At 65.0% G+C, this 228,264-nt stretch carries 215 protein-coding genes, 4 tRNA genes and 6 pseudogenes (2 of these 225 cut by a window edge); 105 read left to right on the plus strand and 120 right to left on the minus strand.

Annotated elements, in window-relative coordinates; translation table 11 throughout:
- The 6 genes from QM748_RS04865 to speB form a co-directional block, all read left to right on the plus strand.
- Positions 1-192, plus strand: the 3' portion of a protein-coding gene (locus tag QM748_RS04865) for an amino acid ABC transporter permease (protein WP_415245917.1). The gene continues 474 nt to the left of window position 1, outside the view; 192 of the gene's 666 nt are visible here — the last part of the coding sequence; its start codon lies off the left edge, out of view; the stop codon is at positions 190-192.
- A gap of 1 nt (position 193) precedes the next feature.
- A complete protein-coding gene (locus QM748_RS04870; protein WP_415245918.1) occupies positions 194-1,027 on the plus strand; it encodes an amino acid ABC transporter ATP-binding protein in 834 nt (277 codons plus the stop codon).
- Positions 1,024-2,364: a M20 family metallo-hydrolase gene (locus QM748_RS04875; RefSeq protein WP_415245919.1), complete on the plus strand. Its 1,341-nt coding sequence runs from the start codon at positions 1,024-1,026 to the stop codon at positions 2,362-2,364. The genes QM748_RS04870 and QM748_RS04875 overlap by 4 nt, the downstream gene beginning before the upstream one ends.
- Positions 2,365-2,394: 30 nt before the next feature.
- Positions 2,395-3,093: a DUF1989 domain-containing protein gene (locus QM748_RS04880; protein WP_415245920.1), complete on the plus strand. Its 699-nt coding sequence runs from the start codon at positions 2,395-2,397 to the stop codon at positions 3,091-3,093.
- An 80-nt stretch (positions 3,094-3,173) separates the two neighbouring features.
- Positions 3,174-3,737, plus strand: coding sequence for a cupin domain-containing protein (locus QM748_RS04885; protein ID WP_415245921.1), 564 nt, complete (start codon positions 3,174-3,176; stop codon positions 3,735-3,737).
- A 5-nt stretch (positions 3,738-3,742) separates the two neighbouring features.
- On the plus strand, positions 3,743-4,681 hold the full coding sequence (gene speB / locus QM748_RS04890) for an agmatinase (RefSeq protein ID WP_415245922.1): 939 nt from the start codon (positions 3,743-3,745) through the stop codon (positions 4,679-4,681).
- A gap of 87 nt (positions 4,682-4,768) precedes the next feature.
- On the opposite strand, the gene QM748_RS04895 is transcribed toward speB, so the two are convergent.
- The 5 genes and pseudogenes from QM748_RS04895 to QM748_RS04915 all read right to left on the minus strand — a co-directional run bounded on the left by QM748_RS04895 (position 4,769) and on the right by QM748_RS04915 (position 11,309).
- Positions 4,769-5,617 carry a universal stress protein gene (locus QM748_RS04895; protein ID WP_415245923.1) on the minus strand — a complete coding sequence of 283 codons (849 nt, stop codon included), beginning with the start codon at positions 5,615-5,617 and terminating at the stop codon, positions 4,769-4,771.
- Positions 5,618-5,625: 8 nt separating this feature from the next.
- Complete coding sequence (locus tag QM748_RS04900; protein WP_415245924.1) at positions 5,626-7,107, minus strand: efflux transporter outer membrane subunit; 1,482 nt, start codon at positions 7,105-7,107, stop codon at positions 5,626-5,628.
- Positions 7,104-10,274, minus strand: coding sequence for an efflux RND transporter permease subunit (locus QM748_RS04905; protein WP_415245925.1), 3,171 nt, complete (start codon positions 10,272-10,274; stop codon positions 7,104-7,106). Before QM748_RS04905 ends, QM748_RS04900 begins: the two co-directional genes overlap by 4 nt.
- Positions 10,275-10,286: 12 nt before the next feature.
- Positions 10,287-11,021: pseudogene (locus QM748_RS04910) on the minus strand (efflux RND transporter periplasmic adaptor subunit); the annotation flags it as partial.
- 15 nt (positions 11,022-11,036) lie between these two features.
- Positions 11,037-11,309 carry a biotin/lipoyl-binding protein gene (locus tag QM748_RS04915; RefSeq protein ID WP_415245926.1) on the minus strand — a complete coding sequence of 91 codons (273 nt, stop codon included), beginning with the start codon at positions 11,307-11,309 and terminating at the stop codon, positions 11,037-11,039.
- A 295-nt stretch (positions 11,310-11,604) separates the two neighbouring features.
- Here QM748_RS04915 and QM748_RS04920 point away from each other — a divergent pair, with 295 nt between their 5' ends.
- From QM748_RS04920 to QM748_RS04960, 9 genes are all read left to right on the plus strand, one after another.
- A complete protein-coding gene (locus QM748_RS04920) occupies positions 11,605-12,222 on the plus strand; it encodes a TetR/AcrR family transcriptional regulator (RefSeq protein ID WP_415245927.1) in 618 nt (205 codons plus the stop codon).
- A gap of 42 nt (positions 12,223-12,264) precedes the next feature.
- On the plus strand, positions 12,265-13,557 hold the full coding sequence (locus QM748_RS04925) for an NAD(P)/FAD-dependent oxidoreductase (RefSeq protein WP_415245928.1): 1,293 nt from the start codon (positions 12,265-12,267) through the stop codon (positions 13,555-13,557).
- A 39-nt stretch (positions 13,558-13,596) separates the two neighbouring features.
- Positions 13,597-14,286 carry a MarC family NAAT transporter gene (locus tag QM748_RS04930; RefSeq protein ID WP_415245929.1) on the plus strand — a complete coding sequence of 230 codons (690 nt, stop codon included), beginning with the start codon at positions 13,597-13,599 and terminating at the stop codon, positions 14,284-14,286.
- Between the two features lie 168 nt (positions 14,287-14,454).
- The gene (locus QM748_RS04935; RefSeq protein ID WP_415245930.1) at positions 14,455-15,984 is read left to right on the plus strand and encodes a catalase; all 1,530 of its coding nucleotides are present in this window, start codon (positions 14,455-14,457) and stop codon (positions 15,982-15,984) included.
- Between the two features lie 330 nt (positions 15,985-16,314).
- Complete coding sequence (locus tag QM748_RS04940) at positions 16,315-16,647, plus strand: LysR substrate-binding domain-containing protein (protein ID WP_415248018.1); 333 nt, start codon at positions 16,315-16,317, stop codon at positions 16,645-16,647.
- Between the two features lie 145 nt (positions 16,648-16,792).
- A complete protein-coding gene (locus tag QM748_RS04945) occupies positions 16,793-17,266 on the plus strand; it encodes a (2Fe-2S)-binding protein (RefSeq protein WP_415245931.1) in 474 nt (157 codons plus the stop codon).
- Positions 17,263-19,548: a molybdopterin cofactor-binding domain-containing protein gene (locus tag QM748_RS04950; protein ID WP_415245932.1), complete on the plus strand. Its 2,286-nt coding sequence runs from the start codon at positions 17,263-17,265 to the stop codon at positions 19,546-19,548. The genes QM748_RS04945 and QM748_RS04950 overlap by 4 nt, the downstream gene beginning before the upstream one ends.
- Positions 19,549-19,553: 5 nt before the next feature.
- Positions 19,554-20,114 carry a nucleotidyltransferase family protein gene (locus QM748_RS04955; RefSeq protein WP_415245933.1) on the plus strand — a complete coding sequence of 187 codons (561 nt, stop codon included), beginning with the start codon at positions 19,554-19,556 and terminating at the stop codon, positions 20,112-20,114.
- The gene (locus QM748_RS04960) at positions 20,114-21,118 is read left to right on the plus strand and encodes an XdhC family protein (protein ID WP_415245934.1); all 1,005 of its coding nucleotides are present in this window, start codon (positions 20,114-20,116) and stop codon (positions 21,116-21,118) included. The genes QM748_RS04955 and QM748_RS04960 overlap by 1 nt, the downstream gene beginning before the upstream one ends.
- Here QM748_RS04960 and QM748_RS04965 read toward each other — a convergent pair.
- The 5 genes from QM748_RS04965 to QM748_RS04985 all read right to left on the minus strand — a co-directional run bounded on the left by QM748_RS04965 (position 21,115) and on the right by QM748_RS04985 (position 24,442).
- Positions 21,115-21,312 (minus strand): hypothetical protein, encoded by a 198-nt coding sequence (locus tag QM748_RS04965; RefSeq protein ID WP_415245935.1) that lies wholly within the window; start codon positions 21,310-21,312, stop codon positions 21,115-21,117. The two genes, QM748_RS04960 and QM748_RS04965, sit on opposite strands and share 4 nt — an antisense overlap.
- Positions 21,312-21,578 (minus strand): hypothetical protein, encoded by a 267-nt coding sequence (locus QM748_RS04970; RefSeq protein ID WP_415245936.1) that lies wholly within the window; start codon positions 21,576-21,578, stop codon positions 21,312-21,314. The genes QM748_RS04965 and QM748_RS04970 overlap by 1 nt, the downstream gene beginning before the upstream one ends.
- 20 nt (positions 21,579-21,598) lie before the next feature.
- Positions 21,599-22,705 carry an alpha/beta hydrolase gene (locus tag QM748_RS04975; RefSeq protein ID WP_415245937.1) on the minus strand — a complete coding sequence of 369 codons (1,107 nt, stop codon included), beginning with the start codon at positions 22,703-22,705 and terminating at the stop codon, positions 21,599-21,601.
- A gap of 66 nt (positions 22,706-22,771) precedes the next feature.
- Positions 22,772-23,998, minus strand: a complete 1,227-nt coding sequence (locus QM748_RS04980; protein WP_415245938.1) for an MFS transporter — start codon at positions 23,996-23,998, stop codon at positions 22,772-22,774.
- A 90-nt stretch (positions 23,999-24,088) separates the two neighbouring features.
- A complete protein-coding gene (locus QM748_RS04985) occupies positions 24,089-24,442 on the minus strand; it encodes a cyclophilin-like fold protein (protein WP_415245939.1) in 354 nt (117 codons plus the stop codon).
- A gap of 266 nt (positions 24,443-24,708) precedes the next feature.
- Between QM748_RS04985 and QM748_RS04990 the strand changes: the two genes are divergently transcribed.
- The 3 genes from QM748_RS04990 (at position 24,709) to QM748_RS05000 (ending at position 27,558) form a co-directional block, all read left to right on the plus strand.
- On the plus strand, positions 24,709-25,617 hold the full coding sequence (locus QM748_RS04990) for a LysR family transcriptional regulator (RefSeq protein WP_415245940.1): 909 nt from the start codon (positions 24,709-24,711) through the stop codon (positions 25,615-25,617).
- A gap of 80 nt (positions 25,618-25,697) precedes the next feature.
- Positions 25,698-26,354: a c-type cytochrome gene (locus QM748_RS04995; protein WP_415245941.1), complete on the plus strand. Its 657-nt coding sequence runs from the start codon at positions 25,698-25,700 to the stop codon at positions 26,352-26,354.
- Between the two features lie 22 nt (positions 26,355-26,376).
- A complete protein-coding gene (locus tag QM748_RS05000) occupies positions 26,377-27,558 on the plus strand; it encodes an alkaline phosphatase family protein (protein WP_415245942.1) in 1,182 nt (393 codons plus the stop codon).
- 16 nt (positions 27,559-27,574) lie between these two features.
- Here the strand turns inward: QM748_RS05000 and QM748_RS05005 are convergent, their stop codons facing one another.
- The 9 genes from QM748_RS05005 to QM748_RS05045 all read right to left on the minus strand — a co-directional run bounded on the left by QM748_RS05005 (position 27,575) and on the right by QM748_RS05045 (position 35,877).
- On the minus strand, positions 27,575-28,036 hold the full coding sequence (locus QM748_RS05005; protein WP_415245943.1) for a DUF1178 family protein: 462 nt from the start codon (positions 28,034-28,036) through the stop codon (positions 27,575-27,577).
- A 70-nt stretch (positions 28,037-28,106) separates the two neighbouring features.
- Positions 28,107-28,191, minus strand: a tRNA-Leu gene (locus tag QM748_RS05010).
- A 27-nt stretch (positions 28,192-28,218) separates the two neighbouring features.
- Positions 28,219-28,479 carry a cell division topological specificity factor MinE gene (gene minE / locus QM748_RS05015; protein WP_415245944.1) on the minus strand — a complete coding sequence of 87 codons (261 nt, stop codon included), beginning with the start codon at positions 28,477-28,479 and terminating at the stop codon, positions 28,219-28,221.
- 1 nt (position 28,480) lies between these two features.
- Positions 28,481-29,293, minus strand: coding sequence for a septum site-determining protein MinD (gene minD / locus QM748_RS05020; RefSeq protein ID WP_415245945.1), 813 nt, complete (start codon positions 29,291-29,293; stop codon positions 28,481-28,483).
- 31 nt (positions 29,294-29,324) lie between these two features.
- Positions 29,325-30,086 (minus strand): septum site-determining protein MinC, encoded by a 762-nt coding sequence (minC, locus tag QM748_RS05025; protein WP_415245946.1) that lies wholly within the window; start codon positions 30,084-30,086, stop codon positions 29,325-29,327.
- A 122-nt stretch (positions 30,087-30,208) separates the two neighbouring features.
- Positions 30,209-31,285, minus strand: a complete 1,077-nt coding sequence (locus QM748_RS05030) for a cytochrome-c peroxidase (protein WP_415245947.1) — start codon at positions 31,283-31,285, stop codon at positions 30,209-30,211.
- A gap of 141 nt (positions 31,286-31,426) precedes the next feature.
- Positions 31,427-34,294 carry a secretin and TonB N-terminal domain-containing protein gene (locus QM748_RS05035; RefSeq protein WP_415245948.1) on the minus strand — a complete coding sequence of 956 codons (2,868 nt, stop codon included), beginning with the start codon at positions 34,292-34,294 and terminating at the stop codon, positions 31,427-31,429.
- 58 nt (positions 34,295-34,352) lie between these two features.
- Positions 34,353-35,366 carry a FecR domain-containing protein gene (locus QM748_RS05040; RefSeq protein ID WP_415245949.1) on the minus strand — a complete coding sequence of 338 codons (1,014 nt, stop codon included), beginning with the start codon at positions 35,364-35,366 and terminating at the stop codon, positions 34,353-34,355.
- Positions 35,356-35,877 carry a sigma-70 family RNA polymerase sigma factor gene (locus QM748_RS05045; protein WP_415245950.1) on the minus strand — a complete coding sequence of 174 codons (522 nt, stop codon included), beginning with the start codon at positions 35,875-35,877 and terminating at the stop codon, positions 35,356-35,358. The genes QM748_RS05040 and QM748_RS05045 overlap by 11 nt, the downstream gene beginning before the upstream one ends.
- Position 35,878: 1 nt before the next feature.
- Between QM748_RS05045 and QM748_RS05050 the strand changes: the two genes are divergently transcribed.
- Positions 35,879-36,055: a hypothetical protein gene (locus tag QM748_RS05050; RefSeq protein ID WP_415245951.1), complete on the plus strand. Its 177-nt coding sequence runs from the start codon at positions 35,879-35,881 to the stop codon at positions 36,053-36,055.
- Between the two features lie 3 nt (positions 36,056-36,058).
- Here QM748_RS05050 and QM748_RS05055 read toward each other — a convergent pair whose 3' ends face one another.
- Both QM748_RS05055 and QM748_RS05060 read right to left on the minus strand, forming a co-directional pair.
- The gene (locus QM748_RS05055; RefSeq protein WP_415248019.1) at positions 36,059-36,922 is read right to left on the minus strand and encodes an Hsp33 family molecular chaperone HslO; all 864 of its coding nucleotides are present in this window, start codon (positions 36,920-36,922) and stop codon (positions 36,059-36,061) included.
- A gap of 84 nt (positions 36,923-37,006) precedes the next feature.
- Positions 37,007-37,315 (minus strand): annotated as a pseudogene (locus QM748_RS05060) (Spx/MgsR family RNA polymerase-binding regulatory protein); the annotation flags it as partial.
- A 409-nt stretch (positions 37,316-37,724) separates the two neighbouring features.
- On the opposite strand from QM748_RS05060, the gene QM748_RS05065 reads away from it, so the two are divergent.
- Complete coding sequence (locus QM748_RS05065; RefSeq protein ID WP_415245952.1) at positions 37,725-38,261, plus strand: hypothetical protein; 537 nt, start codon at positions 37,725-37,727, stop codon at positions 38,259-38,261.
- 6 nt (positions 38,262-38,267) lie between these two features.
- Here QM748_RS05065 and QM748_RS05070 read toward each other — a convergent pair whose 3' ends face one another.
- The 8 genes from QM748_RS05070 to QM748_RS05105 all read right to left on the minus strand — a co-directional run bounded on the left by QM748_RS05070 (position 38,268) and on the right by QM748_RS05105 (position 48,850).
- Positions 38,268-40,610 (minus strand): Tex family protein, encoded by a 2,343-nt coding sequence (locus QM748_RS05070; RefSeq protein WP_415245953.1) that lies wholly within the window; start codon positions 40,608-40,610, stop codon positions 38,268-38,270.
- A 190-nt stretch (positions 40,611-40,800) separates the two neighbouring features.
- Positions 40,801-41,529, minus strand: coding sequence for an amino acid ABC transporter ATP-binding protein (locus tag QM748_RS05075; protein ID WP_415245954.1), 729 nt, complete (start codon positions 41,527-41,529; stop codon positions 40,801-40,803).
- Entirely contained in the window at positions 41,516-42,166 is a 651-nt protein-coding gene (locus QM748_RS05080; RefSeq protein WP_415248020.1) for an amino acid ABC transporter permease, read from the minus strand. Before QM748_RS05080 ends, QM748_RS05075 begins: the two co-directional genes overlap by 14 nt.
- 6 nt (positions 42,167-42,172) lie before the next feature.
- Complete coding sequence (locus QM748_RS05085; RefSeq protein ID WP_415245955.1) at positions 42,173-42,856, minus strand: amino acid ABC transporter permease; 684 nt, start codon at positions 42,854-42,856, stop codon at positions 42,173-42,175.
- A gap of 15 nt (positions 42,857-42,871) precedes the next feature.
- On the minus strand, positions 42,872-43,672 hold the full coding sequence (locus tag QM748_RS05090) for a transporter substrate-binding domain-containing protein (RefSeq protein ID WP_415245956.1): 801 nt from the start codon (positions 43,670-43,672) through the stop codon (positions 42,872-42,874).
- A 188-nt stretch (positions 43,673-43,860) separates the two neighbouring features.
- Complete coding sequence (locus tag QM748_RS05095) at positions 43,861-44,709, minus strand: D-hexose-6-phosphate mutarotase (protein WP_415248021.1); 849 nt, start codon at positions 44,707-44,709, stop codon at positions 43,861-43,863.
- Between the two features lie 5 nt (positions 44,710-44,714).
- A complete protein-coding gene (locus QM748_RS05100) occupies positions 44,715-47,402 on the minus strand; it encodes a GNAT family N-acetyltransferase (protein WP_415245957.1) in 2,688 nt (895 codons plus the stop codon).
- A 173-nt stretch (positions 47,403-47,575) separates the two neighbouring features.
- Positions 47,576-48,850 carry a sensor histidine kinase gene (locus QM748_RS05105; RefSeq protein ID WP_415245958.1) on the minus strand — a complete coding sequence of 425 codons (1,275 nt, stop codon included), beginning with the start codon at positions 48,848-48,850 and terminating at the stop codon, positions 47,576-47,578.
- Positions 48,851-49,152: 302 nt separating this feature from the next.
- Here QM748_RS05105 and QM748_RS05110 point away from each other — a divergent pair, with 302 nt between their 5' ends.
- Entirely contained in the window at positions 49,153-49,707 is a 555-nt protein-coding gene (locus QM748_RS05110) for a class I SAM-dependent methyltransferase (protein ID WP_415245959.1), read from the plus strand.
- Between the two features lie 46 nt (positions 49,708-49,753).
- Here the strand turns inward: QM748_RS05110 and mnmH are convergent, their stop codons facing one another.
- The gene (mnmH, locus tag QM748_RS05115; protein WP_415245960.1) at positions 49,754-50,803 is read right to left on the minus strand and encodes a tRNA 2-selenouridine(34) synthase MnmH; all 1,050 of its coding nucleotides are present in this window, start codon (positions 50,801-50,803) and stop codon (positions 49,754-49,756) included.
- A 57-nt stretch (positions 50,804-50,860) separates the two neighbouring features.
- Between mnmH and selD the strand changes: the two genes are divergently transcribed.
- Entirely contained in the window at positions 50,861-51,901 is a 1,041-nt protein-coding gene (selD, locus tag QM748_RS05120) for a selenide, water dikinase SelD (RefSeq protein WP_415245961.1), read from the plus strand.
- Between the two features lie 4 nt (positions 51,902-51,905).
- Here the strand turns inward: selD and QM748_RS05125 are convergent, their stop codons facing one another.
- Entirely contained in the window at positions 51,906-52,520 is a 615-nt protein-coding gene (locus QM748_RS05125) for an arylesterase (RefSeq protein ID WP_415245962.1), read from the minus strand.
- Here QM748_RS05125 and QM748_RS05130 point away from each other — a divergent pair.
- Entirely contained in the window at positions 52,504-53,232 is a 729-nt protein-coding gene (locus tag QM748_RS05130; RefSeq protein ID WP_415248022.1) for an ABC transporter ATP-binding protein, read from the plus strand. The two genes, QM748_RS05125 and QM748_RS05130, sit on opposite strands and share 17 nt — an antisense overlap.
- 6 nt (positions 53,233-53,238) lie before the next feature.
- On the opposite strand, the gene serB is transcribed toward QM748_RS05130, so the two are convergent.
- Together serB and QM748_RS05140 are read right to left on the minus strand one after the other, a co-directional pair.
- Positions 53,239-54,069 carry a phosphoserine phosphatase SerB gene (serB, locus tag QM748_RS05135; protein WP_415245963.1) on the minus strand — a complete coding sequence of 277 codons (831 nt, stop codon included), beginning with the start codon at positions 54,067-54,069 and terminating at the stop codon, positions 53,239-53,241.
- Positions 54,066-55,145, minus strand: coding sequence for a 3-deoxy-7-phosphoheptulonate synthase (locus QM748_RS05140; RefSeq protein WP_415245964.1), 1,080 nt, complete (start codon positions 55,143-55,145; stop codon positions 54,066-54,068). The genes serB and QM748_RS05140 overlap by 4 nt, the downstream gene beginning before the upstream one ends.
- A 172-nt stretch (positions 55,146-55,317) precedes the next feature.
- Here QM748_RS05140 and QM748_RS05145 point away from each other — a divergent pair, with 172 nt between their 5' ends.
- The 5 genes from QM748_RS05145 to QM748_RS05165 all read left to right on the plus strand — a co-directional run bounded on the left by QM748_RS05145 (position 55,318) and on the right by QM748_RS05165 (position 63,093).
- A complete protein-coding gene (locus QM748_RS05145; RefSeq protein WP_415245965.1) occupies positions 55,318-55,833 on the plus strand; it encodes a sigma-70 family RNA polymerase sigma factor in 516 nt (171 codons plus the stop codon).
- 43 nt (positions 55,834-55,876) lie between these two features.
- Positions 55,877-56,833, plus strand: coding sequence for a FecR domain-containing protein (locus tag QM748_RS05150; protein WP_415245966.1), 957 nt, complete (start codon positions 55,877-55,879; stop codon positions 56,831-56,833).
- 180 nt (positions 56,834-57,013) lie between these two features.
- Positions 57,014-60,478 carry a TonB-dependent receptor domain-containing protein gene (locus QM748_RS05155; protein ID WP_415245967.1) on the plus strand — a complete coding sequence of 1,155 codons (3,465 nt, stop codon included), beginning with the start codon at positions 57,014-57,016 and terminating at the stop codon, positions 60,476-60,478.
- A 61-nt stretch (positions 60,479-60,539) separates the two neighbouring features.
- Positions 60,540-61,451: a hypothetical protein gene (locus QM748_RS05160; RefSeq protein WP_415245968.1), complete on the plus strand. Its 912-nt coding sequence runs from the start codon at positions 60,540-60,542 to the stop codon at positions 61,449-61,451.
- Positions 61,452-61,608: 157 nt separating this feature from the next.
- Positions 61,609-63,093 (plus strand): porin family protein, encoded by a 1,485-nt coding sequence (locus tag QM748_RS05165; RefSeq protein WP_415245969.1) that lies wholly within the window; start codon positions 61,609-61,611, stop codon positions 63,091-63,093.
- 34 nt (positions 63,094-63,127) lie between these two features.
- Here QM748_RS05165 and QM748_RS05170 read toward each other — a convergent pair whose 3' ends face one another.
- Positions 63,128-63,970 (minus strand): IclR family transcriptional regulator, encoded by an 843-nt coding sequence (locus QM748_RS05170; protein ID WP_415245970.1) that lies wholly within the window; start codon positions 63,968-63,970, stop codon positions 63,128-63,130.
- Between the two features lie 422 nt (positions 63,971-64,392).
- Between QM748_RS05170 and QM748_RS05175 the strand changes: the two genes are divergently transcribed.
- The 5 genes from QM748_RS05175 (at position 64,393) to QM748_RS05195 (ending at position 70,753) form a co-directional block, all read left to right on the plus strand.
- Entirely contained in the window at positions 64,393-65,160 is a 768-nt protein-coding gene (locus QM748_RS05175; RefSeq protein WP_415245971.1) for an enoyl-CoA hydratase/isomerase family protein, read from the plus strand.
- Between the two features lie 114 nt (positions 65,161-65,274).
- Positions 65,275-66,342 carry an ABC transporter substrate-binding protein gene (locus QM748_RS05180; RefSeq protein ID WP_415245972.1) on the plus strand — a complete coding sequence of 356 codons (1,068 nt, stop codon included), beginning with the start codon at positions 65,275-65,277 and terminating at the stop codon, positions 66,340-66,342.
- A 16-nt stretch (positions 66,343-66,358) separates the two neighbouring features.
- On the plus strand, positions 66,359-67,420 hold the full coding sequence (locus QM748_RS05185; RefSeq protein ID WP_415245973.1) for an ABC transporter ATP-binding protein: 1,062 nt from the start codon (positions 66,359-66,361) through the stop codon (positions 67,418-67,420).
- Positions 67,421-67,439: 19 nt separating this feature from the next.
- Positions 67,440-69,191 (plus strand): ABC transporter permease subunit, encoded by a 1,752-nt coding sequence (locus QM748_RS05190; RefSeq protein ID WP_415245974.1) that lies wholly within the window; start codon positions 67,440-67,442, stop codon positions 69,189-69,191.
- Positions 69,191-70,753, plus strand: a complete 1,563-nt coding sequence (locus QM748_RS05195) for an AMP-binding protein (RefSeq protein ID WP_415245975.1) — start codon at positions 69,191-69,193, stop codon at positions 70,751-70,753. Before QM748_RS05190 ends, QM748_RS05195 begins: the two co-directional genes overlap by 1 nt.
- A 185-nt stretch (positions 70,754-70,938) precedes the next feature.
- On the opposite strand, the gene cadR is transcribed toward QM748_RS05195, so the two are convergent.
- The gene (cadR, locus tag QM748_RS05200; protein WP_415245976.1) at positions 70,939-71,376 is read right to left on the minus strand and encodes a Cd(II)/Pb(II)-responsive transcriptional regulator; all 438 of its coding nucleotides are present in this window, start codon (positions 71,374-71,376) and stop codon (positions 70,939-70,941) included.
- Positions 71,377-71,760: 384 nt separating this feature from the next.
- Here cadR and QM748_RS05205 point away from each other — a divergent pair, with 384 nt between their 5' ends.
- The 8 genes from QM748_RS05205 (at position 71,761) to QM748_RS05240 (ending at position 81,363) form a co-directional block, all read left to right on the plus strand.
- Complete coding sequence (locus QM748_RS05205; protein ID WP_415245977.1) at positions 71,761-73,908, plus strand: heavy metal translocating P-type ATPase; 2,148 nt, start codon at positions 71,761-71,763, stop codon at positions 73,906-73,908.
- Positions 73,909-73,962: 54 nt separating this feature from the next.
- Positions 73,963-74,313: a hypothetical protein gene (locus QM748_RS05210; protein ID WP_415245978.1), complete on the plus strand. Its 351-nt coding sequence runs from the start codon at positions 73,963-73,965 to the stop codon at positions 74,311-74,313.
- A gap of 129 nt (positions 74,314-74,442) precedes the next feature.
- On the plus strand, positions 74,443-75,687 hold the full coding sequence (locus QM748_RS05215) for a TolC family protein (protein WP_415245979.1): 1,245 nt from the start codon (positions 74,443-74,445) through the stop codon (positions 75,685-75,687).
- Positions 75,688-75,705: 18 nt separating this feature from the next.
- A complete protein-coding gene (locus QM748_RS05220) occupies positions 75,706-76,272 on the plus strand; it encodes a hypothetical protein (protein WP_415245980.1) in 567 nt (188 codons plus the stop codon).
- The gene (locus QM748_RS05225; protein ID WP_415245981.1) at positions 76,269-77,381 is read left to right on the plus strand and encodes an efflux RND transporter periplasmic adaptor subunit; all 1,113 of its coding nucleotides are present in this window, start codon (positions 76,269-76,271) and stop codon (positions 77,379-77,381) included. Before QM748_RS05220 ends, QM748_RS05225 begins: the two co-directional genes overlap by 4 nt.
- Before the next feature lie 15 nt (positions 77,382-77,396).
- Positions 77,397-80,516: an efflux RND transporter permease subunit gene (locus tag QM748_RS05230; protein WP_415245982.1), complete on the plus strand. Its 3,120-nt coding sequence runs from the start codon at positions 77,397-77,399 to the stop codon at positions 80,514-80,516.
- Positions 80,517-80,559: 43 nt separating this feature from the next.
- Entirely contained in the window at positions 80,560-80,958 is a 399-nt protein-coding gene (locus tag QM748_RS05235) for a hypothetical protein (RefSeq protein WP_415245983.1), read from the plus strand.
- 258 nt (positions 80,959-81,216) lie between these two features.
- Positions 81,217-81,363 carry a hypothetical protein gene (locus tag QM748_RS05240; RefSeq protein ID WP_415245984.1) on the plus strand — a complete coding sequence of 49 codons (147 nt, stop codon included), beginning with the start codon at positions 81,217-81,219 and terminating at the stop codon, positions 81,361-81,363.
- A 12-nt stretch (positions 81,364-81,375) separates the two neighbouring features.
- Here the strand turns inward: QM748_RS05240 and QM748_RS05245 are convergent, their stop codons facing one another.
- Both QM748_RS05245 and mfd read right to left on the minus strand, forming a co-directional pair.
- On the minus strand, positions 81,376-82,359 hold the full coding sequence (locus tag QM748_RS05245) for a magnesium and cobalt transport protein CorA (protein WP_415245985.1): 984 nt from the start codon (positions 82,357-82,359) through the stop codon (positions 81,376-81,378).
- Positions 82,360-82,375: 16 nt separating this feature from the next.
- The gene (mfd, locus tag QM748_RS05250; protein WP_415245986.1) at positions 82,376-85,864 is read right to left on the minus strand and encodes a transcription-repair coupling factor; all 3,489 of its coding nucleotides are present in this window, start codon (positions 85,862-85,864) and stop codon (positions 82,376-82,378) included.
- 227 nt (positions 85,865-86,091) lie between these two features.
- Here mfd and QM748_RS05255 point away from each other — a divergent pair, with 227 nt between their 5' ends.
- Together QM748_RS05255 and QM748_RS05260 are read left to right on the plus strand one after the other, a co-directional pair.
- On the plus strand, positions 86,092-86,901 hold the full coding sequence (locus QM748_RS05255; protein WP_415245987.1) for an alpha/beta fold hydrolase: 810 nt from the start codon (positions 86,092-86,094) through the stop codon (positions 86,899-86,901).
- Between the two features lie 45 nt (positions 86,902-86,946).
- Positions 86,947-87,639, plus strand: a complete 693-nt coding sequence (locus tag QM748_RS05260; RefSeq protein WP_415245988.1) for a nitroreductase — start codon at positions 86,947-86,949, stop codon at positions 87,637-87,639.
- Positions 87,640-87,660: 21 nt separating this feature from the next.
- On the opposite strand, the gene QM748_RS05265 is transcribed toward QM748_RS05260, so the two are convergent.
- Positions 87,661-88,356 (minus strand): alpha/beta hydrolase, encoded by a 696-nt coding sequence (locus tag QM748_RS05265; protein WP_415245989.1) that lies wholly within the window; start codon positions 88,354-88,356, stop codon positions 87,661-87,663.
- On the minus strand, positions 88,353-88,934 hold the full coding sequence (amrA, locus tag QM748_RS05270) for an AmmeMemoRadiSam system protein A (RefSeq protein WP_415245990.1): 582 nt from the start codon (positions 88,932-88,934) through the stop codon (positions 88,353-88,355). The genes QM748_RS05265 and amrA overlap by 4 nt, the downstream gene beginning before the upstream one ends.
- An 86-nt stretch (positions 88,935-89,020) precedes the next feature.
- Between amrA and ispD the strand changes: the two genes are divergently transcribed.
- Positions 89,021-89,752 carry a 2-C-methyl-D-erythritol 4-phosphate cytidylyltransferase gene (gene ispD, locus QM748_RS05275; protein WP_415245991.1) on the plus strand — a complete coding sequence of 244 codons (732 nt, stop codon included), beginning with the start codon at positions 89,021-89,023 and terminating at the stop codon, positions 89,750-89,752.
- The gene (gene ispF / locus QM748_RS05280) at positions 89,749-90,246 is read left to right on the plus strand and encodes a 2-C-methyl-D-erythritol 2,4-cyclodiphosphate synthase (protein WP_415245992.1); all 498 of its coding nucleotides are present in this window, start codon (positions 89,749-89,751) and stop codon (positions 90,244-90,246) included. Before ispD ends, ispF begins: the two co-directional genes overlap by 4 nt.
- Before the next feature lie 194 nt (positions 90,247-90,440).
- Here the strand turns inward: ispF and QM748_RS05285 are convergent, their stop codons facing one another.
- The 4 genes from QM748_RS05285 to QM748_RS05300 form a co-directional block, all read right to left on the minus strand.
- Entirely contained in the window at positions 90,441-90,878 is a 438-nt protein-coding gene (locus QM748_RS05285) for a host attachment protein (RefSeq protein WP_415245993.1), read from the minus strand.
- Positions 90,879-91,080: 202 nt separating this feature from the next.
- A complete protein-coding gene (locus QM748_RS05290; protein ID WP_415245994.1) occupies positions 91,081-91,545 on the minus strand; it encodes a flavodoxin family protein in 465 nt (154 codons plus the stop codon).
- Positions 91,521-92,318: a zinc-dependent peptidase gene (locus QM748_RS05295; protein WP_415245995.1), complete on the minus strand. Its 798-nt coding sequence runs from the start codon at positions 92,316-92,318 to the stop codon at positions 91,521-91,523. Before QM748_RS05295 ends, QM748_RS05290 begins: the two co-directional genes overlap by 25 nt.
- 4 nt (positions 92,319-92,322) lie before the next feature.
- Positions 92,323-93,216 carry a DMT family transporter gene (locus QM748_RS05300; protein ID WP_415245996.1) on the minus strand — a complete coding sequence of 298 codons (894 nt, stop codon included), beginning with the start codon at positions 93,214-93,216 and terminating at the stop codon, positions 92,323-92,325.
- A gap of 187 nt (positions 93,217-93,403) precedes the next feature.
- On the opposite strand from QM748_RS05300, the gene QM748_RS05305 reads away from it, so the two are divergent.
- The gene (locus QM748_RS05305) at positions 93,404-95,608 is read left to right on the plus strand and encodes a RelA/SpoT family protein (RefSeq protein ID WP_415245997.1); all 2,205 of its coding nucleotides are present in this window, start codon (positions 93,404-93,406) and stop codon (positions 95,606-95,608) included.
- Between the two features lie 71 nt (positions 95,609-95,679).
- Here the strand turns inward: QM748_RS05305 and ppk1 are convergent, their stop codons facing one another.
- A complete protein-coding gene (gene ppk1 / locus QM748_RS05310) occupies positions 95,680-97,761 on the minus strand; it encodes a polyphosphate kinase 1 (RefSeq protein WP_415245998.1) in 2,082 nt (693 codons plus the stop codon).
- Between the two features lie 201 nt (positions 97,762-97,962).
- Between ppk1 and ppx the strand changes: the two genes are divergently transcribed.
- The 3 genes from ppx to QM748_RS05325 all read left to right on the plus strand — a co-directional run bounded on the left by ppx (position 97,963) and on the right by QM748_RS05325 (position 101,262).
- Complete coding sequence (gene ppx, locus QM748_RS05315) at positions 97,963-99,465, plus strand: exopolyphosphatase (protein WP_415245999.1); 1,503 nt, start codon at positions 97,963-97,965, stop codon at positions 99,463-99,465.
- Between the two features lie 170 nt (positions 99,466-99,635).
- Positions 99,636-100,436: an enoyl-CoA hydratase gene (locus QM748_RS05320; protein WP_415246000.1), complete on the plus strand. Its 801-nt coding sequence runs from the start codon at positions 99,636-99,638 to the stop codon at positions 100,434-100,436.
- Between the two features lie 43 nt (positions 100,437-100,479).
- On the plus strand, positions 100,480-101,262 hold the full coding sequence (locus QM748_RS05325) for a TatD family hydrolase (RefSeq protein WP_415246001.1): 783 nt from the start codon (positions 100,480-100,482) through the stop codon (positions 101,260-101,262).
- Here the strand turns inward: QM748_RS05325 and QM748_RS05330 are convergent.
- Positions 101,244-101,879 carry a TetR/AcrR family transcriptional regulator gene (locus QM748_RS05330; RefSeq protein WP_415248023.1) on the minus strand — a complete coding sequence of 212 codons (636 nt, stop codon included), beginning with the start codon at positions 101,877-101,879 and terminating at the stop codon, positions 101,244-101,246. The genes QM748_RS05325 and QM748_RS05330 overlap by 19 nt on opposite strands.
- 174 nt (positions 101,880-102,053) lie before the next feature.
- On the opposite strand from QM748_RS05330, the gene QM748_RS05335 reads away from it, so the two are divergent.
- Genes QM748_RS05335 through QM748_RS05350 form a run of 4 tightly spaced genes read left to right on the plus strand, consistent with a single transcriptional unit; the run spans position 102,054 to position 106,254 of the window.
- Positions 102,054-102,803 carry an electron transfer flavoprotein subunit beta/FixA family protein gene (locus QM748_RS05335; protein WP_415246002.1) on the plus strand — a complete coding sequence of 250 codons (750 nt, stop codon included), beginning with the start codon at positions 102,054-102,056 and terminating at the stop codon, positions 102,801-102,803.
- A gap of 2 nt (positions 102,804-102,805) precedes the next feature.
- Entirely contained in the window at positions 102,806-103,735 is a 930-nt protein-coding gene (locus QM748_RS05340; protein ID WP_415246003.1) for an electron transfer flavoprotein subunit alpha/FixB family protein, read from the plus strand.
- A gap of 26 nt (positions 103,736-103,761) precedes the next feature.
- Positions 103,762-104,427, plus strand: coding sequence for an energy-coupling factor ABC transporter permease (locus QM748_RS05345; RefSeq protein ID WP_415246004.1), 666 nt, complete (start codon positions 103,762-103,764; stop codon positions 104,425-104,427).
- Positions 104,428-104,457: 30 nt separating this feature from the next.
- Complete coding sequence (locus tag QM748_RS05350; RefSeq protein WP_415246005.1) at positions 104,458-106,254, plus strand: acyl-CoA dehydrogenase; 1,797 nt, start codon at positions 104,458-104,460, stop codon at positions 106,252-106,254.
- 124 nt (positions 106,255-106,378) lie between these two features.
- Here QM748_RS05350 and QM748_RS05355 read toward each other — a convergent pair whose 3' ends face one another.
- The 7 genes from QM748_RS05355 to ompR are packed head-to-tail and all read right to left on the minus strand — an operon-like array spanning position 106,379 to position 111,041.
- A complete protein-coding gene (locus QM748_RS05355) occupies positions 106,379-107,161 on the minus strand; it encodes a peptidylprolyl isomerase (RefSeq protein ID WP_415246006.1) in 783 nt (260 codons plus the stop codon).
- Positions 107,162-107,171: 10 nt separating this feature from the next.
- On the minus strand, positions 107,172-107,462 hold the full coding sequence (locus QM748_RS05360) for a BolA family protein (RefSeq protein ID WP_415246007.1): 291 nt from the start codon (positions 107,460-107,462) through the stop codon (positions 107,172-107,174).
- Positions 107,459-107,758, minus strand: a complete 300-nt coding sequence (locus tag QM748_RS05365) for a YciI family protein (RefSeq protein WP_415246008.1) — start codon at positions 107,756-107,758, stop codon at positions 107,459-107,461. The genes QM748_RS05360 and QM748_RS05365 overlap by 4 nt, the downstream gene beginning before the upstream one ends.
- Entirely contained in the window at positions 107,758-108,366 is a 609-nt protein-coding gene (locus tag QM748_RS05370; protein WP_415246009.1) for a septation protein A, read from the minus strand. The genes QM748_RS05365 and QM748_RS05370 overlap by 1 nt, the downstream gene beginning before the upstream one ends.
- Positions 108,367-108,390: 24 nt before the next feature.
- Entirely contained in the window at positions 108,391-108,852 is a 462-nt protein-coding gene (locus QM748_RS05375) for a group II truncated hemoglobin (protein WP_415246010.1), read from the minus strand.
- A complete protein-coding gene (locus QM748_RS05380; RefSeq protein ID WP_415246011.1) occupies positions 108,842-110,233 on the minus strand; it encodes an ATP-binding protein in 1,392 nt (463 codons plus the stop codon). The genes QM748_RS05375 and QM748_RS05380 overlap by 11 nt, the downstream gene beginning before the upstream one ends.
- Before the next feature lie 49 nt (positions 110,234-110,282).
- Positions 110,283-111,041, minus strand: a complete 759-nt coding sequence (ompR, locus tag QM748_RS05385; RefSeq protein WP_415246012.1) for a two-component system response regulator OmpR — start codon at positions 111,039-111,041, stop codon at positions 110,283-110,285.
- Between the two features lie 212 nt (positions 111,042-111,253).
- On the opposite strand from ompR, the gene QM748_RS05390 reads away from it, so the two are divergent.
- From QM748_RS05390 to QM748_RS05405, 4 genes are read left to right on the plus strand one after another with little or no spacing between them, the layout of a single operon-like run.
- Entirely contained in the window at positions 111,254-111,607 is a 354-nt protein-coding gene (locus QM748_RS05390; RefSeq protein ID WP_415246013.1) for a hypothetical protein, read from the plus strand.
- Positions 111,608-111,641: 34 nt separating this feature from the next.
- Entirely contained in the window at positions 111,642-112,331 is a 690-nt protein-coding gene (gene tsaB, locus QM748_RS05395) for a tRNA (adenosine(37)-N6)-threonylcarbamoyltransferase complex dimerization subunit type 1 TsaB (RefSeq protein ID WP_415246014.1), read from the plus strand.
- Positions 112,332-112,333: 2 nt separating this feature from the next.
- Positions 112,334-112,783: a ribosomal protein S18-alanine N-acetyltransferase gene (rimI, locus tag QM748_RS05400; RefSeq protein WP_415246015.1), complete on the plus strand. Its 450-nt coding sequence runs from the start codon at positions 112,334-112,336 to the stop codon at positions 112,781-112,783.
- A 4-nt stretch (positions 112,784-112,787) separates the two neighbouring features.
- Positions 112,788-113,720: a uracil-DNA glycosylase gene (locus QM748_RS05405; RefSeq protein WP_415246016.1), complete on the plus strand. Its 933-nt coding sequence runs from the start codon at positions 112,788-112,790 to the stop codon at positions 113,718-113,720.
- A 33-nt stretch (positions 113,721-113,753) separates the two neighbouring features.
- On the opposite strand, the gene lplT is transcribed toward QM748_RS05405, so the two are convergent.
- Positions 113,754-115,004 carry a lysophospholipid transporter LplT gene (gene lplT / locus QM748_RS05410; RefSeq protein WP_415246017.1) on the minus strand — a complete coding sequence of 417 codons (1,251 nt, stop codon included), beginning with the start codon at positions 115,002-115,004 and terminating at the stop codon, positions 113,754-113,756.
- 166 nt (positions 115,005-115,170) lie between these two features.
- Between lplT and QM748_RS05415 the strand changes: the two genes are divergently transcribed.
- The 12 genes from QM748_RS05415 (at position 115,171) to QM748_RS05470 (ending at position 129,995) form a co-directional block, all read left to right on the plus strand.
- Complete coding sequence (locus QM748_RS05415) at positions 115,171-116,091, plus strand: LysR family transcriptional regulator (RefSeq protein WP_415246018.1); 921 nt, start codon at positions 115,171-115,173, stop codon at positions 116,089-116,091.
- Complete coding sequence (radA, locus tag QM748_RS05420; RefSeq protein WP_415246019.1) at positions 116,091-117,467, plus strand: DNA repair protein RadA; 1,377 nt, start codon at positions 116,091-116,093, stop codon at positions 117,465-117,467. The genes QM748_RS05415 and radA overlap by 1 nt, the downstream gene beginning before the upstream one ends.
- 359 nt (positions 117,468-117,826) lie before the next feature.
- Entirely contained in the window at positions 117,827-118,981 is a 1,155-nt protein-coding gene (locus tag QM748_RS05425) for a polysaccharide export protein (RefSeq protein ID WP_415246020.1), read from the plus strand.
- Between the two features lie 64 nt (positions 118,982-119,045).
- Complete coding sequence (locus QM748_RS05430; RefSeq protein ID WP_415246021.1) at positions 119,046-121,295, plus strand: polysaccharide biosynthesis tyrosine autokinase; 2,250 nt, start codon at positions 119,046-119,048, stop codon at positions 121,293-121,295.
- A 135-nt stretch (positions 121,296-121,430) separates the two neighbouring features.
- A complete protein-coding gene (locus QM748_RS05435; protein WP_415246022.1) occupies positions 121,431-122,999 on the plus strand; it encodes an MraY family glycosyltransferase in 1,569 nt (522 codons plus the stop codon).
- A 40-nt stretch (positions 123,000-123,039) separates the two neighbouring features.
- Positions 123,040-124,323 carry a Vi polysaccharide biosynthesis UDP-N-acetylglucosamine C-6 dehydrogenase TviB gene (gene tviB, locus QM748_RS05440; protein ID WP_415246023.1) on the plus strand — a complete coding sequence of 428 codons (1,284 nt, stop codon included), beginning with the start codon at positions 123,040-123,042 and terminating at the stop codon, positions 124,321-124,323.
- Between the two features lie 136 nt (positions 124,324-124,459).
- Positions 124,460-125,221: a WecB/TagA/CpsF family glycosyltransferase gene (locus QM748_RS05445; protein ID WP_415246024.1), complete on the plus strand. Its 762-nt coding sequence runs from the start codon at positions 124,460-124,462 to the stop codon at positions 125,219-125,221.
- 109 nt (positions 125,222-125,330) lie between these two features.
- Entirely contained in the window at positions 125,331-126,503 is a 1,173-nt protein-coding gene (locus QM748_RS05450) for a hypothetical protein (protein ID WP_415246025.1), read from the plus strand.
- 14 nt (positions 126,504-126,517) lie between these two features.
- Positions 126,518-126,721, plus strand: coding sequence for a hypothetical protein (locus QM748_RS05455; RefSeq protein WP_415246026.1), 204 nt, complete (start codon positions 126,518-126,520; stop codon positions 126,719-126,721).
- 25 nt (positions 126,722-126,746) lie between these two features.
- On the plus strand, positions 126,747-127,751 hold the full coding sequence (locus tag QM748_RS05460) for a hypothetical protein (RefSeq protein ID WP_415246027.1): 1,005 nt from the start codon (positions 126,747-126,749) through the stop codon (positions 127,749-127,751).
- A 15-nt stretch (positions 127,752-127,766) separates the two neighbouring features.
- Positions 127,767-128,627, plus strand: a complete 861-nt coding sequence (locus QM748_RS05465; RefSeq protein WP_415246028.1) for an ATP-grasp fold amidoligase family protein — start codon at positions 127,767-127,769, stop codon at positions 128,625-128,627.
- A 39-nt stretch (positions 128,628-128,666) separates the two neighbouring features.
- Entirely contained in the window at positions 128,667-129,995 is a 1,329-nt protein-coding gene (locus QM748_RS05470; RefSeq protein WP_415246029.1) for a UDP-glucose dehydrogenase family protein, read from the plus strand.
- Positions 129,996-130,047: 52 nt separating this feature from the next.
- Here QM748_RS05470 and QM748_RS05475 read toward each other — a convergent pair whose 3' ends face one another.
- The 4 genes and pseudogenes from QM748_RS05475 to QM748_RS05490 form a co-directional block, all read right to left on the minus strand.
- The gene (locus QM748_RS05475) at positions 130,048-130,770 is read right to left on the minus strand and encodes an SIMPL domain-containing protein (protein WP_415246030.1); all 723 of its coding nucleotides are present in this window, start codon (positions 130,768-130,770) and stop codon (positions 130,048-130,050) included.
- Between the two features lie 31 nt (positions 130,771-130,801).
- The gene (locus QM748_RS05480; RefSeq protein WP_415246031.1) at positions 130,802-131,020 is read right to left on the minus strand and encodes a hypothetical protein; all 219 of its coding nucleotides are present in this window, start codon (positions 131,018-131,020) and stop codon (positions 130,802-130,804) included.
- 61 nt (positions 131,021-131,081) lie between these two features.
- Positions 131,082-131,240 (minus strand): annotated as a pseudogene (locus tag QM748_RS05485) (low molecular weight phosphotyrosine protein phosphatase); the annotation flags it as partial.
- Between the two features lie 71 nt (positions 131,241-131,311).
- The gene (locus tag QM748_RS05490) at positions 131,312-132,076 is read right to left on the minus strand and encodes a PEP-CTERM sorting domain-containing protein (protein WP_415246032.1); all 765 of its coding nucleotides are present in this window, start codon (positions 132,074-132,076) and stop codon (positions 131,312-131,314) included.
- A 205-nt stretch (positions 132,077-132,281) separates the two neighbouring features.
- Between QM748_RS05490 and def the strand changes: the two genes are divergently transcribed.
- The gene (def, locus tag QM748_RS05495) at positions 132,282-132,809 is read left to right on the plus strand and encodes a peptide deformylase (RefSeq protein WP_415246033.1); all 528 of its coding nucleotides are present in this window, start codon (positions 132,282-132,284) and stop codon (positions 132,807-132,809) included.
- Between the two features lie 66 nt (positions 132,810-132,875).
- Here the strand turns inward: def and QM748_RS05500 are convergent, their stop codons facing one another.
- Positions 132,876-133,040, minus strand: coding sequence for a hypothetical protein (locus tag QM748_RS05500; RefSeq protein WP_415246034.1), 165 nt, complete (start codon positions 133,038-133,040; stop codon positions 132,876-132,878).
- A gap of 240 nt (positions 133,041-133,280) precedes the next feature.
- On the opposite strand from QM748_RS05500, the gene QM748_RS05505 reads away from it, so the two are divergent.
- The 4 genes from QM748_RS05505 to QM748_RS05520 all read left to right on the plus strand — a co-directional run bounded on the left by QM748_RS05505 (position 133,281) and on the right by QM748_RS05520 (position 134,889).
- Positions 133,281-133,616, plus strand: coding sequence for a hypothetical protein (locus tag QM748_RS05505; RefSeq protein WP_415246035.1), 336 nt, complete (start codon positions 133,281-133,283; stop codon positions 133,614-133,616).
- Between the two features lie 461 nt (positions 133,617-134,077).
- Positions 134,078-134,302 carry a hypothetical protein gene (locus tag QM748_RS05510; protein ID WP_415246036.1) on the plus strand — a complete coding sequence of 75 codons (225 nt, stop codon included), beginning with the start codon at positions 134,078-134,080 and terminating at the stop codon, positions 134,300-134,302.
- 10 nt (positions 134,303-134,312) lie between these two features.
- Positions 134,313-134,588, plus strand: a complete 276-nt coding sequence (locus tag QM748_RS05515) for a hypothetical protein (protein WP_415246037.1) — start codon at positions 134,313-134,315, stop codon at positions 134,586-134,588.
- 34 nt (positions 134,589-134,622) lie between these two features.
- Complete coding sequence (locus QM748_RS05520; protein ID WP_415246038.1) at positions 134,623-134,889, plus strand: hypothetical protein; 267 nt, start codon at positions 134,623-134,625, stop codon at positions 134,887-134,889.
- Between the two features lie 262 nt (positions 134,890-135,151).
- On the opposite strand, the gene QM748_RS05525 is transcribed toward QM748_RS05520, so the two are convergent.
- The 8 genes from QM748_RS05525 to QM748_RS05560 form a co-directional block, all read right to left on the minus strand.
- Positions 135,152-136,138 carry a zonular occludens toxin domain-containing protein gene (locus QM748_RS05525; protein ID WP_415246039.1) on the minus strand — a complete coding sequence of 329 codons (987 nt, stop codon included), beginning with the start codon at positions 136,136-136,138 and terminating at the stop codon, positions 135,152-135,154.
- Entirely contained in the window at positions 136,135-136,479 is a 345-nt protein-coding gene (locus QM748_RS05530) for a DUF2523 family protein (protein ID WP_415246040.1), read from the minus strand. The genes QM748_RS05525 and QM748_RS05530 overlap by 4 nt, the downstream gene beginning before the upstream one ends.
- 4 nt (positions 136,480-136,483) lie before the next feature.
- Entirely contained in the window at positions 136,484-138,067 is a 1,584-nt protein-coding gene (locus tag QM748_RS05535; RefSeq protein ID WP_415246041.1) for a hypothetical protein, read from the minus strand.
- Positions 138,068-138,101: 34 nt separating this feature from the next.
- Positions 138,102-138,227, minus strand: a complete 126-nt coding sequence (locus QM748_RS05540; protein ID WP_415246042.1) for a major capsid protein — start codon at positions 138,225-138,227, stop codon at positions 138,102-138,104.
- 396 nt (positions 138,228-138,623) lie between these two features.
- Positions 138,624-138,821 (minus strand): hypothetical protein, encoded by a 198-nt coding sequence (locus QM748_RS05545; protein WP_415246043.1) that lies wholly within the window; start codon positions 138,819-138,821, stop codon positions 138,624-138,626.
- Complete coding sequence (locus QM748_RS05550; protein ID WP_415246044.1) at positions 138,818-139,126, minus strand: hypothetical protein; 309 nt, start codon at positions 139,124-139,126, stop codon at positions 138,818-138,820. Before QM748_RS05550 ends, QM748_RS05545 begins: the two co-directional genes overlap by 4 nt.
- Positions 139,123-140,400 carry a replication initiation factor domain-containing protein gene (locus tag QM748_RS05555; protein WP_415246045.1) on the minus strand — a complete coding sequence of 426 codons (1,278 nt, stop codon included), beginning with the start codon at positions 140,398-140,400 and terminating at the stop codon, positions 139,123-139,125. Before QM748_RS05555 ends, QM748_RS05550 begins: the two co-directional genes overlap by 4 nt.
- Complete coding sequence (locus tag QM748_RS05560; RefSeq protein WP_415246046.1) at positions 140,400-140,759, minus strand: hypothetical protein; 360 nt, start codon at positions 140,757-140,759, stop codon at positions 140,400-140,402. Before QM748_RS05560 ends, QM748_RS05555 begins: the two co-directional genes overlap by 1 nt.
- Positions 140,760-140,797: 38 nt before the next feature.
- On the opposite strand from QM748_RS05560, the gene QM748_RS05565 reads away from it, so the two are divergent.
- The 3 genes from QM748_RS05565 to QM748_RS05575 all read left to right on the plus strand — a co-directional run bounded on the left by QM748_RS05565 (position 140,798) and on the right by QM748_RS05575 (position 142,284).
- A complete protein-coding gene (locus QM748_RS05565; RefSeq protein WP_415246047.1) occupies positions 140,798-140,983 on the plus strand; it encodes a hypothetical protein in 186 nt (61 codons plus the stop codon).
- 373 nt (positions 140,984-141,356) lie between these two features.
- On the plus strand, positions 141,357-141,665 hold the full coding sequence (locus tag QM748_RS05570) for a helix-turn-helix domain-containing protein (RefSeq protein ID WP_415246048.1): 309 nt from the start codon (positions 141,357-141,359) through the stop codon (positions 141,663-141,665).
- Positions 141,666-142,199: 534 nt separating this feature from the next.
- Positions 142,200-142,284: transfer RNA gene (locus tag QM748_RS05575), tRNA-Leu, on the plus strand.
- A gap of 43 nt (positions 142,285-142,327) precedes the next feature.
- On the opposite strand, the gene QM748_RS05580 is transcribed toward QM748_RS05575, so the two are convergent.
- The 6 genes from QM748_RS05580 to QM748_RS05605 all read right to left on the minus strand — a co-directional run bounded on the left by QM748_RS05580 (position 142,328) and on the right by QM748_RS05605 (position 150,465).
- Entirely contained in the window at positions 142,328-143,767 is a 1,440-nt protein-coding gene (locus QM748_RS05580; RefSeq protein WP_415246049.1) for a mannose-1-phosphate guanylyltransferase/mannose-6-phosphate isomerase, read from the minus strand.
- A 53-nt stretch (positions 143,768-143,820) separates the two neighbouring features.
- Complete coding sequence (gene rfbD, locus QM748_RS05585; RefSeq protein ID WP_415246050.1) at positions 143,821-144,708, minus strand: dTDP-4-dehydrorhamnose reductase; 888 nt, start codon at positions 144,706-144,708, stop codon at positions 143,821-143,823.
- A complete protein-coding gene (gene rfbB / locus QM748_RS05590) occupies positions 144,705-145,787 on the minus strand; it encodes a dTDP-glucose 4,6-dehydratase (RefSeq protein ID WP_415248024.1) in 1,083 nt (360 codons plus the stop codon). Before rfbB ends, rfbD begins: the two co-directional genes overlap by 4 nt.
- A gap of 54 nt (positions 145,788-145,841) precedes the next feature.
- Positions 145,842-147,056: a lipocalin-like domain-containing protein gene (locus tag QM748_RS05595; RefSeq protein WP_415246051.1), complete on the minus strand. Its 1,215-nt coding sequence runs from the start codon at positions 147,054-147,056 to the stop codon at positions 145,842-145,844.
- Positions 147,057-147,128: 72 nt separating this feature from the next.
- The gene (locus QM748_RS05600; protein ID WP_415248025.1) at positions 147,129-149,699 is read right to left on the minus strand and encodes an FtsX-like permease family protein; all 2,571 of its coding nucleotides are present in this window, start codon (positions 149,697-149,699) and stop codon (positions 147,129-147,131) included.
- An 88-nt stretch (positions 149,700-149,787) separates the two neighbouring features.
- Positions 149,788-150,465 carry an ABC transporter ATP-binding protein gene (locus QM748_RS05605; RefSeq protein WP_415246052.1) on the minus strand — a complete coding sequence of 226 codons (678 nt, stop codon included), beginning with the start codon at positions 150,463-150,465 and terminating at the stop codon, positions 149,788-149,790.
- Positions 150,466-150,703: 238 nt separating this feature from the next.
- Here QM748_RS05605 and hpnC point away from each other — a divergent pair, with 238 nt between their 5' ends.
- Genes hpnC through hpnE form a run of 3 tightly spaced genes read left to right on the plus strand, consistent with a single transcriptional unit; the run spans position 150,704 to position 153,712 of the window.
- A complete protein-coding gene (gene hpnC / locus QM748_RS05610) occupies positions 150,704-151,537 on the plus strand; it encodes a squalene synthase HpnC (protein ID WP_415246053.1) in 834 nt (277 codons plus the stop codon).
- Positions 151,534-152,367, plus strand: a complete 834-nt coding sequence (gene hpnD, locus QM748_RS05615) for a presqualene diphosphate synthase HpnD (RefSeq protein ID WP_263459596.1) — start codon at positions 151,534-151,536, stop codon at positions 152,365-152,367. The genes hpnC and hpnD overlap by 4 nt, the downstream gene beginning before the upstream one ends.
- A gap of 4 nt (positions 152,368-152,371) precedes the next feature.
- Positions 152,372-153,712: a hydroxysqualene dehydroxylase HpnE gene (gene hpnE, locus QM748_RS05620; RefSeq protein WP_415246054.1), complete on the plus strand. Its 1,341-nt coding sequence runs from the start codon at positions 152,372-152,374 to the stop codon at positions 153,710-153,712.
- Between the two features lie 62 nt (positions 153,713-153,774).
- Here hpnE and QM748_RS05625 read toward each other — a convergent pair.
- From QM748_RS05625 to rpsB, 19 genes and pseudogenes are all read right to left on the minus strand, one after another.
- Positions 153,775-154,912: pseudogene (locus QM748_RS05625) on the minus strand (M14-type cytosolic carboxypeptidase).
- Positions 154,913-154,935: 23 nt separating this feature from the next.
- Positions 154,936-155,721, minus strand: a complete 786-nt coding sequence (gene yaaA, locus QM748_RS05630) for a peroxide stress protein YaaA (RefSeq protein ID WP_415246055.1) — start codon at positions 155,719-155,721, stop codon at positions 154,936-154,938.
- 51 nt (positions 155,722-155,772) lie between these two features.
- Entirely contained in the window at positions 155,773-156,156 is a 384-nt protein-coding gene (locus QM748_RS05635; protein ID WP_415246056.1) for a hypothetical protein, read from the minus strand.
- A gap of 108 nt (positions 156,157-156,264) precedes the next feature.
- Positions 156,265-157,083, minus strand: a complete 819-nt coding sequence (locus QM748_RS05640) for a TrmH family RNA methyltransferase (protein ID WP_415246057.1) — start codon at positions 157,081-157,083, stop codon at positions 156,265-156,267.
- Positions 157,080-157,697: a ribonuclease HII gene (rnhB, locus tag QM748_RS05645; RefSeq protein ID WP_415246058.1), complete on the minus strand. Its 618-nt coding sequence runs from the start codon at positions 157,695-157,697 to the stop codon at positions 157,080-157,082. The genes QM748_RS05640 and rnhB overlap by 4 nt, the downstream gene beginning before the upstream one ends.
- The gene (gene lpxB / locus QM748_RS05650) at positions 157,694-158,845 is read right to left on the minus strand and encodes a lipid-A-disaccharide synthase (protein WP_415246059.1); all 1,152 of its coding nucleotides are present in this window, start codon (positions 158,843-158,845) and stop codon (positions 157,694-157,696) included. The genes rnhB and lpxB overlap by 4 nt, the downstream gene beginning before the upstream one ends.
- Before the next feature lie 15 nt (positions 158,846-158,860).
- On the minus strand, positions 158,861-159,631 hold the full coding sequence (gene lpxA, locus QM748_RS05655) for an acyl-ACP--UDP-N-acetylglucosamine O-acyltransferase (RefSeq protein WP_415246060.1): 771 nt from the start codon (positions 159,629-159,631) through the stop codon (positions 158,861-158,863).
- Entirely contained in the window at positions 159,628-160,065 is a 438-nt protein-coding gene (gene fabZ / locus QM748_RS05660) for a 3-hydroxyacyl-ACP dehydratase FabZ (protein ID WP_415246061.1), read from the minus strand. Before fabZ ends, lpxA begins: the two co-directional genes overlap by 4 nt.
- Before the next feature lie 34 nt (positions 160,066-160,099).
- Positions 160,100-161,104, minus strand: a complete 1,005-nt coding sequence (lpxD, locus tag QM748_RS05665; RefSeq protein WP_415246062.1) for a UDP-3-O-(3-hydroxymyristoyl)glucosamine N-acyltransferase — start codon at positions 161,102-161,104, stop codon at positions 160,100-160,102.
- 12 nt (positions 161,105-161,116) lie between these two features.
- Positions 161,117-161,617, minus strand: a complete 501-nt coding sequence (locus tag QM748_RS05670; protein ID WP_415246063.1) for an OmpH family outer membrane protein — start codon at positions 161,615-161,617, stop codon at positions 161,117-161,119.
- A gap of 35 nt (positions 161,618-161,652) precedes the next feature.
- A complete protein-coding gene (gene bamA / locus QM748_RS05675; RefSeq protein ID WP_415246064.1) occupies positions 161,653-164,001 on the minus strand; it encodes an outer membrane protein assembly factor BamA in 2,349 nt (782 codons plus the stop codon).
- An 8-nt stretch (positions 164,002-164,009) separates the two neighbouring features.
- The gene (gene rseP, locus QM748_RS05680) at positions 164,010-165,374 is read right to left on the minus strand and encodes an RIP metalloprotease RseP (RefSeq protein WP_415246065.1); all 1,365 of its coding nucleotides are present in this window, start codon (positions 165,372-165,374) and stop codon (positions 164,010-164,012) included.
- A complete protein-coding gene (gene ispC, locus QM748_RS05685; RefSeq protein ID WP_415246066.1) occupies positions 165,371-166,573 on the minus strand; it encodes a 1-deoxy-D-xylulose-5-phosphate reductoisomerase in 1,203 nt (400 codons plus the stop codon). Before ispC ends, rseP begins: the two co-directional genes overlap by 4 nt.
- A gap of 59 nt (positions 166,574-166,632) precedes the next feature.
- Positions 166,633-167,457: a phosphatidate cytidylyltransferase gene (locus tag QM748_RS05690; RefSeq protein WP_415246067.1), complete on the minus strand. Its 825-nt coding sequence runs from the start codon at positions 167,455-167,457 to the stop codon at positions 166,633-166,635.
- Positions 167,450-168,226: a polyprenyl diphosphate synthase gene (gene uppS / locus QM748_RS05695; RefSeq protein WP_415246068.1), complete on the minus strand. Its 777-nt coding sequence runs from the start codon at positions 168,224-168,226 to the stop codon at positions 167,450-167,452. The genes QM748_RS05690 and uppS overlap by 8 nt, the downstream gene beginning before the upstream one ends.
- Positions 168,227-168,272: 46 nt before the next feature.
- A complete protein-coding gene (frr, locus tag QM748_RS05700) occupies positions 168,273-168,830 on the minus strand; it encodes a ribosome recycling factor (RefSeq protein WP_415246069.1) in 558 nt (185 codons plus the stop codon).
- A gap of 18 nt (positions 168,831-168,848) precedes the next feature.
- Positions 168,849-169,562: a UMP kinase gene (gene pyrH, locus QM748_RS05705; protein ID WP_415246070.1), complete on the minus strand. Its 714-nt coding sequence runs from the start codon at positions 169,560-169,562 to the stop codon at positions 168,849-168,851.
- A 10-nt stretch (positions 169,563-169,572) separates the two neighbouring features.
- Positions 169,573-170,484, minus strand: coding sequence for a translation elongation factor Ts (tsf, locus tag QM748_RS05710; RefSeq protein ID WP_415246071.1), 912 nt, complete (start codon positions 170,482-170,484; stop codon positions 169,573-169,575).
- A 105-nt stretch (positions 170,485-170,589) separates the two neighbouring features.
- A complete protein-coding gene (gene rpsB, locus QM748_RS05715; RefSeq protein ID WP_415246072.1) occupies positions 170,590-171,345 on the minus strand; it encodes a 30S ribosomal protein S2 in 756 nt (251 codons plus the stop codon).
- Between the two features lie 301 nt (positions 171,346-171,646).
- Here rpsB and map (QM748_RS05720) point away from each other — a divergent pair, with 301 nt between their 5' ends.
- Both map (QM748_RS05720) and QM748_RS05725 read left to right on the plus strand, forming a co-directional pair.
- Positions 171,647-172,468, plus strand: coding sequence for a type I methionyl aminopeptidase (gene map, locus QM748_RS05720; RefSeq protein WP_415246073.1), 822 nt, complete (start codon positions 171,647-171,649; stop codon positions 172,466-172,468).
- 9 nt (positions 172,469-172,477) lie between these two features.
- Positions 172,478-175,054 carry a [protein-PII] uridylyltransferase gene (locus tag QM748_RS05725; RefSeq protein ID WP_415246074.1) on the plus strand — a complete coding sequence of 859 codons (2,577 nt, stop codon included), beginning with the start codon at positions 172,478-172,480 and terminating at the stop codon, positions 175,052-175,054.
- 45 nt (positions 175,055-175,099) lie between these two features.
- Here QM748_RS05725 and QM748_RS05730 read toward each other — a convergent pair whose 3' ends face one another.
- Together QM748_RS05730 and QM748_RS05735 are read right to left on the minus strand one after the other, a co-directional pair.
- The gene (locus tag QM748_RS05730) at positions 175,100-175,606 is read right to left on the minus strand and encodes a TIGR00645 family protein (protein WP_415246075.1); all 507 of its coding nucleotides are present in this window, start codon (positions 175,604-175,606) and stop codon (positions 175,100-175,102) included.
- A gap of 32 nt (positions 175,607-175,638) precedes the next feature.
- Positions 175,639-176,376 carry an S-methyl-5'-thioinosine phosphorylase gene (locus tag QM748_RS05735; protein WP_415246076.1) on the minus strand — a complete coding sequence of 246 codons (738 nt, stop codon included), beginning with the start codon at positions 176,374-176,376 and terminating at the stop codon, positions 175,639-175,641.
- A gap of 114 nt (positions 176,377-176,490) precedes the next feature.
- Here QM748_RS05735 and typA point away from each other — a divergent pair, with 114 nt between their 5' ends.
- Positions 176,491-178,308 (plus strand): translational GTPase TypA, encoded by a 1,818-nt coding sequence (typA, locus tag QM748_RS05740; RefSeq protein WP_415246077.1) that lies wholly within the window; start codon positions 176,491-176,493, stop codon positions 178,306-178,308.
- Positions 178,309-178,451: 143 nt separating this feature from the next.
- The gene (locus QM748_RS05745) at positions 178,452-181,196 is read left to right on the plus strand and encodes a cation-transporting P-type ATPase (protein WP_415246078.1); all 2,745 of its coding nucleotides are present in this window, start codon (positions 178,452-178,454) and stop codon (positions 181,194-181,196) included.
- A gap of 69 nt (positions 181,197-181,265) precedes the next feature.
- On the opposite strand, the gene galU is transcribed toward QM748_RS05745, so the two are convergent.
- The 4 genes from galU to smc all read right to left on the minus strand — a co-directional run bounded on the left by galU (position 181,266) and on the right by smc (position 188,994).
- The gene (gene galU, locus QM748_RS05750; protein ID WP_415246079.1) at positions 181,266-182,171 is read right to left on the minus strand and encodes a UTP--glucose-1-phosphate uridylyltransferase GalU; all 906 of its coding nucleotides are present in this window, start codon (positions 182,169-182,171) and stop codon (positions 181,266-181,268) included.
- 96 nt (positions 182,172-182,267) lie between these two features.
- Positions 182,268-184,316: an NAD-dependent DNA ligase LigA gene (gene ligA / locus QM748_RS05755; RefSeq protein ID WP_415246080.1), complete on the minus strand. Its 2,049-nt coding sequence runs from the start codon at positions 184,314-184,316 to the stop codon at positions 182,268-182,270.
- Positions 184,317-184,321: 5 nt separating this feature from the next.
- Positions 184,322-185,434: a cell division protein ZipA C-terminal FtsZ-binding domain-containing protein gene (locus QM748_RS05760; RefSeq protein WP_415246081.1), complete on the minus strand. Its 1,113-nt coding sequence runs from the start codon at positions 185,432-185,434 to the stop codon at positions 184,322-184,324.
- Between the two features lie 32 nt (positions 185,435-185,466).
- Positions 185,467-188,994 carry a chromosome segregation protein SMC gene (gene smc, locus QM748_RS05765; protein WP_415246082.1) on the minus strand — a complete coding sequence of 1,176 codons (3,528 nt, stop codon included), beginning with the start codon at positions 188,992-188,994 and terminating at the stop codon, positions 185,467-185,469.
- 203 nt (positions 188,995-189,197) lie between these two features.
- Here smc and dapC point away from each other — a divergent pair, with 203 nt between their 5' ends.
- The 6 genes and pseudogenes from dapC to QM748_RS05795 all read left to right on the plus strand — a co-directional run bounded on the left by dapC (position 189,198) and on the right by QM748_RS05795 (position 195,127).
- A complete protein-coding gene (dapC, locus tag QM748_RS05770) occupies positions 189,198-190,391 on the plus strand; it encodes a succinyldiaminopimelate transaminase (RefSeq protein WP_415246083.1) in 1,194 nt (397 codons plus the stop codon).
- A 14-nt stretch (positions 190,392-190,405) separates the two neighbouring features.
- On the plus strand, positions 190,406-191,227 hold the full coding sequence (dapD, locus tag QM748_RS05775) for a 2,3,4,5-tetrahydropyridine-2,6-dicarboxylate N-succinyltransferase (protein WP_415246084.1): 822 nt from the start codon (positions 190,406-190,408) through the stop codon (positions 191,225-191,227).
- 42 nt (positions 191,228-191,269) lie between these two features.
- A complete protein-coding gene (locus tag QM748_RS05780) occupies positions 191,270-192,445 on the plus strand; it encodes a PilT/PilU family type 4a pilus ATPase (RefSeq protein WP_415246085.1) in 1,176 nt (391 codons plus the stop codon).
- Between the two features lie 35 nt (positions 192,446-192,480).
- A pseudogene (dapE, locus tag QM748_RS05785) lies at positions 192,481-193,624 on the plus strand (succinyl-diaminopimelate desuccinylase).
- Between the two features lie 39 nt (positions 193,625-193,663).
- Complete coding sequence (prmB, locus tag QM748_RS05790; protein WP_415246086.1) at positions 193,664-194,638, plus strand: 50S ribosomal protein L3 N(5)-glutamine methyltransferase; 975 nt, start codon at positions 193,664-193,666, stop codon at positions 194,636-194,638.
- 33 nt (positions 194,639-194,671) lie between these two features.
- On the plus strand, positions 194,672-195,127 hold the full coding sequence (locus tag QM748_RS05795; RefSeq protein WP_415246087.1) for a response regulator: 456 nt from the start codon (positions 194,672-194,674) through the stop codon (positions 195,125-195,127).
- Between the two features lie 58 nt (positions 195,128-195,185).
- Here QM748_RS05795 and iscX read toward each other — a convergent pair whose 3' ends face one another.
- The 13 genes from iscX to pgsA form a co-directional block, all read right to left on the minus strand.
- Positions 195,186-195,380, minus strand: a complete 195-nt coding sequence (gene iscX, locus QM748_RS05800) for a Fe-S cluster assembly protein IscX (RefSeq protein ID WP_415246088.1) — start codon at positions 195,378-195,380, stop codon at positions 195,186-195,188.
- A gap of 1 nt (position 195,381) precedes the next feature.
- Complete coding sequence (gene fdx / locus QM748_RS05805; protein ID WP_415246089.1) at positions 195,382-195,723, minus strand: ISC system 2Fe-2S type ferredoxin; 342 nt, start codon at positions 195,721-195,723, stop codon at positions 195,382-195,384.
- Positions 195,720-197,597 carry a Fe-S protein assembly chaperone HscA gene (gene hscA, locus QM748_RS05810; protein WP_415246090.1) on the minus strand — a complete coding sequence of 626 codons (1,878 nt, stop codon included), beginning with the start codon at positions 197,595-197,597 and terminating at the stop codon, positions 195,720-195,722. The genes fdx and hscA overlap by 4 nt, the downstream gene beginning before the upstream one ends.
- Positions 197,598-197,620: 23 nt before the next feature.
- Positions 197,621-198,154, minus strand: coding sequence for a Fe-S protein assembly co-chaperone HscB (gene hscB / locus QM748_RS05815; RefSeq protein WP_415246091.1), 534 nt, complete (start codon positions 198,152-198,154; stop codon positions 197,621-197,623).
- Between the two features lie 4 nt (positions 198,155-198,158).
- The gene (iscA, locus tag QM748_RS05820) at positions 198,159-198,482 is read right to left on the minus strand and encodes an iron-sulfur cluster assembly protein IscA (protein WP_415246092.1); all 324 of its coding nucleotides are present in this window, start codon (positions 198,480-198,482) and stop codon (positions 198,159-198,161) included.
- 25 nt (positions 198,483-198,507) lie between these two features.
- Entirely contained in the window at positions 198,508-198,891 is a 384-nt protein-coding gene (gene iscU, locus QM748_RS05825; RefSeq protein WP_341644678.1) for a Fe-S cluster assembly scaffold IscU, read from the minus strand.
- 39 nt (positions 198,892-198,930) lie between these two features.
- On the minus strand, positions 198,931-200,139 hold the full coding sequence (locus QM748_RS05830; protein ID WP_415248026.1) for an IscS subfamily cysteine desulfurase: 1,209 nt from the start codon (positions 200,137-200,139) through the stop codon (positions 198,931-198,933).
- Between the two features lie 55 nt (positions 200,140-200,194).
- Entirely contained in the window at positions 200,195-201,358 is a 1,164-nt protein-coding gene (locus tag QM748_RS05835; RefSeq protein WP_415246093.1) for a cysteine desulfurase family protein, read from the minus strand.
- A gap of 8 nt (positions 201,359-201,366) precedes the next feature.
- Complete coding sequence (gene iscR / locus QM748_RS05840) at positions 201,367-201,849, minus strand: Fe-S cluster assembly transcriptional regulator IscR (RefSeq protein ID WP_415246094.1); 483 nt, start codon at positions 201,847-201,849, stop codon at positions 201,367-201,369.
- Positions 201,850-201,978: 129 nt separating this feature from the next.
- Complete coding sequence (cysE, locus tag QM748_RS05845) at positions 201,979-202,734, minus strand: serine O-acetyltransferase (RefSeq protein WP_415246095.1); 756 nt, start codon at positions 202,732-202,734, stop codon at positions 201,979-201,981.
- 204 nt (positions 202,735-202,938) lie between these two features.
- Positions 202,939-203,012: transfer RNA gene (locus QM748_RS05850), tRNA-Cys, on the minus strand.
- 42 nt (positions 203,013-203,054) lie between these two features.
- Positions 203,055-203,130, minus strand: a tRNA-Gly gene (locus QM748_RS05855).
- A gap of 71 nt (positions 203,131-203,201) precedes the next feature.
- On the minus strand, positions 203,202-203,780 hold the full coding sequence (pgsA, locus tag QM748_RS05860; RefSeq protein WP_415246096.1) for a CDP-diacylglycerol--glycerol-3-phosphate 3-phosphatidyltransferase: 579 nt from the start codon (positions 203,778-203,780) through the stop codon (positions 203,202-203,204).
- Between the two features lie 295 nt (positions 203,781-204,075).
- On the opposite strand from pgsA, the gene pgi reads away from it, so the two are divergent.
- From pgi to QM748_RS05880, 4 genes and pseudogenes are all read left to right on the plus strand, one after another.
- On the plus strand, positions 204,076-205,794 hold the full coding sequence (gene pgi / locus QM748_RS05865) for a glucose-6-phosphate isomerase (RefSeq protein ID WP_415246097.1): 1,719 nt from the start codon (positions 204,076-204,078) through the stop codon (positions 205,792-205,794).
- Positions 205,794-206,586 (plus strand): annotated as a pseudogene (gene map / locus QM748_RS05870) (type I methionyl aminopeptidase). The gene pgi and the pseudogene map (QM748_RS05870) overlap by 1 nt, the downstream one beginning before the upstream one ends.
- A 102-nt stretch (positions 206,587-206,688) precedes the next feature.
- Positions 206,689-209,322 carry a DNA mismatch repair protein MutS gene (mutS, locus tag QM748_RS05875; RefSeq protein WP_415246098.1) on the plus strand — a complete coding sequence of 878 codons (2,634 nt, stop codon included), beginning with the start codon at positions 206,689-206,691 and terminating at the stop codon, positions 209,320-209,322.
- A gap of 7 nt (positions 209,323-209,329) precedes the next feature.
- Positions 209,330-210,100, plus strand: a complete 771-nt coding sequence (locus tag QM748_RS05880) for a spermidine synthase (RefSeq protein WP_415246099.1) — start codon at positions 209,330-209,332, stop codon at positions 210,098-210,100.
- Between the two features lie 18 nt (positions 210,101-210,118).
- Here the strand turns inward: QM748_RS05880 and dnaQ are convergent, their stop codons facing one another.
- Genes dnaQ through QM748_RS05895 form a run of 3 tightly spaced genes read right to left on the minus strand, consistent with a single transcriptional unit; the run spans position 210,119 to position 212,064 of the window.
- Positions 210,119-210,841 carry a DNA polymerase III subunit epsilon gene (gene dnaQ / locus QM748_RS05885; protein WP_415246100.1) on the minus strand — a complete coding sequence of 241 codons (723 nt, stop codon included), beginning with the start codon at positions 210,839-210,841 and terminating at the stop codon, positions 210,119-210,121.
- A gap of 35 nt (positions 210,842-210,876) precedes the next feature.
- Positions 210,877-211,335, minus strand: coding sequence for a ribonuclease HI (rnhA, locus tag QM748_RS05890; protein ID WP_415246101.1), 459 nt, complete (start codon positions 211,333-211,335; stop codon positions 210,877-210,879).
- Complete coding sequence (locus QM748_RS05895; RefSeq protein WP_415246102.1) at positions 211,336-212,064, minus strand: class I SAM-dependent methyltransferase; 729 nt, start codon at positions 212,062-212,064, stop codon at positions 211,336-211,338.
- 27 nt (positions 212,065-212,091) lie between these two features.
- On the opposite strand from QM748_RS05895, the gene gloB reads away from it, so the two are divergent.
- Positions 212,092-212,865 carry a hydroxyacylglutathione hydrolase gene (gloB, locus tag QM748_RS05900; RefSeq protein ID WP_415246103.1) on the plus strand — a complete coding sequence of 258 codons (774 nt, stop codon included), beginning with the start codon at positions 212,092-212,094 and terminating at the stop codon, positions 212,863-212,865.
- A 73-nt stretch (positions 212,866-212,938) separates the two neighbouring features.
- The gene (locus QM748_RS05905) at positions 212,939-214,441 is read left to right on the plus strand and encodes a transglycosylase SLT domain-containing protein (protein WP_415246104.1); all 1,503 of its coding nucleotides are present in this window, start codon (positions 212,939-212,941) and stop codon (positions 214,439-214,441) included.
- Between the two features lie 14 nt (positions 214,442-214,455).
- Here QM748_RS05905 and QM748_RS05910 read toward each other — a convergent pair whose 3' ends face one another.
- From QM748_RS05910 to QM748_RS05930, 5 genes are all read right to left on the minus strand, one after another.
- Complete coding sequence (locus QM748_RS05910) at positions 214,456-216,504, minus strand: dipeptide ABC transporter ATP-binding protein (protein ID WP_415246105.1); 2,049 nt, start codon at positions 216,502-216,504, stop codon at positions 214,456-214,458.
- A 75-nt stretch (positions 216,505-216,579) separates the two neighbouring features.
- Positions 216,580-217,065, minus strand: a complete 486-nt coding sequence (locus tag QM748_RS05915; RefSeq protein ID WP_415246106.1) for an FKBP-type peptidyl-prolyl cis-trans isomerase — start codon at positions 217,063-217,065, stop codon at positions 216,580-216,582.
- Positions 217,055-217,537 (minus strand): peroxiredoxin, encoded by a 483-nt coding sequence (locus QM748_RS05920; protein ID WP_415246107.1) that lies wholly within the window; start codon positions 217,535-217,537, stop codon positions 217,055-217,057. Before QM748_RS05920 ends, QM748_RS05915 begins: the two co-directional genes overlap by 11 nt.
- 418 nt (positions 217,538-217,955) lie before the next feature.
- The gene (locus QM748_RS05925; RefSeq protein WP_415246108.1) at positions 217,956-218,897 is read right to left on the minus strand and encodes an arsenic resistance protein; all 942 of its coding nucleotides are present in this window, start codon (positions 218,895-218,897) and stop codon (positions 217,956-217,958) included.
- A gap of 203 nt (positions 218,898-219,100) precedes the next feature.
- Entirely contained in the window at positions 219,101-219,931 is an 831-nt protein-coding gene (locus QM748_RS05930; protein WP_415246109.1) for a LysR family transcriptional regulator, read from the minus strand.
- Between the two features lie 154 nt (positions 219,932-220,085).
- Here QM748_RS05930 and QM748_RS05935 point away from each other — a divergent pair, with 154 nt between their 5' ends.
- Both QM748_RS05935 and QM748_RS05940 read left to right on the plus strand, forming a co-directional pair.
- Entirely contained in the window at positions 220,086-220,796 is a 711-nt protein-coding gene (locus QM748_RS05935) for an AzlC family ABC transporter permease (protein ID WP_415246110.1), read from the plus strand.
- Complete coding sequence (locus tag QM748_RS05940) at positions 220,793-221,104, plus strand: AzlD family protein (RefSeq protein ID WP_415246111.1); 312 nt, start codon at positions 220,793-220,795, stop codon at positions 221,102-221,104. The genes QM748_RS05935 and QM748_RS05940 overlap by 4 nt, the downstream gene beginning before the upstream one ends.
- A gap of 102 nt (positions 221,105-221,206) precedes the next feature.
- Here the strand turns inward: QM748_RS05940 and QM748_RS05945 are convergent, their stop codons facing one another.
- Positions 221,207-221,374, minus strand: coding sequence for a hypothetical protein (locus QM748_RS05945; RefSeq protein WP_415246112.1), 168 nt, complete (start codon positions 221,372-221,374; stop codon positions 221,207-221,209).
- Between the two features lie 53 nt (positions 221,375-221,427).
- On the opposite strand from QM748_RS05945, the gene QM748_RS05950 reads away from it, so the two are divergent.
- From QM748_RS05950 to QM748_RS05980, 7 genes are all read left to right on the plus strand, one after another.
- Entirely contained in the window at positions 221,428-221,682 is a 255-nt protein-coding gene (locus QM748_RS05950; protein ID WP_415246113.1) for a hypothetical protein, read from the plus strand.
- A gap of 218 nt (positions 221,683-221,900) precedes the next feature.
- Positions 221,901-222,938, plus strand: coding sequence for a zinc-dependent alcohol dehydrogenase family protein (locus QM748_RS05955; protein ID WP_415246114.1), 1,038 nt, complete (start codon positions 221,901-221,903; stop codon positions 222,936-222,938).
- A 208-nt stretch (positions 222,939-223,146) separates the two neighbouring features.
- On the plus strand, positions 223,147-223,755 hold the full coding sequence (gene lexA, locus QM748_RS05960) for a transcriptional repressor LexA (protein ID WP_415246115.1): 609 nt from the start codon (positions 223,147-223,149) through the stop codon (positions 223,753-223,755).
- A gap of 47 nt (positions 223,756-223,802) precedes the next feature.
- Entirely contained in the window at positions 223,803-224,486 is a 684-nt protein-coding gene (gene imuA, locus QM748_RS05965) for a translesion DNA synthesis-associated protein ImuA (protein WP_415246116.1), read from the plus strand.
- Positions 224,487-224,492: 6 nt separating this feature from the next.
- A complete protein-coding gene (locus QM748_RS05970; RefSeq protein WP_415246117.1) occupies positions 224,493-225,983 on the plus strand; it encodes a Y-family DNA polymerase in 1,491 nt (496 codons plus the stop codon).
- An 84-nt stretch (positions 225,984-226,067) separates the two neighbouring features.
- Positions 226,068-226,637: a hypothetical protein gene (locus QM748_RS05975; RefSeq protein ID WP_415246118.1), complete on the plus strand. Its 570-nt coding sequence runs from the start codon at positions 226,068-226,070 to the stop codon at positions 226,635-226,637.
- Complete coding sequence (locus QM748_RS05980; protein ID WP_415246119.1) at positions 226,634-228,043, plus strand: MATE family efflux transporter; 1,410 nt, start codon at positions 226,634-226,636, stop codon at positions 228,041-228,043. Before QM748_RS05975 ends, QM748_RS05980 begins: the two co-directional genes overlap by 4 nt.
- Before the next feature lie 11 nt (positions 228,044-228,054).
- Here QM748_RS05980 and QM748_RS05985 read toward each other — a convergent pair whose 3' ends face one another.
- A protein-coding gene (locus QM748_RS05985; RefSeq protein ID WP_415246120.1) for a M61 family metallopeptidase crosses the window boundary here: on the minus strand, positions 228,055-228,264 show its end. The gene runs 1,605 nt beyond the window's last position; the window shows 210 of its 1,815 coding nt (coding positions 1,606-1,815); its start codon lies off the right edge, out of view; its stop codon occupies positions 228,055-228,057.

The following is a 228,264-nucleotide window of genomic DNA, read 5'->3' on the forward strand; positions in this document are numbered from 1 at the left end:
GTGGCTTCGATCATCACCGTGCCCGAACTGACGATGACGGCCGGCACCGTGGTCGCCGAGACCTTCTCCTACGTCGAGCCCTACCTGCTGCTCGGCCTGATCTACTGGCTGCTCGCTGCCACATTCAGCCGCCTGGGCCTGCTCGTCGAGCGGAGCCTGGGGGCTTCTTCTTCCGCCCTGGCGAGGAACTGACATGGAACACGTTCGCGTACCGATGATTTCCCTGCGCGGGGTCGGCAAGTCCTACGGCGCCCACCAGGTGCTGTTCGACTTCGACCTGGATGTGATGCCCGGTGAGGTGATCAGCCTGATCGGGCCTTCGGGCTCGGGCAAGACCACCGCCTTGCGCTGCATGAACTTCCTCGAAACCTACCAGCAGGGCGAGGTGCGCATCCGCGGCGCCCTGCTGGGCTATGACATCGCGGCCGATGGCCGCAGAACGCCGGCCAGCGAGCGCAGCATCGCCGAAGTCCGCGCGCCGCTGGCGATGGTGTTCCAGCAGTTCAACCTGTGGCCTCACCTGCGGGTGGTGGACAACGTCACGCTGGCCCTGACCGTGGCACAGCAGGTTCCACAGGAAAAAGCCAGGCAGCGCGCGATGGCGGCGCTCGAGCGGGTCGGCATGGCGGCCAAGGCGCAGGCCTATCCGCAGCAGCTCAGCGGCGGGCAGCAGCAGCGCGTGGGCATTGCGCGGGCGCTGGCGGTGCATCCGCAGGCGATGCTGCTGGACGAGCCCACCTCGGCGCTCGACCCTGAACTGGTCGATGAGGTGCTGTCCGTCATTCTCTCGCTCGCCCGCGACGGCATGACCATGGTGATGGTGACGCACGAAATGGGCTTCGCCGCCAGGGTGTCGGACCGTGTGGTGTTCATGGAAGCCGGCCGCGTGGTCGAGACCGGCGTGCCGGCGGAGCTGTTCCGCGCCCCCCGTACCGAGCGCCTGCAAGCCTTCCTGCGCACCTGGACGCAACGCAATGGCGCGACCCGGCTGGATCTGCCCGCCACGGCGGCGGAGGCACACGCATGAATACCGCACGACAGCACTCCGCCGGGCAGATGGCGGGTCCGGATCTGGCCCCGCCGGTGGATGCCGACATCCTTGCCCGGGCCATGGCCAGCGTCGATGGCGAGCGCTTCATCGCCAATCTGCAGCGGCTGGCGAGCTTCGGCGGCCGTGACGGGGAACAAAGTGCCGAGCGTGGCATCGGCGTCTGCCGCCAGGCGCTCGGCGCCGAGGAACTGCGCGCCAAGCAATGGCTGTGCGGGCTGTTTTTCGGCGAGGCTTACCGCTGGACCCAGGATGCCATCGGCAACCTGTTCCTGCGCCGCCGCGGCCTGGATGAACGCCTTGCACCGCTGCTGATCGGCAGCCACATCGATACCCAGCCCACCGGCGGCTGGCTGGACGGCGCCTACGGCGTGATGGCGGGCTACGAGCTTTGCATGGCGCTGGATACGGCCGGCGTGGACACGCTTCGCGGTATCGAGATCGCTGCATGGACGAACGAGGAGGGCTCGCGCTTCGCGCCCGGCGCGATGGGTTCCAGCGCTTTCGTGCGGCCCGAACTGCTCGAGACTTACCTCGAAGCCAGGGATGCCGGCGGCTGCAGCGTCCGTGCCGAAGTGGATGCGCTGCAGGCGGCCTTGCCCGGGGCCGGCATGGTCCCGCTCGGCCATCCGGTGCATGCCTACCTGGAGGCGCACATCGAGCAGGGGCCGGTGATGGAGGCCAACGGCACGACGCTTGCCGTCGTCGAAGCCATCCAGGGCGTGCGCTGGTACCAGGTGAAGGTCCGGGGCCGCAGCGCGCACGCCGGCACCACGCCGCGCGACGCGCGCCAGGATGCCTTGCTGGCCGCGGCGCAACTGATCACCGAACTGGACCGCAGGGTTCACGAACTTGCAGATGCGCGCCTGCGCTGGACGGTGGGGCAGATCACCGCCAGACCCGGCGCGATCAACACCATCGCGCAGGAGGTGGAGTTCAGCATCGACCTGCGCCATCCCGAGATCGAGGTGCTCGAGCGCATCGAGGCGGCATTGAAGCAGATGCTGGAAACGGCGGCTGGCGGAGGCTGCCGGACGCAGCTCGGCTGCCTGATGGCACGCAGCCCCACGCTCTTCCACTCCGCTGCGCTGGCGGCGGTCGAGGCCGGCGTGCGGGCCGCCGGCGAACCCTTCTGCACCATGACCTCCGGGGCGTTCCACGACGCCATGTATCTGGCCGATGCCTGCCCGGCGGCGATGCTGTTCGTGCCCAGCATCGGCGGCATCAGCCATCACCCCGACGAACACACACAACACATGCACCTGATTGCCGGTGCGCGTGCCCTGACCGCAGCGGCGCTGCATCTGGCTCGATGAGCCTTTTTCATGTCCTTGAAGGAAAACACCATGTCTTGCTGCCAGTACGCCAACGATTCCATCCCCGACAACAGCCAGGCGGTGGGCACCAACCCCAGCGTGGATAGCCCGATCTCCGCCGACGGCACGCCCGAGCTTGGCCGCCGCTACGAGATTCCCGCCCGCCAGGGCAGGGCAGTGCGGGTGGCGAAGGGACAGACCATCCGCATCGTCAATACCCATGGCACCCAGGTTTGCGACCTGTGGGCCTTCAACGCCGGGGACATCAGCGAGCATCTGTCGATGGAGCACATGCGCGCCTGGATCGACCGCATCAACCCGCTGGCCGGCGACATGCTGGTGAGCAACCGCCGCCGCCCGATCCTGAACTTCGTCCGCGACACCTCGCCCGGCGTGCATGACAGCCTGATCGCACCCTGCGACATCCATCGCTACCGCAATCTCGGCATCGTCGAATACCACGACAGCTGCGCCGACAACCTGCGCCTGAGCCTCAAGGCGATCGGCCTGGTCAGCAAGGAAGTGCCGGACTCGCTGAACCTGTGGATGAACATCCCGTTCAACGAAAAAGGCGAGATTCAATGGCTGCCGACGGTCAGCAGCCCCGGCGATGTGGTGGAATTCGTCGCCGAGATGGATTGCATCGTGGTGATGTCCGCCTGCCCGCAGGACGTCGTCGCCATCAACAGCAAGCAGCCGCAGCCGCTTCACTTCGAAGTCACGGCCTGACACCGCCAGGGGCGTCGGGCCGGTTTCCAGACCACAGGCTTATGACCACAGCAAAAGAACTGCCCTCGGAAAAGGAACTCATGGCCCAGCAGCTGGGCATGCGCATCCGCCATGTGCGCACCTGCAAGGGCGATACGCTCAAGACGGTGGCCGCGGCGGTGGGCTGCTCCGAGAGCATGCTGTCCAAGATCGAGTGCGGACAGGCCAGCCCCTCGCTGAACATGCTGCACCGCATCGCCGTTGCGCTGGACACCAACGTGGCCGAGCTGACCACGCTCGTTGCCGCGGTGGACAGCCCGGTGCAGAAAGGCGGCGAACGCCTGGTGGTGGATTTCGGCCACGGCACGCGCAAGGCGGGCAGCGTCAGGCTCGAACGCCTGATTCCGCCGCGGCGCGGCCAGTTGCTGCAGGGCGACATCCACATCCTCGCGCCCAGGGCCACGGTCAGCGGCAGCATCGCCCACCTGGGCGAGGAAATGGGCTACGTGCTGCAGGGCCGCCTGCGGCTGACGCTGGGTGAGGAAAGCCACGACCTGAAAGCCGGCGACTCGTTCTACTTTTCCAGCGAGACGCCTCACAGCTACATGAACCCGGGCGACGAAGTCGCCAGAATCCTGTGGGTCAATACCCCGGCAACATTCTGATTCCCATGGACGCCACAAACACCCTCGTGATGAACCAGCCGCGCTTTTGTGGCGTTCCGACCTTCATGCGCGCGCCGCAGGCCGCCGACCCGGCCGACTTCGACATCGGCCTGGCGGGCGTGCCCTACGATGGCGCGCTGACCTTCCGCCCGGGCGCGCGCTTCGGCCCGCGCGAACTGCGCAACGCGTCGTGCCTGATGCGCGCAATCAACCACGCCACCGGGGTCGATCCCTACCGGCTCGCGCGTGTGGCCGACGTCGGCGACGTGCCGTTCTCCCAGCTGTTCGACGTGCCGGCCGCCCATGCGCAGATCCGGGACTTCCTGCGGCCGTTCTTCGCCGCCGGCAAGAAGATGGTCATCGCCGGCGGCGATCATTCGATCACCTATCCGGTGCTGCAGGCGATTGCGCCCGCCGAACCGCTGGGGCTGATCCACTTCGACGCGCACACCGATACCTGGGACGAATTCGCCGGCTCCAAGTTCAGCCATGGTTCGCCCTTTCGCCGTGCCATCGAGGCTGGCCTGATCGATCCGCGGCGTTCGGTCCAGATCGGCATTCGCGGCGCGCAGAACACCGACGAGGGCTGGCGCTACTCGCTGGAGCAGGGCATGCGCGTGATCTTCATCGAGGAGGTCGTGTCGCTCGGCATCGCCGGCGTGATCGCGGAGGCCCGCAGGGTGGTCGGCGATCATCCTGCCTACCTGTCCTTCGACGTCGATGCGATCGACCCGGCCTTCACGCCCGGCACCGGTACGCCGGAGATCGGCGGCCTGGACACCCGCGAAGCCTTGCAGCTGCTGCGCGGCATGCGCGGGCTCAACCTGGTGTCGGCCGACGTGGTGGAGGTGTCGCCGCCTTACGACACCGCGGGCAATACCTCGCTGGTGGGCGCCACGCTGATGTACGAGGAATTGTGCCTGCTGGCCGAGGGCTGCCGCTGAACCGTGCCGCAGCAGGATGTTTTTCGTAGGGACTGGTGGATCGTGCCGCGCGTGCCGCCATGACGCGGCACGATCCACGCCGCATCCTCAGTGCGACACGAACAGCGGCAGCGGAGCGTGCGACAGCATGTGCCGGGTGACGCCGCCGAACACGGTTTCGCTGATGCGCGAGCGGCTGTAGGCGCCGAAGACGACGAGATCGGCCCGGTTGTGCCGGGCCTGCTCCTCGATCACCTCTACGACCGGGCGGCCGCGGGAGACGAGGCATTGAAGCTCGACCTGGACGCCATGGCGGGCCAGGTAGGCGGCGATGTCGGCGCCGGGTTCCTCGCCATGCACATCCCCCTGCCTGTCCGCATCGACGATCAGCAATTGCACTTCCTGCGCCCTGCACAGCAGGGGCATCGCATCGGCCAGGGCGCGGCGTGCCGGGCGGCTGGCGTTCCAGGCCACGGTGATGCGCTGGCCGAGCTTCTGGCCGGCCCAGGCATCGGGCAGGATCAGTACCGGCACGCCCGCACGGTGCAGAACCTGGTCGAGCGACCAGGCATGAGGGGCGCCGTGCGGTTCCGGATGGCCGATGACCAGCAGATCGCAATACAGCGCGTGCAGCAGCGATTCGCCTGCGGATTCGGTCGAGGCGATGACCCGCAGTTCCGTGTTGTCCGTGCCATGCCGGGCCGCGAATTTGGCCAGCAGCTGGCCGGCCCGGGATATGTGCGCGGCAGCGGAGGCGCTGCGCCGGGCGATGACTTCGCTGATCGCGGCGCCGCGGGCGAAGTGGTCGGCTGGCGGGCCTTCGTCGGCTGTGGCGGTCGTCATTGCGATCAGGTGCGCCTGCTGGTTGCCGGCGAGGCTGGCAGCAATGTCCAGTACGCGCAGGCCGGTTTCGCCGGTGTCGAAGAAGACGGCGATGTCCTTGAAGGTGTATGTCATGGCGTACCTCAGTGGGGTTGTGCAGCCGGCGTCTGCTCGGCCCTGGCAAGGGCATCCGCTCCAGGCCGCGGCCAGTCGCCGCCGAGTGCCTTGTAGAGCGCGACCAGATTGGTCTGGCGCGCCAGCCGGATGCCGACCAGGCTCTGCTGCGCGCTGTACAGCACGCGCTGCGCCTCCAGCACTTCGAGATAACTGGAAATGCCGTTGTCGTAGCGCTGCAGGACCAGCGTGCAGGCCTGTTGCGAGGCATCGACCCGGCGCTGCTGGGCGGCAAGCCGCGCGGCTAGCCGCGAGCGCACGGCCAGCGCGTCGGCGACTTCGCGGAAAGCGCTCTGGATCGCCTTCTCGTAGTTCGCCACGGCGATGTCGCGCTCGGCCTCCGCCAGTTCCAGGTTGGACTGCAGGCGTCCGCCGGTGAAGATCGGCAGGCTGACCTGGGGCAGGAAGCTCCACGCCCGGTTGCCGCCGTCGAACAGGCTGGACAGCGAGTCGCTGGCGCGGCCGATGCCGGCGGTCAGGCTGATGCTCGGGAAGAAGGCGGCCCGTGCCGCGCCGATGTTGGCATTGGCGCCGATCAGCACGTGCTCGGCGGCGAGGATGTCCGGGCGCCGCTGCAGCAGATCGGAAGGCAGGCCGGCGGGCAGCTCCTGCACCGCCAGCATGGCTTCGAGCGGCGCTTCCGGCTGCAGGTGCGCCGGCAGCGGTGCACCGAGCAGCAGTTCCAGCGCATTGCGGTCGGTTTCCACTGCGGTTTCGAGCGCCAGCACGGCATCGCGTGCGGTTTCCAGCTCGGTTTCGGCCTGGTGCAGATCGAGCTCCGAGGTGTTGCCCGCTTCGCGCAAGCGCTGCTGCAGTTCGCGGGCCTGCTGCCGGCTGTGCAGGGTTTCGCGTGCCAGCGCGAGCTGCTCGCCGTCGGCGGCCATGTTCAGCCAGGTGCCGGCAAGCTCGGTGATCAGGCCCAGGCGGGCGGCGCGCTGGGCCGCTTCGCTGGCCAGGTATTGTTGCAATGCCTGGTCCCTGAGGCTGCGCAGGCGGCCGAACAGGTCCAGCTCCCAGGCGCTGATGCCGAGCGTGGCGCTATGGACGTGGTTGGTGACGGCGCTGCCGCTGGGCGACACCGAGCCCGGCGTGCGGCTGGAGTTGCCGCTCGCGCCGGCGCCGAGATCGGGCAGCAGCACTGAACGCTGGATGCCGTACTGCGCACGCGCGCGTTCGATGTTCAGCGCGGCGACACGCAGGTCGCGGTTGTTCTCGAATCCCAGTTGGATCAACTGCCGCAGCTTGCCGTCGGCGAACAGCTCCTGCCAGGACAGTTCCCTCCTGGCTGCGTCGCCGTCACCAGCCGCTGCAGTGTCCGGCACCGGCCACTCGGCGGCGACCGGTGCGGCGGGCCGTTCGTAGTTCGGCGCCATGGTGCTGGCGCAGCCGCTCAGCAGCGCGGCCAGCAGCACCGGCAGCAGCAGGGGGCGGGGGAAAAGGCTGGTTTTCATCGTGCAGACTCCGCCGCGAGGGTGTTGCCATGAATGTCGGCCCGCGTGGCCCCGGCGGCCTGGTCGGCCGTGGGCGCCGGGGTTTTCTTCTTGAACAGCGAAGACACCACCACGTAGAACAGGGGGATGAAGAAGATCGCCAGGAAGGTGGCGGTGACCATGCCGCCGACCACGCCGGTGCCGATCGCGTGCTTGCTGCCCGCGCTGGCGCCGCTGGAGATCGCGAGCGGCAGAACGCCCATGGTGAAGGCCAGCGAAGTCATGATGATCGGCCGCAGGCGCAGCCTCGCCGCCTCGATCGCCGCCTGGGCCAGCGAACGGCCAGCCTTCTCGTGCAGTTCCTTGGCGAACTCGACGATCAGGATCGCGTTCTTGGCCGACAGGCCGACGGTGGTGAGCAGGCCGATCTGGAAGAACACGTCGTTCTCCAGGCCGCGCATCAGGGTCGCAAGCACGGTGCCGATCACGCCCAGCGGAATCACCAGCAGCACCGAGAACGGGATCGACCAGCTCTCGTACAGCGCCGCCAGGCACAGGAACACCGCCAGGATCGACAATGCGTACAGCATCGGCGCCTGCGAGCCCGACAGCCGCTCCTCGAACGACAGGCCGGTCCAGGCGACGCTGATGCCGGCGGGCAGCCCGGCGGCGATCTCCTCGACCGCCCGCATGGCGTCGCCCGAGCTGTAGCCGGGCGCCGGCTCGCCGAGGATCTCGATCGCCGGCACGCCGTTGTAGCGCTCCAGCTTCGGCGCGCCCTGGATCCACTTGCCGCTGGCGAACGAGGCGAAGGACACCATGTCGCCGTTGGCATTGCGCACGTACCACTTGCCGAAGTCCTCTTCGGTGATCCGCGACTGCGGCACGCCCTGGACATAGACGCGCTTGATCCGGCCGCGGTCGATGAAGTTGTTGACGTAGGAGGCGCCCCAGGCGGCGGTCATGGTGCTGTTGACGTCATCGAGGCTGACGCCCAGGCGGCGCGCCTTGGCATCGTCGATCAGCACCTGGTACTGCGGCTCGTCGGCCTGGCCATTGTGCCGCACCAGCGCCAGCGCCGGATGCCTGGCGGCTTCGGCGAGGAACTGGCCGCGGGCCGCCATCAGGTGCTCGTGGCCCAGGCCGCTGGAGTCCTGCAGGAACAGGTTGAAGCCGGTCGCGTTGCCCAGCTCCATGATCGCCGGCGGCGGGAAGGCCAGCACGATGCCTTCCTTGATCGTGGACAGACGCTGCATCGCACGCCCCTGCAGCTCGAACACGCTGCTCGCGCGCGCTTCCCAGGGCTTGAGCTGGACGAAGGCGAGGCCGGCATTCTGGCCGCGGCCGGCGAAGTTGAAGCCGCTGACGGTGAACACCGATTCGACGGTGTCGCCTTCGTTTTCCTTGAAGTGGCTGGTCACCTGCTTCAGCACCGCGTCGGTCTGGTCCAGCGTCGCATTGGGCGGCAGCTCGACCTGCACGAACATCGTGCCCTGGTCCTCGTCGGGCAGGAAGGAGGTCGGCAGTTGCGGGAACAGCGCGGCCAGCGCGGCGACGATCAGCAGGAAGGCCAGCATGTAGCGGCCGCGTCCGGCGATCACCCGGCTGACGCCGTTCTCGTAGCGCTGGGCGCTGCGCTCGAAGGTCCGGTTGAACCAACCGAAGAAGCCTTTTTTCTCGCCGTGTGCGACCGGCTTGAGGAGGGTCGCGCACAGCGCCGGCGTGAAGATCAGCGCCACCAGCACCGACAGCACCATCGCGGTGACGATGGTCAGCGAGAACTGGCGGTAGATCACGCCGGTGGAGCCGCCGAAGAAAGCCATCGGGATGAACACCGCCGACAGCACCAGGCCGATGCCGACCAGCGCGCCGGATATCTGGTCCATCGACTTGCGCGTCGCTTCCAGCGGCGGCAGGCCTTCCTCGACCATCAGGCGCTCGACGTTCTCGACCACGACGATGGCATCATCGACCAGCAGGCCGATCGCCAGCACCAGGCCGAACATGGTCAGGATGTTGATGGAAAAGCCGAAGGCGGCCATCACGCCGAAGGTGCCGAGCAGCACCACCGGCACCGCCAGGGTCGGGATCAGCGTCGCGCGCCAGTTCTGCAGGAACAGGTACATGATCAGGAAGACCAGCACGATGGCTTCGACCAGGGTCTGCACCACGCCCTTGATCGAGGCGCTGACCACCGGCGCGGTATCGTAGGGGTAGATCACCTTCACGCCGGGTGGCAGCGTGGGCTCGAGCTGGGCGATGGTTTCCCTGACCGCGTTGACCGATTCCAGGGTGTTGCCGCCGCTGGCCAGGCGCAGCGCGATGCCGGAGCTCGGCCGGTTGTCAACCATGGTGTTGAAGGTGTAGCTCTCCGACCCCAGGCCGACTTCGCCGACGTCGCGCAGCAGCACCTGCGAACCGTCCGGGTTGACCTTCAGCAGGATGTCGGCGAACTGCTCCGGCGTGCTCATCAGGGTCTTGCCGATCACGGTGGCGCTGAGGCCGGCCTTGTCGCCGGTCGGCCGGCCGCCGAGCTGGCCGGACGAGACCTGGACGTTCTGGGCGTCGATCGCCGCCATCACGTCGCTGGGCATCAGCTTGTAGTTGTTGAGCTTGAGCGGATCGAGCCACACGCGCATGGCGTTCTGCGCGCCCAGCACGAAGAAGTCGCCGACGCCCTTGGTTCGGGTGAGCGGATCCTGCAACTGCGACACGATCAGGTCGCCGAGCGCGTAGTTGTTCAGGCGGCCGTCTTCGGACACCAGCGCGGCCACGACCATGAAATTGACCTGGTACTTGACCACGCGCAGACCCAGCCGCTGCACCGTTTCGGGCAGCATCGGCGTCGCCAGCTGCAGCTTGTTCTGCACCTGCACCTGGGCGATGTCCGGGTCGACGTCCTGCTCGAAGGTGACGACGATCGTGACGCTACCGTCCGAGTTGCTCTCGGAGCGGATGTAGCGCAGGCCGTCGAGGCCGTTGAGCTGCTGCTCGATCACCTGGGTGACGGTGTCCTGCACGGTCTGCGCCGAAGCGCCGGGATACTGGGCCATGATGCCGATCGCCGGCGGCGCGACGTTGGGGTACTGGTTGACCGGCAGGGTGCCGATCGACAGCGCGCCGGCCAGCATGATGACGATGGCGATGACCCAGGCGAAGATCGGCCGGTCGATGAAGAATCTGGACATGGTCGTTCTTCCTTACTGGACCGCGGCGAGCGGGCCGTTGTCGGCGGTCGTGTCCGCCGTGTGCCCGGAATCGATCGGCCTGACCGAGGCGCCGGCCTGAATCCGCTGCAAACCATCGACGATCAGACGGTCGCCCGCGCGCAGGCCGTCGCGGATCAGCCACTGGCCATCGAGGCTGCGTTCGGTCTGCACCGGGCGCAGTTCAACGGTGTCCTCGTCGTTCACCACGTAGGCGATGGCGCGGCCCTGGCTGTCGCGGCTGACGCCACGCTGGGGCACCAGCAGCGCCTGCTCCTTGACGCCTTCCTGCAGCGAGGCGGTCACGAACATGCCGGGCAGCAGCACGCCGTCGGGGTTGGGAAAGACCGCGCGCAGCGTCACCGCGCCGGTGCTTTCGTCAACGGTGACTTCGGAGAACTGGAGCTTGCCCGGATGTGCATAGTCCTTGCCGTTCTCCAGCTCTAAGCGGATCTCTGCCTGGCCTTCGCCGGTGCTCTTGAGGCGTCCGCTGTCCAGGTCATCGCGCAACTGGAGCAGGGCCGCCGAGGGCTGGACGATGTCAACGTAGATCGGATCGAGCTGCTGGACGGTCGCCAGCGCATCGGCCTGGTTCGCCGTCAGCAGCGCTCCCTGAGTGACCGAGGAGCGGCCGATGCGGCCCGAGATCGGCGCGGCGATGCGGGTATAGCCGAGGTCGATGCGCGCGGTCTCGACGGCGGCCTTGGCCTGCAGGTATTGCGAGCGGGCATCGTCGTACTGCTGCTAGCTGATGGCGCGGGTCTTGATCAACTGCTCGTAGCGCCGGATCAGCGATTGCGCCGCGTCCAGGCTGGCTTGTGCGCGGGACAGCGCGGCCTGGTACGGCGCGGGGTCGATCCGGTAGAGCGGCTGGCCGGCCTTGACGTCGCTGCCTTCGGTGAAGGCGCGTTCGCGCAGGATGCCGCCGACCTGGGGACGCACCTCGGCGACCATATAGGGAACGGTGCGGCCGGGGAGCTGGGTCGACAACTGCACGCTCCGGGGCTGCAGTGTCATGATGCCGACTTCGGGCGGCGGGGGCGGTGCTGCGGTGACGTCCGCTGCCTTCTGGCATCCGGCCAGTGACAGGCAGGCTGCGACGATCGTGAGACCGCTTCCCAGGAGGCTTTTTCTGTTCTGTTTCATACAGGCGTTCATCCTTCGAATGGGTAAATGGGGGCTGGAGAAGATCGCGGTGACAGGTGGCCGCGAACTGCATCGGCACGGCACGCGGCGGCCTCGTTTTCTGATGTGGTATAATTTACCATATAAATGAAAATATCTACCACATATTGGGTGGGGAGCTTTTTTTATGTCTGATTTTTCCGAACACCGCGGCCGCCGCTCGGATGCCCGGGCCAACGACACGAAAGTGGTCGAAGCCGCGAGGAAGCTGATGGACGAGGACGGGCGGCTGCCCGGCATGCAGGCCATCGCCGACGCCGCCGGGGTGGGGGTGACGACGCTCTATCGGCGCTTTCCCACCAAGGAGCGGCTGGCGAGCCACATCCAGGCGCTGGATTTCTGCGATCAACTGGTGCCGGTTTTCGAACGGGCGCTGGCCGATCCGGATTCGCGCGCAGGTGTCAGGATGGTGGCGAAGGAGATGCTGATCCGCGCGGCCCACTTCATGCATCCGCCGAGCGGCGTCGCAGCGGTCTCGGTGGCGGACCTGTTCGACGCCTACCTCGAACGATTCCTGCCGTCGATGGTGCAGATGCTGCGCCAGGCCAAGGCGCGCGGCGCCCTGCGGGCCGACCTCGAGGAGGCGGACATCCCCCGCACCTGCGCGATCATGCTCGGCGGCATGGTGCTGCCCGAGCGCTTCAACGATGCGCCGGATCGCTATATCGCGCTGATCTTCGAAGGCCTGGAAAAACCGGGCGACACGCCGTTGCCGCCGCTCGGGCCGCCGCCGGGCCTGGCTTGAACCCGCAGGCGCGCAGCGCCTGGACTTGCAAGGACATCTTCCATGTCGAACAAACAACGCATCGTCGTCGTGGGCGGTGGCATCGCAGGCTTGGCGCTATCAACGCAGCTCGGCCAGCACCTCGGCCGCAGCGGCAAGGCCGAGGTCACGCTGCTGGACCGCAACGGCGCCCACGTCTGGAAGCCGATGCTGCATACCTTTGCCGCTGGAACGGCGAATTCCTACCAGCAGCGCATTTCCTTCGTCGCCCAGGCGGCGCGCTGCTCGTTCCGCTTCCTGCCGGGCGGCATGCAGGACATCGATCGCCAGGCACGCGAGGTGGTGGTCAGCCCGATCGTTTCCGCTCATGGCGAAGAAGTGCTGGGTGAACGCAGGGTCGGCTACGACGTGCTGTTCCTCGCCGCGGGCAGCAGGGCGAATGACTTCGGCACGCCCGGGGTCGGTGAACACTGTTTCTTCATCGACGACCTGCATCAGGCCGAGACATTCAACGATCGGCTCTATGCCGACCTGCTCCGCACCGCGGCGCTGGGCGAGCCGCTGACGATCGCCATCGTCGGCGCCGGTGCAACCGGCGTGGAGCTGGCGGCGGAGATCAGCCAGTTGCTCGACGTCGCGTCCAGCTATGGCGCCGGCGACCTGCGCCCGCGCCTGACGCTGACCCTGATCGAAAGCAGCCCGCGCATTCTCGCGGCCTTTCCGGAAGAAGTCGCCGGCGCCGCGGCACAGCAATTGCGGACACTCGGCATCGACGTCCGTACCGGCGTGCGTGTGGTTGGCGCCGACGCAAGCGGTTTCGAACTCGGCGATGGCTCGCGCATCGAGGCCTCGCTGCGGGTGTGGGCGGCCGGCGTCAAGGCGCCCGAAGCCGTTGCCGGCCTGCAAGGCTTCGAACTGACGCCGACCGGGCAGATCAAGGTGAAGCCGAGTCTGCAGACCACCACGGACGAGTGCGTGTTCGCGCTGGGCGACTGCTCCAGCCTGGTTCCCGAAGGGGCTTCGCGGCCCTTGCCGCCGACGGCGCAGGTCGCCCGCCAGCAGGCGATGCACCTTGCCCGGCACGTGCCCGCCTGGCTCGATGGCAAGCCCATTCCGCCCTTCATCCTGCGCGATCTCGGTTCGCTGGTTTCGCTCAGCCGCTACAATGCCTTCGGCACACTGGGGCGTCATGGCCTGTTCCGCAACCGCTTCATCAGGGGCCGCTTTGCCCAGCTCAGCCATGCCTTGCTGTACCGTCTGCACCAGGCCGAGCTGCATGGCCTGGGCCGAGCCGGCCTGATCTGGCTGTCGGATGCCATTTCTGCGACGGTGCGGCCGCGTATCCGCGTCGATTGAGCCGGGCCGCGACAGAGCGTCGTTCGAGGAGGGAAGAAGATGGCGGAACTCGTCCAATTGGTACATCTTGTAAGTGTCGGACTGGCACTGCTGCTGCCGTTGGCGAATCCGCTCACATCCATGACGCTGCTGCTGTCGCTGGGCAGGCGGCTGACGCCTCGTGAACGCCAGCGGCAGGTCACGCAAGCGGCTTTCTACGTATTCGGCATCATGATGGTGACCTTTTATGCCGGCTCCTGGATCATGCAGACCTTCGGCATTTCGATCCCCGGCCTGAGGATTGCCGGCGGATTGATCGTCGTCAGGATCGGCTTCGAGATGCTGTTTCCGTCGTCGCCCATCGACGAGGACATCCCCGAGGTCGAAGCGGTCTCGGAGCAGATCGCTGCCAGGGAAACGACCAACATTGCCTTTGTTCCCCTGGCGCTTCCCGGTACCGCGGGCCCGGGGACGATCGCCATGATCGTCAGCGGGGCCGCGACCATCGGGCCTTCGTCGATGGCCGGCTACGCGCCCTGGGCGCTGGCGGTGGCGCCGGTCATCGTCTTCGCATTGCTCGGGCTGCTGTTCTGGATCGTGCTGCGCTCGGCAGAGCGAGTCGTGGCTGCCATTGGCCGCGGCGGTGTCGAGGCCATCGCCCGGGTCATGGGCTTCCTTCTGGTATGCATGGCAGTGCAGTTCGTGATCAACGGCGTGCTCGAGATCGTGGTCGATCATTCGGCCGGTTGAGGCGATTTAGTTCTGACCGGCGGATCGGGCTGTCTGGCCCAGGCGGATCACACTGCCTATGACATCGATAGAAACTATTAAATTTTGTTGTTTGAATAAGTTTCCTAAAATTCAATCACCCATTCAGGCAATGGGGTCTATCGACCAACCAAGCAGCAGGAGTTCGCCATGAACGACGATACCAAGAAGTGTCCCGTGACTCATCTGACGACCGATTTCGGCGCCCCCGTCGTCACCAACCGCGACAGCCTCACCGCCGGACCGCGCGGCCCTCTGCTTGCGCAGGATCTGTGGCTGAACGAAAAGCTCGCCAACTTCGTGCGCGAGACCATTCCCGAGCGCCGCATGCACGCCAAGGGTTCGGGCGCTTTCGGCACCTTCACGGTGACCAGGGACATCACCTGTTATACCCGCGCCAAAATCTTCGGCGAAGTCGGCAAGAAGACTGAGATGTTCGCCCGCTTCACCACCGTGGCCGGTGAGCGCGGCGCCGCCGACGCCGAGCGCGACATCCGCGGCTTCGCCCTCAAGTTCTATACCGAAGAGGGCAACTGGGACATGGTCGGCAACAACACGCCGGTGTTCTTCGTCCGCGATCCGCGCCAGTTCCCCGACCTGAACAAGGCGGTCAAGCGCGACCCGCGCACCAACCTGCGCAGCGCCACCAACAACTGGGACTACTGGACGCTGCTGCCCGAGGCGCTGCACCAGGTCACCGTGGTCATGAGCGACCGCGGCATTCCGGCCAGCTACCGCCACATGCACGGCTTCGGTTCGCACACCTACAGTTTCTGGAACGCGAAGGGCGAGCGCTTCTGGGTCAAGTTCCATTTCAAGACCCAGCAGGGGATCAAGAATCTGACCGACGCCGAAGCCGGAGAACTCATCGGCAAGGACCGCGAAAGTCATCAGCGCGACCTGTACGAGGCCATCGAGCGCGGCGACTTCCCAAAGTGGAAGATGTTCATCCAGGTCATGCCCGAGGCCGATGCCGAGAAGTACCGCCTGCATCCCTTCGATCTGACCAAGGTCTGGTACAAGGGCGACTATCCGCTGATCGAAGTGGGCGAGTTCGAGCTGAACAAGAACCCCGAGAACTTCCACCTCGACGTCGAGCAGAGCGCCTTCTCGCCCGCCAACCTGGTGCCCGGCATCGGTGCCAGCCCGGACCGCATGCTGCAGGCTCGCCTGTTCAACTACGCCGATGCGCAGCGCTATCGCCTGGGTGTGAACCACCACCAGATCCCGGTCAACCGCGCCCGCTGCCCGGTGCATAGCAACCATCGCGACGGTCAGGGCCGGGTGGACGACAACTACGGCGGCCTGCCGCACTACGAGCCCAACAGCTTCGGCCAGTGGCAGGCCCAACCGCAGTTCGAGGAGCCGCCGCTGCGCTTGACCGGCGAGGCCAAGCACTGGTCCTACCACCAGGACGACGACAACTACTTCGAACAGCCGCGCAAGCTGTTCCAGTTGATGACGCCGGCGCAGCAGGAAGCCCTGTTCGGCAACACCGCCCGCGCCATGGGCGATGCCGAGGAGTTCATCAAGTTCCGCCACATCCGCAACTGCCACGCGGCGGACCCGGCCTACGGCGCGGGCGTGGCCAAGGCGCTCGGCATCGACCTGCAGAAGGCGCTGGCGTCGAAGCCGGACGACCCGATGTACGGCAACCCGCTGGTGCCGCTGCCTGCCTGATGTGAGTCAGGTTGCTCCGGTGCCGGCAGGCGCCGGGCGGCAGGCAGTTTGATGTGATGAAGGGCTTCGGGCAGCGTTTGCTGCCCGGAGCCCTTTCGTTTTGTGCGCCTCGTATGGGCACCACCTGCGGGACTGTACGTCAGGCGTTCGATCGGGATCCGACTGCCGCATCGACCCTGGCCAGAAGATCCAGGTGTCTTGCCAAGCTGTTGTGCGCCTACTTTCAGCGATGAATCGATGAGCATGTCCTGTAGCTTTGGTGGCGCCGATATCGCCTTTATTCAATCTTTACCCCATGACTAAAAATCATGGATAACGCTAAAAAGTCTCATTGCGGGCTTCCCGACCTGGGGAGCATGGCTGCAGGTAGTGGGCGTGGCCGGCGTGCCCACCTCACGCGGCCTGAGGATCAACAACTCCGCGGCAGTCCTGCAGGCCGCGATCGAAGGCCGGGGCGTGGCGCTCGCCCGCAGCGTGATGGCGCATGACGATCTGGCTGCGGGCCGGATAGTGCGCTTGTTCCCCGAAATCCGCTTTGCTTCCGAACTGGCCTACTACGTTGTGTACAGGCCTGAAAGCCGGGCTTTGCCGAAGCTGCAGGCATTCCGGGACTGGTTGCTGAGGGAAGCGGCGTTGGGCGGGCAAGGCCTTGTGAGTGCCTGATGGGCGCTTACAGCAGTTATTAGCCTTGCTGATTTATCAAGGCGGAGATTTTCGGGGAGAATCCCGGGACTCGAACAAGAGCCGCGTCAAGACCAAGGCTCGCATGATCTGCGCCCCGTGCGCTTACCCCAAGAGGAGTTCGCCAATGACACATCTCCAGGTCAATGGCCAGACCAGACAGGTCGAGGTGCCCGACGACATGCCCCTGTTATGGGCGCTGCGTGACGAGCTCGGCATGACCGGCACCAAGTTCGGCTGCGGCATCTCCGTATGCGGCGCCTGTATGGTCCATATCGACGGTCAGCCGGTGCGGGCCTGTGTGACGCCGGTCTCGGCCGCAGCCGGACGCGAGATCTCGACCATCGAAGGCATGGAGGCCGACCGCGTCGGCCGGGTGGTGCAGCAGGCCTGGCTGGAGAACAACGTCGCCCAGTGCGGTTACTGCCAGGCCGGCCAGATCATGACGGCGGTGAACCTGCTGAAGACCACCCCGGCGCCCACCGAGCAGCAGATCGACGATGCCATGAGCGGCAACATCTGCCGTTGCGGCACTTACCCGCGCATTCGCGCCGCCATCAAGCAGGCAGCGGGCCGCCTGGGGTCGGGAGGCCAGTCATGACCGCGACCGTCCGGCTTTCCCGGCGTGCCTTCCTGCAGGGCAGCCTCGGTGCGCTGACCCTGGCCGTCACTTCCGGCGGACTGGTCAGTTTGGCCCAGGCCGCCGATGCGCCGAAATATGGTGCCGATTCCATGCCCGGCGGCACGGTGGACGATCCGCTGGCCTTCGTCTCCATCGGCGCGGATGGCACCGTGACCATCGTCGCCCACCGGGCCGAGATGGGGACCGGCGTGCGCACCAGCCTGCCGATGGTGGTGGCCGATGAGATGGAGGCGCTGTGGGAGCGTGTGAAAGTGGTGCAGGCCGAGGCGAACGAGGCGCGCTACGGCAACCAGAACGTCGATGGCTCGCGCAGCGTGCGCCACTTCCTGATGCCGATGCGGCGCGTCGGGGCGGCGGCACGGCAGATGCTCGAAGCGGCCGCGGCGGCGCGCTGGTCGGTGCCGGTATCCGAGGTCAGGGCGGTGCAGCATGAGGTGCTGCATGAGCGCAGCGGCCGGCGCCTGGGCTTTGGCGAACTGGCAGCCGACGCGGCAAGGCAGCCGGTGCCAACGGCAGGTGCCCTGAAGCTCAAGGCGCGGGAGGATTTCCGCTACATCGGCAAGGACGCGGTGCGGCTGGTCGACCTGGAAGCGATCGGCAAGGGCGAGGCCGTCTATGGCATGGACATGCGCCTGCCCGGCATGGTCCATGCCGTGGTGGCACGCCCGCCGGTGGTCGGCGGCAAGCTGCGCCGCTTCGACGGCAGCAAGGCGCTGGCCGTGCCCGGCGTGCTGAAGCTGGTGGAGATTCCCGCTTTCCAGGGCGCGCCGGCCTTCCAGCCGCTGGGCGGCATCGCCGTGGTCGCGCGCAATACCTGGGCCGCCATCCAGGGCCGTGACGCGCTGGAAATCGAATGGGACGACGGCCCCAACGGCAGCTACGACTCCGTCGCCTACCGCCAGGAACTGGAAGCTGCGGCGCGCGTGCCCGGCAAGCTGATGCGCGACCAGGGCAATGTTGCGGAGGCCTGGGCGAAGGCGCCGGAGGCCGAGCGCCTGGCTGCCGAATACTACATTCCGCACCTGGCCCATGCGTCGATGGAGCCGCCGGTCGCCACCGTGCGGATCGAGGGCGGCCGTGCCGAAGTCTGGACCTCGGTGCAGAACCCGGCGGCGGCGCAGGCCGCCGTGGCCCGGCGGCTGAAACTCGAGCCGGGGAAGGTCAAGGTCAACGTGCTGCTGCTGGGCGGCGGCTTCGGCCGCAAATCCAAGCCGGACTTCGTCGATGAAGCGGCCATCGTCGCCCAGGCCATGCCCGAAGGCACGCCGGTCAAGCTGGTGTGGACGCGCGAGGACGACATCCATCACGACTACCTGCACACCGTTTCGATCGAACGCCTGGAAGCCGTCATCGACGGCGGTGGCCAGGTGCAGTCCTGGCTGCACCGCAGCGCCTCGCCGACGATTGCTTCGCTGTTCGTCGAAGGCGCCAAGGGACAGCAGATCACCGAATCGGCGATGTCGGCGATCAACATGCCGTACGTGATCCCGAACGTGCGGGTGGAAACCGCCGAAGTGGCGGCGCATGCGCGCATCGGCTGGTTCCGCTCGGTGGCGAACATCCCGCACGCCTTTGCGGCGCAGTGCTTCATCGCCGAACTGGCGCATCGTGCCGGCAAGGATCACCGCCAGTTCGCGCTCGAGCTGATCGGCCCGGCGCGCAGGATCGACCCGGGCATGATGGCCGACACCTGGAACTACACCGAGTCGCCCGAGCGCTACCCCTACGACACCGGCCGCCTGCGCGGGGTGATCGAGGCCGCGTGCGAGGGCGCCGGCTGGGGGCGGGCGCTGCCCGAAGGGCACGGCCTGGGCCTGGCTTTCTGCTACAGCTTCATGAGCTATACCGCCACCGTGGTCGAGGTGAGGGTGGACGCCGAGGGCGAAGTTCATGTGGTGGCGGTGGACATGGCGCTGGACTGCGGTCCGCAGATCAAGCCCGAGCGCATCCGCGCGCAGATGGAAGGCGGCGCGATCATGGGCCTGAGCCTGGCGCTTGCCAGCGAGATCAGCTTCGACAAGGGCAGGGTCACGCAGAGCAACTTCCACGACTACCAGGTGCTGCGCCACCAGGCCTCGCCGCGCGTGATCCGCACCCACCTGGTCAACGACGACCACGAGCTGCCGCCCGGCGGCGTCGGCGAACCGCCGGTGCCGCCAGTGGCGCCGGCGCTGTGCAACGCGATCTTCGCCGCCACCGGCAAGCGCGTGCGCAGCCTGCCGGTGCGCACGGTGGCATAGCCGACGTGCAGCAGGCGCCCACCGTGATCGTGCTGGCAGCCGGCCGGGGCGAGCGCTTCGCCCGCGCCGGCGGCCGCACGCACAAGCTCGATGCGCTGCTGGCCGGCAAGCCGGTGCTCGAGCATGTGCTGCGCAGCGTCGCTGCGTCGGGCCTGGCTTGCCATGTCGTGCGGCCTGTAAATGGCACGGACGGCATGGGCGATTCCATCGCCCGCGGTGTCGCGGCCACCCCGGATGCCGCCGGCTGGCTGATTCTGCCCGGCGATCTGCCGCTGGTCGGCGCCCGCAGCCTGCTGCGGGTGGCGGAGGGTCTGGCTTCACAGCCGGTGGTCGTGCCGTTCTGCGGCATGCAGCAAGGCCACCCGGTCGGTTTTGGCCGCGAATGCCGCGCGGCGCTGATGGCATTGGGCGATGATGCGGGTGCGGCGGCCGTCGTGCGGGCGCAACGGCAGGCGGGGAGGGTGCTGGATCTGCAACTGGACGACGAGGGCATCACACTGGACATCGACACGCCGGACGATCTGGCGCGGGCCGAGGCTTTGCTCGAAACCCGGGAGGCAAGCTGATGGAAAGCGTCGATGTGCGCGTGCTGCGCGCCGCGCGCGACTGGCATGCTGCCGGGCACCGGCTGATGCTGGCCACGGTGGTCAAGACCTGGGGCTCGTCGCCGCGCCCGCCCGGCTCGATGATGGCGCTGCGCGAGGACGGCCGCTGCATCGGCTCGGTCTCGGGCGGCTGCATCGAGGACGACCTGATCCACGGCTACACCACGGTCTACGATGGCCCGGGCATGCCGCGCTCGGCGCCCAGGCTGGTGCGCTACGGCGTGACTGCCGACGAAGCGCACCGCTTCGGCCTGCCTTGCGGCGGTACGCTGGAACTGCTGCTGGAGTTCGAACCGGATCCTGCCGCGCTCGATGAGCTGGTGCGGCGCCTGGAGGCGGGGCAGCTCGTCTGCCGGACGGTGAACTGCCGCTCGGGTGCGGCAATCCTGAAACCGGCCAGCGCGCCCGAGCCGCTGCATTTCGACGGCGACACCCTGTCCAGCACCTTCGGGCCGCAGTACCGGATGCTGCTGATCGGCGCCGGCGCGCTGGCCGAATACGTGGCGACGATGGCGCTGTTCAACGACTTCGCCGTGACGCTGTGTGATCCGCGTGCCGAACATCGGGACTCCTGGGCCGTGGCCGGCGTGTTTATCACCACCGAAATGCCCGACGACGCCGTGCGCATTTTTGCCCCCGACGCCCGCAGCTGCATCGTCGCCCTGAGCCACGACCCCAAGCTCGACGACATGGCCTTGCTGGAAGCACTGCACAGCCCGGCGTTCTACGTCGGCGCCATCGGCTCGCGGCGCAACGCAAACAGCCGGATGCAGCGCTTTATCGAACACTTCGACGAGATGGAAGCGTCGGTGCGGCGCCTGCATTCGCCGGTGGGCCTCTACATCGGCAGCAAGACACCCGCCGAGATCGCGGTGAGCGTGATGGCCGAGATCATCGCGGTAAAAAACGGGGCGGTGCCGGCGCGCAGGCTGTGTGTCGAATACGCCAGCGTGGAAAGCACCTAGCCGGGAGGGCAGCTCATCGCTGCATGATGGGCAGGCTGGCCAATGCTTCCCTGAGCCGCAGCATGTCCCAGGGCAGGAACTCCGCGATGCCGATGGCTGCTGTCGGCGAGTTTGGCGGCAGGCGTGTGGCGGATGCCCAGCTCCTGGATGATGCGGCCTTCGGCCTTGGTCCAGGCGCTCATGCCGGCGATCATCACGCGTGCCGGATGTTCAGCCACGCAAACGGCGCTAGGTCGACGAGACAGTCGCCGCCCAGTGTGACGATGCGTTCGGGCCGGTGGCGCTCGATGGCCGTGCGTGCGGCACGGGCCTGCGCCACCAGGGCAGTGCGGGCTTTGATGCCCTGCTCGAGCGGCAGCGGCTGCCCGTCAGCAGCGGGAACCTCCACCGTTTCTTCCGGCCCCGCGTGGGCGGGCGCCAGCCAGCGCAGCAGTTCGGCGCCGAAGCAAGCACTCGCCATGGCACCGTGTTGGCCTTGCTTCAGAGAACGCCAAAGAATTCCGCCATCCGGTCGAAGGGAATCTTGTTCACCTGGTCGTACAGGTCGACGTGGTTTGCGCCGGGGATGATCATCAGCTCCTTCGGTTCTGCCGCCGCTGCATAAGCGGTTTCGCTGAAGTAGCGCGAATGTGCCTTCTCGCCGTGGACCAGCAGGATCGGCCGAGGCGAAATCTCCCGGATGTGGCTGAGGATCGGCAGGTTCATGAACGGCAGCGGTGTGGTGATCGTCCAGGCGTTGCCGGAGTTGACCGAGCGCGCGTGGTAACCGCGCGGCGTTCGGTAGTAGTCGGCGTATTCGACCAGGAACTGCGCCTCGCCGCCATGCAGCTCGTTGTAGGGCGGCTGGTAGGAGGGTGTGCCGGCCTCCGCATCCTTCCAGCGCTGCAGGCTCAGTTGTTCCAGTATCTGCGCGCGCTGTTCGGGCGTCACGCTGTCGTTGTAGCCCCTGGACATCACGCGCGTCATGTCGTACATGGTGCTGGCGGCCACGGCCTTGATGCGCTTGTCCACCGCAGCGGCGCTCAGCGCCATGCCGCCCCAGCCGCAGATGCCGATGATGCCGATCCGCTCACGATCGACATTGGCTTGCAGGCCGAGGAAATCCACCGCGGCGCTGAAGTCCTCGACGCTGATGTCGGGTGAGGCGACGTTGCGCGGCTCGCCGCCGCTTTCGCCGGTATAGGAGGGGTCGAAGGCGAGGGCGATGAAGCCGCGCTCGGCCATGGTCTGCGCATACAGGCCGGAAGACTGCTCCTTCACCGCGCCGAAGGGGCCGCTGACGGCAAGCGCCGCCAGCTTGCCGGTGGAGTTTTTCGGCTGGTACAGGTCCGCGGCGAGGGTGATGCCGTAGCGGTTCCTGAACGTGACTTTCCGGTGCTCGACCTTGTCGTTCCTGGGGAAAGTCTTGTCCCATTCGTGCGTCAGTTGCATGCTTTTTGCCTCCGTGTTGGCTGCGGCCGCTGCCTGAGCCAGGCCCGAATGCGCGGCAAGCAGCGTGGCCGATCCTGCGAGCGCCGTATTCCGGATGAAACCCCGGCGGGAGTTCGGCTGCTCGGCGGTCGTGGTGCTGTTGGCGGATTCATTCATGGTGTTCTCCATCTTCGAAGTTGCGGGAATCGGGTCGTATGCGTGCGGCAAATGGCTGGCCTGCGATCATCGGTGCGCGGTCTTGCGTGCGGTCGCCACGGTCAGTACGGCGGAAGCCACCAGCAGCCCAGCGCTCACGATGAAAGTGCTGCGATGGCCGCTGTGGTCGAACAGCAGGCCGCCGACCACCGAACCCAGCGCGATCGACATCTGCACCACGGCGACGAACAGGCCGCCGCCCGCTTCGGCATCATTCGGGAACACCTTGGCGATCCATGCCCACCAGCCCACCGGCGCCGAGGTGCCGGTCAGCCCCCAGAGGCCCAGCAGCGCGACGACGGCAGCCGTCCAGCCGCCGAAAGCGACCAGCGCCACGGCGATCGCCGCCATCAGCAGCGGGATGACGATCAGCGTCTGGTAGAAGCCCCATTGCAGGATGCGGCCGATCAGCAGGGAGCCGATGAAGCCGGCTGCGCCGATCACCAGCAGGACCAGCGAGATCGCCGCGCCGTGCACGTCGGTGACCGTCTCCAGGAAGGGGCGCACATAGGTGAACAGCGAGAACTGGCCCATGAACAGCAGGCTGCTGGCCAGCATGCCCACGGCCACGGCAGGGCGCCCGAACAGGGTGAAGACCTTGAAAGCGTTGCCGATGCCGGGTGCGTGCGCGGCGGCGCGCATCGGCGGCAGCGTCTTCCATTGCCAGGCCAGCGCGATCAGTGCGACGGGAACCAGGCACAGGAAGGCGCCGCGCCAGCCGATGACGGTGCCGAGCCAGGCACCCAGCGGTGCGGCCACCACCGTGGCCAGCGCATTGCCGCCATTGATTACCGCCAGCGCGCGCGGCACCTGCTGGATCGGTACCAGGCGCATGGCGGTGGCCGCCGACATCGACCAGAAACCGCCGACGACCACGCCGATCAGCGCGCGGCCCAGCATGTAGGTGAAGTAGTTCGGCGCCAGTGCGACGATGGCGCCGGACACGCCCATCGCTGCGGTCAGGCCCAGCAGCAGGGTTTTGCGATTCAGGCTGCCGGCCAGCGCGGAAATGAACAGACTGGTCAGTACGGCGAAGGCGCCGGAGATGGCAATGCCCTGGCCTGCCATGCCTTCGGTGATGCCGAGATCGCCGGAGATGGGCGTCAGCAGGCTGACGGGCAGGAACTCGGAGGCGATCAGGGCAAAGGCGCAGATCGACAGGGCGAAGACTCCGCTCCATGAGGAGGGTTGCGCTGGCGTTTCGTCGGGGCGGCCCGCAGGGGGGTCGATTGCATTGCTGGTCGTACTGGTCATGAGGGGCTGGGGAGGATTGTTGTTCTACGTTTTGAATGGCGATGCCGCACAGCCCCCTGGGAGTGTGCGCGGCGATGGCAACGGATGGCGTCAGGGTTCGGCGCGCTCGATGCGCAGCTGATACGGCCCCGGCTGCGCCAGGGCGGACAGGCCTCCATCCACCTTGCCCAGCGGCAGCAGGCTGCGCGACCATGAGCGGCCCTCGATGAAGATCGCCAGGTTGCCCCAGGGGGCGTAGTGGGTCAGTTCGCCGGCCTCGGGCGCCATGCCTTCGGGAGCGCCCTGGGTGGAGAGCTTGCGCGGCAGATCCGATACGCGCTCGATGGTGGCGTAGTCCGTCATCGTCAAGGACAGCGGCAGCAGGGAGGCGAAATCCCTCGCAGTGGCGTTGTCGTACAGCGTGGCCGTGGCAACCCGTTCGCCGACGATCAGGCGGATTCTCATGGTGGATTCCTTCGAGGGGGCAGGGGTCGCGCCTGCCGGCGTCCGGGCAATCGAATTGCCCGAACCGCAGGCGGCCAGGAGCGCGCCGAGCAGCAGCGTCAGCGTTGCGCGCCGCGAGTGGAGGGCGGGAAACGGGGAGGCCGGGAATGACTTTTTCATGCCCTCCATCTTCCATCTCGATGCTTGCCGTGACTAGCTAATGAATCCTTAAAGACCTTATAAGGTAGGCTAACCAATAATCCTCGAAACACGTGGGAAACTGCGCCATGGCCAGACGCAACCTCAACGACCTCCTGTACTTCGTCGCCATCGCGCGCGAAGGCAGTTTCACCCGTGCAGCCGCTCATCTGGGCGTGACTCAATCCGCTTTGAGCCAGGCGATCAACGGCCTGGAGGCACGCCTCCGGATCCGGCTGCTGACCCGCACCACGCGCAGCGTCTCGTTGACCGCGGCGGGCGAACGGCTGTTGAACGCCATCGGCCACCGCTTCGACGAGATCGAGGCCGAGCTGGATGAACTGACCGAACTGCGAGACAAGCCGGCAGGGACGGTGCGCATCACCTGCGGCGATCACATCCTGCGGAGCACGATCTTTCCGAAACTCGCCCCCTTGCTGCGCGAGTACCCGGACATCAGGATCGAGTTCGATGTGAACTACGGCTTCCGGGACATCGTCGCGGACCGCTTCGATGCCGGTGTCCGCCTGGGCGACACCATCGACAAGGACATGATCGCCGTGCCCATCGGGCCGTCTTTGCGCTTGGCTATTGCTGCATCAGCCGAATATTTCGAGGCCCACCCCATCCCCAGGGAACCGCATGAGTTGCTGAACCACAACTGCATCAACATGCGGATGCAGAGCAGCGGCGGGATTTTCGTGTGGGATTTCCAGCGGCATGGGAAACGCTTGAACGTGCGCGTGGATGGACAGCTCATCTTCAACACTTCACCCAACATCGTGGATGCCGCGCTTGCCGGACTCGGCATCGCCAGTCTGCCCGAGGAGGAGTTCGCCCCGCACATCGACGAAGGCCGGCTGGTGCGCGTGCTGGAGGACTGGTGCGAACCGTTCCCGGGCTTCTTTCTGTACTACCCCAGCCGCCGGCAGCCGTCGCCGGCTTTCTCGCTGGTGCTCGATGCCTTGCGTTACGGCGGACCAAAGTCACACTCATGACAAAACACTGCCGGAGGCCTGCCCATCGGCGTGCGGCAATGGTGTAACCTTGCCCACACCGGAGCAGGGGTCGGACAAACATGCTTGTGAAGTTGCTTTCCATCGCGGTTCTTTCTCTGACGGCATCGGCTGCCGTCCTGGCGGCGCCTGCAGGCGGAGAATCCGCCAGCGAGGCCCTGCAGAAGGTGGACGACGCACAACGTGCCATGCTCGCAGAGGCGGGGCGCAAGGCTGCATTCTTCTGCGCGAACTGCCATGGCGAGCAGGGCGTCAGCCGCTATGGCGAAGTTCCCAACCTGGCAGGCCAGCACCCGGCCTACATCCTTTCCCAGATCGAAGCCTTCCTTGCGGGTACCCGCAAGGACGATTTCATGCAGGGGCTGATGAAGGTGCTGAGCGAGCGGGACAAGCTTGCCATCGCGCTGTACTACGCGTCATCTCCGGCGCCGCAGATGAAGGCCAGCGACGGCGCCGGCGCCAGGCTCTATGAAAAGCACTGTGCGCTTTGCCACCAGCCCGGCGCCGAGGGCTCCGAGTCCTTCCCGCGCCTTGCCGGCCAGCAGTCCGAATACCTGCGGATCAGCCTGCGGCGCTACCTGGCCCAGTCCGGTGAGCGTTTCTCCGCGCCGATGACGGCTGCGGTGGTGCAGCTGGGCGAGAAGAACATCAACGCGGTGGTGAACCATCTGGCCGGTACGCACGCCACGCCGAGCACCGGCAGTTCGGCCGCGCGTTGATCGCGACGCAAGGAGGCGGAAGTTGAAGCACAGCCCCGTGCCGCGCTGGCCTCCCAGCCATGTCCTGCCCGATTATGAGCAGGGCGGCATCTACGGTCTGGCACGCGATCTGCGGACCTGGCTGCATTCACCCCATGCCGGGCTCGCGCCGGCGGGAGTGGAGCCGGGCGAAGCAGCCGTCGTCGTGCTGCTGGTCATTGACGGCCTGGGCGCGAATTTCCTGTCGGAGCTTGGCGCAAGGTCTGCACTCGCGGCCCACTGCCTGCGTACGCTGACCTCGGTATTTCCCAGCACCACCGCCAGCGCCGTCACCACGCTGATGACCGGCGCCTCGCCGGCCGAGCATGGCCTGAATGGCTGGTTCATCCACGACCATCGTTTCGGGGGCGTGATTTCGCCTTTGCCGCTCGAACTGCGCGGCCGTGGGCCGCTGGCTCCCGGTGTCGCGGCACGTCTGTTCCGGGAAGATTCGATGTTCAGGGCTGCGCAGCGGCCCACGGTGATGCTTTCACCCAGCGAAATCGCCTTTTCGCCTTATTCCCGGCACCATGCGCACGGCGCGCGCATACGCCCTTATGACGGTCTGGCCATGCTGGAAGAGGTCCTGCTGGAGACCGTCGGCGAGCTCGGCCGGGAAGGCGGCGGTTTCATCCACGCCTATTACCCGAGCTTCGACGCGCTGAGCCATGCCTACGGCTGCCGCTCGCCTCAGGTGCAGACCTGCTTCGGCAGGATCGACGGCATGTTCGGGCGCCTCTGCGAACGGCTGGCGGGGAGCGGTACGCGCATCCTGGTCACCGCCGACCACGGCTTCATCGACAGCTCGCCGGAGCATACGCTGCAGGTGGCCCAGGACGGCGAGATGCCGAAGATGCTCGCCGCGCCCCTGTTCGGCGAGCGCCGGCTGGCGTTCTGCTCGGTGAGGCAGGGGGCCGAACGGGAGTTCGAGCGTTGGGCGGCGGAAACGCTGGCCGGGCGAGCGGTGCTGATGTCCGGTGCCGACTGCATCGGCGCCGGCTTGCTCGGGCCCGGGCCGCATCATCCCCGGCTGGCGGAACGGGTCGGTAGCTACCTGCTGCTGATGGAACCGGGCTGGACCATCATCGACGTGGTCGAGGGTGAAACGCCTCACACGCTGATCGGCGTGCATGGCGGCATGACCGCCGATGAGATGCGGGTGCCGCTGATCGCCGCGCACCTGTGATCGATGCAGGCCGGCCTTAGTGGACTTCGTCCTCGCCGGACGGCAGGGGGACGACGATGATGCCTTCATCGATCAGTTCTTCGACTTCCTCGGGCGAAGCCTGGCCACGGATGTTGCGCACTTCGGCTTCGCCATGATGGATGCGGCGCGCTTCCTCCGGCAGGCGGTCGCCGACGTTCTCGGCATTGCGGGACATGTGCCGGAGCACTTGCAGCACGTTCTCCACGACGGCTTCAGGCGGCAGGTCTGGCCCGGCCGAGGCCGGGGCTGCTGCCGGAGCCTGTCCGGCAGTCTCGCTGGAAGGCGCCGAGTGCCGCGTCAGCACGTAGGGCGCGCTCGGCAGGCGGCGAACCGCGTTGCTGCCACAGATGGGACAGCTCACGAGCTGGCGAGCGCGCTGTTCCTCGAAGGCATCCGCCGAGGCGAACCAGCCTTCGAAGCGATGCTCCTGGCTACAGCAGAGATTTAGAACGATCACGATGAGCGCATGCGGGTTGGGAGGCGCTCCGATGGCGCCGGCGAACCCTTCAGACCAACTGGATATGGAATGGTGCCCGGGACGGGACTCGAACCCGTAAGGCTTGCGCCGGCGGATTTTAAGTCCGCTATGGTTACCGATTTCATCACCCGGGCAGGGCTACGCCCGCAGGCGTGATGTGGTCAGCGCGGCTGCTCGGGCAGGACGATGTTGACCTCGAGCACATCCATGTTGTCCTGCTTGTCGAGCTGAACCTTGATGTCGTCGGGATTCACTGCGACGTATTTCGAGATCACTTCGATCAGTTCGCGCTGCAGCGCGGGCAGGAAATCGGCGGTCGGGGAGTCGCCTGCACGCTCGTGGGCGATCAGCAGAGACAGGCGGTTTTTGGCGATCTCCGCAGTCTTTTTCTTTTCGCCGAAGAGGCGGGAAAGGAAGGACATGTCACTTGCCTCCGAACAGGCGCTTGATCAGGCCGGGCTTTTCGTAGTTGACGAAGCGCAGCGGGCGTTCCTCGCCGAGGAAGCGGGCGACGACGTCGGAATAGGCCTCGGCGACGTCGGTGCCCTTCAGGTGGATTGCCGGCGTGCCCTGGTTGGACGCGTGCAGCACCGACTCCGACTCGGGAATGACGCCGATCAGCGGCACCCGCAGCAGCTCCTGCACGTCCTTGTAGGACAGCATTTCGCCTTCCTCGACGCGCTTGGGCGAGTAGCGGGTGATCAGCAGGTGCTCCTTGACCGGTTCGCCGCCTTCGCGCGCACGCTTGGACTTGCTCTGCAGGATGCCGAGGATGCGGTCGGAGTCGCGCACCGAGGAAACTTCCGGGTTGCTGGTGACGATGGCCTCGTCGGCGAAGGTCAGCGCCATCACCGCGCCGCGCTCGATGCCGGCGGGGGAGTCGCAGACGACGTAGTCGAAGCCCATGTGCTGCAGTTCTTCCAGCACTTTTTCGACGCCTTCCTCGGTCAGCGCGTCCTTGTCGCGGGTCTGCGAAGCCGGCAGGATGAACAGGTTCTCGCAGTTCTTGTCCTTGATCAGCGCCTGGTTCAGGCGCGCTTCGCCGTTGACGACATTGACCAGGTCATACACCACGCGGCGTTCGCAGCCCATGATGAGGTCGAGGTTGCGCAGGCCGACGTCGAAGTCGATCACCGCGGTCTTGTAGCCGCGCAGGGCGAGGCCGGAAGCGAATGCCGCACTGGTGGTGGTCTTGCCCACGCCACCCTTGCCCGACGTAATCACGATGACTTTCACGGTTTCCCCTTGTTCTGCTGTGTGGCTGCGTTCAGAAGGACGGCAGCGCTTCGATGTTTAGAGTGTTCTCGGCGCCGCTCAGGCGCACCTGTGTCGCGCGGCCGGCGATGGTCTCGGGAATGCCGCGCTCGAAGGTGCGGAACACTCCGGCGATGGAGACCAGTTCCGGGCCGAAATTGCTGGTGATGATACGGGCACGGTTGTCGCCCTGGGCGCCGGCGATGGCGCGTCCGCGCAACGGACCGTAACAATGGATGCTGCCGTCGGCGATGACTTCGGCGCCGGGGCTGACGCCGCCCACCAGCACCAGGTCGGCGCCGCGCGCATAGACCTGCTGGCCGGAGCGCAGCGGCCGGTCGATGAACATCGTCGCTGGCGCGGCCGGCTGCGGCGAGGCGGCGGGCGCCTGCGGCGCTGCTGCTGGCGGTTCGGGCGCACGTGCCGGGGCGGGCCGCTCGGCCGGCCGGGCGTTGCCGGTGGCCGCCGCATCGAGCTGGGCCAGGCCCGCACGGCGGGCGCCTTCTTCATGCTCGGGCGGGAGATTGAACACGCCGATCGGCTGCAGGCGATAGCGGCGCATCAGCGAATTCAGGCCTGCCCAGTCGATCGACGGCGGAACTTCGGGCAATGCGGAAAAATCGAGGATGACGGCTTCGCCATTGAAGAAATCAGGCATGCCGCCAAGCATCTTGTGCAGGGCATCGGCCAGCGCGGGCGGTTCGGCGGCCTGCAGCGTGGCGACGGTCGCGCCGAGCGTGGTGTTGCGGAACTGGACGGGCGCGGAGGCGGACATGGATGGAAGCTTCTTCAAAATCAAGGAAGTGTACTGATCGGCGTGCGATCGGGCAAGGCCGGACCGCGAGCCGCCAGGCTGATCGGCGGCCAGCCATGCAGTGCAGCGACGATGGGGGAGCTTCAGAGTACCCGCAGAAAGGCTTCGAGTGCCTCGAGTTCGGCCGGCGTCAATTCCAGTGGCTGCAGCAGCTCGGAAGTCACCGGAAACAGCGGATCCCCGGCTTCGGCGTCGTTGGCAGGGCGCGGCCGGGGCATGCCCGCGTTGTACATGTTGAGCACGCCGCTCAGGACGGGGAAGCGCCCGTTGTGCATCCATGGCCCGGTGTGTGCGACCTGGCGCAGGGCAGGCGTGCGGAAACGGCCGACGTCGGCGGCTTCGCGGGTGATTCCGTAGCGCCCGAGGTCTTCGTAGGAGCGGCCATACCAGGTCAGCCCCAGGTTGTGAAAGCGGTTGTCGCTGAGCAGGGGGCCTTCGTGGCAGGCCATGCAGCGCGCCTTGGTGCGGAACAGATGCAGGCCGAGAAGCTCCCGGTCGTCGAGCGCATCGTGTTGGCCACGCAGGAAACGGTCGAAGCGGGTTTCCGGCGGCAGCAGGGTGCGCTGGTAGTCGGCCAGCGCGCTGGCGATATTGTTCAGCGTGACCGCGCTGCCGCTTTGCCCGGCGCCGGCAGGGAAGGCCTGCGCAAAGGCTTCTGCGTAACCACTGAGAGCGGCGAGCTTGGCGGGGAGTTCGTCCAGCGGCATCGCCATCTCATCCGGATGGGAGATCGGCCCCAAGGCCTGTTCCTCCAGGCTGGCGGCACGGCCGTCCCAGAACAGGGCAGCGGCATGGGCGGCGCCCAGGATGGTGGGCGCGTTGCGCTTTCCAAGGCGGCCATCGTGCCCGGCAGATACGGGCTGGGTGTCGGCGAAGCCGTGAGCCGGACGGTGGCAGCTGATGCAGGCGAGCAGGTTGGAGCGCGACAGCCGGGGATCGAAGAACAGCCGCTCGCCGAGCGCCACGCGGGCAGGGTCGATGGCGGGCGGAGTCAATGCCGAGACCGGCGCCATCTCACGCCATACTTCACGGTCCAGCCCCTGTGGCCGGGGCCAGGTGCCGATGTCTGCCGAATAGAGCTTGCGCAGGCAGGCTGCATCCCAGCCGCCTGCCGAGGTGGTACAGGATGCGGCGGCAGAACTGCTGAGGAGCAGCGTCATCACGGCGCCGAGAGCGGCGGCTTGCCAGCGGCCAGGCACGGCGGGACGGAAAGTCGTGGAACTTGACGGCATGGGTCGTATCTTGCGGAAACGGAGAAAAGCCCGCACCCGCACAGGGCGGGTGCGGGCGTGAGGGGCAAGTCAGAAGCGGTAGCCGAATTCGACCCAGACCTGGCGGCCTTTCTCGTACACCGTTTCGCTGCCGCTGTCCTCGATGGCGTTGGCACGGTCGAGCACGTTGTCGATCGACAGCGCCACGAAGGCTTCCTGGCCGTCGCGTGTGGGAATGGCGTAGTTGATGCGCATGTCCCAGGAAATCGCCGAGCCGAAGGTATGCAGATCGTAATTGTCCACTGCAATGCCGTTGTAGTCGGCGCTGCCGTTGCGCACGAACTTGCGGTAGCTCCCGCGCCAGGTGAACAGGTTGCCGATGTCGAGCCGGGCGGCCGGAATCGAGGTGTTAAGCAGCAGCCTTGCGGCGTGCGGGCGGGCGAAGTTGTTTACCGGGCGTTCGCGGTACTGGATGAACTTGCCGTCGTAGCGCACCAGACGCTCGCTGTCCTGGCGCCGCGGGTCGGCGCTGCTGTCGTTGAATGTGTCCTCGTAGTCGTTGTGCGAGGTTTCGCTGCGCAGGCGGTCGATGCTGAACAGCAGGCTGCTTTCGGTGCCGGCGAAGCGCAGCGGGCGGACACTCTCCATGGTCAGCGACAGCGTGTTCGAGTCGGTGCGGCCGAGGTTTTCCCAGCGCCGGCGGATGTTCGAACCTTCGCGGTAATAGTGGATGACCACTTCGTCGCGCGATTCGCGCTTGACGTATTTCAGCCCCCAGTCGAAGCCGCCCCACTGCTGATTGAAGGCGAGCATTTTCTCGTCGCTGTAGGGCACCTTGATGTCGCCGTCACGGTAGAACTGCCAGGTGCCGCTCTGCACCGGCGTGTCCCAGTCGGAGATGACGCCGCCGACCACGCGGCGGTAGTGCGCCTCGGTCTGCAGCGACAGGCGCTTGGCCGTGGTGTAGTAGGTCATGAAGTTGCGGCTGTAGTAGCGGTTCAAGCCTGCTTCCAGCCGGGTCGTGCCATCGCCCCGCAAGTCCCAGAACAGCGCGCTGCGCGGCGACAGCGTGGACTCGGGCGCCAGGCTGTCGCCGTCGTAGCGGGCGCCGAGGCGCAGGCGCAAGGTGGGGACCAGGCGCATGTCGTCCTCGATGAAGAAGGAGCGGCCGTTGCTGTCCACATCGAACTTGCCGGCGTAGTGGATGATCCGGGAGTTCATGTACTGTCCCATGCCGGCGGCGCCGTTCCATGGCCGTGCCATCGAGCAGGTCTCGGTATCGATCGTGCCATTGGCGGTCATGCAGCTCGAGGTGTTCGGGTTGCGGCCGGCGGCAGTGTTCTGGTTGTACTGGACGTATTCCGTCTTGCGCTCGTAGTAGCGCTCCTGGCGCGACAGCTCCATGCCGGCGCGCAGCGTATGCCGGATGCCGGCCAGTTCGAACGGCTCCCATTCGGCCTTGAACAGATAGCTCAACGTGTTCTGGGCCTGCTCGACGTCGCCATAGCCGCCCTCGGAGCTGTTCCAGCTTGCGGACGTGCGCCGGCCCCAGTTCTTCTCGTCGGAATAACGCCAGTTCTTGAACACCGTGTTGTCGGCATCGCGCGAGCTTTCGTAATGGTTCCACTGCAGGCGGTGGCTCAGGCGCACGGCGTCGTGGCGGTGGCTCAAGCCCAGGTTGATGCCGTGGCCGCCGCTGATCATGCGGAATTCGCTGTCGCGGGTATTGGCGATGAAATGCTTGTCGTCGGACGGGGCATGGCTGAAGGCAAAGTCGGCGTCCACGTCCGGCGCCAGCGTCCAGAAGCCGCGCAGGTAGTAGTTGTCGGAGCTGCGGGTTTCCTTTTTCCTGCTGCTGTCGCCGGGACTGACGTAGCCGTCGTCGTAAGCCTTGAGCGGTATTTCCGAGCGCTTGCGTACCACGCTGGCGATCAGGCCGAGGTTTTCGCTCGGGCGGCCTTCCAGGCTCAGCCGCCAGATCTTCTTGTCGAATTCACGCTGCTGGCTGTCGCTCGTGGACAGCCCATACGACTCCTTCTGCGCATCGGTGAGCTTGTAGTTCATCCAGCTCGAACGCGCCAGCTCCAGCGACAGGCTGCCGCCGAAGTCGCGCTGCGGTGCGCAGGTTTCGGCCTCGATGACGCCGCCCGAGAAGCGCCCGTATTCGGCCGAGACGTTCGAGTCGTGGACCTTGATCTCGCACAGCAGGCTGGTGTCGATCGCGAGCCCCTGGCTGGACGAGGATGGCGTGCTGTTGTTGTTCGGATTGGAAGCGACCGGGTCGATGTCCGAGGAAATCGACATGCCGTCGAAGCGGAACTGGTTGTCGTAGAACTTGGCGCCGTGGATGCTGACTTCGGCCGGCGCCAGCTCGCCCTGGCGTCCGGTGTGGAACTGGTTGTTGTCGAACTGGATCGACGGAAGCACGCGCAATGCGGTGCCGATGTCGCGGTTGCCGCCGGCGAGCGCACCCAGGGTTTCGCGCCCGATGTTGCGGGTGCCGGCGGACTCGGGGGCATGCGTACTCGTCACCTGCACAACCCCGAGCGTCGTTTCCCCTTGGCGCTCGACTGCGCGCAGCACCCAGGTGCCGTTCGGCTCGCGCTGTGCGGCCAGGCCGGTGCCTGCCAGCAGGCGGGCAAAGCCTTCTTCGACGTCGTAACTGCCGTCCAGCGCCGTGCTGCGATGCTGGGCGACCAGCGCAGCATTGACCGACAGCGGCACACCGGCCTCGGTGGCAAAACGGGTCAGCGATGACGACAGCGTACCGGCGGGGATCGAGTAGTGCTGCCGGGGGGCGGCATGCTGGGCGCTTGCATGGCCCGCTGCGAGCAAGGCGGTGGCTGGCGGCAGCGTGGCAAGCGCCGAGGCAAGGGCGCGCGCCGCAGGGCGGCGAAAGAGGGCGGGCAGTGGAATCATGATGATGAACGCGGTGGTGAGTGGGTGTTCATCACGCATGCCGGGCGAGGCGCAAAAAAGGGAACCGGCGAACGGAAAAAATGGTGGAGCCGCGGCCTCAGCGCGCTTCGATGCGCCAGTGCTGGGCATCGATCCGGCGCACGCGCACCGGCAGGGTCTGCTGGATGGCGGCAAGATTGCGGCTGAAGTCACTGGCGGGCTCACGCATCGGATAGACGCCGACCAGGCGCAGCGCAGCAACTTCGTCGGCGACCTCGACATGCCCGGGCACGTAACGGGCGAGTTCGGCAATGAAATCGTCCAGCCTGCGGTCGTCCGCCACCAGCAGGCCGCGCGCCCAGCTTTCTCGCGCGGCCGCCGCTGGCATCGGGGGACTGCTCTCATGGCTGGAAAAGCGCATCTGCCGGCCGGCCGGCAGGATCTGAGCCGGCGAATCGTGTGGAGCCACTTCGACCTTGCCGTCGAACACTGCCACCAGGCAGGCGCCGTCTTCGATGCTGACGGAAAAGCGCGTACCGAGGGCGGTGAGGCGGCCATGCACGGTATCGACCACCAGAGGACGGGGAGGCTGCTGCGGGTCGGAGGCGCTGCGGATGAGCACTTCACCGACGTGGAGGGTGATGCGGCGCAGGCTCGGGTCGAAGTCGAGGTCGGCCGCGCTGCCGGTGTTGAGCCACATGCGGCTGCCGTCGGCAAGCTCCAGTTCGCGCACCTCGCCGACCAGGGTGCGCTCATCCGCGCGCCACGCCATGAGGCGGGCCTGCCAGTCGTGGGTCTTCAGCAAGCCATGGCCGAGCCAACTGCCGAGAACGGCGAGGCCGCCGCCTGCCAGCAGCTTGAGCGCCTGGCGGCGGCGAGGACGGGACAGGGCGCCGTGCGCGGTTTCGGGCGGTGCATGGCGGTTGAGCTCGGCGAAGGAGCGGGTGACTGCTTCGACCCTGGCCCAGGCCAGCCGGTGCTCGGCATCGGCGTCGAGCCAAGCCTGCCAGCGGTGCCGTTGATCCTCGCCGGCGGCATCGTCGTGCAGCACGGCGAACCATTCGGCCGCCTGCCGGAGAGCAGCGGCACTGGGGACTGGATCCGCCATGCCGTCCTGGACATCAGGCAGCATCCGGCCCGGCTCCATCGAGAGCGGTCACGCAGGCGAGCATGGCCTGCGCCATGTACTTCTTGACCATGCGTTCCGAGACGCCCAGGCGGACGCCGATTTCGCGGTAGCCCAGCCCCTCGAGCTGGGCGAGCAGGAAAGCTTCGCGAACCTTGGGCCGCAGGCCATCCAGCATGGTGTCGATGCGCAGCAGGGCTTCGACCGCCAGTGCTCGGGTCTCCGGCGAGGGCGCCTCGGCCTCTGGCAGCAGGGCGACCGCCTGCTGCCAGGCATGCTCGATGTCGCGCCGCCGCCAGTGGTCGATGAGCAGCGCGCGGGCGATCGTGGTCAGGTAGGCGCGAGGTTCGTCCAGCCCCTCAGGCTGCCGCCGCCCGCCGAGCAGGCGCAGAAAGGTGTCGTGGGCCAGATCGGCGGCATTGTGCGGACAGCCGCCCAGGCGTGCCCGCAGCCAGCCCAGCAGCCATGGGTGATGCTGCCGATAGAGGCTGGCGACCGTACCGGTGTTTGTCTCCACGATGCGTATTCAGTACATGCAGCCGAGCTGGCTGCATGCGGATGGCGGGCACGGCATCGAAGGGCGCGGCATGGGTGGCTTCCTGCAAACATTAATGAGAACTACTATTGTTTTGCATTTGGAAGCAAATGGTCAAGCCGGAGAAAGCCTGGTCATGGCTGCGCCGCTGGCGCGTTGACCATCAGTGCAGCGTATGCCCCTTGAACAGGGCATCGACAGCCTCGGCGTCGAAGCGGTAGGTGTGATTCGACAAGTCGTCATGCACGACGATTTCGCCGTGCTCGGCCAACAGGCCGCGCACTTCTTCCTCGCCCAGGCCACGCAGCATGGTGGCGACCTTGTCCGGATCGGCTGGCCAGTCGTGCGTGACGGCGCGGGCCTCGAACAGGCGCACGTTTTCCTCGGCGAACAGGCGGCGCAGGATTTCGGCCGCATCGAGGCCGAGCAGTTCGTCGTTGCGCACGGTGGCGGCAAGCTGCTGCACCCGCGACCAGCCGTCCAGATCCTTCAAGTCAGCGCCCGGCAGCTTCTGCACGAACAGCGCGACGGCGGCGTCCGCGCTGCAGGCCAGCCACAGCCCTGCGGGCTGTTGCTCGGACTGGGCGAGGTAGTGCTCGAAGACTTCGGCGATGCTGTCGCCCTCGAGTGGCACCAGGCTCTGGTAGGGCTGATCCAGGCTCGGGATGTCGAGTGACAGCTGCAGGCGGCCGTCGCCGACCAGCTCGGCGAGGCCGCCTTCGGCCGGCGCGCCAGCGGCCTTGGCATAGCCGCGCAGGTTCAGCGTCTCGGCACAGTCGATCACCAGCAGGCTGACCGGACCGTGGCCGCTGACCTGGAAGGTGAGCCGGCCGGGCTGCTTGAGGTTGCCGGCAATCACCACCGACACCGCGGCCATCTCGCCGAGCAGGCGGGCGACTGCCGCCGGGTAGTCGCGCCCGGCCTGCATTGCCTGCCACACGTCGGTCAGGTGCACGACGGCGCCGCGGATGTCGAGGTCTTCCAGCAGAAAGCGCTGGACATAGCTGGAGGGGAGGGCAGTGCTCATCGGGAGGCTCCGTTGAGAGTTCGACGCAAAGCGCTCGGGATCGAAGCCGACGAGCAGTTCACCGCCAGCGGTTTCGACTACCGGGCGGCGGATCAGGCTGGTGTTTGCCTGCATCAGCGCAATGGCGTCAGCGGCGGTGGCAATGGCCTGCTGTTCGGGCGAGAGCTTGCGCCAGGTGGTGCCGCGCTTGTTGACCAGCGCCTCCCAGCCGAGCTTCTCGCACCAGCTCGCCAGGGTGGCGGCATTGATGCCTGACTTCTTGTAGTCGTGGAAGTCGTAGGCGACCGCTGCGGCGTCGAGCCAGGCAAAGGCTTTCTTCATCGTGTCGCAGTTCTTGATGCCGTAAATGCGAAGGACCGGGCTGCCTGCGGCTTCGCGATGCTGTGTCGTCATGTCTTCGGGCTGTCCAAACTTCAAGGAGGGGCGGTGGGCGGATGGGCCTGCGTTGCCAGCGCCGCCAGCGGAGTGGCCGCGAGTGTAGCGCGCTCCCGAAGGGTGTGCACGCTTCGAGAATCCCCGCGATAAAGGCCGGGGCCCATGCGCAGCAATTCATCCTGTCAAGATAGATAAGATCGAATCCAGTTCAACCGTCTAGAATGCGGCCCACTTTCTCTTCCGGTGCTGATTCTGGGTTTGTCCTGCCTACAGCGTGCTACAGCGAATTGCTGGGATACTTCATCCGCGAATCCAGGGGCGGCCTGCTCGCGGGCGCTCATCGATAGAATGGCGTCGGCAGCCTAACAGGAAGAGGGTATCGTCCATGGCTACATCGTCCAGTCTTGCGCTCTCTGCCCTTGCGCTGATGGCCATCAGCCTGGGCGGCTGTACCTTCAAGAGCGATTCGGAATATTTCTCCGATCAGCGCAACCGTGCGCGCGAGCAGAACTTGCGCGACATGCGGTTGAGCACGCGGCAGACGCCGCGGGGTACGGATCTGGCGGGCGACGCCCTGGTTGCAGCACTGGCGGACAAGACCTTGGTGAAACGCTATCCGAACACATCCTTCGGCTCCGTGCGTGTTGACTACGTGGTGCGCCGCTACTTCGTCCCGGACGGCCGCCTCATCTTGAGCGAGGAGCCGTATTCCTTGCATTCGCCCAGCTGCTTCAAGGTCGAGCACCGCTGGCGCGTCGATGGCGAGCGGCTGTGCCTCCAGGAACCGCCTGCGCCTGAAGAGTGGAGATGCTATCGCTTGGCACGCGCAGCGGATGGCGAGCTGCAATGGTTCATCGACCGGCCTGGCGATGACTACGACGGGCTCATCACCATGGGCATCCGCGAGATTCTGGACGGCCCGCCGGGGAGTCCGGAATCTGCAGACGGTCGCAAGAAGGATTGAGCTTTCTTATTTGCTGCCGCGCGCGCGGGCGAAGGCTTCGGCCAGCGCATTGCCGGCGGCGGGTTTGTCCTGGCCGCGGCGAGGTGCGGACGTAGGACGGTCACGGCCGGCGCCGTGGCGATCGCCACCACGGCGGTCGATGCCACGAATGTCATGGCCGTCGTTGCGCTTCGGCGCGACTTCGTCGCCCAGGCGCATGGTCAGGGCGATGCGGCTGCGCGGGATGTCCACTTCCAGCACCTTGACCTTCACCACCTGGCCGGCCTTGACGACGCTGTGCGGGTCCTTGACGAAGGTATTGGACAGCGCGGAGATGTGCACCAGGCCGTCCTGATGCACGCCGATGTCGACGAAGGCGCCGAAGTTGGTGACGTTGGTGACCACGCCTTCGAGCTGCATGCCGGGCTGCAGGTCCTTCAGGGTCTCGACGCCTTCGCGGAAGCTGGCGGTGCGGAACTCGGGGCGCGGGTCGCGGCCGGGCTTTTCCAGTTCGGCCAGGATGTCCTGCACCGTCGGCAGGCCGAAGCGTTCGTCGGTGAATTCGGTGGGCTTCAGGCTCTTCAGGAAGCTGCCGTTGCCCATCAGCTCGCGCACGCTCTTCTGCACCCTGGCGATGATGCGTTCGACCACCGGATAGGCTTCCGGGTGCACCGACGAGGCATCGAGCGGGTTGTCGCCGCTGGGGATGCGCAGGAAGCCGGCGGCCTGCTCGAAGGTCTTGGGGCCGAGGCGGGGCACGTCCTTCAGCGCGTCGCGGCTGCGGAACGGGCCCTTGGTGTTGCGGTATTCGACGATGTTGCCGGCGAGCGTGGCGTTCAGGCCGGAGATGCGGGCGAGCAGCGGCACCGAGGCGGTGTTCACATCCACGCCGACGGCGTTCACGCAGTCCTCGACCACCGCGTCCAGGCTCTTCGCCAGGCGGCCCTGGTTGACGTCGTGCTGGTACTGGCCGACGCCGATCGACTTGGGATCGATCTTGACCAGTTCGGCCAGCGGGTCCTGAAGGCGGCGGGCGATGGAGACCGCACCGCGCAGGCTGACGTCGAGATCGGGGAATTCGCGCGCGGCGAGCTCGGAGGCCGAATACACCGAGGCGCCGGCTTCCGACACCACGATCTTGGTCAGCGGCAGCTCGGCGTGGCGCTTCATCAGTTCGGCCACCAGCGCATCGGTTTCGCGCGAGGCGGTGCCGTTGCCGATCGCGATCAGCTCGACCGCATGCTTCTTCGCCAGCGCGGCGATCGTGGCGATGGCGGATTCGCGGTCGCGGCGGGGTTCGAAAGGATAGACCGTTGCGGTATCCACCAGCTTGCCGGTGGCATCGACCACCGCGACCTTGACGCCGGTGCGGATGCCGGGGTCCAGCCCGATCGTGGCGCGGGTGCCGGCGGGCGCGGCGAGCAGCAGGTCCTTCAGGTTGCGGGCGAAGACGCGGATCGCCTCTTCCTCGGCGCGGTCGCGCAGTTCGCCCATCAGTTCCAGTTCGAGGTGGATCGAGATCTTCACGCTCCAGGCCCAGCGCACGGTGTCGGCCAGCCAGCGGTCGGCCGGGCGGGCCTGGTTGCGGATGCCGAAGCGGGCGGCGATGCGGCCTTCGCAGGGATGGGGCGCATCGGCGTCCGCGCGCTCGACGTCCAGCGCCAGCCGCAGCACGCCTTCGTTGCGGCCGCGCAGCAAGGCCAGTGCGCGGTGCGAAGGCATCGTGGCGATGGCTTCCTGGAAGTCGAACCAGTCGCGGAACTTGGCGCCTTCGTTTTCCTTGCCTTCGATCACGGTCGATCGCACCTGGCCGTGTTCGTGCAGGTAGCTGCGCAGTTCGCCCAGCAGTGCGGCGTCTTCGGCGAAGGCTTCCATCAGGATCTGGCGCGCGCCGTCGAGCACCGCCTTGGCGTCGGCGAAGCCGGCCTCGGCGTTGAGGTACTTGCTGGCTTCGTCCTCGGGCACCAGCGCCGGGTCGGCGAGCAGGGCCTCGGCCAGCGGGCCGAGGCCGGCTTCGCGGGCGATCTGGGCCTTGGTGCGGCGCTTGGGCTTGTAGGGCAGGTAGAGGTCTTCGAGGCGCTGCTTGCTTTCGGCATGCTCGATCTCGTTGCGCAGCTCGGCCGTCAGCTTGCCCTGTTCCTCGACCGAGGCGAGCACCGTGGCACGGCGGTCTTCGAGCTCGCGCAGGTAGCCCAGGCGCTCTTCCAGCGTGCGCAGCTGGGTGTCGTCCAGGCCGCCGGTGACTTCCTTGCGGTAGCGGGCGATGAAGGGCACGGTGGCGCCGTCGTCCAGCAGCTGGACGGCGGAAATGACCTGGCGCGGGGAAACGCCGATTTCTTCGGCGATGCGGTGTTCGATCGGAGGGAGCATTGTCTGAGGACGTTCGGGTGAAACGGAGGGCGGGATGGTGCAGCAAGCGGCGCGCCCCGACAAGCCTGAAGCAGGCTTCGCCTCGGCTGGGCGCAGATTCCTGCCCAGCAAAAAACACCCCGCATGCCTGGCGGGCGAGCAGCCGGGCACGCGGGGTGGGGAGGGTGAGCCTGTGTTTGGCAGCGTCCTTTCAGGACACTGCGCCGATGAAATTGGCCAGCTCCGGCGTGCCCGGTTCGGCGAACAGCTGCCTGGGGGCGCCGCTCTCGTGGATCAGGCCGTGGTGCATGAAGATCAGCTTGTTGCCGACCTCGCGGGCGAAGCGCATCTCGTGCGTCACCATGATCAGCGTCATGCCTTCCTCGGCGAGCTGCCGCACCACGGCCAGCACTTCATTGACCAGTTCGGGGTCGAGCGCCGAGGTGATCTCGTCACACAGCAGCACCCGCGGCCGCATCGCCAGTGCGCGGGCGATCGCCACGCGCTGCTGCTGGCCGCCGGACAGCTGGTCGGGGTAGGCGGAGAACTTCTCCGCCAGGCCGACTTTCAGCAGCATCTCCTTCGCGATGTCGCCGGCTTCGGCATGGGCGGTCTTCTTCACCACCTTCAGCGCCAGCATCACGTTCTCGCCCACCGTCAGATGCGGAAACAGGTTGAACTGCTGGAACACCATGCCGACCTTCTGGCGCAGCGTGCGCAGGTCGCCGAAACCGTCGTCGAGGGCGACGCCGTCGACCACCAGTTCGCCGCGGTCGATGCTTTCCAGGCCGTTGATGGTGCGCAGCAGGGTGCTCTTGCCCGAGCCGCTGCGGCCGATCAGCGCCACCACGTCGCCGGCCTCGACGTCGAGGTCGATACCCTTGAGCACGTGGTTGCTGCCGAAGGTCTTGTGCACGCCTCTGAGTTTAACGAGCGGCATGGTATTGGGTCTCCAGATGTCTGGCGTACAGCGAAAGCGGGTAGCACAGCAGGAAATAGGCGATGGCCACGAGGCCGAAGATCAGGAAGGGCTGGAAAGTGGCGTTCGCCAGCATCGAGCCGGTCTTGGTCAGTTCGGTGAAGCCGATGATCGAGGCCACCGCAGTGCTCTTGACCACCTGCACCAGGAAGCCCACGGTCGGCGCGATGGCGATGCGCAGCGCCTGCGGCAGCACCACGTGGCGCATCTGCTCGCGGTAGTTCAGCGCCAGGCTGGCAGAGGCTTCCCACTGGCCCTTGGGCACGGCCTCGACGCAGCCGCGCCAGATCTCAGCCAGGTAGGCACTGGTGAACAGGGTCAGCCCGACCGCCGCCGCCAGCCAGGCGGAAACGTCCACACCCAGCATCGACAGACCGAAGAAGATGATGAACAACTGCATCAGCAGCGGCGTGCCCTGGAAGATCTCGATGTAGGCCTTGCTCAGCATGGTCAGCGCGCGATTGCCGGACACCCTGGCGAACAGCACGATCAGCCCGGCGATGCCGCCGCAGACGAAGGCGATCAGCGACAGCGCCACCGTCCATTTGGCGCCTGAGGCCAGGCTGTCGAGCAGGGCCCAGATCGAAAACTGCGTCAGCATCGCTCACGCCCCCCTGGTCTGCGGCTTGCGCGCGACGATCACGCGGCGGCCGAACACGTTCAGCGCATGGCGCACCATCCAGGCCATTGCGAAGTACATCGCCGTCACCACCAGATAGGTCTCGAAGGCGCGGAAGTTGCGCGACTGGATGAAGTTGGCGGCAAAGGTCAGATCCTCGGCGGCGATCTGCGAGCACACCGCCGAGCCGAGCATGACGATGACGATCTGGCTCGACAGCGCCGGCCACACCTTCTGCAGCGCCGGCCGCAGCACGACGTGGAAGAAGATCTGCAGCCGGCTCATCGCCAGCGACTGCGCCGCCTCGATCTGCCCGCGCGGCGTGGCCTGGATGCCGGCGCGGATAATCTCGGTGGTGTAGGCGCCCAGGTTCACCACCACCGCCAGGAAGCTCGCCTGCCATTCGCTGATCTGCACGCCCAGCGAGGGCAGGCCGAAGAAGATGAACAGCAACTGCACCAGGAAGGGCGTGTTGCGGATCAGTTCGACGTAGGCGCCGAACAGCCAGTCGAACGGATGCAGCTTCCAGGCCCGGCACATGCCGCCGGTGATGCCGATGGTCGTGCCGGCCGCCGCGCCGACCGCCGCCATCGCCAATGTGAACGCCGCGCCCTTCAGCAGCATGTCGCCGTAGTCGAAGACCGCCAGAAAGTCGAACTGATAAGCCATGGCAGGGCGCGCCCGTCAGATGTTGTCCGGCAGCGGTTCCTTCAGCCAGCGCAGCGAGAACTCGTTCAGGCGGCCGTCGGCCCTGGCCTTGGCGATGATCGCGTTCACCTTGTCCAGCAGCGCCGTCTCGCCCTTGGCGACGCCGATGTAGCTGGGCGTGTTCTCGACCGCGAACTTGGCTGCCATCGGCCGCTGGCCGGTCTTGTCATTGACGGCGTTGGCGACGATGTTGCCGATCGTCACCAGTTCCACCTGGCCGGTCAGGTAGGACGCGATGGTGGCGTTGTTGTCCTCGTAGCGCTTGATGCTGGTGCCCTTGGGGGCGATGTCGGTCAGCGCCAGATCCTCGGTCGAGCCGCGGGTGACGCCCACGATCTTGCCGGCGAGGTCGGCCGGGCCGGCAATGGCGGCGTCCGGCGGGCCATACACGCTCTTGACGAAGGGCACGTAGGGTGCGGAGAAGTCGATGACCTTGGCGCGTTCCGGATTCTTGCCCAGGCTGGAGATCACCAGGTCGGCCTTGCCGGTGGTCAGGAAAGGGATGCGGTTGGTGCTGGTCACCGGAATCAGCTCGACCTTGACGCCGAGCTCTCCGGCGACAATGTTGGCCATGTCGATGTCGTAGCCCTGGAGCTTGAGGTCGGCGCCGAGCGAGCCGAAGGGCGGAAAATCCTGAGGGATGGCGATGCGGATGACCCCTGCTTTCTGTACCTTGTCGAGGGCGTCGGCCTGGGCCGTGAACGGCGTGGCCAGCATCAGTGCGGCAGCGGAGGCAAGGCCCAGGCGCTGAAGGAAGGAACGGCGTTGTGTTTTCATGGGTGACTCCTGTCGGGGGGAGGGGGACAGGAGTCATCAGCAGGAGTCGTGCCAGCCCGCGTTATGGCCGCAGGAGCATCGTTTCCGGGGCAACAGGCCGTGCTGCGCAAGGCCGTCGATGCACTGATCAGGTGAGCGGCGCGCAGCCGTGCCTGCTCATGGTGCGCCGCAGCGCCGGAAGTGCCCGCTCAGAGTACGACCAGCGTCTGCCGGCCCCACCAGCTTTCGCCAGGGGCAAGGCGTACCGGGGTATGCACGGCAGCGGCTTCGACGCAGAGCATGCGGCGGAAACCGTCGTCGGGCATATCGGCGATGGCGGCGCAGCGATCGAGCCAGGGGTTCCACACCACCACGTCGGTGAAGCCGTCGGCGTTGATGCCCAGGCTGCGGCCGTGTTCGCGCAGCAGCAGCGGGCGCTCGACCCGGCGGTAGATGCGATCGACCTCGGCCTCGACCAGCAGCGCGTCGCCGCTGTCGCGCTGGACGCGGCCGGCTTCGATCTGGTCGGTGTAGCTGTAGCCGTGGAGGCCTTCGAGACGGGCTTCCTCGACCTCGCGTACCGCCAGATAGGTGTGCAGCGCGGCGGTGAAATCGAAGCTTTCGCCGCCCGTGTTGTTCACCTCGAATTCGAGGTCGAGCCGGCTGCCCTCGACGAGGATGCTGAGTTCGCTGACGAAGGCGTGAGGCCAGTCCGTCTGCCCAATGTCGTCGTTGCTCAACTCAAGCGTGACCAGCGCGTAGTCGCTGCTGCTGCGCTCGGTCAGCACGCGCCAGTTCGCCGTGCGGGCAAAGCCGTGCCGCGTCAGCGGGCCGCGGTCGGAAAACTGCGGAAAGCAGACCGGAATGCCGCCGCGGATCGCCGTGCTGCCGTCGAACACTGCCTGCGGACTCAGGTAGAGCCGCTCTCCGCCATCCGGCGGCGTCCATGACAGCACCTGGCCGCCGAACAGGCTCACCACGGCGGCCGCAGCGTTGCCGGTGGCCAGCCGCAGCGCGGGCTGGCCGCGGAAGTCGATGCGTTCGATGCCGGCTGCCATCGTCATCAGTCCTGCAGCGACAGCACGCCGAGCTTGACCGTGTTGTCCTCGGGGTCGTTGCTGAGCACGAAGCCGAGTTTCTGCACGAACTTGAGCATGCGCTCGTTGTTCGACAGGAACACGCCGTTCATGTAGGCGATGCCGCGGCTGCGGGCGGTCTCGATCAGCACGCCCATCAGCTTGCGCGCGAGGCCGCGATGCTGCCAGTCGTCGGCGACGACCACGGCGAACTCGCAGGACTCGCCATCGGGGTTGACGGCATAGCGGCAGACGCCGATTTCCTTTTCCTGGCCATCGACTTCGAGCGTGGCGACGAAGGCCATCTCGCGGTCGTAGTCGATCTGGGTCAGGCGCGCGACCATCGCCGGCGGCAGTTCGCGCATGGTGTTCATGAAGCGGTAGTACTTGGTTTCGGAAGAGAGGCCGCGCACGAACTCGACTTCGAGTTCGGCGTCCTCGGGCTTGATCGGACGGATCGTCACGGTGGTGCCGTCCGGCACGATCCAGGTCTGGGTCAGGTGCGAGGGGTAGGGGTGGATCGCCATGTGGTCGTAGCGGTCCGCCGTCGGCGACACGTTGTCGACCACGATGCTGGCATCGACCGCGACCGCGCCGTTTTCGTCGACGATCAGCGGGTTGATTTCCATCTCGGTGATCCACGGCAGTTCGCAGACCATCTCCGACACCCGCAGCAGCACCAGTTCCAGCGCCGTCATATCGACCGCCGGCAGATGGCGGAACTCGCCCAGGCGGTGGTAGATCCGGGTCGAGCGGATCATGTCCTTGACCAGGTAGCTGTTGAGCGGCGGCAGGGCAACGGCGACGTCACGGTTGGCCTCGACCAGGTTGCCGCCTTCGCCGAAGGTGATCACCGGCCCGAACACCGGGTCGCGCTTGACGCCGACGACCAGTTCGCGGCCGTTGCGCTTCTGGATCATCGGCTCGATGGCGATGCCGTTGATGACCGCGTCAGGCTGCACGCGCTTCACTTCATCGAGGATTTCCTGATAGGTCGAACGCACCGCCACCAGGCTGCGGATGTTCAGGCGCACGCCGCCGACGTCGGATTTGTGCACGATGCTCGGCGAATCGATCTTCATCACCACCGGCAGGCCGATCTCGGTGGCGAGCACCATCGCCTCGGCAGCCGAGCGCGCCACCACGGTCTGCGCGATCGGGATGCGGAAGGCCGCCAGCAGCGCCTTCGACTCCATCTCGTTGAGCTTCTTGCGGCGCTCGGACATCGCCATCTCGATCACCAGCCGCGCGCTTTCGATCGAGGGCGGCGACAGGTGCGACAGCGAGGACGGCGTCTGCATCAGCAGCTTCTGGTTGCGGTAATAGGCCGAGATGTGGCTGAACAGCTCGACCGCGGGCTCGGGGGTACGGAAGTGCGGGATGCCCGCGGTGCTGAACTTGTGGCGCGACTCGGCGACCTGCTCTTCGCCCATCCAGCAGGCGACGACCGGCTTGTCGGCGGTCTTCTCGATCTCGATCAGGGCGTCGGCGACGGCGCTCGGGTCGGTCATGCCCTGCGGCGTCAGCATCACCAGCACGCCATCGACGTTGGGGCCTTCCAGCGTGGCCTTCACCGCCTTGCTGTAGCGCTCGGCATCGGCGTCGCCGAGGATGTCGATCGGGTTGCCGCGCGACCAGTTGGCCGGCAGTACCGCATTGAGCTTCTCCATCGTGCCTTCGGTGAACTCCGACAGCGGGATGCCGATGTCTGCAGCGCGGTCGGCGGCCATGATGCCCGGCCCGCCGCCGTTGGTGATCACCGCCAGGCGGTTGCCGCGTGGGCGGAAGTGCGAGAACAGCGCGTTGGCCGCGGCGAACAGCTGGCCGAGGTTGTACAGGCGGATCACGCCGGCGCGGCGCAGCGCGGCATCGAACACCGCATCGTCGCCGATCGGCGCCGCCGAATGCGACAGGATCGCGCGCGAGGCCTCGGGGTGGCGGCCGGCCTTGATCAGCAGCACCGGCTTGACCCGCGCCGCGCCGCGCAGGGCGCTCATGAAGCGGCGCGCGTCGCGGATGCCTTCGACGTACAGGAAGATGCTCTCGGTGCGCGGGTCGGAAATCATGTACTCCAGCACGTCGCCGAAGTCGATGTCGGACGAGGTGCCGAGCGACACGACCGCCGAGAAGCCGACGTTGTTCGGCTTGGCCCAGTCGAGGATCGCGGCACAGAGCGCGCCGGACTGGGAAATCAGGCCGATGCTGCCTTTCTGCGCGCTGGTGTGGGCAAAGGTGGCATTGAGGCCGAGCTGCGGGCGCATGATGCCCAGGCAGTTGGGGCCGAGCAGGCGGATGCGGTGGCGCTGGGCGGCGTCGACCACCTGGCGCTCCAGCAGTGCGCCGCGCGGGCCCGCCTCGGAAAAACCGGAGGACAGCAGGATCGCAGCCTTGACGCCGGCACGGCCACAACTGTCGAGGATGGCCAGCACCTTTTCCGCGCGCACCGCGATCACCACCAGATCCAGGCGCTGGGGCACGTCCTCGACCGATTTGTAGCAGGCGATGCCCCGCACCGAATCATGCTTTGGATTGATGGCGAAGAGCTTGCCCTTGTAGCCGGCGTCGAGCATGTTGCGGACCAGCACATCGCCCAGCGAACCCTCGCGCTCACTGGCGCCGATGATCCCGACCGAGCGCGGTTCGAGAAGCGGGGTGAGGTAGTGCGTTTCTTTCATGGCTGCAACCTGTTTCCGTAAATTGGCTGTCGCACCCGCCTGCCGTTCCAGGCGTCTGCAAAATTGATGTATTGACTTCGAAAATTATACTGCAGTGCACAAAATTCGTATCGTTGCCGACGATTAAAGCTCAAAACTGCATCCATGGGCGGGTACAGCGTCACGCTCGGATGTCATCGCCCGAGGGTGAACAGGAAGCGCGTGCCTTCACCCGGTTTCGATTCGGCCCTGATCGAGCCGTCGTGGCGCTGGACGATGCGCTGCACCGTCGCCAGGCCGATGCCCGTGCCGGGAAACGCCTCGTCATGCATGCGGTAGAAGGGGCGGAACAGGTTGCCCGCATGGCTCATGTCGAAGCCGACGCCATTGTCGGAAACGCAGAACACGCGGCGTCCATTGACGCGTTCGGCACTCAGGGCAATCCGGGCCGGGGTGCAGTGTGCGGTGAATTTCCAGGCGTTTCGCAACAGGTTGTCGAGCAGCGAGAAGGCCAGGGCCCGGTCGGCAATGACATCGAGCCCCTCGGTGATCTCGATCGAGACCTCGCGTCCGGGCTCCTCGGCCTGCAGTTCCTCGACGATCTGGTGGGCAAGTTCCGACAGGCTGAAGCTTTCCTTCTGCAGCGGCTGCCGCGTCAGCATGGCAAGATTGATCAGCGAATCGATCAGGTTCGCCATGCGTTCCGTTGCCTTGCGGATCCGCGACAGATGCGCCAGCGTGCGTACTTCGGTCTTGCTGCCGAGTTCGTCCTCTAGGATGCGGGCAAAGCCGTCGATGGCGCGCAGCGGCGCCCGCAGATCATGGGAGACCGAATACGAGAAGGCTTCGAGCTCGCGGTTCGAGGCTTCCAGCTCGGCCGTCCGCAGCCGCACGCGCGCTTCCAGTTCCTGGTTGAGGTTGCGCAGGCTCAGCTCGGCCACCTTGCGCGCCGAAATGTCATCCACCGTGCCGGTCAGGCCGCCTTCTCCCGGCTCAGTGTCCGGCGCCCGATGCGCGGTGACCTCGATCCAGCGGATCTCTCCGCTGCGGGTCCGCAGGCGGAACTCTCGCTCACAGTCGGCGCTTGAGCCGGCAATCAGATCTCCGCACAGCTGCATTGCGGCTTCACGGTCGTCGGGGTGGAGGAACTCGTGAAGCGGCTTGCCCAGGCTGGCCTCGACGGCATGGCCGCTGAGTTCCTGCCACACGCCGTTCAAGTAAGTGAGCCTGCCTTCGACGTCGGTGCGGAAGATGACTTCGCTGACCGATTCGAGCATGTCGAGGTAGAGGCGCTCGTTGGCCGAAGGAGCGGGCGCTGGTGCGGTGGCCATTGCGGGGGGTGTCGCAAGCGGTGCTGCGGGGCGGGCGCTCGCACGCCTGCGGCTGCCGAGGACATGGCCCAGTGCCACGCCGGCCAGCAGGCACAGGACGGGCCAAAGCCAGTTCTGTCCGCCCGCAGCCAGGTGCATGCCATCGGCTGCGAGAGACGGCGGGACGGCGAGCAATGGCGCGAGGCCCGCTGCGATGCGAGCAGGTGTCCGGGACTCCTTGTCCAGAGCGCGATCCATTGCCTTGTCGTAAACCACCAATGGGCCAGGCGGGCATGCTGGCGATGGCCTGAATCTATAGCACAGATCGCTTGCCGAATGCGATGGCATGTCGGCGCCACTCGAGAGTCATGACAAGCATCACTGTCGCCGGCGATGAGGAAGGCGCATTCGCTGACGGGCTGGTTAGAATGAGGCACGACTCGGGACAACTGGAATAACCCATGCACGACCTCCTGCACACCGCCGCGAGCACGCCTTCCAGCTGGGTGACGCGGTTCGCGCCGCTGATCGCTTCCGGTGGCGCAATTCTGGATTACGCCTGCGGCAGCGGCCGCCATGCGCGCTGGCTGGCGCAGCGCGGCTTCCGTGTCGAAGCGGTCGACCGCGACGGCATTGCGCTGCAGCTTCTGCAAGGCTTGCCCAAGGTCACCACCTGCGAGGCCGATCTCGAAGGCGAGACATGGCCATATGCCGGCCGCCAGTTCGACGCCGTCGTCGTCACCAACTACCTGTACCGCCCATACCTCGGCCATTTGCTGACGGTACTGCGGCCGGGCGGGGTGCTGATCTACGAGACCTTCATGCTCGGCAACGAGCGGTTCGGCAAGCCGAGCAACCCCGAATTCCTGCTGCGGCCGAACGAACTGCTCGAACGGCTGAGAGGGGACTGGACCATCGCCGCCTTCGAGCAGGGTGAAGTGCATGCGCCTCGCCCGGCCATGGTGCAGCGGGTGTGCGCGGTACGCGGACAGGCCGCAACGCTGGTGCTGCCCTGACCGCCAGGCGGGGAAACCTCGTCAGCCCTCCTGCATCGCGCCGGCATCAGCCCGGGCCGTTACTCAGTATCCGCCGTGCCAGCGCGTCGATGCCGGTTTGGCTGAGATCGTCGGTTTCCAGGCTTGGGGCATCGCCGAAGCCGGCGTAGTTACCGTGCTGCGAGCGGCGGTAGAGCGGGTCGTAATGCAGGTCGATGAGTTCTCCGAACAGCTCGGGCAGGGCCCGGGCCTCGGCAAGCGCATGCCAGTGCCCGATGGTTCTGCGGCTCTGCAATTCAGCCAGGCGGTCGATGTTGGCGCGCAGGCGGGTAATGTCGTCGCCGAGATAGGCGTAATCGCGCACCAGGAACTCGAGCCTCGCCTCGCGGCTGGCCTCGATGGCGATGCAGGGCGCGCGGCGCATCGCGAGGATCAGCGGCTCCGGCACGAAGAGCGCACCGATCTTGCGGCTTTCCGCTTCGACATACACCGGGCCGGCTGGATCGAACGCCGCCATCCTGGCCCACAATTGAGTCTCGAAATGCTTCTGCGCCGGTTGCGGGCGGCCGGGCAGGGCTCCGAGCACCGAGCCCTTGTGGGCGGCGAGGTCTTCGAGATCCAGCGTCTGCGCGCCGGCGCGCGCGAGCGCTTCGAGCACCCGCGTCTTGGCGCTGCCGGTGGGGCCGCAGACGACGCGCCAGCGCAGTGCCGAGGCGTGATGCGCGATCTCGCCGATGACGTGGTGGCGGAAGCTCTTGTAGCCGCCTTCCAGTTGATGGGCGTCCCAGCCCACCATGCGCAGCCACGACGTGAATGAGCCGCTGCGCTGCCCGCCGCGCCAGCAATACACCAGTGGCCGCCATTTTCTCGGCTTGTCCTTGAGATGGCCCTGGAGATGGCGGGCGATGTTCTCCGCAACCAGCGCCCCACCCAGCCGGCGGGCCTCGAAGGGGGATTGCCTGTACAGGGTGCCGACCGCGATGCGCTGCTCGTTGTCCAGCACCGGCAGGTTGACCGCGCCCGGGATGCGGTCCTCGGCGAATTCCGCCGGGCTGCGGGCATCGATGATCTCGTCAAAGCCGGACAGCTGTGCTACGGTCGCGACGCCTTTTCTCATGTTGTCGCAGGCACGTTCCGGCTATTCTCCGCGCGCCCGCTGCTCCTCTATCCGGATATGAACGAAATCAAACTCACGCAATTTTCCCATGGCGGCGGCTGCGGCTGCAAAATCGCGCCCGGCGTGCTGACCGAACTGCTGGCGACGATGCCGGCCGGCCTGGTGCCGCCCGAGCTGCTGGTCGGCACCGACACCTCGGACGACGCTGCAGTCTATCGGCTGAACGATCGCCAGGCGGTTGTCGCCACCACCGATTTCTTTACCCCGATCGTTGATGATCCGCGCGACTTCGGCCGCATTGCCGCCACCAATGCCTTGTCCGACGTCTATGCGATGGGCGGCTCGCCGATCTTCGCGCTGGCGATCGTCGGCATGCCGCTCGACAAGCTGCCGCGCGAAGTCATCGGCGAGATCCTAAAGGGCGGAGCGGAAGTCTGCCGCGAGGCCGGCATCCCGATCGCTGGCGGCCATTCGATCGACGTCCTGGAGCCGATCTACGGCCTGGTCGGCCTGGGGGTGGTCGATCCGGCCAAGGTCAAGACCAATGCCGGCGCGCGCGCCGGCGACGTGCTGGTGCTGTCCAAGCCGCTCGGCATCGGCATCCTGTCGGCGGGGCTGAAAAAAGGCCTGCTGTCGCCGCAAGGTTATGCCCGGATGGTGAAGTGGACCACGACGCTGAACCGTGCCGGTATCGCGCTTGCCGAGCTCGATGGCGTGCACGCCGTCACCGACGTCACCGGCTTCGGCCTGGCCGGGCACCTGCTGGAAATGTGCCGCGGCGGCAAGCTCGGCGCGGAAGTGCGCATCGATCAGCTGCCGGTCATCGACGAAGCCGCGGCGCTGGTCAGGGATGGCATCGCCACCGGCGCGTTGACCCGCAACTGGGCCAGCTACGGCAGCGGAGTGCGCCTGCCGGAGAACGCACCGGAGTGGCAGTGCAAGCTCGTCACCGATCCGCAGACTTCGGGCGGCCTGCTGATCGCCTGCGACGAAAGCATACTGGACGCAGTGCAAGCCGCGATCACAGCGGCACAAGGTGAGCCCGGCACGGTGATCGGCCGCATGGTGGCGGGCGAGGCGGCGGTGACGGTGGTGTGAGGCTTCACCTCTTGCCCAGCATCGGCTCCAGGCCGCTCCATACCGTATCCAGCACCAGCGGCTGGGCATCTGCCGCCGGGTGGATGCCATCGGCCTGGAAGCGCTCAGGCTGGTCTGCAAAGCCTTCCATCAGGAAAGGCACCAGCGGGACCTGCCGGGCCTTGGCGACGTCGTCGAAGACCTGGGCGAAGCGGCGGGTATAGGCAGGACCATAGTTGGGCGGCATCTGCATGCCGACGAGCAGCACCTCGGCGCCGGCTTCACGGGATGCGCTGATCATCGCCTCGAGGTTCTCGGCCATCAGCTGCGGCTTCAGGCCGCGCAGGCCGTCGTTGGCGCCGAGCTCGAGGATGACGATGGCGGGCTTGTGGCGTTCGAGCGCGGCCGGCAGGCGCGAGCGGCCGCCGGCGGAAGTCTCGCCCGACACGCTGGCATTGACGACGGTGTGGCGGAACCCTTTTTCCTGCAGCCGCGTCTGCAACAGGGTGGGCCAGGCCTCGCCGGGTTTCAGCCCGTAGCCGGCGGAGAGGCTGTCACCCCATACCAGGATGGTCGCCGCTTGCGCGGCGCCGACGAACAGCAGCATGAAAAAGAAGATAGCGATGGATCGCAGCGGCATTGAAATCTCCATTCCGGTCATCGAGGTCGAATCCCTGTCGAAGCGCGTCAGGGTAGCGGACGGCGAAGGTGAACTGCACATTCTGCAGGATGTCGGCTTCACCGTCGGTGCCGGCGAGTCGGTCGCCATCGTCGGCGCCTCGGGTTCGGGCAAATCGACGCTGCTGGGATTGCTTGCCGGGCTGGACGTTCCATCGGACGGTTCGGTCAGGCTGCAGGGCACGGACTTCTTCACCCTCGACGAAGATGCGCGCGCGGCGCTGCGCGGCGAGACCATCGGCTTCGTGTTCCAGTCCTTCCAGCTGCTGCCGGCGCTCACCGCGCTGGAGAACGTGATGCTGCCGCTGGAACTGGCCGGGATGCCGCAGGCGCGCGAGGCGGCCACGCAATGGCTGCAGCGCGTCGGCCTGGAAAGCAGGCTGCGCCACTATCCCAAGCATCTGTCCGGCGGCGAACAGCAGCGCGTCGCGCTGGCGCGGGCCTTCGCTCCCGATCCGCGCCTGCTGCTGGCCGACGAGCCGACCGGCAATCTCGACGCCGAAACCGGCCGTGCCGTCATCGAACTGATGTTCGCGCTCAATCGCGAAGCCGGCACCACCCTGATCCTCGTCACCCACGACGAGTCGCTCGCCCGCCGCTGCGGGCGCGTGCTGCGGATGACGGCGGGACGCTTGCGCGAAGAAGTGGCCGGCGAAGTACTTGCCGGCGGCTGAAGCGTTTCAGCCGAACAGATCGAGCACCCCATCCAGCCCGCTGTGTTCGATGCAGCAGTCCGCCGCCTGGCGGAGTGCGGGCTTTGGGTGAAAAGCGATACCGAAGCCGGCTGCGCTCAGCATCGGGATGTCGTTGGCGCCGTCGCCGGCGGCGATCACCTGTTCAGGCTTCAGGCCGAGTTCATCGCGGACGCGTTGCAGATGGCGGGCCTTGGCCTCGCCGTCGACGATCTCGCCGAGCACGCGGCCGCTCAGGCGGCCGTCGATCACTTCGAGTTCGTTGGCATGGGCATGGTCGAAGCCCAGGCGCTGCTTCAGGCGATCGGTGAAATAGGTGAAGCCGCCCGACACCAGCATGGTGCGGATGCCGGCGCGCTGCAGGCCTTTCATCAGCCGCTCGGCACCGGGGTTCAGTTGCAGGCGGTGGACGTAGACCGCTTCCAGCGCGCTTTCGGGCAGGCCGGCCAGCAGCGACACGCGGCGCGCCAGCGACTCGCGGAAATCGATCTCGCCCTGCATCGCCGCTTCGGTGATCGCGGCAACCTGGGCCTTCAGGCCCTGCATGTCGGCGATCTCGTCGATGCACTCGATGTTGATCAGCGTCGAGTCCATGTCGGTGACGAACAGACCGAAGTCGCGCAGCTGGCGGCCGTCGGGCACCCAGGCGTGGTCCAGCCCGCCTGCGGCGCAGGCCTGCGCCAGATCCGGATGGCGCCGGGCCGCAACCAGGCGGAAGGAACGGGGGGTGATCTGCTCGATCTCGCTCGCCCCCGTCAGCTTGGCGACGTTCTTCAGCGCAATGCTATCGACGTCCTCCGCCAATACGACGAGATTCATGCACCCGCTCCACGCTTGCCGGCCACTTCGCGCAGCATGACCGCGGCGTTGCGGATCATCTCCTCGGTGGTTTCCCAGCCCACGCAGGCGTCCGTCACCGAGCAGCCGTACTTGAGCTGCGACAGATCGTCGGGAATGGGCTGATTGCCGGCTTCGATGTTGCTTTCGATCATCAGGCCGACCACCGACTCGTTCCCTTCACGGATCTGGTGCATCACGTCCTTCATCACCAGCGGCTGGTACTCGGGTTTCTTCCAGGAATTCGCGTGCGAGCAGTCAACGACGATGTTCTTCGGCAGCTTGGCCTTGGCCAGCGCCTGTTCGGCCAGCGACACCGACACCGTGTCGTAGTTCGGCCGGCCGCCGCCGCCGCGCAGCACGACGTGGCCATAGCGGTTGCCGCGGGTGCGGGTGATCGCCGACTTGCCGTGGCTGTTGATGCCGAGGAAGCTGTGCGGGCTGCCCGCCGAGATGATGGCATTGATCGCCACGTCGAGGTCGCCGTCGGTGGCGTTCTTGAAGCCGACCGGCGTCGATAGGCCCGAGGACATTTCACGGTGGGTCTGCGACTCTGACGTGCGGGCTCCGATCGCCGTCCACGAAATCAGGTCGCCATAGTATTGCGGCGCGATCGGATCGAGCGCCTCGGTGCCTGTCGGCAGGCCGATCTCGCAGACGTCGAGCAGGAATTTGCGCGCGCGCTCCATGCCGACGTCGATGCGGAAGGAGTCATCCATGAAGGGATCGTTGATGAAACCCTTCCAGCCGGTCGAGGTGCGCGGCTTCTCGAAATACACCCGCATCACCAGCAGCATCACGTCCGACACTTCATCGGACAAGCTCTTGAGGCGGCGTGCATAGTCGAGCCCGGCCACCGGGTCATGGATCGAGCACGGTCCGACGACGACGAAGATGCGCGGGTCCTTGCGGTCCAGGATATCCATCACCGCTCTGCGTCCGGCCACCACCGACGCCGCCGCCAGCTCGGTGAGCGGGATGCTGGCCTTGATTTCCTCGGGCGAGGGCATGCGATCGAAGGCGAGAATGTTGAGGTTTTCGGTCAGGGCGGTGGGCATTGCGGGAACTCCGATGCGCAGCTGGGGCGGAAAACCGCAAATTCTAACTCCCTGGAGTGGCCGCTGTACCTTCAGCCATCAAAATGCCGTTTGAGGAAAACAGGGTGTGGCAGCGGCCAATGGGTGTATAATGAGAAGCGTTATCATCTTGATGGCCTGATAAAGTCCTATCATGGGTATGACCGAAGCCGGCGCACCCGCGCATGATGTCGCAATGCTCTACCAAGCCAATCACCGCTGGCTGAGCGGCTGGCTGCGGGCCAGGATGGGCAACAAGGCAGATGCCGACGATCTGGCGCAGGACACCTTCATCCGCGTGCTGTGCGCACATGCCAACATGCAGATGGCACTGCGCGAACCGCGGGCCTACCTCGCCACCGTTGCCGGGCGGCTGCTGGCCAACTTCTACCGCCGCCAGTCGATCGAACGCGCCTATCTCGAAGTGCTGGCGACATTGCCGCAGGACGAAATCCCCTCGCTCGAAACGCAGGCGCTGATGAAAGAAGCGCTGCTGGAAATCGACCAGATGCTCGACGGCCTTGGTCCCAAGGTTAAACAGGCCTTCCTGCTCGCCCAGTTCGAGGAAATGCCGTATGCGCAGATCGCCGAACGCCTCGGCGTGTCGCTGCGTACCGTCAAGAACTATGTTGCGCGTGCCATGGTGCACTGCTGCGAGATGATGCCGTGAACGCGAGGGCCGTTTCGCGCCGGCATGAAAGGCGGAGCAGGGCATGAGTAAATCCTCCAGCCCCATCGAAGAGGCTGCCTTCTGGTATGCCTGTCTGCAGGCCGGAGATGCCACAGAACACGACCGCCTCCGCTGGCAGGGCTGGCTCGATGCCTGTCCATCCAACCGCCAGGCATGGGCGCGGATCCAGGAGGTTCGCAGCCTGTTCGACAAGGTTCCCGGCAAGCTCGTGTCGCCGGTGCTGTCGCAAAAGGCCTCGCGGCGTACGGTGTTGCGCGGTGCCGTGGTGGCGGCATGCGCCGGACTGGCCGGGGCCGAAACCTGGCGCCACCTGTCCTCGCCCGAACTGCACGCTGGCCTGCGCACCCGGACCGGCGAGCGAAGCCGGCATGTTCTGGCCGATGGCTCGCTGCTGTACCTCAACACCCGCAGCGCCGTCGATGTGGCGTTTGGCGCGGATGAGCGCAGTATCCTGCTGCGTGCAGGCGAGATCCTCGTCGAGACGCAGCCCGACAACTTCCCCGGTGCCGCACGTCCCTTCGTCGTGCATACCCCGCATGGCAGGGTGCGGGCATTGGGGACGCGCTTCGTGGTCAGGCTGCACGACGATCATTCCAGCGTGCAGGTGCTGAAGGATGTGGTCGAAGTACGCCCTGTTCTGTCGATGGCGAAGCCCGTTCGCCTGTCCGACGGGCAGGAAATCGTCTTCGACCGCCACGGCGCCGGTGCGCCGCACACCCAGCCTGCGGGGGCGGGCGACTGGCTGAATGGGCGGCTCAGTGTCGTCAGCATGCCGCTGCCGGATTTCATCGCCGAACTTTCACGCTACCGCGAGGGCTACCTGGGATTTGCTCCCCAGCTCGGACGGCTGCGCATATCCGGCGTGTTCCCGCTCGACGACACGGATGCTGCGCTCGCCATGCTGGCCGATGCCTTCCCGATCCGGGTGCAAACCTTCACCCGCTTCTGTACGAGAGTGCTGCCCGCTGCACAGCCCTGACGCAGCAGCGGAACACTTTGGCCCGTCCGCTGAGACGGCCGAATCAAAGGGCGGCGCGCCTCATCCACCTCTGTCGCCTTCGCTTGAATAATCGATCCATCCAGGTGCACTTTTGGCCTGGCTCGCGTGTCCTTCCAGTTGTAATAGTTCTCATTAACCCATGTCTTCACTGGAATCGCGATGCCTGGCCTAGCCCGACCCCGCAAGAAACATTTCTCGACCCGCCACTCCTCTGTCTTCGGGCGGCAGAATCTCCGCCTCAACACCACGCTGCTATGCATCCTGACGGCCTTTTTGGCCCCAGAGCCCAGCCACGCCCAGGCCGTCGGCACATCTCAGCAACAGGGTGTGCGCAGCTATGACATCGGTCCTGGGCCGCTCGCCGAGGTGCTCAACCGCTTCGCGCGCGAGGCGGGCGTATTGCTCTCCTTCGATGCCGAAGCGCTGCAAGGGCGGCATTCCAGCGGCGTTCAAGGCGAGCATGCGGTGGACGACGGCTTTCGCCGATTGCTCGCCGGAAGCGGCCTGCGTGCGGTTTCCACCGGAGCAGGCCGCTATGTCGTGCGCGCGGCGCTGTCCAGCATCTCGGGTGAAGACGACCCAGCCCGCAATGCGCGGGAACTGAACAGCGTTCTGGTCACAGGCGAACGCATGCGTGACGAGGTCGGCCACGACAACGTTTATGACAAAAACGTCACCACTGTCTACCAGGATCGTGAGCAGCTGCAACGCTTTCAAGCGACCAATCCTGGCGACGTGTTCAAGGGCATGAACGGCGTCTATAGCATGGACACACGCAGCAGCCAGGCCATCACGCCCAACATTCGCAGCATCTCCGGTGAAGGGCGGGTACCGCTGACGATCGATGGCACCGAACAATCGACCAACATCTGGCTGCACATGTTCGGCGCGGGCAACCGCAGCTATGCCGACCCGGCATTGTTCAGAAGCATCGAGGTGGAAAAGGGGGCATCGCTGAGCCGAGGCATCAGAAGCGGTGTCGGCGGGGCAGTCAACATCCGCACGATAGAACCCAGCGACATCATCCCCGCAGGTAAAAGCCTCGGCGTCGAAGTCAAGCTGGAAGCTTCCGGCAATAGCAGCAAGCCGAGCATCGACGTCAATTCGTATTTCGGTAAAGACTATCGTGACGTCCCCGGCGCCTATCGCTTCGACGGCACCAATGTAAGTATTCCCGCGCCGCCGCCGCGCAATAAAGGCGGCGGGGAGAATTTCAATTTCGACAGCCATTCCGGCATGGTGGCAGTGGCCGGGCGAAATGAAATGGTGGATTTCCTGCTGTCATACAGCGAGCGCCGGCAGGGCAACTACTATGCCGGTAAAAGAAATTCCAGAAAATATGCTGGCCACGACCCTTTTGACAAAAGCACCACCGACTCCTACGTCCCCAACCTGACCAAGCTCTACTACGCGGGTGACGAGGTGTTCAACACCGCCAGCGAAACCAAGACCACGCTGTTGAAAAACAACTGGTACCTGCCCAATGCACAGAAGATCGGTTTCCAGTTCATGCGCACCGACCTGGATTTCGGCGAAACCACCCCCGGGGATTCCGTGCTGATGTGGGCTTATCGAGAAGGAGCCGAGCAAGCCCGGCCCGATGATGACTGGGCATCCGCGCCGAGATTCGTGTTCGAAAAGCCGCATTCGGAGTTGAAGGTCGACCGCTACAAACTGGATTACGAGATCAAGCCTGAAGACTCGGACTGGGTGAACCTGGAAGCCAGTTTGTGGCACACCAAAACCACGGGCACGCGCCATCAGACGGGGATTGCTCCATTTGGCATCAATGCCGATGAGAAAACGACGAAAGATCTGGAGTTTTATGACTGGGCACTGGATCTGCTGGGGCCTGAAGCGATGGAAGGCTATCCGGTGCCGGAGCATGACGGCACCATCGTTTCCAACGGGCGCCAATGGACCAGCCATGACCGTACCGGCTTCGATCTCAGCAACCAGATGAAACTGGCGGACAATCTGCAGTTGATCGTGGGCGGCAGCATTCAGCGGGAAAAGCTGGATGACCGGGTGCAGAGAAACAATAGATCGAGCAATGGCGTGCTGCCGGATGGCGCTTCGATGCATACACTCACCGATTTTCTCGGCCCTCGCTCCGGCAAGCGCGAAGAATATTCGGCCATGATGAATCTGACCTGGCAGCCAACCGAGTGGCTTACGCTCACCGCCGGCGCCCGGTATATGCATTACTCCGGCAAGGATACCGGCACGGCCAAGCGCCGGGCGGCAAGAGAGGAAAAATTCGCGGCGCTTCGGCGAAAAACCGGAATGAAGCTGACGTGGGGGGAATTACTTACAGATGCAGAGCGCCAAGCTATCGACACCTTAAGCAAGAATGAGGTTGATACTTTTGTGGCTGCACAACCATATATTTCCGACTTTTACCAGTATGGCACTCGAACCCCGGAGGTCGATGCATGGCTGGCTGCCATACGGGCGGGAGAGGAGTTCACGAATGGACGAAGCATAACGAAAAATCCAGCGGGAGATCTCCTTTTTTGGAAGCATGAACTCATAGTCCCCATCAAGAATGGAAAGCCAGATTCAGCACAAAATCCGTTTGCGAATGGCGAACTGAATGCCGCTGAATCGGTGGAGCATGCGCAAGGTGTGGATAATGCACCTAAATATACAACGGCTGTTAATGACTACTATGTTTATGAACGGCTTGATGAGGGGAAGGCCTGGGAGGCTCCTCCCGAGCAGTCGGGGGATGCCTGGAGCCCGGTACTGAGTGCAACGGCAAGAATCACCGAATTTGGCAGTGCTTTCGTGCGCTATGCGCAAACCACCCGTTTCCCCAGCATCTTCGAATTGACTTCCAGCTCAATCGTTGATGGAGCCAACACGGAAGGCACGCTGTTGATAGATGGTGCCAGCAAGCCGGAGCGCAGCATCAATTGGGAAATTGGCTATACCCACAACCTGACCCAGTTTTTCCCTGGCATGGAGTTGGCTGATGCACGCATCAGCTATTACAACACCGAGATCAGGAATTTCATTGACAGGAACCGCTATCTCGACATCATCCAGTTCGACAAGAGGAAAACCAGCGGCATCGAGCTGCAATCTCGTTTCGACACCGGTCTGTTTTTTGGAAGCCTGGGTGCCACCTATCGGCTGAAGCAGAAGATGTGCGACAAAGACTATGCGTCAAGCATGGATCCTTATTACAACAGAATTCCACAATGCATGACCGGCGGCTTTCCTGATACCTATGGCGGAAGCAGCCTGCAGCCGAAATACTCCATCGTGATGGCGCTGGGCGGCCGACTGATGAACAGGCGTCTGGAAATGGGCTGGCGGGGCGTATATCACTCTGGTGCGGAAAACAAGCAACTGGATAGCCTGCTCGCCGTGAATACGGCGCCGCCTGGGCTGGATAATTTACCTCGTGATATGTGGTTTAGGGGCGGGCAGCATACCTTCTACTGGAAGCCGGTATTGTTGCATGACCTGTATGCCCGGTTCGAGGTGAGCAAGGACGTGCTGCTGAACTTGAATATAACCAACCTGACTGATGAATACTATATCGAGCCGATGTCCAAATCCTTGTTGCCCGGACCGGGGCGCACCGTTTCGGCGGGAGTAACCATCAAGTTCTAGTTTTTTCTTGTTTTTCGTAAAAAACAAGCTTTCCATTCAACTCAACCAAGAGGAAACTGAAATGAAGAAATCCATGATTGCCTTGTCGGCAATGGCATTGCTCGGCAGCAGTGCGGTACTGGCCGCATCGCCGAATGTGCAAGGCGGCAGCAGTAATTACGGCAAGGTTAGCCCATATGCGTCGAACCACGGAACGTTCGGCGGGTACAACTCCGGCCTGGATCTGAATGGTCACGGTAGCGCCATCGATTTGGCTGGCGGTCCAATCAACGGTTCGAATAACGCCATCGCTGCCGGCGGTAATGGCGGCATCATGAGGCCCGTGCATATGGGCATGCTTCCCTTGCCTATCGATGTTGCCCAGGTGTGGAAGGCATCGGCATCCAATGGTTCCGCCAAGTTCGTGATCAACAGTGTGCGCCAGATCACCACCCTGTCTTTCGCTCCGCAATTTGGCGGCCTGGTGATTGGGCAAGTGGCCGATGCCAGCGGCACGCCGCTGGCAGTGGGCAGCGGTGTTTATTTCGGCGAATGGGCGCCAAGGGCGGCAGGCACTCCGCCCACAAACAGCACCAATCTTAATATGGCCGATTCTGGCCGAACTGTTTGGTATGTGGGCGACAACGCAGTACAGAACACTCCCACTCTGACCAACGTAACCTACAACGTGATCGGTATCCGTGGTGTGGGCACTGCAGCCGACAACCTGCCGGCTGCACCCAAGCTGTACACCGGTGTGCTTACGGCCAACTATGGTAGTGGTAGCAGCAATACGCTGGTTGGCAACCTGAGCCGCGCGGGCGATACCAGCGTTCCCATCAGCGCTACCATCTATGGCAATGGTACGTTCAGAAATACTGCTGCAACGATCGAGGGGCGTTTCTATAACAATGCCGACGCACTGGCCGGCATCTACACCGGTGGCGGAACGGCTGCATCCAATATCGCTTTCGGTGGCAGCCGTTCGAACTGATGCCTGACCACTCTCCACTGGCGGCCACCAGCGGAGAGCGTCAGACGGGCGATTCCGGGTGAATCCTCATCCGGGCATCGTTTGGCACGGGCAGCACCTTCGGAGGCCGGTTCGCCGGCCTCCATTCTATTCCTTCCATCCTTGCCTGGAAAATCCGATGTTCCATTGCTTCAGGGCCCCGGGGTTCGCCCTGGCGGTTGCTTTCGTGCTGCCCGCCGCCTGGGCGGACGACGACGATACCCGTTTCCTGTTGGAGCAGACGCAGCGCGCGCTCGGGCAGAAGGCCAAGGCCGAGGCGGCACTGGCCGCGCCTCCGGGCTCGCTGCTGTACGAGGGCAAGGTGTACGAAGTCGGCAATACGCCGCAGGAGCTGGAGCCGGCCATCTACGTGGCGATCAACACCGGGCAGTGGACGCATCTGCCGGATTTCGTCTCGCGCTATCGCCTGCTGCGGGAGCACCGTCCAGCGCTGGTGGCGATGGCCGAAAGTCTGCTGGCGCGCTTCCGGGGTGACTATCCGACCGCCGTGCAGCGCATGCAGGACGCCAGTGCGCTGGAGCCCGACGACGCCCGCATTCGCCTCGAGCTGGCGCGGCTGTGGTTCGAGGACAACCAGGACAAACGGGCGCGTGCAGGCTTTGCCCGCGCACTCGAGGCCGGCCTGCCGCCAGATACCCATATGATGGTGCAGCAGTATCACCAGGCTTTGGACATCCGTGCCGGCTGGCACGGCACCGCAGCCGCGGGCTGGGGCTACAACGACAACATCAACCAGGGCAACGGCTACCGCCGCTGCATAAGCTACATCCCGATATGGAATATCTGCGAGTTCGAACGGGTAATGCCTGAGGCCATCGGTTCGCAGATGGTGAATTACGAGTTGTCCGCGCAGCGCCGCTTCAACCTGTGGGGCAACCACAACCTGCAGCTGCGTCCGCTCAGCTACGGCAACTACTATTCGCGCACCAATCCTTCGGACACGGCCATCGTCAAGGACTACAGCACCAACCTGGCGATCCTGCAGGCGGGCTATCAGTATCTGAACGCGCGCGACAACATTACGCTGACCCCTTACCTCGAGCGCTACTACCGCAACCGCCACAGCGAATACCTGGCGCATGGCCTGCAGCTGGAGTGGAGCCGTTCGCTGAGCCAGAAGTGGCAAGTGGGCACCAGCCTGGACGCCAAGCGCTACGAGTACACCTCGAAAGGGCAGCTGACCGGCGCGGACTACAAGCAGTACCAGTGGAGTCTGACGGCGAGCTTTTCGCCTCAGCCAGCAACTGCGCTGTATAGCGGGCTGGACCTGACGCGCAAGAAGTACGAGGTGGCGCAGGCCAGCAGCAAGGACTGGGCGGTGCGCGCGGGCGTCCATCACCAGTTTGCCGGCGAAGCGGGTCTGTTCATGAACGTGCTGGCCATCTACCGCGAGAGTCGCAGCGACGCCTTCGACGGTTTCCTGGGCGCGCGGCGGCACGACAAGCAGGAGATCTACATTGCCAGCCTGGGCGCCAGCGGCTGGAAGATCGCCGGGCTGGTACCCGAACTGCGCGTGCGCCACAGCATCAACCGCAGCAACCTGGACTGGGCCTTCGGCTTCCGCCAGACCGAGGCCAGTGTGATGCTGCGGCACAACTTCTGAACTTGCCGGGCAGCGTGGCTGGCCCGCTCCGGCGTCACCCCCGGCTTGAAATCGCCCGTCCTGCCGCGATCAGCAGCGACAGCATGTTCTCCTTGTCTTCCTCGCCCTTCCATTGCGGACGGGCGATGCCGATGTTGATCGCACCGACGACGTTGTTGCTCGAGTCGGTGATGGCGACGCCCAGCGCGATGTCGCCCAGATACAACTCGTCTTCCACGTGGGAATAGCCCAGGTCGCGGATGGTGTCCAGCCGGGCCAGGATCTGTTCGCGGTCATTGACCGTGTGGCGGGTGTACTTGATGAGGTTGGAACGGTCCAGGATGGCTTCGGCCTCGGGGCGGGGCAGGGCGGCCAGCATCGCCAGGCCGGACGAGGTGCAGTAGGCGGGCAGGCGAGTGCCCATGATGATTTCCGGCGAGAGCACGTAGCGGCTGACGATGCGCTGCAGGTAGACGATCTCGGTGCCGTCGAGGATGGTCAGGTTGACCGCCGCCTCGGTTTCCATGGCCAGGTGCTGCAGGTAGGGCATCGCCCGGCTGACCAGGTCGTTCGACGATATGTACTGGTGCGCCATCCGCAGGATGCCGGGCGACAGCTCGTACGACTTGCTGCGGGGATCCTTCCTGAGCAGGTTGAGCGTCACCAGCGTGTGGGTGAAGCGCTGGACCGAACTCATGTCCATGCCCGACTGCGCGACGATCTGGGTGAGCGTGAGCTGTCTGCGGCTGGGACCGAAGACGGCCAGGATCTGGAAGGCCTTTTCCACCGAATTGACGAAGAGCGGCGACGACCTGGGGTCGGCGGTCTTGCGCTTGCCCTCGGTGCCGGCGGCAGGGTCGGAGAGGGGGGAGGGCGGGGAGGCAGGTTTTCTTGGCATGGGTTCGGATGGCGCGTTCGTTCTCGATGCGTATCTTATTGCATAAAAATAAATAAATCTTGCTTGCGCACCACAAGCAGGCGCAATCACGCAACAGCTCACCCGATCGGTGCATTGGCAAGCTGCGTCAAATCGATTTTTCCGCCCGAGTGCCCTGTTTTCACTGGAGCCAAAAGCTGGCACGGCTCATGCTTTGGGTTTGCCGATTTCTCGAAAAATTCAGTATTTATTTAGTGAATAGAAATAATTTTTCTTGGGTAGCGGCCTGGGAGGGCTGTGTGTTTGCTTGAAACTCCTCGTTCAGGCCATTTTTTCTTGGTGATCAGCGCTCCTGGTTAGGGTATTCACTTATTTTCTATGGCTATCACACAGTTTTATATTTTATAAAAATACAGTTCTATCGGCGCAACGGAGAAGCCAGCATGACCACTTACCAATTCATCCAAACCGAGCAGCATGACAACATCGGCCTGATCCGGCTCAACCGCCCGGAGAAGCTCAATGCCTGGAACGGCGCCATGCGCGCCGAGATCATGCAGGCGCTGCGTGCCTTCAATGCCGACGCGGCGACGCGCGCCATCATCATGACCGGCGCTGGCGACCGTGCCTTCTGCGCCGGCCAGGATCTGGAGGAAGCCCAGCACTTCGACGAGACGGATTCCGAGGCCTGGATCCGCACCTGGGAGGAGTACTACGACACCCTGCGCAGCCTGGACAAGCCGCTGATCATGGCGCTCAACGGCACCGCCGCCGGTTCTGCCTTCCAGGTGGCGCTGCTGGGCGACGTGCGCATCGGCCACCCCGGCATCAAGATGGGCCAGCCCGAGATCAACTCCGGCATCGCCAGCGTCACCGGCCCATGGATCATGAACCTGGTCCTGGGCATGTCGCGCACCATCGAGCTGACCCTCACCGGCCGCCTGATGGATGCCGAGGAATGCCGCCACATCGGCATCCTGCATCATCTGGTGCCGCAGGATCAGGTGATGGCCCGCGCCTTCGAAGTGGCGCGCGAACTGGCCGCCAAGCCGCCCGTCACGATGCGTCTGGACAAGCAGCGCTTCCGCGAAATGAGCGAGGCGAGCTTCCGCGAGACCATCGACGCCGCGATCCGCATCCACGCCGACGCCTACAGGTCCGGCGAGCCGCAGCAGATGATGGCCGCCTTCCTGGCCAAGCGCCAAAAGTAAAGCCCGGACCCGCCGCTGATCCCGCCCTGGCGGGGCAGCGGTTTCACCAGCGGTGGCCCGCGGGCCACCTGCCGTCCCTGATCCCCAGACGTCTTGCGTCGATAGGAGTACGCCATGAGCAAAATTCTCGAAAGCAGTGACCGCCGTCAATTCCTGAAAGCCGCCGCAGGTGGCCTGGCGCTGGCCCAGGTCGCACCGCTCGCCTTCGCGCAAAGCAAGCAGCAGATCGTCGTGTCGGACCCGGGCGGCCCGTACACCGCCGCCTACCGCCGCGCCTTCTACGATCCGTTCGAGAAGGCCACGGGCATCAAGGTCGTCAACGTGGCCCGCGAAGCCCAGCCAAGCGCCCAGATCGGCGCCATCGTCAAGTCCAAGAACTACATCTGGGACGTCACGACGCTGACGCTGTCGGCCGACATTCCCTACCTGGAAGCGAACAACCTGCTCGAGCCCATCGGCCTGACGAATGCCGAGTTCCCCGACCTGATGCCGGATGCGATCACCCCGCACTGGCTGGGCGTGGATGTGTACGCCACGATCATGGCCTACCGCACCGACAAGTTCGGCGACAACGGCCCCAAGAGCTGGGCCGATTTCTGGAACGTCGAGAAATTCCCGGGCCGCCGCAGCCTGCGCCGCAACCCCATCGACACGCTCGAACAGGCGCTGATGGCCGACGGCGTGCCGGCCAGCGAGCTGTATCCGCTCGACGTCGAGCGTGCCTTCCGCAGCCTGGCAAAGATCAAGCCGCACATCAGCATCTGGTGGACCTCGGGCGCGCAAGCCATGCAGATCATCCAGAACGGCGACGTTGACATGGTCGCAACCTGGAACGCCCGCGCCCAGACCGCCATCGAGAATGGCGCGCCGGTCAAGATCGTCTGGAACGAAGGCCTGTACGCGATCGAGGGCTGGGGCATCCCCCGCGGCACGCCGCGCGCGGAGCTGGCCAAGCAGTTCGTGCGCTTCTGCGCCGATGCGCAGCGCCAGGCCGAGATCACCTCCGACCTGCCGTACGGGCCGACCAACACCAAGTCGATGCAGTTCATCGCCCCCGAACGTGCCGCGGTGCTGCCCAGCGCGCCGGACAACATCAAGGGCATGGCGTCGCCGAGCCCGCAATGGTGGGCCGAGAACAGGCAGGCGGTGACCGAGCGCTTCAACAACTTCCTGATTTCCTGAGCGCGGGGTCCTTGCCATGTTCAAGCTCGAAACCACCGGCCTGGCCAAGCGCTACGGCGACTTCGACGCGCTGCTGCCGACCGACGTGCAGGTGCGTGCAGGCGAGTTCCTGACCTTGCTCGGGCCGTCCGGCTCGGGCAAGACCACGCTGCTGATGATGATCGCCGGGCTGGTCACGCCGTCCGGCGGCAAGCTGCTCATCGACGGCAAGGATTCCACCTACGCGCCGCCGGGGGATCGCGGCATCGGCATGGTGTTCCAGAGCTACGCGCTGTTCCCGCACATGACGGTGCGCGACAACGTGGCCTACGGGCTGCGCATGCGCAAGGTGCCCGAACGCGAGCTGGCCGCGAAGGTGGAGAACGCGCTGGGCATGGTGAAGATGACGCAGTACGGGCATCGCTACCCGAAGGAGCTGTCGGGCGGGCAGCAGCAGCGCGTGGCGCTGGCGCGCTGCTTCGCCTACAACCCTTCGGTGGTGCTGCTCGACGAACCCTTGGGCGCGCTCGACAAGAAGCTGCGCGAACACATGCAGATGGAGATCCGCCGCCTGCACCACGAGCTGGGCTCCACCTTCATCTACGTGACGCACGATCAGGAAGAGGCGCTGACCATGAGCGACCGCATCTGCCTGATGAACCATGCGCACATCGAGCAGCTGGGCACGCCCATGGATCTGTACGACAGGCCAAGAACGCGCTTCGCCGCGGATTTCATCGGCCAGTCCAACCTGATCGACGGCCACATGCTGCCGACCGGGCAGTTCCAGGTCGGCCAGGCGACGATTCCTGTCCACCCGCAGGACGACGTGCCGGCCGCCGGCAGCGGGGCCACGCTGATGGTGCGCCCGGAGGCGGTCGAATTGGTCCCGCCCGGCGAAGGCTGGCTCACGGGCACGGTCGGCGAAGCCGTGTTCCTCGGCAGCGAGGTGCGTGCCGTGCTGACGCTGGACCAGAGCGACGACGCGGCCGCCGCCGCGACCTTCATTGCCCGCTGCGGCCGCGAGCGCCAACTGGCGCTGGGCGACAGGGTCGGGCTGCACTGGGATCTGGCGCGCTCGCGCGTGCTGAGCGCCTGAGCCCCGCAAGGAGATTCTCATGCAGACCACCGCCTTGCCGCCGGCCTCCGCGCCGCTTTCGCCGCAGCGCCAGTTCGCCCGGATCTGGCTGCCTGCCGTTCCCGCAATCGCCTTCCTGGCAGTGTTCTTCCTGGTGCCCGTGCTGCAGATCCTGTGGGGCGGCTTCGTCTCCGACGAAGGCAGCCTCGACACCTCGTCGTTCGAGCGGCTGGTGTCCGCACCCGTATACGTCAAGGTGCTGTGGACGACCTTCGGCATCTCGTTCGCCACTGCCTTGCTGTCGGTGGCCCTGGGCTATCCGCTGGCCTACCTGCTGAGCATGCTGAGCGAGCGCCGGCGCAACCGCTGGGTGCTGTGGATCCTGCTGCCGTTCTGGACCAGCTACCTGGTCAAGACCTATGCCTGGATGCTGCTGCTGTCCAAGACCGGCCTGCTGACCACGGTGGCGACGCTGCTGGGGCTGATCGACGGCAACGACACCCTGGCGCCCTCGCTGCTGGGCGTGCTGGTCGGCATGGTGCATGCCATGCTGCCGCTGGCGGTGCTCACCATCCTGCCCACGATGCAGGGCATCAACCGCCAGTTGAGCAGCGCGGCGGAAATCCTCGGTGCCGGCCGCGCCACCAACTTCCTCACCGTGTTCTTCCCGCTGTCGCTGCCCGGCGTGGCCGCGGCCGGCCTGCTGGTGTTCATCACCTGCCTGGGCTTCTTCATCGTCCCCGCGCTGCTGGGCACGCCGCGCGAATCGATGATCGCGCAGATGGTCATTTCCTCGGTGCTGGAACTGCTCGACATGCGCATGGCCGGGGCGCTGTCGATCCTCATCCTGGTGTGCTCGATCATCGTGTTCTATGTGTACGACAGGCTGGCCGGGCTGACCTCGCTGGCCGGCGAGACCAGCCAGAACGATGGGGGCGGGGCAGGCTGGTTCTCGCGGCTGGGCTATGCGCTGGGCGGGCTGCTCGACCGGGTGTTCGCCGCGCGCACCATCCGTGCGCAGAAGGCCAGCGTGCTGGTGGGCTACTGCTTCGCGGTGGTGGGTTTCCTGGTGCTGCCGATCCTGATCGTCATTCCCATCGCCTTCAACAAGACCGCGGTGGTGGCGTTCCCGCCCGAACTCTTCAGCCTGCGCTGGTTCCAGGATTTCCTCGACTCGCCGGTCTGGCATGCCGCGATGGTGCGCTCGCTGAGCGTCGGCGCCGTCACCGCGCTGCTGGCCGTGATCCTGGGCTTCGGCGCCACCTACACGCTGACCAAGGTGTCCTCGCGCTGGGTCAAGCCGCTGTTCGCGCTGTACGTGGCGCCGCTGATCGTGCCCCGCATCGTCGTCGCCATCGGCCTGCTGTACCTGTTCGCCAGCCTGGGCATGACCGGCAGCGACGTGGCGCTGGTGATCGGCCACACCGTGCTGGCCATCCCCTACGTGGTCGTGACCCTGGCAGCCGGCTTCCGCCAGTTCGACTGGCGGCTGGACGACGCGGCGCGCATCCTGGGCGCTTCCGGCTTCGCCCGCCTGCGCACCGTGCTGCTGCCGCTGCTCGCCGGCAGCATCACCTCGGCGCTGCTGTTCGCCTTCATCGTCTCGTTCGACGACCTGACCATCGCCATCTTCGTCAGCGGCGGCGTCAACACCACCCTGCCGAAGCAGATGTGGGACGACATCCAGCTCGCGGTATCGCCCACGCTGGCGGCGGTCTCCACGCTCATGATCCTGCTGATCACCCTGATCATCTTCCTGTCTTCGTACATCAAATCCAAAGGTAGCCGGTGATGACCCGACTTCAATACCTACCCCAGCGCATCGACAACGACCAGTTCGACGTCGCGCCGCTGCTCCACGCGGGCTTGCTGAGCGACGACCCGCATACCGTCATCGACTTCCAGGGGCAGCAGCTGTCGCCACAGGCCTTGCGCGCGGATGTCGCCGCCTTCCAAGCCTGGCTGGCGGCCGAAGGCTTGGAGAAAGGCGATCGCGTGGCCGTGATGCTCGGCAATTCGGTGCAGCACATCGCGCTGATCTACGCCATCGTGCTGTCGGGACTGGTCTGGGTGCCGATCAACACCAAGCTGCGTGGCGTGGGGCTCAAGTACATCCTCGAGCACTCCGAACCGACGCTGCTGATGCTCGACGACGAATTCGCGCCGCTGTTCGAGGAAGCCGGCGAACGCCTCGAAGGCAATGCGCGCGTGGTCAATGTGGCGCGCCAGGACTGGTCCGTCTCCAGCCGCGGCGGCGCCGTCGTCGGGGGCGGACTGGCGCTCACGCCCTGCGATGTCGGCGACACCCTGTGCCTGATCTACACCTCGGGCACCACCGGCGCGCCCAAGGGCGTGACCTTCACCCATCGCATGATGCGGATCGCCACCGAGGCGGCGATCCGCGTGGCCGACATCAAGGCCGGCGACCGCGCCTTCCTGTGGGAGCCGCTGTGCCACATCGGCGGCGCCCAGATGCTGTTGATGCCATTCCTGGAAAAGGTCACGCTGCTGGTGGTCGAGCGCTTCTCCGCCAGCCGCTTCTGGGGCCAGTGGCAGGACACCCGCGCCACCCATCTGCACTACCTGGGCGGGGTGCTGGACATCCTGATGCAGCTGCCCGAGGACGCCAAGCCGGCCGATGTACACATTCCCATCGCGTGGGGCGCGGGTGTGTCGGCGAGCAACTGGCAGCCCATCCGTGACCGCCTGGGCTGCGAGCTGCGCGAGTGCTACGGCATGACCGAATGCTCCAGTTTCGCCACGCTCAACGAGACCGGCAAGCCGGGTTCCATCGGCCGCCCCCTGCCGTGGATCACGCTCAGCCTGCTCGACGACAACGACCAGCCGGTGCCGGTCGGCGCGGCGGGCCAGATCGTGCTGGAAAGCAGCCTGGAAGGCACACTGCTGCCGGGCTACTGGAAGAACCCCGAAGCCACCGCCAAGGCGCTGCGCAGCGGCCGGCTCTACACCGGCGACATGGCGCGCCAGGATGCCGACGGCGACCTGTTCTTCATCGGCCGCGCCTCGGACAGCATGCGGGTGCGCGGCGAGAACGTGTCGGCCTGGGAGGTCGAGCGTGTATTCGCCGACCATCCCTGCATCGAGATGTCGGCCGCGATGGGCGTCAAGAGCGCCATCGGCGAGCAGGAGATCTTCCTGCACGTGAAGTTCAATGAAGGCCAATCGGTCGATTGGGCCGAACTGGTCGACTGGGCCAGGCCGCGCCTGGCGGCCTTCCAGCTGCCGCGCTATTTCATGAAGATCGAGCGCTTCGACCTCACGCCCAGCCAGCGCATCCAGAAGCACAAGCTGTCGCCCGATACGGGTACGGCATGGGATAGGGCAGCGAAATAGTTCTCCGCCCATCGCGCCGGACCCCATGTCCGGCGCGATCGCCATCCATTCTTCCCGCTTCCTTCCCGCAACCACTTCGCCTTCCCGAACCGCCGCGACATGGGGGCGCCCAGGCGGCGAGGCTTCTGCCAAACCCGTGCCGATCGGCGGCGGCCGGCCGGCAAGGCCGTCGGCGGAACGCAATGCTAGCGGGAATGCACCCCCAGCCGCGTGACGGCGGCAGGCTCCTGCGCAGCCACCGACAGCTCCGCCAGGATGCCGCACTGATCCACGCTGCTCGGGCTGCAGCAGCGCTGGCGCAGTTCCCGCAGTTGCTTCTCCAGTGCGCGCAACTCCCTGATCCGCGCCGAGACGTGCCCGATGTGGGCGTCGATGAGCGCATTGACGTTGGCGCAGTTTTCCGCGCCGCCATCCTTGACGCCCAGCAGCACACGGATTTCATCGAGCGACATGTCCAGGCTGCGGCAATGGCGGATGAACTGCAGGCGCTCCAGGTGGGGCGGCTCATAGCGCCTGAAATTTCCTTCCGTACGCGCCGGTACCGGAAGCAGCCCTTCGCGCTCGTAGTAGCGGATGGTCTCCACCGGCGTACCGGATGAGGTCGCAAGCTCGCCGATCTTCATGACGTTCTCCAGAAATCCACTGTCGGATTATAGGGCTTGACTCTTTAGTTGCTACAGGGTTTCCAATACCCGTCATCGAAACGGCTGGATCAGTTCGCCATGAGCACTTCAGACTCGAAATGCGCTCCGGACGCACAAGCGGGGAAAGCCCCCGACGCGTGTTGTGAACGACCCGCATTGCGTCCTTTCTCGCCTGCTGTCCCGCATCACAACTGCTGCGGGGACTGCACCGGCGAAGCACCCATCGCCTGGCCTGCCAGGCTGCGTGTCCGGCAGGAGCCGGCGTGCTGCGAAGGGCCGGCGGCTGGCGGCTCCTCCACAGGCGGTCACTGCCCGGACGATCACTGCTGCGCAGCGCCTGGCATCACCGTCGCCGCGCCTGCCATGGACGACGTCCAGGGAATGACCCTGCTGCGCATTCCGGCAATGGACTGCGCCGTCGAGGAGGGCCAGATCCGGCGCGCGCTGGAAGGCATGCAGGGCATCGCGCGCCTGCGCTTCGATCTGCCTGCCAGGGTGCTGGCGTTGGATGCGCCCGCCGGGACGATGGCGGCCGTCGTGGCCGCGATCGAGCGCCTGGGCTTCAAGGTGGAAACCCTGGCGGCACCGCCGCGCGCGGAGGACGTCGCCAGACGCCAGCGCACCGAGCTGCATCGCCTGCTGGCTGCACTCGCCGTGGCGCTTGCCGCCGAGATGTTCCACTTTTTCGCGCCCGAGACGCTGGTCTGGAAGCTGGCCGGCATGGGCGTCGCGGCTGCGGCCATCGCCCTGGCCGGCACGGAGGTCTTCCGCAAGGGCCTGTCGTCGCTGCAGCGCTGGCAGCTGAACATCAACGCGCTGATGAGCGTGGCCATCATCGGTGCCTTCCTGATCGGCCAGTGGCCCGAAGCCGCGATGGTCATGGCCTTGTACTCGCTGGCCGAGCTCATCGAGGCGCGTTCGGTCGAGCGCGCGCGCAACGCCATCGCCGGCCTGCTCGCGCTGTCGCCGCCGCAGACGGAAGTGCGCCAGCCCGACGGCAGCTGGATGCTGGTGGATGCGAAGGCCGTGGCGGTCGGCGCGACCGCGCGCGTCAAGCCGGGGGAGCGTTTCGCGCTGGACGGCCGCGTGCTCGCCGGACGCAGTGCGGTGGACCAGTCCCCCGTCACCGGCGAGAGCATCCCGGTGGACAAGGAGGCCGGCGACGAGGTCTTTGCCGGCACCATCAACCAGAGCGGCGCGCTGGAATTCGAAATCACCAAGCCGGCCGCGGACACGGTACTGGCGCGCATCATCCACGCGGTCGAGGAGGCCCAGGGCCAGCGTGCCCCCACGCAGCGCATCGTGGACCGCTTCGCCGCCGTCTATACCCCGGCGGTGTTCGTGATGGCCCTGGCGGTGGCCGTCGGCACACCGCTCGTGCTGGGCTGGCCCTGGCTGGAGGCGATCTACAAGGCGCTGGTGCTGCTGGTCATCGCCTGCCCCTGCGCGCTCGTGATCTCGACGCCGGTGACGGTGGTCAGCGGACTGGCGGCTGCGGCGCGCAGGGGCATCCTGATCAAGGGCGGCGTCCATCTGGAGCAGGCCCGCAAGCTGCAGGTCATCGCCCTGGACAAGACCGGCACGCTGACCGAAGGCCGGCCCGCGCTGGTGGCGCATCAAGTCCTGTCCGAGGCCTTGCCCGCGCAGCAGGTGCTGCGCATCGCCGCGAGCCTGGCCGCTCGTTCCGATCATCCCGTATCCAGGGCGATCGCGACCGGCCTGGGTGCCGAGCCGCTGAGCGTCGGCGACTTCGGCGCCGAACCGGGACGCGGCGTATGCGGTGTGGTGGATGGCCGGGAGTACGTGCTCGGCAACCATCGCTGGATTCATGAGCGGGGCCTGTGTTCGCCGGAACTGGAAGCGCTGATGCAGGCGCAGGAGGCCCAGGGCCGCACGCTGTCGCTGCTCGCCAGCGGCGACGATGCCCTGGCGCTGTTCGCGGTGGCCGACACGACGCGGGAAACGAGCCGCCAGGCGATCAAGGATTTGCATGCCCTGGGGGTGCGTTCGCTGATGCTCACCGGCGACAACCCTTCGACAGCGCAGGCCATCGCACGCCAGGTCGGCATCGACGAGGTACGGGCCAACCTGCTGCCGCAGGACAAGCAGCAGATCGTGGCGCAGTTGAGCGCCGGCGAGACCGTCGGCATGGTCGGCGATGGCGTGAACGATTCGCCGAGCCTGGCGGTCGCCGCCGTGGGCTTCTCGATGGGCGCCGCCGGCACCGACACGGCCAAGGAGGCCGCCGACGTGCTCATCATGAACGACGATCTCCGCAAGGTGCCCGAGACCATCCGGCTGTCGCGCAAGACCCACGCGGTGCTGTGGCAGAACATCGTGCTTGCGCTCGGGATCAAGGCCGTGTTCTTCGTCCTGGCCATCTTCGGCAATGCCACGATGTGGATGGCCGTGTTCGCCGACATGGGCGCCAGCCTGCTGGTGGTGTTCAACGGCCTGCGCCTGCTGAGGGGGGTGCAGGGCGGGGAGGGCAGTGCCTCCCGCCCGCAATGACTGCGCTGACAACACAGTTTTTTGTTTCCGTCCCTGCCGCTACAATCCGCCACCATGCGCCGCTGGCTCTCCATCCTTTTCCTGCTGATGCTGCCGCTCCAATTCAGTTGGGCGGCAGTCAGTGCGTATTGCCAGCACGAAACCGGCGCAGCGGCCGATCATCTCGGGCATCACGCCCATTCCCATCAGGCAGGCGCCGATGAAACCGCCGGCGGCGAAGGCAGTGGATTCGATCCGGACTGCGGCTTCTGCCATGCGGGCAGTTGCACGACGGTATTGTCGGCAGACCTGAGCGTCGTGCCTGCCAGCATCGTCGCCGTGCTTCCTGGCGGCGAGTTACGGACCTGGCTGCCCGCCGGGCTCTCCGCCGAGCCTGAGCGCCCCAAGTGGTCCCGCCCTGCCTGATCGGCAGGGCATCCCTTTTTCCTCGATTCCGTGCTTCGACCGTCTTGGACGGTGGTGCCGCGCGTCCGTCGCGGCCCGCATGATCGTGCCTTGCCGATTTTCCGTACCTCGTCCCTTGCGGAGAATTGGATGCTTCAAATCAAACGTATCGATTGGATCGCGGGGCTCTTGCTGAGCCTCGCCGCCGGCGGCGCCTGGAGCCAGGCGCCGCTGACACTGGAACGGGCTTTCGAAGCCGCCTGGGCGCGGCAGCCCGAAGCGCAGTCGTTCGACGCCGTGCAGGCGGCGGCACGCGCACGGCGGGAGAGCGCGGACGACTGGCTGGCCGAGCTGCCGGCGCTGGAAGTCGCGGGCAAGACGGATCGCTTCGACGGCAATCACGGTAGCCGCGAATACGAGATCGGCATCGCCATGCCGATCTGGCTGCCGGGCGAACGCGGCGGCATGGCCGGCCTCGCCGCGGCGGAGCTGAGTGCCGGCGAGAGCCGCAGCCACGCGGCCCGCCTGCGCACGGCGGCCGAGGTCAGGGAAGCGTACTGGGCGTGGCAGCGCGCCGTGGTCGAGGCCGAACTCGGCCGGAAACGGCTGGACAGCGCGCGCGAGCTGGCCGCGGATGTGGCACGCCGCGTCAAGGCAGGTGAACTGGCGCGCGCCGACCAGCACCAGGCAGACGGCGCCGTGGCGGCGGCCGAAGCGGCGGCGGCGGAGGCCGACAGTGCGCAGGCCGAGGCGATCCGGCAGTTGCGTGCGCTGACCGGGATCACGCCGACGCTGGATGCGGGCCACATGCCGCAGCCGGAGGCCTACCCGGGCCTGGCCGCAGCCGACGGAATGGCCGAAGCCTCGCATCCGGTCGTGGCCGAGCTGAGGGACAAGGCCGAAGTCGCGCGGCGCGCCATGCAGCTGGCCAACATCCAGGGGCGCGCGAACCCGGAGCTGAGCCTGACGACCACCCGCGAACGGGGCGCAGCAGGCGAAGACTGGGAGCAGACCGTGACGCTCGCCGTGAGCATTCCGTTCGGCGGCGGCTCGCGCCATCGTGCGCGTGTCGCCGAAGCCAATGCCGCAGCGATCGAAGCCGAAGCCCAGCTTTTGATCGAGCGCGAGCGTGTGCTCGCCGACCTCGATCTGGCGCAGGTACGCGTCGCATCGGCGCGCACGCAACTGACGGCCGCCGAGCGGCGCGCCCGGCTTGCCGGCGAGTCCCGCGGCTTCTTCCAGAACGCCTTCCGCCTGGGCGAGGCCGACCTGCCGACCCGGCTGCGCATCGAGCTGGAAGCGGACGAGGCCGAACGCCAGCTCGCCCGCGCCCGCATCGATCTGGCTGCCGCCATTTCCACCCTGCGCCAGGCCCTCGGTCTGCTGCCCCGATAAACGACAGGAATTCCCCACATGAAGATTGTCCATACCCTGGCGGCCTGGAGCATGGCTGCCGCGTTGGCGGGCTTTGCCGCCCCCGTCCTGGCCGGCCCAGGACACGACCATAACCACGGCGACGAGCCGGCCCAGATGTCCGGCCCGGCACTGCCGCGCTTCACCGCCGTTTCCGAGCTGTTCGAACTGGTCGGCGTGGTTGACGGCAGGAACCTCACCCTCTACCTGGATCATTTCGCCGACAACGCTCCGGTGCTGGAGGCGACCCTGGAACTGGAAATCGACGGCACGCCCGTCCCCCTCGAAACCCGCCCGGACGGGACTTTCGCAGCCGTGCTGGCCGAGCCGCCGGCGCCGGGCGTGCTGCCCGTGACTGCGATGGTGGTCGCCGGCGACGAGGCCGACCTGCTGGCCGGAGAGCTCGACATCCACGACGACGAGGAAGCACACGGCGTGGAGACCGCGGCAGACATGACCCGCTACGCCGGCTGGCTGGTGGCCGGCTTGCTGGTGCTCGGCGGCGTGACCCGGGCAGCGCTGCGCAAGGATGCTGTGGCCAAGCGCTCCGTCGGAGGTGCGGCATGAAGGCGAAGATCCTGATCGCCATGCTGAGCCTGGCGCTGGCCGGCACGTCGTGGAACGCCCTGGCGGGCCCCGGCCACGACCACGGCGACGAAGGCCCGCTGCAGGCCAGCGGCAATGGCCCGCGGCGGCTGCCGGACGGCAGCGTCTTTCTGCCCAAGCCTGCACAGCGCCAGATCGGCGTCCTCACGCAGCTGACGGAAGCCGGAGAGCTGCCACGCTCGATCGCGCTCGCGGGCCGCGTCGTCATGGACCCGAATGCCGGCGGCCGGGTGCAGGCGATGCTGGCCGGCCGACTGGAAGCAGGGCCGAAAGGGCTGCCTAGTGTCGGCCAGGCGGTGAAGAAGGGAGACGTCCTCGCCTACGTGCTGCCGTCGGCAGGGCAGATCGAACGTTCGAACCAGCTTGCGCAGCTGGCCGAGCTGCAATCGACCAGGACACTCGCGCAGAAGCGCGCCGAACGGCTGCAGGCCCTGGCCGATACGGTTCCGCGCAAGGACATCGAGGCCGCCGAAAGCGAACTCGCCAGCCTCGGCGCCCGCATGGCGGCATTGAATGCCGGACTCAGCAATCGCGACGTGCTGGCCGCGCCGGTTTCGGGAGTGCTGGCATCGAGCAGCGCGGTGGCCGGCCAGGTCGTCGATGCGCGCGAACTGATCTTCGAAATCGTCGATCCGCAACGCCAGCACGTCGAGGCGCTGGCCTACGACGCCGAACTGGCCGGGGACGTCGCGGGCGCGAGTCTCGCCGCCGGCGAACGGCGCGTGCCGCTGTCGTTCATCGGTGCCGCCCGCAGCCTGCGCGAACAGGCCTTGCCGCTGCGCTTCGCGGTCGATGACCGGGCTGCGCCTGCGCTGACGGTCGGCCAGCCGGTCGAAGTCATCGTGCAGACGCGCAGCACGCAGCACGGCGTGAGCGTGCCGGCGGCCTCGGTGCTGAAGAACCCGGCGAACCAACCCATCGTGTGGGTCAAGACCGCGCCCGAGCGCTTCGAGCCACGCACCGTGACCGTCGCGCCGCTCGACGGTGCGAACGTCGCGGTGACCTCGGGCCTCGCTGCCGGCGAGCGCGTCGCCACGCGCGCGGCCACGCTGATCAACCAGATTCGCTGACGGAGCGTCCGCACGATGTTCAAGTGGCTACTCGACAACAGCCTGGGCAACCGCATGCTGGTGATCATCGCCATCCTGGTGCTGATGGCTTATGGCGCGTTCACGCTCACGCGCACGCCGGTGGACGTGTTCCCCGATCTCAACAAGCCGACGGTCACGATCATGACCGAAGCGGGCGGCATGGCGGCCGAGGAGGTCGAACAGCTCATCACCTTTCCGCTCGAGACGACGATGAACGGCCTGCCCGGCGTCGAATCGGTCCGCTCGGTGTCGAGCGCGGGGCTGTCCTTCATCTACGTCACCTTCGACTGGAGCACCGAGATCTTTCTGGCGCGGCAGATGGTGTCCGAGCGCCTGTCGGCGATGGAGGAAGGCCTGCCCGAGAACGTGATTCCGCGCATGGGGCCGATCAGCTCGGTGATGGGCGAGATCATGCAGATCGCGATCCCGGTCGACACGGCGAAGAGCACGCCGATGCAGGTGCGCGAATACGCCGACTGGGTGCTGCGCCCGCGCCTGATGGCGATCCCGGGCATCGCGCAGGTGATTCCGATCGGCGGCGAAGTGCGCCAGTTCCAGGTCCAGCCGGATACCCGGCGCATGGCGGAGCTGGAGATTTCGCTCGACCAGCTGGAAGCGGCGATCCGCGGCTTCTCCTCGAACACCTCGGGCGGCTTCCTGGAGCTCTCCGGGCGGGAATACCTCATTCGCCACCTGGGTCGCACGTCCAGCCTGGACGACCTGAAGAACCTCGCCATCACGTCGCGCAACGGCCAGCCGATCCTGCTGCGCCAGATCGCCGAGGTCACTTTCGCGCCGGCGCTCAAGCGCGGTGATGCCGGCTTCGAAGGCAAGCCGGCGGTGATCCTCGGCATCCAGAAGCAGCCCACCGCCGACACCATCCAGCTGACGCGGCTGATCGAGGATGCGCTTGACGAGATGAAACGCTCGCTGCCCGAGGGCATGGAAGCGCCGGAGGTCACCTTCCGCCAGGCAAGCTTCATCGAGGCCTCGATCAGCACCTTGCAGGGCAAGCTGATCGCCGCATCCCTGTTCGTCGCGGCGATCCTGTTCTTCTTCCTCGGCACGCTGCGTCCGACGGTGATCGCGCTCACCGCGATTCCGGTATCGATCTTCATGACCGCGCTGGTGTTCAAGTACTTCGGCTTGTCGATCAACACGATGACGCTGGGCGGGCTTGCGATCGCGATCGGCGGGCTGGTCGACGATGCGGTGGTGGGCGTCGAGAACGTGCTGCGGCGGCTGAAGGAGGACAGGGCAAGGCATCCGACCCACCGCCTGCACCCGATCGAGCTCGTCGCACGCGCGACGATGGAAGTCCGCTCGGCGATCCTGTACGCGACCATCATCATCGTGCTGGTGTTCCTGCCGCTGTTCGCGCTGCCGGGCATGGAAGGCCGCCTGTTCGTGCCGTTGGGGGTGGCCTTCATCGTGTCGACGCTGGCCTCGCTGGTGGTCTCGGTGACGGTGACGCCGGTGCTGTCCTTCTACCTGCTGCCGCGGATGAAGTCGCTCGACCATGGCGATACACGCCTGCTGGCCTGGCTGAAAGCGCGTTACCGTGCAGCGCTGCAAGGCGTGCTCGATCGCCCGCGGGCGGCCGTCGCGGCCGGAGGGCTCGCGGTCGTGGTCGCCGCGGCCGCGGTGCCTTTCTTCCCGACGACTTTCCTGCCGCCGTTCAACGAGGGCACCCTGCTGATCGGCATGCGCCTCAACCCCGGCGTGACGCTGGCGGAATCCACCGAGCTCGCCCAGCAGGCCGAAGTGCTGGTGTCGCAGGTGCCCGAGGTCACGCACGTCGGCCGCCGCAGCGGCCGGGCAGAGCTCGACGAGCATGCCGAAGGCGTGCACGTCAGCGAACTGGACGTCGGCCTCCAGCCGGCAGCGGAGCTGACCCGCTCGATGGGGGAAATCACCGCCGACATCCGCTCGCGGCTGGTGAATCTGCCGGCCGCGATCTCCATCGGCCAGCCGATTTCGCACCGCATCGACCACATGCTGTCGGGCGTGCGCTCGCAGATCGCGATCAAGATCTTCGGCGAAGACCTCGACGTGCTGCGCGGCCAGGCGGATGCGCTGCAGGCGCGGCTGGCCGGCATTCCCGGCGTTGCCGACCTGGAAGTGGAGAAGCAGGTGCTGGCGCCGCAGATCAAGGTGCGCATCGACTATGCGGCGGCGGCCCGCTACGGCGTGCCGGCACCTCAGGTGCTGGCTGCGCTGCAAAGCCTGGTCGAAGGCGAGCGCATTACCCAGATCGTCGAAGGCGGCCGGCGCTTCCCGCTGGTCATGCGCCTGCCCGAATCCGCGCGTTCGATCGACGGTCTGGCGCAGATCCTCATCGAAACGCCGAGCGGGCATGTGCCGCTGTCCAAGCTGGCATCGATCGAGGACGGCGACGGTCCGAACCAGGTCAGCCGCGACGACGGCAAGCGCCGCATCGTGCTGTCGGCCAACGCGCAGCAGCGTCCGCTGTCCGAGGTCGTCGCCGACATCCGCGCCGCGGTCGCCGGCATGACGCTGCCGGAAGGCTACTTCATCACGCTGGGCGGGCAGTTCCAGGCGCAGGAGGAAGCCTCCCGCCTGGTCGGGATGCTGTCGATCGTGTCGCTGGTGCTGATGTTCGTGGTGCTCTACAGCCGCTACAAGTCGGTACGGCTGTCGGCGCTGATCATGGCCAACATCCCGCTTGCGCTGGTCGGCGCGGTCATCGGCCTGTGGCTGTCCGGCCAGCCGCTGTCGGTCGCGGCGCTCATCGGCTTCATCACGCTGGCCGGCATCTCGGTGCGCAACGGCATCCTCAAGGTCAGCCACTACATCAACCTGATGCGCATCGAAGGCGAGAACTTCGACCACGCGATGATCCTGCGCGGTTCGCTCGAACGCCTGTCGCCGGTGCTGATGACCGCGCTGGTGACGGCCTTTGCGCTGGCGCCGCTGTTGTTCGAGGCCGAACGGCCGGGCACCGAAATCCTGCATCCGGTCGCGGTGGTGATCTTCTCCGGCCTGATCAGCTCGACCCTGCTGGACACCTTCCTGACCCCCGCGATGTTTTGGCTCTTCGGCCGGCGCGATGTCGAGCGCCTGCTGGACGACCGGAACACCGAGGCATTCTGAGCGCAGTACCCCCCGACGACACACGACCCCGAAAGGAGCAGACATGAAACTCTCGAAATTCATTGCCATCGCCGCCCTGGCGCTTGCCGGACCGGCCTTCGCCGCCGACGACCACGGTCACGACCACGACCATCCGCACGAGCACGCAGCGCTGCACGGCGGCGTGCTGGCCGAGGCCCGCGGCCTCGACCTGGAGCTCGTCGCCGCGCCCGACCGCATCCGGCTTCACGTGCGCGACCACGGCACGCCGGTCGATGTCTCCAGCGGCAGCGCCAAGCTCACGCTGCTTTCCGCCGCCGGCAAGCAGGAAGTCGAACTGAAGCCGGCCGGCGACTACCTGGAAGCGACGGGCGCGTTCAACGTTGGCGCCGGCACCAAGCTGGTGGCCGTGCTCAGCCTGCCGGGCAAGCCGGCGGCGACGGCGCGCTTCTCGCTGAACTGAGAATCTGCCGCCGCCACGCGAGCACCGTGGCGGCGGCTCGACCGGAGACGGAAATGCAGATGAAATCGATGATCGGAGGCCTTGTCCTGGCCTGCCTCGCTGCCCATGCCGGCGCGGAAGTCGATGCGGACAAGTATCCGCGGGAAGCAGGCTGGCGTACGGGGACGGTGGTCGAGATCGGCCCGGCCCGGGCGCTGGAGCGGCCCTCGTACTACGATTGCCGGCGCGGCCCGGCTGCCGGCCAGGCGGATGAACCCTATGTCGTTGTCCGCCTTCCTGCGCAACGGCCGGCCCTATGCACGTGCCGCGCCTTTGGCAGCGGCAGATGCGAGCCTGCAGGTCGGCGACAAGGTCTACGTCAATATCGAGGACTGCGGTGCGGCGGTGGCGAAACGGGACTCATGAGTTCGCCCGGCGCTACAGCCACTTCGCCTTTCTGAACTGCCAGTACAGGAATCCGCCCAGCGCCGCGATCGTGGCCAGTGCCAGCGGGTAGCCGTATTTCCATTCCAGTTCGGGCATGTACTTGAAGTTCATGCCCCAGATGCCGGCCAGCGCGGTGGCGACGGCGAAGATGCCGGCCCAGGCGGCGAGGCGCTTGCTGATCTCGGTCTGGTCGACGGTGACCAGCGCCAGGTTGACCTGGATCGCGGTGGCGATGGTGTCGCGGATGCCGTCGAGCGAGGCGTTGATGCGGACGAGGTGGTCGAAGACGTCGCGGAAATAGTGGCGGCTCTTGCTGCAGACGTCGGGCACGCGGCCGCTGTGCAGCTTGCCGGCGGCTTCCATCAGCGGCGTGACGGCGTGCTTGAGCAGCGTGACCTTGCGCTTGAGGCGGTACAGGCGGCGGATGTTGGAGCGCGCGGCGCCCCTGGTGAAGATGCGTTCTTCCAGTGCCTCGACTTCGGTTTCGAGCTTTTCGATGTGCGGGAAGTAGCGATCCACCACCGCGTCCATCAGCGCGTAGAGCACATAGCCCGGGCCCTTGGCCAGCATCCGCGGCTCGCGCTCGCAGCGGGCGCGCACGCCGGCGAAGTCGCGCGGGCTGTCGTTGCGCACCGACAGGATGTAGTTGGCGCCGACGAAGACATGGACTTCGCCGATGTGCAGGCTGCCTTCGCGCTCGTCGATCAGATGCATCACGGCGAACAGGCTGGTGCTGCCGTCGTCGCCGTCGTTGTATTCCTCGACCTTGGGCCGCTGGTGGCCGTGGTTGGCGTCCTCGACCGCCAGTTCGTGCAGATCGAAGGTGCTTTTCATCACCGCTAGTTCGTCCGGCGTCGCGTCCTTCAGCGCAACCCAGACGAAAGTGTCCGGCCGCGCCAGGTAGTCGCCGATGCGCTCGACCGGCAGGTCGGCGAGCTTGCGGCCGTGCTGGTAGGCGGTGCAGTTGATGAGCATGGCGGCCTCCGGTCGGTCAGGCTTTCACCGCGTCGAGCAGATCCTTCACGGCCTTGGCGCGGTCCTTCAGGTTCGGCAGTGCGGCGCGGCGCACGAGCTTTTCCGGGCCGGCCATCTTGATGCTGCGGTCCTTCTGGATCAGGAAGATGACCTTGACCGGGTCGATCGGCGCGTCCTTGGCAAACTGCACGCTGATCTGGGCGTCGGAGGCATCGAGCTTCTGTACGCCGTAGTCCTTGACGAGCATGCGCAGGCGGTGGGTTTCGAGCAGCGCGGTGGTCTGCGGCGGCAGTTCGCCGAAGCGGTCGATCAGTTCTTCCTGCAGCGCGCGCAGGTCCTCGTCGGTCTCGCAGTTGGCCAGGCGCTTGTACAGCGTCAGGCGCTCCTGCACGTCGGGGCAGTAGTCGGTCGGCAGCAGCGCCGGGGTGTGCAGGTTGATCTCGGACACCACTTCCAGCGGCTGGCTGAGGTCGGGTTCCTTGCCGGCCTGCAGGTCCTTGACCGCGCGCTTGAGCATCTCGGTGTAGAGGCTGAAGCCGACCTGCTGGATCTCGCCCGACTGGTTCTCGCCCAGCACTTCGCCGGCACCGCGGATCTCCAGGTCATGCATCGCCAGGTAGAAGCCGGAGCCGAGGTCTTCCATCATCGTGATCGCTTCCAGCCGCTTCTGCGCCTGCGCCGAGGGCTTGGCGCCGGGCTGGGTCAGCAGGTAGGCGTAGGCCTGGTGGTGGCTGCGGCCGACGCGGCCGCGCAGCTGGTGCAGCTGCGCCAGGCCGAAGCGGTCGGCGCGGTTGATGATGATGGTGTTGGCGGTGGGGATGTTGATGCCGGTCTCGATGATGGTGGTGCACAGCAGCAGGTTGGCGCGCTGCTGGGTGAAGTCGCGCATCACGCGCTCCAGCTCGCGCTCGGGCAACTGGCCGTGGCCGACGACGATGCGGGCCTCGGGTAGCAGTTCCTCGAGGTCGTTGCGCATGTTCTCGATGGTGTCGACTTCGTTGTGCAGGAAGTACACCTGGCCGCCGCGCTTGAATTCGCGCAGCACCGCCTCGCGGATGGTGCCGCGGCTGGAGGGCTGCACGAAGGTCTTGATCGACAGCCGCTTCTGCGGCGCGGTGGCGATCACCGAGAACTCGCGCAGGCCTTCCATCGCCAGTCCCAGCGTGCGCGGGATCGGCGTCGCGGTCAGGGTCAGGATGTTGACTTCCGAGCGCAACTGCTTCAGCGCCTCCTTCTGGCGCACGCCGAAGCGGTGCTCCTCGTCGATGACGACCAGCCCGAGGCGCTTGAACTGCACGTCCTTCTGCAGCAGGCGGTGGGTGCCGATGATGATGTCGACCTTGCCTTCGGCCAGTTGCTGCAGGGCTTCGGCCTGTTCCTTGGCCGACTTGAAGCGCGACAGCTCGGCGATGCGCACCGGCCAGTCGGCGAAGCGGTCGGCGAAGGTCTGGTAGTGCTGCTCGGCGAGCAGGGTGGTGGGGCACAGCACGACCACCTGCTTGCCGTCCTGCACGGCGATGAAGGCGGCGCGCAGCGCGACTTCGGTCTTGCCGAAGCCGACGTCGCCGCACACCAGGCGGTCCATCGGCCGGCCGGACTTCATGTCGGCCACGACGGCGTCGATCGCGGACTGCTGGTCGAGCGTGGTCTCGAAACCGAAACCTTCGGCGAAGGCTTCGAGATCGTGCTGCTGGAAGTCGAAGCGGTGGCCGGGGCGCGCGGCGCGCTGGGCGTACAGCGCCAGCAGTTCGGCGGCGGTGTCGCGCACCTGCATCGCGGCCTTCTTCTTGGCCTTTTCCCACTGGCCGGAGCCGAGGCGGTGCAGGTCGACCGCTTCCGGGTCGGCGCCGGCGTAGCGGGTGATGACGTGCAGTTGCGACACCGGCACGTAGAGCTTGTCGCCGTTGCTGTATTCGAGGTGCAGGAACTCGGTGTCGCCTTCGCCGAGGTTCATGTGGATCAGGCCGAGATAGCGGCCGATGCCGTGCGACACATGCACCACCGGGTCGCCGACCTTCAGTTCCGACAGGTCGCGCAGCCAGCCTTCCATCGTCGCCGCCTTGCGGTTGTCGCGGCGCGTGCGGGTACGGGCGGTGGCGGCGTACAGCTCGGCTTCGGTGACGATCGCCAGGCCGGCCTCGGGCAGCAGGAAGCCGCTGGCGAGCGGCGATGTGCCGAGCGCGAAACGGACCTCGCTGTCGATGAAGGCGCCGAAGTCCGTCATCGCCTCGGGCTTCAGGCCGAACTCGGCGAGGAACTCGGCCATCGTCTCGCGCCGGCCCGGCGAATCCGCCAGCAGCAGGATGCGGCCGCCGCGCTGGTACCAGTCGCCGGCCTGGAAGGCTTTCAGCTTGTGCAGCGGGTCGGTGGCCTTGCGCTCGACCGACAGCTCGGGCAGCGGCCGGGCGATGGCCTCGCCGCCTTCGGCGCCGGCAACGGCGCCCAGCACCAGGCGGGGGCGCGCCTTCAGCGCGCCGAAGAAGTCCTCGTCGCTGAGGAAGAGCTGTTCCGGCGGCATCACCGGCCGGCTGCGGTCGCCTTTCAGCAGGTCGTGGCGCGAGCGGGTGTCGCGCCAGAACTCGGCGATCGCCGCCGGCACGTCGCGGTGCAGCAGCACCGTGGTGTCGGCGGGCAGGTAGTCCAGCAGCGTGGCGGTTTCGTCGAAGAACAGCGGCAGGTAGTACTCGATGCCGGCCGGGGCGATGCCGTTGGAGACGTCCTTGTAGATCGCCGCGCGCGTCGGGTCGCCTTCGAAGGTCTCGCGGAAGCGGCTGCGGAAGCGGGTGCGCCCGGCATCGTCGAGCGGGAACTCGCGCGCCGGCAACAGGCGGATCTCGGTGGTCGGATAGACGGTGCGCTGGGTGTCGGGATCGAAGGTCTTGATGCTCTCGACTTCGTCGTCGAACAGGTCGATGCGGAAGGGCAGCGGCGAACCCATCGGATACAGGTCGACCAGGCCGCCGCGCACCGAGAATTCGCCCGGGCTGACCACCTGGGTGACGTGGGCGTAGCCGGCCAGCGTCATCTGCGTCTTCAGCGCCTCGACGTCGAGGCGCTCGCCCTGCTTCAGGAAGAAGGTGTAGGCCGCCAGGTAGGACGGCGGCGCCATGCGGTACAGCGCGGTGGAAGCGGGCACCAGCACCACGTCGGCCTCGCCGCGGATGATCGCGTACAGCGAGGACAGCCGCTCGGAGATCAGGTCCTGGTGGGGCGAGAAGTTGTCGTAGGGCAGCGTCTCCCAGTCGGGCAGCAGGTGCAGCCGCAGATCGGGCGCGACCCAGCGGATCTCGTCCTGCAGGCGCTGGGCATCCAGCGGGTTGGCGGTGACGACGAGCAGCCGGCCGGCGCGTGCCGCCAGCGCGGCGACCGCCAGCGCATCGGCCGAGCCGGCGAAGGCGGGAAGCTCGAGGCGGGCGCCGGGCCTGGGCAGCGCACAGGCGGCGAGCAGGGGCAGCAGCGGATCGAGGGGGGAGGTGAGCTGGGAAGGGGGCTGAGGGGAGGGCATTGCACCGGTGTTGCGCGTTCTGAAGACGCGATTATAGAGAGTGCCCGGGCGGCCGTTGCCCGCCGCCTTCGTCCGCCAGCGGGTTTTTCGTCATGGAGCGGGCATTGCCTGCTGTCATTACGTTAACGTTAACGTAATTTTCGACACATCATCCCGCGAACGAAAACAAGAAGGGTGGTGCGCGATCATGCGGCCCCCCGCCCCCCAAGCCCAGGAGAACGATTCGCGTGCTTCACGACATCGACACCCGCGACCATTGGATCGAGGCCGGCGGCGCCCGCCTGTATGCACGTGAATGGTCGCCTCGCGGTTTGACGTCCCCATCGGGCCGTGATCGCACCCCGATCGTGCTGCTGCACGATTCGCTCGGCAGCGTGGAGCTGTGGCGGGAATTCCCCGCGGCCCTGTGCGCCGGCACCGGCCGGCGGGTGCTGGCCTACGATCGCCTCGGCTTCGGCCGTTCCGATGCGTATTCGGGCAGACTCCCGTTGGACTTCATCGCGGTCGAGGCGGAGACGGGCTTTGCGGCGCTGCTGCGGCAGCTGGAGATCGGCCGTTTCATCCTGTTCGGCCACAGCGTCGGCGGTTGCATGGCGGTGAATTGCGCCGCGCGCCATGCCGGCGACTGCGTGGCGCTCGTCACCGAGTCGGCCCAGGCTTTCGTCGAGGACCGGACCGTCGCAGGCCTCGAGGAGGCCCGCGAGCTGTTCAAGGATCCGGTCCAGCGCGAGCGGCTGGCGAAATACCATGGCGGCAAGGCGGAGTGGGTGCTGGAGGCCTGGATCGGCACCTGGCTCGACCCGGCTTTCTCGTCCTGGTCGCTGAGGCCGGTGCTGCCCAGGGTCGAATGTCCCGTCCTTGTCATCCACGGCGCGGAAGACGAGTACGGCAGCCCGCGCCAGCCGGAACTGATCGGCGCGCTTGCCGGCGGTCCGGCGCGCGTCGAGATCATGGCCGATACGCGGCATGTGCCGCACCGCGAACGCCCGGCGCAGGTCACCGGGTTGGTTTCACGTTTTCTCGATGGCGTCGCCTGAAGGCGGCGGCTTTCAACAATCCTGTCCGTTCCCGAGGTTCCTCGCATGAGCAGCTCCCTCCAGTCAGCAGTCGACGAAGTCATCAACAGCCGCTATTCCTGCCGTGCCTTCCTGCCGCGCGCAGTGCCTCGGGAGACGATTGCCGACATCCTTGCCGTGGCATCGCGCGCGCCGTCCGGCACCAACATCCAGCCGTGGAAAATCTGGGTCCTGACCGGCGCCAGCAAGGCCAGGGTGTCCGAAAAGATCCTTGCCGTATTCGATGATCCCGGCGAGGCCGCGACACACACCGAGCCCTATATCTATTACCCCAGGGAGTGGATATCGCCCTATGTCGAGCGCCGCCGCCAGGTCGGCAGGCAGCTGTACAGCCTGTTGAACATCCAGAAAGGCGATGCGCAGCGCATGCACGAGCAGTTCGCCCGCAACTACAAGTTCTTCGATGCGCCGGTCGGCCTGATCTTCAGCGTCAACAGCATCATGGAGCAGGGCTCGTGGCTCGACAGCGGAATGCTGCTGCAGAACGTCATGCTGGCGGCGAAGGCCCGCGGGCTGGATACCTGCCCGCAGGTCGCGCCGATCCAGTTCCACCGCATCATCAAGCAGGAGCTCGGCATCCCCGACAGCGAAACCCTGATCTGCGCGATGTCGATGGGTTATGCCGATCCGCAGGCGCCGGAGAATGCCCTGCGCACGGAACGCATGGCGCTCGACGAATGGGTCAGCTTCCGCGACTGAAAAGGGGGCGGCCGCGGACGGTCAGGCAGCCGGGCCGGCTCGATCCGTTGCGGTCCCGTCCGGAGCGGGAAGGTGGGCCAGCAGCCAGTCGCATGCTGCCTGCGCAGCATGCGTCCGGTGTTCCTGCCCGCCGCCGGCTCCATCGCCTGCCGGCAGGACGAGCCAGTCGTGCTCGCCCTGGAGCAGGGCATGGGCGGACGCCAGCATCGGCGCATCCGGGCTTTCGGGCACGACGATGAAGCGTGTCGGCGTACGAATGGCACGCAAGGGTGCCGCGCCAGCGAGATCGGCTCGCCCGCTGAGGCAGGCGATCGCAGTGAAGCTCTCCGGCGCACTGACTGCCGAGCGGATCGCGGCGGCACATCCGGTGCCGTCGGCGACGAGGCCGATCGGGAGGCCTTCGAGCGAGGGCTGATGCGTTGCCCAATCCACCGCGGCAAGAACTCGCTCGGTGAGCCGGGGGATGTTGAACGCAGCATCGGCATCGTGCAGCGCTTCGCGCGCGGTCAGCAGCTCGACCGTCATCGTCGCGAAGCCGGCCGCCTGCAGCGTCAGTTCCAGGGGGCCGGGTGCGCCGTCGGGCGAAGCCTGGTCCAGCGATCGGCCCGAGGAATGGATGCACAGCGCCAGCGCCCGCACGTCCGGTGCATGGGCAAGCATGCCGGCCAGCCAGTCGCCGTGTGCCGGGATGCTGAGCGGCGTGTGGCGCAGCTTCACGATGCGCTTCGCCAGGTACTGACGCCGTAGCGTGCCGCCATCAGCCCATCCACCGGGCGTTCGAGCGGAATGCCGGCTTTTTCCTTGAGCGCGGCGAGGAACAGCTCGGGCCGTGGCAGCTGAGCCCACATTGCCGGCAGCAGTGTGACGCCGCGGCAGCCGGCGAACAGCATCACCCCGTCCTGATGCGGACGCAATTGGCGAAGCAGGTCGGCCTCGTCGGCAAAATCGATGAACTCCGGCTCGTCCAGCAGCGAAACCTCGATGCCCGCCTGTGCGAATGCCGCCGCATCGAGCGCCGGAAAGCGCGGATCCTGGCAGGCGGCGATTGCGTTGGCGACCACGTCGGCCGCCAGCGAGCGGGTACGCCGCATGCTGCCGACGCTGCCGCGCATTTCGCCTGCCACCGTCAGCGTGACGAAAGTGGCGCCGCGCTCACCGAGTGCGGGATGGGCGTCGGCCACGGGTGCCGGGCCGAGTCCGAGATGGTGTGCAATGGCCTCGCGCGCCAGGCGCAGAAGTTGCGGACCGAGGTCGGCATCGGGGATGGCTTCGGTCCGGGGCTGGGCAAGTGGCATGGAAGGAAGTAGGGCGGATGGCAGGCCCTCGAATCATACCTCCACGCTTCGCGGAATGCGGCCCGGCGCCGCCGGGCGCGGTTAGAATGCGCGCCATGCAAAACACACAAGCCCGCCCCCGGGCCCGCCATTTCGCCATCGTGCCCGCCGCGGGCAGCGGCTCGCGCATGGGCGCTGAGCGGCCCAAGCAGTATCTGCCGCTGCTGGGCCGTCCTTTGATCCATCACGCCTTGTCGGTGCTGTGCACAGCGCCCGACATCGACAAGGTGTTCGTCGTGCTGTCGGTGGATGATACCGAGTGGTCCCGGCACGACTGGTCGGCGCTGGGCGCCAAGCTCGTGCCCTTGTTCTGCGGCGGCGCGACGCGCGCGGACAGCGTGCTCGGCGGCTTGCGTGCGATATCGAAGGAGGCCGCGGCATCCGACTGGGTGCTCGTGCATGATGCCGCACGGCCCTGCCTGGCGCCCTGGCACATCGACAAGCTGGTGCGCGAACTGGCGCATGACGAAGTGGGCGGGCTGCTGGCGGTGCCGGTCGCCGACACGCTGAAGCGCGCCGACGGCCATCGCCACGTTGCCGCCACGGTGCCGCGCGACAGCCTGTGGCAGGCGCAGACGCCGCAGATGTTCCGCTACGTGATGTTGCGCCGGGCGCTGGAGGGCGCATCCGGCGTCACCGACGAGGCCAGCGCGATCGAGGCCGCCGGCCTGCGCCCCCGCCTGGTGCAGGGCGACGCCACCAATCTGAAAGTCACCTATCCGCTCGACCTGCATCTGGCCGAGTGGATCCTGCAGAACCGCGAAGGAGCCAGGCAATGAGCGTTCCGTTCCGTATCGGCCAGGGTTTCGACGTCCATGCCTTGGTGCCCGGCCGGCCGCTGATCATCGGCGGCGTGACGATTCCCTTCCCGCGCGGCCTGCTCGGCCATTCCGATGCCGACGTGCTGCTGCATGCGGTCACCGATGCCCTGCTCGGCGCGGCCGGCCTGGGCGACATCGGCCGGCTGTTTCCCGATACCGACCCGCAACATGCCGGCGCCGATAGCCGCGTGCTGCTGCGCGAGGCCTTCGCCCGCGTGCGTGCCGCCGGCTGGCAGGTGGTCAACATCGACGCCACCATCATCTGCACTGCGCCGAAGATCATGCCCCATGCGCCGGCGATGGCCGCCAACATCGCGGCCGACCTGGATATGGACGCAGGCGCGATCAACATCAAGGGCAAGACCACCGAGAAGCTCGGCTTCACCGGACGTGGGGAAGGAATCGCCACGCAGGTCGTGGCCTTGCTGGCGCGCGCCGACGGGGCCGCCTGAAACGGCAGCGGGGCCGCGTGTCTGGCACGCCGGCCCCGCGCTCTGGGTAACGGCGCCGGGCATCGCACCCCTTGCGCCGTCGAGCCTCCTGGATGGAGGCTGTCGGAAATGAATCGGAATGGTTCAGATCGAATCGAGTGGGATGTCGTATCCGCTCAAATGAATCCTCCTCCGAAAACGCCGTTCATGCGGCATCAAAGATAGATCGCCGAAGCGAGCCGCTGGCTCAGTTCCGGCTCGGCCGTCTTGGTGTAGTCCTTTTCGAAGCGGTCGCTGATCAATTGCGCGGTCGGGCCGTCGATCACGGTGTTGAGCATGCCCATGAAAGCCGGCGGCGCGACCAGGATGGCGCGCTTGAAGGCGTTTGCCGCCCGTCCCTGGTACAGGGCCTGGGCGATTTCCTGGGCGAAGACCCTGGCTTCGTGCTGTTTCGGAAGTGTCTGTGGCTGCATCGATCCGCCACCGCCGTTGGCACCCATCGCGCCCGAGCGGTCGGTGACGAGTTCAGAGTTCTTCTGCCTGCTTTCCGGGTGGATCAGTTCCTTGACCAGCGTGAGTCCCTTGTTGGGACCGAGATTCGCATACAGCTTCGCCAGGCTGGCGTTGGCAACCAAAATCCAGGTTATTGCCATGAGACGACCTCCGTTAGCGTGAAAAGGATGACGTACCGTGTCCATGCACCGAGGGGACGTCGATGGCGCGGCACTCGTTCACCTTAGTCACTCGTTGCCATCCTGCCAAACCCATTTGGTATCACAGTGTGGAAGCACATTTCGATGAACGGATCGCGTTCCGCAAAGCGCCGCGGGCGCTGGCACGCGGCCAGATCCGAGCCTAGAAAATTCCCATGCCGAGCCCGGATGCCATCGCTTCTCCGAGTTCTTCGGCGGCATCCAGGTGTCCGGTGGCGATTTCCCCGCGTGCGATCAGCGCTTCGGCGACCTGTTTCCAGCCATAGCCTCTGGCGATACGCCCGATCTCGCGCACGGCTCCGGTACCGTCGTTGCCGGCGCTGACGAAGACGGCGTAGGGCAGGCCGACGAGCCTGCCTTCGCAGGGATAGTAGGTGCGGTCGAAGAAGTCCTTCAGCCCGCCGGACATGGTGCCGAAGTTCTCCGGGGTGCCAAGCAGCAGGCCGTCGCAGGCCAGCAGATCGTCGGCGCCGGCATCGAAGGCGCGCAGCAGCCGGGTGTCGACGCCGTCGATGCGGCGGGCGCCGCGCAATACCGCTTCGGCCAGCCTGCCGGTGTTGCCCGACTGGGTGTGATGAACGATCAGCAGGCGCTTGGCTGGTGCCATCCGCGTCCTCTCAACAGGGCTTCCCGCTGGGCGGGGTCGACGCCATAGAACAGGGCGAGTTGAGCGTACACCTGCGGAAAACGCTGCTGCAGCACATGGGGCGCTTCGAAGAACACTTCGGAAACGACGGCGAAGAACTCGCCAGGATGCTCCGCGCCATAGGGATCGATGTCGGTTTCCGCGCCGCTGTCCACTTCGTTGCAAAAATCCTCGAATGCCTGGCCGAAGGCGGCTGCCCAGGCGCGCCGCGACATGTCGGAGCGCAGCCGCGGCAAGCCATCGACACCGCCGTTCTCCATGTCGAGCTTGTGGGCGAATTCGTGGATCACGACATTGATGCCTGTCGGCTGTCCTTCGCTGCCGAACCAGGACAGCAGCACCGGTCCGCCTTCCCAGGCTTCGCCCAGCACTTCGTCCTCGTATTCGTGCAGCACGCCGGCCTCGTCGTACTCTCGCCGGGGAATGACGAAGTCGCCCGGGTAGACGATCACACCGACCCAGTCGCGATAGGCCTGCAACCCGATGTTCAGCACCGGCAGGCAGGCCTGCAGTGCGATGCAGAGCAGGATGTCATCGTCCAGCTCGAGCCCGTTGGCGCCGTGGAACTGCTTGCTGGCGAGAAATTCCAGCGCCATCTGGCGCAGCCGCGGCCGGTCGTCCGGATCGAGGTAATCGAGGAAGGGCAGCCAGGCCTCCACTCTTGCCCACTGCTCGTCAGGCACGGAGGTCGGTGGGGTGGCGAGGCCGAGCCAGCGGCGGATGCGTTCGAACATCGATTCAGCTCGACGGTTTGCGCGTGGTCAGGAAGATGCCGGCGAATACCAGCGCGATGCCGACGAAGTGGTACCACTGCGGCCGTTCGTCGAGGAAGATCGCTGCCAGGATGGTCGCGAACACCGGCATCAGGTGGATGAACAGCGAGCCTCGCGCCGGCCCGACCGCGGCGACGCCGGCGTTGTAGAACACGTAGCCGAGAAAGCCGGGAAAGATGCCGGTGTAGAGGATGCCGCCGATCGAGGCCAGGTTGAGGTTGATGTGCCGGCCTTGGGACAGCTCCCAGGCGTAGGCGGGCGCCAGCGCGAGCAGGCCGACCACGGTGAAGGCGGCCAGCATCAGCATCGGATCGACGCCGGCTGGGCGTTTCTGCAGGCCCACGGTGTACAGCGCCCATACCGTCACCGACACCAGCATCCACAGGTCGCCGGTGTTGAGCGTGAGGCCAAGCAGGGTTTCCAGGCTGCCACGGCTGACGATCGCCGCTACGCCGAGCAGCGACACCGCGACGCCGGCCGCCTCGGCACCGCTCAGGCGCCTGCCGAAGAACAGGAAGCCGAAGGCGATGGTGGCGATCGGGATGAAGGAGTTCAGCAGCGTGGCACTGGTTGCGGTGGTGTGCTGCAGGGCGAGGTAGGCGAAGGTGTTGTAGCCGCCGACGCCGAGCAGGCCGAGCACGACCACGATCGGCCAGGCTGCGCGCAGCTTGTCCCATTGGCCACGCAGGTGCGGCAGCGCAAGCGGGGCAAGCAGGGCGAATGCAATCACCCAGCGCCAGAAGGCGAGTGCAAGCGGCGGCACGTCGGCGCGGATGCCCCGGCCCATCACCATGTTGCCCGACCAGAAAAGGGCGGTGAGCGTGAGCAGGAGGTAAGGATTGGCTTTGAAACGGTGCATCGTCGTTCGGTCTGGAATCATGGAGGCGGCGGGTGCCACCGGCCGGGGATGATCGCACAGCACGGACTCAGGTGCGAAGATCGCATCGGCCACCGCTCCGTCAGCATCGGCATGCCGCATCTCAATACATTTCCCGCGGGCTGATCACACACTCGCCAGCCCTCCCGGTATGGGATAATCCATCGCCATGGTTTCCGTCACTCATGCCATCTCCCAGGGCGACACCGCCCCTCCGGTCAACATGCTCGCTGCCGGCCTGACGGTCGAAGAACGCGACAGGATCGAATCCGCCCTCGAATGGATATCCGAGCTGTACGAAGGCAAGGTGCTCGGTACCGGCGAGCCGGCCTGGACCCATGCGATCGGCACCGCGCTGATCGCGGCTTCGCTGAAGCTGGATGCGGACACGCGCATCGCCGCGCTGCTGTTCGCGGTGTGGGACGAAGTGGATGATCCTGCCGCAGAGATCGAATCACGCTTCGATGCCGACATCTGCCATCTGGTGCGCGGCCTGCACAGGCTCAACGGCCTGCGCGTGCTGACGCGGATGACGACCACCGCCACCGCGCCCGAGATCCGCGCCCAGACCGAAGTGCTGCGCAAGATGCTGCTGGCGATGGTCGAGGACATCCGCGTGGTGCTGGTGCGTCTGGCCTCGCGCACGCAGACGCTGCGCTTCTACACCGACCTGCCGGGCGACGCGCGGGTGGATGTGGCTCGGGAGAGCCTGGACATCTATGCGCCGCTGGCCAACCGGCTTGGCATCTGGCAGCTCAAGTGGGAACTGGAGGATCTTTCCTTCCGCTTCATCGAGCCCGAAACCTACAAGCGCATCGCCAAGATGCTCGACGAGCGTCGGGTGGAGCGCGAGCAGTTCATCCAGGATGCGATCGAGCGCCTCAGGACCGAGCTGGCGGCGGTCGGCATCAAGGCCGAGATCACCGGGCGGGCCAAGCACATCTACAGCATCTACAACAAGATGCGCAAGAAGCGGCTCGACTTCTCGCAGGTGTTCGACATCCGTGCGCTGCGGGTGCTGGTGGAGGAGGTCAAGGACTGCTACACGGTGCTCGGCTTCGTGCATCAGATCTGGCAGCCGATCAGCAAGGAATTCGACGACTACATCACCAAGCCCAAGGGCAACAACTACCAGTCGCTGCATACCGCGGTGCTGGCGGGCGATGGGCGCGCGCTGGAGGTGCAGATCCGCACCCACGATATGCACAGGCATGCCGAGCTTGGCGTTGCCGCGCACTGGCGCTACAAGGAAGGCACGCAGTCGGGTTCGGAGTACGACGAGAAGATCGCGCTGCTGCGCAACCTGCTGTCCTGGCGCGACGAGGTCACGGACTCCGCGCAATGGATGGAGCAGTTCAAGCGCGCCTCGCTGGACGACACGCTCTATGTGCTGACGCCGCAGGGCAAGGTGGTGGACCTGCCGCGCGGCGCCACGCCGATCGATTTCGCCTACCGCCTGCATACCGACCTCGGCCACCGCTGCCGTGGTGCCAAGATCGACGGCCACCTGGTACCGCTGAACACGCCGCTGGAAAACGGCCAGACGGTCGAGATCGTCACGGTCAAGGAGGGTGGCCCTTCGCGCGACTGGCTGGATGCGCGGCAGCACTACGTCAATACCTCGCGTGCGCGCAACAAGATCAAGCAGTATTTCGCCCAGCTCGACGAGGAAGACCTGCTCGTGCGCGGCCGCAGCTTCGTCGCCAGGGAAATGCAGCGTGACGGCCACAGCCAGGCCAACCTCGATGGCCTGGCCGAACGCCTCGGCTTCAAGAACGCCGAGGCGCTCTTCCTCGCCGCCGGCCGGGGAGAAGTGGGGCCGCGTTCGGTGCAGGTGGCGCTGCGCGAAGGCAGCACGCCCGCGCCGGAAGCGCCGGCCGAGCCGGATTTCGTCGTCAGCCGCAGCCGCTCGGGCGACAACTCCGACAAGATTCTGATCGTCGGCGTCGGCAAGCTGATGACCTCGCTGTCGCGCTGCTGCAAACCGGCGCCGCCGGACGCGATCGAAGGCTTCGTCACCCGCGGGCGCGGCATCTCGATCCATCGCGTCGATTGCCAGGACTTCCAGCTGCTGGCGCAGAAGCATCCCGAGCGGGTGATCTCGGCGGAATGGGGCGGCCTGGCCACCGACAGCAAGACGGCGCTGTACCAGGTTGACATCACCGTGCAGGCGATGGACCGGCAGGGCCTGCTGCGCGACATCTCGGAAGTGCTGTCGCGCGAGAAGCTGAACGTGATCGCGGTGAACACGCTGACCAAGAAGGGCACGGCCTACATGCGCTTCACGATGGAGGTCAACGGCATCAAGCAGGTCCAGCGTGCGATCACGCTGATCCGCGAGGTTTCGGGCGTGATCGACGCGCAGCGCAAGTAGCGCGCGCGGGGCTGCGCCGGCCTGAAAAAAGAACGGGGCCTGCTGCCCCGTTCGTCTTTTGCGCCGCCGCTTCAACTGCTCGTGGCCAGTTCCTTCAGCAGGATCAACTGCGCAGCACGGCGCGTGCCGCGCGGATTCCGGCGGCGGTAGCGGCCGTCCTGCAGCATTTCCCAGGCCTGGCAGTTGTCGCCGAGATAGGGGCGCAGGCCTTCCTTCATCACGCGCCGTTTCAGCTTCGGATCGAGCACCGGGAAGGCGATCTCGATGCGGCGGAAGAAGTTGCGCTCCATCCAGTCGGCGCTGGACAGGAACATCAGGTCGTCGCCGTCGGCATGGAAATGGAAGATGCGGTGGTGCTCCAGGAAACGGCCGACGACCGAGCGAACCCGGATGTTGTCCGACAGGCCGGACACGCCCGGTTTGAGCGCGCAGGGGCCGCGCACGATCAGGTCGATCTCGACGCCGGCCTGCGAGGCTTCGTACAGCGCCTCGATGGTTTCGGGCTCGAGCAGCGCGTTCATCTTGGCGATGATGCGGCCGCGGCGGCCTTCGCGGGCAATTGCCGCTTCACGCCTGATCGCTTCGACGACCTTGGGCTGCAGCGTGAATGGCGCCTGCCACAGGTGGCGCAGCTCGCTGGCGGTGCCCAGCCCGGTCAACTGCTTGAAGACGGTGGCGACGTCCTCGCCGATTTCCTGGTTGGCCGTCAGCAGGCCGAAGTCGGTATAGAAGCGCGTGGTGCGCGGATGGTAGTTGCCGGTGCCCAGATGCACATAGTGGCGCAGGCCGTCTTCCTCGCGGCGAACCACCATCAGCAGCTTGGCGTGGGTCTTGTAGCCGAACACGCCATAGACAACGTGGGCGCCGACCTCTTCCAGCCGGTTGGCCCAGCTGATGTTCGCTTCCTCGTCGAAGCGGGCCATCAGTTCCAGCACGACCGTCACTTCCTTGCCTTTCTGTGCGGCGCGCACCAGGTGCTCCATCAGCACCGAGTCGGTGCCGGTGCGGTACACCGTCATCTTGATCGCGAGCACCTGTGGATCGTCCGCCGCCGCGCGCAGCAGGTCGATGACCGGCGCAAAGCTCTGGAAGGGATGGTGCAGCAGCACGTCGTGATTGCGCAGCACGGCGAAGATCTGCCGCCGCTTGTCCAGCGGCTTCGGGATGCCCGGCACGAAGGGCGGGTACTTGAGGTCGGGGCGCTCCACCCAGTCGGGCACCTGCATCAGGCGCACCAGATTGACGATGCCCGGTGTGCGGTAGAGGTCGTCCGGCTCCAGATGGAAATGCTGCAGCAGGAAGGCGGCCATTTCCTTCGAGCAGCTGTCGGCGACCTCCAGCCGCACCGCATCGCCGTAATGGCGCTGCTGCAGCTCGCCCTTCAGCGACACCCGCAGATCCTTGACCTCTTCCTGGTCCACGAACAGGTCCGAATTGCGCGTGACGCGGAACTGGTAGCAGCCGAGCACGTTCATGCCCGAGAACAGTTCACCGACGTGCGAATGCAGCACCGAGGACAGGAACACGAAGGTGTATTCCTGTGCGCAGATCTCGCGCGGCAGCCGGATCACGCGGGGCAGGGCGCGCGGCGCCTGGACGATGGCGGCGCCGGAGTCGCGGCCGAAGGCATCGCGCCCTTCCAGCTCGACGGCAAAGTTCAGGCTCTTGTTCAGCACGCGCGGAAACGGATGTGCAGGGTCGAGCCCGATCGGCGTCAGCACCGGCATCACTTCGTTCATGAAGTAGTCGCGAATCCACTTCAACTGGGTTTCGGTCCATTCGCTGCGGCGCAGGAAGACCACGCCTTCCTTTTCCAGCGCGGGAAGGATGTCGTCGTTGAGCAACTCGTACTGATCCGAGATGATGTCATGCACCTCGTCGCTGACCCGTTCGAGCAGATCCCGTGGCGAAATGCCGTCGTGGCCGGTCTTGCGGCTGCCGAGGTGGATCTGCTCCTTGATGCCGGAGACGCGAATCTCGAAGAACTCGTCGAGGTTGCTCGAAACGATGCAGAGGAAGCGCAGGCGTTCGAGCAGCGGCACGGTTGGGTCGGCAGCCTGCGCAAGCACGCGGCGCTGGAAGCGCAACAGCGACAGTTCGCGGTTGATGAAATGGTCGGTGGGGTAGCTGCGATCGTTCTTCGGGGCGTACATGGCGATCCGGGTTCACGGGTGAAGGGTTGCTCCGATTATGTGACAGATTCGTTGCAGGATCATGACAGCGGCGAGCTCCGGCTGCTCGCGATGCATGGAATCACTGGCGGATGTGTTCGGGACAATATTTCTGCTGCAACGCAACGTAGCGCCGATGCTAAAATCCGCCGATCGGCCTCGTGCCATTCGTCCGGAACTCTGATGATGCACAACCTCATTGCAGCGATCGATCTTGGCTCCAACAGTTTTCGCCTGCAGGTCGGTCGTATCGTCAATGATCAGATCTATCCGCTGGATGGGCTGAAGGAAGCCGTACGTCTGGCCGCGGGCCTGTCTGCCGACAAGATTCTCGACCTCGATGCCCAGGAACGCGGGGTGGCGGCGCTGCGGCGCTTTCGCGAGCGCCTGCACGACTTCGATGCCGGCGCCGTGCGTGCAGTGGCCACCAATACGCTGCGCGTGGCCAAGAACTCGGCGGAGTTCCTGCTCCGCGCCGAAGCAGCGCTGGGCTTCCCGATCGAGGTCATCGCCGGCCGCGAGGAAGCCCGCCTGATCTACGTCGGCGTGGCGCACACGCTGCCCGACCCGCACAAGCAGCAGCTGGTCGTGGACATCGGCGGCGGTTCGACCGAGTTCGTCATCGGCAAGAGTTTCGAGCCCTTGCTGCTCGAATCGCGTTACATGGGCTGCGTGGGCTACAGCCTGCGTTTCTTCCCGAACGGCCGCATCGACAAGCGCGGCCTGAAGGAAGCCGAACTCACCGCACGGCGTGAGCTGCAGACCATTGTCGCAGCGTATCGCGAAGCGGGCTGGGAAGAGGCTGTCGGCTCCAGCGGTTCGGCCAAGGCCCTGGCTGAAATACTCGAGCAGAACGGCTTCTCCCATTCGGGGATCACCCGCGAGGGCTTGGAGCGTTTCCGGGCTGAATTGCTGCGCGCCGGCAGCGTCGACGCGCTCGACCTCGCCGGACTGAAGGGCGACCGCCTGCCGGTGATCCTGGGCGGCTTTGCCATCATGAGCGCGGTGTTCAAGGAGTTCGAGATCGAACAGATGGTCTTCTCCGAAGGCGCGTTGCGCCTGGGGGTGCTCTACGATCTGCTTGGCCGCTACCACCACCATGATCTGCGCGACGCCACGGTCAACGCCTTCGTGCGCCGCTACAACGTCGATCTGCGGCAGGCTCAGCAGGTGGCGGATACCGCATGCAATCTGCTGTACCAGGTCGAACCGGCAATGGCCGACCCGGAGAACCTCGACCGGCGTTTCCTGTATTGGGCGGCAATGCTGCACGAAATCGGTATTTCCGTTGCTCATTCCAGCTACCACAAGCACAGCGCCTACATCGTCGCCAACGCCGACATGCCGGGTTTTTCGCGCATGGATCAGGGGCGGCTGTCGCGCCTGGTTCTGTCACATCGTGGCAAGCTCGAACGGGTGGCATCGATAGACCCGAACAGTGTCGATTGGCTGCTGATCGCCTGTCTGCGGCTGGCGGTGGTCATCCATCGTGCGCGCGATGCGCGCGGCACTCCTCCGATCAGCATGCGGCGCGAAGGGCGCGGCTTCAGCGTCAACACGCCGCCTGGCTGGCTGCAGAAGCTGCCCTTGACGGCCGCGGCGCTGGATGAGGAACAGCGGCAATGGAATGCGCTCGGCAGGGGGCTCTATATCCGTTCGCCCAGCGCACGCAACGTAGAGGCCTGAACGAGACAGGCCATCCCTCGCCGGGAAGTTGGCTGCCGGCGCCGCGAAAGCAGTACCATGTGCGTCCGGTTCGACGTTATCGTCAACCGGACTTGAGCAAATGCGCCCGGCCGGGTTCGGCCGGCCAAGGTGGCATTGCACGCACATAATCGATCACGCAAGGAGACCTCATGAGCGCTGTTCCCGTTTCCAGTTCCGAGCCGATGCTGCTGCGCCATGACGATGGCGGAATCACCACACTGACGCTGAATCGTCCGAACCAGTTCAACTCCTTGTCTTTCGAGATGCTCGAGACGCTGATTGCGGCAGTCGACGAGATCGCCCGTGACGACAGCGTGCGCGTGATCGTGCTGGCAGGCGAAGGCAAGGCCTTTTGCGCAGGTCACGATTTGAAGGAAATGCGCGGCAACTACAGCAAGGATTTCCAGCAGCGGCTGTTCCGCCTGTGCGGCAAGTTCATGATGAAGCTGACCGAGTTGCCGCAGCCGGTCATCGCGCGCGTGCATGGCATTGCCACCGCGGCAGGTTGCCAGCTGGTATCGATGTGCGATCTCGCTGTGGCTGCCGACGTATCCCGCTTTGCGGTGTCGGGCATCAACGTCGGCCTGTTCTGCGCCACGCCGGGCGTCGGCCTGTCGCGCAACATGGGCCGCAAGGAAGCGTTCGAGATGCTGGTCACAGGCGATTTCATCGACGCTCATGAAGCCCAGCGCCGCGGGCTGGTGAACCGTGTGGTGCCGCTCGAGCAGCTCGATGACGAAGTCGGCCGGCTGGCGGCCTCGATCGTTGCCAAATCGCCGGTCGCGATCCGCATGGGCAAGCAGATGTTCTACAAGCAGCTCGAAATGGGCCTCGACGCGGCCTACCAGATGGCGGCCGAAACCATGGCCTGCAACGCCATGTGCGATGACGCGGCCGAAGGCATGGACGCGTTCGCCGCCAAGCGCAAGCCGGTGTGGAAAGGACGCTGAGCTCCTCGAAGCGGCGGCCGGCCTGGGCCGCCGTATTGGCAGCATGCTGATCGATACCCACATCCATCTCGACGCTGCAGAGTTCGATCCGGATCGCAGGCAGGCCATCGATGCCGCCCGGGGCGGCGGTGTCGCCGGCTTCGTCGTGCCGGCAGTCGAGCGGGCCAACTTCGATGCCGTGCGGGACGTCGCAGCGGCGAATGCCGATGCGTGCTTCGCGCTGGGCGTCCATCCGATGTACGTGATGCCGGCGCGGATGGAAGACATCGACGTGCTCGACCAGTACCTCGGCCAGGGCGGGGCGGTGGCGGTGGGCGAAATCGGCCTGGACCATTTCGTTCCCGGCATCGATCATGCGCGGCAACTCGATTTTTTCGTCGCCCAGCTCAGGCTTGCCCGGCGCCATGGGCTTCCGGTGATCCTGCACGTGCGCCGTGCGATCGACCCCATCCTCAAGCAGCTGCGGCGCATCGGCGTGCCGGGCGGTATCGCCCATGCCTTCAACGGCAGCAGACAGCAGGCGGATGCCTTGATCAACCTCGGTTTCAAGCTCGGTTTCGGCGGGACGCTGAGCTTCAGCGGCTCGACGCGTATCCGCGAACTCGCCGCTACCTTGCCGCTGGATGCGATCGTGCTCGAAACCGACGCGCCCGACATCCCCCCCGAATGGGCAAGGGGACAGCGCAACGAGCCGGCGCATCTGCCGCGCTATGCGGAGATTCTGGCTGAATTGCGTGGTGTCACGGTTGGAGAAATCACCGCAGCGACCGGTCGGAACGCAACTGAAGTCCTGCGCTGGCGTCCCGCTCAGGCCGTTGGTGCCTGAAGCCTGTCGGCTCCGGGTGCTGTCGCACGTGCGGTCGTGGATCCGGAGCGCGCGATCAGGTCGGCAATGTCGCGTTTGAGGCGGAGCACGTCACTGTCGAATTTTTCGTAGATCATCAGCGACACACCGAACACGTAGGCGTAGAGCAGCATGCAGCGGCTCGAGGCCTCTTCCATCGGCACACCGCAGGCCAGGAAGAGATCCCGGGCACAGCGCAGGCGGACATCGTCCACTTCGGCGACGATTGCAGCGGCCTCAGTGTCGCGGCGTGCCCAATCCCGCACGGCAAGCTCAATCATCATGCCGCGGCGGCTGCGGCTGGCGCTGTAGACATCGATGACGTGGTAGATCTGGGCAAGTTCATTGCCGGGTTGAGCTCTGGTCTGCTTGATGATGTCGCAGATCCGGCCTTCCTTCCAGTGCTGCAATATCGCCATCAACAGGTCGCGGCGATCGTCGAAGTGCCAGTAGAAGCTGCCTTTCGTGACCTTGAGCCGCTTGGCGAGCACTTCGACCCGCAGGCCGGCGATTCCCTCTTCGGCCATGACTTCGATGGCAGCGTTGATCCAGCTCTGGCGGTCGAGTTGGGTACGAGGTTTCTTTGCTGTTTTTTCCATACGGAATAGTATTGACGATTCTTTCTCCATACGCTACCGTATGTAAGGATGGCATGGAGCGGACCTTCAGTCACAGTCACGCAAGCGTGTCATGTCCATTAAGCAGTGACATAATCATCCACCCCGGTCGCAGTCGCCGGAAGATATTCTGACCAATGAAAGGAGCGCGGCAGAGTGAAGATTCTCGTACCCGTGAAACGCGTTGTCGATTACAACGTGAAGGTTCGCGTCAAGGCCGACGGCAGCGGCGTGGATATTGCCAACGTCAAGATGAGCATGAACCCGTTCGACGAGATTGCGGTGGAAGAGGCGGTTCGGCTGAAGGAAGCCGGGGTGGCCACGGAGGTGGTGGCGGTGAGCTGCGGCGTGGGGGCGTGCCAGGAGACGCTGCGCGCGGCGCTGGCGATCGGCGCCGACCGTGCGATCCTGGTCGAGACGGATGCCGAGCTGCAGCCGCTGGCGGTGGCCAAGCTGCTGAAGGCGGTGGCCGACAGGGAACAGCCGGCGCTGGTGATTGGCGGCAAGCAGGCGATCGACGACGACGCCAACCAGACCGGGCAGATGCTGGCGGCGCTGGCGGGCTGGCCGCAGGCGACGTTTGCCTCGAAGCTGGTGATCGCGGACGGCAAGGCGCAGGTCACGCGCGAGATCGACGGTGGGCTGGAGACGCTGTCGATCGCGCTGCCGGCGGTGGTGACGACGGACCTGCGGCTCAACGAGCCGCGCTACGCGACGCTGCCCAACATCATGAAGGCGAAGAAGAAGCCGCTCGACACGCTGAAGCCGGAAGAGCTGGGCGTGGACGTGGCGCCGCGGCTGCAGACGCTGAAAGTGGCCGAACCGCCCAAGCGCAGCGCGGGAGAGCGGGTGGCGGACGTCGCCCAACTGGTCGACAAACTCAAGAACGTTGCGAAGGTGATCTGAACATGGCCATTCTCGTCATTGCCGAACACGACAACCAATCGCTCAAGGCCGCCACGCTCAACACCGTGACCGCGGCGGCCAGGCTGGGCGGCGACATCCACGTGCTGGTGGCCGGTGCCGGCTGCGGCGCGGCGGCCGAGGCGGCGGCGAAGATCGCCGGCGTGGCCAAGGTGCTGGCGTGCGATGCGCCGCACTACGAAGCGCAGACGGCGGAGAACGTGGCCGAACTGGTCAAGGGCCTCGCGCCGAACTACAGCCACGTGCTGGCGCCGGCGACGCCGAACGGCAAGAACATGCTGCCGCGGGTGGCGGCGCTGCTGGACGTGGCGCAGATCAGCGACATCGTCGCCATCGAAAGCGCCGACACCTTCGTGCGCCCGATCTACGCCGGCAACGCACTGGCGACGGTCAGGAGCGCCGATGCGATCAAGGTCATCACGGTGCGCACCACCGCCTTCGATGCGGCCGCAGAAGGCGGTGCCGCCCCGGTCGAGGCGCTGGCGGCGGGAGCCGACCTGGGCGTGGCGGCGCTGGTCAGCCGCGAGCTGACCAAGAGCGAGCGCCCCGAGCTGGGCGCGGCCAGGATCATCGTCTCGGGCGGCCGTGGCGTGGGCAGCGGCGAGAACTACCACACGCTGCTCGAGCCGCTGGCGGACAAGCTGGGGGCGGCGCTGGGCGCGAGCCGTGCGGCGGTCGATGCGGGCTACGTGCCCAATGACTACCAGGTGGGCCAGACGGGCAAGATCGTGGCGCCGCAGCTGTACATCGCGGTGGGCATCTCGGGGGCGATCCAGCACCTGGCGGGGATGAAGGACTCGAAGGTGATCGTGGCGATCAACAAGGATCCGGAGGCGCCGATCTTCCAGGTGGCCGACTACGGCCTGGTGGGCGATCTGTTCGAGGTCGTACCGGAACTCACCGCGGCCGTCTGAGCTGACCGGTAACGGACAGCGTCCGCATGAATCTCGCAAGTTCGCTGTTCCCGGCGTCCTGGCACTGGATCATGCTGGCGCTGTCCGTGTTCATCCTGTCGAAACTGCTGCTGCGTGCGCCATGGCGTCGTCTGCAGAACGGGTCGCAGCTCAATCTGCTGCTCGGCTTCATCGTCGGGCTGATGCTTCTGTGGAGCATGCGGGCAGGAATAAAGCCCGGCTTGAGCCTGCACATGCTTGGTGCAATGGCTGCCACCCTGATTTTCGGCCCCTGGCTGGCGCTGCTGGCGCTGGCGGGGGCATTGACGGGAATCTCCTTGAACGGAGCGGTGGAGTGGAGCGCATGGCCGATCAATTTCATCCTGATGGCGGCGATTCCGGTGGCCATCGCGCACCTGATCCAGCGCGCCATAGAGCGCTGGCTGCCGGCCCATTTCTTCATCTTCATCTTCGTCATGGGTTTCGCCGGGGCTGCACTGACCGTCATGCTCCAGGGCCTGACCGCGTCGGCGGCACTGGCCGCGGCAGGTGCCTATCCTGCCGATTACCTGCTGGCGGAATACCTGCCTTATTTCCTGCTCCTCGGCTTTGCAGAAGCCTGGATCAGCGGTGCAATCGTGACTTTGCTGGTGGTTTACCGGCCGGACTGGGTAGCCGGCTTCGACGACAATCGCTACCTGATCAACAAATGATTCCAACAATCTGAGGGAGATACCGAATCCATGAGCAATTACAGTGCCCCGATTCGCGACATGCAGTTCGCGATGCGTGAACTGGCAGGTCTCGACGAAGTCGCCCAACTGCCCGGGAACGAAGAGGTTTCGATCGATCTGGTCGATGCCATCCTTGAAGAAGCCGACAAGTTCGCCAGTGGCGTGCTCGCGCCGCTGAACCGGATCGGCGATCAGGAAGGAGCCAGGTGGAAGGACACCGAAGTACATACCGCGCCGGGTTGGAAACATGCCTACGACCAGTTCCGCGAGTCCGGCTGGACGGCAATTGCCTGCGATCCCAAGTATGGCGGCCAGGGCCTGCCCAAGCTGTTGTCCACTGCGGTGATGGAAATGTGGAAATCGGCCAACATGGCCTTCTCGCTGTGTCCGATGCTGACCACCGGCGCCATTGAAGCGCTGATGCTGCGCGGCACAGACGAGCAGAAGGACATGTACCTGCCGAAGATGGTTTCCGGCGAATGGACCGGGACCATGAACCTGACCGAACCCCAGGCGGGCTCGGATCTGGCTGCCGTGCGCACGAAGGCCGAACCGCAGGGTGATGGCACCTACAAGATCTTCGGCCAGAAGATCTTCATCACCTACGGCGAGCATGACATGACCGACAACATCATCCACCTGGTGCTCGCCCGCCTGCCGGACGCGCCCGAGGGGGTGAAGGGCATCTCGCTGTTCGTCGTGCCCAAGTTCCTAGTCAATGCCGATGGCAGCATCGGTGCGCGCAACGACGTGCACTGCGTGTCGATCGAGCACAAGCTCGGCATCCACGCCAGTCCGACCGCAGTGCTTGCTTTCGGCGACAAGGGCGGGGCGATCGGCACCCTCGTGGGAGAGCCGAACCGCGGCCTGGAATACATGTTCATCATGATGAACGAAGCCCGCTTTGCGGTCGGCATGGAAGGCCTGGCGCTGTCGGAGCGCGCTTACCAGCACGCCCTGCAGTATGCGAAGGATCGTGTGCAGGGCACCGAAGCAGGCGTGCGTGGCGGCCCGAAGGTCAGCATCATCCATCATGCGGACATTCGCCGCCTGTTGATGAACATGAAGAGCAAGACCGAGGCGATGCGCGCACTGGCCTACGTGGTTGCCGCTGCCACCGACAAGGCCCACCACCATCCCGACGAAGCGGTCCGGGCGCAGAACCAGGCCTTTGTCAACCTGATGATCCCGGTGGTCAAAGGCTGGAGCACCGAGAATTCGATCGACGTGGCTTCGGATGGCGTGCAGGTTCACGGCGGCATGGGCTTCATCGAGGAAACCGGCGCTGCCCAGCATCTGCGCGATGCGCGCATCACGACGATCTACGAAGGCACCACTGCAATCCAGGCGAATGACCTGATCGGGCGCAAGATCGCGCGTGAGAACGGCGCCACCATTGCTGCCGTGATCAAGGTGATGCGTGGGGTCCAGGCCGAACTGGCCGCCGCGGGCGGTGACGCATTCTCTGCCATTGCCAGGTCGCTCGATGCAGGCATCGCTGCGGTGGAAGAGGCGGTCGCCTATATCCTGGCCACTTACGGCAAGGACGTGAAGGCCGCGTCGGTGGGTTCGGTCCCCTTCCTGAAGCTGCTGGGCATTGTCGCAGGTGGCTGGCAGATGGGCCGTGCGGCGCTGCTTGCCAGGCAGAAGCTGCAGGCCGGCGAGGGCGAGTCCGGCTTCTATCAGGGCAAGATCGTCACCGCGCGCTTCTACGCCGATCATGTGCTGGCGCAGGCACCTGGCCTGGCCTACACCATCGTCAATGGCGCAACGGCTGCGCTCGAGCTTACGGAAGAGCAGTTCTGACCAGCGGGCGGCCTTGCGGCCGCCTGCTGAAGCGCCAAAAGAAAGAGAGGCTGGATCACGATGATCCAGCCTCTCTTTCTTGCCTTCGAGGGCGGGCCGAAGCCCGCCATGCGAAGAGGGGGACTTACTCCACCTTGGCCTTGCTGCGCAGATCGAGCACATGCTTCTCGATCTTCTGCTGCTGCAGGCGTTGCTGCAGCTGCGGCTTGACCTCGCTGAGCGGAGGAGCCTGGGTCGTACGCACGTCATCGAGCTGGATGACGTGGTAGCCGAAGTCGCTCTTCACCGGCGTGGGAGTGAACTTGCCTTTCTCGAGCTTGACCATGGCTTCGGAGAAGGGCTGGACGAACATCGCCGGGTTGCTCCAGCCGAGATCACCGCCACGGTCCTTGGAACCGGGGTCGCGCGACTCCTTCGCGACCTCCTCGAAAGGCGTGCCCGACTGCAGCTTGGCGATGATCGCCTTGGCCTCGTTTTCGGTCTCGACCAGCACGTGGCGAGGCTTGTATTCCTTGTCACCCATGCGGCTCTTGATCGCGTCGTATTCCTTCTGGACCTCGGCGTCGGTGACCGGGTTCTTCTGGACGAAGTCCTGAAGATAGGCGCGGATCAGGATGGCCTGCTTGGCCAGTTCCATCTGGGTCTGTACTTCGGGCTTTTTGGCCAGCCCTTTGTTGCTTGCCTCCTGGCTCAGGACTTCACGGCGGACCAGTTCTTCGCGCACGGCGTCCTGCAGCTGGGTGCTGTCCTGCGCGCCCTGGGCACGTTGTTCGGCAAGCATCGCTTCTGCGCGCTCGGCCGGGATGGCTACGCCGTTGACCTTGGCCACCGGGGCAGCCGCGGTGGCGGGGAGAGCGAGAAAACCAGCCAGCATGGCGATGGCGAGGCGGCTCGGGAAGCGTTTCATCGATATTCCTTCAGGGGTGGGTTGCTTGGGTGGCCTCGTCGGCCGTCATTGCCTTGATGGCGAGCGCGTGAATGTCCTTTTTCATCATGTCGCCCAAGGCTTCGTAAATCATGCGATGGCGGGCCACCGTGCCACGCCCGGCGAAGGCATTGGCGACGATGCGCAGATCGTAGTGGCCGCCGCCGCTACGTGCGCCGGCATGGCCGGCATGCAGGGCGCTGTCGTCGCGGATATCGAGTTCGTCGGGCGCAAAAGCGTCGATCAGGCGCAGCCTGATCCGCTCCGCAACATCGGCGCTCATGGCAGGACCTTGCGGAACGGGCGTATGGTGGTTTTGGCGAAAACGCCTTCACGCACATAGGCATCTTCGGCCAGCCATTTTTCCGCGCTGGCCAGCGAATCGAATTCGGCTACGACGAGACTGCCGACAAAGCCGGCGGGCCCGGGGTCGGGCGAGTCGATCGCGGGCATGGGGCCGGCGAGCAGCAGGCGGCCTTCGTCCCTCAGCGCCTGCAGGCGGGCGAGGTGTTCCGGCCGCACTGCCATGCGCCGTTCCAGCGTATCGGGAGCGTCTTCTCCGATCAGGGCATAAAACATCAGTTTTTTTCCTCTTCGATATGGCGCGAAAGATAGAAGCCCTGGCCGAGCACGAAGGCAAGCATCAGGCCCATTCCGCCAAACAGCTTGAAGTTGACCCAGGCTTCCTCACTGAAGCTGTAGGCGACGTAGAGATTGAGCAGACCCATGGCGACGAAGAAGCCCGCCCAGGCCAGGTTCAGACGTGACCAGACATCGTCGGGCAGCTGTATCTGGGCTTCGAGCATCTTGCGGATCAGATTGCGCCTGAACAGCACCGCCGAACCAATCAGCACGGCGCCGAACAGCCAGTAGAGCGCGGTCGGCTTCCACTTGATGAAAGTGGGATTGTGAAAGAACAGCGTTGCTCCGCCGAACACGGTGATGATCGCCAGGCTCACCCAGAGCATGGTGTCGACCTTGCGGTGCTTGCCCCAGACGATCGCGATCTGCGCGAAGGTGGCGACGATCGCGACTGCAGTCGCGATCAGGATCGGTGCCTGCGAGATGTCGATGCCGCCACCCAGCCATTGGGCCGCAAACGCATGGGAGGCTTCGGGCTGGGCCCCGGCAAGCTTGTAGGCAGCGAAGAAGAGGATGACCGGAAGAAGGTCGAAGAGGAATTTCATGCGGTCGAATTATAGCGATAGTGTTCAGGACTGCCCGTTGCCGACCGTGTCAGGCGTCACGGCCGTACTTGCAGTTCCACTTTCTGACCGGTTGCGCATATGGTTCGCGAGCGACGAGAACGCGCCGAGCAGGCTGGCACGCAGCGCACCGTCGGCGATCTGCTCTTCGAGTGCCTGACGCATGCAGAGCAGCCATTCATCGCGCTCCTGGACGCCGATCGAGAACGGCAGATGCCTGGCCCGAAGAAAAGGGTGGCCGTAGCGCTCGACATAGAGATTCGGCCCGCCGAGCCAGCCGGACAGGAACAGAAAAAGCTTTTCTTCCGAACCGGAAAGATCTTCCGCATGCATCCGGCGCACACTCCAGGCCTCGGGAAGCGTGTCCATGAGTTCATAGAAGCGCCTGACCAGCTTGCGGACGGCAGCCTCGCCGCCCAGGCGTTCGTATGGCGTGGCGTTCGGTGGCAGGGCGGTATCAGTGGGCATGGGAAGGGCTGTCCTCCTGTGAGCCGTGCATTCTAGCGCGCGCGGTCGGGTTTCCATCTGTCGGCAGGCACAGGATCGCTCTGAGACCCCCGCCTTCGCGGGGCAGCAGATCCAGCCGACCGCCATGGGAACGCATCACACGTTCGACGATCGCCAGCCCCAGGCCGGCTCCCTTGGTGTTGCTCCGGGCTTTTTCGAGCCGGGTGAAGGGGTGGCGCATGCGCTCGACTTCGTCTTCGGGAATGCCAGGGCCCCGATCGGCCACTTCGATGCAGGCAAAACCTCCGTGCGGCCCGACCATGATGTCGAGCCGCTTGTCCTCTCCTGCATAGCGCAAGGCATTGTCGATCAGGTTGGCGAGAGCCCTGCGCAAGGACAGGGCACGCGCGTTGCATGTCAGCATCCCGGGAGTGTCGAGATGGAGATCGATCCCCCTCAAGCGATAAGGCTCGGCTATTTCGCGCACCAGTTGCACGATATCCACCGCTTGTGCAGGTTCCTGTGGTACGCCGCGGCCGAAGTCGAGAAACTGGCCGATGATCCGGTCCATCTCCTCGATGTCCGAAACCATCGCGATGACCTCGCTGTCCGGCGCCCCCGACATCTCGACCCCGAGCCTCAGGCGTGCCAGAGGCGTGCGCAGGTCGTGGGAAACGCCCGCGAGGATCAAGGCACGGTCCGCATCGGTTCTAGCGAGATCCCCCGTCATCTGGTTGAAGGCGTGGGCGACCACGGCAATTTCATGCGGGCCGGACTCGTCCAGCGGCGGCGGCATCTGTCCGCTGCCTACCAGCCTTGCCGCACGTGCCACCTGGCGCAGTGGTCTGCCCATCCACGAAGCGATCAGGTAAGCGCCGAGCATTGCGGCAAACAATGCGCCAAGCCCCCAGACGAGCCAGTCGAAGGTATCCGGGCTTTCGATCCGCTCGCCTGGCAGCATGACCCAGTATTCATTGTGCTGATCGACAGGATCGAGCCGGAAACTCACCCAGAAGCCTTCGAGCGTTTTCCAGCGCGAAGCGAAGCGTGTGTGGTTTCCCAATTGCCGGCGGACATCACTGGTGAGCAGCCAGTTCGGCCGGGTGTCGGGCAGGGGCTCCACCTCATCGGAGGCTTCGGCCGGGTAGATCCGGATGCCTTCGAGTGCGGCGAGCTCGATCAGCAGATCGGTTCTGCGCCCCGCATCGGCGTTGATCAGCGCGGTGCGGGTGAGATTGACCACCGAAACCACCATCTGCGCCACGTCGCGCGACCGGGCCGGTTCCTGGAAGTAACTGAATATCTGGGACCAGGCGCCGAGCGCCACGATCAGCAGCAATGCGACAAGCAGGAAAGTCTGCCAGAGCAGGGTGCCGGGCAGGCAGGCCTGCAGCAGGCGCATTGCCGTACGGGGCCGGCGCTCGGGGCGCTGCGTGGCGGACATGCCGCGCTTACTCGCTGGCAGCAGCCTTGCCTTCGCCGGATTCGTGCTTGACATCCTCCGGCACGAACACGTAACCGAAACCCCACACAGTCTGGATGAATCGTGGCTTGGCCGGGTCTTCCTCGACGAGTTTGCGCAAGCGGGATATCTGCACGTCGATTGCACGGTCGAAGACACCGTATTCGCGCCCTCTGGCCAGCTCCATCAGCTTGTCCCGCGACAAGGGTTGACGCGGATGCTGCAGCAACACCTTGAGCAGCGAGAATTCTCCCGTGGTCAGCTGGATTTCCTCGCCATTGCGCTCCAGCAGGCGGGTGCCCAGATTGACGCTGACGTTGCCGAAAGCGACGATCTCGTCTTCGGCAGTCGGCGCGCCGGGCAGGGTGTGCGGCTGCCGCCGCATCACGGCCTGGATGCGGGCGACGAGTTCGCGCGGATTGAATGGTTTGGCAATGTAGTCGTCGGCCCCCATCTCGAGACCAACGATGCGATCCACGTCGTCACCCTTGGCGGTCAGCATGATGATCGGCAGATTGTTGTCTGCGGCACGAAGCCGGCGGCAGATCGCCAGGCCATCCTCGCCGGGCAGCATCAGGTCAAGCACCATCAGATCGAAGTGCTCGCGATGCAATGCGCGATCCATCATCGGGGCATCGCTCACGGCTTTCACCGCGAAACCCTGCTCCTGGAGATAGCGGGACAGCAATTCACGCAGCCGGGCGTCATCATCCACCAACAGTACGCGGTAACGGGTCTTGAGGTTCATGGAATCAATCCTATCCTTCAAAACGAGAGCTTGCCAGTGTTGGAGAAGTGCCGGTGGCGAATGACCGGTAACGCTTCGTAAGCGCCCGACGACCGGGCAACACCGTTTTACAATGCACCAGCAGCGTGCGATGCGGAGGGGTGTCGCGAAGTTCCGGTTTATCGTATGTTTTAGCCTACGATCGAAGCGCAGAGCGCATTGATGGACATCCGATGACTCAGACGTTCGCCCCTCCAGTTCCGGTTTTCCGGCCTTCCGTCCTGCCGCATCATGGCCGATACGTGATGACCTGTATGCTGTCGTTCTGCTTGCTCAGCGCCGCGGGCATTGCCGATGCACGCACGCGCGGTGACGATTCCGGGTCGCCGAACGGCTCGATACCGATACGGGAAGGGAAACCCCACGACGGGTTGCGCGATCACATCATGACGATCTCCCATGAAGTAGGCGGCAAGGCGCAGCCGCCTCGCACCTTGGACACCGAGGAGCTCAACGCGATCCGCCGAGATGTGCGCGGCGCGTATCCGGAACAGTCCAGCCCCTCCAGAAACAAGAAGCCGCACTGAATCCCGCAGTCGGAGCCGGTAGAATACCGGCACCATGAAAATCCTCGCATTCGAAGCTTCTTCCGAACTGGCCAGTGTGGCGCTTCTCGTCGATGGAGCCATCGCCACTCGCCGAATCGAAGGCGCTTCTCGGCATTCGGCAGCCGTGTTGGGCCAGGCGCGCGAATTGCTGGCCGAAGCCGGGCTTTCCGTTTCCTCACTTGATGCCGTGGCCTTCGGTGCCGGACCAGGCGCCTTCACCGGGTTGCGGCTGGCCTGCGGTGTGGCCCAGGGGCTTGCCCTGGGAGCCGACCTGGGGATCGCCGTCATCGGCAGCCTGGACGCCATCGCACTGCAGGCCGGCGCTGAACGGGTATTCGTGGCAACGGATGCACGAATGGGAGAAGTCTATTGCGCCGCCTTCGAGACCGGTGAGAATGTGCTGCGGCCAGTATCTCCCATTCGCTGCCTGGCGCCCGAGGATGTCGAGTTGCCTCCCGGATGCTGGGCAGCAGCAGGCTCCGCCTTTCGCGTCTGGCCCGATGCCTTGCACACGCGTTTCAGCGATCAGCTTTCGGTCTGCATGGATGGTTTGACTGCACGAGCAGACGAAGTCGCCTTGCTGGGAGCAGCCTCCTCTGTGCGTGGTGATCTGGTATCGCCCGAAACCGCCGTGCCGATCTATGTCCGTGACAAGGTGGCGCTGACCACTGCCGAACGCCTGGCGCGCGGCGGGAGGGCCTGAGCATGGAGGAGCGCCACGAGTTCGTGCCCATGCAGGCCGGGGATCTCGACTGGATCGAGCCTCACGAAACCGCCTTGCACGCATTTCCCTGGAGCCGTGGAAATTTTCTCGATTCGCTGACTGCAGGCCATGGCGCCTGGGTCATGAAAGAGGAGGGCGGTATGGTCGCCTACGCCGTCGTGCTCGCTGTTCTGGACGAAGCTCATCTGCTCAACATCAGTGTCATCCGCAGTGCCCAGCGGCGTGGGCTAGGCCGGATCCTTCTCGAATGGCTGCATGGCGATGCGCGCAACAAGGGGGCGACCCAGTTCTTCCTCGAAGTGCGCCCATCCAATACTGCCGCCTTGTCGCTGTATCAGGCACTGGGCTACGAGCAGATCGGCTTGCGCAAGGCCTACTACCCGGCCGCCGTCGGCCGCGAGGATGCCATCGTGATGCGACGGGAGCTCTGAACGGATGGCCCCCCGCCTGCGCAGGCCAAGCTCCCGCCGTGATGCGATCATCCGCGAAATGGGCCTGGGCCCGATCTGGCGCTTGAGATCGGCAGCCTTGGAGGAGAGCGACGCAAACGCGGCTGTGGCGGAGATGCCGCCGCCTGCCGCTGCTCCGGCGGATTCTCCGGTTGCCCTGCGGCCCACCTTCATGCCTCCCGAGCGCTGGCCGGACACCCGGGCAGTGGGCGATATGACATCGAGCCGAGAGCGTGTCTCCCCGGCGGGCGTTGCGCATTCCGGCCCGGCAGCACTACGCGGCGAATCCCCGCGCGCGAGCCAGCCGGCCGCCAACGTCGGCGCCCCTGAGCGCTTGAAGCACATCGCCACGCTCGACTGGGATGCGCTGGAAGCGGAGATACGAAGCTGCCGGGCATGCGTTCTGTGTGAACAGCGCAAGCAGGCCGTCCCCGGCGTCGGCGACCGCGATGCCGACTGGATGTTGGTGGGCGAGGGGCCTGGACGCGAAGAGGACCAGCGCGGCGAGCCTTTCGTCGGCCAGGCCGGCCGCCTGCTGGACAACATGCTTGCTGCGCTGGAGCTTCAACGAGGTAGCAAGGTGTACATCGCCAATGCAGTCAAGTGCCGACCGCCACACAACCGCACGCCCGAGGCGGCGGAAATCGGTGCCTGCCTGCCTTATCTCGAGCGCCAGATCGAACTGGTGAGGCCGCGCTTGCTGCTTGCTCTGGGCCGTCCTGCCGCCCAGGCGCTGCTGAACACCGAAATCAGCATCTCCAGGGCCAGGGGCCGCGTCTTCGACTACAAGGGCATTCCCGTCGTTGTCAGCTACCACCCCGCCTATCTGCTGCGTAACCCCCAGGACAAGGGCAAAGCCTGGGCCGACCTGTGTTTCGCCCGCAGGCTGATGCAGGCAGGCGCAGCGAAGCAGGGCTGACGCTGGCGACTGGCCAGCGGGGTAGTGCGCCGTTCAGTGGTTGCGGTCTTCAAGCAGGGCAGCGCTGTCGAATTCGCGTTGATTTGCTTCATGCCGCAGCTTGACCAGTAGCATGGTGCCGGCGACGAACAGTCCGAACAGGACGATCACGGTATCGATCGAGAGCCCCAGCATGATCAGCAGCGCGTAAGTTCCGGTCATGATCAGGATGGACAGGTTCTCGTTGAAGTTCTGCACCGCGATCGAATGGCCCGCGCCCATCAGGATATGGCCGCGATGCTGCAGCAGCGCATTCATCGGCACCACGAAAAAACCCGCCAGCGCACCGACCGTCACCAGCAGCAGCATTGCTGCGTTGATGTTGGTGACGAAGATCATCGAGATCACGCCGACACCCATTGCAATGCCCAGCGGAATCACCCTCACCGACTTGCGCAGGGTCACGTAGCGCGCAGCGACGATGGAGCCTGCCGCGACCCCCAGCGCCACGACGCCTTGCATCATCGATGCCTGGGACAGACCCATGCCGAGGTTGTGCTCGGCCCACTTGATCACGATGAACTGCAGCGTCGCACCCGCACCCCAGAACAGCGTGGTGACGGCGAGCGAGATCTGCCCGAGCTTGTCGCGCCACAACAGGCGCAGACAGTGGTTGAAGTCGTGCAGCAGGTAAAGAGGGTTGCTCTTGAGCGGCTTGTGGTCGACGCCGGTGTCGGGGATGTAGAGATTGAAGATGGCTGCAATCAGGTAAAGCGAGCCGATGACGAGCACGGCCGCTTCGAAAGGCTTGTCGACCAAGGGCAGGCCAAGGGCCATCAGGCCATCGCCGACGTCGCCGAGGATCATGAAACCGCCCATCACCGTACCGATGATGATCGCACCGACGGTCAGGCCTTCGATCCAGCCGTTGGCCACGACCAGCAGGCGGTGGGGCAGGTATTCGGTCAGGATCCCGTATTTCGCAGGGGAATAGGCTGCTGCTCCCAGTCCGATCACCGCGTAGGCAAGCAGGGGATGGGCGCCGAGGAACAGCATCAGACAGCCGCCGATCTTGATCGTGTTGCTGATCAGCATCACCCGCCATTTGGGCATGGAGTCGGCAAAGGCGCCGACGAAGGCCGCAAGTGCAACGTAGGACACCGTGAAGAACAGCTTCAGGAGGGGCTCGTACTCCGATGGCGCAGCCATGTCCCGAAGCAGGGCAATCGCGACGATGAGCAGGGCATTGTCCGCGAGCGCAGAGAAGAACTGCGCTGCCATGATGATGTAGAAGCCAAGCGGCATCGTGAGTGTACCGGGCACCTGTGGTCGGGAATCGCGGTTTATAACATGGATGGACACCGGCTTGGGCTGCTGGAGTCAATCCAGCCCCAATGAGTGCACAGGACATCTGTCCAATATGGAGGGGTTTGTGATCTAATCCACGCAATAAATCATACTTATCTACACCATGGCAGACCGCAGACTCCAGGTATTCCATGCCGTGGCCAAGCACGGCTCCTTCACGCGTGCCGCCGAGCATCTCTACATGACTCAGCCGGCCGTCACCTTCCAGATCAAGCAGCTCGAAGAGCACTTCGATACGCGTCTGCTCGACCGCGGCCACGGCAAGATCACGCTCACGCCCGCGGGCGAACTCGTGCTGGCCTACGCCGAGCGCATCCTGGGTCTGTCTGCCGAGCTCGATTCACGCGTATCCGAGTTGACCGACGAGCTGGCGGGGCAGATCAAGATCGGCACCAGCACGACGATCGCGGCCTACTGGCTGCCAGAGGTGCTGGAAGGCTTCAAGCGCAAATACCCCAGGGTGCTGCCGCGCGTCGTGGTCGGGAACTCCAAGCTGACCGAGGACAGCGTTGCTGCACGCGACCTCGACATCGGTCTGATCGAGATCGTCACCGAGCAGAATGGCATCGAGCGCCGCAGTGCCGCCCGGGACGAACTCATGGTCATCTGCAGCCCGGACCATCCGCTGGCGAAGTTCGACAAGCTGACGGCCAAGGATCTCATCGGTCATCCTTTCATCGACCGTGATCCGGGTAACGGCATCCGCCAGATCGCCGATGAATTCTTCGAAGCCGCGGGCATTGCGGGAAGCGAAATCAGCCTGTGCGCCGAACTCGGCAGCCTGGCAGCGATCAAGCAGCTCGCGGCCGCGGGCCTGGGGTTCGCGATCGCGTCGGATCGCGCCATCAGGCGCGACGTTGCCGAAGGGCGGCTGGCCGCGATCCGCCTCGAGCCTCGCATCTACACCCCGCTCGAAGTCATTCTGCCCCGCGACAAGTTCCGCTCGCGCCTGATCACGGCATTTGCCGACTACGTCTGCGAGGAGTTCGTCCGGATGGCCGGCGGCACGGGCGCAGAGGGCTGATGGCAAAAGCAAGGACCGCTTTCGTCTGTAGCGAATGCGGCGGCCAGACAGTCCGCTGGCAAGGGCAGTGCCCGCAGTGCCAGGCCTGGAACACTTTGGTGGAGACCGCCATCACCGCCGGCCCGGCTGCCGCAGCGGGTGGCCGGTTTGCCGCGCTGGCTGGCGAGACCAGCCGCCTCAAGCCGCTATCGTCGCTGCAGCCGCGCGAGGAGCCGCGCCAGCCAACGGGCCTGGACGAGTTCGACCGTGTGCTGGGCGGCGGTCTGGTGGCGGGTGGTGTCGTGTTGATCGGCGGCGATCCGGGCATCGGCAAATCGACGCTCTTGCTGCAGGCGCTTTCGCATCTGTCCGGCATGCACAAGGTCGTGTACGTCAGCGGCGAGGAATCGGGCGAGCAGGTGGCTTTACGCGCCCATCGCCTGCAGCTGCCACCGTCCGAATTGCAGATGCTGGCAGAGATCAATCTCGAACGCATCCTCCAGGCCTTGCGTGAAGCCCGGCCACGCGTGGCGGTCATCGATTCGATCCAGACCATCTACTCCGAGGCCCTGCAATCCGCGCCGGGATCGGTCGCCCAGGTGCGCGAGTGCGCGGCACAGCTGACGCGCTTTGCCAAGCAGAGCGGAACCAGCCTGATCCTAGTCGGACACGTCACCAAGGACGGCACGCTGGCAGGTCCCCGCGTCCTCGAGCACATCGTCGACACCGTGCTGTACTTCGAAGGCGATACCCATTCCAGCTTCCGGCTGATCCGGGCCTTCAAGAACCGCTTCGGCGCGGTCAACGAACTCGGTGTGTTTGCCATGACCGAGCGCGGCCTGCGCGGCGTCTCCAACCCCTCCGCGATCTTTCTCTCCCAGCATGCCCAGCAGGTGGCCGGCAGCTGCGTGCTGATCACCCAGGAAGGCACCCGGCCGCTGCTGGTCGAGATTCAGGCCCTGGTCGATTCGGCGCAGAGTCCCAATCCCCGGCGGCTGTCGGTTGGCCTGGAGCCGACACGGCTGGCGATGCTGCTGGCCGTCATGCACCGCCATGCGGGCGTCGTCTGCTTCGACCAGGATGTGTTCGTCAATGCCGTTGGCGGCGTCAAGATCACGGAGCCAGCGGCGGATCTCGCCATCCTCTTCGCCATCGCCTCCTCGCTGCGCGATCGTCCATTGCGGCAAGGGCTGGCGGTTTTCGGTGAAGTCGGGCTCGCCGGCGAAATCCGCCCGGCCCCTCGCGGCCAGGAACGGCTGAAAGAGGCCGCGAAGCTCGGCTTCGATACCACCATCATTCCCCGGGCCAATGCACCGCGACAGCCGATCGAAGGCTTGAACGTGATCGCCGTCGACCGCGTCGAAGAGGCGCTCGAGCGGATGCGCGAACTGGCCTGAGCTCCGGGCACGCCCCTGTCGAACAGCCTCGTTCCGTTCATGCACGAGGGCTTGTGTTTACATGCAGACGCAATAATTCAAGCATAAATGCTTAGCATCCGTGTATTATTGTGCACCGCAAGGCACTGATAAATAAAAATTAGTCGCTTATTTTCATCTTTTTGGTTTTCATGTTTTTTTGACTGCCTGCTTGGGTTTTCCGGTGTTTTTCATGTTTTTGATAAACGCCGAAATTTTCATTTGGCAATCACTGTGGGTTCGGATAGGGCTGCTTAATGAAAGGTCAATGGCTGTCGTCATCATTTTCCGGGCTGTCGCCCGCCATGATCACCAACGGAAAATGGCTTGCACGAACGGGGGTGATCGCGGCTCTGGCGGGAACGCTGTCGGCATGTACGATCATTCCTGGTACTTCCGCCTGGGATATGCGGACAACGTCTTCAGTACCTCTGCCGGTCGTCGAGGGCGAAGCCCGCCAGGCAGAGCCTGTTCCAGACAACGTCACCGTCACCCCGATCACGGCCGATCTGATCATCGCTCAGGCCCGCAATGGCGAACCTGGATTCCGGGCGACACAATCCGGCGGCCGCACTGCAGTACGCCCATCGACCGTGCCCGATTTCGGTCTTGCTCATCAGGACTACGTGCTTGGCCCCGGCGACATCATCAATGTCATCGTCTGGGACCACCCGGAGATCACCATCCCTGCGGGCTCCTATCGGTCTGCGGAACAGTCCGGCACGCTGGTCGCCGATGACGGAACCATCTTTTTTCCATACGCCGGCACGCTCAATGTAGCAGGCAAGACTCCCCGCCAAGTGCGCGAAATCCTGTCTCAGCGCATGTCCAAGGTCATCGAGAATGTCCAGCTCGACGTGCGCGTCGTGGCCTTCCGCAGCAAACGTGTCTATGTCGTCGGCGAAGTCAGGGAGCCCGGCCTGCAGCCGATCAACGACATCAAGATGACGCTGGTCGAGGCGATCAACCGCGCCGGCGGCATCACGACCGAAGCGGACCACGGCAACGTGCTGCTCACCCGCGACGGCCAGACGTGGCGCGTCGATCTGCAGGCGCTGTACGAGAACGGCGACGTATCGCAGAACGTCGAGCTGCAGCCAGGCGACATCGTCAACGTGCCCGATCGCCAGCTCAACAAGGTTTTCGTGCTCGGAGAAGTCAAGGATCCCGGCTCGTTCGTCATGAACAAGCGCCGCACCACGCTGGCCGAGGCACTCAGTGAGGCTGGCTTCGTCAACCAGGTCACGTCCGACCCGAGCTGGATCTACGTGATGCGAAGCGACAATGGCACGTCCGAACTCTTCCACCTCAATGCGAGCTCGCCTGATGCGCTGCTGCTCGCCGAGGGGTTTCCGCTGCGCCCCCGCGACATCGTCTATGTGGATGTGGCCGCCGTCGCACGCTGGAATCGCGTCGTGAGCAACATTCTGCCCACATCGCAGATGCTCAACTACATCGGCGACACCCGTTACCCGCTCTTCAACGCCCGTCAGTAAGCAAACCGGCGACGTACGTCCCACAAACAGCGCTCCATCGTCTCCCCTTCAGGAAGTTCCACCCTTGGCTCGACAAACCCCGAACGCAGCTCCCGTCAACGAGGTTCACCGCAACCACGCGTCCAGCCAGCGCGACAAGGCCAACGATTTCATCAATCTGGGTGAAATCGTTGCCACCTTGCTCGAGTACAAATGGCTGATTCTTGCCATCACTGCTTTTGCGCTTGCGGTGGGTGCCTTCATTGCACTGGTGGCCACGCCGATCTACCGCGCCGACGCCATGCTGCAGGTGGAAGACAAAGGCAGGGCGAAGGGCGGCATCGCTGCGCTGCGTGACGTCGAAGCTGTGCTGGGGGATTCCACGTCGGTCTCGGCAGAACTGGAAATCCTCCGCTCACGCATGATCCTCGGCCGGGTGGTCGAGCGGCTCAACCTCACGATCGTCGCCCAGCCCAGGCATTTCCCGATCATCGGCAGCGCCCTGGCCCGTCGCCACGCCGGTAATGGCGAACCGGCTGAACCTCTTCTCGGCTTTTCCAGCTATGCCTGGGGAGGAGAGCGCATCACCATGCAAAGCCTCGAGGTGGCGCCTGAGCTTGTCGGATCGCCATTGACCCTCGTGGTGCAGGACGACAAGCAGTTTCAACTTTTCGATGAGGACGACCAGCTGCTTGCGCAGGGGCCTGTGGGGGTGCCGGTCAATGGCGAACGTGCCAGCCTGTTCGTGGCTGAACTCGTTGCACGTGCGGGGACTCGCTTCGATGTAGCGCGGCTCAGCCAGGCAGAGGCCATCGCCACACTGCGCGAGAACCTCGAGGTACGGGAGCGCGCCCGCCAATCGAACGTGATCGAGGTCGCGTTTACCAATCCGGATCGCGAGCAGGCCTCGACCATTCTCGGTGAAGTCCTCAATGCCTACGTGCGGCAGAACGTGGAATACCGTTCCGCGGAAGCCGAATCCACGCTCACCTTTCTCGAAGCCCAGTTGCCCGAGCTCAAGAATCAGCTGGATACGGCGGAAGCCGCCTACAACAGTTACCGCCAGAACCGTGGCTCCATCGACCTGACGATGGAAACGCAGACGATGCTCAGTTCCATCGTCAAGGTGGACAACGATATCGTCGTATTGCAGCAGAAACGCGACGAACTCCGTCAGCGCTTCACCTCCGAGCACCCTCAGGTTCAGGCTGTGGATTCTCAGATCGCCCGTTTGCGATCGCTGCGCAGCACCCTGGACAAGGATGTTTCCCGGCTGCCGGATACACAGCAGACCGCCCTGCGCCTGCACCGGGACGTCGAGGTTTCCACCGCGCTCTACACCAATCTGCTCAACAGCGCCCAGCAGCTGCGGGTCGCCCGGGCCGGTACTGTGGGCGATGTGCGGATCATCGACAGCGCGGTCACTGCGCGGCTGCCCATTGCCCCCCGCAAGGCACTCATCGTTCTGCTGGCGGGTGTGCTGGGTGGATTGACCAGCCTCGGCGTCGTCTGGGCGATTCGTGCCCTGCGGGTGGTTGTGGAGGATCCAGAAACCATCGAGCGTGAACTCTCGCTGCCGGTATATGCCACCGTGCCGGAGAGCAAGGCGGAAGAGGAGGTCGATCGCCGCATCAGGCGCGGCAAGGGCTCCGGCGAGTTGCTGGCTGTCACGCATCCGGACGACGCAGCGGTGGAAAGCCTGCGCAGCCTGCGGACCACACTGCATTTCGCCTTGCTTGGGGCCCATCGCGGTTCGGTGCTGATTACCGGCCCGGCCCCGGGGGTCGGCAAGAGCTTTGTTTCCAAGAATCTGGGGGCGGTACTGGCCCAAAGCGGCAAACGTGTCGTCATCGTCGATGCCGACCTGCGAAAGGGCCATATCCACAAGGAATTCGCACTGCCGCGCAATGGCGGGGTTTCGGAATTCATCACCAATGGCTTGCCGCTCGAATCAGTCGTGCATCAGACCGAAGTGGAAGGTCTGTCGATCGTCACGACCGGCCAGATCCCACCGAATCCATCGGAACTCCTGATGCATGAGCGCTTCGGTTTGCTGCTGCAGGAACTGGAGGCGCAGTGCGACGTGCTGATCGTCGACGCTCCTCCCGTACTTGCCGTTTCCGATGCCGCGATCATCGGCCGCCTGACCGGTGCCACCTTGCTGGTTGCGAGAGCGGGTCGCCATCCCATCGGCGAACTGGAACAGGCCGTCAAGCGCCTGGAGCAGGGCGGGGTGAATGCCAAGGGTTTCGTTTTCAATGGCCTGGATATGCAGCGGCAGCGACACCGCTTTGGCTATCAGGGCTATCAGTACCAATACAAATATTCAGCCTGACTATCCGCTAATCACCACCCATGGGCACTCCATCGACAAGTGCCCACCTGACGACACTGCAGCTTCAAAAGAGCGAGAGCATGCCTGAGTGCAGCCTCTCAGGGCGTGTTTTTCTTCAAGAAAATGGAGGGCCTCATGACGAATGGACTCATCGTTCTACTGCTGGCGGCCATGGTTTCTGCCATCGTCATACGAGCCATGATCGCACTGGCGCCACGCGCTGGGCTGATCGATCACCCCGGAGAACACAAGCAGCACGAGTACGTCACGCCCTTCGTCGGCGGCTTCGGGATAGTGGCTGCGATGCTGGTTGCCGTAACCATGCTGGTCAACCTGCATCCGGCGCAGCGGACCGCATGGATCTCGCTGCTGGTATGCGGTGGCATCATGTTTCTGGTCGGCCTCGCGGATGATCGCTGGAAACTGGGGTTCAAGATCCGCCTCGTGGTCCAGGCCGCGCTGGCCTTGCTCATGGTGTATGGCGGAGGCATTTCGCTGGACAGCCTGGGCAACGTGGTACATACCGGTAACGTCGCGCTGGGCATGATGGCAGTGCCATTCACCGTCTTTGCCACCATTGGCGGCATCAACGCACTCAACATGGTCGATGGCATCGATGGACTGGTCGGCACCATCGCAGGGATCACACTGCTGCTGATTGCCCTGATGACGGGTTTTGGCGGGGATGGCCCGATGCATCTGCTGTCGATGGCCTTGTTGGGCGGAGTCGGGGGCTTTCTGTGGTTCAACATGCGCCACGGCCGCCAGCACCGCGCCCGTACCTTCATGGGCGACAACGGCAGCATGGCCCTGGGGCTGCTGATCGTATGGCTTCTCATCGGCGTCACCCAGGGGGAAAACGCCCTGATCAGCCCGGTTGCGGCACTGTGGCTGTTTGCCATTCCGCTCATCGATACGCTCAGCGTCATGATGCGCCGCATGATGATGGGGCAGTCGCCATTCACGCCGGATCGTCATCACCTGCACCACTTGCTCCAACGCGCAGGCTTTCGCGTCGAGGACGTCGTGTCGTCCATCGGTTTGCTGCATCTCTTGCTGGGAGGCCTGGGCATCACCGCGCTACTCTGGGGTGTCCCCGAAAGCGTGATGTTCGCGGCCTTTCTGTGCCTGTTTGCCGTCTACGTTGCGGTTACGGCACGTCCCTGGCGTTTTGTGCCGGCATTGCGCGGCATTCATCGCTACCTGCATCTCACGCCTGCCGCCAACTATGGTGTGTTCTTCGACAACTGCTCACTCGAACATGTCGAGCAGATCAATGCGCTGGTCGCTCCGCAACTCTGCGAAAACACGGCTTTCCGGACCCGCCTGTATCAACGCAGGGAGGCCGATGGGAGCCCTGGCGCGCGATACGCCGTGGTGGAGATCATGCTGGAGGATGGAGATGCGTCCCTGACCCAGCAAGTCGAATATCTGCGTCTGATACGCGAGGCAATGCATCCGTATAACGGAGTCTATATTCGCAGCTATGTCCATCGAGACCCTTTCAACGATAGACGGATCAATCAGGGTGAGCCCGCGGTGGAGATGCGGTCCCGCAGCCGCCGGCAACGCAAGCGTGAGCTGCTGGAGGAGTCCTTCACGTATGTCGACCACGGCCAGATCCTAGATCAGGACGTCAGGCACAAGGATTCGAAGGATGAAAAACCTATCGGCGCCACTGATGCACTGATCGCAAAACACTGATTTTCAATATATTTCATATTAAAGCGGAGTGTCATCCATCATGACCATCCAGTCTCTCGAACAGATCAAACTCGCCATCATCGGCCTGGGCTACGTCGGCCTGCCGCTGGCCGTGGAATTTGCCAAGCAACGCAATGTGCTCGGCTTCGACATCAACCAGGCACGCATCGACGCGCTCAAGGGCGGCCACGACGCCACGCTTGAAGTCTCGGACGCAGAGCTTCGTGAAGCCACTGGTCTGCGCTACAGCGCCAATGCTCAGGAGCTGGCCGCGTGCAATGTCTTCATCGTCACCGTGCCCACGCCGATCGACGAGCACAAGCAGCCGGACCTGACGCCATTGGTCAAGGCCAGCGAAACCATCGGCAAGGTGCTCAAGAAAGGCGACATCGTCATCTACGAATCCACCGTCTATCCCGGTGCTACCGAGGAAGACTGCGTGCCGGTGCTGGAGAAGCATTCCGGACTGCGCTTCAACGCCGATTTCTTCGCCGGCTACAGCCCCGAGCGCATCAATCCGGGCGACAAGGAGCACCGCGTCTCCACCATCAGCAAGGTCACCTCCGGCTCCACCCCCGAGGTGGCCGATCTGGTCGATGCGCTGTACCGCCAGATCATCGTCGCCGGCACCCACAAGGCCGAAAGCATCAAGGTGGCCGAAGCCGCCAAGGTCATCGAGAACACCCAGCGCGACGTCAATATCGCACTGATCAACGAACTGGCCATCATCTTCAACCGCATGGGCATCGACACCGAGGCGGTACTGAAGGCGGCCGGCAGCAAGTGGAACTTCCTGCCGTTCCGCCCCGGCCTGGTCGGCGGGCACTGCATCGGCGTGGATCCGTACTACCTCACCCACAAGGCGCAGTCCATCGGCTACCACCCCGAGATCATCCTCGCGGGCCGGCGGCTCAACGACGGCATGGGCGCCTATGTGGTGTCGCAGCTGGTCAAGGCGATGCTCAAGCGGCGCATCCAGGTCGAAGGCGCGAAGATCCTGATCATGGGCCTGACCTTCAAGGAGAACTGCCCGGACCTGCGCAACACGCGGGTGGTGGACATCGTCAAGGAACTAAGCGAATACGGCATGGCGGCCGACGTGTACGACCCCTGGGTGGATCCAGCCGAAGCGGAACATGAATACGGCATCACGCCGATCCAGATCCCGGCGCCGGGTACTTACGACGCCATCGTCGTGGCGGTGGCACACGACCAATTCAAGGTGTTGAGCGACGAGGGTATTCGTGCCCTGGGGAAGCGCCAGCACGTACTGTACGACCTGAAGTACGTGCTGCCTCGCGACGCCGCGGATCTTCGCCTGTGATGCCGTGCTGGCGCCAGCGCTTCACTGGGAGCCAGCTTCCGTTATGCCAGAGCCTCTTCCGGACTGTTCGGTTTCTTATCCGGCCGATCCAGATCCAGTGAGTCCGATTCCTGCCCTAATTTTCACCATGAGTACCATGCACTACACTTTCAGCCGCATTGGCGGATGGCCCCACATTGCCGTGACGCGAGAGCAATTTGCCCAGATCATGCTGGATGACTGCATCGCGGCAAGAAATTCGTCTGGAGAACTCCTGCCGAAGCTCGCATTCTCGATGAATGCGCAAGCGCTTTCCTTGACCCGAACCGACAAGGTTTTCGAGGAGGCGATGGCTGAAGCCGACTACATCCAGGCTGATGGCCAGTCATTGGTTTTTGCTTCCAGGTATCTGTCCGACACTGCGCTCCCCGAACGCATTGCGACCACTGATTTTTTTCACGATGCTGCAAAGGTGGCTCAGAGGGAAGGTCTCAGTTTTTACATTCTGGGAGCCAGTGCCGAACAGAACAGCAAATCAATCGATACGATCAGAAAGCTCTACCCGGAATTGACGATTGCTGGCCATCGGCATGGTTACTTCGGCGCCTCCGAGGAGGATGAAATATGCCGGGAGATCGTTCGCTCGGGAGCAGATGTGCTGTGGGTGGGTCTGGGCAAGCCCAAGGAGCAGATTTTCTGCATCAGAAACAGGGAGAGGCTGAAGGGAGTGGGCTGGATCAAGTCCTGCGGTGGCCTGTTTGATTTTCTTTCCGGCAAGAACAGACGCGCACCGCTCTGGATGCAGAACGCAGGCCTGGAGTGGCTTCATCGAATGATGCTCGACCCTCAACGGCTGATCAAAAGAAATGTCGTGACCAACTCCCACGCCATCTACATCATGCTGACCGCATCAAAATGAATGCAGAATGAACCGCGCTGCAGACAGACAATTCGGGCCGAACTCTTCACTCACTTTGCTTTATGCCGGCGGTCTTCCCGTGCATGTGCGGAGAAGGGAGCTCTGAGCCATGACAAAGGACAGGCTGCTGCAGGCTCTGCTCTACCTGCCAATGCTGCTCCTGGCATTGACCGGCATTCTTTCGCCATACAAGTACAATCTTCTCCCGTCGAGCGCCATTCTTGAGCTTGCCTTTTTTCTCATGGCCTGCCTCATGGCTGGAGAATTGCTGCGATCTGCATCAGTATTTCTTTACGGAACGGCGGCATATGTCGCCATTTCCGCCATATGGAGCATAGGTTTTCGTGACATCCATGCACTGGACTTCCTTCTTGCATACAAGGCTTTTCTCTATGTATGTATCCTGTGCTTCTTCATGGGAAAGAGGTTTTGCTCCAGAGAATCTCTCATTGCCTTTTACTGGGCAATGCTGGGAGCTTTTGCAATAAAGTACGGCTATTCCATCTTGCTTGGACTGGACGCGAAAATGCGCTCGAGGCCAGGCCTGTTCGTCGAAAATAATTTCGAACTCGTTTTCATAATACTTCTCTTCTATCGACTTCGCCACTCCTTCAAGAACAGCTTTGTCGCATTCATTCCACTTTTCGCCATCGTATTTCTGTCCGGCTCCCGAAGCGCCATCCTTGCGGTTGGCGCCGTCTATGCATTCACCTTTATTCGCGAATGGAACGTACGGACCGTTGCGGCTCTGGTGGCAACGTTCGCCATTGCCGCAGTGGGATATGAACTGTTTCTGTCTCGTACCCAGGATGGCTTCGAAAACATCGATCGCTTCAAGTTCCTGATGGTTTTTCTCCATGAAATGCAAAGCCATGGAATGGCAGGCTACGTTTTTGGCACACCAAGAATCACGCCACTGAGTGCAGGATCCTGCGACATCCTGTCTTTTTACTCAGGCCTTTTCAGTTTTTCGGACGACTCGACGCTATGCTATTCGGTCATTCTTCATTCCTACATCCTCAGGGTGATCTTCGACCATGGCCTGATTGGCTTTGTCTTTCTGAATGTTTTCCTCCTTTACGGGGTACGAAAGGCGAACGGGGATCTGCGTGACTTTCTTTGTGTCGCCCTTGTCCTCATATTTTCAGGGCTGTCGGTTTCTTCGTTCAACAGCATTTTCTCTGCTCTTGCAGTAGCGTTGCTGTTTACCAGATTCTCCGATGACGAAAACGAAGAACAGAATGGCAACAGCTATGAGCCTGTCAAAAACATCAACTTCTGACCACGAGTGATTTTGTGCTGACCTACCGCAAACTGTTGAGCTTCCTGAGTGGCGGTGTTGCTGTTGCAATTTCAAGCCTAGTTATTGCCTTGCTTTTGCTGAAAGAGGATGGAGCTGAAGCCTTTGCCGTTTTCTCCCTGTATCAACTGACATGGACCTTCTCTCTTTCTGCATCGACCGCCATCCTGTTCAACCTCTGTGCTCAATTTGTGGTCTGAAGACGGTGAAAATCGAGAGCACGGAGTGAAATCTTATTTTCTTGCGAATACCCTTTATTCCTTTCTTGCCGCCTCACTGCAGGCGATCATTGTATACGCATCATCTTCCAGCATCACTGCCGCAATTGCTTATGGCTTGGCTACGGGTTTCGGCGTATTCAGATGGTTCATCAGATCCTTCATGAACATTGCTGGGGAGAACGATTACGTTGGTCGCTCCGATACGCTTTTTTCCATCTCCTCATTGAGCCTTGTTGGCATCTCCTATTTTTCCGGTTTTTTCTCTCTGGAGTATGTTGGTTTTTGCCTGGTCGCCGCAAATATTTTTTCGCTGGTTTTTCTGGGAGCCGGAACCTGGGGACCTTTTTTCCATGGACAGCTCAGTGCGGGGCTGGAGCCGTTTTGGGAAGGCTTCAGAAAAAGGGGCGGATATGCATGCATCGCGGCAGTATGCACGGACATTCTCAACAACTCATACGCCTACATCATCACCTTTCTATACGGAGCTGCAGCCTATGCACCAGTGGCTTTTGCCTATCTGCTGTACAGACCTGCGGTGCTTGCCTATTCGACGATAACGCCTCTGATCAGACCGCGCCTGCTTGGAATTCTGCAGAAGAAAGACCGTTCTGCGATCGATAGATTCACTTCCATTTATATCGCAGGCTTCTCGTCCCTCATCGTCATGAATGGCGTGGCAGGATACTTCCTGTCCCCCTTCATACCGGATTCCATGTCAGTTTTTGAGGGGGACAGGGGCGATCTGACGGCACTCCTGCTCGTTTTCGGCCTCGTTCTGCTCCTAAGGCTCAGTCGGACGGCGCTTTCCCTCATCCTGCAGGTTGGTGATCGCTACAGAGAGAATCTTCTCTCCATGCTGGTCGGGGCCATGGTGTATGGCTTCGTTGTTTTTTTTATGGGCATCAATGGTTTCAGCCCGATGTCGATCGTGGCTGCCATGAGCGCTGGCGAGGTTATAGCGGCAGGATTGATGCTTGTCGTTCGCCAGAAAATTTTTTCCGTCCTTTGATTCGAGGTTTCGCCGGTGCTGAAGAACGTTTTCAAACGCGGATTTGCCCTGCTTTTCTGCTGGCTTCCCGACAGGGCATATTGTTATCTCGTTTTCTGGGCCAAGTTCCATAGATTCCCCGATGTTTCGAATCCCAAAACATTTTCTGAAGCCATGTATTGGTACAAGCTTCATGGCGGGCTTCAACGCCTATCGGATTACGTTGACAAGATCAGGGTGAGGAATTTCGTCTCCAGGACCATCGGGCAGAGTTATCTGAATGACATCATTCATGTCTACGATGATGCCGATTCGATCGAATTGAGTGCCTTGCCCGATCGCTTCGTGTTGAAGCTCAATAACGGCTCCGGCTCGAATTTCATCGTTACCGACAAGCACAAAGCACAAGAAAGAAAAATAAGATCGATAGCCAGGGAATGGCTGAGTTCGGACTATTACCGCCTGACCCGGGAGCCTCAGTATAAAGAGGTCAAAAATAGGATTTTTGCAGAGAAATTTCTCGATGACGGTATTCGGGCGTCACTTCTGGATTACAAGATATATTGCTTCCACGGTGCGGTTAAAATGATCCAGGTCATCTCCGATCGGGATCAGGGCGTACTCAGACAGGCTTACTATGACTCTGAGTGGAACAGGCTCGAAATTAGAAGAGTAGGCTTTCCAAGCGGCGCCGATATTGAACGCCCCAAGGGTCTGAATGAGCTCGTCGGGCTTGCCCAGGCTTTGTCGGAACCTTTTCGCTTTGTCCGAGTGGATTTCTACATCGTCAAGGATCGAATCTACTTCGGCGAATTGACCTTTCTGCCTGCCAATGGAAATCTTGCGTTCGAACCTGTGCAGTTCGACGCGGAACTGGCACGCATCCTGATGGCTTGAGTTTCCCCTTCACCCTTTGCTTCTTTAAAGGAGAGCATTTTGAAACTGTCTATCTTTGGCACAGGCTATGTAGGCCTGGTAACCGGCGCATGCCTTGCGGAAGTAGGGCATAACGTCGTCTGCCTCGATATCGATCAGGGAAAAATAGATTGGCTCAATCAAGGCAAGCTACCAATATGGGAGCCGGGCCTGGAGGCCATCGTTGCACGCAATGTCGCCGAAGGGCGGCTTGCCTTCACCACGGATATTGCACGGGGCGTTGCCCATGCGCAGATTCAGTTCATCGCAGTGGGTACTCCGCCGGACGAGGATGGCTCCGCTGATCTGCAATACGTGCTTGCCGTCGCCGAAAGCGTGGCTCGCCATATGCAGGCTTACAAAGTCATCGTCAATAAATCTACCGTTCCGGTAGGCACTGCCGACAAGGTGCGCGAGCGCGTGTCAGCCGTTCTCGCCGAACGTGGAGCTGATTTGCCTTTCGACGTGGTTTCGAACCCTGAATTCCTCAAGGAAGGGGCGGCGGTGGGTGACTTCCTGAAACCCGATCGGATCATCATCGGCAGCGAAGCGGACAAGGCTCGTGCACTGATGCGCGAGCTATACGAGCCCTTCAATCGCAACCATGAACGTACGGTGTTCATGGATGTGCGCAGCGCGGAACTCACCAAGTACGCGGCCAACGCAATGCTTGCCACCAAGATCAGCTTCATGAATGAACTGGCCAACATGGCGGAAATTCTGGGCGCCGATATCGAAGAGGTCCGCAAAGGAATCGGCTCGGATCCGCGCATTGGCTATCATTTCATCTACCCCGGTTGCGGTTATGGGGGCAGCTGCTTCCCGAAAGACGTGCAGGCACTGGGTCGCACGGCGGATCAAATCGGCTACGAAGCACCTCTTCTCAAGGCGGTGGAAGCCGTAAACAATCGCCAGAAAGGAGTATTGTTCTCGAAGCTCGCTCGTCATTTTGGCGGCGCTGAGAATCTGGCGGGCAAGACGATTGCCATATGGGGGTTGGCTTTCAAACCCAACACCGACGATATGCGCGAAGCCCCCAGCCGGACCCTGATCGACGCACTCTGGGCTGCGGGCGCGAAGGTCAGCGCTTTTGATCCGGTGGCGATGGAAGAGACCCGGCGTATTTACGGTGCCAGGGATGACCTTCAATTGGCGCGCGACAAGTATGCTGCACTCGAAGGAGCCGATGCGCTTTGCATTTGCACGGAATGGCAGCAATTCCGTGCACCCGATTTCGATGAAATGCAGAATCGCCTGAAGGAAAAGATCGTGATTGATGGGCGGAATCTGTATTCGCCGCCTCGTCTCCGCGAAGACGGGTGGTCGTACTACAGCGTGGGGCGTGTCTGATAGAAGCCGAAGGGATGAGCAAGCGGGCCAAGCGGGCCCGCTTGCTGACTTTTCATTCCAGTCCGAATTCGAAGGTGCTGACAACGCGCAAGCGCTTGCCGATGGTACGCGAGCTGTCCATATCGCTGCCGTCGTCGTCCAGAATGCGGATGGCGCCCTGGTTCGCGCTTTTAAGCTGCCCGAGTCGAGCGCCGGCATCGGCGGCGAACTTGCTGGCTTGCTCACGTGCGCTGAGTGTCGCCTCTTCCAGTAGCAAGGGCTTGATGTCGTTGAAGCCGCGCAACTGATAGCGCGGCCATTCCCCCTGGCCATCTCCGCCGAGTTGAATACCGGCAGCAATCAGAGGGTCGACTTTGTTCGAGGCTGCGGCGACGGCATCGACCCGGGCAGATTTCACCGTAATCTGTCCCTGGCCATTGAAGCGCAGGGCGACGCGCTCAGGGCCGTATTCGCGTGCGAGAAGATCCTGCACCTGTAGCGGACGTATCTCGATTTCGGCATCCTCGAACCCCTGGCTGTGCAGGAAGGACACGATCTGCTCGCGATCTGCAGTCAATGCCTGCTGGACGGTACTGAACTCATCCGCGGCACGGCGAAAACTCAGGGTCCAGACGGCAAAATCGCTTTTGACATCGCGCTCGGCAAGGCCTTTGACGGTGATGCTGCGATCGGCCATGCGAAAGTGCTCGATGCCCTTTCCTACTTGAAAACCTGCAAATGCAACACCGCCAGCCAGCAGCAGGGCAGGGAGCACGCCAATTTGTGTTTCAGCCATGAGTAGAAGGTTCCCGTGGAGGAGGGCGGCCTTAAATCCTGGCAACCCATTGGTTGACGGCTTCGGAAATGATGTCGTAAGCCAGTTGGTGGGCTTCCCGAGGCTCACGGTAGGGGTCAGGCACTTCTGCCTTGGTCCAGTGGCCGAGCAGGAAGGTCTTGCCGCGTGTGGTCGGGTCGAGGTTGTTGGTGAAGTCGAGGTGATGCTTTTCCATGCCAAGGATGAGATCGGCCCAGCGCGTCAAACTCAAGATTGAGCTGTTGCGCCCGATGGACGCTTAGATCAATTTGGTGCAGACCAGCCACTTCCTGAGTAGTCTTGTCGGCAGCGTGATTGACAAGCGCACCAATACCGGCAGATCGGACGAGAACCTTCTTGCCCCTGGCCTGGGCTCGGTCGCGGATCAGCGCTTCAGCCAGCGGGCTTCGACAGATGTTGCCCGTGCAAAGGATGAGTATCTTTTCGAACATTGCGCTAGCGTAAAAAAACCGACACCCTCTGTCGAGGATGTCGGTTTCGGGATGTTACTGAAACGGCTCGATCAGGCAGCTTTCTTGCGACGGCGGACCGCTGCGAGACCAGCCATGCCCAGACCCAGCAGAGCAAGGGAGGCAGGCTCCGGAACTTGGGTTGCAGTAATTGCCAGGTTGTCGATGGTGAATGTGCCACCAATGGCATCATTGGGGGCGCCGTTGGGAAGGGTGCCGAAGAGATCCTTAAGGAGCTGTCCGGCTCCACGCCAGCCACCAGCATCTTCAGTGATAGCCAGTTCCACGGATGTATCGGTGATCCTGCCTGTGATACTGACATCACCATCGCCGTACTGATCACCGAACGAAACCCCCAGCAGGAGGCTCAGGAAACCGAGAATACCCTTGGTTGCAGCACCATCATAATTGCCGCTGAAATCGACGGTGATGGGCGAACTGATTGCTCCGCTGCCAAAAACCAGGGGGCGCTCACCTACGGGCAGGCCGTTGAGATTTGCACTGCCGGTAAACAAGGAAATGACGTTGTTCGTCGTCCGAGACTCATCACGGCCGTTAACAGAGGTGGTGACTGTAGCACCGCTTCCCAGCGAGCCGGGGCCGACGCTCACTTCATAATTCCCACTCGGGCCGGTGTTGACTACGCCGCCCCCACGAAGACCAGTGAAGCTGATCCTGTATTCGTTCGGATTGGTGTTAAACCCGGTAATGCCGAAATTGCCTGTGAGGCTATTGACTTGGCTTACGTAAGCAGCCGATGCTCCAGTGCTGAAGGTGGCAAGTGCCGCGGTAGCAGCGATGAAGGCCGTTTTCTTCATGAATGATTCCTGTCTGTACGTCACGGCTGGCGTATGGCCAGAGTGCGAAGGGTTAACGTCGTCGCAACGTGAAGGTCGCAAATCATTCTAAAGCAATATTCACACCAACTGGAGTAAATAGTTGAAGTAAATAAAACTTCTATGACTTTTTCAAAAAAATCGCAGCACAAGTGTAAAATATTCCGACAAATGGCTACTGAAGACCATGGCTACTCGCACGCTTTTACGCATGGGCGACCCCCGCCTGCTTGAACCAGCCGCCCCCATCACATCGTTTGGGACACCGGAGCTCGAGGCATTGATTACAGACATGTTCGATACCATGAGCGCAAATGGTGGTGTCGGCTTGGCTGCTCCTCAGATCGGCGTCAATCTTCAGTTGGTGATCTTCGGTTTCGAGCGTAGTGAGCGCTACCCTGATGCACCTGCAGTGCCGCGTACCATCCTGCTGAACCCGGAGATCACACCGCTGGATGGCGAAATGGAGGAGGGATGGGAAGGTTGTTTGTCAGTCCCTGGACTGCGCGGTGTTGTGGCACGTCATCAGCGCATCCGCTACCGAGGCTTCGATCCCCAAGGAACGCCCATTGAGCGGGAAGCAGAAGGCTTCCACGCCCGAGTGGTACAGCATGAATGCGATCATCTCGTCGGGATTCTGTATCCAATGCGAGTCAGCGACTTCACCCGCTTCGGGTTCACCGACGTGCTGTTTCCTGAGATGGCAGGTCACTGAGGTCGGTTCGTTGCTGCACTAAATGTACTAAACGATCGAAGAAACGGCCGATGGCCATCTCGACTCTCAATTGTGTGCAACGGAATCCGGCGTAGAAGGTGTTGTAGCCCCAGACACTTGAGTGGGCTGGATGCGTATATGCGTCGGCACCTTGCTGGTAAACAGCAACAGCGAGACGATGCCGAGAAACACGATCAATGCTGCGAGCGTGACCAGAACGTTGGTTTTCATGAGAGACATGGTAGCCAGACGTTCAGGTGCAATCCATGACGCTGTTCACGCTTGAGCACTGAATTTTCGTGCCGGGCGTCGAAACGAGGCGGCCCCACAGACATCGTTTCAGAGCATTCACAAAAACGCGATAATTTGTATTATGTCAACGTGGAAACGCAGGATCCGCAAGATCAAGGCTGCTTTCCTGGCTCTTCTCACTCCTTCGACGCGCTTACAGATGGCCTAGAGTGCCGACCCATGCCAGCAGCGAAGCCACGCCCCGGTTCCCTTCGACAAGGCCAGGTTCTCGACCTGGCCGAGTTGCTGGGTTCCGAGTGGGAAGGTTTCAGCCTGGCAGCCGATGGCCTGCAGCATCCAGCCTGGCGCCGGCCGTTCTCGTGCGGTGAGCTGAAAGCAATGTTCTGGCGCTGCCAACAGGTTGATATCCTTGAACATAATTTGTCCCGCATCGAGCTCGACGCCGAGCGCGCCACGGCCGACAAGGATGCAGCCGAGGAACGCGCCGACTGGTACCGCAGGCAGTTGATTTTGGAATCCCGGTTCGGTGCAATGCTGGACCGCTTGACCGCCTGAAACACATCCCGGTTTCGTCTGGCGCTGGCGCCCGCCAGTGAGACGACTTTCCCGACTCGCAGCAGCATCCAGTCCCGCTTCTTCCTTCAGCAGTCAGATGATTGACCCCGACCCCTCTGGGGCGCCCCTCTCGGGGCCGGTCCCCCGAGGGGACTCGCAACAGGGGGATGGTACACCCCGAGGGCCTACCGGCCGGGTTTCTCCGGTCATCGCCGCTTCACCGTCCTACCGCACTCCCTTCGTTCGTCGCCTTCGCTTTGTTGTCACCCCGGGCCGTCAGCCCGTCAAGGGTGAAATGAACGGGAACGGCCCCGCCCTTGACGTTCTGCCGTCCCGGGGTGCCACCACGCTCACGGCGACGAACTCAGGAAGTACGGTAGGACTCAGCCGAAGCTGTGACAACCGGAGAAGATCAAACGATCGGCTCCGAATCTAGGAACCCGGTCAGGAGGAAAACCATCATGGAATACATCGACATGAAGCCCACGTGGGGAGAATGGGCAAACATTTACAGACGCTTCGCCGAGTCTGGCGAAACAAGAGCCGTGCGCGAACTACGCTCCGACTTCGCCAAAGCGATGGCCGCAGCACAAGCAATGCAAGCCATCGCCGGCACGCTATCCAACGAGCAAGCCAACATCGTTGCAAAAACGATAACCGCCGAACTGACAAAGCAAGGTTTCTGAGGACAGAGCCATGATCCCGCGCGCCCTTCGCAAATCCGCTGAATTCCTGGCCCGTCAGCTCGCCCTCGCGCTGGACGACATGACCGGCATCATCAACAAGACCGTACCGAAAATGACACCAGCCAGCGCAATCAGAAAGGCGCGCAGGATGCTGGCCGAAGCACTGCGCCTGATCGACCGCAACAGCCCGGACGGTGCAGCCCGCGCCGGGCGTATGTTGCGCGATGTGGCGATGCCCTACTTCGGCACGGCCGATCTGTGGAAGATCGGAACCGCACTGTGCTGATGCTAGACTAACCGCAACGCAACAGGAGAACACCATGTCCGCATCCGTTGAACTCACCATCTTTCAGGCTTTGAAGTCGGCCGGGGTTGATGACGAGAAAGCCACCGCCGCCGCCGAAGCCGTAACAAAGGCCATCGACCAACGATTCTCACTTCATGCTGAACAACTCTTCACGAAGCGGGACGGCGCCGAACTCAAGGCCGACATGATCAAGGCCATCGCAGAGATGCAACGCTGGACGCTTGGCGCCATCTTCGCAGGCATGGCCGCCGTGGCCGCGATCATCAAACTTGTGCCGTAACCCAAGCTGTGACATACGTCACATAGGAGATGTAACAGCAAAACCTATCATCCGGGCATGAAAACACACGCCCTCGCCATCATCATCGCCGCTCTCGCATCAAGCGCCACTCACGCCCAAAGCAAGCCCGAGCACCCATCGTGCAAATCCCTGCGGCAGCAGGTTGAGAGCATCGACGCTCAGGCCCGCCAGCGATCCACTCAGAAACTCACAGATGAACGCCGCAAAGTAACGGACCGCATGTCCGAACTCAAATGCAGCTTCATGAGCCGCTAGATTTTTCGTGACCGTCACGACGCGCTAAGTCGAAATCCACGAAGTAGCCGCGCTCGACGAACTCCACGCACATCGCTCCCGGCACGTCCATCCGCGTGCCCTGCTGAGTGAAACACCTGCAACCCTTCCCGCGCCATTCAATGCACGCCGCAGGCACTGGCGCTGTCGTCGGCCTAGTGACTTCATCATAAATCGGCGCGGTATGCGGCAGGCCCGGGATTCGCGGCACGCGCGCCTCTACCCATCCAGCCAGCAAATCCGGCGGCAGCTCAGTATCTCGCTTGGCTTCACGTAGCTGCCGAGCCTCTACAGATGGCGCCACTGCATCGGTTTCGACCCGGTCGCCACCAATGCCACCGAACCAAGCATAAAACACGTAGCCCAAACCCGCCAGAATCAAAGGCACCAGCGCCAAGAAAATCGCCGCCTTCGGAACACGAGTCTTGTGTGTATGAATCGTGGCGCTCTTGTAGCTGCCAATGATCTTAGCCGAATACACGTAGCTCGACCGTTCGCTGCCGCTTCTGAACTTATGGCAATCCTCTTTAACTTGCGCCCAGAAATGAACGGTCGCCACCTTCGGCGCCATGCCGCGCACCAAATGCCGATGCTCTCCCGTAAGCCGACGCACATTCGAGTCGATCAACGTCGGTGCCTGCGTGATCAGGTAGATATCGAATCCACGATGACGATGCGTCTCAAACTCCACGACATGGCGCGGCACTTGAGCACCCACGCCGCGTGTCCTGTACGTACCCTGGCACTCGTCATGGACGATGATGGCACCATCCGGACACTCATACCATTTCTCTGCATCCTCCAACTCAATCCAGCCTTCGTACAGCTCGGGCTTCAGGATTTCGATGCCGTGATAATAAACGGTGCGCTGTTCCTTGATCGCGCGATCACGCACAATATCGAGCGTGTAGAGCGTTTTCCCTGCACCGGGCAAGCCTGTATTCAGATAAATCATTTCAGGCGCCCCACGTAAGTTCGGAACATCCTGAGCGATGCGATAGAAAGATAGCCGGAGATCAGAATATTAATCACGTCAAACAAGCCCGCATATACCGCTAGCTGCATCATTGCAGCGGCAAAGTTATGGCCCATGCCCGAACCGCCAGACCAGTTAAAAGCAGCACTGATTTGAGCAATGTCCTGAATCATGAAACTCACAACGGTTTCGATACCCTTGACCGAAATAAACGTAATGCCAAAAGCAACCAAAATCCGGCCGGCATTACTGACCACCGCACCAATCAGACCCGAGAGCAACGCGCCGATACCGGCTGTGACAACGAGGGGCAGCGCCATTTTCTTATTCCTTCACAACAAGACGAATCAGATTCATGTACGCGATGATATGCAGAAGCACACGCACAAAATCAGCGACAGAGCAGAGCGGCGAAGCGTCAATATCGATCGTTGCGCCGAGCACCTCTATCGGATCAATATGAATACATGCAGCAGCCACCGGCGCATCAACCCACTCCTTCTGATTCTTTTCCCATTCTTCACCTAAATCAAAATCCCCTGCCCCATCCTTGTTCAGTGCGCGCGCAGCATCTTCATCGCTGATGCCCTTTGCTGCGCCCATGTACCGATTGCCTGAAGCCACCGATTCCGCATCGTTTTCAATCGCCCGATCACGACACTTCCTTTCATGATCCATTCTCGCAATTGCACACATGATTGCATCGCCCTGGCACATAACATTTCCACCACACGACGCCCCCCATTTAGATTTACCATTGCCTTGATTATCACCATTACCATTCCCGTCACCATTACCGGAATTATTTCCGCCACCGTCACCACCATTGCCACCATCGCCAGAACCGCCACCATCACCACCGCCACCGCCTGAGCCCGATCCATCGTCACCGCCGCCCGTATCACCGCCGCCACCATCATCCCCGCCGCCTGTATCGCCGCCGTCATTCCCTCCGCCGTCGTCGCCGCCACCGGTGTCGCCACCACCACCATCATCACCACCGTCGCCGCCATCGCCCGAACCGTCGTCGTCCCTCGCGCACTGTCCAATCGAATTCATGCTCCATCCCGGATCGCACGGCGCCCGCTTCTTGCAAACCCGACCTGTCCAAACTTCACCACTACCGGGACATTCCTGCTTAGCGATACACGTCCAACCAACACCGCATTGATAATAAGGACTGCCATTAATTGCAGAACAATCAGGCGGCGCACCAGTCGGAGTGCAATCCTGTGTTTCCTCTGGCTCGCCTTCACCCTCGCCCACTTCACAACTCTGCCCAGTACCTACCAGCGGGCCATAATATTCAGAACCAAACTGAGTGTTTACTGATGCAGAAGCTTTATAACCACACCCACCAAAGCAAGTGCCAGTATAAATAGACCCTTCGTGACCAATCGTTTTACTTGCATCGCATGTCGGCGGCGGAGGCACCTCGCACCGCCCCGTCGTCGCATTGCGAACTTGCCCATTCGGACAATCCGGAACATTAACGCACATATTCTGAGCGCCATTCAACGATCCACCATAAGTACATTCCTTGGCGATATATACCCACACACCAAGATAATAAGCATTGGCAGCGTAATTTGGAGGTTTATTTGCAATGGTCCAACAATCACCACGAGATGACGTTAAATTCCTAACCTCAATATCCTGCCTATTCTGGGGATTACACGCACGAATAGCGCTCGGATAGCCATTCGGATCCCCAGTAGAAGCCTTCCAAACTGTATTAGGCCTGTAATCCGCAAAAGCCAGCATCGGCGCCGCAGATATGAAAGCACCAACCAGAAACCAAATCACGCGGTAAAAATTAGCCATGCCGCCCCCAGCGCTGCGATGATCACGAATTCCCCGCCCATTTCCGGAATCCTCCAAAAAGAAACGGGGTGCAAAACCCGGCATCCACCAAGTTCTGCACCCCGTTCAAACTACACGATCAGCCCACCTTACGAATCCAGCTGAACGCCTTCGCTCCATAGTGAATCACGAGAACCGCGCCACCCACGGCGGCAATCGGAACCGAAAGGGCTTCGATGGCGGTAACGATATCGGCGACATCCATTTTTAATACTCCTTTTCAACATTAGATTGAGACATCCGAGCAATTACCCGGAAGCCATATGCAAGCGCCCAAACCATCACAATTGCTGTACTGATCTGAGCACCATGCTCGGGTGTCAGCGCGAACGGCGACGAAACAACCGACTCACCGCTAACTAAAACGTAACCACAACCCGCCGCATTAGCCGGTTGAGGATCAACCACATAAACCGATCCGTCCGAAGAAATATCAACGCAAAGCATTACGGCAACAACTCTTCAAGACTGGCAATGTAAGACTCCGCGTCCTCAATCGATCCCGACAACTCTTCCGCCTCGGATTCAATCTCACTTAGCCGCGACCGCCACTCCTCAATACGCGACTGCATTTCCGCAATATCATCCTCAATACTTCCCATCACCACTTCTCCCTTTCAAGAAACTCATGAATCTCGAATTCACCCGGATCAAAGTGGTCGAATGCGGTATCCAGAGCCTCATCGATGTCATAGAGCCGCCCGGCCTTTGCGAACGACACGACGAAGCCCAATTCCTCAGACAGGAAAAGACCAGACCGCCTGTCCTGAATCACGTAGGCCGAGCGGATGGCGTTCATGCTGCGCTCTGACCCTTCACCGCAGCGACCGGCTTGATACTGACGACGCGCTGCTTTTGCTGCTTGCCAGTCGTGACGACTTCCATTTCAACTTCAGCCTCAAACGGGAACGGAAGATGCTTGATCTTCTGGTATTCGTCCGAGGTGCCCCAACCGAAGGCCTGCGTTGCGAAACCTTTCGCGGTGCCCTTCGTTTCGTCCAGGCCGATCTGGACATAGAGCGTGGTCTGATCGAAGGCTTGACCATCGATGGAATCCTTGAACATCTTGGCGCCGGTGATAGTGGCTTTCGTGGTGAATTTCATTGTTCGATCAACCTTTCAAAATCGTCCGTCATGGTGATGTTGCCCGCATCGGACGTATATGCGGCATCATGGATAAAGCCCGCGCAGAGGTCCGCAGCAGGAATAAGCGCCCATTTGGGCAGACGGCTTTCATCCTTAATTCGCTGAATCAGGTTGAATGCCTTTTCCTGTTCGGTTTCACCCTCTTCGAGATAAACCAGAAGCGCCAAGTCAGCACCCGCCACACGCGTAATCCATTCTTCTTTTTTGACTTGCGTGCAGACCTTTTCTTCTCGAATGGTCCGGACTCGGTTTTGCTCTTCGTCGATCCAGTTGAGTGCCGGGTATGCACCCGCGAGGTAGCATCCCGGGTTAATCAGGATGTCGAACGGAATCACACGATCCACGCTCTTCAGTTCCAGCTCCACCCGCACCCAGGGTGACGCCTTGTCGCCGAGCTGCTTGCCCTTTTCATAAACACGGAGAAACTTGCCGCTTGTGCGCTGGCCGACGTAGAACGACCTGCCCTTACCGTTGATCGTTTTCCAGTTGCCCCGATGCTCGCAGTCCGGATTACTTGGCGACTTCGGTAGGCGGAATCCACCATCGTCATAATCGGCATCAGCCTGATCGACGGTGTATTCGCCCTGGTAGCAGTCGTGCGCCACATCCACCCGTGTGAGCTTCGGATTGACGGCAACCATTTCTAGGAAGTGCTGCAGGCGGTATTGCCACCCCGCAGCTGCAGCCGCGAGGCCCGAGCCATTGATCATCACGAGGACCGTGTTTCGCTGGCCCCCATGGCAGACGAAACCGAAGCCCTCGCCGAGCTCATACGACTGGTGATAGAAGTTCCGACCCCGATCACATTGGCGGGTGATGCCGTAACCGAGGATGCGTTCCAGTTCGGCCGAGAACACGACCATGAGATCACGATCCGTAATCTGCATCCCGGTATCGAAGTTCGATGCCGTGGTTTCATGCACCGTGAAGTTGATCCAGTCGATGAACGCCGCCGAGCCGTTCAGACCTGTACGCTTCACGACTTGCTTGACCGTTCGATCAGACAAGACCAGATCGACATAGCCCGTGGGGATGATGGGCTCTCCCCACCGATGTTCCCCCCGTTTTACTGTGGGGGGGATGCGGCGCCGGCCGTCCGTGTCTCGTCCCTCGCCCCGCACGGCCGGCGCCGAAACCGCCCCCGACGAGATGCGCGCAAAGTCCTCAGCCGTCAGACGTGCAGACGCTTCAAGCTCGCTGGGAGACGGTGACGGGTGACGAAGACGTGCCATTACAAAACCCCTTCAAGCTGGCGCAGAATGTCTGCAGCACCGAGCGCGAAACCCGCGCAGAACATGAACCACGGGAAATACATCCCCAGAAACCAGTGGACCGTCGGATAACGACGACTCCACAGGAAAAACACATCGCTATGCACGAAACGTCGATACCAACTCAGACCTTCCAGGCTCTTGCGGTCGGAATCGTGATAGCCGCAGTAGCGGCAAGCGCGCTCCACCTCTTCATCAGGCAAAGAGGCATCACCAAAGGCGAAGCCGACATCTACTCCATCGCCACTTTCTTCACTCTTGCGGCCGGATGGATTGCATTCGCGCTGATCGCCCCATGAGCGGATACGGCTACTCGACATGCTTGATAGACTCAGAATTTTTCAGCAAGGAGGCACCCATGCCCTACGTCATCAAAATGGAAAATCAGTACGCAAGGCCAGGAGAAGACGGCGACATCGCATGGACACCCCACATCAGTAAGGCCGAAACCTTCGAATCCGAGGACGAAGCCCACGACACCGCCACATCACAAGGCTACGAAATAGGCGAATACACCGTGATTCGCTTGCCCGAACGCGCATAGACCGACTCGACCAGCTCCGCCGTGAAAACCATCGACGGAACACCATCACGGCAGAGCACATCACCTTCCCACTCACCGAAATCAAGAACCACCTTCGAGCGCACCCAGCCTTTGAAAGCCTCGCCGTCACCAAGATCAGCCTCAATTCGATAGCAATGCGCGCGCGCGTTTCCACTAACAAAACGCGCCAAACCCGCCCGATAGCCCGTGCAGGTGAAACGAAGCCGTGCGGCGCCTTCCTTCTCCGTAACCATCTGAGAACCCCTTTATTTTCGTCACCGGCTGGTAACTGAAGAGGATTGTTACCGACCGGTGACAAAGTTGTCAAGCGGTAACAGCTACACTAGGATCACGCAACTAGGAGGACTGCGACATGAACACAACGGAATACCTTGCCGCTGCAAAGCAACGTATCGGTGCCGAGAACAGCGCCGAAATGGCCACACGCCTTGGCGTAACACGCGCCGCTATGTCCCGATATGAGAGCGGCGAGCGCGTCATGGACGACTACACCGCCGCCCGAATTGCTGAAATTTTGGAAATCGACCCCTTGCGGGTCATCGCCCAAGCGAACGCCGAACGGGAAAAAGACGAGAAGCGTGCAGCCTACTGGTCAAGCATCGCCCACGCCGCAATGACAGCCCCTTCGCGTGCTTATGCAAATGGGGTTTGTATTATGTAAAGTTAAAGAACAGGCTCCGCAGGATCAAGACTGCTTTCCTGGTTCTTCTTTCGACTCGCTTCCAGACGAGTTGATGGGTTCCGAGTGAAGTGCGAGGACGGCCTGCAGGCAACGGTGCAAGGCACCCTGTCTGTCGTGCCGCGTCACCCCGTACAGCAGGCCCAACGTGCAGCACCAGCACATCCGGAGCCGAGCGGACCGCGCGTGGCAATGGTCGGCTCAAGCGCCAGCGAACAGATTGAACATCCCAACTGCGCCCAACTCCGGACACGTATCCGACAGATCGACGCACAAGCCCGGCAACGATCCACTCAGCGCCTAACCGACGAACGCCGTTGGACGCGTGAACGCATGTCAGAGCTGGAATGCAGCTTCATGGACTAGCACTGGCAGCTGAAAAACGCTGCGGGCACTCGTGCCGTTTCTTCAGTTGCCGCCCCACAGCGGGCCACAGCCCCCCCCTGTTTTTGACCGACCCAAGGCAGCGTTGGAAGACAATGTATAATGCGCCCCGCTTCACGGGCATTGCCTCATGCGGGGGTGGCGGAATTGGTAAACGCACTGGATTTAGGTTCCAGCGCCGCAAGGCGTGAGAGTTCGAGTCTCTTCCCCCGCACCACCACTCCCGGGCTGTTGCTGTTGCAACAACCCGGCTGTTTTCTTCACGACGAACTGCGCCCGTAGGTATCCTCGAAACGCACGATGTCGTCTTCGCCGAGATAGCTGCCGGACTGCACCTCGATGATCTCCAGCGGCACCTTGCCCGGATTCGCCAGCCGGTGCGTATGCCCCAGCGGGATGTAGGTCAACTCGTTCTCCGCAAGCAGGAAGACGCGTTCGCCGTTGGTGACTTCGGCCGTGCCCTTGACCACGATCCAGTGTTCGGCACGATGGTGGTGCATCTGCAGGCTGAGCTTGGCGCCTGGATTGACGACGATGCGCTTGACCTGGAAGCGCTCTCCTTCGTCGATCGAGTCGTACCAGCCCCAGGGGCGATAGACCTTGCGGTGGCTTTGCGTCAGGCTACGGCCTTCGGCCTTCAGACGGGCGACGACCTTCTTGACGTCCTGGGTGCGGTCCTTGTGCGCAACCATCACCGCGTCGGGGGTCTCGACGACGATCATGTCCTCGCAGCCGATCGCGGCGACGAGCCGGTCATTCGAGTGCACCAGGGTGTTGCGGCAGCCCTCGAACAGCACTTCGCCTCGGCTGGCATTGCCTGCCTCGTCCTTGCCGGACACGGCCCACAGCGCGTCCCAGGCGCCGACATCCGACCAGCCTGCCGACATCGGCACGACGACGCCCTTGCCGAGTTCCGGCGTGCCGGCCAGATGTTCCATGACCGCATAGTCGATCGAATCGCTCGGGCAGCCCTCGAAGGCGCCCTGGTCCACGCGGATGAAGTCGGCATCCGGCTTGCGGCCGCCGTAGGCTGCCTTGCAGGCCTTGGCCATGTCCGGGCGGAAGCGCTCGATGGCACGCAGCCAGACCGAGGCCTTCATCATGAAGATGCCGCTGTTCCAGAAGTATCCACCGCTGTCGAGGTAGCACCGGGCAGTGTCGAGATCCGGCTTTTCGACGAATTCGGCCAGCTCGCGCCCGCCGCCGACAGCCTCGCCGGCGCGGATGTAGCCGTAGCCGGTTTCCGGGCGGTCGGGCACGATGCCGAAGGTCACCAGCATGCCGTCGGCAGCCAGGCTGCCGCCTTGTGCGATGGCTTGCTGGAAGGCGGCAAGGTCGGTGATGACGTGGTCGGCCGGCATCACCAGCAGCACCGGGTCGCCTTCCTCCTGCGCCGCGAGCGCGGCCAGGGTCAGCGCCGGCGCGGTGTTGCGGCCGAAGGGTTCGAGCACGATCTGCGGCGAACGCACGCCGATCTGGCGCAGTTGCTCGGCGATGATGAAGCGGTATTCCTCGTTGGTCACGACGAGCGGACGGTGGTCAACCTCGCCGCCGGCGAAGCCGTCGAGACGGACCGCGGTTTCCTGCAGCAGTGAGCGCTCACTGGTCAGCGGCAGCAACTGCTTGGGGTGGTTCTCGCGCGAAGCCGGCCACAGCCGGGTGCCCGAGCCGCCGGAAAGAATGACGCTCTTGATGATCATGTCGTTGGGGCTCCAGTCAATGTGTCAAAAGTGGGTCGGCATCGAGGCCGATTTCAGCCGAGTTCGTCCAGCATGCGCGCCACGCCGTCGCGCCAGTCGGGCAGATGAAGCCTGAAACGCTCGCGCAGGCGCCGGGTGTCCAGGCGCGAATTCAGCGGGCGGGTCGCGGGGGTCGGGTAGCTGGATGTCGGGATCGGTACGATCTCGCGTACCGCCAGTGTCTTCCCGCCGCTGCGGGCGCGGTCGATGACGAAGCTGGCATAGCCATGCCAGCTCGTCTGCCCGCCCGCCGCGAGGTGATAGGTGCCGCCGAGACTGCGATCGCCCATGGCGCGGCGAATGGCGTGCGCGCTGACGTCGGCGATCAGTTCCGCGCCGGTCGGGGCGCCGATCTGGTCGTCGATGACGCTCAGGCGCTCGCGCTCGGCCGCCAGGCGCAGCATGGTGCGGGCAAAATTGCCGCCACGCGCGGCATGGACCCACGAGGTGCGGAAGATCAGGTGATCGCAGCCGCTGGTCCGGATTGCTTCCTCGCCGGCGAGCTTCGTCGCGCCGTAGATGGACAAGGGTGCCGGCGCATCGTCCTCGCGCCAGGGACGCTCGCCGCTGCCATCGAAGACGTAGTCGGTCGAATAATGCACCAGCAGTGCGCCGAGTCCGGCTGCCTGCCCGGCAAGCGCGCCGACCGCTTCCGCATTGATGCGGCGCGCGCGCTCCGCGTCGCTTTCCGCCTGGTCGACGGCCGTGTAGGCGGCGGCATTGACGATCAGGTCCGGTGCCAGGCGCCGCACCGTATCGGCCAGGGCATCGAGCCGTTCCAGGTCGCCGCACAGGCCGTCGCTGCCGTGGCGGTCGAGCGCGACCAGCTCGCCCAGGGGCGCCAGCGCACGCTGCAGCTCCCAGCCCAACTGGCCGTTCTTGCCCAGCAGCAGGATCTTCATGCCGCCTGCCTTCGCGTGCCGTAGTTGGCCGCGACCCAGTCGCGGTAGGCACCGCTCTGCACGTCCGTGACCCATTGCGGATTGTCGAGATACCACTGCACCGTCTTGCGGATGCCGCTATCGAAGGTCTCGGCCGGCCGCCAGCCCAGTTCGCGCTCGATCTTGCGGGCATCGATGGCGTAGCGCCGATCGTGCCCCGGGCGGTCACTGACGTGGGTGATGAGCCGTGCATGGCTGCCGTCGGCCGAGGGGCGCAACTCGTCGAGCAATGCGCAGACGCTGCGGACGATGTCGATATTGGTCTTTTCGTTCCAGCCGCCGATGTTGTAGTTCTCGCTCGGCGTGCCGCGCGCCAGCACTTCGCGGATCGCGGCGCAATGATCGGTGACGTACAGCCAGTCGCGCACGTTGAGGCCGTCGCCATACACCGGCAGCGGCTTGCCCGCCAGCGCATTGACGATCATCAGCGGAATCAGCTTCTCCGGAAACTGGCGCGGACCGTAGTTGTTCGAGCAGTTGGTGGTCAGCACCGGCAGGCCGTAAGTGTGGTGCCAGGCGCGCACCAGATGATCGCTGGCCGCCTTGCTGGCCGAATACGGGCTGTTGGGCTCGTAGGCCTTGGTTTCGGCGAATGCGGGGTCGTCGGCGCCGAGCGAGCCATAGACCTCGTCGGTGCTGATGTGCAGGAAACGGAAAGCGGCCTGCTCCGCCGCATCGAGCGACGCATGATGGGCACGCGCCGCCTCGAGCAGCGTGAACGTGCCTTCAACATTGGTGCGGACGAAATCGCCCGGGCCATGGATCGAGCGATCGACGTGGCTCTCGGCGGCGAAATGCACGATCGCACGCGGCCGGTAGCTGGCCAGCAGGCGGTCGACTAGGGCACGGTCGCAGATGTCGCCCTGCACGAAAACATGGCGTGGATCGTTTCGCAGGCTGGCCAGCGTCTCGAGGTTGCCGGCATAGGTCAGCAGGTCGAGGTTCAGGATGGCTTCGCCATCGTTGCTATCTTCGCCGGCAAGCCAGTCGAGGATGAAGTTGGCACCGATGAAGCCAGCACCGCCGGTCACGAGAATCAAAATCAAGCTCCGCTGCGATCGAATGGCGGGATTATCGCACCATCGAACCGGCGGCTACATGTTCAAGCGCTCTGCATAGCCGGTCATTTCGAGGTAACCCTGACCGATTTCACGTTCGCTGCCATCTTCCGCCTGCTCGGACAGGCGTACCGCCCCTTCCCAATACACCGCGCCGGTCGATGCGCTGCTGTCGAGCTCCTGGTCGTCCATCAGCGGGCGCAGGCCTAGCGTGCGGCCACCGGCCAGGTGCAGGCGCCACTCCACCGGGTAGCGTGTGCCGGTGCGCGGAGAGGTCCAGTGCCGCACCGGCTCGAAGCGCACTTCGTCGGGGGAGAAGGTCCGCGCCTGGCCCGCCGCATCGGCCAGCGTCCCGGAAGCCCACATCGCACCGCCCTCGCCATCGCGCATCTGGAACAGCATCAGCGAACCGCCGTCATGCAGGTTGATGCCGATCCAGTCCCAGCCGCGCGCGCCCTGCGGCAGGATCTCCGAGGACCATTCGTGATCCAGCCAGGCATGGCCGTCCACGTCCAGAACCTCGCTGCCTAGGCGCAAGCTGCCCGACACGCCGAGCTGCGGCCGGCTGTAGTAATGGCTGGCGTTGAGCGGGTCCGGCGCCTTCTGGCTGAAACCCTGGCGGCCATTCAACAAGGGCGGCCGGCGGGTGTCGAAGCGCAGTTCGAAGCCGAATTCCTCCGTCTCGATGCGGCTGTGGTAGCGATCGCCACTGCTCCCGTCCGTCTCGCCCCCCTCCTCCGGTTCCATCGACAGCGACCAGCCATCGATCTCGACGTCCGTCCGGCCGGTCGCGGCGCCTGCCAGGCCGGGCCAGGCCCGTGCCGAACGCTCGGCATGGAGCAGGCGGCCATTCACCGGATCGGCCACCGCGGCATGGGCGAGGATGAGCTGGCGCGGCGCGAAACGGCTGGGGTTGTCCTCGCCGATCAGGGTGCGCACCCGGAAGAAGGTGAGCTGGAAACCGCGCTCCGCGCCTGCGCCATCGCGCAGCCAGCCGGTGATGTACCACCACTCGGTACGGTAGTCCGGGTGGGCGCCGAAATCATCGGGGAAGACCAGCGGCCTGCCCGGCACCACGGCCGGGTAGCCATCGGCAGCCGGCGCGGATCCTGAATCCTGTGCATGAATTTCCGGTGGCAGGCACGATAGCAAGGCGATGGCGACGGCGAACGCACACAGCGAGCGTCGGGCGATGTCCGCTCCGAAGCGCCTCCAGATACCGCGCCACTGCCCAGCACGTCGTATCAGCATCGACACCTGCCCTCTCCTGCAACCATCTTCACACGTATCATCCAACCGCTCCGCCCGCTTGCACCGCCTCATTCACCAGTCGGCCTTCACCGCCTGCACCGCGGACCCTCGCATCGCCCGCACCCCGGCCAGCCGTGCAACCAGTGAGGCCAGCGACACCAGCACGGCGGCAAACAGCGCCAGCGCAGCCCACGGCACGGCCAGGTCCATGCTCCAATGGAAACTCTGCCGGTTGACCACCTCGATCAGGATCCATGCCATCGCCCCGCCCGCCAGCAAGCCGCAGGCCACGCCAAAGCCGGCGGTCAGCGCCCCTTCGGCTGCGATCAGGCGTCCGACCTCCCCGCGTGTGAAACCGAGATGGCGCAGCATGCCGAACTCGCCTTCGCGCGTTCCGGCCAGCGCGGCGAAGGTGGTGGCGATGCCGAACAGGCCGATCATCACCGTCACCGCTTCCATCAGGTAGGTGATCAGGAAAGTCCGGTCGAAGATCTGCAGCGTGGCGGCACGGATTTCGCCCGGCAGTGCGATGATCAGGCGCCCGGGGCCGAAGCGGGCGTTCAGCGCATCGGCCACCGCACCGGCATCGGCCCCCTCCTCGAGCCGGATCGCGGCGTCGTTGACGCGATCGTCGCCGGTCAGGGCGCGGTAGTCCGCCGGCTCGATCAGCGCCGCACCATACTGGCGCGAATAATCCCGCCAGACGCCGGCTACGACAAAACCCTGCTGGCGGCCGGCCAGCGGCAGCGTCAGGCGGTCGCCGACGCCCAGCCCCAGGCGATCGACGGCGGCTTCGGAAATCCACGCCGGCGGCAAGCCGCTCTGCCCCGGCTTGCCGCCGTCCGGGCGTCCGCTCGAACCCGCGACCAGCGGCAAGCCCCAGTTGCCGTCGACCGGGCGCGCCAGCAGGCTGAACACCGGCTCCTCGTCCGACAGCCGCAAATTCAGCAGCCGTGTCGTATCCACCGAAGCCACGCCCGGCACCGCGGCAATGCGTGCGAGCGCATCGTCATCCAGATAGCCGCTGGCCGCCGAGCTCGAAGCCCGCACATACAGGTCGGCCGGCAGCACCTGGGCCAGCCAGTCATCCACCGACACCCGGAAGGAGCTGACCATGATCGCCATCGCCGATGCCAGCGCCACGCTGGCGACCACGCCGGCAGCGGCCACCACGGCCTGGCCGGGCGTGGCCGACAGGCGGGCATGGGCCAGGCGCCAGATCACCGAGCGCGTCCGCCCCAGCAGCGGCAGCAGGCTCCGCGCCAGCGCAGGCAGGGACAGCACTGCCGCCATCAGGTTCAACGCCACCGCAGCATAGCCGCCGAGCGGAATGCCGCCGGCCGGCGGCAGCATGCAGGCGAGCCCGGCGCCTGCCGCCAGCAGCAGCGCCAGCGGCAGGCGTCTCCGCATATGCGGCAAGCCGGCGTACTGCGCTTCACCTGCCCTCAGCGCCCGGGCCGGTGCGACCTGCGATGCGGCCCGGGCCGGCAGCCAGGTGCCGGCGACGCCGGCCGCAACGCCCAACAGCAGATAGCCGGCGGCAAGCATCACATCGAACTGCAGCTCGGGTCGGGTGCCGCGGAAAAAACCTGCGCCCAGGTCGCCGCCGACCAGCCTGAAGGCCAGCGCGGCGAGCGCATGGCCAAGCGCCACGCCGAGTGCGCCGCCCACCAGCCCCAGCACCGCCCCTTCGGCCAGCAGCCCGCGCAGCAATTCGCGTCTTTCCATGCCGAGTGCACGCAGCAGGGCGAATTCCCGCCGTCGCCGCGCCACCGACAGCACCTGGGTGGAAAACACCAGGAACGCGCCGGTCAGCAACGCAATGGCCGCCAGCATCGTGAGATTGACCCGATAGGCGCGCGACAGCGCGCTCGCCTCGCCGGCCACAGCCTCCGGTACCTGCAGTGCCAGTCCGGGCGGCAGCAGCGGCGACAGCGCCAGACCTGCGGCTTCGGCACTCAGGCCCGGGGCGAGCTTGAGATCGATGCGGCTCAACACGCCGATGCGTCCGAACACCTGCTGCGCACCGCCGATGTCCATCACCGCCAGTTCGGTGCCGCTCAAGGGCAGTTCGCCGGCCAGACGCAGCTCGATCCCGCTGACACCGGACTGGACGGTCAGCACGCCATCCCGCAGCGCGGGCCCGGCCATCTCCCCGTTGCCCAGGCGCGACGGCAGCTCCAGGCGGGCACGGGCATCCGCGCTCACGAAGATGTTGCGCGGCTGCAGCCCGGCAAGACGGCCGTCGCCGCCCCCCAGCGCCGGGTCGGCCCGCGGCCGCAGCAAGGCCTGCATGCGGGCGACACGGAACATGTCGACACCGAGAATCTCCAGCGTATCCTCCCGCCCCGGCAGCCGTGCCTCGATGCGCAGCACCGGGCTGGCTTCGGCGATCTCCGGGCGCCTGGCGAGCACCGGATAAATGGCCTCGTCGAAGCCCTCGCGCGGTCCCACCAGTTGCAGGTCGGCTTCGCCCGCCAGCGTGCGCAGGCCGCGGCCGAATTCGTCGATCGCCGCACCGTGGATCAGTTGCACCGCCAGACCCAGCGCCACGCCGAGCGCGATCGCCAGCAGCGACAGCGCAGTCGCCAGGCGATGGCGCAGCAGGCTGGCGAGGAACAGCCGGCGCGAGGCCGCGCCCATCAGGCTCACTGGACTACCCTCCTGTCGCTCTGCGACATCCTCCCCGCGGGAAGATGAGCGCCCCCTTCGGATGGCCGGGCGGCGGCGCTCACACGCGCTCCGTGACGTCCGCCAGCCCCTGCGGCCCCAATTCCAGCACCCGGTCGGCACGTTTCGCGGCCAGGCGGGAATGCGTCACCAGCACGCCGGCGGCGCTGCCGGCCCGGATCTGCCCGAGCAGCAGATCGAGCACTTCGCCGGCCCGTGCCGGGTCGAGGTTGCCGGTCGGCTCGTCGGCCAGCACCAGCTTCGGGGCATGGATCAGCGCCCGCGCAATCGCCACGCGCTGCATTTCGCCGCCGGACAGGGTATGCGGCGCATCGTCGGCCCGCCGCTCCAGCCCGACGCGCGCCAGCATGGTCCGGGCGCGCCGATCGGCCTTGCGCTCATCGACCTTCAACAGCCACAGCGGCAGCGCCACGTTCTGCGCCAGCGACAGATGCGGCAGGATGTGAAAGGCCTGGAAGACGAAGCCGTAGGCCTGCCGCCGCAGCCGCGCCATCGCGTCGTCGTCCAGCCCGTCGATGCGTTGCCCGCCCAGCTCGACCTGCCCGCCGTCGAAGGGCTCCAGCCCGGCCAGGCAATTGAGCAGGGTCGATTTGCCTGCGCCGGACTCGCCGACGATCGCCACGCACTCGCCAGCTTCGACCTGCAATTCCAGGCCATCGAAGAGCAGGCGTGGAGGGGTGCCGGGAAGCGTCTTGCGCAGGGCGTGGGCAGTGAGCATGAGAGTGGATCGAGAAGCCGGAGCCCCGATTGTGTCATCGCGTCGGCAAAATTGCTGCGGCAGAGCCACGCGGATCGTCGCCCCTGCCGCCACGAATCCCCTGCGCCCAAACGAAGCCCCGGCATCGTCGCTGCTGCGGCACGTCCCGGGGACGGCGGCATTTCGCGTATATACTCCGCCCGCCGAGCCGCGTGGGGCCGCCTGCCCACAACGCGGCATCGCATCTTCTTCGCCAGGCATGCCGGTCGACCATTACGAGAACTTTCCTGTCGCTTCGCTTCTGCTGCCGCCGCGCCTGCGCGAGCCGGTCGAGGCCATCTATGCCTTCGCCCGCAGCGCCGACGACGTCGCCGACGAAGGCGATGCGCCGGCCGTCGCCCGGCTGGCCCGGCTGCACGACTACCGCCAGGCGCTGGAAGCCTGTGCGCGCGGCGAGGCCGTGCGCGACGCGAACCTGGCGCCGATGTTCGCGCGTCTGGGACAGACGATCGCTGCCCACGCCCTGCCGCTGCAGCCTTTCCGCGACCTGCTCGACGCCTTCGCCCAGGACGTCGGCAAGACCCGCTACCGCGACTTCGCCGAGCTGCGCGATTACTGCCGGCGCTCGGCCGACCCGGTCGGCCGCCTGCTGCTGCACCTGTATGCCGCCGCGACGCCGGACAATCTCCGCCGCTCGGACGCCATCTGCACCAGCCTGCAGCTGATCAACTTCTGCCAGGACGTGGGCGTCGATTGGCAGAAGCAGCGCATCTACCTGCCGCAGGACGACATGGCCCGCTTCGGGGTCAGCGAGGATGGCATCGCCGTCGGCCGCTGCGACGACCGTTTCCGGGCCCTGATGGACCACGAAGTGCAACGCGCCCGTGCCATGATGCTCGACGGCGCGCCGCTGGCGCTGGCCCTGCCCGGCCGCGTCGGCTGGGAGCTGCGCCTGATCGTGCTCGGCGGCCTGCGCATCCTCGAACGCATCGAAGCTGCCGGCCACGACGTCTTCCGCCACCGGCCGGTGCTCGGCAGGCCCGACTGGCTGCGCCTCGGCTGGCGCGCCCTGAACTACCGGAACATCGCATGAATCCGCACGACTACTGCCAGGACAAGGCCGCCAAGAGCGGATCGAGCTTCTACTACAGCTTCATGTTCCTGCCGCCCGACAAGCGCCAGGCGATCACCGCGTTGTACGCCTTCTGCCGCGAGGTCGACGACGTCGTCGACGAATGCCACGACCTGTCGCTGGCCCAGACCAAGCTCGAATGGTGGCGCAAGGAAGTCGCGCGCACCTGGGCCGGCAACCCGACCCATCCGGTCGGCCATGCGCTGAAGGACGTATTGCCGCGCTTCGCGCTGCCGCAGGAGCAGTTGCTGGAGATCATCGACGGCATGGCGATGGACCTGTCGCAGACGCGCTACCTCGATTTCAAGGGCCTGCAGCTCTACTGTTACCGGGTCGCCAGCGTGGTCGGCCTGCTGGCGGCCGAGATCTTCGGCTACCAGGACCGCCAGACGCTGAAATACGCCCACGACCTCGGCATCGCCTTCCAGCTCACCAACATCATCCGCGACGTCGGCGAGGACGCCCGCCGCGGCCGCATCTACCTGCCGATCGAGGACCTGCAGCGCTTCGACGTGCCGGCCAAGGACATCCTCGAGGCACGCCACTCCGACGCCTTCCGCGCACTGATGGCTTTCCAGGCCGAGCGTGCGGAAGGCTTCTACGACCAGGCCTTTGCCCAGTTGCCGGACATCGACCGCAAGACGCAGCGCCCCGGCCTGGTGATGGCGGCGATCTACCGCACGCTGCTGCGCGAGATCGCCGCCGACGGCTTCCAGGTGCTGGACCGCCGCACCTCGCTGACGCCGCTGCGCAAGGTCTGGCTGGCCGGCACCACCTGGTTCAAGGGCTGAGCGGATGAGCGTGCCGACCGTCTCGGTGATCGGTGCCGGCTACGCGGGCCTCGCCTGCGCGGTCGAACTGGCGCGCGCCGGCGTGCATGTCACGGTGTTCGAGCGCTCGCACACGCTGGGTGGGCGGGCGCGGGTGGTGGCCAAGGACGGCTGGCGGGTCGACAACGGCCAGCACATCCTGATCGGCGCCTACACCGAACTCACCCGCCTGCTGCGCACCACCGGCTGCTCGCCCAAGCAGCTCGCCCACCTGCCGCTGACCCTGCACGTGCCGGGCAGGATGAAGCTGAAGGCGGCGGCGCTGCCCGCGCCTTTTCATCTGGCCGTCGGCCTGCTGCGCGCCGAAGGCCTGAACTGGGCGGACCGGCTGGCGATGCTGCGCCTGATGCGCTGGCTCAAGAAACAGGGTTTCCGTTTGCCGCCCGAGATGACGGTCAGCGGCCTGCTGCATGAAACTCGACAGACGCCGACGCTGGTCGAACTGGTGTGGGAGCCGCTGTGCGTCGCCGCGCTGAACACACCGGCCGCCGAAGCTTCGGCCCAGGTCTTCGCCAACGTGCTGCGCGACAGCCTGGCCGCCTCGGCCAGCGACAGCGAACTACTGATCCCGCGCGTCGACCTGTCCGAACTGTTCCCGGTGCCGGCGGCCCGCTATCTCGCCACGCGGCGCGGCAAGCTGCGCACCGGCAACGCGATCGAGGCGATCCATCCGGTCAACGGCGGCTTCCGCCTCGAAGGCGACCCCGGCAGCCAGCCCTGGCGGCATGTCGTGCTTGCCACCGCGCCTTATCACGCCGGCGCCCTGCTCGCCTCCACCGGCCAGTGCGAGCGCCTCGCCGCGCAGATCGATGCGCTGCAGCACGAGCCGATCGTGACGGTCTATCTGGCACTGGGCAAAGGGCAGAAACTGCCCGAGCCGATGATCGGGCTGGACAGCGGCCCCACCGCGACACTGACCGCCAGCCCGGCGCAATGGGCTTTCGACCGCGGCCAGCTCGGCGGCCCGGAAGGGCTGATCGCGTGCGTCATCAGCGCCCACGGGCCACACGAGGCGTTGCCCCGCGACGAACTGATCCTGGCCACGCATGCGCAACTGGAACGGCAACTGGGCCGCAGGCTGCCGTCGCCGGAATGGTCGCAGGTCATCGTCGAGAAGCGCGCCACCATCGCCTGCCGGCCGGGCATTCTCCGCCCTGGCATGCGGACGCCGCTGCGCGGGCTGTGGCTGGCGGGGGACTATCTCGATTCACCCTACCCCTCCACCCTGGAGTCCGCCGTGCGTTCGGGCACCGCCTGCGCGGCAGCCATCCTGAACGAGCTGGGAATCAGGGCGAGCTGGCTGTAACGCGCCTGAACCGGCGAGCAGGACGCGGCCCGTCACTGGCGCCAAGGAGTCACGGCCTTCCGTCAGCCGCTTCGTTCAGCGTCCGTCACGACGTGGCACAGGATCGCATCGAGCATCGCCGCACCGAGGCGCTTGCTGCGCGCGCCATCCCAGCCGCACTCTTCATCTGGCAGGTTCGCGTTGTCCTTGAACGGCATTTCCAGTGTCAGCGACACGCAGCCGAAGTGGTTGGCAACCCATTTGCTGGCGAGCGTCAGCAGTTCCTCGCCGAAGCGGCCGGGCTTGTAGCCCTCCTTCGTCTGGAAATCGGGCGCGACGGCGGCAAAGGCCTCGATGAAACGTGCCTGCTGGAGCGCAGCCAAAGCGGTGAAACCGGGCACTTCCTCGGCGGTCGAGAAGAAGACGTAGGGCAGCGCCTCGTCGCCGTGGATGTCGAGAAACAGCGCGCAGCCGGTGCGCTGCATTTCTTCCCTGACCAGGAAGACTTCCGGGCTGGCGGCGGGATCGGGTTCGCGCCATTCGCGGTTGAGGTTGCGCCCGGCCGCATTGGTGCGCAGGTTGCCGCGCACCGCGCCGTCCGGATTCATGTTGGGCACGATGCAGAAGCGTGCCTGCTCGCGCAGAACGCGGGCGACCGCGTCGGCCGGATCGAGCAGGCGTTCGAGCAAGCCTTCGACGAACCATTCGGCCATCGTCTCGCCCGGATGCTGGCGGGCGATGATCCACACCGGTACCGCCTCGGAGCGGCCGACGGTGACGAGGTCGATGTCGCGGCCATCGACCGTAGTCCCGAGGGTATGCAGGCTGGCGCAAGGCGAGGCTTCGGCACTGGCCAGCAGTTCGAGATGGCGCTCGTGCGAATAAGGCTCGAAGTAAGCGTAGTCAGACGCTGTCGCGCTCGGGCCTGTGCTCGACGATCAACTGGCCGTCTTCGTAGCGCGTGGCGGGGATGCGGAACCAGTTGCGGCGGTCATAGGACGCAACGCAGCGGTAGCCCGGCCAGCCGTCCGGGTAGGCAGCCTGCGAGGCGTTCTCGAACACCAGGCGCAGCGCCCTGCCCTTTGCGCCCGTCAGGCGGAAATGGAACCACTGGCGGAACTCGGCGGCATTGTCGGCGCGCAGGCACAGGCGGATGTCACGCGGATCGTCGATGGAAACGACTTCGATCGCACCGGAATCGAAGCACGAACCGATGCGCAGGGAGGCGACTTCGCCCATCCCGTTCATTCCTCGCGCCGGCGGAACACCAGCCGGTCCTCGTCCGAGGCCTCCGCGGCAAAGGCATAGCCTTCGGCAGCGAAACGCTTGATCCCTTCGACGTCGTCGATGCGGTTCCGGATCAGATGACGGCTCATCAGCCCGCGCGCGCGCTTGGCGTAGAAACTGACGATCTTGTAGCGGCCGCCCTTCCAGTCCTCGAAGACTGCGCTGACCAGCCGGCCCTTGAGTTTGGCCGGCTTCACCGACTTGAAGTACTCGTCGGAGGCGAGGTTGAACAGGATCGGCTCACGCCCGGCGTCGGCCTCGGCGGCGAGCAGGCGGTTCAACTCGTCGGTGATGCGCTCGCCCCAGAAGGCATACAGGTTCTTGCCGCGGGCGTTTTCCAGCCGGGTGCCCATTTCCAGGCGGTAGGCCTGCATCAGGTCGAGCGGCCGCAGCACGCCGTACAGGCCCGACAGGATGCGCAGGCGGTCCTGCGCCCAGTCGAGTTCTTCGGGCGTCAGGCTGCAGGCGTCCAGCCCTTCATACACGTCGCCGTTGAATGCAAGGACGGCCTGCTTGGCGTTGTCCGGCGAGAACGGCCGCGACCACTGCTCGTAGCGCGCCGCGTTGAGGCTGGCAAGCGCGTCCGACAGCGACATCAGCTCCGCGATCTGGGCCGGCGAGCGCTCGCGCAGGATGGCGATGAGTTCGGCGGACTGGTCGAGGAAATCCGGCTGGGTGAAGCGCGGCGTGGTCGCCGGCGTTTCGTAGTCGAGCGCCTTGGCGGGGGAAATGACGAAAATCATGGGCGGATGAGGGCCAACAGTGAGAAGCGCCCAATCTTAGCAAACGGCGCGTTACATCACCGCGCGCAGCTGGCTGGAGAGTTCGTCGATGCGCTTGATCAGATTCATCTTGTTGTAGTGGCCGTGATAGGCACGCAAGGTGTTGATCATGAAATTGCGCGCCTTCTGCAGGCCCTGTGCCGATGCATGATCCAGTTCGGATGCTTCGGGTGGTGGCGGTGTTTCGGCGTGTGCGGGCGCCTCGGCGATGAAGCCTGCGTCGATCAACTGGTCCAGCGTGGTTGCAATATCGGGATCTGCTGCCAGGGCATGCAATTCGGCCCTGGATCGCTGTCCGTCGATCAGGATCAGCAGACGCCGCGCGCGCTGGCCGATGGCCCCGCTGCGATTGGCGATTTCAGCCACCCCTTGCGGGGTCTTGAAATAGATCGTCACTCCCCATCTCCTCGGCAATTGCGGCTTTCCGCCGTCTGACCGTGCATGCCGCAACGTATGTCGCGGACATGTACCTGCGAATAGCATCCTGCGCGGGGAAAACGGCTGTCAATCGCCGCCTTGGGAGGGATGTGATGCACTTAACGCACGCCGCTGCCGTGCCTGTTCGAACAGGCAGATCGCGACTGCCGCGGCAACGTTGAGCGATTCGGTCGTGTCCGCGATCGGGATTACCACACGCTCGGAGGCAAGAGCCAGCAAAGCCGGCGACAAACCCTGGCCTTCGGCGCCGAACAGCCAGGCCGTCGGGCGCGAAAGCTCGATGCCGTAGATCTCGCGCGCATCGGAGGTCAGCGCGGTAGCCAGCACCGGACCGGGGAAATCCCACAGCACCTGCAATGCATCCACGCGTTCACGGATGCGCAGGCCAAAGTGTGCTCCCATGCCGGCGCGCAGCACCCGCGGCGACCATGCGCCGGCACAGCCTTCGGTAAGCAGCACGTCACGCACTCCGGCTGCCGCCGCAGTGCGCAGGATGGTGCCGAGATTGCCGGGGTCCTGTACCGCATCGAGGACGATGACGTCGCTCGTCAGCCGATCCAGCGCGGCTTCTTCCGGCAGGCCGATGATGGCGACGATGCCGGATGGCGTGTCGACCGGGCTGATGTGGGCGAACAAGGCGTCGGGAAACTGGTAGCGCGGCACCTCGGCCGGGCAGCGCGCGAGCAGATCCTGTATTTCCGCACTGGCAAAGCCGCTTTCGGCGACGATGAGGCCTTTCAGCGGCTGCTGGCGCTGCAGGGCAGCATCCAGCAGGTGCGCACCATCGAGCAGCGTCTCGCCATGCTTGCGCCGCTCGCGCGCGGAGCTGGACAGCGCATGCAGGCGCTTGACCAGCGGATTGTCACGCGACGCGATCGCCTTCATCGTGCGGCGGCATCGAGCAGGCGCCGAACCGGCGCGAAGCTGCGGCGATAGAAATCGGCGACGCCATGCTGCTGCAGCGCCTGCAGATGGGCAGCCGTGGGGTAGCCCTTGTGTGCGGCGAGCCCGTATTGCGGCCACGACACGTCGAGCTCGCGCATGCCGGCGTCGCGGACGGTCTTGGCGAGGATGGAAGCAGCCGAGATCGAGGGCTCGGTAGCGTCTCCCCTGACGATGGCGCGCGCCGGATAAGGCAGCCGGGGGCAGCGGTTGCCGTCGATCAGTACCTCGGCCGGCGCCACATTCAGCCCTGCGACCGCCCGCTGCATCGCCAGCATGCTGGCATGCAGGATGTTGAGGCGATCGATCTCCTCGACGCTGGCTTCGGCCACCGCCCAGGCCATCGCCCGTTCGCGGATCTGTTCCGCCAGGCGTTCGCGGGCACGCTCGCTGAGCTTCTTGGAGTCGGCAAGGCCGTCGATCGGGCGTTCGGGATCGAGGATCACAGCGGCAGCGACGACCGGCCCGCATAAGGGGCCCCGCCCTGCTTCGTCCACACCACAGACCAGTGCCGGTCCCTGGCTCGCCGCAGCGGACATGAAGAGGTCCGCTGTCATCCGGACCTGCCCTCGAGGTATGGCAGGATGGCTTCCGCCGCCTTCTGCGCCGTGTCCTGGCGCAAGGTGAGATGCAATTCGGTGAAGCGCAATTCGAGCGCTGCACATCGGTCGGCGTCGTCCAGCCAGGCCTCCAGCGCCGCAGCGAGATTTTCCGGCGTCGCATCGTCCTGCAGCAGTTCGGGGACCATGCCTTCGTTGCACAGGATGTTCGGTAGCCCGACCCATGGCAGGTAGGCCATGCGCTTCATTAGGCGGTACTGCCAGTCGCCGATGCGATAGGTGATCACCATCGGCCGCTTCAGCAGCGCAGCTTCGAGACTTGCGGTACCGCTCGCGACCAGTACCGCATCGGCGGCCGTCATGGCCTCGACCGCATGACCGAACAGCATGCGGATGGGCAGTTCGGTCGCCTGATTGCGGCGCAGCGCTTCTTCGAAGATCACGCGGGTCTCGCGCGTCGCCAGCGGCACCAGGAAACCCAGCCCGGGATCCCGTTCGAGCATGCGGATCGCGGTGGCGATGTAGACGTCGGCCAGGTTGCGCACTTCGGACTGGCGGCTGCCCGGCAGCATCGCCACGATCCTGCTGTCCGGATACAGGCCCAGCAGTTCGCGCGCCGCAGCGCGGTCGGGGCACAGCGGAAACACGTCCGCCAGCGGATGGCCAACGTAGCTGACCGGCACGCCGGCCTGCTCGTACAGTGCAGGTTCGAACGGGAACAGGCACAGCATGCGGCTGACCGAGCGCGCGATGCGCTTGATCCGCCCGCCGCGCCAGGCCCAGATCGAGGGGCTGACGAAGTGGATCGCCGGAATGCCCGCGTCCTTGGTCTTGCCTTCCAGCCACAGGTTGAAATCCGGTGCGTCGACACCGATGAAGGCCGCCGGCTTCTCCTTGCGGATCTGTGCCAGCAGGCTGCGGCGGATGCCCGACAGTTCGCGGTAGCGCTTCAGCGCATCGACATAGCCATGCACGGCGAGCAGTTCGCAAGGCCAGCGGACGTCGAAACCTTCGGCCTGCATCTTGGGGCCGCCGATGCCGAAGAATTCGGCATCCGGCACGTACCGGCGAATGGCCCGGATCAGGTGGCTGGCAAGCAGGTCGCCCGAGGTCTCTCCGGCGACCATCGCGATGCGGACGGTCATGGCCTGGTGCTGCCCTCAGCGGACGATGCCGCGGCCGGAATCGGCGATGAACCCGGACAGCAGACCGGCTTCGGCATGCTCGGCGGCGATCTCAGCAACGCGCTGGCGTGCTTCGTCGAGCGTCAGGCCCGAGCGATAGAGGACCCGGTAGGCACGCTTGATCGCGGCAATGCCCTCGCTGCTGTAGCCGCGTCGCTTGAGGCCTTCGCTGTTGATGCCGTGCGGCTTGGCCGGGTTGCCGGCGACGGTGACGAAGGGCGGCAGATCCTGCAGCAGCACGGTGCCGACGCCGCAGAAACTGTGCGCGCCGACGCGGCAGAACTGGTGCACGCCGGTGAAACCGCCGAGGATCGCCCAGTCGCCAACATGGACATGGCCGGCCAGCGTCGCGTTGTTGGCGAAAATTGTGTTGTCGCCGACCTCGCAGTCATGCGCCACATGGACGTAGGCCATGATCCAGTTGTCGTTGCCGATGCGGGTGACGCCCGTGTCCTGGCTGGTGCCGACGTTGAACGAACAGTATTCGCGGATCGTGTTGCGGTCGCCGATCTCGAGGCGGGTCGGCTCGTCGCCGTACTTCTTGTCCTGCGGCTTGGCGCCGAGCGAGCAGAACTGGAAGATCTCGTTGTCGCGGCCGATGCGGGTATGGCCCTCGATGACGACGTGCGGCCCGATCCGGGTGCCCCCTCCGATCTCGACGTGTTCGCCGATGATCGAGTACGCCCCGATCGAGACATCTTCGCCGAGCCTGGCGCCCGGATGGACGATGGCGGTCGGATGGATCATAGGGTCTTCAGCGCACACATCAGGTCGGCTTCGGTCGCCACTTCGCCGTCGACGCGGGCGACCCCCTTGTATTTGTAGATGTTGCGCTTGCTATGGGTGATCTCGACTTCGAAGATCAACTGGTCGCCCGGCGCCACCGGGCGCTTGAAGCGCACGTTGTCGATGCCGGCGAAATAGACCACCGAGTTCTCGTCCGGCTTGACGCCCATGCTCTTGAACGACAGCACTGCCGCTGCCTGGGCCATTGCCTCGACGATCAGCACCCCGGGCATTACCGGATGGTGCGGAAAGTGGCCGGGAAAGAAAGGTTCGTTCATCGTCACGTTCTTCAGCGCGATGATGCGCTTGCCCTCTTCCATCTCGATCACGCGATCGATCAGCAGGAAGGGATAGCGGTGCGGCAGGTATTCGATGATTTCGTTGATGTTCATCATGAGCGTTGTCCCGGCGGCGGCGTCATGGCCGCCTTCATTGGTTTTCCAGGCTGCGGACGCGTCCGGCCAGTGCATCGAGATGGCGCAGGTGGGCGAAGTTGCGCACCCAGTCGGCGTGCGGCTGTACCGGCAGACTGGCGGTATAGACACCCGGCCGGGTGATCGACTTGCTGACCAGCGTACCGGCGGAAACGACCACGTCGTCGCAAATCGAGAGATGGCCGATGATGCCCGCCTGGCCGCCGATCATGCAGCGCGCGCCGATGGTGGTGCTGCCGGCGATGCCGACGCAGCCTGCGATCGCGGTATTCGCGCCGATGCGTACGTTGTGCGCGATCTGGATCTGGTTGTCCAGCTTGCAGCCGTCGGCGATCACGGTGTCGTCGAGCGCGCCGCGATCGATCGTGGTGTTGGCGCCGATCTCGACCTCGTTGCCGATGACGACGCGGCCGACCTGGGGAATCTTCACCCAGCGCCCGCCCTTTTCACGGGCAAAGCCGAAGCCGTCGCTGCCGACGACCACGCCGGAATGGAGAATGCAGTCTTCTCCGATCACGCAGCCATGCTGGATCGTGACCCGCGCAGCGAGCCGCGTGCCGCGTCCGATGCGAGCACCACGGCCGATGTGGCAGCCCGCGCCGACGACGACATCCTCGCCGATCTCGACGTCCTCTTCGATCGATGCGCCAGGACCGATTTCGGCCGACAGCGGTACGCTGGAAGCAAGCGCGGCAAGCGCATGGACCCCCGGGCGCACGGCCGGCAGCGGGTTGAAGAGCTGGGCGACGCGGGCGAAGTAGAGATAGGGGTCGGCCGTGACGATGGCGTTGCGGCCGTTCAGCAGTTCCCTCGCGTCCGGCGCGACGATGACCGCCGCCGCCGCACTCTCGCGCAGTTTCGGCAGGTACTTGCGATTGGCCAGAAAGGCGAGATCCCCCTCCCCGGCCTGATCGAGCGTGGCCACCCGGCGAACGGCCACGCCGGAGTCGCCGAACACTTCCCCTCCGAGCCGCGTTACCAGTTCGTCGAGACGAAACATGCGGACGGCAGCTTACTTGGCGTCGGACAGGGCCTTGATGACCTTGTCGGTGATGTCGATGCGCGGATTGGCGTACACCGCTTCCTGGAAGATGATGTCGTAATTTTCCTTCTCGGCGATGTCCTTGACCGAGCGGTTCGCCTTGTCGAGCACCGAAGCCAGTTCCTCGTTGCGGCGCTGGTTGAGATCCTCGCGGAACTCGCGCTGCTTGCGCTGGAAATCACGGTTGAGATCGTTCAGCGCACGTTCCTTGTTGCGCCTGTCGCTCTCGCTCATGGTCGCGCCATCCCGCTCGAAATCTTCCTGCATGGCCTTCAGGTCGCGGGCCATGCGCTGGAGTTCCTGGTCGCGCTTCTCGAACTCCTTCTCGAGCCGCTGCTGGGCACGCACCGCAGGCGCCGCCTCGCGCATCACGCGGTCGGAGTTGACGAAGCCGATCTTGGTGTCGGCCACGGCAGCCTGGGACAGACCGATCAGCGCTGCGCCCACCAGGGACAGGGTACTAACTTTCACTTATGCCTCCGAATGAAACGTGTTTGGTGCAACGCTCAGAACACACTGCCGAGCTGGAATTGGAAACGCTGAATCTCGTCGTCCTTCTCTTTCTTGAGCGGATGGCCGAAGCTGAACTTCAACGGCCCGATCGGCGAACTCCACGCGAAGGCGAGACCCGTACTGTAGCGCAGGTCGTCGAACCGCATCTTCTGCTCCTTGCCGGTCGCCGGATCCTCCCCCCAGACGTAGCCGGCATCGAAGAAGGCGGATATGCGGAACGAACGGTCGGTGCCCGAGCCGGGCATCGGGAAGAAGAACTCGGCATTGGTGACGACCTTGCGCGTACCGCCGCTCGAGGTGATGTCGCCATCGCTATCGGTAAACTTCGGTCCCAGCGTGCCCTGGTCGAAGCCGCGCACCGAGCCGATGCCGCCGACGTAGTAGTTCTTGTAGAACGGCACGTCCTTGCCGCCGAAGCCCTTCGCATAACCGAGGTCGGCATTGAGCATCAGCGCATAGTCGCGGCCGATCGGGAACCAGTGCTGATACTGATAGCCCAGCTTGCCGTAGCGCAGATCGCCCACCGGCACGGTGACTTCGCCGTACAGGCGCTGATAGACACCCTTCCTCGGATAGATGAAGCTGTCGCGGCTGTCGCGCGACCAGCCGACCGAAAGCAGCAGGCTGCTGACGCTGACTTCACCGACGCCATCCGCTGCCTTCGAACCCTTGCAGCCGAAGTCCTTGCAGAAATCCTTGTACAGGACCGGGCTGTCCTCGTAGGTGGTGATCTTGGTATGGTCCGCAGTCAGACCGAAATTGATCTGATCGTCCTCGGCAATCGGCCAGCCCAGACGCAGACCGGCACCGGTCGACACCGTCTTGTAGGGCGATACCGTGTTGTAGTCGGTCGGGTCGTAGGTACGGTGGTACAGATCCCAGCCCAGGCTGACACCATCGACGGTGTAATAGGGATTGGTGAAGGATAGCGACAGCGTACGGCTAGACTTGCTGGTGTTGAGACCCAGGCTCAGCGCATTGCCGCTGCCGAACAGGTTCTGCTGCGAGATCGAGGCCGACAGCACGATGCTCTCGGAACTCGAGAAACCCGCACCGAGCATCAGGTTGCCGGTGGGACGCTCCTTGACCGAGAAGTTGACGTCGACCTGATCGGTCGTGCCCGGCACCGGCGGCGTCTCGACGTTGACCTCGTCGAAGTAGCCGAGACGGTCGATGCGCGTCTTCGAGCGGTTGATCGCCGCGGCGTCGTACCAGCCGCCTTCCATCTGGCGCATCTCGCGGCGCACCACCTCGTCGCGCGTCTTGGTGTTGCCGCCGACGTTGATGCGGCGCACATACACGCGGCGGCCCGGATCGACGAAGATCGTGAATGCGACTTCGCGCTTTTCCTTGTCGACCTCGGGCGCGGCATTGACGTTGGCGAAGGCGTAGCCTTCGTTGCCCAGGCGGTCGGTGATCGCCTTGGTGGTTTCCGTGAGGCGCTCGCGCGAGAAGGTCTCACCCGGCTTCAGCGTGGTCAGCGCAAGATATTCGGATTCCGGGATGATGAGGTCCCCGGTATAGCGCACCCCGGTCACCTTGTACTGCTCGCCCTCGGTGATGTTCACCGTGATGTAGATGTCCTTCTTGTCGGGCGTGATCGAGACCTGGGTGGAATCGATGTTGAAATCGAGATACCCCTGGTTAAGGTAGAAGGATCGCAGGGTTTCGAGGTCGGCCGACAGCTTCTGGCGGGAATACTGGTCGTTCTTGGTGTACCAGGTCAGCCATCCCGGCGTGGTCAGCTGCATCTGCTCCAGCAGATCGTCCTCATCGAAGGCCTTGGCACCGATGATGCTGATCTGGCGGATCTTGGCGACGTCACCTTCATCGACGTTGAAGTTGATGCCGACCCGGTTGCGCTCAAGCGGCGTAACCGTGGTCGTGACCTGGGCCGAATACTTGCCTCGCGACAGGTACTGGCGCTTCAGTTCCTGTTCGGCACGGTCGAGCAGCGAGCGGTCGAAGATACGCGACTCGGCCAGCCCTACTTCGCGCAGGCCCTTCTTCAGCGCGTCCTTGTCGAATTCCTTGACGCCGACGAAATCGATCTGCGCGATGGCCGGACGCTCATCGACGGCGACGACGATCACGTCGCCTTCGGTCTCGATGCGGACGTCACTGAAGAAACCGGTGGCGAACAGCGCACGGATGGCTTCGGCAGCCTGGGCCTCGTCGAAACGCTCGCCGACACGCACGGGCAGGTAGTTGAACACCGTACCGGCTTCGGTACGCTGGATGCCCTCGACCCGGATGTCCTTGACCACGAAAGGTTCGAATGCGAACGCCGGCGCAGCGGCGAATAGGGCCATGATGAGCCCGGGCAGGAGCTTGCGATTCATGCAGGAGTTCAGCCGGAAATGAGTCGGTTGATGTCGTTGTAGAAGGCGAAAACCATGAGCATCGCCAGAAGAACGAGACCGATCTGCTGACCGATCTCCATGATGCGTTCCGGAATCGGACCGCCCTTGATGATTTCGACCGTATAGTACAACAAGTGCCCGCCATCAAGCACCGGGATCGGCAGCAGGTTCAGCACCCCGAGGCTGATGCTGATGAGTGCGACGAACTTGAGGTAGTGGTCCAGCCCGAGTTGTGCCGTCTGGCCCGCGTAGTCGGCGATCGTGACCGGGCCGGAAAGGTTCTTCCACGACACTTCGCCGGTGAACATGCGGCCGATCATCTTCAGGCTCAGCACGCTGGTTTCCCAGGTCTGGCGCACCGCCTTGAGCAGCCCTTCGCCGATGCCGTAGCGCACCTCGGCAAACATCGACAGGCCGCCCTGCAGCGGCTCGGCCACACCTACGCCGATCCTTCCGATGCGGGCCCCACCTTCGACCTGTTCGTCCGGCACGATGTCCAGCACGAGCAGCCCGCCATCACGCTTCACGTCGAAACGAAGGCTGCGGCCGGCCGCGTCTCTCACCCTGGCGACCAGTTCGCCCCATGAAGAGATCGCCTCACCCTCGATCGCGAGGACTTCGTCACCGCTGCGCATGCCGGCCCGCGCCGCTGCGCCGCCCTCGGCAACCCTGCCGATGAGCGCGGGAATCTGCGGCCGCCAGGGCTGGAGACCGAGGCGAGCGATCAGATCCTGCTGCTGATCATCGATCGGCACTCCTCTGAGGTCCAGCCTGCGAACGGCGTCCCTGTCGTCCAGCGTACGCACATGGAGCTGCACCTCGCGGCTGTCCAGCGCATGGCGCAGCAGAACCCAGCGCAGATCCTGCCAGGAGCGCACGGCCTCATCATCCACCGCCAGCACGAGATCGCCATCCTGCACCCCTGCCGCCTGGGCGATGGCCGGTGTATCCGACAAGGCCAGGCGAGGCCGCAGCTCGTCGCTGCCGGTGACGAACAATCCCCAGTACAGCACCACCGCCAGCAGCAGGTTCGCCAGTGGCCCCGCAGCAACGATCGCGAAGCGGTGCCAGACGCTCTGCCGGTTGAAGGCCCGGTGCAATTCGGCCGGCGCGACAGGGCCTTCCCGCTCGTCCAGCATCTTCACGTAGCCACCCAGCGGAAAGGCCGCGAGCGCCCACTCGGTGCCGTCGCGGCCAGCCTTGCGCGACAGCAGCGGCTTGCCGAAACCGATCGAGAAGCGCAGCACCTTGACGCCGCACCAGCGCGCAACGAGGTAGTGCCCCAGCTCGTGGATCAGGATCAGCAGGCCCAACGCGAGCGCGAAAGGCAGGAGGTAGTCGAGCAAATTCATCTGGCTGCCGCTAGCGTGTCTATTTCCAGCCGTGCCTGCGCCCTCGCCTGCGCATCGGCGGCCAGCACGGCATCCAGCGAATCGACAGCGAAGTCGCCGGCGCGTTCCAGGCAGGGTTCGATCACGCGGGCGATATCCAGAAAGCCGATGCGGCGGCCGAGGAAGGCATCCACCGCCTCCTCGTTGGCCGCATTGAGCATCGCCGGCGCGGCGCCACCTGCACGCAGCGCCGCGAACGCCAGCGCCAGGCAGGGGAAGCGGGCCAGATCCGGGCGTTCGAAATCGAGCCGGGCCACTTCGAACAGATCGAGCGCACGCACCCCCGCTTCGATCCGCCCGGGCCAGGCCATCGCGTGCGCGATCGGCGTGCGCATGTCGGGATTGCCGAGCTGGGCGATGACCGAACCGTCGATGTACTCGACCATCGAATGGATCACGCTCTGGCGGTGAACGACGACCTCTATGATGTCGGCCGGCGCGCCGAACAGCCAGTGCGCCTCGATGACTTCGAGGCCCTTGTTCATCATCGTCGCCGAATCCACCGAAATCTTGCGCCCCATCACCCAGTTGGGATGGGCACAGGCCTGCTCCGGCGTGACACCGGCCAGCGCCTCCAGCGGGCTTTCACGGAACGGACCGCCCGATGCGGTCAGCAGCACCCTGCGTACCCCCGCGCGCCGCGGATCACGCGCATAGCCGGCGGGCAAGGCCTGGAAGACGGCGTTGTGTTCGCTGTCGATCGGCAGCAGGACGGCGCCGCTCTCGGCCACCGCATCCATGAACAACTGGCCGGACAGCACCAGCGCTTCCTTGTTGGCCAGCAGTACCTTCTTGCCGGCGCGCGCAGCGGCAAGCGCAGGGCGCAGCCCGGCGGCGCCGACGATCGCGGCCATGACCATGTCGGTTTCGGACGCTGCGGCGATTTCAACCAGCGCTTCAGTGCCGCACAGCACTTCGGTCCGACTGCCCGCCGAACGCAGCGCCGTCCTCAGCCGCGCAGCGGCTTCGGCGTTGACCATGACGGCGAATTCCGGCTCGAAGCGCAGCACCTGATCAAGCAGCTTGTCATCCTGGCGGTGCGCGCTCAGCGCGAAGACCGAGAAGCGGTCCGGATGGCGGGCAACCACGTCGAGCGTACTCTGGCCGATCGAACCGGTCGCACCCAGGACGGTGATGCGCTGGATGGCGTGTTGGGACATTGTCGTCGTGGATGCGATGGGAAAACAGGAAGAAGGCAGGGACGGCCGGGCCGCCCCGGTCATTGGGCGATCAACACCAGAAGCAGGGTGACCGTCGGCAGGGTTGACGTCAGGCTGTCGATGCGATCGAGGACACCGCCATGGCCGGGCAGGATGCTGCCGCTGTCCTTCAGGCCGGCCTGGCGCTTGAGCAGCGACTCGTACAGATCGCCGATGATGCTGACCGCCGTCCACAGCATGAGGACGAGTACGGCGGCAAACATGCTGTCGGGGAGGCTTCCCACTCGTACGCCATGCACGATCAGCCCGAAACACGTTACCGCGAGCACCGCGCCCACCGCCCCTTCCCAGGTCTTGCCCGGGCTGATCGCGGGCGCAAGCTTGTGCTTGCCGAAAGCGCGGCCGGAAAAATAGGCAGCGATGTCGGCGACCCACACCGTCGCCATCGCGATGAGCATCGTCCATGGGCCCATCGCACGAAGCTGGGCCAGCGCCAGCGCGGTGGGCACGAGCACGACGAAACCGGTGAGCAACGCCAGAACCGGGTCGGACAAGGGCCATTTGCGCACCAGCCACGACGGCGCCAGCACCAGCCAGAATGCCGCGCTGATGACGTAAAGCGGCGTCAGCCCGAGCTCGTATCCGGTCGGGAACGGGGAACTCAGGCCGACGACATGGCCGAGCAGCAGGCAGCTCGCGCCAAAAGCCACCGCCGTCGCCACTCGCAGCATCGGCGCAAAACCGGCCAGAGCTCCCCATTCCCAGGCCGCCACGCCGCACACCAGGGCGCAGAACACCAGCCAGCCTGCGGGGGGAAGGAAGAAAACGGCCGCGAGCAGGCCGAACAGCAGCGCGAACGCGGTGATGATCCGCGTCTTAAGCATGAGGCTGAACCCCCTGGTGGACGAGCTGTTCGCTGGTCCGGCCGAAACGGCGCTCACGCCCCTGGTAGGAGGCAATGGCGTCGTCGAGTGCTGCCGCATCGAAATCGGGCCACAGCGCATCGGTGAAATACAGCTCGGTATAGGCAAGCTGCCAGAGCATGAAGTTGCTGATGCGTTTCTCGCCGCCGGTGCGGATGAAGAGATCGGGCTCCGGCGCAAAACTCATCGACAAGGCCCCTGTCAGCTCTTCCTCGCTGAAGCCGTCGCGGCGCTCGGGATTGGCCCGCATCAACTGGGAAACCGCGTTGGCGATATCCCAGCGGCCGCCATAGTTCGCCGCCACGCACAGATTGAGCTTGGTGTTGCCGGCAGTCTTCTCTTCCGAGTCGCGGATGACCTTCACCAGTTCCGGATCGAAGCGGGACATGTCGCCGATGACTCGCAGGCGAATCCCGTTGTGGTCCAGGCGTGCGACTTCCTTGTTCAATGCCCGCATGAAGAGCTGCATCAGGAAGGAGACTTCATCGGCCGGGCGGCGCCAGTTCTCGGAGCTGAAGGCGAACAGGGTCAGGTACTCGACTCCGCGCTCCACGCAGGCCTTGACCACCGTGCGCACGGCCTCGAGCCCCCGCGCATGCCCGGCGACGCGCGGCATGAAGCGCTTGCGCGCCCAACGCCCGTTGCCGTCCATGATGATTGCAATGTGCCGCGGCACCGCAGACACATCCGGGATGTTCTGCGTAGAACTCGCAAACCGTCTGTCCGTCATTGTCCGTCTCCTGTCCTGCCCATGAGGGAAGAGCCGATCCGGCGGATCAGATCTGCATCAGTTCCTGTTCTTTCGCAGCGAGCAGCTTGTCGACTTCGGCGACGTACCTGTCGGTCAGCTTCTGGACGTCCTCCTCGGCACGACGTTCGTCATCCTCGGAGATTTCCTTGTCCTTGACCGCATCCTTGAGGTGCTGGTTGGCGTCGCGGCGCAGGTTGCGGATCGCGATCTTGGCGCCCTCGCCTTCCTGCCTGACGATCTTGGTCAGGTCGCGGCGGCGCTCCTCGGTCAATGCGGGCATCGGCACGCGCAGCATCTCGCCCATGTTTGCCGGATTCAGGCCGAGGTCGCTGTCACGGATGGCGCGTTCGACCTTGGGCAGCATCGGCTTCTCCCAGGTCTGCACGCCGATCGTGCGGGCATCGATCAGGGTGATGTTCGCAACCTGATTCACCGGCACCATCGAACCGTAGTACTCGACCATGACGTGATCGAGCAAGCCGACGTGGGCGCGGCCGGTGCGAATCTTGGCGAGGTCGGTCTTGAGCGCCTCGACCGACTTCTGCATCTTCTGCTCGGCGTTCTTCTTCAGTTCGGAAATCATCAGCACGTTCTCCAGGGCTCAGGAATGAACCAGCGTGCCTTCGTCCTCGCCCATCACGACGCGCTTCAGCGCGCCCGGCTTGAAGATCGAAAACACGTTGATGGGCAGCTTCTGGTCGCGGCACAGCGCGAACGCGGTCGCATCGAGCACGGCCAGATTGCGGCCGATGGCTTCGTCGAAGCTGATGCGATGGTAGCGCTGGGCATCCGGGTCCTTCTTCGGGTCGGCGGTATACACACCATCCACCTTGGTCGCCTTCAGCACGATCTGGGCGCCGATCTCGGAACCGCGCAGCGCCGCCGCGGTGTCGGTGGTGAAGAAGGGGTTGCCGGTACCGGCGGCGAAGATCACCACCCGCCCTTCTTCCAGATGGCGGATCGCGCGGCCGCGGATGTAGGGCTCGACGACCTGGTCGATGCGCAGCGCCGACTGCACGCGCGCCTCGACGTCGATGCGGCGCATCGCGTCGGCGAGCGCCATCGCGTTCATCACCGTCGCCAGCATGCCCATGTAGTCGGCAGTGGCGCGGTCCATGCCGGACGACGCGCCTTTCATGCCGCGGAAGATGTTGCCGCCGCCGATCACCACACCCACCTGGACGCCCAGACGAGAGATCTCGGCGATTTCGGAGACGATGCGGGTGACCACGTCCTCGTTGATGCCATAGGCGTCGTCCCCCATCAGGGCTTCGCCGGACAGTTTCAGCAGGATGCGCTTGTAGGCGGCGGACATGTGCTTCTCCTTACTGCTTGGCTGCGGCGGCAGCAGCTGCAGCAGCCTGTTGCTCGGCCACTTCGGCAGCGAAGTCGGTGACCTTCTTCTCGATGCCCTCGCCGACGATATACAGCGTGAAGCCAGCAACCGAAGCACCCTTGGCCTTCAGCAGCTGTTCGATGGTCTGCTTGCCGTCCTCGGCCTTGACGAAGACCTGGGCCAGCAGCGTGACTTCCTTGAGGAACTTCTGCACGGTACCGTCGGCGATCTTTTCCAGCATCGCTTCGGGCTTGTTGTCGGCACGGGCCTTCTCGATGGCGATGCGGCGCTCGGCGTCGATCAGGTCCTGCGACACGCCCGAGGCGTCGAGCGCCTTCGGCTTGGCAGCGGCGATGTGCATCGCGATGTCGCGGCCGAGCTGCTCGTTGCCACCGACCAGATCCAGCAGCACGCCGATCTTGGCGCCGCCGTGGATGTAGCTGTAGAGCTGACCCTTGGCTTCGACGCGGACGAAGCGGCGGATCGACATGTTCTCGCCGATCTTGCCGACCAGCGCGGCGCGCACGGATTCGACCGTGCCGTCAGCCAGCGGCAGCGCCGACAGCGCGGCGACGTCGGCCGGGTTCTTGTCGGCGACCAGCTTGGCGCTGTTCTGCACCAGGGCGAGGAAGTCGTCGTTCTTGGCGACGAAGTCGGTCTCGCAGTTGACTTCGACGATGGCGCCCAGCTTGCCGTCGGCTGCGATCTCGATGCCGACCACGCCTTCGGCCGCCACGCGGGTTGCGGCCTTGGTGGCCTTGTTGCCGAGCTTGACGCGCAGGATCTCTTCGGCCTTGCCCATGTCGCCGGCCGCTTCGGTCAGCGCCTTCTTGCACTCCATCATCGGCGCGTCGGTCTTCTCGCGCAGTTCCTTGACCATGCTCGCGGTGATTTCCGCCATGCTAACTCCTCGAATTTCGGCTATCGCCCGCATTGGCCCGGCCAATGCGGAACGGGTATTCATGATGACAAAAAAGGGCCCCTCGAGGCCCTCGCAAGCCGCGGATCAAGCCTGCTCTTGGGTATTCTCTTCCTCGACCTCGACGAACTCGTCGCCGCCGGCATCGACGATTTCCTGCAGCACCTGGCTGCGGCCCTGCAGCACGGCATCGGCCACGCCACGGGCGTACAGGCGGATGGCGCGCGAGGAGTCGTCGTTACCCGGGATCACGTAATCCACGCCTTCGGGCGAGTGGTTGGTATCGACCACGGCGACGACCGGAATGCCCAGTTTCTGGGCTTCGGTGATGGCGATCTTGTGGTAGCCGACGTCGATGACGAACAGCGCATCGGGCAGACCGCCCATGTCCTTGATGCCGCCGATCGACTTCTGCAGCTTCTCCATTTCGCGGCGCACGGTCAGCGCTTCGCGCTTCGACAGGCGCTCGATGGAGCCGTCCTCGATCATGGCCTCGACTTCCTTCAGGCGCTTGATCGACTGCTTGACGGTCTTGAAGTTGGTCAGCATGCCGCCGAGCCAGCGCTCATCGACGAAAGGCATGCCGGCACGGGCGGCTTCCTCGGCGATGATCTCGCGCGCCTGGCGCTTGGTGCTGACGAACATGATATTGCCGCGGTTGGCGGCCAGCTTGCGCACGAAGTCCATCGCTTCGTTGTACTTCACCATCGTCTTTTCGAGGTTGACGATGTGGATCTTGTTGCGCTGGCCGAAGATGTAGGGGGCCATGCGCGGATTCCAGAAACGGGTCTGGTGACCGAAATGGACGCCCGCTTCGAGCATCTGACGCATCGTGACTGACATGTGTTACTCCAGATTTGAAAGGGTTTGACCTCCGCCCCGGGAGCGCTCGGAAACACGCGCCGGCCGCCATCAGGCAACCTGCACGCGCCCTTGCACCTTGCCGGCCTGCACGCCTTCGGCGCACACACCGGACCCCATTCCGCAGGACGTGTGGATTTTTTGCCTGCCCATGCAGACAAGCCTGCGATATTAGCACGCAGAACCAGAGCCGCTCAAGGGTAGCCACCTTCCGCGTTTGCCCGCCAGCACCCGCTTGCGATACCTTTAAGCACTTTCCAGCCCCCAGCAGACAGATATCAAGATGAGCATCGTCCTCAAGACCCCGGAAGAGATCGAAAAGATGCGCGTGGCCTGCCGCCTGGCCGCCGAGGTTCTCGACTACATCACCCCCTTCGTCAAGCCCGGGGTCACGACCGGCGAGCTAGACCGCCTGTGCCACGACTACATGGTCAACGTGCAGCAGACGATCCCGGCGCCGCTTAACTACGCACCGCCGGGCTACACGCCTTTCCCGAAGTCGGTCTGTACCTCGATCAACCACCAGGTCTGCCACGGCATCCCGGGCGACAAGGCGCTGAAGAAGGGCGACAGCCTCAACATCGACGTCACCGTGATCAAGGACGGTTTCCACGGCGACACCAGCCGCATGTTCCTGGTCGGCGGCGAGGCTGCGGCCAGCATCGCCTCCCGCCGGCTGGCCCAGATCACCTATGAATGCATGTGGCTGGGCATCGCCGCGGTCAAACCCGGCGGCCACCTGGGCGACATCGGCGCGGTGATCCAGAAGCACGCCGAAGGCACCGGCTACTCGGTCGTGCGCGAATTCTGCGGCCACGGCATCGGCCGCAAGTTCCACGAGGAGCCGCAAATACTGCACTACGGCAAGGCAGGTACCGGAGCGGAGATCCTGCCGGGGATGATCTTCACCGTGGAACCGATGATCAACGCCGGCAAGGCCGCCATTTCCGCGCTGCCCGACGGCTGGACCATCGTCACCAAGGACCGCAGCCTGTCGGCGCAGTGGGAACACACCGTGCTGGTCACCGAGACCGGCGTCGAAGTGCTGACCCTGTCCGCGCACTGCCCGCCTCCGCCAGCCATCGCCGCCTCGCGCCTTGCCTGAGGAGCCAGCATGCAGGACGCCCTCAATGCCCGCCTTCAACCCTTGATCGCGGAAGCCCGGCAGCGGCTGGCCGAAGGTTCGGCCGCTCTCAGGGAGGCCTACCAGGCCCATCCACGCACATCGACGGTACTGAAGGGGCGCACACGGCTCGTCGATGCCGAGGTCGTCGGCATCTGGCAGGCCTGCGGCATGCCGGCCTCGGCAGCGCTGGTGGCTGTCGGCGGCTATGGGCGCGGCGAGCTGTTTCCCGCCTCGGACGTCAACCTGCTGATCCTGCTGCCCGGCCCGGCGGACATCGACATCCGCATCCGGCTGTCCGCCATGGTCGGTGCGCTTTGGGACATCGGACTCGAGATCGGCCATGCCGCACGCACCGTGGATGAATGCATCGAGGCCGCGGACGACGACATCACCGTGCAGACCAGCCTGCTCGAAGCCCGCCTTCTCACGGGCAACGCCTATCTCTTCAACTCGCTGGAAGAGCGCTATCGCGCCGCCCTGGACGTGAGCACCTTCTACAAGGCCAAGCTGCTCGAACAGGAACAGCGCTATGCGCGCTTCGACGACAGCCCCTATTCGCTCGAGCCGAACTGCAAGGACAGCCCTGGCGGCCTTCGCGACCTGCAGATGCTCGGCTGGATCGCCCAGGCCACCGGGCTCGGCCGCAACTGGCGCGACCTGGCCCGCCGCCGCCTGATCACCGGCGGCGAAGCCAGCGAGCTGCGCAGCGTGGAACGCTTCCTGCAGCACCTGCGGATCCGCCTGCACTATCTGGCCGGACGCGCGGAGGACCGCCTGCTGTTCGACCATCAGGAAAAACTGGCGCGCATCATGGGCATAGAGGCAACCGCCATTCGGCGTGCCTCGGAAGTGCTGATGCAGCGCTACTACGTCAATGCCAAGATGGTGACGCAGCTCAACACGATTCTGCTGCAGAACTACGGCACGGCGATCTTTCCCGGCCGCGGCGCCGCCATCGTCATCAACCAGCGCTTCCAGGCCGTGCGCGAACTGCTCGACATCCGCCACGAAGACGTCTTCGAGCGCAATCCGTCCGCGCTGCTCGAGTGCTTCCTGCTGCTGCAGCAGCGTTCGGAACTCAAGGGCATGACCGCACGGACCTTGCGGGCATTGTGGATCAACCGCAACCTCATTAACGCGACCTTCCGTGCCGCCCCCGCAAACCGCGCCCTGTTCATGCAGATCCTGCAGCAGAAGCGCGGCATCGTGCATGCGTTCCGACGGCTGAACGAATACGGCATCCTGTCGCGCTACCTGCCGGCCTGGCGAAGGATCGTCGGCCAGATGCAGCACGACCTGTTCCACGTCTATACCGTGGACCAGCACATCCTGATGGTGCTGCGCAACATACGGCGCTTCACGATGGGCGAGCATGCGCACGAATATCCGCTGATGACGCGTCTGATCCAGGTCTTCGACCGCCATTGGCTGCTGTACGTGGCAGCGCTGTTCCACGACATCGCCAAGGGGCGCGGCGGCGACCACTCGAAACTGGGCATGGTCGACGCACGTGAATTCTGCGTGCAGCACGAACTGGCACCCGAAGACACGGAACTCGTCGTCTGGCTGGTCGAGCATCATCTGACCATGTCGCAATTCGCCCAGAAGGAAGACATCTCCGATCCGGAGGTCATCCAGCGCTTCGCCGCCACCGTCGGCAGCGAACGCAGGCTCATCGCACTCTATCTGCTGACCCACGCCGACATCCGCGGCACCAGCCCCAAGGTCTGGAACGGCTGGAAGGGCAAGCTGCTCGAAGACCTCTTCTTCGCCACCCAGCGCCTGCTGCGCGGCGCCACGCCCCAGCAGGCACTGGGCATCGACGACCGCCTGGAGGACGCACGCCGCCTGCTGCGCTACCACGGCCTGCGCCCCGGCACCGAGGAACGGCTGTGGTCGGAGCTGGATGCGGTCTATTTCATGCGCCATTCGGCCGAAGAAATCGCCTGGCACACCCGGGTGCTGTACTTCCGCCCCGACACCGACGAACCCGTCGTCAAGGCGCGGGTGGCCGAGGACGAGCACGGCGTTCAGGTGATGGTCTTCACCCCCGACCAGAGGGAGCTTTTCGTCCGCCTGACCGGCTTTTTCGGCCGCCTCGGCTTCACCATCCTCGACGCCAAGGTGCACACCACCCGCCACGGCTACGCGCTAGACAGCTTCATGCTGCAGGATGCGGGCGGCGAGGCCAGCTATCGTGACGTCATCACGCTGATCGAACACGAGCTCACGGCCTACCTGGCCCGCCCGGATGCGCTCGACCGCCCGCAGCGGGGCCGTATGTCGCGCCATGTCAAGCACTTCCCGATCACGCCGCAGGTCAGCATCCGGGCAGATGAAGCAGGACGGCATTACATCCTGTCGCTTATCGCGGCGGACCGGCCCGGACTGCTCTTCGACATCGCCGAAACGCTCGCCAGCCATGGCATCCGCCTGCACACGGCAAAGATCGCCACGCTCGGCGAACGGGTCGAGGACACCTTCCTGCTGACGGGCACCGCGCTTGCGCAGGACGCCCAGCTGCTGCGCATCGAACGCGAATTGCTGGAGCGCCTGCAGGTCTGAGGAAGGGCCATGCCCACCCTTCCCCTCTGTGCGCTGCGTGGAGCGTCAGTGCCCCTTGCTGCTGAGGCGGTCCATCAGCGCATAAAGCACACCCGAGCACAGGAAGGTGACGTGGATGCCCACCATCCAGGCCAGATGGCGGTCGCTGAGGTTGTCGACGTTCATGAAGGCCTTCAGCAGCTCGATCCCCGAGATCGCCACGATCGAGCCGATCAACTTGATCTTGAGGTCGGAGAAACCGATGTGCCCCATCCAGTCCGGCCGATCCTGGTGGCTGTGCAGATCCTCCATCTTGGAAACGAAGTTCTCGTAGCCGCTGAACATGATGATGATCAGCAGATTCATGATCAGGGCGATGTCGACCAGCGACAGCACGCCGATGATCAGTTCGCCGCCGGTCGCCGTCATGATGTGGGCGAACAGCCCCCACACCTCCTTGGCGAACTTGACCAGCAGCACCAGCATTGCCAGCACCAGGCCGAAATAGACCGGCGCCATCAGCCAGCGGCTGGAGAACAGCAGGTGCTCGAAGTTGTTTTCCAGACGTTTCATGTCGTGCGCTCGCTGCTCCATCGGTTCCTGTCTCATGCTTGGCAAATCATTTCGAGAATGGCGCGGACGCGGGACATCGCCGTCTGCAGCGTGGCCTCGATGTCGTCGAAGACGATGCCTTGGGCGCTGTCCGAGCGCCCCGCTGCGTAATTGACCACGACGTTGAGCGCCGCATACGGCAATTCCAGTTCGCGCGCCAGCACCGCTTCAGGCATGCCGGTCATGCCAACGACGTCGGCGCCGTCGCGCTCCAGCCGATCGATCTCGGCCGCCGTTTCCAGCCGCGGCCCCTGAGTGGCGGCATAGACACCGCCATCCACCGCGCTCTCGCCGGCAGCCGCCGTCGCCGCGAGCAATCGCCGGCGCAGTTCCGCATCATACGGGTGGGTGAAATCGACATGCTTGACCGGCATTTCGCCGCCTTCGAAGAAGGTGCTGTCGCGCCCCCAGGTGTAGTCGATGATCTGGTCGGGCACGACCAGCGTGCCCGGCCCGAATCCGGCACGGATGCCGCCCACCGAGGCCACCGAGATGATGCCCCTGGCCTTCGCCTGCTTCAGCGCCCAGATGTTGGCGCGGTAATTGACCCGATGCGGCGGGATGGTATGGCCGTAGCCATGGCGGGCGAGAAAGACGACGGGCTCCGAACACAGGCTGCCGTAGGTCAGCGCGCCGGACGGCTCGCCATAGGGCGTGCGCACGACTTCGCGCCGCACGATGGCGAGATTTGAAAGCTGGGTCAGGCCGCTGCCGCCGATGATCGCGAGCATCCGCTTGCTCCGCTGAAAAATGGGCGCGGATTTTAGCATGCAGGCTCGACAAAGCATGCTGCGCCGCCGCAACGCATGTTAGAATCCTCGCCCTTTCAAAGACTTCCCGCCTCCATGTCCCGCGCCATCCGCAACATCGCCATCATCGCCCACGTTGACCACGGCAAGACCACCCTCGTCGACCAATTGCTGCGCCAGTCCGGCACCTTCCGCGAAAACCAGCAGGTCGCCGAACGCGTCATGGACTCGGGAGACATCGAGAAGGAACGCGGCATCACCATCCTCGCCAAGAACTGTGCGATCCAGTACGGCGACACCCACATCAACATCGTCGACACCCCGGGCCACGCCGACTTCGGCGGCGAGGTCGAGCGCGTGCTGTCGATGGTTGACAGCGTGCTGCTGCTGGTCGATGCCCAGGAAGGCCCGATGCCGCAGACCCGCTTCGTCACCCGCAAGGCGCTGGCGCTGGGGCTGAAGCCGATCGTCGTGATCAACAAGATCGACCGTCCGGGCGCCCGTCCGGACTGGGTCATCAACCACACCTTCGACCTGTTCGACAAGCTCGGCGCCACCGAGGAACAGCTCGACTTCCCGGTCATCTACGCCTCCGGCCTCAACGGCTTCGCGGTCGAGAGCCTCGACGACGAGCGCAAGGACATGCGCCCGCTGTTCGAAGCCATCCTCAAGTACGTGCCCTCGCCCGACATCGACGTCAACGGCCCGCTGCGCATGCAGGTCTGCTCGCTCGACTACTCCACCTACATGGGCCAGCTCGGCATCGGCCGCATCCAGCGCGGCCGCGTCCGCCCCAACCAGGAACTGGTCGTGATGTACGGCGACGAGAACCGCGGCAAGGGCAAGGTCAGCCAGGTGCTGACCTTCAAGGGCCTCGAGCGCTCGCCCGCCGATGTCGCCGAAGCCGGCGACATCGTGCTGATCGCCGGCATCGACCAGGTCAACATCGGCGTCACGCTGTGCGACCCCGACAGGCTCGACCCGCTGCCACCGATCGCCGTCGATGAACCGACGCTGACGATGAACTTCATGGTCAACACCTCGCCGCTGGCCGGCCGCGAAGGCAAGTACGTCACCAGCCGCCAGATCCGCGAGCGCCTCGAGAAGGAACTGCTGAAGAACGTCGCCCTGCGCGTCAACTACACCCAGGACGCCGACGTCTTCGAAGTCTCTGGCCGCGGCGAGCTGCACCTGACCATCCTGCTGGAAAACATGCGCCGTGAAGGCTACGAGCTGGCCGTCGGCCGTCCGCGCGTGGTGTTCAAGGAAATCGACGGCGTCAAGTGCGAGCCGTACGAGCTGCTGACCGTTGACGTCGAGGAAGAGCACCAGGGTGGCGTCATGGAAGAACTCGGCCGCCGCCGCGGCGAGCTGCAGGACATGCAGCCGGACGGCAAGGGCCGCGTGCGCCTCGAATACCGCATCCCGGCCCGCGGCCTGATCGGCTTCCAGGGCGAGTTCCTGACCCTGACCCGCGGCACCGGCCTCGCCAGCCACGTCTTCGACGACTACGGCCAGCTGGCCGGCGCCATGGCCGAGCGCCGCAACGGCGTGCTGATCTCGCAGAACAACGGCGACGCCGTCGCCTATGCGCTGTGGAACCTGCAGGACCGCGGCCGCATGTTCGTCAGCCCCGGCGACGCGCTGTACGAAGGCATGATCATCGGCGTGCATTCGCGCGACAACGACCTCGTCGTCAACCCGATCAAGGGCAAGCAGCTCACCAACGTGCGTGCCTCGGGCAAGGACGAGGCGGTCAACCTGACGCCGCCGATCCAGCTCACGCTCGAATCGGCGATCGAGTTCATCGCCGACGACGAACTGGTCGAGATCACGCCGAAGTCGATCCGCCTGCGCAAGCGCCACCTGCAAGAACACGAGCGCAAGCGCGCGGCGAAGGCCGCCGAAGCCTGAGTTTCCGGCCTCACCCCTGCAAACGCCCTTCCGGCCCGCCGCGAAGGGCGTTTTTCCTTTTGCGCCATGAACTACGGCAATCCCGCCGCTGTCAGGAAGAGTAGAACATCGCTGAACAAGCGCCTGGACATCGAGCCCCGCCCATGACGCAAGACGCCCGCCCCGCTCACGCTGGTGATTCCTCTGCTTCCCCGCTCCAGCCGGCCTCCGACTGGCATACCCTGAACCGCTCGCAGATCGAAGAAATCCTCGACACCGGAAGGCACGGCCTGAGCGACACCGAAGCCGACCGGCGCCTGGGCGTCTACGGCCCCAACCGCCTCGCACCCCCCAAGCGGCGCGGCCCGCTGATGCGGCTGCTGATGCAGTTCCACAACATCCTGCTGTACGTCATGATGGGCGCCGCCGTCATCACCGCGCTGCTCGGGCACTGGGTCGACACCGGTGTGCTGATGGCCGCGGTGATCATCAACGCCATCATCGGCTTCATCCAGGAAGGCAAGGCCGAATCCGCGCTCGACGCCATCCGCGGAATGCTGTCGCCACATGCGATGGTCGTGCGCGACGGCATGCGGCGGGAAATCGATGCCGGCGAGCTCGTGCCCGGTGATCTCGTCGTGCTGGTCTCCGGCGACCGCGTGCCGGCCGACCTGCGCCTGGTCTCGGTCAAGGAACTGCGCGTCGAGGAAGCCGCGCTGACCGGCGAGTCGCTGCCGGTGGAAAAAAGCACGGCCACCGTTGCCGCCGATGCGCCGCTGGGCGACCGCCACGGCATGGCCTATTCCGGCACCCTGGTGGTGTATGGCCAGGCCAGCGGCATCGTGGTGAGGACCGGCGCGGCCACCGAGCTCGGCAGGATCAACCAGATGCTGGCCGACATCCGCAGCCTGGCGACACCGCTGCTGCGTCAGGTCGACCGCTTCGGCCACGCCCTGGCACTGACCATCCTGGCGATGTCGGCAGCCACCTTCGTGCTCGGCACGCTATGGCGCGGCCACGCGCCAGCGGACATGTTCATGATGGTGGTGGCGCTGGCCGCGTCCGCGATTCCCGAGGGCCTGCCGGCAATCATGACCGTCACGCTGGCCCTGGGCGTGCAGCGCATGGCCAGGCGCAACGCGATCATCCGCCGCCTGCCGGCGGTCGAGACGCTGGGCTCGGTCACGGTGATCTGCTCCGACAAGACCGGCACGCTGACGCGCAACGAAATGACTGTGCAGAAGGTGGTCTGTGCCGGCCATGTGTTCGACGTCGGCGGCGTCGGCTATGCGCCGGTGGGCGATCTGAGCCTGGATGGCCGCATCATCGACCCCGAGCACTATCCCGCACTGTCGATGGCGATCCGCGCCGGCGTGCTGTGCAACGACGCCCGCCTGTGTGAAGAGGACGATCTCTGGCGGGTCGAGGGCGACCCGACGGAAGGCGCGCTGCTGGTGCTCGGCGGCAAGACCGGGTTCCCGCAGCATCTCGGCGATGAAGCCTGGCCCCGGTTCGATTCGATTCCCTTCGAATCCCAGCACCGCTTCATGGCCACCTGGCATCGCGACAGCGACGACATGCCGTGGATCTTCGCCAAGGGCGCGCCGGAACGGATCTTCGACATGTGCAATGCCCAGTGGGGTGTTGATGGCGAAGAGGCGCTGGACATCGACCACTGGCGGCGCATGGCGACCAGCGTCGCCGCCCAGGGCCTGCGCCTGCTGGCGCTGGCATGCAGGCGCGCCGCGCCGCAGGGCGAGTCGCTGGATTTTGCCGATACCGAATCCGGCTTCGTGCTGCTGGCCCTGGTCGGCATCATCGATCCGCCCCGCGAGGAAGCCATCCGCGCGGTCGGCGAATGCCACCACGCCGGCATCCGGGTCAAGATGATCACCGGCGACCACGCCGAGACGGCCCGCGCGATCGGCGCCCAGCTTGCCATCGGCGTCGGCAGGCCGGCCCTGACCGGCGCCGAGGTAGCGTTGATGGACGATTCCACGTTGCGAAAGGTGGCGATGGACGTGGACGTCTTCGCCCGCGCCAGTCCCGAACACAAGCTGCGCCTCGTGCAAGCCTTGCAGGAGCATGGCCAGGTCGTGGCAATGACCGGCGACGGCGTCAATGACGCCCCGGCGCTCAAGCGCGCCGACGTCGGCGTGGCAATGGGCCTGAAAGGCACCGAGGCCGCCAAGGAGGCGAGCGACATGGTGCTGGCCGACGACAACTTTGCCACCATCGCCACCGCGGTGCGCGAAGGCCGCGCGGTCTACGACAACCTCAAGAAGTTCATCCTGTTCATGCTGCCGACCAACGGCGGCGAGGCGCTGGTGGTCATTGCCGCGATCCTGTTCGAGCTGGCCCTGCCGCTGACCGCGGCCCAAGTGCTGTGGATCAACATGGTGACCTCGAGCACGCTCGGTCTGGCGCTGGCCTTCGAACCGGCCGAGCGCGGCATCATGAACCGCCCGCCGCGGCCGCCCGGCGAAGCGCTGCTGTCAGGCTTCTTCGTCTGGCGCGTGCTGATGGTGTCGGTGCTGATGATGGCCGGCGCCCTGGGCCTGTTCCTGTATGAACTCGACAGCGGTACCGGCATCGAGACCGCACGCACGATGGCGGTGAATGCAGTGGTCGCGGTCGAGATGTTCTACCTGGTCAATAGCCGCTTCATCCTCGCCCCTGCCCGCCTGAGCGGCAACCGCTACGTGCTGCTGGCGATCGCCGCCTGCATTCCGCTGCAGCTTGCCTTCACCCATCTGCCGGTGATGCAGGACATCTTCGGCTCGAACGGCCTGACGCTGCTGGAGTGGACCAAGGTGCTGGCCGCCGGCCTGCTGGTGTTCTGCGTCGCCGAGGTCGAGAAGTTCGTCATCCGCTGCACGCCGCTGGCAAGGCGCTTGAACCAGGTCTGAAATGCGGCACGGGGTGGAAGAGAAGCCAGGTTGCCGGCCTCTCCCCACCCCGTCCTCGATTGACGCTTCTTACTTGGCAGCCTTGGCGCTCTTCTGCTGCACGCCGAAGCGTTCACCGAGATAGTCGGCGAATTCGGCGCCGGTTTCCGGATGGCGCAGGCCGAATTCGATGGTCGCTTTCAGGTAGCCGAGCTTGGAACCGCAGTCGTAGCGTACGCCGTCGAACTGGTAGGCCAGCACCGCTTCTTCCTTGAGCAGCGAGGCGATGGCGTCGGTGAGCTGGTACTCGCCGCCGGCGCCGGGCTTCAATGCGCGGATGTGGTCGAAGATGCGCGGCGTCAGGATGTAGCGGCCGACGACGGCTTGGGTGGTGGGCGCTTCCTCGGGCTTCGGCTTTTCGACGATGCCGGTCATGCGCTGCACCTTGCCCGATTCGTTCTCGGTGCTGACGATGCCGTAGCTGCGCGTTTCCGAGCGCGGCACGTTCATCGTGCCCAGCACCGAGCAGCGGTGATAGCTGTAAACGTCGACCATCTGCTTCAGCACCGGCGTGCCGTCCTTGTTGTCGAGCAGATCGTCGGCGAGGATCACCGCGAAGGCTTCATCATTGACGATGTTGTCGGCACACAGCACGGCGTGGCCAAGACCCAGTGCTTCGGACTGGCGGGTGTAGATGCAGTTGACGCCTTTCGGCACCGTCTTGCGCACGATCTCGAGCAGTTCCTTCTTGCCCCGGGCTTCCAGTTCGGTCTCGAGTTCGTAGGCCTTGTCGAAGTGGTCCTCGATCGAGCGCTTGGTCCGGCCGGTGATGAAGATCATGTCGGTGATGCCCGCCGCGACCGCTTCTTCGACCGCATACTGGATCAGAGGCTTGTCAACAATCGGCAGCATTTCCTTCGGGCTGGCCTTGGTTGCCGGCAGGAAACGCGTTCCCATGCCGGCGACCGGAAATATTGCCTTGGTGATCTTCTTCATGCCTGCTTCACTCCGTTTCGAATCGTTCCAGTGAATCGTTGGTACCCGGCCTGACCGGTGCGCCCGGCATGATGCGCGAAGCGGTGCGCACCTGCATCAGGCATTTGTATCCGTTTTGCGCAGTAATTCATGCAGTCCATGCTCGTCAACGATGTCCACGCCCAGTTCCTGCGCCTTGACGAGCTTGGAGCCGGCTTCCGCGCCGGCGACCAGCCAGGTGGTCTTCTTCGACACCGAGCCCGCGACCTTGCCGCCCCGCGCCTCGATCAGCGCTTTCGCCTCGTCGCGCGTCAGCGTTGGCAAGGTGCCGGTAAGCACGAATATCTGCCCCGCCAGTCCGCCCTGCGGCTCCCGTTGTGGCTCGCTTTCCGGCCAATGCACGCCTGCCGCGCGCAGTTGCTCGATGACCTCGCAATTGTGCGGCTCACCGAAGAATTCGACGATCGAGCGGGCGACGATCGGGCCGACGTCCGGCACCTGCTGCAAGGCCTCGACATCGGCTTCCATCAGGCCGTCGAGCTTGCCGAAATACTTCGCAAGATCGCGTGCGGTGGCTTCGCCGACATTGCGGATGCCGAGCGCGAAGATGAAACGCGCCAGCGTCGTCGCGCGGCTTTTCTCGATCGCCGCGAGCAGGTTCTGCGCCGACTTCTCACCCATGCGCTCCAGGTTCGCCAGCGCAAGGATGCCGAGCCGGTAGATGTCGACCGGCGTCTTGACGATGGCGGCGTCGACCAGCTGCTCGACCAGCCTGTCGCCCAGGCCTTCGATGTCCATCGCCCGCCGGCCGGCGAAATGCAGCAGCGCCTGCTTGCGCTGGGCCGGGCAGAACAGGCCGCCGGTACAGCGCGCCACGGCCTCGTCCTCGCCCCGCACCACATGCGAGCCGCACACCGGACAGGCAGGAAAACGCTCCAGCAGACTGAAGCGCGGCAGTTCGCCCTGGCGCCGCTCGGCGACCGGCGCGACGACTTCGGGGATGACGTCGCCGGCGCGGCGCACGATCACCCAGTCGCCGATGCGCACGTCCTTGCGGTCGATCTCGTCCTGGTTGTGCAGCGTGGCATTGGTGACGGTGACGCCGCCGACGAAGACCGGCTCCAGCCGCGCCACCGGTGTCAGCGCGCCGGTGCGGCCGACCTGCACTTCGATGTCGCGCAGCAGCGTCACCGCTTCCTGCGCCGGATACTTGTGCGCCACCGCCCAGCGCGGCTCACGGGTGACGAAGCCGAGCTGGCGCTGCAATTCGAGCGAATTGACCTTGTAGACCACGCCGTCGATGTCGAAAGGCAGTGCATCACGCAGGCCGGCGATGCGTTCATGGAAGGCCGCCAGTCCGGCCGCGCCCTGCACCACCGCGCGGTGCTCGCATACCAGCAGGCCGAAGGCGGCAATGGCATCGAGTACGCCGGCATGCGTCGCCGGCAGCGCCCAGCCCTCGGTTTCGCCCAGGCCGTATGCGAAGAAGGACAGCGGCCGGCGCGCGGCGATCGCCGGGTCGAGCTGGCGGATGCTGCCCGCTGCGGCATTGCGTGGATTGACGAAGGTCTTTTCGCCGGCTTCGGCCTGACGCCGGTTCAGCGCCTCGAAGTCGTCGCGGCGCATATAGACTTCGCCGCGGACTTCCAGCACCGTGGGCGCTTCGCCATGCAGGCGCAGCGGTACGGCGCGCATCGTGCGGATGTTGCTGCTGACGTCCTCGCCGGTTTCGCCGTCGCCGCGGGTGGCGGCCTGCACCAGCAGGCCGTGTTCGTAGCGCAGGCTGATCGCCAGGCCGTCGAATTTCAGTTCGGCGGCGTACTCGACTTCGGCGTCGCCCTCACCCAGCCCCAGCTCGCGCCGCACGCGCCCATCGAAAGTCTGCGCGCCGCTGGCCTCGGTGTCGGTCTCGGTACGGATCGACAGCATCGGCACCCGGTGGCGAACCGGCGGGAACTGCGCGAGCGGCCTGCCGCCGACGCGCAGGGTCGGCGAATCCGGTGTGCGCAGTTCGGGATGCGCTTCCTCCAGCGCCTGCAACTCGCGGAACAGGCGGTCGTACTCACCGTCCGGCACCGTCGGCGCGTCGAGCACGTAATAGGCGTGGTCGTGGCGCGCGATTTCTTCCCGCAGCGCCTGGATGCGCTGCGGTACGGACACGGGCATTTCCATCACAGCGCGAACAGGCGCCGGGCCAGGGGGCCGCCGGCAGGCATGCCGTTCTCGGCCATGCGACCCTGGAACTGGCGAATCTGGCTGCGGATCACCTCTGCCGCCTCGGGGCCGATCGGCGCACGGTTGTCATCGACGACGACGCCCTTGCACAGGCGGGCGAAGTCACCGGCGATTTCGATCATGCGATCGAAGGCGGCGACGCCATTCCGCACGCAAGGCACGTCGATCACCAGGGTGAAGCCCTTGGTCGTCATGCCCTCGTCGATAAACTGGCCGTCTTCGAGATTGACGAGGGTAAACAGCGTCGAGCCATCGTCGGCGATCGCATGGAAACTGCCGTCGGCAGCCAGCGCCAGGTCGTGCCGGCGGGCAAGCTTCTCGATCTCCCGGCCATCGAAGGGGTGCTCGACGGCAACCACATTGACGCCGATCTGCACGTCGACGTCGGCGCAGAAGCGGTCGAGTTCGGTCGCCACACTCAGCGCTTCGCTGCGCGCCGGCACGCCCGGCGGCAGTGCCATCACCATGTCCGCCACGCGCTGCACGCCGCCGGAGAAACGCATGAAATCGGCCTCGCCGATCGAGCCGCGGCGGTCGACCAGTTGCAGCCCGACGCAGAACCAGTGGCACGCGCCGGCACTGTCCGGGCCGAGCGGGAACCAGACATTCTCGGCGTCGTTGAAGCCGAACCAGCGCACCGGCTTGGCCATGTCCGCCAGTTGCTCGGCCTGCGCCTGCCAGAGGAGCCGCACGTCGAGCGCTTCGATCGCCTCCAGGCGGATCACGCAATCGGTGCGCGGATCGAGCAGCGCGGGTGCTTCGGGCGCGGAGCGCATGATCGATGCCTCGCGCACCGGGCGTGGCGCCTGCACGGCCTCGCCGTCCTCATCGGCACCAGCTCCGTTGCCGATCCCGGGCTCCCGCCGTCCGGCGCGTTCGTCAACCGGGGCACTGCCGCGCGGCTCGAGCAAAACGTCGCGATGCTCGTTCGTGAAGACCTTCTCGGCCTTGTTGCGGTGCTTGCGTTCCTGCCACTTGTTGTAGCCGACGATCAGCACCACTAGGCCGAGACCTGCACCGATGAGGGCGATCTGAAGTTCGCTGTCCATAATAAGAGGGGTTCCCGAATTGCTTGTGTTCTTCAGGCTGCCGCCGGCTCGGCCAGGCGCAGCGCTTCTTCCATGTCCACTTCCACCACGCGCGACACTCCCTGCTCCTGCATCGTCACCCCCACCAGTTGCTGTGCGAACTCCATCGTGATCTTGCTGTGGCTGATGAAGATGAACTGGGTTTGCGAGGACATGCGCTTGACCATGTTGGCGTAGCGTTCGGTGTTGGTATCGTCCAGCGGCGCATCCACCTCGTCAAGCATGCAGAACGGCGCCGGATTGAGCTGGAACATCGAAAAGACCAGCGCAATCGCGGTGAGTGCCTTCTCGCCGCCGGAAAGCAGGTGGATGGAGGTGTTCTTCTTGCCCGGCGGCTGGGCGACGATCTGGATGCCTGCATCCAGGATCTCTTCGCCGGTCAGCACCAGTTCGGCCCGGCCGCCGCCGAACAACTGCGGAAACAAAGTGCCGAACTGGCGATTGACGGTGTCGTAGGTTTCCTGCAGCTGCTCGCGCGTCTCGCGGTCGATGCGGCGGATCGCGTCTTCCAGGGTGTCGATCGCCTGCAACAGGTCCTCGGTCTGGGCATCGAGATAGCCCTTGCGCTCGGACGCGCTGCGCAACTCATCCAGCGCGGCGAGGTTGACCGCCCCCAGCTCGGCGATCTCCCGCGCCAGCCGGGACACTTCGCGCTGCAGGCTGCTCTCCTTGAGGTCGGCAGTCAGCAGCGGCTGCAGCACGGCCTCGTCGGCTTCGACTTCGAGCAGGCGTTCGGAGAACTGGTTGACCGCCAGTTCACTGGCCTGCACCGCCAGCCGCAGTTCGGCGACGCGGTTGCGCAGCGGCGCGGCTTCCTGCTCGGTGCGCAGCCGCGTTTCCTCGGCCTGGCGCAGCCGGGCCGCGGCGTCTTCGAGCGCGTCGCGGCAGGCCGCGAGCGCGGCTTCGCGGCTGGAACGCAGGCCCAGCGCCGTCTGCAGCGCATCGGCGCTGCGGCTGTCATCGGTGGCTTCCAGTTCGGCGGTTCGCGTCTGCGTCTCGGCGACGGCGCGCTCGAACTGTTCGGCAGCCAGTTGCAGGTTGCGGCCGATGTCGTCGAGCTTGCCGGCGCATTCGCGCTCGGAGAACTTCGCCTCCTGCAGCTCGCGCGCCGCGGCCTGCTCCAGTGCGCGCGCCTCCTGCACGGCCCGCTCGCGCTCGCGCAGCACGTCCATCGCGGCATCGAGGCGCTCGCGCTGGACTTCGGCGAGTTCTTCGGCCCGCGCCAGGTCGCGTTCGGCGCGTGCTGCATGTTCGCGCTCGGTCTGTTCGAGATGCACCAGGTCTTCCAGATCGCGCGCCAGCTGGCCGTGGCGTTCCTCTGCGCGGCTGCGCGCCTGGGCGAGCTTGAGCACCTCGACCTGCTCCGCGTGGACCTGGGCCTGCATGCCCTGGGTGTCGCGCCGCAAGCCGTTGATTCGTTCCTGCAAGGCCGCTGCGGCCATTTCGGCAGCCTGCATGGCCTCGTAGGCGAGCGCGGCATCCTCTTCCAGCGCCGTCTGCTGCCCGGCCAGATGATCGATCTCGCGCTGGCGCTCGATGACGCCATGGGTGCGGCTGTCGGGTGCGGAGTGCGACAGCAGTCCCCGGCCCAGCATCTGGCCGCGGGCGCCGACCAGCAGCACGTCGGCCGGCAGTTCGCGGTGGCGCGGCAGCCAGTCGTCCAGGCGATCAACGCAATACACGCCACGCAGGAAGCCGGCGAGCAATGGCCGCAGCGCGGCATCGAGCACGTCGACTTTCGCCAGCAGCGGCTCCAGGCCTTCGCATGCCGAGGCGGGCGCCGCCGCGTCGTGCTCGCTGCCGAGCACGACTGCGAGCGATTCGGGCGGCACTTCATCCAGCAGCGCGTGCGCCGCAGCCGCATCGGGCGCCAGCAGCGCGGCCAGGCGCTCGCGCAGCACCGCCTGCAGCGCCGCATCCCAGCCCTCGGCGACACGCAGGCTGCGCCACAACGGCGGCAGGCCGTCAAGCCCGTGGCGTTTCAGCCAGTCGCCGAGCTTGCCCTGCGACTGCACCTTGGCCTGCAACTGCACCAGCGCGTCGCGGCGCGCACGCAGCTCGGTCAGGCGGCGCTGCACCGCGCGTTCGTGTTCCAGCGCGGCCTTCAGCGCGGCCTGCGCGTCCGGCATCTGCTGCTGCAGCTCGGCCAGAGTCTGCTGCTGTTCATCGAGCGAGGCCTGCAGGGCTTCGAGGCGGGCTTCGCGTTCGGCCAGGTCGCGCTCGTCCGGGCCGGCGATCGCGGCGCGCTCGCCTTCGATCCGGCCACGGCGCTGCTGCAGGGCATCGAGCGCCCGCATCGCGCTGGCGCGGTTGGCCTCCTCGACCCGGAGCTGCTGCTCGGTCTGCGCCAGTTCGCGGCGCGCCGTGACTACCGTGGCGTCCGCCGCCTGACGGTCCGACTCGAGTTCCGGCACCCGCCCGGCAATCTCGCCGTGCCGCTCCTCGGCCTGCTCGGCACGCATCGCGGCGTTGTCCGCCAGGCCCAGCCAGCGCTCGCGCTCCTCGATCAGCGCCTCGCGCCGCGCTTCCCAGTGGCCGCGGTCGAGATCGAGCTGCGCCAGGCGGGCTTCCAGGCGCTTGCGCGCTTCGCCCAGGTGCTGCAGTTCGGTTTCCAGCCGCGCCACTTCGGCGCTGGCGGCAAACAGGTCGCTCTGCGCCACATGCACCGACTCGGAGGCCTCGAAATGGGTTTCACGCGAGGTCTCGACCGCTGCTTCGAGTTCCTGCAGGCGCGCGCTGTCGGACTCGATGCGCAAGGTGGCGGCGTTCAGTTCCCCGCTCAGGCGGGCCTGCTCGGCCTGCGCCTCGTTGCGCTTGAGCAGCCACAACAGCTGCTGTTTCTGCACGTGGGCGGTGCTCAGGGCGTTGAAGCGCGCCGCGACTTCGGCCTGGGCTTCGAGATGGCCGATGCGCTCGCCCAGCTCCATGCGGATGTCGTCAAGGCGGGCAAGGTTGTCGCGCGCATCGCGCAGCCGGCCCTCGGTCTCCTTGCGCCGCTCGCGATACTTGGTGACGCCGGCCGCTTCTTCGAGAAAGCCGCGGATGTCCTCGGGCCTGGCCTCGATGATGCGCGAGATCATGCCCTGCTCGATGATCGCGTAGGCGCGCGGCCCCAGCCCGGTGCCGAGGAACAGGTCGATGACGTCCTTGCGGCGGACGTGCACGTTGTTGATGTAGTAGGTGGACTCGCCCGAACGGTCGAGCACGCGCTTGACCGATATCTCGTTGTAGCGCGACCACTGCCCGGCCGCCCGCCCTTCGGCGTTGTCGAACACCAGTTCGACACTGGCGCGCGACACCGGCTTGCGCGTGGTCGAGCCGTTGAAGATCACGTCCTGCATCGATTCGCCGCGCAGGGCCGAGGCGCGCGTCTCGCCCAGCACCCAGCGCACGGCGTCGATGATGTTGGACTTGCCGCAGCCATTGGGGCCGACCACGCCGACCAGATTGCCCGGCGTCAGTACCGTGGTCGGGTCGACGAAAGTCTTGAAACCGGCAAGTTTGAGCTTGGACAGACGCACGTCGGAAGGAAAGGATCGGTACTGGGCTGCAGAAGACGACGCAGGGCGACGGCGGGGACGAAGCGGCAGATGAACGAAATGAAACGGCTACCGGGCTGGAGCCGGCCATCCCGGCGAACTGCCGGCAAGGCCCGCCATGATACCATTTCCGGCCTTTCCGACTCAGTTGCGGCAAGCTGTCGCCGCGTGGATTTTGTGCCAAAGTGAATCCCTACCTCACCCGCCTTCAGCCCTACCCCTTCGAGAAGCTGCGCCAGCTGTTTGCCGGCATCGCACCGCCGCCGGACCTGAGCCCGATCCGCCTCTCGATCGGCGAACCCCAGCATCCGACACCCGAATTCATCCGCCAGGCCCTGGCTGACAACCTCGACGGCCTGTCCAGCTATCCGCTGACCCTGGGCAGCGATGCCCTGCGCGGCGCCATCGCCCACTGGCTGGAGCGCCGCTACGGCCTGCCGAAGATCGACCCCGCCACCCAGGTGGTGCCGGTGAACGGCACACGCGAAGCCTTGTTCGCCTTCGGCCAGTGCGTGATCGACGGCACCCGGCCGGGCGCCAGGGTGCTGTGCCCGAACCCCTTCTACCAGATCTACGAAGGCGCGGCCTACCTGGCAGGCGCCGAGCCGCTGTTCCTGAATCACCTGCCGGAAAGCGGCTTCGGCTCCGACTTCGACGCCATCGACGAAGCCACCTGGCGCGACGTGCAGTTGGTCTATGTCTGCTCGCCCGGCAATCCGACCGGCCGCGTGCTGTCACTCGACGAATGGAAGCACCTCTTCGAGCTGTCCGATCGCCACGGCTTCGTCATCGCTGCCGACGAGTGCTACTCGGAGATCTACTTCGACGACGAAGCGAAGCCGATCGGCGGCCTGGAAGCCGCCTGGCAGCTGGGGCGCACCGATTTCCGCAACGTCGTGATGTTCTCCAGCCTGTCCAAGCGCTCCAACGTGCCGGGCATGCGCTCGGGCTTCGTCGCCGGCGATGCGAGGATCCTCAAGGAGTTCGCGCTCTACCGCACCTACCACGGCTGCCAGATGAACCCGGCGGTGCAGGCCGCGTCGGTCGCGGCCTGGAACGACGAGCAGCACGTCGCCGAGAACCGCCGCCTGTACCGCGAGAAGTTCGCCCGCATCACGCCGATGCTGGCGCCCTGGCTGCCCGTCCAGCTGCCGGACGCGGGCTTCTACTACTGGGTGCGCACGCCGCTGCCGGACACCGAGTTCGCCCGCCGTCTGCAGGCTGAATATAATGTCACGGTTCTGCCGGGCAGCTATCTCGCCCGCGAATCCGGCGGCATCAACCCGGGCGCCGGATTCATCCGCATCGCGCTGGTCGCCGACACACACGAATGTGTCGAGGCGGCCGGACGCATCATCGATTTCTGCAAGAACCTCTGAGAGAGAAAACGCCAATGCAAGCACTGCAAAAGATCATCGACGACGCCTTCGAGAACCGGACCAGCCTGTCGCCCGCCTCCGCGCCCGCCGAAATCCGCGACGCGGTCGAGACCGTCATCGCCGGCCTGGATGCCGGCACGCTGCGCGTGGCGGAGAAGAAGGACGGCCAGTGGGTGGTCAACCAGTGGATCAAGAAGGCCGTGCTGATCTCCTTCCGCCTGCGCGACAACGAAATCGTGTCGGCCGGCGGGCTCAACTTCTTCGACAAGGTCGACACCAAGTTCGGCGGCTACACGCCCGAGCAGTTCCGCGCAGGCGGCTTCCGCGTGGTGCCGCCGGCCGTCGCCCGCAAGGGCAGCTTCATCGGCAAAAACGTGGTGCTGATGCCGTCCTACGTGAACATCGGCGCCTACGTGGATGAAGGCACGATGGTCGACACCTGGGCCACGGTCGGTTCCTGCGCCCAGATCGGCAAGAACGTGCACCTGTCCGGCGGCGTCGGCATCGGCGGCGTGCTGGAGCCGGTCCAGGCCGGTCCGGTGATCATCGAGGACAACGTCTTCGTCGGCGCCCGCTCCGAAGTCGTCGAAGGCGTCGTCATCGAGGAAAACGCCGTGCTGTCGATGGGCGTGTATATCGGCCAGAGCACCAAGATCTACGACCGCGAGACCGGCGAGGTCAGCTACGGCCGCGTCCCTGCCGGCGCCGTCGTGGTGCCGGGCAGCCTGCCCTCGGCCTGCGGCAAGTACAGCCTGTACTGCGCGGTGATCGTCAAGAAGGTCGATGCCCAGACTCGCGCCAAGACCGGCATCAACGAGCTGCTGCGCGGCGCCTGAGCCGATGGACCGAAACCCTTACTGACGGAGCATGGCCGGGGCATGATTTTCGACAGCCTTTTCCAGTTGATGGCGGACAAGAAAGCCTCGGACATCTTCATCACCGCCGGCGCCCCGATCCACATCAAGATCCAGGGCAACACGATGCCGATCAACCAGCAGGTCATGGAGCCGGCCATGATCCGCAGGATCGTCGAAGAGGCGGTACCGGCCGAAAAACTCGCCCAGTTCGAGCGCGAGCGCGAACTGAACCTGTCCTTCGGCCGCCGCGACCTGGGCAACTTCCGCGTCAACATCTTCTGGCAGCGCAATTCGATCGCAGTCGTCGCCCGCTACATCCAGAGCAACATTCCGGCCATCCATGATCTCGGCCTGCCCTCCGTGCTGGGAGACGTGGTGATGGAGAAACGCGGGCTGGTGCTGGTGGTGGGCGCCACCGGTTCGGGCAAGTCCACCACGCTCGCGTCGATGCTGGACCACCGCAACCGCAACCGCAGCGGCCACATCCTGACGGTGGAAGACCCGATCGAGTACCTGTTCACCCATCGCAAATCGGTGGTGAACCAGCGTGAAGTCGGTATCGACACGCTGAGCTGGAACGAAGCCCTTCGCAACGCGATGCGCCAGGCGCCCGACTGCATCCTGATCGGCGAGATCCGTGACAGGGAAACCATGCAGGCGGCGGTCGCATACGCCCAATCCGGCCACCTCTGCCTTGCCACGCTGCATGCCAACAACGCTTACCACGCGCTCAACCGCATCATCAATTTCTTCCCGCTCGAGAACCGGCAACTGCTGTATCTCGACCTCGCCGTCGCGTTGCGCTGCATCGTCTCGCAGCGGCTGGTTCGCAAGCCGGACGGCAGCCGCGTGCCCGCGGTCGAGATCCTGATGAACACGCGCCATATCGCCGAACTGATCGAGCGCGGCGAAATCAACGAAATCAAGCAGGCCATGGAGCAGAGCCTGGCGCCTGGCTGCCAGACTTTCGAGCAGTGCCTGTACGAGCTGTACAACGACAAGATCATCTCGCTGGAGGAGGCGCTCGCCAACGCCGACTCCCCGACCAACCTGCACTGGCTGATCAACAACGCCCAGATCGATGCCGCGCCCGCTGCCGCGCCAGCGCCCGATTCGCCGAGCCTGCTCAACCTCGAACCGAATGGCAGCAACGGTGCGTCGTTCCATGAATTCACATTGCACTCCGATCAGAACTGAGCGCAATTTCCCACTTCACCCCAAGAACACGCTGCATGCCCCAAGCCGACTCCCCGACGCTGGCCCTCGCCTGCGAACTCATCGCCCGCCCCTCGGTCACGCCCGAGGACGCAGGCTGCCTTGAACTCCTCGCCGAGCGCCTGCGCGCAGCCGGCTTCGAATGCGAACGCATCGACACCGGCGGCGTTTCCAACCTGTGGGCGCGCCGCGGCAGCCAGCGCCCCGTGCTGTGCTTCGCCGGCCACACCGACGTCGTTCCTCCGGGACCGGCGGATGCCTGGAAGACCCCGCCGTTCGAGCCGACCATCATCGACGGCATGCTCCACGGCCGCGGCGCAGCCGACATGAAATCCTCGCTTGCCGCCTTCGTCACCTCGATCGAACGCTTCGTCGCCGCGCATCCGGACCATCACGGCAGCATCGCCCTGCTGCTGACCTCCGACGAGGAAGGCATCGCCACGCACGGCACGGTCAAGGTGGTCGAAGCCCTGGCGGCACGCGGCGAACGGCTGGACTACTGCATCGTCGGCGAACCGACCTCGGTGCGCACGCTGGGCGACATGATCAAGAATGGCCGCCGCGGCTCGCTGTCCGGCACCCTGCGGGTCAAAGGCAAGCAAGGTCACGTTGCCTACCCCCACCTCGCACGCAACCCGATCCATGCTTCCGCCCCCGCGCTGGCAGAACTGGCCGCGATCGAATGGGACCAGGGCAACGAGTTCTTCCCGCCGACGACCTGGCAGGTATCCAACATCCACGCCGGCACCGGCGCCAACAACGTCATCCCGGGTACGTGCGAAGTCATGTTCAACTTCCGCTTCGGCTCGGTGTCCTCGGCCGAGGACCTCAAGGCGCGAACCCATGAGGTGCTCGACCGCCACGGCCTTGACTACGAGCTCGACTGGCACCTGTCGGGCAAGCCCTTCATCACCGGCCGCGGCAAGCTGGTCGCCGCGCTGTCCGGCGCCATCTCCGACACCCTTGGCGTCACCACCGAGCTATCCACTACTGGCGGCACTTCGGACGGCCGCTTCATTGCCGACATCTGTGCCGAAGTCGTCGAGTTCGGCCCGGTCAACGCCACCATTCACCAGGTTGACGAGCGCATCGAAGCCTCGGCGATCGAACCGTTGTCCCAGGTTCTACGAACGCACCCTGCGCGCCCTGCTGGCCGCATGAGGCCATCCGGCCACGCAAAAACTAGGAATCGACACGCCCATGAAGCAACATCCGTCCGATCAGACACATTGCGACCACGAGCAGTGCGACTGCGAGCATGATCATGAGCACGATCACGGCCCGCTGGCCGAGCTGGTCACCGTGCGCGACTGGCTGCGCTATGCCGTCACCCGTTTCAACCGCGCCGGCATCTTCTGCGGCCATGGCACCAACGACAGCTATGACGAGGCCGTGTGGCTGCTGCTAGGCTCGCTGGCGCTGCCGCTGGACCGGCTCGAACCTTTCCTCGACGCCTGCATTCCGGCCGAGGAGCGCATCGCCCTGTTCGAGGCAATCGAACGCCGCGCCGACGAGCGCGTGCCGACCGCCTACATCCTCGGCGAAGCCTGGCTGGGCGACTTCCGCTTCACCGTCGATGAGCGCGTGATCGTGCCGCGCTCCTTCTTCGCCGAACTGCTGGAAGACGGCCTCGCCGGCTGGATCGACGACCCCGAGGAAGTCGGCAGCGTGCTGGACATGTGCACCGGCTCGGGCTGCCTCGCCGTGCTGATGGCACATGCCTTTCCCCAGGCTGACGTCACGGCCGCGGATCTGTCGGACGACGCGCTCGACGTTGCACTGCAGAACGTGACCGACTACGGCCTGGACACTCGCATCGAGCTGGTGCACTCGGACGTGTTCTCTGCCCTCGGCGGGCGCCGCTACGATCTGATCCTGAGCAATCCGCCCTACGTGACCGGCGACTCGATGGACGCCCTGCCGCCCGAATACCTGCACGAGCCGCACATGGCGCTCGCCGCCGGCGACGACGGACTCGACGTCGTACGGAAGCTGATTGCCGAAGGCGCCGAACATCTGAACCCGAACGGCCTGCTGGCCGTCGAGGTCGGCCACAACCGCGGCATCGTCGAGGAGGCTTTTCCCGACCTGCCCTTCACCTGGCTCTCCACCCGTGGTGGCGACGACATGGTGTTCGTGCTGAAACGGGAAGATCTTCCCGGCGGCCAGTCCTGAACACCGCCGACTGATCCAGGAGGGCCTTGAGCGATGAGCAACAACCGTCCTATCCTGCTCGTCGAGGACAACCCCGACGACGAAGCGCTTGCACTCCATGCCTTCAGCAAGAACCAGATCACCAATCCGGTGGTCGTGGTGCATGATGGCGCCGAGGCGCTGGACTATCTGTTCGGCACCGGCAGCTTCGCCGGCAACAGCGGGCCTCTGCCGGCCGTCGTGCTGCTGGATCTGAAGCTGCCGCGCATCGACGGCCTGGAAGTGCTGCGCCACATCCGCGCCGATTCGCGCACCACGCTGCTGCCGGTGGTGGTGCTCACCACCTCGCGCGAATCGCTCGACCTGCAGCAGGCCTACAATCTCGGCGCCAACAGCTACGTGCGCAAGCCGGTGGATTTCGAGCGCTTCGTCCAGGTCATCGGCCTGCTCGCCTGTTACTGGCTGGAAGTCAACGAAAGCAGCGACGCCAGCACGCGCAACGGCTACTGAGCCGGGCTGGGGCAAGACAAAAAACGGGCGCCACACGGGCGCCCGTCATGCACGGAACTCAGCCTACTTCGTCGATCCAGGCCTGCTGGATGCCTTCGAGGATGCGCTCGCCGCAGCGCTTGGGATCGTCGTCGAATTCGGGCAGTGCCATCACCCAGTTCATCAGGTCGACGAAATTGACCCTGGTCGGATCGACATCAGGCCTGGTGTCGGCCAGCTGGATGGCGATTTCCTGCACGTCGGTCCATTTCATTTCAGTGCTTTCCTTCGCGGGCCATGTTGATCGTGTAGCGCGGAATCTCGACGACCAGCGGCGTGTCGCCGACCTGGACCTGGCAGGACAGCCGCGACTGCGGCTCCAGGCCCCAGGCCTTGTCGAGCAAGTCTTCCTCCTCCTCCTCGGCGGGCGGCAGCGACTCGAAACCTTCGCGCACGATGACGTGGCAGGTCGTGCACGCGCAGGACATCTCACAGGCATGCTCGATGTAGATGTCGTTCTCGATCAGGCTTTCGCAGACAGACTTGCCCGGCTGGGCTTCGATCACGCTGCCGTCGGGGCAGAGTTCGACATGGGGAAGGACAATGATCTGGGTCATGATGGGTCAGAGTTCCAACTCGTTACCTTGTGGCCGGCCAGCGCGCTGCGGATGCTGTTGTCCATGCGGCGGGCAGCGAATTCGTCGGTGGCACGCGCGAAGGCGTCGATGCCGGTCTTGATGGCACGGTGGTCGCTGCCGGCACGCAGCACGCGCAGATGTTCGATCGCGGCGTCGATCGCGGCACGCTCGCCGGCGTCGAGCAGGTGGCCGTCCTTGGCCAGTGCCTGCTCGGTGGCCTCGATCACGCGCTCGGCCTCGACCTGCTGCTCGCGCAGCGCGCGCAGCATCATGTCGTCGCCGGCGTGTTCGACGCCGGATTTCAGCATTTCGGCGATCTCGTCGTCGGACAGGCCGTAGGACGGCTTCACCAGCACGCTCGCTTCGACGCCCGAGGACATCTCGCGCGCCGACACCGACAGCAGGCCGTCGGCATCGACCTGGAAGCTCACCCGGATGCGCGCCGCGCCAGCCACCATCGGCGGGATGCCGCGCAGTTCGAAGCGCGCCAGCGAGCGGCAATCCGCCACCAGTTCGCGTTCGCCCTGGACGACGTGGATCGCCATCGCAGTCTGGCCGTCCTTGAAGGTGGTGAACTCCTGCGCCCGCGCGATCGGCAGCGTGGAGTTGCGCGGCACCACCTTCTCCACCAGTCCGCCCATGGTTTCCAGGCCGAGCGACAGCGGGATGACGTCGAGCAGCAGCCAGTCGTCCTGTTCGGCGCGGTTGCCGGCCAACACGTTGGCCTGCATCGCGGCGCCGAGCGCAACCACCTTGTCGGGGTCGAGGTTGGTCAGCGGCTCCTGGCCGAAAAAGGCCGCGACCGCGCGCTGGATGTGCGGCATCCGCGTGGCGCCGCCGACCATCACCACGCCCTTGATCTCTTCCGGCGTCAGCCCGGCATCGCGCAGAGCCTTGCGCACTGGCGTCAGCGTCTTCTGCACCAGGTGGCGGGTCATGTCGGCAAACTCGTCGCGGGTGACGACGAGGTCGACCAGCTCACCCGAGCCGAGGCGCAGGTGGATCGGCGCCTCCTCGCAGGAAGTCAGCAACTCCTTGGCCTCACGCGCCTTCATCTGCAGGCGGCGGGAATCCTCCAGCGAAGGCGGTGCGATCGCGGCACGCTCGAGGATGGCGCAGAACAGGCGGTGGTCGAAATCGTCGCCGCCCAAGGCAGCGTCGCCGTTGGTGGACAGCACCTCGAACACGCCGCGCGACAGCTTCAGGATGGAGAGGTCGAAAGTGCCGCCGCCGAGGTCGTAGACCGCATAAACGCCTTCGGCGGCGTTGTCGAGACCGTAGGCGACCGCCGCTGCGGTGGGCTCGTTGAGCAGCCGCAACACGTCCAGCCCGGCCAGGCGCGCCGCATCCTTGGTCGCCTGGCGCTGGGCGTCGTCGAAATAGGCCGGCACCGTGATGACCGCCCCGACCAGCGCGCCGCCCAGGCTTGCTTCGGCACGCAAGCGCAGTTCGCGCAGAATCTCGGCCGACACTTCGACCGGACTCTTGACGCCCTGCACCGTGCGCAGCCGCAGCATGCCCGGACCGTCCTCGAAGTCGTAGGGCATGGTCTCGACGTGGGCGACGTCCTTGAGACCGCGGCCCATGAAGCGCTTGACCGAGACGATGGTGTTGCGCGGATCGGTCGCCTGCGCCTTCGACGCGCCCTGCCCGGCTTCGATGCTGCCATCGGCGTGATAGCGCACCACGGACGGCAGCATGGTGCGGCCGCTCTCGTCAGGCAGGCACACGGCAATGCCGTTGCGCACGCTGGCAACGAGCGAATTGGTGGTCCCGAGGTCGATGCCCACCGCAAGCCGATGCTTGTGCGGCTCGGTGGACATGCCGGGTTCGGCGATCTGCAACAGGGCCATCAGGGAATCCGTGCCTCTCGTTTTCAGCTTTCGAGCGCGAGCAGCGCTTCGTCGATCTCGTGCTGGAGTTTTTCGATGAACATCAGCCGGCGCACGGTGTCGGCTGCCTGGGCGTAGTCGTGGTCGGTGTCGAGTTGGCGCGCCAGTTCGCCGCGCACGTCGCGGGCGTGGCGCAGCAGGCGCATGTGCAGCTGTTCCAGCGCGTCGACTTCGCCCTCGTCACGCGCCTCCTCGACCGCTTCGCGCCATTCCATCTGCTCCATCAGGAACTCGGGCGACATCGCGGTGTTGGTTTCGGCGCCGACATCCACCCCGGCCAGTTCCAGCAGGTAGCGGGCACGGGCGAGCGGCTTCTTCAAGGTCTGGAAACCCTCGTTGACGCGCGTCGCCCACTGCATCGCGCGGCGCTTGTCGACGTCCGGCAGGTGAGCGTAGCGGTCGGGATGGACCTGGGACTGCAGACCGTGCCAGGCGGCTTCGAGGGCCGCCTCGTCCAGGGCGTAACTGCGCGGCAGGCCGAACAGGCTGAAATGGTCCTGCTTGAGATCGATGCTCATGCCGTCAGACGTTGAAGCTCTCGCCGCAGCCGCACTGATCCTTGACGTTCGGGTTGTTGAACCTGAAGCCTTCGTTCAGCCCTTCCTTGACGAAATCCAGCTCGGTGCCGTCGAGATAGGCCAGACTCTTCGGATCGACCACGACCTTGACGCCATGGCTGTCGAACACCAGATCCTCTTCCTGGGTGTCGTCGACGAATTCGAGCTTGTAGGCCATGCCCGAGCATCCCGAGGTCTTCACCCCGAGGCGGATGCCGAAGCCCTTGCCGCGCTTGGCGATGAAATTCGCCACATGGCGCGCAGCGTTTTCAGACAGGGTCACGCTCATGATCTTGCCTCCTGTTCGCGGCCGCTCAGGCCGGATGCTTCTTGCGATAGTCGGCGACGGCAGCCTTGATCGCATCCTCGGCCAGGATCGAGCAATGGATCTTGACCGGCGGCAGCGCCAGCTCCTCGGCGATCTGGGTGTTCTTGATGTCCAGGGCCTGGTCGATCGTCTTGCCCTTGACCCATTCGGTGACGAGCGAGCTCGACGCGATCGCCGAGCCGCAGCCGTAGGTCTTGAACTTCGCGTCCTCGATCACGCCGTCCTTGCCGACCTTGATCTGCAGCTTCATGACGTCGCCACAGGCGGGCGCGCCGACCATGCCGGTGGCCACGCCTTCCTCGTCCTTGCCGAAGGAGCCGACGTTGCGGGGGTTTTCGTAGTGGTCCAGGACCTTGTCGCTGTAAGCCATGATGTTTCTCCAGGGATTTCCGTCTTTGTTCTTTGGCGCTCAGTGCGCAGCCCACTGCACCGCGTCGAGGTCGATGCCTTCCTTGTACATCTCCCACAGTGGCGACAGTTCGCGCAGCTTGCCGATCTTGTTCCGCAGCAGCTCGATGGTGAAATCGACTTCTTCCTCGGTGGTGAAGCGGCCGATCGAGAAGCGGATCGAGCTGTGCGCCAGCTCGTCGTTGCGGCCCAGGGCGCGCAGCACGTAGGACGGCTCCAGGCTGGCCGAGGTGCAGGCCGAGCCGCTGGACACCGCGATGTCCTTGATCGCCATGATCAGCGACTCGCCTTCGACATAGGCGAAGGAAATGTTCAGGTTGTGCGGCACGCGCTGCTCGAGGTCGCCATTGACGTAGGTCGCCTCGATGCCGGTCAGGCCGTTCATCAGTTTGTCACGCAGCTTGCGGATACGTTCGTTCTCGCTCGCCATTTCCTCGCGCGCGAGGCGGAAGGCCTCGCCCATGCCGACGATCTGGTGAGTCGCCAGCGTGCCCGAGCGCATGCCGCGCTCGTGGCCGCCGCCGTGCATCTGCGCCTCGAGGCGCACGCGCGGCTTGCGGCGCACGTACAGCGCGCCGATGCCCTTGGGACCGTAGGTCTTGTGCGCGGAGAAGCTCATCAGGTCGACCTTCAGGCTGCCGAGGTCGATGGCGACCTTGCCGGTGGCCTGCGCGGCATCGACGTGGAAGACGATGCCCTTGCTGCGACAGATTTCACCGATTTCAGCGATCGGCTGCACCACGCCGACTTCATTGTTGACGAACATCACCGACACCAGGATGGTGTCCGGACGGATCACCGCCTTCAGCACCTCGAGGTCGATCAGGCCGTTTTCCTGCACGTCGAGGTAGGTCGCCTCGAAACCTTCGCGCTCGAGTTCGCGCACGGTGTCGAGCACCGCCTTGTGCTCGGTCTTGACCGTGATGACGTGCTTGCCCTTGCCCTGGTAGAAATGCGCCGCGCCCTTGATCGCGAGGTTGTTCGACTCGGTCGCACCCGAGGTCCAGACGATTTCCTTGGCGTCGGCTCCGACCAGCGCCGCGACCTGCTCGCGCGCCTCCTCGACCGCCTGCTCGGCTTCCCAGCCATAGGCGTGCGAGCGGCTGGCCGGGTTGCCGAAATGCTCGGTCAGCCACGGGATCATCTTCGCCGCCACGCGCGGGTCCACCGGCGTCGTCGCAGAGTAGTCGAGGTAGATCGGGAACTTCAGCATTGCATCTCTCCGCAGAGGGGTTGTCTTGTTATCAGGTTTCGAACGTCGCGGCTCAGCCCGCCACCGACGCCAGTGTTCTCAAATCTTCGACCACGCGCGACAGCGTGGCGACGAAACGCGCCACCTCGTCCGCCGTGGTCGTGCGCCCCAGGCTGACGCGCACCGCGCCGCGCGCCACCGCCGGATCGACGCCCATTGCCAGCAGTGTATGCGACGGCTCGGGCTGGGCGCTCGAGCAGGCCGAGCCGCTGGCGCAGGCAAAACCCGCACGGTCCAGCTTGCCCACCAGGGTCTCGCCATCGATGTTGTCGAAGGCGAAAAATACCGTATTCGGCAGGCGCTTCGCTGCCCGTGAAAACACGGTGGCGCCAAGCGTGGCCAAGCCTGCCTCGACTTCGCCGCGCAAGCCGGCCAGCCGCTCCGCTTCCGCCCCGCGGCGCGCGGCAGCCTGCTCGCAGGCCAGGCCGAACCCGACGATCGCGGCGACGTTCTCGGTACCGGAACGCAGCCCGCGCTCCTGTCCGCCGCCGGCGATCAGCGGTGCAAGCTCGACCCGCTTGTCCACCACCAGCGCACCCGCACCGAGCGGACCGCCGATCTTGTGCGCCGACAGCGTCATCGCATTGACGCCCAGCGCGCGGAAATCCAGTTCGATCTTGCCCAGCGCCTGCACCGCATCGGTGTGAAACCTGGCGCCCTGCTCGCGCGCTTCGGCCGCCAGCGCGGCAATGTCCTGCAGCACGCCGGTCTCATTGTTGGCCAGCATCACCGATACCAGCGCCGGTTTGGCCTGCAGCGCCACCGCCCAATCGGTGGCGTCGATCACGCCATCCGCGTCAACCGCGATTTCCTTCAGCGCCCAGCCAGCCCGCTGCATCTGCTTCGCCGGCTCCCGCACACAGGGATGCTCGATCGCACTGATGGCCAGCGTGCCTGGCCTCAAACAGGCAGCCGCACCTTTCAGGAACAGATTGTTCGCTTCCGAGCCACCGCTGGTGAAGATAACCTCGGTGGAATGTGCGCCGACCGCTGCGGCCACGCGGGCACGCGCCTCATCGACTGCCGCGCGCGCCTGCCTGCCGTACTCATGCCTGCTCGACGCGTTGCCGAAACGGATCGGCTCGGCAGCCCCCAGCCAGGGCAGCATGGCTTCGCGCACCTGCGGATCAAGCGGCGTCGTGGCGTTCCAGTCGAGATAGACCGGGGCAAAACTCATCCCGCCCCTCAAGCTGCCGCTATTTCGCGCGCTCGCAGGGTGGCGCGGCGGCGGATGTTTTTCAGGACCGCCATGTCGGCATCCGGCTTGATCTGGCGCTCGACGAGCGCACGCAAGGTCACCGAATCCAGATAGGCGTACATGCGTTTGTTCAGATTGGACCACAGATCATGCGTCATGCAGCGCTGCGCATCATGGCAGTTCTGCTTGCCACCACACTGCGTGGCATCCAGCGGTTCATCCACGGCGATGATGATGTCTGCCACCGTGATGTCGTCCATGCCGCGCACCAGGCGATAACCGCCACCCGGGCCACGCACGCTGCTGACCAGATCGTGGCGGCGCAGCTTGCCGAACAATTGCTCGAGATAGGACAGCGAGATCTTCTGCCGCTCGGCAATGCCTGCCAGCGTCACCGGACCGTCGTCCTGGCGTGCGGCCAGATCGATCATCGCCGTCACGGCGAAACGTCCCTTGGTTGTCAATCTCATCGCATCATCTCTCCGAAACCATTGAGCCGCCCGGGCAAGGACACCATGCATCCTGAATACCCGAACGTTTCGGTCAACTATACTTAACCCGACAAAAACGGTCAACTATATGGAGCGCTCACAATGGCTTCAATCCACCATCCGCGACAGACGGGAAGCATCGAAATCGTCCTTTGCCTCGATCGATGAATCGAGTTGCAGGCCTGCGGCCTCGAGCCGGGCGGCCATCGCCTGCAGGCGGCGGTCGGTTTCGACCGCATGATCCAGCAGGCCGTGCAGCGCCTTGGACACGGGGTCGTCCATGTCGCGCGTGACCCCATAGGCACTGAAGCCCATCTGCTCCGCCTTCTGCTCACGTTGCGCATCACGCTCGGCATCGATGACCCTGGCCGGATTGCCGACTGCAGTCGCGCCTGCCGGCACCGGCTTCACGACCACCGCATTCGAGCCGATCTTGGCGCCGTCGCCGACGGTGAAGCCACCCAGCACCTTGGCGCCGGCGCCGACCACCACACCCTTGCCCAGCGTCGGATGGCGCTTGGTGCCGCGGTACAGCGAAGTCCCGCCCAGGGTCACGGCCTGATAGATTGTGCAATCGTCGCCGATCTCGGCCGTCTCGCCGATGACCACGCCCATGCCGTGATCGATGAAGACCCGCCTGCCGATGACCGCGCCGGGATGGATCTCGATGCCGGTGAGAAAACGACTGATGTGGCTGATGAAGCGCCCCAGCCAGAACCATTGCCGACGCCACGCCCCATGAGCAAGGCGATGGAACATCAGCGCATGGATACCCGGGTAACAGGTCAGCACCTCGAACGTGGAGCGGGCTGCAGGATCGCGTTCGCGAACGCTGGCCAGATCTTCACGCAGATAGCTGAACATTTTGAGGCGAACTCCCGGATAAGTTGGACGAAAGGACGAAGCGAGGGAAGTCAGCTACAGCCCGAGGCCGAACCCGAATTCCCGACGATTTTAATCGACTTAGCGACAAACTTGAAACGGCCGCAGCACACTCCATCCACTCCGGCCGTAAACAACAAAAAGCCCGCACTCGGCGGGCTATATGCTTGAATCAACTGCTATTTATGGAGGCGCGACTCGGAATCGAACCGGGGTACACGGCTTTGCAGGCCGCTGCATAACCACTCTGCCATCGCGCCTTTAGGCTTGTGCGGCAAACCGTGGTCTGCCACCAGAATTTTTGGAGCGGGAAACGAGTCTCGAACTCGCGACCTCAACCTTGGCAAGGTTGCGCTCTACCAACTGAGCTATTCCCGCCCGGGAAAGAGCGCCATTATAGGCGGCGATTTCGTGCTGTCAAGCACGGAATATCCTTCCAACCTGCTCCACTACTTTTCGCCCTGCTCGGCCGTCAGCAGCGGAATGGCTCGCTGCAAGTAGTAGCCCATCGACCACAGGGTCAATGCAGCGGCCACGTAGAGCAGCACGTTGCCCAGTGTACGGACGTCGATGGACAGCAGCGGAGCGTCGTACAGCAGCAGCGGGATCGCCGCCATCTGCGCGGCGGTCTTGAGCTTGCCGATGTAGGCCACGGCCACGCTGGCGGACTTGCCGACCCGTGCCATCCACTCGCGCAGCGCAGAAATGGTGATCTCGCGGCCAATGATGATCACGGCGATGATCGCATCGACGCGCGACAGTTCGACCAGCAGGATCAGCGCCGCAGCCACCATCAGCTTGTCGGCGACCGGATCCAGAAAGGCACCGAAGGCCGAGGTCTGGCCGAGCGCGCGGGCGAGGTAGCCATCGAACCAGTCGGTGACCGCCGCAGCGGCAAACAGCAGAGTCGCAACCAGGTTCTTGCCGGGTACGGACAACATGCTGTCCGGCAGGTAGAACACGCCGACGAAGATCGGAATCAGTACGATGCGGGCCCAAGTCAGGGAATTGGGAATATTGAGTGGCATGCCGGTAGAAGAGCCGGGGCTGAAATGAAGATTGGCGCGAGTATATCAGTGCCCCCGCCAGGCTCGGGGAGAGGCATCCCGAGACCGGCCAACAACTGGTTACGGCCTGCAACGGAGCAACTCGCGTAGAGTGCCGCGCATCGCGGCAGCCGCAGCTGTTACAAAAAGCTCATGCCGACAGGCCCGCAACAGAGATCGCCTCGAGCAATCCCATCGGGGTAGGCCATGGCGCAGCAAACAGGCACAATGCTGGCTGCTTCCGCCCCTGCTCGCACGACTTCCCTTCGATGCATCGATGATCAGTTATCCGACCTCGCATCCCGCCCCCGCTGCATCCCCGGCCTGGCAGGCCTTGCTTGCCCATCGCGGGGAAATCGGCGAATGCCGCCTCAAACAACTGTTCGCTGCAGACCCCGCCCGCGCGGCACACATGCAGGCCGAGGCTTGCGGTCTGTTTCTCGACTATTCGAAAAATCTCGCCACCGAAAAAACCTTGTCACTGCTCTATGCCCTGGCACGCGAAGCAGACCTGGCCGGGCAGCGCGCGGCAATGTTCAGCGGCGACCGTATCAACGTCACGGAGAACCGCGCCGTACTGCACACTGCCTTGCGCCGGCCGGCAGACGACCAGGTAATGCTGGACGGCCGCAATGTCGTTGCCGACATCGCGGCGGTGCGCGAGCGTACCTACCGCTTCGCCGAAGCCGTGCGAGACGGCAACTGGCGCGGGTACGACGGGCGCGCCATCACGGATATTGTCAACATCGGCATCGGCGGCTCCGACCTCGGTCCGCTGATGGTCTGCGCAGCGCTGAAACACGACGCCCATCCGCGCCTGCGCATGCATTTCGTCTCGAATGTGGACGGTGTGCAGATCAACGACGTGCTGCGTACGGTCGATCCCGGAACCACGCTGTTCGTCGTCGCCTCAAAGACTTTCACCACCCAGGAAACGCTGACCAACGCTCATACCGCACGCAACTGGCTGATCGAGCACACAGGCAGCGAAGCAGCGATCCCCCGCCACTTCGTCGCGGTATCCACCAATGCCGACGCCGTTGCGAACTTCGGCATCGCCCACGACCACATGTTCGGCTTCTGGGACTGGGTCGGCGGACGCTACTCGCTGTGGAGTGCCATCGGCCTGCCCATCGTGCTGCAGATCGGTGCGACAGGTTTCGACGAACTGCTGGCCGGCGCACACGCCATGGACCGGCATTTCGTCAACGCGCCGTTCGAGCACAACCTTCCCGTGATCATGGCGCTGCTGGGCATCTGGAACGTCGATTTCCTCGGCGCCGCCAGTCAGCTCATCGCACCCTACCACCAGCGCCTGCACCGCCTGCCCGCCTTCCTGCAGCAGCTCGACATGGAATCGAACGGCAAATCTGTCGGAAAAGACGGGCATCCGGTGAATTGCCAGACCAGCCCGGTGATCTGGGGGGAATGCGGCGACAACGGCCAGCACGCCTATTTCCAGATGCTGCATCAAGGCAGCCAGCTCGTCCCGGTCGATTTCATCGGCGTACTGAAACCCGACGCTGGCCTGGAGCACCATCATCGCATCGCCTTTGCCAACATGGTCGCACAGGCCGAAGCCCTGATGTGCGGCAAAGCTGCGGAGGAAGCCGAAGCCGAAATGCGGGCCACTGGCCTCGCCGACGAGCGCATCCGCTCCCTGCTGCCGCATCGCATTTTCCCCGGCAACCGCCCCAGCAATACCCTGCTGATGGAGCGCCTCGACCCCTTCGCCCTTGGCGCGCTGATCGCGCTCTACGAGCACCGCACCTTCGTGCAGGGAGTGATATGGGGCCTCAATTCCTTCGACCAGTGGGGCGTGGAGCTCGGCAAGCAACTCGGCACCCGGGTGCTGGACGATCTCGCCGCCCCCGCCGATCTCCACCACCACGACACCAGCACTGCGGGCCTCATCGCCCTTTACCGCAAGTACACAACACGAGGGCAGCACGGCGGGGAGCCGGCTGCACGACACATGGAGCAGAAACACGCCTGATGAACAGTACGGTTTCCATCAAGTCAGCCGAAGAAATCGCGCTGTCGCGCGCCGCCGGCCACCTGGCAGCCGAAGTGCTGAGCGTCGTGGCGCCCCATGTCAAACCGGGCGTCAGCACCGAAGAACTCGACCGCATCTGCCACGACCACATCGTCGATGTGCAGGGCGCCATTCCCGCCAACATCGGCTACCACGGCTTTCCCAAGACCGTCTGCACCTCGGTCAATCACGTGATCTGCCACGGCATCCCCTCGCCCGCCAAGGTTCTCAAAAAGGGCGACATCATCAACATCGACGTCGCCATCATCAAGGACGGCTGGTACGGCGACACCAGCCGGATGTATTTCGTCGGCGAACCCGGCCCGCTGGCGCGCCGCCTGGTGTACACCACCTACGAAGCGATGGCTGCGGGCATCCGCGCCGTGCGTCCGGGCGCCACGCTGGGCGACGTCGGCCACGCGATCCAGACCGTGGCGCACCGTGAGCACTTTTCCGTCGTCCGCGAATACTGCGGCCATGGCATCGGCAAGATCTACCACGATGCCCCGCAAGTACTGCACTACGGCCGCCGCGGCGAAGGCCTGCGGCTCGAGCCGGGCATGGTGTTCACCATCGAACCGATGATCAATGCCGGCAAGCGCGGAGACCCGGACGCTGGCCGACGGCTGGACCGTCGTCACCAGGGACCACTCGCTGTCAGCCCAGTGGGAGCACATGGTGGCCGTCACGCCGGACGGTTTCGAGGTCCTGACGCCCTGGCCCGAAGGCACGGGCGACTACCCGACGATCTGATCCAGTCCGTCCGCCTGCTAAGATTCGGCCCCATCCGCGCTTATCGGGAGGCCGCCGCCTTCCTCTTGCGCTGCCGAATGCCAGGGCCCCAGACAGCAAGAAATGCAAAAGACATCGCCGCTCACCGAAGCCGAAATCGCCACCCATACGCCGATGATGCAGCAGTACCTGCGCATCAAGAAGCAGCACCCCGACACCTTGCTGTTCTACCGCATGGGCGATTTCTACGAGCTGTTCTTCGACGATGCGGAGAAGGCCGCGCGCCTTCTCGACATCACGCTGACCACGCGCGGGCAATCCAGCGGGCAGCCGATCAGGATGGCGGGCGTACCTTTCCATGCCGTCGAGCAATACCTCGCACGGCTGGTCAAGCTCGGCGAGGCGGTGGTCATTGCCGAGCAGGTTGGCGAGCCCGGCGCCACCAAGGGCCCGATGGAGCGGGCCGTCAGCCGCATCGTCACCCCCGGCACGCTGACCGACGCCGCGCTGCTCGACGACCGCCGCGATGCCTTGCTGCTGGCGGCCAACCTGCATCGTGGCGTGCTCGGCCTGGCCTGGCTGAACCTCGCCAACGGCGACTTCCGCCTGATGCAGTGCCCGACCGAAACCCTGCAGGCGCAGTTCGAGCGCCTGCGCCCGGCCGAAGTGCTGATCCCCGACGGCCTGGCGCTGCCCCTGCTCGACACCCTCGCGCCGACACTGCGCCGGCTGGCCGACTGGCAGTTCGACGCCGCGACGGGCACCCGGCTGCTGACCACGCATTTCGGCACCCGCGACCTGGTCGGCTTCGGCGTCGAAGACCAGCAGGTCGCGCTCGGCGCGGCAGCGGCGCTGTACGACTATGCCCAGGCTACCCAGCGCCAGACACTCGCCCACGTCACCGGCCTCGCCGTCGAGCGTGAGTCCGAATACCTGCGGCTGGACGCCGCCACCCGGCGCAACCTGGAACTGACCGAAACACTTCGCGGCGAAGCCTCGCCGACGCTGCTGTCGCTGCTCGACACCTGCATCACCAGCATGGGTTCGCGCTGGCTGCGCCATGCCCTGCACCATCCGCTGCGCGACCGCAGCGTGCCGGCCATGCGCCAGGCCGCGGTGGCGGAACTGGTGGAAGGTTTTTCCGCCGGCCTCGGCGAAGAGGCGGCCCATCATGGCGACGAGCGCAGCGGCCGCAACACCGCCGCCGTGCGCGCCGCGCTGCGCGGCGTTGCCGACGTCGATCGCATCACCGCCCGCATCGCGCTGCGCAGCGCTCGGCCGCGCGACCTGTCCGCCTTGCGCGAAAGCCTAGCCCGGCTGCCGGAACTGGGCGCCGCGCTGCACGGCTGCGGCACACCGCTGCTGGGCGAGATCCGCGACGCGCTGCAAATCGCCCCCGATGCGCTCGAACTGCTGCAACGCGCGATCGCCGCCGAACCCGCCGCGATGGTGCGCGACGGCGGCGTGATCGCCGCCGGCTACGATGCCGAGCTGGACGAACTGCGCAACATCCAGAACAACTGCGGCGAATTTCTGCTGGCGCTCGAAGCACGCGAGCGTGAACGCAGCGGCATCCCCAACCTGAAGGTGGAGTTCAACCGCGTGCATGGCTTCTACATCGAAGTCAGCCGCGCCAACAGCGAAAAGGTGCCGGACGACTACCGCCGCCGCCAGACGCTGAAGAATGCCGAACGCTACATCACGCCCGAACTGAAGGCTTTCGAGGACAAGGCCTTGTCGGCGCAGGAGCGCGCACTCGCGCGCGAAAAGCTGCTGTACGAGGCGATCCTCGACACCCTGGCCGGCCACATCCCGGTCCTGCAACGCATCGCCCGCGCACTGGCGCTGCTCGACGGCCTCGCCGCCTTCGCCGAAGCCGCGCTGCGCTACGGCTACGTCCGCCCGCGCTTCCGCGACACCCCGGGTGTGGACATCGCCGGCGGCCGCCATCCGGTGGTCGAGCGCCAGGTCGAGAACTTCATCCGCAACGACGCACGCTTGGCGGCCACCCGCCGCATGCTGATGATCACCGGTCCCAACATGGGCGGTAAATCGACCTTCATGCGCCAGGTGGCGCTGATCTGCCTGCTCGCCCACGTCGGCAGCTTCGTGCCGGCGGATGCTGCCGAACTCGGCCCGCTGGATGCGATCTTCACCCGCATCGGCGCCTCGGACGATCTCGCCTCGGGGCGTTCGACCTTCATGGTCGAGATGACCGAAGCCGCCGCCATCCTGCATGGCGCCACCGAGCACAGCCTGGTGCTGATGGACGAGATCGGCCGCGGCACCTCGACCTTCGACGGTCTCGCGCTGGCCGCCGCAATCGCCCGCCAACTGCTGGAAAGGAACCGCAGCCTGACGCTGTTCGCCACCCACTACTTCGAGCTGACCCGGCTCAATGCCGACTACCCCGAGTGCGCCAACGTGCACCTCGACGCCGTCGAGCACGGCCACCGCATCGTCTTCCTGCACGCGCTGGAGGAAGGCCCGGCGAGCCAGAGCTACGGGATCGAGGTCGCCGCGCTGGCCGGCATCCCCGCGCCGGTGATCCGCGACGCCCGCCGCCGCCTGCGCACGCTGGAGAACCGCGAGATCCACGCCGGGCCGCAGGCCGACCTCTTCGCCTCGCTGCCCGAGCCGGAAGCCGAGCCGCTGTCGCACCCGGTGCTGACCGAGCTCGCCGCCCTCGACCCCGATGCGCTGACGCCGCGCGAAGCTCTCGAGCGCCTGTACGCGCTGAAGCGCCTGGCTTCGTGAGCCGAGCATGAACACACCGATCGACATTTCCGAAGAAGCCGGCGTGCGCTACCTGCACTTCGGCTCGGACTGGGTGCAGGGCGCGATGCGCATCCGCAAGCCCAATGCGCTGGAGCTGGCCTACACCCGTGAGATGATGGCCGGCCTGCTGCTGCGCGATGGCCTCGCCGAGGACGCCGGCCATTGGCCGAAGAAGGTACTGATCATCGGCCTCGGCGCTGCCTCGCTGGCGAAGTTCGTCCATCACCACTGCCCGCAGGCGCGGATCAGGGTGGTCGAGATCGCACCTGCGGTGGTGGTCGCCGCGCGCCAGTTCTTCAAGCTGCCGGCCGAGGACGCGCGCTTCTCGATCCACATCGGCTGCGGCGCGCAATACGTGCTGGAAAAGGACGAGAGCTGGGACTACATCTTGGTCGACGGCTTCGACCGCAATGCCCGCGCCGGGGCGCTCGACACCCTGCCCTTCTACCAGGCGGTACGCTCGCGCCTGTCCAGCCAGGGCCTGATGGCGGTCAACCTGTTCGGCCGCTCGCGCGGCTACAAGGCCAGTCTCGAGCGCCTGCAAAAAGCCTTCGACGACCGCGTCGTCGCCTTTCCTTCCTGCGACAGCGGCAATGTCGTCGCCTTCGCCGCCGATGGCGAGCCGATCGAACGCCCGCTGGCCGAGCTGCGCGAGCGCGCCCGCCTGCTTAAAGCTGCAACCGGCCTCGACCTCGGCCCGACGATCACCCGCCTGGAGCAGTCAGGCAGCGTGCCGGGCGGCAGCCTGCTGCTATAGGCCGCCCGGCACGGCAACTCAGGCCGCCGCCGGCTCCTCGGGCGGCAGCCACAGGCACAGCCCCTTGTTGGCCTTGGCAATGTCGGCCAGCACGCTGTCGTGCGCCTGCAGCTCGTCGTCGGAAGCGCGCAGCACCTTCACCGCCACGCGTACCTTCGGTGCGCCACCTGCATCCACGGCGCGGTTGGCAGGCTCGTCGTCCTCGAGCGCCATGATCAGGCTTTCCTGGCCGCGAGTCATCGCCAGATAGACTTCGGCCAGCAGTTCCGCATCCAGCAACGCGCCGTGCAGCTCGCGGTGGCCGTTGTCGATCTCGTAGCGGTCGCACAAGGCGTCGAGCGAAGCCTTCTTGCCCGGGTTCTGCTCCTTGGCGAGCTTAAGCGTATCGATGACGCCTGCGCACAGGCGGTCGAGCTTGTCCCGTCGGAGCAGGCTCAACTCATTGTTCAGGAAGCCGACGTCGAAACTGGCGTTGTGGATGACCAGTTCGGCATCGCGGACGAACTCCTCGAAATCGGCGGCAACCTCGGCGAACTTGGGCTTGTCGGCGAGAAACTCCTCGGTGATGCCGTGCACCGCAACCGCCTCGGCATCGATGCCGCGCTCCGGATTCAGGTAAACGTGGAAATGGCGGCCGGTGAGGTTGCGGTTCAGCAACTCGACACAGCCGATTTCGATGACGCGATCACCGTTGCGCCAATCCAGGCCGGTGGTTTCGGTATCGAGCACGATCTGTCGCATGTTCTTTCCCTTCTTTCAGTTTTTTCTGGCCAGTCTCAGGAGTGGACGGCACCGCCGCTCTTGCGCACGGCATCCACGCCGCGCCGCGCCAGCGCATCCGCACGCTCGTTCTCCACATGGCCGGCATGGCCCTTCACCCACAGCCACTTGACCTGATGCTTTGCCTGCGCGGCGTCCAGCGCACGCCACAGGTCGGCATTCTTGACCGGCTCCTTCGAAGCCGTCTTCCAGCCGCGCGCTTTCCAGCCATGGATCCACTCCGAGATGCCTTTCTGCACGTACTGGCTGTCGGTATGCACTCGCGCCGTCACCGGCCGCTTCAGTGCCTCGAGCGCGCGGATCACCGCCAGCAGTTCCATGCGGTTGTTGGTCGTCGCCGGCTCGCCGCCCCAGATTTCCTTCTCGTGCGCACCCGACCGCAGGATCGCGCCCCAGCCGCCCGGCCCCGGATTACCGCTGCAGGCACCGTCGGTGTAGATATCCACTTCTTCCATCTATGTCGTTTTCCTCGTGCCGCCGTTGCGCTGGGCAACGACGGAAATTCGTTTGGCGGCCGCCTTGCGTTCGCGCCACTTGGGCGTGATCAGGCGCATGCCCTGCACCCGCTTCACGCCATGCATCAGATAGGCCCCGCCCAGCAACGGCCACCAGCGTGCGCCGGCCCGATCCATCCAGCGCAGGCGCTCAAGCCACGGCGCACTGGCCAGGGCCGGAACATGGCAGCCGGACTCGACCTCCTGCACCTCGAAGCCGAGCAGCTTCAGCCAGTCCTTGATGCGCATCGCCGACCGATACTGGCCCCGCCACGGCAGCACGCCGTCCCGACGCGCTGCCAGCCGGCGCAGGCCCCACAGGCTGATCGGATTCAGCCCGCTCAGCACAACGCTCCCTTCAGGCACCAGCACACGCTCCACCTCGCGCAGCACGCGATGCGGGTCGGCGGAAAACTCCAGCACGTGCGGCATCAGCACCAGATCGATGCTCGCGCTGGCGAAAGGCAGCTCGAACTCGTTCGCCAGCACCGCTGCAGCCCCCGAACGGGCGCAGGTGAAGCGGAAAGGCATGCGGTTGGCCGCCAACAGATCCAGCCCGGGCAAGCCGATCTGGACCGCCCGGTAGCCGAAGATGTCCGCCACCATGCGCTCCAGCTCGGTTCGCTCCCATTCGAGCAGGTACTGCCCCGGCGGCGTTTCCAGCCACGCGGAGAGATCGGGCATTGACATCGGCGACCAGACTTCCACAATTCGCGGATGGACATTATCCCTCTTCCCGCCTTCCGCGATAACTACATCTGGCTGATCCGCGACGGCCGCCATGCGCTCGTGGTCGATCCGGGCGATGCCGCACCGGTGCTGGCCTACCTGTCGCACGAAGGGCTGCAGCTTGCCGCCATCCTCGTCACCCACCACCACGCCGACCACGTCGGCGGCCTCGGCGCCTTGCTGGCACATGCATCCGTGCCGGTATACGGCCCGTTCAACGAACGTGTCGAAGGTGTCGGTCATCTGGTGGCCGAAGGCGACACGGTGCGCATCGATGTGCTGGATCTCGAGTTCGACGTGCTCGATGTCCCGGCCCACACCGCCGGCCACATCGCCTATGTCAGCCGCGGCACGCCGCCCCGCGCGCTGTTCTGCGGCGACACGCTGTTTTCCGCCGGCTGCGGCCGGCTGTTCGAAGGCAGTCCGCCTCAGCTTGCCTCAGCACTGGCCAAGTTCGCCGCCCTGCCCGGCGACACCCGGGTGTACTGCGCACACGAATACACCTTGTCCAACCTCGCATTCGCAGCTGCGGCCGAACCGCACAACCCCGAACGCGATGCTTACGCACAGCGCTGCAAAGCACTGCGGGCGGCGAACCGGCCTACGCTGCCGAGTACGATCGGACAGGAGAAAGCGATCAACCCCTTCCTGCGTTGCGATCAGGCGCAGATCCGTGACACCGTTGCCGCCCATTCGGGCATGCCCCCCGCCGACGCCGTTGAATGCCTTGCCGCCTTGCGCGCCTGGAAGGATACGTTCTGAAATTGACTCCCCGTCCCGCCGGTCGATAGACTTGCGGGCCCTATCGTCAGCGGCACAAGGCAGTCGCACGATCATGCCCAGACAGTTCGCCGCCCGCTTCGCCTCGTTCGTTACCAGCCTTGCCTGCATTGGCGCGTTTGCCATCAGCTCGCCCACCCATGCCCAGCAGGCGGCGCATGCAAGCACCGCTTCTCCGCCCGAAGTGGATGAAATCTCCGCTCCCGAGCGTGTGCTCACGCTCGACCTGACCCGCGATGCCAACGACATCTGGGACCGTATCCGCCGCGGTTTCGGCATGCCCGATCTGGACAGCGAACGCGTCGGCGACCAGCAAGCCTTCTACCTCAACCGGCCGGGTTTCCTGAAGCAGGTGTTCTCGCGCGGCGGCCGCTACCTGTACTACATCGTCGACGAACTCGAACGCCGCGGCATGCCCACCGAACTGGCGCTGCTGCCGATGGTCGAGAGCAGCTACAATCCGCTCGCCTATTCCCGCGCCCACGCGTCCGGCCTGTGGCAGTTCATCCCGTCCACCGGCAAGCAGTACAACCTCACCCAGGACAACTGGGTGGATGAGCGGCGTGACGTCATCGCCTCGACCAATGCCGCGCTCGACTACCTCCAGTACATCTACGAGATGCACGGCGACTGGCACCTGGTGCTCGCATCCTACAACTGGGGCGAAGGCTCGGTGCAGCGTGCGCTGAAGCGCAATGCCGAGGAAGGGCTGCCGCTGGAATACAGCCATCTGCGGATGCCGGACGAGACACGCAACTACGTGCCCAAGCTGCAGGCGATCAAGAACATCGTCGCCGAGCCGGAGCTGTTCCATTTCGAACTGCCCTACGTCGCCAACGAGATGCACTTCGTCTCGGTCGATGCGCCGATCGGCGTCGACCTGGCGACCGCGGCGACGCTGTCGGGCATGCCGCTCGACGAGTTCCTTGCGCTCAACCCCGGTTTCAACCGTCCGGTGACGACGATGCCCGGCCAGGCCTTCATCGTCCCCACCGACCGCGCACGCCAGTTGCGCGAAGGTCTGGACGAACTCAAGCGCAGCGGCAAGGGCTGGCGCCTGCATACCGTCGAACAGGGCGAACGGCTGGAGCAGATCGCAGCCCGCCACGACCTGAACGTTGCCGAACTGCGGAAGATCAACGGACTCTCCGGCAGCTCGGTGAGCGCGGGACATACCCTGCTTGTACCCAGCGGCATCGACCCGGACGGCGCCCTGCAGGTCAGCAGCATGCTGCCTTTTGCCGCCGCTGCGACTCGCCAGCAAGGCCTGAAGATCGGTGGTTCGGGAGGCGGGCTCAAGGCCTCTGCCACCGTTCGCACGGCAGCTGGATCGAAAAAAGCCGCGGCCCCGGCGAAACCGGGCACCCGGAAAGCCACATCAAAAACCGCCTCGAAAGCCGCGCCAAAGAAGGCCTCGAAACCCGCGGCGAAAAAAACGCCCCAGGCCAGCAAGGCCAACGCCGCACCCCCACCCGCCAAACCCGCAGCGTCGAAGGCCGCACCCAAGCAGGCAGGCAAACCCGCAGCCAAGGCCAAGCCACCCGCCAGGAAACAGTAGCCGGCCTTCCGGGCTCAATCCCCCAGCCGCGGCCAATGGCAACGGAAGCGATGCCCCTGGCCGAGCTCGGTCACGGGTGGATAGCTGATGCGACAGACATCGGTCGCATGCGGGCAGCGTGGATGGAAATGGCAGCCCGACGGCGGATTCAACGGCGAAGGCAGATCGCTCACGACCGGCACCGCATCGCCGCTGGTTCCGGTTTCTTCGCCGATCCTTGGCACGGCGGCGAGCAAGGCCCGGGTATAGGGGTGAGCCGGCGCACGCAGCACCTTGTCGGCCGGCCCCTGCTCGACGATGCGCCCCAGGTACATCACCGCCACGTCGTCGGCCAGGTACTCGACCACCGCCAGATTGTGGGTGATGAACAGGTAGGCCAGGCCGCGCTCGGCCTGCAGCTCGCGCATCAGGTTCAGCAGCTGTGCCTGCACCGAGACGTCGAGCGCACTCGTCGGCTCGTCGCAGATGATCACCTGCGGCGACACTGCCAGCGCGCGTGCCACCGCGATGCGCTGGCGCTGGCCGCCGGAAAACTCGTGGGGATAACGCCAGCGCATGTCGGCAGACAGGCCGACGCGTTCGAGCAGTTCGTCGACACGCGCCCGGCGAATCTTCGGATCGGCTTCGACGCCGAGGGCGGCCATGCCTTCCTCGATGATGTCGCCGACGCGCATCCGCGGATTGAGCGAAGCGAACGGATCCTGGAACACCATCTGCACCACCCGGCGCATGGCCTGCAGCGCTTCGCCGCGATGCGCGGTGATGTTTTCGCCGCCGAGGAATATCTCGCCGGCTGTCGGCTCGATCAGCTTCAGCGCCGCCTTGCCGACCGTGGTCTTGCCACAGCCGGATTCGCCGACCAGCGCCAGAGTGCGCCCAGGTGCCAGGCTGAGGCTGACGCCATCGACCGCGCGGACATGCCCTGCCGTGCGCCGCAGCAGGCCTTTGCGCACCGGAAAGTGGACGCTCAGATCGTGCACTTCCAGAACCGGCGCAGCCGGGCGGGCCCGCCACGGCATCGCCTCCGGCTGCGTGCCGGCAGGCCGGTGATGCGGCGCGGCCACGCCTTCGTACAGATGGCAGCGCACCATCTGCTCGCCGACGCGGTGCCAGGCCGGCGACTCGTCGTCGCAGCGATCGAAAGCCAGCGCGCAACGCTCGGCGAAACGGCAGCCCGGGAAATCCCGGTCCAGCGTCGGCACCGCGCCGATGGGCGCATCCAGCGGCGCGCCTCTTTTCGCCGCGCCCGGCAAGGCCGCGAACAGCTTGCGTGAATACGGATGGAGCGGCGCGTGGAAAAAGGCCTCGCGCGGCCCGGCCTCGACCAGTTCGCCTGCGTACATCACGCCGACCCGGTGCGCCATGCGCGCCACCACGCCGAGATCGTGCGTGATCAGCAGCATGCCCATGCCGCGCTCGGCCTGGATCCGCACCAGCAGATCGAGCACCTGGGCCTGAATGGTGACGTCGAGCGCCGTCGTCGGCTCGTCGGCAATGAGCAGCTGCGGCTGCCCGGCGAGCGCCATCGCGATCATCACGCGCTGCTTCATGCCGCCTGAAAACTGGAATGGAAAGTCGCGCAGCCGCCGCGCCGGATCGGGTATGCCGACCGCTTCGAGCAAACGACAGGCCTCCGTCTCGGCCTGCGCGCCCTTCACCCCATGCTGGGCCAGCGCCTCGGAAATCTGGGCGCCCACGGTCATCACCGGGTTAAGGCTGGTCGAGGGCTCCTGGAAGATCATGCCGATGCGCCCGCCGCGCACGCTGCGCATCGCCGACTCCGGCAGGCGCAGCAGGTCTTCGCCGCCGAGACGGATCTCGCCACGCTCGATGCGGCCGCCGTCGGGCAACAGCCGCGTCAGCGCGAGCGCGGTCATCGATTTGCCGCAGCCCGACTCGCCGAGCAAGGCGAAAGTCTCGCCCGCGGCGATCATCAGATCCACGCCGTCCACCGGCCGCGCCGCGACGGCGCCACCGCGGTCGATGGCGACGGCGAGGCCGGAAACGGACAGGAGCGGCACGGCACCGCCGGGAGAAACAACGGCTGGCGCGGAAAGCTTCATTGCTGGCGTGGTCTGGCTAGGTCCGGGCCCGTGGCCGCAGACCGAAAAAAGGCCGCTGACGCGGCCTGGACACGATCAATGGTGATGTCCGCCCGCGCCGTGGACGTGGCCGTGCGAGATTTCTTCGGCGGAGGCTGCGCGCACTTCGGCGATGGTGACGTCGAACACCAGCGCAACGCCGGCCAGCGGGTGGTTGCCATCGACCACGACCTTGCCGTCGGCGATGTCGGTGATGCGGTAGATGATGTCATCCTCGCCGTCGTCGGAGGTGCGCTCGAAGCTCATGCCGACTTCGATGTTTTCCGGAAACAGCTTGGCGTCCTCGACCAGGATCAGTTCCTCGTCGTAGTCGCCGAAGGCGTCTTCCGGCTGCAGCTTGACCTGGAAGCTCTCGCCGACCTTCTTGCCATGCAGGGTTTCTTCCAGCACCGGGAAGATGCCGTCGTATCCGCCGTGCAGATACACCAGCGGGTGCTGGCCATCGTCGATGACGGCGCCGTCCGTGTCACGGACGGTGTAGTTGAGCGTCACGACGCTATTTTTCACGATTTCATTCTGCATTGTCGGCTTCCAGTTTCTTGACCAGTTCAAAAACCGCGGCCGCATGGCCACGGGGTGCTACATCATAGAACGCATGGCGGATCACGCCCCGTTTGTCGATGATGAAGGTCGAGCGCCGCACGCCCATCTTCTTCACGCCATCGACCTCCTTCTGCTGCCACACGCCATACAAGCCACAGACTTCCTTCTCGGTATCCGACAGCAGGCGGATCGACAGGCCCTCCTCGTCGCGGAACTCGGCGTGCGTCATGCAATCGTCAGGACTCACGCCGACCACGACGCAGCCGTGGCGGGCAAATTCGTCCTCGTGATCGCTGAAATCGGCCGCCTGCAGCGTGCAGCCCGGCGTCCGGTCGCGAGGATAGAAATAAAGAACCACATGATGCCTGCCCTGCAAGGATGCGAGATCGAAGACCTCCATGTCCGCATCGGGCAGGGAAAACGGGGGGGCGGTATCTCCGCTTTGCAGCATGGGCTCTCCCTGACGTGAGGCGGATTCTAGCCGAGACCCCCGGCGAACTCTACCGGGGCCGGGCTGGGATTCCGGTTGGGGCTGGACGAACATGGCACTCTCCTCCCTCTCTGTTTCTCTGTTTTATATTCTGTAACCGGAATCATAGATGCCCCCGGAGCGTCCGGCCACAAGCCGCGGGCCAAAGCCTGTGTACTATTCGCGCACTTGCGTCCTGCGCACGCCGCACGCATCCGGCCGCTGCAGCGTGGACAGGGGGCTCGAAGCCAACGCCGAAACTCCACCCAAGGCGGTTCCGTGATCTTCGCCCAGGCGGGTGGCGAGCGCATCGACGCGCCGCAGCTGATGAACATGGTGATCGGCGGCAAGACGCCGATCTTCAGCACACCAATACACCAAGGCACGCAGGCTGTGCGGATCAGCGGAACAGCCTGCGTGGAACCCACCACAGATAAAAGACCATGCCGAACAGCTCGACCAGGGATTGCACCACGATCACCACCGCAGCCGTCTCCCAGCCCGCTGGCAGAGCCAGCGCGAAAGGCAGCACGACGAAGGAGTTGCGCGTACCCAGGCTGAATGCGAGGGTGCGCGCCTGATCGGTCGGCAGGCCGAACAGGCGGGCCAGCAGCTTAGCGATCAATGCAACCGCCACCAGGAAAAACGCGCATAGCGGCACAACCGCCGGCAGCACGTCCAGCGTGCCAAGCACGACGCTCGCCTGTGCGCCGGCAATCAGGAACACCACCAAGGCGAGCAGCGGCACCGGCAGCCACGCCAGGCTTGAGCGGACGACTTCCCGTTCGCGCTTCGCCTCGATCCAGCGTTCCGAGATTGCTGCCAGCAGCAACGGCAGCACCACGACGGCGACCGCAGACCACATCTCGACGGACTCGAACGCGCCGGCAAGCTCGGCTCCCGCCATCAGCCACAGATAGACCGGCAACAGCAGCAGTTGCAGCAGCAGATTGACCGGGGTCACGGCAATGGCACGCAGCACGCTGCCACCGCCCAGTTGCGTGAAGGTGATGAACCAGTCGGTGCATGGCACGAGCAGCACCAGCAGAATGCCCAGCCTCAAGGCCGGGTCGGGCGGCAAGCATTGGACGAGCAGACCGACCAGCGCGGGGACGAGAACGAAGTTGCCCAACAGCACCGCCGAGATGAATCGATGGTCGCGCAGCGACGCCCCCAGATGCAGCAGGGGCACTTGCACGAAAGTCGCGTACAGCAGCAGCACCAGGCTCGGCCACAACAGCAGTTCGAGAAAGGAAGCCGTATCGGGCCGCACACTGCCGAGCAGCAAGCCAAGCAGGATCGCGGCCAGGTAGATCCAGACCTGATTGCGTTCAAGCGTCATTCGATGCACTGGTTTGCTCCATGGTCTGCCATCTCCTGCTCGTCTGAGGAGCACCGAAACTGTGGCTTGCCTGAAAAAAATGCAAGACGGGATTGGGCGGACAAGTCATTGATCAGCGTATCCGGGCAGAGGAATCGCTCGCCATCCACGAATAGCATTGGCATCAGGACGATTCTGAAATCCTGAGCGTCTTTATCAACAGCTCATACAGGCCATCCACGGCCTTCGAACCGCGTGAAGCCGTGCTCCGGTACGCCGACACTTCCATCGGCTCCAGCGGCCCCAGACCATGGGCGCTGCCCAGGATTTCCAGATGAGCCGGCGCACTGCAACGAGTCAGAGCGGCGACGGCCAGGCCACTCTCGACTGCGGCGATCTGCCCCGCCAGGCTCGAGCTGTTGTAGAACCACCCTGTAGCGGCGCCCCTGCAAGCCCAGCGAATTGATCGCGCTTCGCCTCGCCAGGCTCGAGCTCTCATAGACCGCGATGGGCAGAGGATCACGCCGCCAGGCATCGAACTGGGGCGATCCGACCCACACCATCGGCTCATGGAACAGCAAGGTACCGCGCCGGGCATGGTCCCGCGAAATCAGCGCCAGATCCAGTTCCCCCCTTTCGACCCGGGGGATGAGGGATGTCGATTGCTCGCAGTCCAGCTCGATCTCCACATTGCCGTGTCTTGGCGCGAAGCGTTTGAGGACTGGCGTAAGGTAGGTGGCAGCGTAGTCATCCGGAACCCCAAGCCGCACGCGGCCTGCCAGTTCCTCGCCATGAAAGGCCGTCTGAGCTTCGGCATGCAGATCGAGGATGCGCCGCGCGTAACCCAGCAGAACCTGCCCGTCGGGCGTCAGTTGATGCTGCCGCGGGCCGCGCACCAGCAGTTGCCGCCCGACCGCGGCTTCCAGCTTCTTGAGCTGCATGCTCACCGCCGACTGCGAACGATGCAGTTCCGGCGCGGCGCTGGACAGCGAGCCTGCATCCACGACTGCGACGAAGCACTTGAGCCAATCGACCTGCAGGTCCGGGTAGCTCATCTTGGCCCTTTCTATTCGGTTTTCGGATGACAGATAGCAGAATTATGCGCTTTTCGTCACGCCCTGCCTGGCGCATGCTGCCGGCCTGCATGCACTTCCGGCCACTTGCGGCCACCGCACGCAATCCATGCCACACACGTGAAGGAGGCCTGATTTGACGAGCAATGCTGCAAAGGCATACGAACCCGACCGCCACGAAATATGGTCCGGCTTCAGGCAGTTGCTGCCGATCTCCCTTTTCGTCGTCGTCTTCGGCCTGGCCTTCGGTCTTGCCGCGACGCAATCGGGGCTGGATGGCACCTCGATCGTCATCATGAGCACGCTGGTCTTTGCCGGCGCGTCGCAGTTCGCCGCACTGGACCTGTGGGGCGCGCAGGTACCGCTGATCCCGCTGGCCATCACCGTCCTTGCCGTCAACGCCCGCCACCTGCTGATGGGCGCCACGCTTTATCCCTGGCTTCGCCATCTGCCGCCGGCGAAACGCTACGGCATGATGCTCGTCGTCACCGACGCCAGCTGGGCGATGTCCATGCAGGCATTCGCACGTGGCGAATCGGGCATGGGGCTGTTGTTCGGCGGCGGCATCGCCCTCTGGCTGGCCTGGATACTGGGCTCCTGGCTGGGCCTTTATTTCGGCAACGCCATTCAGGACCCGGTGCGCCTCGGCCTGGACATGGTGATGGGCTGTTTCATGCTGGCGATGGCGATCGGTGGCCAGAAGAACCTGCGCATGTTCGCCATCTGGACAGTGGCTGCGGGGTCATCGCTGCTGGCCTGCCGCTATCTGCCGGAGAACAGCCATGTCGTCGTCGGCGCCCTGGCCGGCGGCCTGCTGGGCGCGATCTGGATGGAGAAAAAACCGTGAACATCGAGACATCGACCGCCGGCACGCTGATCATCATCCTGGTGATGGCCGCGGTGACGCTGGCCACCCGCTGGGGCGGGATCTTCGTCATGTCCTTCGTGCCCATCGGCCGCAGGGTTCAGCATTTCATCAGCGCCATGTCCGGCTCGGTGCTGGTGGCGCTGCTGGCACCGCTGGCTGTGAATGGCGACACCGGCGCGCGGCTGGCCTTGCTGGCCACCGCCGCGACGATGCTGCTGCTGAAGAAACCCCTGCCTGCGATCGCCGCTGGGATCGTCACGGCGGCCTTGTTCCGGCGGTTTTTCTAGGTTCGCCCCTGGTTCATCAGCCAAACAGCCTTATCCAGGCGAATCGCCCACCTCGATCCTGTGATTCCTGAGCCTGCTTCCCCCTGGCGCTGGGACCAGAAGTCAGGATGGTTCGAACGTGTCATTCAACACACCATCCAGCAAAAAAACATGGCCACACTCGGGGCAGACAAGATAATTGTCCGTGGCAATGCAGGCGTGATCGTAGCGATCCAGCATCACCGGCGTATGGCAACCCGGACAGTTCAGATGTGTAGGGCTTTTCATCATGACGTTTCCTCTTATACTGTATTTTCGTACAGCATCCAGAAAGGAGCAAGCTCATGAGGCGCCGAGACGTTGACCTCGAACTGCTGGACATCGACGACTCCATGGTCCAGCGCTGGCTCGAGACCCTGCAGCAGGAGCTGCCCTGGCTCGCCTCCAGCGCCGGCGTGAAGCCCTCTCCATCCTTGCTCAAGGCAGTTGGAACGAAGGCCTACATCAAGGCCGGCAACCTGCTCGAACTCACCGCCGAAGGCAGCTTCGGTAATCGAAGGTCGATCGTGATCGAGGGCGGGAACTGGTCGTGGCGCTGAGCCAGGCGGCGCTCGAGCCGTCAGTCGGCTTTCACGCCTCGCTCCTTCCATTCACGCTCGTCGCGGGGCTGCCCGAGAAGTCTTCACGCGTACACAACCGAGCCGCTTGAGCCTTCCGCTTGCCCGGCGGGCATGCGGGGTCGACAATCTTCTTGTCTGCATCGGGCAAGCTCCGGCAACGGACCACGCTCGAAACGCATCACCAAGGAGACGCTGCGATGTCCTCCATCAACTATGAGCCGGGCCCCGCTCTCCCGAAGCTGCCGGATCGCATGCGCGCGATGGTGCTCGAACGTCCTTTCGAGCCGCTGAAAGCCGTTGAACTGCCGCGCCCCATGCCGCAAGCCGGCCAGGTTCTGCTCCGGGTCGAAGCCTGCGGCGTCTGCCGCACCGACCTGCACCTGATCGACGGCGAACTGCCCGACCCCGTGCTGCCGATGGTTCCCGGCCACGAGATCGTCGGCCGCGTCGCCGCGATCGGCAGCGGCGTGCAGGGCTTCGGCATCGGCCAGCGCATGGGCGTGCCCTGGCTGGGCTGGACCTGCGGCCATTGCGCCTACTGCAGCAGCCAGCGCGAGAACCTGTGCGACGAGGCCCGCTTCACCGGCTACCAGATCCACGGCGGCTATGCGGAATTCACCCTCGCCGACGTGCGCTACTGCTTTCCGCTCGACGACACGCTCGATGCCGCCGAAGCCGCGCCGCTGCTGTGCGCCGGCCTGATCGGCTACCGGGCGCTGGCGATGGCCGGCGACGCGCGGCGGCTGGGCATCTACGGCTTCGGCGCCGCCGCCCACATCATCTGCCAGGTCGCCGTCTGGCAAGGACGCGAAATCTACGCCTTCACCCGCCGCGACGATGCAGCCAGCCGCGACTTTGCACGGACGCTCGGCGCCCACTGGGCCGGTCCGTCGGACGAGTTGCCGCCGCAGCCGCTGGACGCCGCGCTGATCTTCGCCCCGGCGGGCGAACTGGTGCCGGCCGCGCTGCGGGCGCTAGGCAAGGGCGGCAGCGTGGTCTGTGCGGGCATCCACATGAGCGACATCCCCTCCTTCCCCTACGGCATCCTGTGGGGCGAACGCCGCATCATGTCGGTCGCCAACCTGACCCGGCGCGACGGCGACGAATTCCTCGCCCTGGCTGCCCGCGTACCCGTACGCACCGAAGTGACGCGCTTCGCGCTGGCCGAGGCCAACGACGCCCTCGAGCGTCTGCGCCGCGGCGCGCTGCAGGGCGCCGCGGTGCTGATTCCCTGATGGAAGCGTAACGGCAAGCTTCAGGATGAGGCCGAAGCGGCGCCGGATTCGAACCGGATCATGGCGACCAGACAGCCCCCAACCGTTCCCATTGGAAACAACCGCCTCGACTTGCAGGATACCCACTCCAGCCACCATCACTCCAACAATCGGGCTTGCCGTTCTGCATCAACTGTTTAAAATTACAGCCATCCACAAGGAGGCTGTCATGACCGCCCGCAGCGAAAACCTCACCGCCCGCCAGCAGGAAATCCTCGATTTCATCCGCGCCACCGTCGAAAGCGAAGGCCGCCCCCCCACCCGCGCCGAAGTCTGCACCGCCTTCGGTTTCCGCTCGCCCAACGCGGCCGAAACCCATCTGCGCGCGCTTGCCGCCAAGGGCGCGATCCTGCTGGAAGAAGGCCGCGCGCGCGGCATCCGCCTGGCCGAGGCGCTGGGCCTGCCGCTGGTCGGCCGTGTCGCCGCCGGCAGCCCGATCCTGGCGGCGGAGCACGTCGAAACCCGGCTCCAGCTCGACCCCGCCCTGTTCTCGCCGCGCGCCGACTACCTGCTGCGGGTGCGCGGCATGAGCATGCGCGACGCCGGCATCCTCGACGGCGACCTGATCGCCGTGCATCGCAGCCCCGAGGCGCGCAACGGCCAGATCGTCGTCGCCCGGCTGGAAGACGAGGTCACCGTCAAGACGCTGCAGCGCAAGGGGCCGCTGGTCGAGCTGCTGCCCGCCAACCCCGACTTCGAGCCCATCGTCGTCGACACCCGGCGCGATCCGCTGGCCATCGAAGGCGTCATGGTCGGCCTGATCCGCCAGGATCACTGAGTTTCCCTTTTCCCTGCCGCACACCGGCGGATCACGCGGAGCATGCCGTGGCCCAGTTGCTCGAGAACCTGCCCGCCGGCCTCGTCTGGCAGGGCGCGCAACTGGCGCGGCCGCCCGGCGACAGCCTGCCCACCGGCTTCCCGGCGCTCGATGCGGAGCTGCCCGGCGGCGGCTGGCCGGCCGGTGCGTTGATCGAGCTGCTGGCCGAACATCCCGGCGTGGGCGAGTTGTCCCTGCTGCTGCCGCTGATGCGCAAGGCCGGTGCCGAGCGCTGGATCGCCTGCATCGCGCCGCCATTACTGCCTTATGCGCCGGCACTGGCCACCGCCGGCGTGCCGCTGCAGCGCCTGCTGCTGATCCAGCCCGGCACTGCGGCGGAAGCCCTTTGGGCGACTCGCCAGGCAACGGCCAGCGGCGCCTGCGCCCTGGTGCTGGCCTGGCTTGCGCAGCCCGACACCGCTGCGCTGCGCCGCCTGCAGCTGGCCGCCGAAGAAAGCGCCACGCCTCTGTTCCTGTTCCGCAACCGCGGCATGGCACGCCATGCCTCGCCCGCCCCGCTGCGGCTGGCCCTGGCGCCCACGGCCGGAGGGCTGCGCATCGACATTCTGAAGCGGCGTGGGCCGCCTGCCTCGCGCCCTGTGCTGCTGCGCTGGCACGACGCCGCCGCGACGAACGACACCTGTGCCGACGCGGCGGCCGAAGACACACCGCGCCTCGTCCTCGTCGGCTGAACGGCCATGTCGTGGCTCGCAATCAAGCTGCCTGAGCTTCCGCTGCAGGTTTTCACCCGCGGCCTGGCCGATGAAGACAGGCCGCTCGCTGTGGTCGGCACCAGCCGCCGTAGCGGCGGCCGCCGTGACGACGGCCGCCGCAAGCGCATCCTGGCCGCCAACGCTGCCGCCCGCGCCCAGGGCGTCTTTACCGGCCAGGCCCTGTCGGCTGCGCAGGCCATGTCGCCAACGCTGCAGCTGCAGGCCCGCCAGCACGCACGCGAAGCCGCCCTGCTGGCCGAAATCGCCTGCTGGGCCGGGCGCTTCACGCCGCGTATCAGCCTTGCTCCGCCCGACGCCGTGCTGCTCGAGATCGGCGCCAGCCTGCGCCTGTTCGGCGGTGTGGGCGCGATCCGCCGGCAAGCCCGCGAAGGCCTGCTGCAGCTCGGTGTCGATGCCCGCATCGCCTGTGCGCCCACGCCGCTGGCCGCCTGCTGGTTCGCCGCCTGCGGCCAGGAGCCGGCGGCAGGCAGCGACTGGCGCAAGGCGCTGGACGGCTTGCCGCTGTCCGTGCTCGGCAGCGGCACGGACAGCGGCGCTGCCGCCCCTCGCTCTGCCGCGGCCTGCTCCGCCGACACGCTCGAACTGCTCGACGGCCTCGGCATCCGCAGCATCGGCGCAGTGCGCACATTGCCGGCAGCAGGCCTCGCCCGCCGCCAGGCCCAGGCGGTCGGCCAGCTGATCGCCCGCGCCCGCGGCGAGTTGCCCGACCCCCGCCCCTGGTTCGAGCCGCCCGCACGCTTCTCGCACGAGTTGGCGCTGCCGGCACCGACCCATCACAGCGAGGCCCTGCTGTTCGCCGCCCGCCGGCTGTTCGCCAGCCTGTCGGCCTGGCTGCAGGCCAGGCATGCGGGCATCGACCATTGCCGCCTGTCGCTGGTGCATGAAGGCAGCGGCGAAACGCCGCTCGACATCGTGCTCGGCCATCCTTCCGACGATGCGGAGCACCTTGCCCTGATTGCGCGCGAGCGCCTGGGCATGCAGGCGCTGCCTGCCGAAATCTGCATCCTGCGCCTGGAGGCCGAACATCCGCTCGAACGCGGCGAGTACGCCAACGATCTGTTCGGCGCCCCCGGGCAGGCCAGGGATACAGCGTTGCGGCTGCTCGACCGCCTGCGCGCACGGCTCGGCGACAGCGCCGTGCGCCGCCTCGAACCATTTGCCGACCACCGCCCGGAAGCCGCCTCGCAGCCCTGCAATGAACAGGCTCGTGGACAGGCAGAGCCTTCTTTCACCCGAAACCTTCGCCCCCTGTGGCTGCTCTCCGCGCCGCGAGCAATCGACCCGCGGCAATACACCCTGCTCGGCAACGCCGAACGCATCGAAAGCGGCTGGTGGGACGAAGGCGACATCCGCCGTGACTACTACCTCGCCCGCCGCGGCGACGACAGCCTGTGCTGGGTTTTCCAGGATCTGACCTCGCCGGACGGCTGGTTCCTGCACGGCTGCTTCGGCTGACCGGATCGCCGCGCCAGGGAACCGTGTTGCGAACGTAGTACACTCCCCGGCACATTTTTCCCGGCCCGCCGGACAAGCACAGACATGCCTTCCCCCTCCTCGCCTCATTCCTCTCCCGCATCCACCGAGCTGCCGGGCGACCTCGCCCGCCGCCGCGCAAGGCTGGGCCTGCTCGCCTTCATCGTCGCGCTGCCGATCTCGTGGTGGCTGTTCAGCAATCTCGAACCGATCTGGGATCGGATCATGCCGCTCGAAGGCCTGCCCTTCATGGCAGGCGCCACGCTGCTCGGTGCGTCGCTGGCGATCGCCCCGCTGGTGGCCGGCATCGGTTTTTTCCTCGCGATCTGGTTCGGCGTGGACAGCGTTTACCTGCCCAGGCGCACGACCAGCGCCGCACTCGACAAACCCATCGTCGCAGTCGGCCTGCTGGTGTGGTTCTCGCCCGTGCTGGCCGCCATTGCCGCTGCCGGGCGCGGCCTGTATGAAGGCCGCATCCATTTCGTGCGCCCGCCGCGCGACTACTTCCTCGCCACCGATCCGATCGCCTTCTGGCAGGGCGTGGGTTTCTGGCTGATCATGGCCGTGCTGTTCGGTTTCCTCGCCTGGCGCTACTGGCGCCCGCGCCTGTTCCCCCACAGCGCGACGCAGGATTGAATTCCATTCCCGCCCGTCCCACGCCGCCCGCGGCACCGCCGGCGGCCTCAAGCATCGCCCGCCAGTTGCTGCACCACGCCTGGCCGGTGCTGGTCGCGCAGGTGCTGTCGATGGGCATGATGATCGCCGACACGCTGATCGCCGGCCGCTACGGCACGGCCGACCTCGCTTCAGTGGCGATCGGCAACGGGCTCTACATCTCGGTGGTGATGTTGCTGGTCGGCGTGCTGCAGGCAGTGGCGCCGACGATCGCCCACCATGTCGGCGGCGGGCGGACCGGCGAAATCGGGCCGGCCCTGCAGCAGGGTTTCTGGCTGGCGCTGATGCTGGCCGTGCCGGGCTGCCTGGTGCTCGGCCAGCCGGATGCCCTGCTCCGCCTCGCCCGCGTGCCGCCCGAGATTGCCGAAGGGGCCGGCGCCTACCTGCGCGCCACGGCCTTCGGCCTGCCGGCGGTGCTGCTCTACCGCACTTTCTACGCCTTCAACAACGCCGTCGGACGACCACGGGTGCTGATGGCCATCAGCCTGATCGCCGTTTGCGCGCATGTGCCGCTTGCCTGGTCGCTGACCCACGGCCTGTTCGCCTTCTCCGGCCTGCCCGCGCTCGGCGGCCTCGGCTGCGGCATCTCGACCGCCATCGTCAGTTGGCTGGGGCTGGGCTGCGGCCTGCTGCACCTGCTGCGCAGCCCGGCCTATCGCCAGTACGCGATCTTTTCACGCTGGCAGGCCCCGCGCCCGCGCACGATCGGCGCTTTGTTGCGCCTGGGCCTGCCGATGGGCTTTTCCACCTTCATCGAGATCACCTCCTTCACGCTGATCGCGCTGTTCGCCGCCCGCCTCGGCTCCGAGGCGGTGGCCGGCCACCGGGTGGTCGCCAACCTCTCAGCGCTGGTTTACATGCTGCCGCTGGCGATGTCGATCGCCACCCTGGTGCTGGTCGGGCAGGCCGCCGGCGCGCACGACTGGGCGCGCGCCCGCGCGACGGTGAAAGTCAGCCTGTGGCTGAGTTCCGGCTTCGCCATCCTGATCGGTATCGGCCTGTGGCTGCTGCGCGAGCCGGTGATCGGCCTGTCATCGACCGACCCGGCGGTACGCACGGTGGCGCTCGGCCTGATCGTCTACATCTGCATCTATCAACTGACCGACGCGATCCAGACCGTGGCCGCGCACGCCTTGCGCGGCTTCAAGGTCACGCTGCTGCCGATGCTGCTGCATACCCTGTGCTTCTGGGGCGTCGGCCTGGGCGGCGGCTACTGGGCCGCTTACCACGCCTTCGGCCGCGAGACGGCACCCAGCGTCGCCGGCTTCTGGGAAGCCAGCGTGGCCGCGACCGTGCTGGCTTCGATGCTGTTCGGCTGGTTGCTGACAAGGGTGATGGGACGCCAGCAGGCGTCCCAAGGCAGCTGAACCCCAGCCGTTCAGGCAGCCCGGCCCAACCAGCCCCGGCGCAGCTTCAATGCTCCGGCGGATGCCTTGGCCGCAAGCTTCAGGCTGATCTTGTCGACGACCGGCTCGCCCAATACCACGCTGAACATCATCAACTCGTCGCGGCGGAAAGCGTGAATCTCCGCTCCGTCGCCGGGCTGCCGGCGGGCCAGCATGTCGTCGAGCGCCTTGCCGCTGCCTAG

The sequence above is a fragment of the Thauera sp. genome (genome assembly GCF_047601425.1).
Lineage (GTDB): Bacteria > Pseudomonadota > Gammaproteobacteria > Burkholderiales > Rhodocyclaceae > Thauera.

Coding starts and splice junctions, on each gene's coding strand:
- map (WP_415246073.1), top strand. CDS start 171,647: ATGAGCATCGTCCTCAAGACCCCGGAAGAGATCGAAAAGATGCGCGTG.
- yaaA (WP_415246055.1), bottom strand. CDS start 155,721: ATGATTTTCGTCATTTCCCCCGCCAAGGCGCTCGACTACGAAACGCCG.
- QM748_RS05520 (WP_415246038.1), top strand. CDS start 134,623: ATGTCCGCATCCGTTGAACTCACCATCTTTCAGGCTTTGAAGTCGGCC.
- QM748_RS04975 (WP_415245937.1), bottom strand. CDS start 22,705: ATGAATGAATCCGCCAACAGCACCACGACCGCCGAGCAGCCGAACTCC.
- QM748_RS05690 (WP_415246067.1), bottom strand. CDS start 167,457: ATGCTTAAGACGCGGATCATCACCGCGTTCGCGCTGCTGTTCGGCCTG.
- cadR (WP_415245976.1), bottom strand. CDS start 71,376: ATGAAGATCGGCGAGCTTGCGACCTCATCCGGTACGCCGGTGGAGACC.
- QM748_RS05300 (WP_415245996.1), bottom strand. CDS start 93,216: ATGCACCGTTTCAAAGCCAATCCTTACCTCCTGCTCACGCTCACCGCC.
- uppS (WP_415246068.1), bottom strand. CDS start 168,226: ATGACGGACAGACGGTTTGCGAGTTCTACGCAGAACATCCCGGATGTG.
- QM748_RS05735 (WP_415246076.1), bottom strand. CDS start 176,376: ATGCTCGCGATCATCGGCGGCAGCGGCCTGACCCAGCTTTCAAATCTC.
- rseP (WP_415246065.1), bottom strand. CDS start 165,374: ATGAATTTGCTCGACTACCTCCTGCCTTTCGCGCTCGCGTTGGGCCTG.
- QM748_RS05295 (WP_415245995.1), bottom strand. CDS start 92,318: ATGTTCGAACGCATCCGCCGCTGGCTCGGCCTCGCCACCCCACCGACC.
- QM748_RS05535 (WP_415246041.1), bottom strand. CDS start 138,067: ATGCCGGGTTTTGCACCCCGTTTCTTTTTGGAGGATTCCGGAAATGGG.
- rnhA (WP_415246101.1), bottom strand. CDS start 211,335: ATGGAAGAAGTGGATATCTACACCGACGGTGCCTGCAGCGGTAATCCG.
- QM748_RS05515 (WP_415246037.1), top strand. CDS start 134,313: ATGATCCCGCGCGCCCTTCGCAAATCCGCTGAATTCCTGGCCCGTCAG.
- prmB (WP_415246086.1), top strand. CDS start 193,664: ATGAAGCAACATCCGTCCGATCAGACACATTGCGACCACGAGCAGTGC.
- pyrH (WP_415246070.1), bottom strand. CDS start 169,562: ATGTCCGCCGCCTACAAGCGCATCCTGCTGAAACTGTCCGGCGAAGCC.
- tsf (WP_415246071.1), bottom strand. CDS start 170,484: ATGGCGGAAATCACCGCGAGCATGGTCAAGGAACTGCGCGAGAAGACC.
- fabZ (WP_415246061.1), bottom strand. CDS start 160,065: ATGATGAACATCAACGAAATCATCGAATACCTGCCGCACCGCTATCCC.
- QM748_RS05950 (WP_415246113.1), top strand. CDS start 221,428: ATGAGGCGCCGAGACGTTGACCTCGAACTGCTGGACATCGACGACTCC.
- mnmH (WP_415245960.1), bottom strand. CDS start 50,803: ATGAGAAAAGGCGTCGCGACCGTAGCACAGCTGTCCGGCTTTGACGAG.
- QM748_RS05245 (WP_415245985.1), bottom strand. CDS start 82,359: ATGCTCATCAACTGCACCGCCTACCAGCACGGCCGCAAGCTCGCCGAC.
- QM748_RS05510 (WP_415246036.1), top strand. CDS start 134,078: ATGGAATACATCGACATGAAGCCCACGTGGGGAGAATGGGCAAACATT.
- QM748_RS04935 (WP_415245930.1), top strand. CDS start 14,455: ATGAACGACGATACCAAGAAGTGTCCCGTGACTCATCTGACGACCGAT.
- QM748_RS05090 (WP_415245956.1), bottom strand. CDS start 43,672: ATGAAAACACAACGCCGTTCCTTCCTTCAGCGCCTGGGCCTTGCCTCC.
- amrA (WP_415245990.1), bottom strand. CDS start 88,934: ATGCCACTTGCCCAGCCCCGGACCGAAGCCATCCCCGATGCCGACCTC.
- QM748_RS05880 (WP_415246099.1), top strand. CDS start 209,330: ATGAACACACCGATCGACATTTCCGAAGAAGCCGGCGTGCGCTACCTG.
- QM748_RS05555 (WP_415246045.1), bottom strand. CDS start 140,400: ATGGCACGTCTTCGTCACCCGTCACCGTCTCCCAGCGAGCTTGAAGCG.
- lpxA (WP_415246060.1), bottom strand. CDS start 159,631: ATGATCCATCCGACCGCCATCGTCCATCCGGGCGCCAGGCTCGGCGAA.
- iscX (WP_415246088.1), bottom strand. CDS start 195,380: ATGAAATGGACCGACGTGCAGGAAATCGCCATCCAGCTGGCCGACACC.
- QM748_RS05725 (WP_415246074.1), top strand. CDS start 172,478: ATGCAGGACGCCCTCAATGCCCGCCTTCAACCCTTGATCGCGGAAGCC.
- ompR (WP_415246012.1), bottom strand. CDS start 111,041: ATGAACCTCAAGACCCGTTACCGCGTACTGTTGGTGGATGATGACGCC.
- QM748_RS05595 (WP_415246051.1), bottom strand. CDS start 147,056: ATGCTGATACGACGTGCTGGGCAGTGGCGCGGTATCTGGAGGCGCTTC.
- QM748_RS05540 (WP_415246042.1), bottom strand. CDS start 138,227: ATGGATGTCGCCGATATCGTTACCGCCATCGAAGCCCTTTCGGTTCCG.
- QM748_RS05640 (WP_415246057.1), bottom strand. CDS start 157,083: ATGAAGGCGATCGCGTCGCGTGACAATCCGCTGGTCAAGCGCCTGCAT.
- ligA (WP_415246080.1), bottom strand. CDS start 184,316: ATGCCCGTGTCCGTACCGCAGCGCATCCAGGCGCTGCGGGAAGAAATC.
- QM748_RS05170 (WP_415245970.1), bottom strand. CDS start 63,970: ATGCCAAGAAAACCTGCCTCCCCGCCCTCCCCCCTCTCCGACCCTGCC.
- QM748_RS05930 (WP_415246109.1), bottom strand. CDS start 219,931: ATGAGCTACCCGGACCTGCAGGTCGATTGGCTCAAGTGCTTCGTCGCA.
- QM748_RS05110 (WP_415245959.1), top strand. CDS start 49,153: ATGCACGACCTCCTGCACACCGCCGCGAGCACGCCTTCCAGCTGGGTG.
- bamA (WP_415246064.1), bottom strand. CDS start 164,001: ATGAATCGCAAGCTCCTGCCCGGGCTCATCATGGCCCTATTCGCCGCT.
- QM748_RS05210 (WP_415245978.1), top strand. CDS start 73,963: ATGCGCCGCTGGCTCTCCATCCTTTTCCTGCTGATGCTGCCGCTCCAA.
- QM748_RS05530 (WP_415246040.1), bottom strand. CDS start 136,479: ATGGCGCTGCCCCTCGTTGTCACAGCCGGTATCGGCGCGTTGCTCTCG.
- QM748_RS05235 (WP_415245983.1), top strand. CDS start 80,560: ATGAAACTCTCGAAATTCATTGCCATCGCCGCCCTGGCGCTTGCCGGA.
- QM748_RS05175 (WP_415245971.1), top strand. CDS start 64,393: ATGACCACTTACCAATTCATCCAAACCGAGCAGCATGACAACATCGGC.
- QM748_RS05340 (WP_415246003.1), top strand. CDS start 102,806: ATGGCCATTCTCGTCATTGCCGAACACGACAACCAATCGCTCAAGGCC.
- ispC (WP_415246066.1), bottom strand. CDS start 166,573: ATGTCCCAACACGCCATCCAGCGCATCACCGTCCTGGGTGCGACCGGT.
- QM748_RS05795 (WP_415246087.1), top strand. CDS start 194,672: ATGAGCAACAACCGTCCTATCCTGCTCGTCGAGGACAACCCCGACGAC.
- QM748_RS05550 (WP_415246044.1), bottom strand. CDS start 139,126: ATGAAATTCACCACGAAAGCCACTATCACCGGCGCCAAGATGTTCAAG.
- QM748_RS05450 (WP_415246025.1), top strand. CDS start 125,331: ATGACAAAGGACAGGCTGCTGCAGGCTCTGCTCTACCTGCCAATGCTG.
- rpsB (WP_415246072.1), bottom strand. CDS start 171,345: ATGTCAGTCACGATGCGTCAGATGCTCGAAGCGGGCGTCCATTTCGGT.
- galU (WP_415246079.1), bottom strand. CDS start 182,171: ATGAAGAAGATCACCAAGGCAATATTTCCGGTCGCCGGCATGGGAACG.
- lexA (WP_415246115.1), top strand. CDS start 223,147: ATGACCGCCCGCAGCGAAAACCTCACCGCCCGCCAGCAGGAAATCCTC.
- QM748_RS05365 (WP_415246008.1), bottom strand. CDS start 107,758: ATGTTTTATGCCCTGATCGGAGAAGACGCTCCCGATACGCTGGAACGG.
- tsaB (WP_415246014.1), top strand. CDS start 111,642: ATGAAAATCCTCGCATTCGAAGCTTCTTCCGAACTGGCCAGTGTGGCG.
- speB (WP_415245922.1), top strand. CDS start 3,743: ATGGACGCCACAAACACCCTCGTGATGAACCAGCCGCGCTTTTGTGGC.
- QM748_RS05055 (WP_415248019.1), bottom strand. CDS start 36,922: ATGAGCACTGCCCTCCCCTCCAGCTATGTCCAGCGCTTTCTGCTGGAA.
- QM748_RS05350 (WP_415246005.1), top strand. CDS start 104,458: ATGAGCAATTACAGTGCCCCGATTCGCGACATGCAGTTCGCGATGCGT.
- QM748_RS05405 (WP_415246016.1), top strand. CDS start 112,788: ATGGCCCCCCGCCTGCGCAGGCCAAGCTCCCGCCGTGATGCGATCATC.
- QM748_RS05360 (WP_415246007.1), bottom strand. CDS start 107,462: ATGAGCGCCGATGTTGCGGAGCGGATCAGGCTGCGCCTGATCGACGCT.
- QM748_RS04870 (WP_415245918.1), top strand. CDS start 194: ATGGAACACGTTCGCGTACCGATGATTTCCCTGCGCGGGGTCGGCAAG.
- QM748_RS04895 (WP_415245923.1), bottom strand. CDS start 5,617: ATGACATACACCTTCAAGGACATCGCCGTCTTCTTCGACACCGGCGAA.
- lpxB (WP_415246059.1), bottom strand. CDS start 158,845: ATGACCGTCCGCATCGCGATGGTCGCCGGAGAGACCTCGGGCGACCTG.
- QM748_RS04945 (WP_415245931.1), top strand. CDS start 16,793: ATGACACATCTCCAGGTCAATGGCCAGACCAGACAGGTCGAGGTGCCC.
- QM748_RS05780 (WP_415246085.1), top strand. CDS start 191,270: ATGATTTTCGACAGCCTTTTCCAGTTGATGGCGGACAAGAAAGCCTCG.
- mfd (WP_415245986.1), bottom strand. CDS start 85,864: ATGCCCTCCCCTCAGCCCCCTTCCCAGCTCACCTCCCCCCTCGATCCG.
- QM748_RS05345 (WP_415246004.1), top strand. CDS start 103,762: ATGAATCTCGCAAGTTCGCTGTTCCCGGCGTCCTGGCACTGGATCATG.
- pgi (WP_415246097.1), top strand. CDS start 204,076: ATGATCAGTTATCCGACCTCGCATCCCGCCCCCGCTGCATCCCCGGCC.
- QM748_RS05190 (WP_415245974.1), top strand. CDS start 67,440: ATGCAGACCACCGCCTTGCCGCCGGCCTCCGCGCCGCTTTCGCCGCAG.
- QM748_RS05355 (WP_415246006.1), bottom strand. CDS start 107,161: ATGAAACGCTTCCCGAGCCGCCTCGCCATCGCCATGCTGGCTGGTTTT.
- QM748_RS05030 (WP_415245947.1), bottom strand. CDS start 31,285: ATGACGCTGCTCCTCAGCAGTTCTGCCGCCGCATCCTGTACCACCTCG.
- QM748_RS05155 (WP_415245967.1), top strand. CDS start 57,014: ATGCCTGGCCTAGCCCGACCCCGCAAGAAACATTTCTCGACCCGCCAC.
- hscB (WP_415246091.1), bottom strand. CDS start 198,154: ATGAGCATCGATCTCAAGCAGGACCATTTCAGCCTGTTCGGCCTGCCG.
- QM748_RS04970 (WP_415245936.1), bottom strand. CDS start 21,578: ATGGCGAGTGCTTGCTTCGGCGCCGAACTGCTGCGCTGGCTGGCGCCC.
- hpnD (WP_263459596.1), top strand. CDS start 151,534: ATGAATCCGCACGACTACTGCCAGGACAAGGCCGCCAAGAGCGGATCG.
- QM748_RS05415 (WP_415246018.1), top strand. CDS start 115,171: ATGGCAGACCGCAGACTCCAGGTATTCCATGCCGTGGCCAAGCACGGC.
- QM748_RS05975 (WP_415246118.1), top strand. CDS start 226,068: ATGCCTTCCCCCTCCTCGCCTCATTCCTCTCCCGCATCCACCGAGCTG.
- QM748_RS05150 (WP_415245966.1), top strand. CDS start 55,877: ATGAGTAAATCCTCCAGCCCCATCGAAGAGGCTGCCTTCTGGTATGCC.
- QM748_RS05505 (WP_415246035.1), top strand. CDS start 133,281: ATGCCAGCAGCGAAGCCACGCCCCGGTTCCCTTCGACAAGGCCAGGTT.
- ppx (WP_415245999.1), top strand. CDS start 97,963: ATGATGCACAACCTCATTGCAGCGATCGATCTTGGCTCCAACAGTTTT.
- rnhB (WP_415246058.1), bottom strand. CDS start 157,697: ATGACAGCGGACCTCTTCATGTCCGCTGCGGCGAGCCAGGGACCGGCA.
- QM748_RS05040 (WP_415245949.1), bottom strand. CDS start 35,366: ATGCTGCCTGATGTCCAGGACGGCATGGCGGATCCAGTCCCCAGTGCC.
- QM748_RS05730 (WP_415246075.1), bottom strand. CDS start 175,606: ATGAAACGTCTGGAAAACAACTTCGAGCACCTGCTGTTCTCCAGCCGC.
- QM748_RS05970 (WP_415246117.1), top strand. CDS start 224,493: ATGTCGTGGCTCGCAATCAAGCTGCCTGAGCTTCCGCTGCAGGTTTTC.
- iscR (WP_415246094.1), bottom strand. CDS start 201,849: ATGAGATTGACAACCAAGGGACGTTTCGCCGTGACGGCGATGATCGAT.
- QM748_RS05230 (WP_415245982.1), top strand. CDS start 77,397: ATGTTCAAGTGGCTACTCGACAACAGCCTGGGCAACCGCATGCTGGTG.
- QM748_RS04920 (WP_415245927.1), top strand. CDS start 11,605: ATGTCTGATTTTTCCGAACACCGCGGCCGCCGCTCGGATGCCCGGGCC.
- QM748_RS05305 (WP_415245997.1), top strand. CDS start 93,404: ATGGTTTCCGTCACTCATGCCATCTCCCAGGGCGACACCGCCCCTCCG.
- QM748_RS05240 (WP_415245984.1), top strand. CDS start 81,217: ATGTCGTTGTCCGCCTTCCTGCGCAACGGCCGGCCCTATGCACGTGCC.
- QM748_RS04915 (WP_415245926.1), bottom strand. CDS start 11,309: ATGACACTGCAGCCCCGGAGCGTGCAGTTGTCGACCCAGCTCCCCGGC.
- ispF (WP_415245992.1), top strand. CDS start 89,749: ATGAGCGTTCCGTTCCGTATCGGCCAGGGTTTCGACGTCCATGCCTTG.
- QM748_RS05125 (WP_415245962.1), bottom strand. CDS start 52,520: ATGCCGCTGCGATCCATCGCTATCTTCTTTTTCATGCTGCTGTTCGTC.
- QM748_RS05260 (WP_415245988.1), top strand. CDS start 86,947: ATGAGCAGCTCCCTCCAGTCAGCAGTCGACGAAGTCATCAACAGCCGC.
- QM748_RS05205 (WP_415245977.1), top strand. CDS start 71,761: ATGGACGACGTCCAGGGAATGACCCTGCTGCGCATTCCGGCAATGGAC.
- serB (WP_415245963.1), bottom strand. CDS start 54,069: ATGAATCTCGTCGTATTGGCGGAGGACGTCGATAGCATTGCGCTGAAG.
- QM748_RS04930 (WP_415245929.1), top strand. CDS start 13,597: ATGGCGGAACTCGTCCAATTGGTACATCTTGTAAGTGTCGGACTGGCA.
- QM748_RS05560 (WP_415246046.1), bottom strand. CDS start 140,759: ATGTCGAGTAGCCGTATCCGCTCATGGGGCGATCAGCGCGAATGCAAT.
- dnaQ (WP_415246100.1), bottom strand. CDS start 210,841: ATGCGACAGATCGTGCTCGATACCGAAACCACCGGCCTGGATTGGCGC.
- QM748_RS05390 (WP_415246013.1), top strand. CDS start 111,254: ATGACTCAGACGTTCGCCCCTCCAGTTCCGGTTTTCCGGCCTTCCGTC.
- QM748_RS05435 (WP_415246022.1), top strand. CDS start 121,431: ATGACGAATGGACTCATCGTTCTACTGCTGGCGGCCATGGTTTCTGCC.
- QM748_RS05220 (WP_415245980.1), top strand. CDS start 75,706: ATGAAGATTGTCCATACCCTGGCGGCCTGGAGCATGGCTGCCGCGTTG.
- fdx (WP_415246089.1), bottom strand. CDS start 195,723: ATGACCCAGATCATTGTCCTTCCCCATGTCGAACTCTGCCCCGACGGC.
- QM748_RS05915 (WP_415246106.1), bottom strand. CDS start 217,065: ATGCAGAATGAAATCGTGAAAAATAGCGTCGTGACGCTCAACTACACC.
- QM748_RS05285 (WP_415245993.1), bottom strand. CDS start 90,878: ATGGCAATAACCTGGATTTTGGTTGCCAACGCCAGCCTGGCGAAGCTG.
- QM748_RS05185 (WP_415245973.1), top strand. CDS start 66,359: ATGTTCAAGCTCGAAACCACCGGCCTGGCCAAGCGCTACGGCGACTTC.
- rimI (WP_415246015.1), top strand. CDS start 112,334: ATGGAGGAGCGCCACGAGTTCGTGCCCATGCAGGCCGGGGATCTCGAC.
- QM748_RS05895 (WP_415246102.1), bottom strand. CDS start 212,064: ATGTCAATGCCCGATCTCTCCGCGTGGCTGGAAACGCCGCCGGGGCAG.
- QM748_RS05160 (WP_415245968.1), top strand. CDS start 60,540: ATGAAGAAATCCATGATTGCCTTGTCGGCAATGGCATTGCTCGGCAGC.
- QM748_RS05955 (WP_415246114.1), top strand. CDS start 221,901: ATGTCCTCCATCAACTATGAGCCGGGCCCCGCTCTCCCGAAGCTGCCG.
- QM748_RS05905 (WP_415246104.1), top strand. CDS start 212,939: ATGCCCAGACAGTTCGCCGCCCGCTTCGCCTCGTTCGTTACCAGCCTT.
- QM748_RS05195 (WP_415245975.1), top strand. CDS start 69,191: ATGACCCGACTTCAATACCTACCCCAGCGCATCGACAACGACCAGTTC.
- QM748_RS05140 (WP_415245964.1), bottom strand. CDS start 55,145: ATGCCCACCGCCCTGACCGAAAACCTCAACATTCTCGCCTTCGATCGC.
- QM748_RS04965 (WP_415245935.1), bottom strand. CDS start 21,312: ATGATCGCCGGCATGAGCGCCTGGACCAAGGCCGAAGGCCGCATCATC.
- QM748_RS04905 (WP_415245925.1), bottom strand. CDS start 10,274: ATGTCCAGATTCTTCATCGACCGGCCGATCTTCGCCTGGGTCATCGCC.
- QM748_RS05085 (WP_415245955.1), bottom strand. CDS start 42,856: ATGGCTTATCAGTTCGACTTTCTGGCGGTCTTCGACTACGGCGACATG.
- tviB (WP_415246023.1), top strand. CDS start 123,040: ATGACCATCCAGTCTCTCGAACAGATCAAACTCGCCATCATCGGCCTG.
- QM748_RS05095 (WP_415248021.1), bottom strand. CDS start 44,709: ATGGCAGCCGGCATCGAACGCATCGACTTCCGCGGCCAGCCCGCGCTG.
- QM748_RS05525 (WP_415246039.1), bottom strand. CDS start 136,138: ATGATTTATCTGAATACAGGCTTGCCCGGTGCAGGGAAAACGCTCTAC.
- iscU (WP_341644678.1), bottom strand. CDS start 198,891: ATGGCTTACAGCGACAAGGTCCTGGACCACTACGAAAACCCCCGCAAC.
- QM748_RS05760 (WP_415246081.1), bottom strand. CDS start 185,434: ATGGACAGCGAACTTCAGATCGCCCTCATCGGTGCAGGTCTCGGCCTA.
- QM748_RS04960 (WP_415245934.1), top strand. CDS start 20,114: ATGGAAAGCGTCGATGTGCGCGTGCTGCGCGCCGCGCGCGACTGGCAT.
- QM748_RS05920 (WP_415246107.1), bottom strand. CDS start 217,537: ATGCTGCAAAGCGGAGATACCGCCCCCCCGTTTTCCCTGCCCGATGCG.
- QM748_RS05945 (WP_415246112.1), bottom strand. CDS start 221,374: ATGATGAAAAGCCCTACACATCTGAACTGTCCGGGTTGCCATACGCCG.
- hpnC (WP_415246053.1), top strand. CDS start 150,704: ATGCCGGTCGACCATTACGAGAACTTTCCTGTCGCTTCGCTTCTGCTG.
- QM748_RS05180 (WP_415245972.1), top strand. CDS start 65,275: ATGAGCAAAATTCTCGAAAGCAGTGACCGCCGTCAATTCCTGAAAGCC.
- dapD (WP_415246084.1), top strand. CDS start 190,406: ATGCAAGCACTGCAAAAGATCATCGACGACGCCTTCGAGAACCGGACC.
- QM748_RS04990 (WP_415245940.1), top strand. CDS start 24,709: ATGGCCAGACGCAACCTCAACGACCTCCTGTACTTCGTCGCCATCGCG.
- QM748_RS05165 (WP_415245969.1), top strand. CDS start 61,609: ATGTTCCATTGCTTCAGGGCCCCGGGGTTCGCCCTGGCGGTTGCTTTC.
- hpnE (WP_415246054.1), top strand. CDS start 152,372: ATGAGCGTGCCGACCGTCTCGGTGATCGGTGCCGGCTACGCGGGCCTC.
- ispD (WP_415245991.1), top strand. CDS start 89,021: ATGCGCGCCATGCAAAACACACAAGCCCGCCCCCGGGCCCGCCATTTC.
- QM748_RS05100 (WP_415245957.1), bottom strand. CDS start 47,402: ATGAAAGAAACGCACTACCTCACCCCGCTTCTCGAACCGCGCTCGGTC.
- frr (WP_415246069.1), bottom strand. CDS start 168,830: ATGATTTCCGAACTGAAGAAGAACGCCGAGCAGAAGATGCAGAAGTCG.
- QM748_RS05215 (WP_415245979.1), top strand. CDS start 74,443: ATGCTTCAAATCAAACGTATCGATTGGATCGCGGGGCTCTTGCTGAGC.
- QM748_RS04925 (WP_415245928.1), top strand. CDS start 12,265: ATGTCGAACAAACAACGCATCGTCGTCGTGGGCGGTGGCATCGCAGGC.
- ppk1 (WP_415245998.1), bottom strand. CDS start 97,761: ATGTACGCCCCGAAGAACGATCGCAGCTACCCCACCGACCATTTCATC.
- QM748_RS05070 (WP_415245953.1), bottom strand. CDS start 40,610: ATGCTCCCTCCGATCGAACACCGCATCGCCGAAGAAATCGGCGTTTCC.
- QM748_RS05925 (WP_415246108.1), bottom strand. CDS start 218,897: ATGACGCTTGAACGCAATCAGGTCTGGATCTACCTGGCCGCGATCCTG.
- QM748_RS05600 (WP_415248025.1), bottom strand. CDS start 149,699: ATGGGCGCGGCCTCGCGCCGGCTGTTCCTCGCCAGCCTGCTGCGCCAT.
- QM748_RS05910 (WP_415246105.1), bottom strand. CDS start 216,504: ATGAAGCTTTCCGCGCCAGCCGTTGTTTCTCCCGGCGGTGCCGTGCCG.
- minC (WP_415245946.1), bottom strand. CDS start 30,086: ATGTCCGCCTCCGCGCCCGTCCAGTTCCGCAACACCACGCTCGGCGCG.
- def (WP_415246033.1), top strand. CDS start 132,282: ATGGCTACTCGCACGCTTTTACGCATGGGCGACCCCCGCCTGCTTGAA.
- QM748_RS05075 (WP_415245954.1), bottom strand. CDS start 41,529: ATGCCGCTCGTTAAACTCAGAGGCGTGCACAAGACCTTCGGCAGCAAC.
- pgsA (WP_415246096.1), bottom strand. CDS start 203,780: ATGCCACTCAATATTCCCAATTCCCTGACTTGGGCCCGCATCGTACTG.
- QM748_RS05325 (WP_415246001.1), top strand. CDS start 100,480: ATGCTGATCGATACCCACATCCATCTCGACGCTGCAGAGTTCGATCCG.
- QM748_RS05605 (WP_415246052.1), bottom strand. CDS start 150,465: ATGCTCACTGCCCACGCCCTGCGCAAGACGCTTCCCGGCACCCCTCCA.
- mutS (WP_415246098.1), top strand. CDS start 206,689: ATGCAAAAGACATCGCCGCTCACCGAAGCCGAAATCGCCACCCATACG.
- QM748_RS04900 (WP_415245924.1), bottom strand. CDS start 7,107: ATGAAAACCAGCCTTTTCCCCCGCCCCCTGCTGCTGCCGGTGCTGCTG.
- QM748_RS05500 (WP_415246034.1), bottom strand. CDS start 133,040: ATGAAAACCAACGTTCTGGTCACGCTCGCAGCATTGATCGTGTTTCTC.
- QM748_RS04885 (WP_415245921.1), top strand. CDS start 3,174: ATGGCCCAGCAGCTGGGCATGCGCATCCGCCATGTGCGCACCTGCAAG.
- QM748_RS05370 (WP_415246009.1), bottom strand. CDS start 108,366: ATGAAATTCCTCTTCGACCTTCTTCCGGTCATCCTCTTCTTCGCTGCC.
- QM748_RS05225 (WP_415245981.1), top strand. CDS start 76,269: ATGAAGGCGAAGATCCTGATCGCCATGCTGAGCCTGGCGCTGGCCGGC.
- gloB (WP_415246103.1), top strand. CDS start 212,092: ATGGACATTATCCCTCTTCCCGCCTTCCGCGATAACTACATCTGGCTG.
- rfbD (WP_415246050.1), bottom strand. CDS start 144,708: ATGAAGATCCTGCTGCTGGGCAAGAACGGCCAGTTGGGCTGGGAGCTG.
- minE (WP_415245944.1), bottom strand. CDS start 28,479: ATGTCCTTCCTTTCCCGCCTCTTCGGCGAAAAGAAAAAGACTGCGGAG.
- QM748_RS05330 (WP_415248023.1), bottom strand. CDS start 101,879: ATGGAAAAAACAGCAAAGAAACCTCGTACCCAACTCGACCGCCAGAGC.
- QM748_RS05565 (WP_415246047.1), top strand. CDS start 140,798: ATGCCCTACGTCATCAAAATGGAAAATCAGTACGCAAGGCCAGGAGAA.
- hscA (WP_415246090.1), bottom strand. CDS start 197,597: ATGGCCCTGTTGCAGATCGCCGAACCCGGCATGTCCACCGAGCCGCAC.
- selD (WP_415245961.1), top strand. CDS start 50,861: ATGAACGAAATCAAACTCACGCAATTTTCCCATGGCGGCGGCTGCGGC.
- QM748_RS04950 (WP_415245932.1), top strand. CDS start 17,263: ATGACCGCGACCGTCCGGCTTTCCCGGCGTGCCTTCCTGCAGGGCAGC.
- QM748_RS05380 (WP_415246011.1), bottom strand. CDS start 110,233: ATGCGCCTGCTGCAGGCCTGCCTGCCCGGCACCCTGCTCTGGCAGACT.
- QM748_RS05145 (WP_415245965.1), top strand. CDS start 55,318: ATGGGTATGACCGAAGCCGGCGCACCCGCGCATGATGTCGCAATGCTC.
- QM748_RS04985 (WP_415245939.1), bottom strand. CDS start 24,442: ATGAGAATCCGCCTGATCGTCGGCGAACGGGTTGCCACGGCCACGCTG.
- QM748_RS05545 (WP_415246043.1), bottom strand. CDS start 138,821: ATGAACGCCATCCGCTCGGCCTACGTGATTCAGGACAGGCGGTCTGGT.
- QM748_RS05445 (WP_415246024.1), top strand. CDS start 124,460: ATGCACTACACTTTCAGCCGCATTGGCGGATGGCCCCACATTGCCGTG.
- QM748_RS04980 (WP_415245938.1), bottom strand. CDS start 23,998: ATGACCAGTACGACCAGCAATGCAATCGACCCCCCTGCGGGCCGCCCC.
- QM748_RS05475 (WP_415246030.1), bottom strand. CDS start 130,770: ATGGCTGAAACACAAATTGGCGTGCTCCCTGCCCTGCTGCTGGCTGGC.
- iscA (WP_415246092.1), bottom strand. CDS start 198,482: ATGAGCGTGACCCTGTCTGAAAACGCTGCGCGCCATGTGGCGAATTTC.
- QM748_RS05035 (WP_415245948.1), bottom strand. CDS start 34,294: ATGCGTGATGAACACCCACTCACCACCGCGTTCATCATCATGATTCCA.
- QM748_RS04880 (WP_415245920.1), top strand. CDS start 2,395: ATGTCTTGCTGCCAGTACGCCAACGATTCCATCCCCGACAACAGCCAG.
- QM748_RS05580 (WP_415246049.1), bottom strand. CDS start 143,767: ATGATCATCAAGAGCGTCATTCTTTCCGGCGGCTCGGGCACCCGGCTG.
- QM748_RS05835 (WP_415246093.1), bottom strand. CDS start 201,358: ATGAGTTTTGCCCCGGTCTATCTCGACTGGAACGCCACGACGCCGCTT.
- typA (WP_415246077.1), top strand. CDS start 176,491: ATGTCCCGCGCCATCCGCAACATCGCCATCATCGCCCACGTTGACCAC.
- QM748_RS05290 (WP_415245994.1), bottom strand. CDS start 91,545: ATGGCACCAGCCAAGCGCCTGCTGATCGTTCATCACACCCAGTCGGGC.
- QM748_RS04995 (WP_415245941.1), top strand. CDS start 25,698: ATGCTTGTGAAGTTGCTTTCCATCGCGGTTCTTTCTCTGACGGCATCG.
- radA (WP_415246019.1), top strand. CDS start 116,091: ATGGCAAAAGCAAGGACCGCTTTCGTCTGTAGCGAATGCGGCGGCCAG.
- lpxD (WP_415246062.1), bottom strand. CDS start 161,104: ATGTTTCGTCTCGACGAACTGGTAACGCGGCTCGGAGGGGAAGTGTTC.
- QM748_RS05130 (WP_415248022.1), top strand. CDS start 52,504: ATGGATCGCAGCGGCATTGAAATCTCCATTCCGGTCATCGAGGTCGAA.
- QM748_RS05745 (WP_415246078.1), top strand. CDS start 178,452: ATGACGCAAGACGCCCGCCCCGCTCACGCTGGTGATTCCTCTGCTTCC.
- QM748_RS05065 (WP_415245952.1), top strand. CDS start 37,725: ATGGCCATCAGCCTGGGCGGCTGTACCTTCAAGAGCGATTCGGAATAT.
- QM748_RS05320 (WP_415246000.1), top strand. CDS start 99,636: ATGAGCGCTGTTCCCGTTTCCAGTTCCGAGCCGATGCTGCTGCGCCAT.
- lplT (WP_415246017.1), bottom strand. CDS start 115,004: ATGCCGCTTGGCTTCTACATCATCATGGCAGCGCAGTTCTTCTCTGCG.
- QM748_RS05375 (WP_415246010.1), bottom strand. CDS start 108,852: ATGCCCACTGATACCGCCCTGCCACCGAACGCCACGCCATACGAACGC.
- QM748_RS05490 (WP_415246032.1), bottom strand. CDS start 132,076: ATGAAGAAAACGGCCTTCATCGCTGCTACCGCGGCACTTGCCACCTTC.
- cysE (WP_415246095.1), bottom strand. CDS start 202,734: ATGTTCAGCTATCTGCGTGAAGATCTGGCCAGCGTTCGCGAACGCGAT.
- QM748_RS05570 (WP_415246048.1), top strand. CDS start 141,357: ATGAACACAACGGAATACCTTGCCGCTGCAAAGCAACGTATCGGTGCC.
- QM748_RS04875 (WP_415245919.1), top strand. CDS start 1,024: ATGAATACCGCACGACAGCACTCCGCCGGGCAGATGGCGGGTCCGGAT.
- QM748_RS05050 (WP_415245951.1), top strand. CDS start 35,879: ATGCGTATTCAGTACATGCAGCCGAGCTGGCTGCATGCGGATGGCGGG.
- QM748_RS05105 (WP_415245958.1), bottom strand. CDS start 48,850: ATGCACCTGGCTGCGGGCGGACAGAACTGGCTTTGGCCCGTCCTGTGC.